Source organism: Paenibacillus amylolyticus, from assembly GCF_051136285.1.
Taxonomy (GTDB): domain Bacteria; phylum Bacillota; class Bacilli; order Paenibacillales; family Paenibacillaceae; genus Paenibacillus; species Paenibacillus amylolyticus_F.
The window spans coordinates 3,055,142-3,285,827 of the sequence record NZ_CP194938.1 but is presented as its reverse complement, the minus strand read 5'-3'; the positions used below and the strand labels follow the sequence as shown (position 1 = coordinate 3,285,827).

Below are 230,686 nucleotides of genomic sequence, written 5' to 3'. Positions count from 1 at the left end.
AAAGTGACGATACCCGTAACAGTAAAATAATCAGTAAAACCATACGTCTTCTTGCCATCATAGGGCATTGAAGCAAGGTGATTCCTGCTGGAAACCTGGTACACATCAATATCAGATCAAATTGAATCCATGTATACTAAGAGGAGGCGTACTTATACGCCTCCTTTTTGAACATACCATATACAATTTATAAGGAGAGTGTTCATAGACATGACGGATCATATGAACCCTGGAAATTGGCCTGCATGGGCAACAGAACCCGTAGAAGTTGTAGAAGCTAACTCTGCCTGGAGCATGCAGGCTCAGGAGGAAATCGCACAATTAAGAGATCTTTTGCAGCATCTGAATATACATACTTTTGAGCATATGGGTAGCACATCTATTCCCGGTTTATCTGCCAAGCCAATCATTGATCTAATGGGTGAGGTGCAGTCTTGGGATGACATGGGGCTGATTGCCGAACGGTTGAATCCTGCGGGCTGGAATTATGTTCCGCCTGAGCTGGATGGCCGGGAATACAGACGATTCTGGGTCAGAGTTAAAGATGGAAAACGAGCTGTACATCTTCATCTTATGCGTCCAGGTGAGGAACGGTGGGAGCGCCAAATTCAGTTTCGTGATGTGCTGAGATCCCGTCCGGATCTGGTGAAGGCATATGCCGAGCTTGCAGACGAGAATAAAGACGATAGAGAATCGTATACAACTGCCAAAACAGAATTCATCATCAAGGTTCTGAATGGACAACTGTGAAGCATCAGAACGGGATGTCCATTAAAAACAGAGCGTTATACCTCATCGCCGTGATCATTACGATGGCTGCAGGACTGGCTTCCAGAACATATGGAGAACATTTGCCACAATGGGTGCATGAGCATTTTGGAGATGCGCTTTGGGCAGGCATGATCTATTTTGGCGTCCGTATGTTATGCATTCATTGGAGCCGTGCAAGAGCTGTATGGATAAGTGTAACGTTCAGTTGCATGATTGAATTTTCCCAGTTGATTCAAGTACCTTGGCTGAACGAGCTGCGTTCGACGTTGTTGGGAGCCCTGATATTGGGGCGTGGATTTCTCGGTATTGATTTGATTCGATACCTGATCGGTATTTTATGTGTTTATCTTATAGATCGTTTTATCCTGAGTAAGCTCATGCGCTCATGAAGTTATTTCATAAATAGGAGGTACTCTGAATGGATATCGATAAACTTTTTGCAGAATCGCCAGAATTTGAAACGGAACGGCTCTACCTCAGACGTCTTACGATGGATGACCTTGATTCATATTACGCGTTTGCGTCTGACCCGAAAGTTAGTGAGCAAAGCTTGTGGCAGTGCCATCAGACCAAGGAGGATTCCATGGGTTATCTGGAGCGGGTTTTGCGAAACTATGAGCAAAAAACGGTATATCTCTGGGCTTTTGTGCTGAAGGAAACCGGCATGCTGATTGGAAGAGGGGGTATCTTCCATCTGGATGAATTCATGCAGAGTGGTGAACTGGGATATGCCATCGGCAGCACCTGTTGGGGTAAAGGACTTGCCGTGGAAGCGATGCAGCCTGTCGTCAATTACTGCTTCGAGCAACTGGATTGTAACCGGCTGGAGGGGAAGTGTAATGTGGGCAATATTGGATCTGCGCGTGTGATGGAAAAGCTGGGCATGGTGCAGGAAGGTCTGCTGCGCAAGCAATTGAAAATTAAAGGCGTATTTACCGACCAGAAATTGTACGCTCGTATCCGGGATGATCTATAATAGTTGATTAACACGAGCTGTCTTACACAGCGACAACCAAGGAGGAAGAGTCTATGATCTACAGTATTATTTCCCGTTCAGTATGGGAGGAAGTATCCAAAGGAGACACGTATGCACCAGAGAGTCTGGAGATGGACGGTTTTATTCATTGTTCCACCGCAGAGCAGATTCCGTGGGTGGCTGGACAGTATTATGCAGGACGTACGGACCTGTTGTTACTGGGTATCGAAGAAAGGACGTTGAAGGCAGAATTGGTCTATGAAGATTTGTATGAATTGAACGAGTTATTTCCACACATCTATGGAGAGTTGAATCTGGATGCCGTAAGTAAGGTCTTGAACTTTGAACCGAATGAAGATGGCACGTTTTCTTTTCCGAAATAATTTCGAGAGGGGTTAAGACGGATGGATACGAATCAGGTCTTTTTGGAGACAGCGGAGAAACAGTTTATCTATTACAAACAGCTTGGGGAACGCGCGATGGGGCAATTGGAGACGGAGCAGTTGTTTCAAACGTGGAACGAGGACACCAACAGCATTGCGGTGATTGTGAAGCATTTATGGGGCAATATGCGGTCCCGCTGGACGGATGTGCTGACAACGGACGGAGAGAAGCCATGGCGTGAGCGGGACGCCGAATTTGTGGGTGATTTTCAGAGTCGGGAAGAGTTGCTCGCCAAATGGGAAGAAGGCTGGGATTGTCTGTTGGAAGCTTTGCGTTCATTCAATCCGGATCACATGTCGCAGATCATATATATTCGCAATGAAGGACATACCATCATGGAGGCGATTATGCGGCAATTGGCTCATTATCCCTACCATGTCGGGCAGATTGTTCATACTGCCAAAATGCTGAAAGAAAGCTCTTGGGATAGTCTTTCTATCCCAAGAAACGGGTCAAACACCTACAACGAAGGCAAGTTTTTGAAACCAAAGACAAGAAAACATTTTACAGAGGACGAGCTTGAATGAGCTTTAGAGAAAAGAGGGAACCAACACGATGACACAGATTGCGTTGATACGTCATGGCAGTACGGCATGGAATAAAGCAAAACGTTCGCAGGGACAGACGGACAACCCGCTTGATCAGGAGGGCAGAGAACAGGCGGCGAGGCTGGCGGCGAGGCTGGCTGAGGAGTCCTGGGAAGCCATCTACGCCAGTGACTTGGAGCGGGCAAGTGAAACGGCTCGTGTTATCGCAGATCGGCTGGGCATTCAGGAGATTCATCTCGACCCGAGATTACGCGAAATGGGCGGCGGACAGGTGGAAGGAACGACAGAAGAGGAACGTATTGCAAAATGGGGTGCAGACTGGGGTTCACTCGATTTGGGAAAAGAACACCCGGACGCAGGTGCTTCCCGTGGGAAAGCGGCGTTAGAAGATATTCTTCGGCAGCATCCGGAAGGGCGAGTCATCGTGGTGAGTCACGGGGCTGTTCTTCGTAATACACTGCGGTCACTGTTGCCTGAACTGGATGTCAGCGTGAAGCTGGGGAACACATCCATCACACGAGTGAACCATCAGGATCAGACATGGCAATGCGAATTGTACAATTGCAGCCTGCATCTGGAGACAGGGAAAGGAACGCTGTAAATGGACGCAATGACATTAAAACAGAAGCTACAGCAGCTTCGTGCAGTGGATTTTGCCGCAGATCAGGCAGAGCAACCCTATGATTTGGCACTGCATATGATGAAGCATATTGGAAATCCAGACCCTGTGCTGCGAGATGAACTTATTTACGTTACGCTGGCGACATGGATTGGTCAGAATGTTTTCTCAGATGAACAGCTTAAGACACTACTGCATCTGGCACTGGATGATGACCATCTCTTCTACAGAATTGGTGAGCAGGGAACGGACAGTGTGTTTACTCGGACATTTTCTGTGTTAATCCTGCCTCCGATTTTAAGCCTCGCCCGTCAGCGTTCTTTCTTACAGCGGGAAGATATGGCATGGGTTCAGCAGCAATTGACGGCGTATCTGAGAAGTGAAAAGGATGTTCGGGGTTATGTAGAGGATAAAGGATGGGCGCATGCTCCGGCGCATGCCGCTGATGCGGTTGAGGATTTAGCCCATTCAACGTATCTCGAAAGCGCAGAATTGCTGGAGCTTTTGCGTGCACTCTCGATAAAAGTAATGGAGTCCAGCAGAGCGTACATCTATGAGGAAGACCAGCGTATGGCTCAAGCAGCGGTGACAATCCTGAGTCGTAATCTGATAGGGCAGACAGAGCTTGCAGCCTGGATTGAGTCGCTTCAGACGGAAAGAAACGGAGAGGCTGAGGAAGGAAAAACCTTGCAGGAAATGAGTCAAATGAGCTTGAATATTCGAATGTTCATGCAGTCGCTTTATTTTGCTATACGAGATAAAGAGGCTGAACCGTTTCCAGCGGTTCGTTCGCTGTTATTGAAAGCACTGGACGTCAGAGAGTAAATCAACGACCAAGGGAGGTACGCCATGACCGCAATCATCTATGACTGGACAGAGAATATGTTGTCTCCACTCGGAGAGTGCGGGGTTGTCATTCGCTGCGGCGATGCGTTATCTGAAGAGGTACACCAGAGGGTGATGTGGGTATGTGCTTTCTTGGAAAAGGGATCTGTTGTGGCTGCGGTTGAATGGGTGCCATCCTATCTGTCTGTTACTTTGTTTTATGATCCATGGATGTCGTCTTATGAGGAAATAAGCAGTTTTTTGCTACAGCAGCTGAGCCGACTGAATGAACCAAAACAGCCAAATGAGCGGATTGAACGAAATGAATCGAATCCATCCATTCAACGAAAACGATCTGAAAGTTTGCAACTTATCGGGGGGATAACTTCCCCAAGGATTGTGACAATTCCGGTATGTTACGGTGGAGAGTTTGGGCCTGATCTGGTTCATGTGGCTAATCAACATGGTTTGGCGATAGAAGAAGTTATTGCGATACATTCGTCGGTGGATTACCTTGTACATATGATTGGATTTGCTCCGGGTTTCCCTTATTTGGGAGGGTTGCCTGAACAAATTGCTACATCAAGACGGGCGACACCAAGGCTTCGTGTAGAGGCAGGAACGGTAGGCATTGGCGGCACGCAGACGGGGGTTTACCCCGTATCTACACCAGGAGGCTGGCAGTGTATTGGACGGACACCTCTCCGTCTGTTCGACCCGGAAGCAAATCCGCCAAGTCTGCTTGCGGCGGGCGACGTTGTTCGTTTTCAACCCATTGTGATGCAGGAATACTTGGAACTGACGCGGAAGGAGGGGGAGTGATGGGCATGGAGATCATTCGTTCCGGCATGTTAACGACCCTTCAGGACGAAGGCAGAATCGGGTATCGCCGGTATGGGGTTCCGGTGGGTGGTGTTATGGACACGTTTGCAGCCAGAGCGGCGAATATGCTTGTAGGTAACTCCAGGCACGAAGCAGTAATTGAAATCACGATGGCTGGGCCGGAGCTGCGACTGCTGAGAAATCAGCTGATTTCTCTCTGTGGTGCGGATCTCAGTGTCACGGTAGATCAGCAACCTGTGCCCCTGTGGCGTCCCGTGTTACTGCAGGCCGGAAGTATATTAAGATTTGGTGCGTGCCGGCATGGCTTGCGTGCATATTTGGCATTTGCTGGCGGGATTGATGTACCTGAAGTGATGGGTAGCCGAAGTACGGATCTCAAGACGGGGTTTGGTGGTGTTCGCGGGAGAGCTTTGCGTGTGGCAGATGTGCTTGGAACAGGTGTCATCTCGGATGAAGTTCAACAATGGATAAGCGTAATGGAGATACAACTGGGAGAAAACAAACCTATGGTGGCTCCTGCATGGCTTTTATCAGAGAGGGAGAGACCTTCTTATTACGGTAAACCTGTCATTCGAGTGATGCAAGGTCAAGACCATTCGTACTTTAGCGCAGAGAGCGTAAAACGATTTTATGCTGAAGACTATGTGGTCTCTCCCCAATCGGATCGCATGGGGTACCGACTGCAAGGTTCACCGTTGGATCTGAGTCGACCGTTGCAGCGTTTATCCGAAGCAGTCACCTTTGGCACGGTGCAGGTACCGACAGATGGGCAGCCTATCGTATTGATGGCAGATCATCAGACGATTGGAGGATATCCCGTGGTTGCACAGGTTGCTGCAGTGGATCTACCCATTCTGGCTCAGGTCAGACCGGGAAGCCGCATTTCTTTTGAACCCGTTACGAATGAAGAAGCCCGCAGCCTTTACATAAAAAGAGAGCGAGACTTGCGACTGCTGGATCAACTGATTCGCAGGAAAATGGCCGAAATGGAGGCGCTATAATGAACACTTCTTATACGCTGGATATTAACTGTGATCTCGGTGAGAGTTATGGAGCCTACCAGACGATGATGAATTCCGATGAAGCCATCCTGCCTCTGATCACATCAGCAAATATCGCCTGTGGATTCCACGCGGGAGATCCTGCTGTCATGCGCCTGACGGTAGAGCGGGCAATGGCACATCAGGTAGCGATGGGTGCCCATCCGGGTTTGCCTGATTTGCAGGGATTCGGACGCAGACCTATGGAGATTACACCTCGGGAAGCCTATGACATGGTGGTGTATCAGATTGGGGCACTGCATGCTTTTGTCCGTGCCCGTGGGGGAAATCTGCATCATGTGAAACCACACGGGGCATTGTACAATATGGCAGTAGCTCATGCGAAGCTTGCCGAGGCCATTGCCGAAGCGGTTTATCAGGTGCAACCTGAGTTGTATTTGTATGGTCTGGCAGGCAGTGAGTTGGTGTGCGCGGCAAAACGAATCGGTGTACGCGGCGTGAATGAAGTGTTTGCGGATCGTACGTATCGTTCGGATGGCAGGTTAACGCCTCGAAGTCATGAAGGTGCACTTATAGAACAGCCTGAAGAGGCGCTAGCTCAGGTACTTCTAATGGTTCAGGACGGAGTGGTCATATCTACGGATGGAACTCCGGTTCCTATTACCGCAGATACAGTATGCATCCATGGTGACGGTGCACACGCGCTGACGTTTGCTCAAGAGATTCGTCGCATGCTGGAAGCTGAAGGTGTCACCCTGGCCCCTTATCAAGCGAAATAATATATTGATGGCATTATATGAATGAAGAATGGAGGGATTGAATACGATGAAACCCATACGAAATTCGGCTAAAGCGGTCATTGTTCAGGATGGCCGTTTGTTACTGATTCGTTTACAAGATCAGTACGGTGATGCTTATGTTTTTCCTGGAGGTGGGCAGGAGAAGGGCGAGGAACTGAAAGATGCGGTTGCGCGAGAATGTCTGGAGGAGATTGGCCAGGCCGTGCAGGTAGGTGAGCTTTTACATATCCGTGAATATATCGGTGCCAACCATGAGTTCGCCGAGTGGGATGCTGATATCCATCAGGTAGAGTTTTATTTTACATGCCATCTTGTTGATCCGAAAGCATCGGTCTTCGAAGGCTCTAATCCGGATGATCACCAGGTTGGGGTGGAATGGATTGCACTTGGGGAACTGCACAACATCCGTCTGTATCCCAAAACTATCGGTGAATTGCTGTTGAATCAGGGAGAACAACGCATATATCTAGGGGATCTTAATTAAATAACATAAATAACATTTCCAAAATTGTCACGTGGACGTTCTGGTTTAGGGATTCATCATGGGTGAGGCGGGTACACTATAAGTACAGGCGTTTGTTACAAGGAATTGTCCTTGAAACATATATCTGTATGGCTTAAATTACGGTGTCTATGTCTAATGTAAAGACAGAGCCCTTTTTAAAATCAATTACATCCCAGGATAGTTTACAGGCTTTTTGGCTTTGAACCGCTCCTACCCACTGGAAGAATTGCAGCAGTAGTGGAAGGGACGAAATCGATTCTGAAGAAGCGAAGCGCTCGCCTTTATCACCGGATTATTCACCATTAAAACATATTCAATAATAAATTCGGGGATAACAGCGATCGAAAGAACGATTCGTCACTGTAACGTCACCCTGCATAACTATGTTGGTAGCGAGCATCGAAGCCAAGCTTTCAAATACTCCCCCAAACTGAAAGGAGCAACTCCCATGAACCAGAACGAATTGGAACAAAACATTGTGAAGGCATTGGAAAATAACCCGTATTGCAGTTTCTCCACCGTAGAAAACGGCAAGCCGAAGTCCCGTTATATGGCTCTTTTCAATGATGGACTGAATATTCATCTGGCAACCAACCTTCGTACTCACAAGGTCGAGGAACTGAAGAGCAATCCAAATGTAAGTCTTCTGCTTGGTTACGAGGCCGGAGGCACCAAGGAAGTGGTGGAGATCGAGGGTACGTGTGAAGTCACCAAAAATGAAGCCTTGCGTGAGCAAGTGTGGAATGATGAATTGAAGGCATGGTTCGATGGACCTAATGATCCTAACTATGTCATTTTGGATATTACCCCCGCTCGTATAGAATATACAGGCAAAGACCATGAGCATCATGTGTGGGAGCAGTAAATTCAACCTGAATTGTAAATCCAGTAACTTCTAAATTGTAAAATCATCTTTTCGCAGGCTCGTTGTCAGGCGACGAATGAATACAGTCATAGATCAACCGTGAATGCCGTTTTTTGGCTTCACGGTTTTTTAATGGAATCCACAAGAGCATAACCGTTGTATTGATGTGATATACGTGATTTTGAATAAAAATACCCTAATGATTTCCTGTAATATCGCAAAATTTGTCGAAATGACGCATGAAAATGTAAACTTACCCGGTTATGTACGGATAACGTAAAAATAAATGCTTTTCAATGCTTTAACATTAGGATATGATTTGATATGTAAATACACGCACAGATATGAATAGATGTTCATGTGAGATTAACTAATCTGAAGACACCGATGAAAGCTCATTGGATCATCAGTATGCACAACCCATGAAATCTATTATTTTCTGTGCCTGTGTTTGCGATATGGCATGATTAATGTACATAAACCGGGAGGGGTTATTTTTGAAAAGAAGTAAGAAAGTATTAGCAAGCCTGACTGCCGCTTTCGTTGCATTTAATGTGCTTGCGGTATTTCCAGTGCCAGTATCGGCAGCAGATGCGACCAAAGTCAAATTGCGGATCATGGAAACAACGGACATTCACGATAACCTGATCAACTATGACTACTATTCCGACAAAGTGACGGATCAATATGGCTTGGCCAAAACAGCTACGCTGATCAAGAAAGCTCGTGAGGAAGCGAAGAACAGCTTGTTGTTCGACAACGGAGACTTGATTCAGGGTAACCCGATGGGTGACTATGTAGCGAAGATTGATCCTCTGAAAAAGGGCGAAACGCACCCTGTATATAAAGCGATGAACCTACTCGATTACGATGCAGGCAACATCGGTAACCATGAATTTAACTATGGTCTCGATTTCCTCGACATGACGCTGGAGGGAGCTAACTTCCCTTACATTAATGCCAATGTCTATGTGGACGATGGCGATAAAGATGAAACAAATGACAAAAACTATTTCACACCTTACCAAATTTTGGACAAGAAAGTAACCGATGAAAATGGCAAGGAACATACCATTAAAGTGGGTGTAATCGGTTTTGTACCGCCGCAAATCATGCAATGGGACAGTGCTAACCTTGAGGGTAAGGTGATTGCCAAGGATATTATTGCTACCGCGAAAAAATTCATTCCGAAGATGAAAGCTGAAGGTGCAGATATTATCGTAGCTATCCCTCACTCCGGATTTGAAGATATTCCGCAAACGGACCTGATGGAGAACTCCGTGCTGTACCTGAGCAAAGTGGAAGGCATTAATGCCATTTTGTTTGGACATGCTCACAAAGTATTCCCTAGTGCAGATTTCAAAGGTAAAAAAGGAGTAGATCTGGAAAAGGGTACAATTAATGGTGTTCCTGCTGTAGAGCCGGGCTTCTGGGGTGACCATCTTGGAATCATCGATCTGGATCTGGAGCAAGTGGACGGCAAATGGAAAGTCGTTGATTCCAAAACAGAAGCACGTCCAATCTACGATACAGCAAACAAAAAGCCACTGGTAGATGCCGATCAGGCGATTGTAAATGCGGTTCATGATGAGCACGAGGGTACACTGAAATATGTACGTGGTCCGGTTGGCGAAACGACTGCACCAATCAACAGCTTCTTCGCTTTGGTGCAGGATGATCCATCCATTCAGATCGTAACGAATGCACAGAAATGGTACGTAGAAAAGAAATTGCAAGGGACTGACTATGAGAAGGTTCCAGTCTTGTCTGCGGGTGCTCCTTTCAAAGCAGGCGGACGCTCCGGTGCTTCCTATTACACCAACATTCCTAAAGGTACGATCGCGATCAAAAACGTAGCAGACCTTTATGTATATCCGAATACGGTACATGCTGTAATGGTCAATGGCGCTGAATTGAAAGAATGGCTGGAATGGTCAGCAGGCCAGTTCAACCAGATCGATCCGGCTAAAGGCGGCCAACAGCAACTGATTAATATGGACTTCCCGACGTATAACTTTGATGTTATCGATGGTGTAACCTATCAGATTGATGTAACTCAACCGGCCAAGTATGACAGCAAAGCAACCGTTGTTAATGCATCGGCAAGCCGGATCAAAAACCTGAGCTTTGAGGGCAAACCGGTCGATCCAGCACAAAAATTCATCGTAGCAACGAACAACTATCGTGCGTCTTCATCCAAATTGGCTAACCCGGACGGCAAACGTATCGTTCTGGCTGCACCGGATGAGAACCGTCAAGTGATTATTGATTATATTCGTGAGAACAAAACGATTAACCCTACAGCAGATGGCAACTGGTCACTGGCACCAATCAAACCTTCTGCAGGGGTAACCGCCGCAGCATTGAATGACCTTGAAGTGGTATTTGCTTCTTCCCCGGATGCCAGAGATCTGGTGGAAGCTAATCCGGCCATGTCCTTTATTGGGACGAATAAAGATGGGTTCGCAGAATACGGATTGAAACTGACGGGTGAAGCAGCAACTACGCCAAAACCAGGAACAAATCCAGTACCAACGCCGAAACCGGAGCCATCACCAGCGCCAACGCCGAAACCATCACCGGCACCAACGCCTAAACCGCAGCCGGAGAAGCCAGCAACGAATAACAAAGTGGTATATGTCGTGAAAAAAGGGGACAACCTGTACCGCATCGGCTTGAAATATGGTGTGGACTGGCGTGTACTTGCAAAAACAAACCAGATCTCAAACGTGCATAACCTGAAAGTTGGACAAAAAGTTGTTATTCCTGCTTCATAAAGTTTAACAAAGAGTTCAGCCAAAAAGACTGGCAGTCATCAGACTGCTGGTCTTTTTTGTGGCAGGAATGAATATATATGTTTCTATATACGTCATAAAGGAAGTCATCAAAACAATAGAGATTAATTTCAAGACCCATGATATACTGTTTACAAACTTTGGGTATAAACGTAGTAACATTAATGATGTAGCTTGATAAACTGGCAAGGGGGTCCTACATGAATTGCAGTGGCTGCAGTCCAATCTATCCGATAGAAGGTCAAGGTACACTGTACCTGCGTCCCGTCTCCCCTGCTTTGCTGGAAGCGCTACAAACCAAGGGAAGGCATATCGAACATTCAGAAGAGATGCTCTGGTTCCATGTTTCAGATATACAAGGGTTGCAGGATGAGATTGAAGAGATCATTCATATGGAGAAGATATTATCGATTTCCTTGACCATTCAGTTGAAATCTACTGCGGATACATTGGTGCATGATCATGAGGGTGAGTGGATTAGTTTATCCATGCAGCACGCCAGGATCAAACATGCGGATATCGTTTCCACTATTTTGGAACGACAGTTCAGCAGTTATATGCAACCGATTGTAGATGCCTCAGAGAGTATTATCGGATTTGAGTTTTTGCTTCGTCCAGCGGAGCATGGAAGAGCATTTAGCTCGTATGAATTGTTTGAAGTGGCTCGCGAAACGGGATTGCATTCTTTTTTGGATCGAACTGCTCGTATTACGGCGATTGAAGCAAGTGCCAGATACCTGCCTCGTGGTGTGAAACGTTTTGTGAATTTCCTGCCTTCTTCTATTTATAATCCCGAATATTGCCTGACACATACATTTGAGGCGATTGAACGTCTCGCTCTGGATCCCAAGGACTTCGTTTTTGAGGTTGTGGAAACCGAACAGATTCAACAGCTGTCTACATTACAGCATATTTTTGAGGTTTATCGTTCTCGCGGCATGTCGGTAGCTTTGGATGATGTAGGTGCAGGATACTCAACGATCGAGCTAATGAACCGGTTAGAGCCGGATTTTGTCAAAATAGATCGTAGCCTGATTGATCATTGTGATCAGGATCGAATGAAACAGCAGAAGATTCTGAATATTGTTGAGGTAGCCAAGCGATTTGGCGGCAAAGTGCTGGCCGAGGGAATCGAACGAGTGGAAGAGTTCGACTTCTGCCGCTCGGTTGGAATCGAACTGGCACAAGGTTATTATTTCGGTAAACCTGCAGCATATCCTCCAGATGGTCCGTACTCAGATCCATCATACAGAGCGGCGAGATAACCGCTTTTACTTTTTTTATCATTGCAGATTAACATTACAGCATAAGTCACTTTCCCCTTGAAGTGGCTTTTTTGTTGTGAACTTTTTTTTATTCAAAAAAACCTCGTCATTGGCCGATATATAGTATAGACCAATAGAAGTTCATACATAGGTGGGAGAATGGCTTCATAAAACAAGGGGGAGAAACGAATGAATGAGATTAAGGAGTACAAACCTGAAAAAACGGAGAAACCCGTAAAACCTGTTAAAACAAAAGAGAATAAAAATAAAAAGAAAACTAAAAAGAAAACATTTGTCTGGAATATCAGAAATAAAATGCTCGTGTCGTTCTTGGTCGTTCTCTTGGTACCAAGCTTGGCAATCGGCTTGGTGTCTTTGTATATTGCGGAAGATACGGTACAAGAGCAGTTGAATGACAGTGCCTTGCAGAGTGTAAGTACAGCCAATAAGATTGTGGAAACTCAGGTCAATAGCAAAATTTATGACATCAATTTCTTCTCGGATTCCCTCGATTCAACTTTTATCAAAGGAGAAAATGATAGTACGGAGCTTCAGACTAAGCTTGCTCAGTATTTGGGACTACATCCGGATGCTTTGAATATTTTTGTAGGGTCGACAGAAGGAGTTATGGTTCGCGGCAAGCCAACAGCGAGTAGCCAACGAGGGGAAGCTTTTGATCCAAGAGAGCGCGAGTGGTATAAGCTGGCGATGGCTCAACCGGGTACAGTTGCCGTTTCACCTGTCACCAAAAATACAGATGGTGTAGCGGTTGTTTTCATCTCCAAAACCCTTAAGGATAAGTCCGCTGTAATTGGCTTGTCCCTCGATTTGACAGATCTACGGGATCAGGCCTCGATTAAGGTTGGTAGAGAAGGGTACGTTATTATTCTGGATAAAGACAAACATGTTGTTGTTTCACCTGTGCAGGAAGTTGGTACGCAGGAAAAAAGCACAGTATTGGATAAAATGTATGAGAGTAAGGAAGGTCAATTCGACTATTTATACGAAGAGCGCTCCAAAACAATGATTTTTTCTACAAATGAAGCGACTGGCTGGAAAATAGCAGGTACGATGTTTAAGAGTGAAGTTACAGATGCAAGCAAGGAAATTCGACTGGCTACACTCATTGTTCTTCTGGCTTCCATGTTCTTGTCCGTGATCTTTATTATCTGGTTTACACGTTCGATGCTTCGTCCAATTAAACGACTTCAAGAATCAGCCCGTGCAGTAAGTAAAGGCGACCTCACGGTGAAGATGGATAGTAAACGTAAAGACGAAGTGGGTGAACTGGCGAAATACTTTGAACGCATGGTTGATAATTTACGTATGATGATTCTGGGTGTACAGGAAACGGCAGAGCAAGTATCTGCATCTTCACAAGAATTGTCTGCGAGTGCAGACCAAACAACTAAAGCGATTGAACATTCAACTATGGCCATTCAGGAACTTGCTGAGGGTGCAGAGCAGCAAGTGAGCAGCGTGAAGGATGGCTCTGGACAGATGAGCCGTATGGCGGACGATGTTCGTCAGATGTCGGAGCGCGTACAATCCATCACTACAGCGATGAGAAGTACATCCGGTGCAGCATCTTCAGGGAATGAAGCAGCGGGACAGGCTGTGGAACAGATGAATATCATTCAGGAGACCGTTGAACAGTTAGGCAATGTTGTACAGTCCCTTAATGCTCGTTCAGTTGAGATTGGCAGTATGGTGGATGTCATTGCTTCCATCTCGAAACAGACCAACTTACTCGCGTTGAATGCATCGATTGAAGCAGCCAGAGCAGGCGATGCAGGACGTGGATTTGCAGTCGTAGCTGGAGAGGTACGCAAGCTCGCTGAAGAATCGGGCAGCTCTGCGGCTCAGATTGGCGAACTTGTGCATAACATACGTCAGGACATGGATTCAGCACTGACAGCGATGAATGCAGCCCAAAGCCGGGTGGGTGAAGGTATTCAAGCCGTGAATACATCCGGACAATCCTTTGCGCAAATCCGTGCAGCGGTGGAGGAGGCCGTTCATACGTTGGATGATTTGACCGAAACGACAAAACAATTGGAGAGCGGTGCTTCTCGTGTAGCTCAAACGATGACGGATATTTCGAATGTTACTCAGGAATCTGCAGCGAGCACAGAATCCGTATCGGCTTCATCGCAAGAACAACTGGCTTCTGTTGAGGAAATTGCTTCGTCCTCTGCACATTTAAATAGTATGGCAGAGCAATTACAAGGTTTGCTGGGCATGTTCAAGATGATGGATGACGCTTCCAAAGACAACAACAAATCCTGATCATTTCAGGGGAAACATTCTTTTTCATAATATAGAAGAAAATAAATATAGACATTCCTCCTGCAGCCCTGTATAAATATATCGTCTGGTTCTTACGCGGAAGTGTGCGATGTATTTTAATCAGGTAATGATCAATAAGCATATTGAGTCAGGACAGCAGGAGGAACTATGGTATATGCAGCAATATTAATATTTGTTTTGACAATCACAATGGTTATCTGGCAGCCTCGCGGTATCGGCATTGGCTGGAGTGCTTCAGGAGGGGCAATCCTTGCGTTGGCAGCAGGGGTAGTTAGCCTGAATGATGCTTCCGATGTAGCCGCTATTGTATGGAATGCTACGCTGGCCTTTGTCGGCATTATTATGATTTCATTAATTTTGGACGAGACCGGGTTCTTCGAATGGGCTGCCCTTCATATGGCTCGGCTGGCCGGGGGCAACGGACGCAGACTGTTCCTTTATTCTATTTTGCTGGGGGCGGCAGTGTCTGCCTTGTTTGCGAATGATGGTGCAGCGCTTATTTTGACACCGATTGTTCTGGCAATGGTACGTGCATTGAAATTTGATGAACGTATGGTGCTGGCCTTTGTCATGGCGAGTGGGTTCGTCGCGGATACAACTTCACTTCCACTGGTGGTCAGTAATCTGGTGAACATTGTGTCTGCGGATTTCTTTGGTATTACCTTTGTAGAATATGCGGTGCGTATGATGGTGCCCAATCTGTTCTCCATTGCAGCGAGTACGGCTATGCTGTTTTTGTTTTATCGCAAAAGCATTCCGCAGACGTATGATGTCTCAGCTGCTCGTGACCCGAAGGAAGCAATCCGTGATCCACGAGTGTTCAAGATAGCATGGTTTATGCTGGGGCTGTTGCTGGTAGCATATGCTTCCAGTGAATTCCTCCCAATTCCTGTTTCCGTTATTGTAGGTGCAGTTGCACTGCTTTTCGCTATACTTGCACGCAAGAGCGAAGCGGTGGATTTGAAACGGGTGGTCAAAGAGGCGCCTTGGTCCATCGTTGTCTTTTCGGTAGGGATGTATATTGTTGTGTATGGCCTGCGTAATGCCGGGTTAACGGATCACCTGAGCAGCTGGCTGGATGCAATAGCGGGTTATGGTTTGCTAGCTGCATCGCTGGGTATGGGGCTGATCGCTGCGGTCTTATCATCCGTGATGAACAATCTGCCAACCGTGTTAATTAATTTGCTAGCCATTAAGGGAGCACACACCGAGGGTATTGTTCGTGAGGCTATGATCTACGCCAATGTCATTGGTTCTGATCTGGGTCCGAAGATGACGCCGATTGGGTCGCTCGCAACCTTGTTGTGGCTGCATGTACTGTCCCGTAAGGGTGTTAAGATTACATGGGGATATTATTTCAAGGCAGGCATCATTCTAACCATTCCAACATTGTTGATTACATTGGCTGGTTTAGCACTATGGCTGTGGATTTTGGGATAATAACAAGCATTGAGCTAAAAAATTATAAAATAATTATGATTTAAAAAGGCTGTTCTCATCAGATGTGTTAAACACATCCGTTGAGATAGCCTTTTTTGCTTTTGTTTAAAATGCAGTTTCCGTTTTTTTCTTATATAGAAGAGCCAACGAAGTGATCAAGTGGAGGGAACGGAATGATTGTGGAAAAGCGGAGCGGTCGCCTTTATCCCCGGATATAATCCTTTAGAATAGTAATCAAATATATCCGGGGGTAACAGCGATTGAAACAACGTCCGTTCCCGAAGCGGCTGCCAAGCACACCAAAGTACGTTCCAACTATTTTAATCCCCAGCCACATTTTTAACATTGCGTTTACAAAACATTGATTTTCAGATGACATACCGAAACTACAATGATTAAAGAGTTGATGGTGATCACACAAATTCACAAAACGCCATCACTACATTGGGGGAGGAAAACAAAAAATGTTTAAAAAGTTGCCGTTTATTTTGATGACCTTAACGTTCGTACTGGTGCTTGCAGCATGTGGATCGAAAAATGACGCAGGTACTACAAATGGTGCCGCAAGTAATGGATCAGGAGAAAATACTGCTGCTTCTGAACTCAGCGGTAACATTCTGGCTGTTGGATCAACAGCGCTGCAGCCTCTGGTAGAGCAAGCTGGACAAAAATTTATGGCAGTTGATCAATATAAGAACGTAATGGTACAAGTGCAAGGTGGCGGTAGTGGTACGGGCCTGACACAAGTTTCCGAAGGCCAAGCAACAATCGGTAACTCTGACGTATTTGCTGAAGAGAAGTTGAAAGACGAAGCAAAAGCAAAAGAACTGGTTGATCACCAAGTAGCAGTCGTAGCTATTGCACCAGTAAGCAACAAAGATGCAGGTGTAACGGATTTGACGAAGGAACAACTGGTTGATATTTTCTCCGGTAAAATCAAGAACTGGAAAGATGTTGGCGGTAAAGATCAAGCCATCGTTATCGTTAACCGTCCAGGTAGCTCCGGTACGCGTGCAACTTTTGAGAAGTTTGCTCTGGGAACGAAAGTAGAAGATATTCAAGGTTCTATCCAAGAAGATTCCTCCGGTACAGTTAAGAAACTTGTATCTGAAACTCCAGGAGCAATTGGTTACCTGGCTCTGTCTTACCTGGATGACAAATTACAAGTTCTGAAATACGGCGGTGTTGAAGCTACAGTTGAGAACGTGGAAGCAGGGACGTATCCAGTATGGGCTTACCAACACATGTATACAAAAGGTGAGCCAGATGCAGCAACAAAAGCATTCCTCGACTACATGCTTAGCGATGAAGTTCAACAAAAAGACGTTAAGGAACTGGGCTACATTCCGGTATCCGGCATGAAAGTAAAACGCGATGCAGCAGGTAATGTGACTCAGTAACATTCTTTGAACTTGCGCATACAGCGAAAGAGGCGGACCCAGGTCCTGCCTCTTTGCGCGGTTTGCTCAGAATTTATCCCATATTTTGCACTAATTCTACTATAGAAGGATGGTTGTTATGGAACAGACCGAAGGGGGAACGGTAATGAACAATAAGCTGAAACCACGCCGGCCCTTGAGAGAGAAACATTACTGGGAAGAGTGGACGGGACGGATCTACACGTCGATATGTGTCGTTTTCCTGATCGTTGTCATGTTTTCCATCGTATATTTTGTGGCGTCCAAAGGCTTATCAACCTTTTTCCAGGATGGTATAAGTCTGCGTGAATTCTTATTCGGCAAAACATGGAATCCGACAGGCGAGCCTGCGGTTTATGGTGCATTGCCGTTCATCACCGGTTCATTTACAACCACCTTGCTTGCGGCGTTGATTGCAAGTCCACTTAGTCTGTGTGCAGCGCTCTTTATGACAGAGATTGTACCGGGTAAAGGTAAAAAGATTCTACAGCCTGCGATTGAATTGCTCTCCGGTATTCCATCCGTTGTGTACGGATTTATCGGTCTGAGTGTGATTGTTCCCATGTTACGCAGCATCTTCGGAGGAGCCGGCATCGGGATTGCAGCCGGATGTCTGGTATTGTCCGTGATGATCCTGCCTACGGTAACAAGTATTATGGCAGATGCGTTGTCTGCTTTGCCTAAAGGTTTGCGTGAATCTTCTTATGCGCTTGGCGCAACACGCTGGCAAACGATTTATCGTGTAATCATTCCGACGGTGCTGCCTGCATTGCTGACAGGTATTGTCCTCGGTATGGCTCGTGCATTTGGTGAAGCACTCGCCGTGCAGATGGTTATCGGTAATGCGCCGCATGTACCGACATCCTTGCTCGAATCCGCTTCAACATTAACAAGTGTAATCACCCTGAGTATGGGTAACACCACGATGGGTTCTGTTCATAACAATGCATTGTGGAGCATGGCGCTTGTCCTGCTGGTAATGACCTTTGTCTTTGTCATTCTGGTTCGCCTGCTTGAAAGGAGGAACCGGGTATGAGAATGAAGCCAAAAACAGCAGATAAAATTGCAACAGTAGTCATCGTGATTCTGGCTTTATTCATTGTTGTACTTTTGCTCGGTTTACTCGGATTTATTCTGTTCCGGGGGATCGGTCAGATCAACTGGCACTTCCTGACGAGTGCACCGCAATTACTCAAAGGCGGCGGCGGAATTGGACCGCAGCTCTTTAACTCTATCTTTTTGCTTGTATTAACGTTGATCATTACGATCCCGCTCGGCTGGGGCGGGGGCATTTATATGGCGGAATACGCCAAGCCAGGTCGAATTACAAGTTTTATCCGTCTGGTTGTCGAAGTGTTGTCATCATTCCCTTCCATCGTTATCGGTTTGTTCGGACTCTTGCTGATCGTCAATACGTTTGGCCTGGGTTTCTCACTCTTATCGGGTGCGATGGCACTGGCAATTTTCAACTTGCCGCTGATGGTTCGGACGACGGAGCAAGCTTTCCGGGCCGTTCCCAAAGAGCAGAAGGAAGCAGGACTTGCTCTTGGTTTGTCCAAATGGAAGATCATTACGTCCATCCTGTTGCCTGTGGCACTGCCAAGCTTGATTACGGGCACCATTCTGGCATCTGGTCGGATCTTCGGTGAAGCTGCAGCCCTGATGTTTACTGCGGGTATGAGTAGTCCACCGCTGGACTTTACGGACTGGAATCCAACAAGTCCAAGATCACCGATCAACCCGTTGCGTCCTGCGGAAACACTGGCTGTGCACATCTGGAAAGTCAACAGTGAAGGCATTGGGCCAGATTCCAAAGAAATCGCAGCAGGTGCTTCTGCCGTGCTGGTTATTCTGGTACTGGCATTCAATCTGAGTGCACGCTGGATCGGCCGGGTGGTATACCGCCGGATGACAGCTTCGAAATAAGGAGGAATCCCACATGGCCATACCATTTGGTACGGAACAGTTAAGCATATATTATGGACATTTTCAGGCCGTGAAACAGATCAGTCTGACTTTTCCCGAAGCCAGTGTAACGGCTCTGATTGGGCCGTCCGGCTGCGGTAAATCGACATTTCTCCGTTCATTGAACCGGATGAATGATGAGATTGCCGGTTCACGCACAGAGGGACACATCTGGATGGATGGTAATGACCTCAACGAACCAGGTACGGATGTGATCAAGCTTCGTCAGAAGATCGGCATGGTGTGGCAGAAGCCCAATCCTTTCCATAAGTCTATCTACAACAATATCGCATTTGGCCCCCGCTACCGCGGTATGAAGAGTAAGAAAGCACTGGATGAGATTGTGGAAAAAAGCTTACGCCGCGCAGCACTTTGGGATGAAGTAAAGGACAGACTGCATGAATCGGCCTTGGCACTCTCAGGTGGTCAGCAGCAACGGCTCTGTATCGCGCGAGCATTGTCCGTCGATCCGCAGATTCTGTTGCTCGATGAGCCAGCATCTGCCCTTGATCCGGTATCTACGGGTAAAGTCGAGGAATTGATCTCGGAGCTGAAGCAGGAGCTACGCATCGTTATTGTTACCCATAACATGCAGCAGGCGGCACGCATCTCGGATTATACGGCTTATTTTTATCTCGGTAGCCTGATTGAACACGGTGAGACGGAGCACATTTTTACCAACCCGGACAATCGTCTGACGCAGGAATATATTATGGGTCGTTTCGGTTAATTGTTATGTTGGAAGGAGTACGAGATAGATATAGAGGCAGAAGGAAGCATAACACTCGGATGAGGTAGTTCGAGGGTTGTGCTTTTTGACGTACATTCATGAGGGGGCGCTGATTCTTAAGTTTCTTTCCAGATATTACAGGTGGCTTCCATACTAATTGCAGGCATTGTTGCCGAACATATGTCGCTTCGTATGGTGAATACGGTTGTATCAGGGGTGGTGGTCGTTGCGTTGTGATTATGGTTTATAAGTTTGATGCCTACTAAACGATTATTTTATGAGGGACGTGAGTCGTCCAAATAATCTTTGGATATATAAAAGGGCGGACTAGGACTTGCAAGATTATTAGGAGTGTTGCATAAAAATATAAGATGATCTCGATCTGGTGAATGTAAGCTGGGCAAAGGAGGCATCTAAAGTATGGCTGTTTTATCAACGGGTCCTATAGAAAATACGATCGTCGCGGGAAGTGGGATGCGTCCTACCCAGAGAGTTACGGTAAGGCTGGACAATCGAAATGAAACCAGTATATATACCGTTTTGGTTCAAGGATATCAATTGGTGGGTGTTCGTACATTATATATTGAAGACTTGTTTAATGTTCTACCCAACCAAGTGATAACGAAAGATTATTATGCTGATCTCGATGGGTTTGAATTTGTCTTCACAACGGGGGATGCTGCCGTTGCAGAGGTACAGATTTCGGTATGGGGAAAAAACCAGAATGGAGAATTGGTAGCTGCGCATCGTTTAGTATCTGAGGAACTATTAGGAGCAGAAACTGGAATTACAGGCGTGACAGGTGCAACGGGAACGACCGGAGTTACTGGAGATACAGGTGCAACAGGGGGAACAGGAACGACCGGATTCACTGGGAATGCGGGTGCGACAGGCGTAACGGGCACGACTGGAGCCATTGGAGATACGGGTGCGACAGGGGGAACAGGTGCAGCAGGCGTAACGGGAGTGACCGGAGTTACTGGTGACACAGGTGCAACAGGAGCAACGGGTACGACAGGCGTAACGGGAGCAACTGGAATTACTGGAGATACAGGAGCAACAGGCGTAACAGGTACGACTGGAGTCACTGGGGATACAGGTGCGACTGGCGTGACAGGAGCGACCGGAGTCACTGGGGATACAGGTGCGACTGGCGTGACAGGAGCGACCGGAGTTACTGGTGACACAGGAGCAACAGGGGTAACAGGCACGACCGGAGTTACTGGAGGTACAGGTGCGACAGGCGTAACGGGAGCGACTGGAGTCACTGGAGTCACTGGAGATACAGGTGCAACAGGCGTAACGGGAGCGACTGGAGTTACAGGAGATACAGGTGCAACAGGCGTAACGGGAGCGACTGGAGTTACTGGAGATACAGGTGCAACAGGCGTAACGGGAGTGACCGGAGTTACTGGAGATACAGGTGCAACAGGCGTAACGGGAGTGACCGGAGTTACTGGAGGTACAGGAGCAACAGGCGTAACGGGAGTGACCGGAGTTACTGGAGGTACAGGAGCGACAGGCGTAACGGGCACGACCGGAGTTACTGGAGGTACAGGAGCGACAGGCGTAACAGGAACAACTGGAGTTACTGGAGATACGGGTGCGACAGGGGGAACAGGAACGACTGGAGTTACTGGAGATACGGGTGCAACAGGAATTACAGGAGATACAGGTGCGACAGGCGTAACGGGCACGACTGGAGCCATTGGAGATACGGGTACGACAGGGGGAACAGGAGCAACAGGCGTAACGGGAGCAACTGGAATTACTGGAGATACGGGTGCGACTGGCGTGACAGGAGCGACCGGAGTTACTGGTGATACGGGTGCAACAGGCGTAACGGGAGCGACTGGAGTTACTGGAGATACAGGTGCAACAGGTGCAACAGGCGTAACGGGAGTGACCGGAGTTACTGGAGGTACAGGAGCAACAGGCGTAACGGGAACAACTGGAGTCACTGGAGATACAGGTGCAACAGGCGTAACAGGAACAACTGGAGTTACTGGAGATACGGGTGCGACTGGCGTGACAGGAGCGACCGGAGTTACTGGTGACACAGGAGCAACAGGCGTAACAGGAACGACTGGAGTTACTGGTGACACAGGTGCAACAGGAGCAACGGGTACGACAGGAGTAACGGGAGCGACTGGAGTAACGGGAGCGACTGGAGTCACTGGAGATACGGGTGCAACAGGCGTAACGGGCACGACCGGAGTTACTGGAGGTACAGGAGCGACAGGCGTAACGGGCACGACCGGAGTTACTGGAGATACAGGTGCAACAGGCGTAACAGGAACAACTGGAGTTACAGGAGATACAGGAGCTACAGGGGTAACAGGAACGACTGGAGTTACTGGAGATACGGGTGCGACAGGGGGAACAGGTGCAACAGGAATTACAGGAGATACAGGTGCGACAGGCGTAACAGGAACGACTGGAGTTACTGGTGACACAGGTGCAACAGGAGCAACGGGTACGACAGGAGTAACGGGAGCGACTGGAGTCACTGGAGATACGGGTGCAACAGGCGTAACGGGAGCGACTGGAGTCACTGGAAATACAGGAGCAACAGGCGTAACGGGAGCGACTGGAGTCACTGGAGATACAGGTGCAACAGGCGTAACGGGAGCAACTGGAATTACTGGAGATACGGGTGCGACTGGCGTGACAGGAGCGACCGGAGTTACTGGTGACACAGGAGCAACAGGGGTAACAGGCACGACCGGAGTTACTGGAGGTACAGGTGCAACAGGCGTAACGGGAACGACTGGAATTACTGGAGATACGGGTGCGACAGGCGTAACGGGAGCGACTGGAGTCACTGGAGATACAGGTGCAACAGGCGTAACGGGAGCAACTGGAATTACTGGAGATACGGGTGCGACTGGCGTGACAGGAGCGACCGGAGTTACTGGTGACACAGGAGCAACAGGGGTAACAGGAACGACTGGAGTTACTGGAGATACGGGTGCGACAGGCGTAACGGGAGCGACTGGAGTTACTGGAGATACAGGAGCGACAGGCGTAACGGGCACGACCGGAGTTACTGGAGGTACAGGAGCGACAGGCGTAACGGGCACGACCGGAGTTACTGGAGATACAGGTGCAACAGGCGTAACGGGAGCAACTGGAATTACTGGAGATACGGGTGCGACTGGCGTGACAGGAGCGACCGGAGTTACTGGTGACACAGGAGCAACAGGCGTAACAGGAACGACTGGAGTTACTGGTGACACAGGTGCAACAGGAGCAACGGGTACGACAGGAGTAACGGGAGCGACTGGAGTCACTGGAGATACGGGTGCAACAGGCGTAACGGGAGCTACTGGAATTACTGGTGATACGGGTGCAACAGGCGTAACGGGAGCGACTGGAGTTACTGGAGATACAGGAGCGACAGGCGTAACGGGCACGACCGGAGTTACTGGAGGTACAGGAGATACAGGCGTAACAGGAACAACTGGAGTTACAGGAGATACAGGAGCTACAGGGGTAACAGGAACGACTGGAGTTACTGGAGATACGGGTGCGACAGGGGGAACAGGTGCAACAGGAATTACAGGAGATACAGGTGCGACAGGCGTAACGGGCACGACTGGAGTCACTGGCGATACAGGAGCAACAGGCGTAACGGGAGCAACTGGAATTACTGGAGATACGGGTGCGACTGGCGTGACAGGAGCGACCGGAGTTACTGGTGACACAGGAGCAACAGGCGTAACAGGAACGACTGGAGTTACTGGTGACACAGGTGCAACAGGAGCAACGGGTACGACAGGAGTAACGGGAGCGACTGGAGTCACTGGAGATACGGGTGCAACAGGCACGACTGGAGTCACTGGAGATACAGGTGCAACAGGCGTAACGGGAGCTACTGGAATTACTGGTGATACGGGTGCAACAGGCGTAACGGGAGCCACCGGAGTTACTGGAAATACAGGTGCGACAGGCTTAACGGGAGCAACTGGAGTTACTGGAAATACAGGTGCGACAGGCGTAACGGGAGCGACTGGAGTTACAGGAGATACAGGAGCAACAGGGGTAACAGGCACGACCGGAGTTACTGGAAATACAGGTGCAACAGGAGTAACAGGGACGACTGGAGTCACTGGCGATACAGGTGCGACAGGAGTAACGGGAACGACCGGGACTACTGGAAATACAGGAGCAACAGGCACGACCGGAGTTACTGGAAATACAGGTGCAACGGGAACGACCGGAGCCACTGGCGTTACAGGTGCGACAGGATCTACAGCAGCATCTGCGCCAGCGAGTTCTTCCTTGTTTGCTGACAGTCAGACATCATCATTGGCTCTTTCATTATCAACTGAAACGACGATTCAGACCCTGAATGTGCCTGTGGTGACAGGCCAACGGGTGAAAATTGACAATAGTACGCAAATCGCAGTGGTTGTAGGGTCTAACTGGAGCGTCTCTTATAACATTAACCTGAGAGTGAACGGCGCTTTGATTAACCAATTGCAGATTTCCAGAACGGGGAACTCTTCAGGTACGCTGCGATTTCTTTCTTCCAACACTTATGTTGATACTGCAACTGCCACGACCACCAATGTGTATACGATAAGCATAGCATTCACAGCAACTACAAGTGTCACAAGTGCTTCATCGGAAGTGAGAAATATCAATTCCATTGTTTTCACTTAAAGTTGACGTCTAGCTTATGATAATTGCACGTTACTTTTGTTGACATATCGGATACTGTACATTACTCTATTCTTATAGATGTATCGAAAATTCAGCGGTCTAACATGCAAAATTAAATCAATGATGTTACAGCGGATGATAACGAGCGGGAGAGACCTGGGCAGACCGAGTAAAATCGCATGCTGCCAAGGCACCGAAGGAGCAAGCTGCTGCGCACCCGGCGCAGTGGTTAATCTCTCAGGTAAATGTACCATCGTTGGACGCAACTCTGGAGAGTGCGCAATATGCGCCACCCAAGGGGTATATGTTTAAGGGGCAGTTTGCAAGGTGTGTCACCTGTGGAATACAGGCAAAGCATCTGTGTGCTTCTTATCATGAAACTCTCAGGTATCAAGGACAGAGAGAGGGCTAACGGCCTTCTTCTGTCCTTTTTTCATGTCATCATTCAGTAAATCAGGAACATAATGGTGGTCTTCTTGTCTGGAGGACGATGACGAAACCAATTGGAGGGTTACAAGGTGAGATTTAAAGATGTTTTTTCAATTATTGGTCCGTCCATGACGGGGCCATCCAGTTCACATACAGCGGGTGCTGCAAGACTGGGGCGAATTGCACGTCAGTGGCTGGGATGCACGCCTGAACGTGCACGGCTCACGTTATACGGCTCATTTGCGGATACCTATCAAGGACATGGCACAGATCTGGCACTGATCGGAGGCCTGCTCGATTATGTCACAGATGATCCGCGTATACCGGATGCGGAGCAACATGCGTCGGAAGCCGGTATGGAGGTTGATTTTTACACGAGCGGTCTGCCGGCCCCTCATCCCAATACGGTCAAGATTGAATTGTGGCACGGCGAACGGGAGTGCTCATTAATTGGGGCTTCCATCGGCGGCGGTAGTGTGTCCGTGCATGCACTGAATGATTTTCGCGTACAGATCAGCGGGGAGTTCCCGACACTTGTTTTGCGTCATGCGGATAAAGCAGGTGTTCTGGCATCCGTAACCTCAACGATCAGCTCTTCCGGAGTGAACATCGGGTATATGCAAGTGGATCGGAAAGCCCGTGATGGTGAAGCACTTACTGCAATGGAGATGGATGCTCCGCCGAGTGAAGAAATTTTGAAAAGATTGCGTTCACTTGATCATGTGCTCAATATTCGTGTGATTGATCTGAAGAGAGGGGTTGATCCGAATGCGGTTTAAACATTTGCATGAATTGAATACCATATGCACTGCGGAGTCCAAAACGATTGCACAGCTGATGATTGAAGAGCAGGTGCAAGAGACGAATACACCGGAAACTGACGTGGTGAAACAGATGTCGGAGTACTACCAGGTGATGAAGGAAGCGGTTCGTAAAGGACTTACAGAAGATACAACCTCGCGGAGCGGACTGACAGGCGGAGACGGGAAAAAAATGGCCGAATACATTCGCCAAGGCGAGACATGCTCTGGTGATGCTTCTGCCCTTGCCATGGCTTATGCACTGTGTGTATCGGAAGTGAACGCTTCGATGGGACGAATCGTGGCTACGCCAACGGCAGGATCTTGCGGCATCATTCCGGGTGTGTTTATTAGCTCGCAGGAACGCTTCGGTTGGACGGATGAACATCTGGTGAATGGATTGTTCTGCGCCGGAGCCATCGGTTATGTTATTGCCAACAATTCATTTATTTCTGGTGCTGAGGGTGGTTGTCAGGCCGAGGTTGGCTCTGCGATCGGCATGGCTGCCGGTGCCATGGTGGAACTTCGTGGAGGAACACCGGAGCAAGTTGTGCATGCTGTGGGCTTGGCTTTAAAAAATACACTGGGCCTCATCTGTGATCCGGTTGCCGGGCTTGTAGAGATTCCTTGTATTGTGCGCAACGGACTCGGAGCCGTTACTGCACTGGCTGCGGCTGATATGGCGCTCGCTGGCGTACGCAGTGCCATTCCGTCGGACGAAGTGATCGACGTTATGCTGGAGGTAGGCAGTGCCATGCCAAGCCGTCACCGTGAGACAGCGCAAGGTGGGCTGGCCCAGACACCTACAGGCCGCAAGATGATGCAGAAGCTGGCGAAACCTAAGGCGAAGCGGGCAGAGCCGGAAGCGGCATCAGAAACAGATTCAGAAGCACCAGGAGTACAACCGGAAATGGAAGGTAAGTAATCAGAGCTTGCCGGATCGAGGGTTTAGAATAAGTCAAAGCAAAGTAAACAAGCGTCCTTCAACCTGAACAGCTCAGGTGTGAAGGGCGCTTGTTTTAGTGTAGTTTGGGATCATAGATCAGCCAAGCTAACTATCAGCTATCGACCGTCATATCGGGATGAGGTAGGTGAATTTATTTCAGGCTTTTTCAATACGCCTGGTCTACTCTAATTCGGTGCGCATAACTGCATATCCGTAGGCAGGTAATTCAATAGCAAGCACACCATTATCCAGAGCCGTGCGATGATTGCCCTCAAACAGCTCATTCCATGGCTGATGACCAGCTTCCAGTTCAACAATGGCAGTTTCCTCCGAACGATTAAACAGAACCAGGATGCGTTCCTCATCGTTTTGCCGCTCCATGACGAGCTGACTTCCGCCCGCCTGGGCTTGCAGGAAACGAACCGTGCCTTCTGCACGCAGTGCAGGATGAGCATGGCGCAGAGCAATCAATTTCTGGTAAAAGCGAAGTAACTCCAGATCCTGCTTCGCTTCATCCCATTCCATACATTTACGGCATCCGGGATCATGTTCGCCATCGAGGCCAATCTCATCGCCATAATAGATGCATGGTGCTCCCATGTATGTGAACTGGAATAAGGCAGCCAGCCTCATCTTGCGTTGATCGCCATCACATAGCGTAAGCAGGCGTGGTGTATCGTGGCTGTCAAGCAAGTTGAACGCTACTTCACTCGCCTGGAGTGGATAGCGGGATAACTGGCGACCGATGGAGTTGGCAAATTGTTCGGCGTGCATCTTTTCTTCCACAAAGAAAGCATTTACGGCTGCGGTAAACGGGTAGTTCATCGCGGCATCGAACTGATCACCTTGCAACCAGGCAGAAGATTCGTTCCATATCTCGCCCAGGATATAGGCGTCCGGGTTGGCTGCCTTGACGACACGGCGGAAATCCCGCCAGAAGGCATCGTCCACTTCATCGGCGACATCGAGGCGCCAGCCGTCGGTGCCTACTTCTTTGATCCAATATTCGGCGACCTCCAGCAAATAGGCCTTCACATCTGGATTTTCTGTATTCAGCTTAGGCATATGAGGCTCAAAGCCAAAAGTCTCATAGGTCGGAATGCCATTCTTCACGTCCAGTGGGAATTCATGCACATGGAACCAATCTTTATATTTAGATTCGGAGCCGTGCTTCTGCACATCGAGGAATGGGGCAAACGTTTTGCCGGAATGGTTAAACACCGCATCCAGCAGCACACGAATACCTCGTTCATGGCACAGCTTAACCAAACGTTTCACGGTATCTGCATCACCGAAATGACGGTCTACGCGCAGATAGTCTTCGGTATCATACTTATGATTGGTCGTTGCTTCGAAAATCGGGGTGAAGTAAATGGCATTGATGCCCAGTTCGCTGAGATAATCCAGATGATCCATCACACCTTGCAGGTCACCACCAAAGAAATTGAAGGGGGTAGGTTCACCGCCCCAAGGTTCAACTTCTTTTGGGTTGATTTCAGGGTTACCATTAGCGAAACGCTCAGGGAAAATCTGATAAAATATTGCATCCTTCACCCACGCCGGGGGAGTAAATACAGCTCCGGCATGAATATATGGGAACTGGAACATGCGGCCCGGATCATCTGGCTCCTCTTCCTGGAAATCCGTTTCGGTCATCCAGATGTGTTCATCTTCGCTTTGGAGTAAAAAAGCATACTTCAACCGATGATACGGTGGCTTTACTTCCCCTTCGTAGTAGTCAAACATAGAGTCCGAAGTGAATTTGGTCAGAGGAACCCTATTCCGGGTTTCTTTCCACGCATATTTATCTCCTGTCAGAGCATAAACCTCGGTGAGATCATTTTTTTTGGCACGCAGGCGCAGACGGATTGTATCCTGATCATAGGCGTAAGCCCAGTTCCGTTTGGGTTGATGAAAGATAGCTTCGAGCAGCATGTATAATTCCTCCCGTCAGATGTAAATGAACTATGTTAAAAGGATTGGATGTAGAAATGAACGATAAAGATAGTACGTAGAATATGTAGATCGTAATTGCTGAATGATATAGCTTCATATTACGTGACAACAGATTGCGTTATAATGAAGGTATGAAAAGAGAGGGCGTACTCCAAACGAGTGACATTGAGATGATGGTTGCCGAGCCAAGGAAACGGACATTGTAGCTTGTGCAACCGAGCTTGCATTTAATCTGGCGAGGAAGCGTACCTATTTCAATATTAAGTCACAAAATCAATACAGTTAAGCAACGCTGCCCAGATATATCATTAACCCAAAGAGGATAGAAAGGAAACGAGTACATAGATGATGAAAACCAAACTGTTATACATTGAGGACGACATCGAAATTGCAACATGGGTGAGAGAGGATCTGGAGGAACGCGGATATGAGGTTGTCTGGCTGGGAAGTGGCGAGGGTGCTGCTGCGGCTGCGGCAGATTGTTCTCTGGTCATACTGGATGTCATGCTGCCGGGACTGGACGGTTTTACGGTAGGGCAACGTTTGAAAAAGGAACATCCTGCTGTACCCATCGTTATGCTCTCGGCCAGAACATCCATTGATGACAAATTGCATGGGCTTGATTTTGCTGATGATTATGTGACCAAGCCGTTCCATCCGGACGAGCTTGCTGCGCGGATAGAGGTTCAACTGCGGAAGGCAGGCACGGGCGGTTCAAGTGATACGGTTCTCAAATTGGACCATCTGTCGATCTATGAACAAGATAACAGGATCGTCAATGAGCAGACGGGTGAAGAGATTATTTTATCAGGAAAACAATTCCACATCTTCGCTTATTTGCTCAGGCATATGGGCATGATCCGCACCAAAGAACAGATTTACGAGGCGGTCTGGAATGAGTCTTATCTGGATGGGGACAAGACATTAATGGTGCATATCCGGCATCTGCGCGAGAAGCTGGAGCTTGATCCGGCGAATCCGGTGATTATTCAGACGGTGCGTGGTGTGGGCTATCGTGTGAAGAAGCCATGATCAGATGGTATAGAGAACGGAAGGCAAGGAAGTCTGAACGGAACAGAGACAGTAGAACGGAACAGCCTATCCGTCCCAAAATAAAGTTTGGGCGATCACTGATGTCCAGATACATGCTTCTGATTTTGGCAGCGGTACTGTTTGTACCTGTTGTGGTGCCGCTGGTAGCCACAGTTTTCATTGTGATCATCAATAATGCAGCCCCCGTTGAAGAAGCGCCTTACGGTAACTCTGAACGGATTACCAATCTGTGGACTAGTGAATCCAAAAAGCTGGGTGGGGCTTCTGACCAAATTATAGATCAACGAATGAAAGAGCTTCAGGGAAACTATCCCAAATCAGCTATGTATCGAGTGGATGCAGCAGGCAGAACGAAGTTAGTGCTTGGTGGTGAAGAGGCAGCGGTACTGAAGTCTAAGTCATTAAATCCTTCAGATACTTCGGAAGGGGAGCCTGGGTCTTTAAATACAGATTTCATACTGAAATGGTCGTTGGCAACCGGAGAAAAAGTAGAGACTCGAATTCCTGCAACATGGACAGCGAATGATACGATAGAGTTCATGAAAAAAGCCCTCTATCGCGATCCCTTGACCGTTGTTGCTTATGTTGGAGGTGGGAATGAAAACAAAGGTCAAGGTTTTATGGTGATCGAAGTCCCTCGTGAGATGCTCCAGAATTCTTCCAGTAGCGGACTGATGGAATTCGTCTATTTTGGTGTAGTTATGCTCACTGTTTTTATCATCTTCATCATTATGTCTGTACTGTTCTTTGCTAAAATTCGCAAGCGGCTGATTCATTTGCAGTCAGCAATGGTTGCTCCGAGCAAGGAAGGCATACCACTTCCTGTGGACGTGAGGAGGTCGGATGAGATCGGGCATTTGGAGGAATCCTTTAACCAGATGGTGTATCAGTTAACGGGGAGTCTCCAGCGTGAACGGGAGGAGGAGCAGCTTCGCAAACGGCTGGTTGCGGGATTATCTCATGATTTGAGAACTCCGTTGACCGTAATTCGCGGGCATATGCATGCATTGCATAAGGAAAACCTCAGCGAGCAAGGCGTTCGGGCGCTGAATCGCATGGAAGGCAAGATGCAGGATCTCGGTGAATTGATCGACAATATGCTCTCTTATAATCTGTTAGCTAGCGGAAGGTATACATTGAAGCTGGAGCAGAAAGATGTGCTGCGGATGGTTAGAGAGGCTGCCGCTTCATGGTATCCCGTGTGGGAGAAAGAAGAATTTGAGATCGATATTGACCTGCCGGAGACTCCGTTAATCTGGGACGTGGATGAGCAGGGCTTAAGGCGTGTGCTGGACAATCTATTCCAAAATGTAGTTCGTCATGCCGCAAGCGGTAAGTATATCCGCCTCTCCACCGAGCCGATTCAAGGACGAATTGCCGTGGTGATTGAAGATCACGGGCCGGGAATTCAGCCTGATTCAGGAACCAAGGGGACAGGGCTTGGTCTGTCCATCGTAGATTTGCTGATTCGTGAGATGGGTTTACGGAAGCGGGTGGATAGCTCTGAAGCAGGGGTTCGCATCTATCTGTATAGTGGCAAAGATAACAACCAGGAACCTTGAGCCGAGGCACGAGGTTTCTTTTTAAACTAAACTTAAACTTGGACGTATGCCTGCTTTAACCTTGGAAGGTTACGATAGTTCCGAGGTGATTAATCGTGAGCGAAAATATTATTCAAACAGCGAATTTATGGAAAACATACAAGGGTCGTGCAGCCGTTCGTGAACTTGACTTGCATATTAAAAAGGGAGATATCTACGGCTTCCTCGGTCCCAACGGCGCCGGCAAAACAACAACGATCCGCATGCTTCTTGGTCTGATCAAACCGACCAAAGGTGTTATCCGGGTTTTTGACAAGGATATTCGTAAGGACCGTATGGACATTTTGCGCCGTGTTGGTTCTCTGGTGGAGTACCCTTCCTATTATGGACATCTGAATGCAGTGGAGAATCTTGAAGTGTTGCGGCGTATTATCCATGTGCCTAAATCAAGGATTGCCGAAGTGCTGTCTATTGTTGATCTGACTAAAGATGCTAAACGGGCTGTAAAAGGATACTCTCTCGGGATGAAACAGCGTCTTGGGATTGCCAGTGCGCTACTGGGTAACCCGGAGCTGCTTATTCTGGATGAGCCAACGAACGGACTGGACCCGGCAGGTATCCAGGAAATTCGGGAACTTATCAAACGTATGCCGCTGGAGCATGGCATCACTGTTCTTGTGTCCAGTCACTTGCTGAGTGAAGTGGAGCAGATGGCAAGTCGTGTCGGCATTATCCGGGATGGCAAAATGGTGTTACAGGACACCATTGCAAGTCTGCACAGCCAGACAGGAAGCTCTATTAGGCTCACAGTGTCCGAACCGGAGGAAGCGATGAAGCTGGCTCGCGAGCAGGGGCAGTTCGGTCAGAGACAGGATGCTGTGCTGACGTTTCCCTATATGGATAACGACGCAGTTGCACTGCTGGTGCGTCGCCTGATTGAACAGGACCATGATGTGTACCGGGTGGAAGAACAGAGACAGTCTTTGGAGGATCTCTTCATGCGTGTCATTGGCGAGGGGGCTTCCCTATGACAGGACGTGCGTTATCTGCCGATTGGCTTAAGATTCGTGGTAAAGGCATCTGGTTTCTTGTGTTTCTGGCCCCGATTGGGTTAACAGCAATGCAGGCACTGAATTTCGGACTGCGGCTGGATTATCTGAAAGAGCAGTATGCAGACAATCTGTGGGAAGGGTTGTTTGGAAATGTCATCACATTTGTGCCACTCGCATTAATGCTGGGTGCGACGATATTGAGCTCGATGATTGCCGGGATTGAGCATGAGCAGGGCTCGTGGAAGCAAGTGCTGGCACTGCCCATTTCCAGACCTGCGGTTTACCTGGCCAAGTTCTTGCTGGCTTGCGTGCTGCTTATGATCTCATGTTTGTTACTGACAGCGGGGATTGTTGGTCTGGGCCTTGTGCTTGGCTTCAATGCCACAGAAATCCCGTGGTCACAGGCTCTGAAGCTGGGACTTATGCCGCTGGCTGGGGCGCTGCCTGTATTGTCTATTGAATTATGGTTTACGCTGGTATCCAAAAATCAGGCGCTACCGGTTACATTCGGCATTATTCTTGCCATCACCGGTATGTTCTCACTCATGATCTCTCCACAATTTCCACTGGCTTGGGCACAGATGGCGTGGAGTGCTCCTAACGCGTACCTGTACGCAGGGATGGGTGCAGGTTTAGGAATCATCATTCTGCTGATAGGCATGATGCACTTCAGCCGGAAGGATGTGGATTGATATGAATTTTGCTACAACCTATTTTCGTATCTTATCAGCGGAACGTTTGAAAATGGCCAAATCGCCAATCTCGCTTTTGGTCCTGATCAGTCCCTTGATCGCACTGCTCATCGGTCTACTGTCTTCCCCATCAGGGGATTGGAAAGCGTTGATGTCAGCCATGGTGATGATTCACGGTATGCTTTTGTTACCGATGCTAACAGGTGTGTTCACCTCATTTGTATGTCGTTTCGAACATGCAGGGGGTGGATGGAAACAGCTCTTGGTTTTGCCACTTACACGTACAGGTGTGTATTTAGGCAAATTCACGATTGTGTTACTGCTCCTGGCTGGTACACAGTTGCTTCTATTCGGAAGTATCGTATTGACAGGGCTAATCCATGGAATGGCATCACCGGTACCTTGGGGATTCCTTGTCAGCAAAATGCTGCTTGGACTTCTGGCATGTATCCCGCTTGCGGCTTTACAGATGTTTGTGTCTCTGATCTGGAGTAGCTTCGCCGCGCCGCTTGCCTTGAACTTTGCGTTAACGATACCTAATATTTTGGTAGTCAACTCCGCAATGTATGGGCCATATTATCCATGGGCACAGCCAATGATTCTGATGCTTCCCATCGAGGGAACAGGGTTTGGTGCATTCAATGTTCCGCTAGGTACGCTTTTAACCGTAGTTGGGGGGAGCGCCGCGCTGTTTATTGCGGTTGGCATGATTTATTTTTCGAAGAAGGAAGTATAAAGTCTAAGTACGATGAGAATAACAATTGAACCTTCCTGAGGCTGCGCATCCAATGATTTGGTATGCAGACAGTCTCAGTTTTTTTATATTTTGCGATAAAGATATAATTCCATCTTTTTCATGCCCAGTGATGTGAATGTTATCCTATTTGATAAGCAAAATTAGACGAGAATCTGGTAAAATAAAAAAAGTTGTTTCTAGTCAGGCAAACATGGTTATTCGAGGGTAAGCCTGTTAGAGCCAAAAGTTGTGAATGTGCATCATTAAAAGAAGATTTGGCTGAGAAAAGAGGGGTAGGCCTTTGGATCATAATAAAACGGAAACCCTGAAACGAATTATTTCTGAGGGTAGCTCTTACCGATCATTGTTTTTTAACCACCCGGATGCCATCTATGTCATGGATATTGAAGGGAATCATATGGATGCGAACCCTTCCTTTGAACGGTTATCCGGCTACAAGATTGGAGAACTCGCAGGGGTGAGTCGGGATCGCATCAGCCCGCCTGAAAGTGAAAAGAGACGAGTGCAATTCATCGAAGATGTGCTGGCTGGACGTTCAGTCAGTGAAGCGATGGCCTTTTATCATAAAGATGGTTCTGTGAAACATGCACAGGTGACCTATATACCCATTACAGAAGGTGATGAAGTTGTCGGCATCTATGGTATTGCCAAGGATGTGACGGATAAGGTAATCATCGAACAGGAGTTGCAGGAGACACAAGAGAAGTATCAGGTATTGGCAGAACATGCCCAAGATCTGATTACAACCTGCACGATTGATGGCACGCTTCTGTATGTCTCACCATCTGTCCGTACGCTACTGGGATATGAACCGGATGAAGTAACAGGGAAATCATTTAAGTCTTACTGTTACCCCGGTGATTATCCTGATCCTATGCATATGTCGAATATTGGAAATGGATGCAAAATGAGAGTGTTACACAAGGATGGTCATTACATCTGGATGGAGACATTGGCGAAGCCTGTAGCTGGAGAGCATGACAAGGTAACGCAAATTGTTAGCATCAGCAGGGATATTACCCAACAGAAGGATGCGGACAGACGGCTTCGCGAAAGCCGTGAGCGGTACAAATCACTATTTGAATATAACCCGGCTGCGGTCTACTCCCTGGATCTGGAGGGTAGATACAGTGAGGTAAATAGCAATATGGTGAAGATGCTCGATATTCCGCGCAGCAAGCTGATTGGACAGTCCTTTCTTTCGAATCTGGACATGAGAGAAAGGCACAAAGGCGAAGCCTGCTTTGAGCTTGTGAAGCAGGGAGAGCCTCAACACTATGAGACTCGTGTTGTGAGTTCCGGAGGCAGGAAGATCGAAGTATCGGTGACCAATGTGCCAATTATTGTAGATAATGAGATGGTTGGCGTCTACGGTATTTTATCGGATATAACAGAGCGTAAGGAGTACACGGAGCGTATTCAGGAGCTAAGCAAACAGCATGAGTTGATTCTCAACACCGTTACCGAAGGAATCTACGGATTGGATACGGATGGTGTTACGATGTTTATGAATCCGGCAGCTGCTTCGATGTTCGGTTACGAAGCCCACGAATTTATTGGCAAGAGTTCACATCCGATCATTCATCACTCCCGTGCAGACGGAAGTTATTTTCCGAAAAATGAATGCCCAATTCATATGACGGTGATGGATGGACATACACGCTCGGTGACGGAGGATGTATTCTGGCGGAAAGACGGAAGCAGTTTCCTCGTGCAGTATCAAGTGACTCCGATTATAGATGAGGGCCAGATTCGTGGTGCTGTCGTTGTGTTTAATGACGTTACTGGCGAACGTGAAATTGTTCGTGCCAAGGAGACGGCTGAGCTTGCTGCACAGGCCAAGTCCGAGTTCCTCTCCCTTGTCAGTCATGAAATTCGGACACCGATGAACGGAATTGTAGGTATGACCGAGCTGTTGATTGGAACGGATTTGTCTGAGGAGCAACGAGAATACGCGCAGATCATCCAAGAAAGCGGGGACGCATTGCTGAATATCTTGAATGATATTCTGGACTTCAGTAAATTGGAGTCTGGTAAAATGGCACTGGCCTACGAGCCCTTCTCGCTACGGAAGATGCTGGAGCAGGTTGCGGAGCTGTTTAAGCCACGGGCGGACGAGAAACATCTACAGATACGCTATCGTTTGAATCCAAGTATTCCGGATTATATGGCAGGGGATTCGATGCGTATTCGGCAGATTCTGGTCAACCTTGTTGGCAACGCACTGAAGTTCACAGATCAGGGAACTATTGACGTTACCGTTGATATCATTAAGGGAAATAAACCTGAGGATACTGTACTGGAATTTGCTGTGGAGGATACAGGCATTGGTATCCCGACAGACAAGCTGGATCAGCTGTTTCAGTCGTTTTCTCAGCTGCATCCGGTCATTAACCGCAAATATGGCGGTACAGGACTAGGGCTTGTCATCTCCAAGAGACTCGTAGAGATTATGGGCGGAAGCATCAGCGTCGAAAGTATCGAAGGAGAAGGTTCCGTATTTCGGTTCGCGATACCAGCAACTCGTGTCGAAGCATCTGGAGAAAAGTCGGCAAGCCAGTTCCAGCACGATCGTACACGGCAAAGTGATAAGGTTGCCATGCGTATTCTCGTGGCAGAAGATCATCCCGTCAACCGAAAGATCATACAGGAATATCTGGAGAAACTGGGGTATGAGGCGGATGTGTGCACCAACGGTGTAGAGGCCATTGATGCGATCTCGCAGAATGCCTATGATATTGTGCTGATGGATATTCATATGCCTGTCATGGACGGACTGAAAGCCACCAATCTGTTGCACCGGCTGATTCCTAAGGATCGGATTCCTCCGATTATTGCAGTAACGGGCAATTCCAAACGGGAAGATAAAGAGGCTTGTCTGGAGATGGGTATGCGAGACTTTATCAGCAAACCGGTTATGCTAAGTGAGCTGAAGCGTGTTCTGCAGCAATGGGGACCCTCCGAGGACCTGCAACTTGAGCCCAATTAATTCAAGATGGCTTATGTAAATAAATAACTTGAGTTCAACTGATATAAAAAGATAGGTGTAACAGAACAACCTCCGTTTCCACCTTGTGGTGATATGGAGGTTGTTTTTTTGATTTTTATCGTACATCAAGCTCACGGATTAGCCTGTTGCTCATCTAGATTGAGGGGAACTAGGCGATGGTCAGGCGGTTAATATTTCCGGACAGAATTTCACAGGAGCGCTCAAACTTCTCGTATTCGGTCTTGTCGAGATTTAATTCAATAATCTCCTGAATGCCACCCTCGCCGATGATTGCAGGGACTCCTGCACAGACATTCTGCTGTCCATATTCGCCGTCCAAAATAGCAGAAACGGCAATAATTTTGTGCTCATCATTCAGGATGGAGCGAGTAATATGGGCGAGTGCATTACCGATGCCGTATTGGGTTGAGCCTTTGCGGGTGAAAATTTCCCAGCCGGCATCCTTTGTCTTTTTGGCGATATCATCCAGATCCAGGTGTTTGAAGCGTTCTTTGTGCTGTTCGAGAATGTGGAGAATAGGCTTGCCACCGATCGTGACATGTGACCAGGCTACAAATTGGGATTCACCATGTTCACCCAGTGCGTACCCGTGTACACTGCGCGGATCAATGGAGAATACCTCGGACAGCAAAGTTTTGAGCCGTGAAGAGTCGATGGATGTCCCCGTCCCAATGACACGTTCACGTGGCAATCCTGATAATTTCCATACCATATACGTGACGATGTCTACGGGGTTGGCGGCGACGACAAAGATGCCGTTGAAACCACTATTCATAATCGGAACCACGATATCTTTGGCAATAGCCTCCGCCTCCTCCAGAACATCCAGTCTCGTCTGTCCTGGCTTCGGATTAGCTCCTGCAGTCAAGATGATGACATCCATGCCGCCACAATCGGCATAGGTTCCCGCATACACTTTGGTTCGGTTATGGGTAAAGTCCATGCAATGGGAAAAATCGAGTGCCTGTGCCACAGCACGCTCATATGTCCGATCGACCATCATAATTTCCCTGCATATCGATTGATTAATCATGGAATATGCACAACTTGAACCAACAAGACCCGCCCCGATGACCGCCACTTTACCTGATTTGCCTAACACTGCCCTCAGCCTCCATTACATTGGATTCTTCCGTTACTCGATCATTCTTATGTTAAGTATAGTCCTTTATTTTATGCCGACATGCAATTCTACGTTACATAAGATAACACATGGAAAAGCTATACAGCAATGATTCCCTCTGTCGCGGGAGCGTATTGGAGTAAAGGAGTTAACAAAAATGACATCATTTCGATGCACTCCGAAATTTAGACGGCATTTGCATCTCTCATTTTCGACACGACAGCATTCCTGTAGCCTGTCGGATGATGGGGATTTTTTGCGATATATATACCTGACAAAAGTTCTTACGAATCCCCAGAAACAGAACTAAACCGTCAAAGGGTTCTGCAGGCAAACTGACGAATACATACCGACATGCAAGAGAGAAGCACAGGGAAAGGTTACCCGATCCGATGACAGTTCGTTGCAGGAACGCTGAAGCCGTTATTTTGCAAGCCCAAAAGACTTCATACCGGGAGGGAATTTATGATGATTGAAGAAGTAGGAGCAACGACGGAAACGGCCAAGAGCCTGGGCATAGGCGCCAGTACTCTTCGTAAATATGCGGCAGCACTTGAGGAGCAGGGGTATCACTTCGAACGTTCTGCGAATAAGTCTAGACTATTTAAGTCTGATGATATCGAGTGCATTGAACGCCTGATGACAGAGCTTCGAGAGCATAATCTGCCGCTGGCTGATGCGGTGGTTACCGTGTTGTCGCCCGCAGAAGCGCAACCAGAACAGGAAACTGTACAAGACGTTAGCGAACAAGCTGAGCAGGAGTGTGCTGCCGCCGGTGCCGTGTTATCTGGATCTGATTCATTACCACCGCTGGAAGTAGATCAGTACGGACAATTGAGATCCTATGAAGGTCTCGGCCAGCTTGTAAGTGAGGTCACCCACGGTGCGGTAGAACCGCGGCAAGAAGATGATGATCGTGTGCAGGTGTTGCAGCACCGGGTGGATGAACTGGAGCTGACACTTCAGCATCTGGCGGAAACCTATCTTGCGCTCCAGGAACAGATGGAGAAGCAACGTCAGTGGATGAACGAAAAGCTGGAGGAGGAGCGGGATCGCGAACTGGTCACGAATCTGCGCAGTTACCAGGGGAGAAAACGCAAGTCTAAAGTCACTTCGCTCCGTATGTTGTTTGGTTTGTTGCCAAAGAAACATAAGGAAGCCTGATGATCCTGCATTCCTAATGATCGTGATTTCATCTATACACCCTGATATAATTAGCTCCAATACAACATGAAGTCCAGCCGGTGATCAGCTGTTTGACATTACGGACAGGAACGGGATCAGATAACAGGAGCTGGCATGGGAGGCAACGTGGAGCTGGAGCGAAGCTGGCAAAGATGGCTAGGGCGATTTACAGACCGTCCTGGGCGGCAAGGAACGATTATAGGGGATCGTTACGTTATACGGGAGCTGTTGGGTATAGGGAGCTACGGACTGACCTATCTCTGTGTGGATCAACAGACGGGTAAGGAAGTAGCTTTGAAGGAGTCAAAGCCCAGTAAGGGGAGACTTTCCGCGCGGCTGTTAAGCCGGGAAGCGGATGTGTTACAGCACCTGCAACATCCGGCTATTCCTAAGCTGCTGCACACGTTCGCAGTGCGAAGACGAAATTATATGGTGACGGAGTATGTCCGGGGACAGACGCTGGAGCAATTGATTTTTGAACAAGGGCAGCAATATACAGAGCTTGAATGCGTGGAGCTTGCCAGCCAGCTTCTGACTCCGGTTGCTCATGTGCATAATCAGGGATATATTCATGGCGATGTACGAATTCCTAACGTTATTTTACGAGAAGGACGGGTGCATTTGATTGATTTTGGCTTGGCAAGACGCTTGGGGGAGCCGTTGTTGCCAGAGCTGAAGCGCCGAATGAAGGATGTGCCTGAACCTGAGGATGAACCGGCGATCCCTGATCAGGATCTGCAGGATATCGGTCATTTCCTGCTTTTCATGCTGTATTCAGCCTATGAGCCGCAGAAGGGAAGCGTGCCAGCCAGTTGGCAGGAGGAGCTTCGACTTACGCCAGCGCTGCATGAGATGCTGGAGCGGCTTCTTGGGCTTCGTCCGGGTTATGAGGGCGGGGCAAGAGAGTTGCAGCGTGAGATGGACCGTTTGAAGTTGTTATTGCTGTGAGGGAAGTCTGCAGGCGAGCGAAGCATTATGCGTTTGAATAAAAAACAGGGGTGTTCAGCTGACCGTCCGTACGGTATCAGCGAACACCCCTTTGTTCATGTTTGGAGATCCATCTTTTGTCTAGCTGGATTTGTGTTTTCTGCTTTTGTAATAACCGGAACCATGGCGCTGATCCCTGTATTTCACATCTGAAGAGGAATAGCGCTTGTAGCTGCGTTTGCCGGATGAACTGCTATATTTTTTATAGGATCGTTTATTGGAGGAACTGTAACGTTTGTGGTTAGAAGAGGACTTGGAGTCGATTAATTTGCCTATAAGTTTCTTAAACATGAGTCGCTCACCCTTTCGTTTTCAGTTATTCTAGGCTAATACGTGGCTTGCCCAATTGGGGTTTCGTGTTTTGGAGAAAAGAATGTTCATCTATTGGCGGCTTGGCGTATAATAGGATGTTGGTTAAGGTACTGGAATTTTTTATTTTGAGCGTTTCGCGTTACAATAGAAGACAGGATAAGATCATAACGGACAAGGAGTAGTTGCATGATCACGATAAAGACCAAAGAACAGATTGAATATATGAAAAAAGCGGGCGAAATCCTGGCGGCGTGCCATAGAGAAATCGCAAAACTGATTCGTCCGGGAATCACAACACAGGAAATTGACCAGTTCGCAGAAGCGTTTATGAAGAAAAATGGCGCTATACCGGAGCAAAAGGGATACAACGGATACCCGTATGCGACATGTGCGTCGGTTAATGACGTGATCTGTCACGGTTTTCCGGGGAAATATGTCCTGAAAGACGGCGATATCGTCACGATCGACATGGTTGTTAATTTGGATGGCTGGCTTGCCGACTCGGCTTGGTCTTATGCTGTGGGGAATGTAAGTCCGAAGGCACAGCATCTGCTGGACGTGACGAAAAACTCCTTGTACAAAGGCATTGAGCTAGCGGTTGTTGGTAACCGGATCGGAGACATCTCCAATGCGATTCAGCAGTATGCTGAGGGAGAAGGTCTGGCGGTCGTTCGTGAATTCATTGGGCACGGCATTGGGGAGAAGATGCACGAAGAGCCGCAAGTTCCTCACTACGGCCCGCCACATCGCGGCCCGCGTCTCAAGGAAGGCATGGTCATTACCATTGAACCGATGTTGAATATCGGAACGTTCCGCAGCAAGCTGGACTCAGATGGCTGGACTGCACGCACACTGGATGGGAGTCTGTCTGCCCAGTATGAGCATACGATTGCGATTACAGCCGATGGCCCGGTAATTTTGACTGAACAGTAAGAGCACGTTATGAAAATATGATGTCATTTCACAGTTGGCTAAGTCATTTTCACTGCGCGGTAAAGTTGGTTCAGAAAAGCTTAAGGCTGGGTGATTGAGAATCCTAATAAGGATGTTTGAAAAAAACTATACTAATCATGGTTAGAGCTACAATGTGAAGATATTTATATATTTCCGGGCGGCCCACGTTTGTGATCCGCCTGTTTCGGTTTAAACTATTATGAAGATCAACATAGAGCCAGTGGTGCACCTGCGTTACTGCAGATGACAAGGGCTGACCTTGAAGCCACTGGGAATCAGGAGGTTATTTGGATGAATGTAAACAAACAGATCGTACTGGCGTCCCGTCCTGAAGGGGCTCCTTCCAAAGAGAATTTTGAATTTGTTGAGGCGTCGTTACCTGAACCGGAAGCTGGGCAAGTGCTGGTTCGTACATTATATTTATCGGTCGATCCGTACATGCGGGGACGAATGAAAGATACGAAATCGTACGCAGCGCCATACGCCTTGAACGAAGTCATTAAGGGGGGCGCAATCGGACAGGTCGTGGAATCTTCCGAGCCGAATTTGCGTAAGGGTGACCTGGTCACCGGGATGTGGGGCTGGCAGCAATATGCTGCAGTTAATACAACGGATCTGTCACTGATTGATTCAGACGAGGCTCCAATTACAGCCTACCTGGGTGCACTTGGCCTGACAGGTTTGACCGCTTACTTTGGCATGGAGGATATCGGCAAACCCAAAGATGGCGAGACCGTTGTGGTGTCCGGTGCGGCAGGAGCTGTGGGGATGATTGCGGGCCAGATCGGTAAAATTGTCGGTGCGCGTGTGGTCGGCATTGCAGGTTCTGACGAAAAATGTGCCTATCTGAAAGAAAAGCTTGGGTTTGACGTTGTACTGAATTACAAAAACGAACAAGATATGTCTGCAGCGATTGAAAAGGCTTGTCCGAACGGTGTTGACGTTTATTTCGACAATGTTGGCGGCGAAATTTCAGATGCGGTGTTGCGTCATATCAACCGGAATGCACGTATTCCGCTGTGCGGGCAGATCTCGTCTTATAATCTGGAGAAGCCCGACATCGGCATGCGTCCACAGACGTTACTTTTAACCAATACGGCACTGATGAAAGGTTTCCTGCTGGGCGATTATACAAAGTCCTTCAAGGAAGGCCGTGCCAAGCTGGCAAAATGGATTCAGGAAGGCAAGCTGCAATATGAAGAGAATATTGTAGATGGTTTCGAACGGACGCCGGAAGCGTTCATGGGTCTTTTCTCGGGAGATAATCTGGGCAAGCAACTGGTGAAGGTTGCAGATCCTGAATAGATGGCGTTGTGCTTCGAGTCGAATAGCCTGAGTAGATTAAGTTAAGCGAGTTGAGCAAGTTGAACAAACTTGGGTTCAGTGAATTGAACGATCCGGGTTAAGTATGCTGAACCATGTTCTGACCGGTGTTGCTATCTAACAAAAGTAAAAGACACGTTCTCCGCACCTTGGATGGTGATGAACGTGTCTTTTTTAGTTTTTAGTTGCTGTGATATCCAGTGATTTCTGAATGCCCCAGCCCTATAGCTTGGGAGAACCGTGATACTTTAGCTGCCTAATGTTGAACAGCCAGCACTTCCTTGTAGTGTTTGTACATATAAACACGCCAGCGCACAATCATGCCGAATGCCAGCAGGAAGAACAGCCCGCCCGTTTGCGGGATGCTGACGTATTGCTGGATGACTTCATGCAGAATCAGGCGTACAGCGAGCAATCCAAGCAAAATAAAGGCAAAGCTGCGGGAGCGTGTGGCAAAAATCTCTTCCCCTACGCGTTCAAACCGGGTGCTGCGAATGAGCGGATACGAGAAAATAAACCAGCCGACCAGAAGTGCGATCAGCGCCCATAACCATGGAACATGTGTCTCTGGTACAACAAACATAAAAAAGCCTGTGCTCATGCCGAGCGGCGGAATAATAATTTTACGGATGGTGACCGGCCTGTGGCTGGCTTTCATACGGATAAAGATGGCAAGCAAGGCCATGACAAGCATGCCAACGGTCGCCCCGATTTGAAGATAGTACGGAGAGATTTGAGCCACGTAAACGCCCTCTTTCTGGAATGATATGTAATCCGATGAATCGGATGAGATACATAAGACCTGATTTTTCAGTTCCTATTATAGCATAAATACGAGAACTCAATAGAACACATATATGAACGTATATTTTGCAAAACTATAGGCGATGACGATCATTTTTATTTGGAAAATATGTAGTATTGTTCCCGGTGAGAGAGCGTTTATACGAATTCGGGAAAATTAGCAGATGTGGATGAACAAGCAAAGCACTGCTGTAGAAGGACAGATGGAGACTTGTAGTAGATGCATAAACGGAGAATGACATGCATGGGGAACGCGGACAAGATGTAGACTAATCAGAATAAAATAAAACTTTACAAAAAAAGCGTTTTCAAAATGAAGATTACCGATTATAATAATCACGTAAGCCCTTTCATATGTCTATCTTATTGGAGCCCTTCGCGAAGCGAAAGGCTCACTTTTTTATGTAAAGACGTTCCCGAGCGGGGATATCAGGCGTGATTTTAGCGAATCATGGATATGCTGTAAATATTGATATAACAGGCAATTTCGTACTCCAACGACGTTCAGGAGCAAATGTTGACAAACATAACTGTTATTCATATAATGACAGTTATACTTACCTTGGATTGAAGTTCATCGGCGCAGTATGCCGGGAAGGGAGTAAGTTATGAACAGCGAATTCACCATTGCGGTGCATTGCCTTGTTTTTCTATCCATGAGAAGCGAGTGTATGGCTAACAGTGAAGACCTGTCCCAGAGTGTGGGTACACACCCGGCCAGAGTCCGCAAGGTACTGAGTGTTCTGCGTAAACATGGTTACCTGACGACAAAGGAAGGTGCTCATGGTGGTTACTTGCTTAGCCGTCCGAGTGAAGAGATTAAGCTGGGGGAAGTCTACAGACTTGTCGCCGGAGGTTCGCTGGGGCCAAGCTGGTGTTCAGGTGAATCGGGTTCACCGTGTAAAGTATCCTCTAATATGCAGGAGGTAATGGGGGCTATATATGGTGGAGGGGAAGAGGCACTGAGTGCTTATTTCGATCGCATATCCATTCTTGATGTGAGGCAAAGTATAGAGCGTGGAGAAGGCCCGTTTCCGATGGAAGGTTTATCTGCCAGCGAGAAGTCCTGATGGGTACTGTGAAACTGAGTGTCATGTGTTAATTGCACCATGATTATGCTTAGTCAAGTATGGGGGAGAAATGTAGAACAGGCGTGTGCTCCGGTGTAAAATGGATTGTAATTTGAGGTAATTCCGGGCATAACGTGAACACAGATGGGGAGCGTTCGTCTGCGCTGATGTTATTTTCGGAAGGCCTGTGCTTGGGGCGTATTGGCTTTCAAGGCGTGCTTTGCGAACGTAAAAATATAATAATCCAAACAGAACTAAGGAGTGGAACACCACATGTCAGCTACTGAAAAAAATGAAACACTTCGCGTAATTAGCGAACGCCACGCAGTTAAAAAGTACGAAAAAGGTTTCGTATTGCCTGAGGCTGACCTGAACGCAATCTTGACCGCAGCTTCAGAAGCCCCGTCTTCCTGGAACCTGCAACACTGGAGATTCCTCGTGATTGAATCCGAAGCAGACAAAGCAAAATTGCTCCCGATCGCTTACGGACAAACACAGGTGGCTGACAGCTCCGTTACGATTGCTGTTCTTGGTGATCTGGAAGCAAACCGTAATACATTCATCTACGATCAAGCTGTTGAAGCTGGTGCACTGCCAGCTGAAGTTCGTGACGCTTTGGTGGGTCAGATTAACGGTGCTTACCAAAGCCCGCAAATCGCTCGTGATGAAGCGATCCGCAACGCTTCTTTTGCTTCCCAAAACATTATGCTGGCAGCACGTTCCCTGGGTTATGACACTTGCCCGATGGGCGGATACAACCCACAACAATTGATCGAAGCTTTCAACATCCCTGCACGTTTTGTGCCAACATTGCTGATCACTGTAGGTAAAGCTGTTGAGCCAGCTCGTCCGTCAGGCCGATTCCCATTGTCCGAAGTGGTTGTAAAAGGTTCTTTCTAAGTCCACCTAAACGTGGATTATAAGCAATGATATTCTAAGCGAGTACGACCCTTTTATGGAAGGGGCGTACTCGCTTTTTTATTATTTCACAATTCACACTGCATTATCATAGGCCGATAAAAGGTGACTATTACCCTATTCCTATTCCTGTTCTTGCTTCAATGACAGTGGTACTCATGAAATTTCTCGTAAAACATCAGTTAATTGTTGTAGAACCGTTTCAGGAGAATGGCTCGCTCAAGGAAGATTAGATTCTGCGCACCAGACCCACATCAAGACTGAATGTAAAAAAACCCGCACCCTCCCTAGGGAAGAAAGGTGCGGGTTTTTGCGATGTTACACTTTTGCCCAAAGAACAACTCTACTTCTCCGGTGTCTCCGGGATTTGTGGAGTATGGAAGGATTGCATGTGCTCTATTGCATTGTACATCATCACCGCAGCATCAGCGCGAGTAATGGCTTGTTTCGGATTAAACTGTCCATTCGCATCCAGTGTGCTGATTTTCAGCACCAGGGAACGCTGTACGGAACCTTGGTACTCCGGCGTGAGCTCTTTCTCGTCCGTAATATCTACTGGCTGGATTTTAATCATAGGCAGACCGCCTTTGGCCTCAATGGCTTGCATCAGGAACAGGGTGTACTGTTCGCGGGTAAGTGGTTTGGACGGATCGATATTCTGCGGCAGCTTGACGCTGTTGTACTGTGCACGGATGAAAGCATCGCTGTACCAGACGCCATCTTTTACAGCAGAGAAATAATCACTTGGCACAGGCATTTTGATAAAACGAATGGCATTCAGGTTCAGATCCAGTCCATCCACAATTAGTTGAACACCTTGTGCTGTATTCAGCTGTTCTGTTGGCTTGAACAAGTTGTCACTAACCCCCTTGATTAGTCCATCCTGATGAAGAGATTCAATCTTGTCTGCGCCTGGAATGCCTTGAATATCCGTAAATTTGGACGGTGCAGCATAGAGTGGGCCTGCACTTAATGAGAGTGTAAGCAGAGCTCCTGCGGTGAGAGCAGCAATCCTATTTTTCTTCATTTTCGGTGTCGCCTCGCTTTCCGGGAAGTTCATATCCCTTTGTTTTAAAGTGATTTGCCCCTATAGACGACCCTTTTGTTCAAAAGGTTGCTTCAACCTATTTTTAATCCCGAAGTGATCGGGGAAGCTGCGGCTTCCAGCAGCAGGGATTCAAGTAACACGATTAATGACGGCCTGTGAAATCCGTCTGATTTCGTAACAGGGTGGTTGGTGTATTGGTCTCATAGTTCGTATTATGGTGAGAGCGGAAAGTGGAGTAAATGTTGAGAAATTTCGGTAAAAAACGGAAAAAACGTTTGACAGCCATATAGACTGCCTTTATTATACGTATATAACTTACTAAACAGGTAGGAATAATTAAAATGACTAATTTTTTCGCGGAATTAGTCATGACCGACACATGAATGCAAACATTAGAACAGCATAACGTTCTCACCGTATAGACGGAGGAACACCGCAGTGCATTTTACCGATGAAGCATACGCGACCTTAGGGTCGGCATGACTTGATGAGGGGAAGAGTGCGCAGGGGGTTCCTCCGTCTTTTTGTTTTTTTCGGGTACGTACCGCTGTTCTGCCGACCTGTAGTTGATCATGCAAGTTTATATCGGGGGGAGTGTAAGATGATGAAAAAGAGAGTTCACAAAGGAATTCTGGTTGGGCTGGCATTGGTGTTAACAGGGATGCTGGCGGCTTGCGGATCAGATCAAGGCGGATCGAATGCAGCAGGTGCAGCAACAGGAACAGGAGCAGATGGCAATAAGGAAGGAAGCAAAGCGATTGAACTGCTCAACGTCTCCTATGACCCAACACGAGAACTTTATGAGGAATATAACAAGGCATTTGCCGCGCATTGGCTGAAAGAGAAAAGCCAGGAAGTGACCATTAAACAATCTCATGGAGGTTCGGGGAAACAGAGCCGTTCCGTCATTGATGGACTGGATGCAGATGTGGTGACACTGGCGCTTGGCTATGATATTGATGCGATTGAGGATAAAGGTCTGATTAATGCAGGCTGGCAGGATAAATACGAGCATAACAGCTCACCGTACACGTCCACGATTGTGTTTCTGGTGCGCAAAGGCAACCCAAAAGGCATCAAGGACTGGGATGACCTGATCAAAGGAGACACCCAGGTCATTACTCCGAATCCGAAGACATCAGGTGGCGCGCGTTGGAACTATTTAGCGGCATGGGGTTACGCGCTGAAACATAACAACAACGACGAAGAGAAGGCAAAACAGTTCGTGGCAGAACTGTTCAAACACGCTCCTGTACTCGACTCGGGTGCTCGTGGATCAACAACGACATTTGTGGAACGCGGCATCGGCGATGTGCTACTGGCTTGGGAGAATGAGGCATTCCTTTCGGTAAAAGAGTTAGGGCCGGACAAATTCGACATTGTCGTGCCTTCCATCAGTATTTTGGCTGAACCTCCTGTAGCGATCGTGGATAAAAATGTAGACAAAAAAGGCACTCGCGACGTGGCGGATGCGTATCTCAAGTACCTATATAGCGAAGAAGGCCAGACGATTGCTGCCGAAAATTACTACCGTCCTACGCTGGATAGTGTGAAGGAGAAGTTCAAGGATCAGTTTCCGAAGCTTGAGCTGTTTACGTTAAAAGATGTCTTTGGTACTTGGCGGGATACCCAGGCCAAACATTTCAAAGATGGCGGCATCTTTGACCAGATCTACGTTCCGGGCAGTTAAAGCTGCTGTCTCTGCTCAGATATATGAGCAGAACTGGGAAAGGAATGGAATGGACTATAGAATCTAAACTAATGCATGCATTGCGCTGTACGCGGCCAACCAGCCTGACCGGCTGACGGCGGAGAGGATGAATAGGCATGAGCAAGGGAATCGCGATCCGGGGAAGGCGAACATTGCCGGGATTCGGATTAACGATGGGGTACAGCGTGTTATATCTGAGTCTGGTAGTGCTGATTCCGCTGACGGCACTGTTATTCAACTCCACCGGATTAACCTGGGCAACGATGGTGGAGGTGGCTACCAATCCAAGGGTGCTGGCATCATTCCGGGTCAGTTTCCTTACAGCAGGTGCAGCGGCTTTGATCGATCTGTTCCTGGGCCTGCTTCTGGCCTGGGTGCTGGTTCGGTATGAATTCCCCGGCAAACGATTGTTCGACGCCGTCATTGATCTTCCTTTTGCGCTGCCCACAGCCGTAGCCGGGGTGGCGTTAACGGCAATCTATGCCGGAAACGGATGGATTGGACAGTTCGTCGAGCCGTTGGGCATCAAACTGGCGTATTCTCAGGTCGGGATTACACTCGCACTTATGTTTATCGGTATTCCGTTTGTCGTACGTACCGTACAGCCGGTGCTGGAGGAGCTTGAGGCTGAGGTGGAAGAGGCCGCAGCGACACTGGGTGCAGGGCGATGGAGGATATTCCGGGCCGTTTTGTTGCCGGATCTGATCCCTCCGCTGCTGACGGGGTTTGCGTTAGCTTTTGCAAGGGGCATTGGTGAGTATGGTTCCGTGGTATTTATTTCAGGCAATATGCCGATGAAAACAGAAATCGCGCCGCTGCTCATTATGGCGAAGCTGGAGCAGTTTGATTATGCAGGAGCTACAGCCGTAGCTCTGCTGCTCTTATTGATCTCCTTTATCCTGCTGCTCATCATTAACTCCCTTCAACGCTGGAGCCGTAAGGCAGGGAGAGTGTAATCATAACTTCACATTCTGTCTGTACGGCTTCCCCATTCGTGATGGCCCGGACGGAATACACAGCCACTCTGTGGCACACTAACCCAAACCGAAGGAGGTGTATCTATGGCGGGTTCTGTCCCCCTTAGTGCTGTTCCACCTGTAAAAACCGGCCGCAGTACGAATCGCGCGACAACTGAAGCACCTTGGGTAAAATGGCTTCTGATCGGACTTGCGAGTCTCGTCCTGGTCTGGCTGCTGATCCTGCCGCTGGTCATTGTGCTTATGGAAGCGTTGAAGCAAGGCTGGGGTGTTTACATCGCTGCGCTGACGGAACCGGATGCCTTGTCTGCGCTGAAGCTGACCCTGCTGGTTGCCGCAATCACCGTTCCGTTGAATACAATTTTTGGCGTGGCGGCGGCCTGGGTCATCACCAAATTCCAGTTCAAGGGTAAAGGACTGCTAATTACCCTGATTGATCTTCCTTTTTCTATCTCGCCTGTGGTTGGCGGTTTGATCTTTGTCCTGGTGTTTGGCTCAAACGGTTGGTTTGGCCCATGGCTGGCCGAGCATGATATCAAAATCATTTTTGCCCTGCCAGGGATTGTGATTGCGACATTGTTTATTACCTTTCCTTTTGTAGCGAGAGAACTTATTCCGCTAATGGAGGATCAAGGCACCCGGGAAGAAGAAGCAGCTGTAACGCTGGGAGCCTCCGGGTGGCGCATCTTCTGGAGTGTGACATTGCCTAATATTAAATGGGGACTTCTTTACGGCATCATCCTCTGTAATGCACGTGCTATGGGGGAGTTTGGAGCCGTATCGGTTGTGTCCGGTCACATCCGCGGAGAAACGAACACCTTGCCGCTACACGTCGAAATTTTGTATAACGAATATCAGTTTTCGGCTTCTTTCGCGGTTGCTTCACTGTTGTTGATTCTGGCCTTGGCTACGTTGCTGATCAAGAGCTGGCTTGGGCATAAAGCCGTTTCAGAAAAGGCATAACGTGGATCAAGCGCACACGCAAACAGCCCGGAAAGGCAGCTGTTAATTGGGATCAAAATATCAATTGACAGCTGCTGGAAGCCCTGATATTGTATAGACCAAGTATATAGGTTGGATAAGAATGAATTATAATTGAACTTATGTAATACAGGTGAGCACAGGAATACAACGGGTGGTAAACCCGAGAAGAGGAGGCGGCTCAAGTGGCTAAGCCGTTAAAAGTGGATGAGGTATGGTTGAACCGAATTGCCGGGCAACTGGATGACATGGAGTTTGGTTCATTGCACATCGTGGTACATGAGGGGCAGATTGTGCAGATGGAGCGAACCGAGCGCAAACGTTTTGAAAATACATCCTCAGGCAGCGCCTCCAAATCCGGCAATACGGCCAGAAGCAGCTCTGCCCGTTCCGTTCGTGGATCAAACACGAGTGCCAAAGGATAGTTTAGTTTTATATCTGTGTTACATGGTTACTTCTAAAAATAAACAGGCTGTCCCTGTCGTCATGTTGACTTAGGGGCAGCCGTTTTTGTTTGCGTCTGTGTACTAGCAGAAAAATGTTGTAACTTTGAAGTGTGGAAATTTTGGCAATTGCCTTTAAACTTTTTATTTATCAGATGCCGAACCCGATCTGCGGGGTGTAGCAGGAGAAGAGGTATTCTCTTCAACAGACTCATGTACCGGCATAGCCATATTGCTGGTATTGTCATCTGTTTCAGTGTACCCAGCGTATGGACGTTCACTGCGGGAGCGCGATCCGGTTAACCCGAAGCCTGAGGCAAACAGGATGAGTTGCAAGGCGAGCGCATATGGAGCTGCGGCCAGTCCGATCAGGTGAAGTAGAGAGCATAGTGCAATCAGAAGTGTAAGCCATTTGACCAACGTGCCTGATGTGCCACGCTTTGGACTGGCCCAGAGCAAATAACCATAGAGTATCGTAAGCATAAGGGAAATGGCCTGAATCCATGGCAACAGGCTGTCCCAGGTATTTACAGACGTACCTGCAATCCGCTGTGTGTAGAACAGGTTTCCGATCAAAATTGCAGTGGCTGCTAATGCAGCAGGTTCAGCAGCAGGCCTGAGGATAGTCCAGATCGCACGGCCCCAGTGCACCGAATTGTTATTCCGGCTGAGATCGTCCGATAGTGCGGTGCATTCCCGCTCAAGTGCTTTATGCATCAAGGTAAGTCTGGCTGCATCCTCATTTTTAACACAGTCACGAATCTGATCTTGAAGCTGTGGGGAGAGACAAGAGGCTGTTTTGCAGGCTTGCATTGCTTTTAACAGTTCGTGATGTTCCTGTTCATTTGTTTCCTTTTTTCTTTGTTCCCAAATGGTGAGTTGTCCCAATAGACCTGTGCTTATGTATAATGTATCTCGTAACCTCTGCATATGCCGTGCATGGCTGCGACGAATTTCTGTGGCTGACCACAGATAAACGACCAGAAGCAATGCAACAACACCAAGCAGTAGAAACGTAGCATTGGGATGTGATGACAGGTTATCCAACCAACGTTGAAACACAATATTTCCTCCTTTACAACCAACTTGACGTATCTGAACACGCTATACGCAAGCCTTCTTTCACTATTACACAGGAAGTAGATGAATTCAAGCAGTTGAATCATTGGATCAAGAAAAAATGAGGAGGGGATTTTTTGAAGTTATATGAACTAAGACATAAAGATAGTTGTATGGAGTTGCAGATTTTAGATTGGGATCACGAGTTGGCTTCAAGATTTAGCGGGGATATAAAAGGTGGAATCTGGACTCCAACTACTGTGAAAACATTGTACAAAAAAAGACATAGTGACTTTCCTAGCTTGATTATAGGGAAACCAATTATAAATGGAAACGTTAAAACTGTGCTTGAATCCTACATCTCCAAGAAAGTAGAGATTCTCCCTTTAAAGCATGATGAACTAGAATTATATGTAATAAATGTTACAAATGTATTGGACTGCGTGGATTGGAATCGTTCCGATATAAGGAGGAAAAGAGACGGATCATGGGCAGGGTTTGATAACATAGTGTTTGATTTTTCTAAAATCCCAGCGGATACATATATGTTTAAAATAAAAGAGACCGCCACCGTAGAGGTGTTCGTTACCGATCTATTCAAACAAGTGGTGGAAGAACATAAATTCAAAGGTTTGAATTTCAACGTAGTATATGACTCCGAGTTTACCCAAGAGAAGGAAGACGAACAACAACGATTGTATTAGCAAGCACTTGAATCGATCGAACAAAACAAAGGAAAAGAGTATGCCTATGAGGATGCCCGTGAACTTGTGGATCAGGGAAAAACGATGATTAGCGGGCGATGGAAAATGAAGCTGGATGATCAAGGGCAATTTTGGCTGGGTGAGTTGCTGAAAGATTTGTCCTATCAATGGATGATGCCAACGTATATTCCACCAGTGTTGTTATTGGAATCTTGGCATGAGGTCAAGTCATCAGAAAAAATGTCATAGGTTATGAAGGAATTAAAAGCTAAGATTTAGAATTAATTCTGGTTATAGAGATTCTAACAGGAAGGTGAGCATTGGATGGATGAGGTGAAAATTGAACATGCACCGCCGGCTGCGGTTGAATATTTGGCACTGCGGAAGATCGCGGGGCTTAGTGAGATGAGCCGGGAAGGGGCTGAGATTGGACTGCCGCGCAGTTTATTTGCGGTAAGTTTGCGAGAAGAAGATGTTCTGATCGGTATGGGGCGTGTCATTGGGGATGGCGGTTGTTTTTTTCAGGTGGTCGACATTGCAGTGCATCCTGATCTTCAGGGGAAGGGGTACGGGAAACTGATCATGATTGAAATTATGAACTATTTGCGAGCAGATGTTCCTGCGCGGGGCTTGGTCAGTCTACTGGCAGATGTTCCTGCTGATCGCTTATACGCTCAATTTGGCTTTGAATATACGAGCCCGAAATCGGAAGGCATGTGGTGGAGGCAGGGAGAGTAGAATTTACAATTTGTAAATCCGTCGAACATAACAGAGGTCAACAAAATAGTTACCGCAAACCTTTGGGAAACCAAAGGTTTTTTTGCTTTACAACCATATTTTTACACGTATAATGTAAAATAAATACAATTTACGATTTACAAATTACAAATTACAAATCCCTGAACACAAATTAAACTACTCATTACATTTCTCTACATGACCCTTCGTGATTCATACCCATCATTCAGAAGCAAGAATGGAGGAAATACATTGAACAAAAATCAGAAAATACAGTTCAATCAAATGGTGGAGCGATCCGTAAAGCGGGCTGCCAAAAATCTTTCAGGCACCAAAGGTGTGGTTTCCGTCCGATTAAGTCAGGAAGAGATCGATGTGATCGACCAGTTGGTATTTCTGGAACTGGCCAAGAACCGCTCGGATGCTACAGCCATGTTAATTCGGGAAGGCATTCGCACACACCAGACATTATTGGGCGAGATTCGCGAGTATACAGCAGAGCTGGAACAAGTCAAAGCCAAAATGCAACGAAGAATACAGGAATCGGGTCTGGTTGGCCGATTACAACAAGCGGATGATCGTGAAGAGATTCAGATTGGAGGCGGGGGTTATGAACCAGAAGGAAACAAATAACACCAATAAAACTCGCGAAGACAGCTACCTTGCGGTATTACGAATACCTTCCTTTACGGTGCTGCTGGTGGGCAGGCTGGTCTCGGGTGCAGGACAGATTTTATTTTCCATGGCGACGATGTGGTACATCTTGCAATTGACTGAATCTGCGCTTGCCGCTGCTTTGATACCCATGCTTCCATACTTGATCTATGCTTTCCTGGGCATCCCGCTGGCCACAATTAGTGACCGCCTGCCGAAGAAAAAATTACTGATCTGGACGGACATATGGCGAGCTGTGATCGCCTGTATCCTTGCAATTTTATTTTTGACGGATGCCATGCTTCCGTGGCACATCTATGCAGCCAATTTGCTTATTGCGATTCTCGGTTTTATGTTCAATCCAGCAACGCAGACCGTTATTCCTGCCATTCTGCCCAAGCCGACAGAGCAACTTGCTCCAGCTAATGCACTTCTGAACTCTTCCTCCAAAACGATTGAATTGTTAGGTTATGCCGTAGGAGGAATTTTAATTTCTCTCATCTCCGTACAGTCCATCCTGTTCATCTATGCCATCACATTTCTGCTGTCAGCGCTCTCGATTGCTTTTATTCGTATCCCTATCACTAAAGTTGTCAAACAAAAAGGATTTTCAGGATTTGTCAAAGACAGCATGCAGGGTATCACCTTTTTATTTTCAAGCAAGATCTTGGCCTGTTGTATTATCTTTGGAGCCATTATCAACTTTGCGGGCGCGCCGCTACACATCTTCACGCCGATTTTTGCCAATATGGTGCTTGAAGCCGGGCCCCAAGGTTATGGACTTCTCCAGTCGGCTTTTGCCGCGGGGAGTGTAGTCGGTTCCTTACTCAGTGGAAAATACGCCAAACGTCTGTCGCTCGCTCACTGGTTCCTGATCAGTTATCTGATCTCAGGTGCAAGCCTGCTGTTCATGCCGGTATTTCCTAACTTGTACATTGCTATTGCTTGTTCATTCCTGTTAATGCTGGGACTTGCACTTGTGAATGTGCCGCTGATCACGTCCATTCTATTATCCACTCCGGAAGAAAAAAGAGGGCGTGTCATGAACAGTATGGGGGTGCTGATGAGCGGCATCAGTAATCCTCTCGGGTTGTTATTGGGCGGATGGCTCATTGAAACGTATAATCCATCCTGGGTGTACATGGGTATCGGCATGTTTGTAGTGTTCATGGGGATGGCAAGCCTGTTCGTCAGACCTTTTCGGGAAGATCGAGTCGGACATACCTCACGTAGTGCTACCGCAGTTTCGTCTGGAACATAATGTCAGATTAGCCCTTTTTATGTGAAAAAAATAAAAGTTATGACAGGTATTACAACTATATATGGATTTATTGAATAATTTATGTAAAAAAATTCAATTAAAAAGAAGGAATTTAAAATTTTATGTAGAATTTGGTTTATTTAAGAGGGGGAGACAAATGGGAGGTAATTTATCATGGAAAACAAGGAAATTTTATCTGTGCAGGATTTGATGGCTCTGGAGGTTGAAGAGGATAACAACATGTTCGAGGAAACTAGCTTGTGTACAGTGTGCAGCTGGACAAGCTCAAGCACGATCGTTGTAGAGTCCTAATACTCTTCATCGTCTCGAACCACTGAATAATTCGAAAGATAAGTCTTTGATTTCGTATTACTAAACTAAAATAATTGTACCTCCCCCTCTTACTCTACTTCAAAAGGAGTGATTCTCATTGAAATCAGCAAGCCTGACTGAAAAGAAGGACGCCTTTGAGAACGCTTTGCAAAATATAATCCGGGATCTACCCGAATCCATCCAATGGTCGAATGACGGCCATTGGATTTGTTTTAAACCGGAGAAATTAACGCTACCTGCACAGGGCTGGAAAATTCATTTATCAGTTATACCTGTAGAGGGAGCTGAACTATTACGCCGGATTACGCCGATTCTGACAAGGTATGATGTGATGTGGAAAGTAGTGAGCAGTGGGCTGAAATTAATTGAAACATCCAATGGTTCTACACCGCTACCTCAGACCGGGAAGTGTGTGACCATCTATGCAAGCAGTGATGAACAGTTTATGCAATTGCTGGAGGAGATGTATGCGTGCACGGATGATCTGAAAGGCCCGTCGATCCCTACGGATCGGGCTTACCGGGGAAGTTCATGTGTATTTTATCGCTACGGAGCTTTTGTTGGCCGCTTCTATTATGATCGTTACTCTGGCGCAAAAGTATATGCCATCCAGAACCTGGAAGGCAGGCTGGAGGAAGACCAAAGAACACCTGGCAGATATAAGCCCGAGTGGGTAGATGAGCCGGAAAATCTGGTGAGAATACAGACCCAATGGAAAAAGGATCATGACGCTACATGCAATCCGTCCAATTCCAGTAACAATGAATTTTCAATACGCCACATCCGTGTAAAGCGGGTGCTTAAAAAGTCGGGTAAAGGAGGCGTATTTCTGGTCTCCACCTCCCGGAATGAGCAAGCTGTGATGAAAGAAGCGGTTCATCTCATGCGTGTTGATGGTTCCGGACGTTCTGCCCATGATTATCTGGATAACGAGTATCGTGTGCTTGATCTGATGAAGGCTACGGGGTATACCCCGCAGCCCATGGATCTATTCAGCGTTGAAAAGAATCGGTATCTCATTCTGGAATACTTCGAGAGCATCAGCTTGCGTGAGTACATCCACCGCAGACATGTAGCTGCTGATTACAATCAGGCAGAATTTTACCGAATCGGCTTAGATATTCTGGATATTGTGGAACATTTTCACGATAAAGGCATTGTCATCAATGACCTGACGCCGAACAATATTGTGGTGTTGGCAGATGGAAGTGTGCGGCTGATTGATCTGGAGCTAGCTTATGTAAGGGACAGCAAAAGTCAGGCAAAACCATTAACAGGACATACTCCTGGTTATGTGCCTCGAGGCAGAGAGCATAGTCAGCGTTCTGAATATTCGGATGACCTCTATGCTTTGGGAGCTGTTTATTATTATATGGCCTCATCGATTGACCCTTATTTGAAGTACAGACAGTCTCATCTGTCTGCGGGACAAGCATATTTGGACAATCTCAATGATAGTCAGCTTCGTAGGCTGGGAAGTCTGGGGATCGAGATTATGTCTGGACGATATAACGATTTATTCGAGATACGTGAACAGCTAATCAAAATGTGCGAAGAAGAGAAAGCCGATTCAACAGGGCGAGTACAGGATTCACGCATGAATGAGGCAGAGATGACAGCAGCAGAAGTGCTTCATCAATCCGAGCTTATGGCAAACCAATTGTATGATTCTCTTGATTTTAATAACCCTCATCAGCTATATCCCGAAAATAGTATGAGCAAGATGTTCCACCCGGCTAATTTTAACTTTGGCTGGACAGGTATGGTATACGGTTTTCATCAACTGGGTCAGATCACGCAGAACAGACAGTATCATCAGTACGCACGTAAAGTACTGGAGTGGATATTAAATCATACACCTTATGTTCCTGAAGAAACGCCAGTGAGCTTATATTTTGGTTATGGTGCGGTTCCTTGGGCACTGGCACAGACCGCAGATGCGCTGGGTGATGAATCGCTACTTCGCGTTGCTGAAAGTCTTGCCATGGAGATAACAAGGCATGACCCGGTCCAAACGAATATCAGTCATGGTGCAGCGGGTTTGGGGTTAATGCTGCTGGAGGTACACCATCTTGGAGGATGTACCGAACTTTTGGCAAGAGCCGATGAACTCGGCAAAACTATTTTAGAGCAGGAAAAGCAAATGGAAGATGGGCTGAGTATATGGGAAGTGAAGGACAAGTCGGACAAAAAAAGCCATCATTCATTTGGATTTTCTCATGGTATTGCCGGGATTGGTTATTTCTTGCTTGCCTTAGCGAAGCTAACGGGGAAAGACGATTATTATTCGGCGGTGAAGCGTATTGTGCACACGCTGGAACGTACGAGTTACGAAGGACAAACCGGTGTCAGATTATGGCCTGCGTCTCCCGAAAAGCCAGATGCTCTCTGGGTTCACTGGTGTAATGGTTCAGCGGGGATTGCACGATTTTTGCTGACTGCAGCCGAAGTTCTACAAGATTCGGTATGTCTAAGACTGGGTAAACAGGCCGCAGATGCAGTAGCCCAATCGACGATTTTTGCTTCTTTTGGTCAGTGTCATGGGATCGCTGGTAATGGAGACGTGCTGATCATGGCGAATCGGAGCTTCCCAGGCAGATATGAAGCCAAATTAAAAGAGTATACGCAGAGCCTGTACGTGCTTCGAAGTGATGGACAGGCAGACTTGTGGATGTGGCCGCTGGAGGATATGGAATCCTACTCCCCAGACTACATGACGGGATATATGGGAATCTATGCTTTCCTGCTTCGTCGATTTTATCCTGCTGTTTCTTATGAGCCCATGGTGTATTCAGGTTTTGATCCGAACAGGGAGGTAACGGTGTATGATGCTAACGTCCATATCTGATATCTTGCCGCAATGTCAGCATGAAGCCGGAAAGGGCGGGAATCGATACTATGCCAGTGAGCCTGGAAAAAAAGTAGAGCATTCTTCTGTTCTAGTGCTTGATCAGGGGCATGGTCAGTATATGTTGGATCTATGGAGTGAAGCTCCATCGTTTACATATTGGGAGGAGCGAATCACATCTGTATTGGACACGTTGGCTTGTTCCTCCATCTATGTAACTGCACCCGCCTCGTTTCCATGGGAAAAGATTGGATATAAGGCCGATGTGCTTGCCCATCGATATCGGTTCTATGGTAATCTGGAGCACATCCCTGTTCCGGTTATACCGGATCAGGCCGGGAACTGGCTACCCGCAGAGGGGCAGGAGGAAGCCATGGCTCATCTGCTTCTATCCAGTGATCCAACGTGTCCCGGAATACAAGCTGCCCGCCAAGCGGTGGATGATATATATGAGGGTATGTATGGACGTCTATTGAATGGATCTGGACTTGTAGAGTTAGGAGGAATGCAGATCGGAGGCTGCCTGCTAAGTAATGAGTTTGGTAGCATACTCTTGTCACATATCTTCACCATACCTGCTGTACAACGCAAGGGCTGGGCCAGGTGGCTTGTTGCGCATAGCCTTCATCGGTGCAGTTCCAACCCGGAACAGCGGATTAAAGCTTCACTCGATGCAAACAATCAAGGGAGCTATCGATTGATGAGTGCACTTCCGCTACAGCAGGTGCCTGAACTTATACACGTATGCCGGATCAGCAAGGAGAGGGAGCCCTCATGAAGCCTGTTTTGCTGGAAAGTACGGAATATCATGACCTGAGAAGTAAATGGTTTCGTGCGAGTCATGAACCAGGGCTATTTGTGGTTGAAGGACGTTCAGATGCTGTGAAAGATGAACTCCAGAAGTTAAGTATGCATTGGCAGGAGAGAGCCATTCACCTCCTGCTTGATGATGCTTACAACACACTGCCGCTCATTTATCAGCTCAACCCGGTCAACCCTATAGATGATCTTGTGGCCTGCAAAAATGCATTGCTCCGATTCCATAGAGCGGGCTGGGCTCCGGGGGGACGGAAATGGATTCTGCTTGAAGTAGTCTCCGGTCTGCACCCTGCAGATCTTGGAGCCATTCATCATCTGCTGTATCGTCAAAAATTAAAGGACGTTAGTGTATTGTTATTTTTTCACCAATTCCCCCTGAGACTGAACCCTTCTAACAATGTGCCGAAGCTGGCTATTTCTCTGGTGAGAGATACACCGGAACAGACCCGACATTTGTTAAATGAACAGGTGCGAATAGCTGGCAGGGACGATGAGGTGCAAGTGGAGACAGGTCCAGGCAATTTCCAACATAAAGTTCAACGAAAAGCCCAACGCAAAGCACTGGCTCTCTATAACAGGCTAGCCTGGATTTTGTTGTGCAAATCGGATAATCCGCTCCGGTACAAGGCTTGTTTTCGCTTTTTTAATCAAAATTCCATATTTCAACAATTATCGGCAGCGCAGCAGGCCATTCTATGGTTTGAACTGGGCCAGTTATTGACCAAAAATGGGGATGATTACGCCGCGGCAAGAGATTGTTATGCCCAAGCCCGGGCTGTTCTGGAGGATGAGGAGTTAAGCGAGGTCTATCGCATTGGGAAAGAAGCCGCACTGGATAACGGGGAAGCATTAATTGAGATGCAGGAAGGCAATATCTCGCGTGCAATAGAACTGGAGAGGCGAGCCGGAATGCGAATTCGTGAGCTTCCTGCTGGTCCTGATCGCCATGTTTTTCAGATTCAAACGGCTCTAAACATTGCAGGACTGCAGGTCCGGGCGGGACTTCTCATGGATGCTGAAACGACACTGATAACTGCTGAGAAGCTCTGTACAGGTGTGTACTCGGGTTGGGTCGGGCAGATACTCCAGCTAAAAATGACAGTATATCAGCAGCTCGGTGAGCAAGAGTTAGAATACAACATGTTGATGCAGGTGCTGCGACTGAAAACAGGTTCGATTTCTTCCAAATTGCTGAAACGTGCAGTTGAAGTAGCTGGAACGCTGATCCGGCAAGGAGATGAGGAACGTGCAGCAGAAGTGTATCGCCTCTTGATTGCCGGACTGCCAGCAGCCAGTCTGCAACAAATTCGTTTGATTCGGCAATCGTTAAGTGCCCTGGGAACAGAGAGCCCCGCCGCGGCCGCAACACAGCATCAGCTTACGCTCAAGCTGGAATTACAGCTGGATTCCTGGGAGCAATTCAAGCACTGGTATGAGAGGAGGGAGTCCGGTTGGGCGATCCATTCCTGAACCGAATGAGTGTGAACAGGGAACGGACAAGTATGGTTCTGAGTTATGATGACCAAACATGTGACTGGTGTGAGCTAAGTGATGCGGGTGATGTTCAGGGCATACAGCGTCTTTCTGATCATTGGGCAGGGCCCGGTCAGACCCTGCAGCATATTCAATTCACCGGTACAGATCAGATTGTGGTGATCACGCGACAGAAGACAAAGAGGTGGATTCATGTATTTGAAAAAGAACGGGAGAAGATCAGGCTAATTCAGACGTTGTCTCTAAATTTACCGTTCCCTGTGATGCAGGTTGCTTGGCAAGATGAACAGTGGCAGCTGCTTTTTGCGGTTAGGCACCGTTCGGGGACTGTACAAATCGGGATTTTTGAACCGGAAAAAGAAAAAGCCGAGTGGGTTACTCCAGAACTGCATAACCCGCAATTTGTGTTCTGGGCTAAGCCTGCGCGGGAGATTGGCATCAATGTGGGTGGTGTTGGCAGAGTGTACTTTTATGGGGAAGACACGGGGGCATCTCGGGAAATTCCTTATCAGGAGTATGCTCATTCTGTGATGGACAAACAGGGTGATTGGATTGCTATGTGCATTCCGGTGGAACATGGTTTTCAGCCTGGCTGGATCAGAGATCAGGAGGGTGTTATTCATGGATGTTCGGAACGCAGTGAGCCGTTCTCTGAGCTGATTCGTGTACAGCTGGATGCGGATCAACAGCATGTCTTATGCGAGGGAGTAATTCACGGGAAGTGGCAATACGTTCAGTACACGCTGGATGGGGAAAAGACATTTGAGCTGAGGGATTACCAGGGCACGTTAACACAAGCAGTTTACAGCAGAGACAAGCAGAGTCTGATTGGTAAATTGGAGTCAGTTGCTAATGCTCCGGTGCCTGCCAAGTATGGGATATCTGAGTCCTTTGGTGAAATCACTCCACTTTCGGTTGGGCATGGAGATACACTTGTGAGTGGGCTTACACAACAACCGAAGATAGAGTACAGGCACATTTGCTACGAGAACGAGTTCATTCCTTATATGGACATTCATTCAGAAGGCGAAGAACAGGCAGTGATTTATCTTCACGGTGGGCCTCATAATTGCCTTTTGGACAGTTACAGCCCGGTTATTGCAGGTTTATCTGAGGCTGGAGTAAGGGTGATTGGGCTGAATTATCCAGGTAGTTCAGGGTTTGGTTCTGAATATAAGCATCGTATCCAGGACAATTGGGGTGGCGTGGATGCGAATGTTATTCGGATTGTTCGGGAGCAGGTATTAGGCTCTTATTCCGCAGTTTCACTGTACGGTGTCAGTTATGGAGCTTATCTGGCACTGCTGGCTGCAGGCAGAGATCCGAGTCTGTGGAGCAGCGCAGTTGCCTGTGCACCGTTTACAGATCTGAGCGCATTGTATGCGGGTGGTGGGGCGAAGCTGAGATCATTTTTGCAGGCTGAGATTGGTGAATTGTTGCAAAATGAATCTGAACTGCGGGATAGAAGCCCGTTAACCTATGCCTCTGCACTGTGTAAGGTGGATCTGCAGCTCATTCACGGCCGGAACGATCAACTCTGCCCGGTGGAACAGACAGAACGCTTGTATCAGGAGATGCTGAACTGCAAGGAACCTGTAGAGAATAAGGGTCAACTTGAGCTGCATATTATTGATGATCTGCAGCATGAGGTCTATGCGGAGCGAATTTGGGCAGCAAAGGCAGTTCATTTTCTAACCCGAAACAGAGTAACTCAGCCAGGATAAGCACCCAAGATAATCCACCAAGGTAAGATGAACAATATGAAGTGGATGAAGCCGCCCAAGCGGCTTTTTTGGTGTGCATGGATATGATTTTTATTAGAGAGGAGCGTATGGAGCAGAGAAGAATAGAGAGAACGAGTTTACAAGTGTGTTCATTCGGTTTAAGATGGCGTGAGCCGTTTAAGGTATATAACAAGATGATTAAGTATTAAAATAACGGTATGCTGATTAGATGACATCGATAGAAAAGAGGGATTCAGATATGAAAGTAACGATTTTTGGAGCAACCGGAGCGATTGGCAAGACGATTCTATGGGAGTTGATGGATCGAGGGCATGAGGTGACCGCAGTCGTGCGTGATCCGTCCAAGGTGGAGATGGTGCATGAGCGATTGCGTGTGGAGCAGGGGGATGTGCTTAACCCGGATCAGGTTGCTGATTTTGCAGCAGGACGAGAAGCGGTTGTGAGTGCATACGGGCCGAAGTTTGGTGAGCAAGAAGAGCTGCTGGAAGTGACTCGTTCACTGATTGAGGGCGTGCGTCGTGCGAATGCCGGGCGTCTGCTTGTTGTGGGCGGAGCAGGAAGTCTAATGACAGATTCAGGAGAAATGCTGATGAATACGCCTGGATTCCCCGAGGAAATCAAACCTCTTGCACAAGCCCATGCGGATGCTTATGGACTTCTTGAAGAATCGAATATTCACTGGACGTATATGAGTCCGGCAGCAACGATAACTACAGGGCGGAGAACTGGTCAATTCCGGATTGGTATGAATCGTGTCATTACAGATGATCTGGGCGAAAGCAGCATTTCTGTAGGTGATTTTGCCGCAGCTTTGGTGGATGAATTGGATGATCCGCAATTTGTTCAAGCGCGGTTTACGGTAGGATATTAAATCAAATGCACTAATATAGAACAAAAAGAGGGAGCCCCAAACAAATGATGGTGGGCTCCCTCTTGATGTCTAAATGTAAATCCATGTTGAAGTCAAAGCGGACAGTCCTCCATCTGCCTTACAGACGGAAGCGCTGGAGTTCCTGATGCATCTCCGCACTGATATCACGAAGTGACTTGACCTTGATACTCGCTTCGGAGAAAGAACGTTGCTGTTCTGCGGTAGAAGCGGTGATCTCTTCACTGCTTGCGGCAGACTGCTCGGTGATCGCACTGATATTTTCAATGGCCTGTTGCACCTGTGAGCTAAGTTTGTTCGATTGTGTCATGTCCTCGGCAAGCTGCTGAATTCCTTCACTGATGCGCTCCACACTCTCGCGAATAGCCGAGAAGGATTGCTGCGTTTGTCCAGTAGCTTGTTCCTGCTCGCCAAAAAGCTGCATGCTTTGCAGCACAGAACTTTTTACTTTTTCCATCGAGGCTGTAATCTCGTTAACCGCTGCGTAGATATGTTTGACCGATTGGGCCGACTGCTCAGCCAGTTTGTTCACTTCTCCTGCCACAACAGCGAATCCGCGTCCGGCTTCCCCGGCACGTGCAGCTTCAATAGAGGCGTTCAGGGAGAGAAGCGTTGTCTGTTTGGCAATCTCGGATACATAACCTGTCATTGTAGTGATGCGAGCTGCATTTTCTTCCAGCTCCAGCACGGTCTGTTCTACTTCATACATGGCTTGGCGGTTCACCTCGGCGAGTCGTAGCTGTTCTGCAATCGCCTTATTCCCCTCTTCCACTGTGGCTAGAACATCGCGTCCATCCGTAGCAGATTGTGCAGTGGCCTGAAGGTTACTGTCGAATGTAGACTGCATTTTGTCCACGACCATGACCGTTTCGCTGAGATCCTCCGCTATCTTTTGGCTACCTACAGACAGCTCTTCTGTGGTACGTGACACCTGTTGCACAATGGCTTGTACCGTATCGTTACCGCGATCAATATCCTGTGCCATCTGATCGACTCGCTGTCCAGCTGTGTCGATAGACTGGATAATTCCGCGAATATTAATCGTCATTTGCCCAAAGGAACGACTCAGATCATCCAGTTCATCTTTCCCTCGAGGTTCCGGCAGAATTTGAGTCAGGTCACCACTGGCGATATGTCCGGCGGCATCCTTAATCACACGAATGCGTTTGGCGATCTGACGTGAGGTGTACATATTAAAGAGCATGACGGCGATGAACAAAAGAACCGCCCCGCCAAGAGCAATCTGCCATGTCTTTTGGATGTCACTCTCCAAGTCTAACGTATACTGCGTGTATCGCTCCCGCGTTATCTCATTTAGCGAGTAGATGTCATTTTGTATGCCTCGAACCCGGGCGCTGTAACGTTTGGCTTCTGCACTGTCCATGCTGCTCATTGCCTGGGTAGCACCCTGATCCAGCGCTTGCAGCTTCGTTTGAACGGTTTGGATGAGCTGTAGCTCCTGATCTGTTTCAAGCAATCCCTCTGTCAGTTCCTTCACCATAGCTTGGCCTTCTTTTAAGAGAAGCAGTACAGCTTCCTGATTGCCGGCTGTCATGGAGAAAGAGTAAACATCCAGCGCCTGCTGGGTCTGAATCTGATTGGAGTTTAGTTCACTTACCTTAAGCATGGCAGGTACCAGGTTTTGATTTTTCGCATTCATGCTGAGCAGTTCCATAATGATATATGCGACCAGCGCAAGGCATAGAAGCAGTGAGATCAGAGCATTAGTAATAAGTTTTCCCTGTAATTTCATATGGCGTACCTCCTCGGATCGCGGGTTATGGATTCACTGTAATTTTGATTTGACCCGAAGAAATCTTGGCTTTCAGATCATCGAAGGTTCGCTGTTGTTCTTCACTCAGTGTGATGTTATGCAATGCGGTTAAGCCTACAGCATTCTCGGCGAGTCCTTCTACGATTTCCTTTTTCGGGAAGGTGTGTTTGTTCTCAATAAACGACTTCACGGCGTTGTAGATGGAGACATCTACATTTTTCAGCATAGATGTAAGAATTGCTTTTTCCGCCAAAAAGAATTGATCCGTATCGACACCAATGGCGTATTTACCAAGCGCTTGAATCTCCGTCAGTGCGCCAACACCGGTAAGACCAGCAGCCACATAAATAACGTCGGCATTTTGCTCCTGAATCATTTTCTGAGCCAGCTGTTTTCCGAGATCGGCATTTCCAAAGTCACCGGCATAAACAATATCTACAGCAGCTTTCGGATTAACGGCAAGCACGCCCTGTTTGAAGCCCTGCTCAAAATTTTTGAGCACCGGAATTTCCATTCCACCCAAGAAACCGACATGGTTCTCTTTGGATGCCATGGCTGCAATTACACCTGCCAGATAGCTACCTTCCTCGGCACGAAATGAGATGGAAGCAATGTTGGGAAGGGCAGACTGACTATCAATTAACAGGAATTGCTGGTCAGGATATTTAGCAGCAACCTTCTCCATATCTGCCATCACGGTATTGCTCAGTCCAATAATAAGATCGTATTTTTCTTTGGAAAACTCCTCAAATGCAGCTTCCGCAGTTAAATCTTTGCTCGGTTCGCGGTAGTCAAAAACAATGCTTTTCTCGTCTCTGGCCTTGACCAGCCCGTTAAAAGCAGCATCATTGAACGAGCGGTCTCCCAGACCGACCTCTGTCAGCACAATCCCTACTCTTGTTTTTGTGTCCGTAGCTGCCTTTTTAGAGCCAGTTGAACAAGCTGCTAGCATCAGCAGTGTTAGGGCTATAACCACAGTGAGTCCCATACGGATATACATATTTTTCTTCATTGAAATGCCCTCATTTCTGTATGCTTTTATGTATCGATCTGGAAATATACTGGAAGATGGATGAACCCCAATCATCTATGCAACGAGTTTTTCCCTTTATCTATATCGGCGAAAAATGTAGTTTTTTTATGACTCATATTGAAAATTTACAGAAATATAAATCTATTTCATGAATTATATATAGTTTTTACAATTGTGTTACATAATCAGGCTTATATGAACTTATAAGCTGGCAATGAGCAGATCGTAAAAAACAAAAAAAAGCGAAGCAGAAGCAAGTAATCCTGCTTTGCTCCACTTTGCTTATTCTTTTCATACGTTATCCATCTGCTACCAAGCAGCAATCGAGCCGTCCGTTCGACTTTCCGTTCCTCCGCATAACACTCCTGTATCCGGATTGCGCCAGATGATCTGCCCCCGTCCAAACTGTGATGAATCCAGCTCTGTTCGAATATCATGTCCTTTGCGGGCAAGCGCTTGGGCTATGTGAGGAGGGAAGCCTTGCTCTACCATTACCGTTTTGTCCTTGATCCATTGCCAGCGCGGAGAATCCAGTGCGGCCTGTGGATTCAGATGATGATCGATCGTATTCATAACGACTTGCACATGACCCTGTGGCTGCATAAAACCGCCCATGACCCCAAACGGGCCAACAGCCTCGCTGCCATGTGTCAGAAATCCGGGGATAATCGTATGATACGTGCGTTTACCCGGTTCCAGTGCGTTGGCATGTTGCGGATCAAGTGAGAAGTTATGTCCCCGGTTCTGAAGTGCAATGCCTGTACCGGGCACAACCAGCCCTGAACCGAAGCCCATATAGTTACTCTGGATAAAAGAAACCATGTTACCTTCGCCATCCGCGGCAGCCAGATACACCGTTCCGCTTCCGCGCGGATCACCGGCCTCCGGTGCGCGTGCCGTGTCTCCAATCAGCTTGCGCCGTTCTGCGGCGTACGCTTCGGACAGCAGTTCTTTCACGGATATGCCCATCTTACGTTCTTCCGTAATGTATTTCTCTCCATCGGCAAATGCCAGCTTCATTGCTTCCAACTGCCGGTGATAACTGAGTACGGATTCCTTCTCGGCCAAGTCGAATCCCTTCAGTAGATTCAGGGCGGAGAGGGCAATCAGTCCTTGCCCGTTCGGCGGAATCTCCCATACATCATAGCCGCGATAAGATACGGAGATCGGATCAACCCATTCCGGCTGATAAGCCTTCAGGTCGTCCCGTGTCAGGTAACCGCCATGCTCGGCCATAAAAGCGTGAATGCGTTCTGCCAGTTCTCCCTCGTAAAAGTCTCGCGCTTCGCTCTCGCCAATCCGCCGCAACGTGGCCGCATGGCCTGGCGAGCGCCACAGTTCCCCCGCAGCGGGTGCACGCCCGCCAGGGGCAAACGTCTCAAACCATGCACGCCCTGCTTCCGCATCGCCCTGGCGTGCATAGACCTCGGCTGCCCGTGCCCAGTGGCGGGCCAGCCCCGGCGCGAGCGGATAACCTTCCTCCGCATAGCGGATGGCCGGTTCCAGCGCTTGCGCCAGCGTGAGCCGTCCGAATCGACGGCTCAGCTCTGCCCATCCCGCCGGTGCGCCAGGCACCGTCACCGGCACAACCCCCAACTTCGGCATCTCCGTATGGCCTGCCGCCTGTAGCGCCTCAATTGAAATGCTCTGAGGCGCGGGGCCACTGGCATTCAGGCCATGCAGCTTGCCCTTCGTCCAGACGAGGGCAAAGGCATCGCCACCAATGCCATTGGAGGTCGGCTCCAGCACGGTGAGTGCTGCCGCTGTAGCGATGGCGGCATCGATTGCATTGCCACCTTGTTTCAACACATCCAGACCTGCCTGCGCAGCAAGTGGCTGCGACGTGGCAACCATGCCTTGTTTGGCATAGACCGGCACACGATACGAGGGATAAGGTTGGTATAGAGGATCGAAGTTCATTGGTCAGTCAGCTCCTTGTCGCAAGATGTCAGATTCCGTTGTTTAACCGGAGTGTAGCTTCTAACCCTTTTCGCAGCGGACAAGCCAATCTCCTGCCAAATCGCCCAAATTCAACCTGACACCGAGGGGCAAGAACTTAAAATATAAGCAAAGCCGTTTGAATGTACACTTACTCAGGTCAGTATCCCTTACGTTGTCACCATATCGCCGCCATTGACATGGATGCATTCGCCAGTGACATAGGAGGAATCTCGTGAAGCCAGATAGACATAGGCTGCTGCCAGTTCGTAAGGTTGACCTGCTCGCCCCATAGGCGTATCGGTGCCAAACACCTGCACATCTTCAGCGGAGAAACTGGCTGGAATAAGCGGAGTCCAGATGGGTCCTGGAGCCACAGCATTTACACGAATGCCTTTGTCAGCAAGGGATTGGGAGAGTACACGGGTGAGGGAGACGACGGCCCCTTTGGTCGAAGAATAATCGATTAGCCGCACATCGCCTTTGTAGGCTGTGATGGAGGCAGTGTTGATGATGGATGCCCCTTGGCACAGATGGGGAAGAGCAGCCTGGATCAGGAAGAAATACGAGAACACATTTGTTTGAAACGTATGATAGAGCTGCTCCTCGGTGATGTCCACAATACTCTGCTGTACATACTGCACGGCGTGGTTGTTGACCAGTACATCGATTTTCCCGAACGTTTCGAGGGTCTTTCGAATGACTGCTTCACAGTTTGGTTTTAGCCGCAGATCCGTTTCGATGAGCAGACAGCGCTGACCTAGCTCTTCAATTCGGTCTCGTGTCCATTCCGCGTCGGTTCGTTCATATAGATAAGCGATGACAATGTCTGCACCTTCTTTGGCAAAAGCAATTGCCGCCGCTCGCCCGATGCCGCTATCGCCGCCCGTAATAATCGCAACCTTGCCTTGAAGCTTGCAGCTGCCAATATAAGCAGGATCTTCACTGATCGGTTCAGGCACCATCAGCGATTCCAGACCGGGCTGCTGATCCTGATGCTGGGGCGGAAAAGCTAACTTCTGTGGCTTGCACACTGTTTTTTCACCGTAAAATGGATAGACAGGATTCATGGTTTTGACATCCTCCTCGAACGTTTCTTGATAAATCTACCCTATGCGTTCGCCCAGAAGAAGGTGCAGTGAGACAGAGCAGAATGCTTGTTTTTCACACGGAGTATATACCATAATAAGGATGTAACTCTTACATTTAGTGGAGGTGTCAGGAGCCATATGAACATTCAGGGGATTAATCATTTGTGCTTTTCTGTATCGAATCTGGAGCGATCCATTACGTTCTTTGAGCAGGCTCTCGGTGCCCGAATTCAGGTGAAAGGACGCAAGCTGGCTTACTTCGAACTGGCGGGTCTTTGGATTGCTTTGAATCAGGAGGATGTCCTCCGTAATTATACGGAACGAACCTATACCCATATCGCGTTTACTGTAAAAGAAGAAGAGTTTGACGCATCGGTGGAGCAGCTGCGAGCCGCAGGTGCTGATATTCTCCCCGGAAGAGCGCGAGATGCGCGGGATGGAAAATCGGTTTATTTTACAGACCCGGACGGGCATTTATTTGAATTGCATACAGGTAGCTTGAAGCAGCGGTTAGATTATTATCGTGAAGACAAACCGCATATGACTTTTTATTCATGAGGTAGCTACAAAAATAAATGGAATTAAATCTCACATATCTATTGTGAAGAGGATGGAAGAAACGATAAACTGGACAAATAGCACCTTAATTTACCAATGTTAAATTCATAGGTTTAATCTTAAGGAGGTTTGTCATGATTCAGTTCCCGAAACCGGATGTAGAGCAGTATTTCCAGACGTATCGTATTTCACATTTTGCCGTATCAGCGGACGAGAAGAAGCTGTATATGGACAGCAACCTGAATGGTCAGCCCAATATTTGGGCGATGGACTTGCCTGGCGGTTATCCGTATCCATTGACGTATTTGAACCAAAGCAGTCAATTTATCAAAGCCGATCCTCAGGGTCGTCATCTGCTTACCGCTTTTGATCACGATGGTAATGAGAACTATCACCTCTATGCGTTGCCGCCGGAAGGTGGGGTTCCGTTTCCTATTGTGCCAGCAGAGCCAAGTGACCGCTGTTATTATGCTCATTTATCTGAAGATGGAAAACGTTTGTACTACAACACCAGTTCGGGCAATCCGAATTATATGAATTCACGCCGGCGTGACCTGGAGACTGGGGAAGACGAGCTGTTGTATCAAGGGGAAGAGGTAACCAGCAGTCTGATCGCGGTGAGTCCGAATGAAGAAGCCTATGTTATCTTGAAAATGTATTCCAATACGTATCAGACAGCCCATCTGCACCGGAACGGAGAATCTCATGCCATAGTACCGGTTACGGAGCGGCAGAGTCAGCAGCCATTTGTTCTGTTTGCGGGGAATGACCGTTTGCTGCTGATTACCAACGATAATTCGTCATATGCCTATGTAGCTGAGTATGTCATAGATACGGGAGAATTCCGTGCGTTGTGTCATATTGAGGGTGAAGATGTAGATGAAATTCGCTGGCATGAGGCATCTGAAACGTTATATATCTGGACACTGACCGGGCCGGAGTATCACATGTATGTACTGGAAAAGGGTGCAAAAGAACCTCGCCGGTTAGACATGCCTCTGGATACGATTGAACAGGTGAACGTGACCAAAGCGGGTAACGTGTACATTCTTGGACGCGGTGCTGTACAGCCGCATAACATCTATCGCCTTCTTGCGGGTAGTGAGTCTTGGGAGCCGTTAACAGCCAATCGGGTAACTGGTCTGAACCCGGATGATCTCGTATATCCGGATGTGGTGCGCTACAATTCCTATGACGGACTGGAGATTGAAGCGCTGTTGTTCAAAGCGAAGCCGGAGCAGGCCAACGGTTACAGTGTATTCTGGCCGCATGGTGGGCCGCAGGCATCGGAAGCCAAGTTTTTCCGTCCGATGTTCCAGCTGTTGCTCGCGCAAGGGTACAATATCTTTGCTCCGAACTTCCGGGGCAGCACGGGATATGGTGCGGAATTCGTGAAGATGGTTGAGCGGGATTGGGGCGAAGGGCCGAGACTGGACTGTGTTGCAGGTATTCAATGGTTATTTGATCAGGGTATTAGCTCCCCGGAACGACTGTTTGTCGTAGGTGGAAGTTACGGAGGTTATATGACCCTGCTACTTGCCGGTCGTCATCCGGAGCTGTTCCGTGCAGCAGTCGACATCTTTGGCCCATGTAATCTGTTTACCTTCCTGGAATCTGTACCGGAGGACTGGAAGCCGATGATGGATAACTGGCTGGGTGATCCAGTGCGTGACCGTGAGCGCTTAACCAAGGATTCTCCGATCACATATCTGGATCAGATGGTGAACCCGATGCTGGTCATTCAGGGAGCCAATGATCCAAGGGTGGTCAAGGCTGAATCCGACCAGATCGTAGCCGCACTGCAGGAAAAGGGTGTAGACGTGGAGTACATCGTATTGGATGATGAGGGCCACGGTTTCTCCAGAAAAACAAATGAAATTTTGGTTTACCGCAAAATGGTTGAGTTTTTGCAAAAACATCAGGAGACCCCTGTTGCACAGGTTTAATTCCAATAAAGGGATCTCTATATAACTCAGTGGATCATTCGTATGAGGGTGACTAGAGGTAGCTCATGCAGACATGGAGTCTACTATAGGGCAACAAAAGATAGCCAGTGATCCTTAGGATCACTGGCTATTATCGCTTCGTGTTGTCACATCAGGCTCCCGCTACTATTGATCCAGATCATCTGGTCTTCACGTATTCCTTTAGCACCTGCAGCCGCTGTCTTTCCCTCAGAACATTCAGTCCAGCAAAGAGAGCACACTCTCGATATATTCCTTAGTCCATTGTGCAAAAGGCAGATCGGCATCCCAAGTCACCTGCCCGGTGGCTTTCGCTTCACCCCACCATAGAATGCGTTGATACAATAGGTGAATAAGAAGGCGTGAACGAAAATGTTTACATTTTTCCGCATCGTCTGCACAGACGTTTTCCCGGTAATGGCGAAGAAATCTTGTAGCCAGATCAGGCCGATCTTCCCGAAGGTATCTTGCCGTCACTTTAGTTAGATCGGCTGTGCCATCGCCGAAGTAAGCGGTCGTAAAATCAAATAATCCACTGATTTTCCACGAGGATGCAGGCGAATCACCTTTTTGGATAAGAAAATTTTCGACTTTGAAATCTCCCATAACAAATTCATGAACCGTCGAGACTAAAAAGGCAGCTTCGGACTGCTTCAATTGCTCATCAACCCAGCGTACATCATGGTCAGTAATCACGGAGTACTTCTCCGCATCGTGTAACCAGTGGCGGATGCTTCCGTATAGCCAGTCCAGATATGAGCCGGCAAAAGGCATGATCTTGTCTGCCACTGGATCGTATTCTCCGGCATCTGGAACTTTCCAGTGATGCAGTTCGACTAACGTTTCAGCCAGTACATCAGCAATTTCTTCATGATCTTGTGAAGTCAGAGTCGTTTGAAAAACAGGATCATACAAGTGGCTCCCAGGTAGCTTTGGCATGATTACGTAACTCCACCCCAATAGCTGTGTGTCCTCCTGAATCCAATAGGGAACAGGCACAGGGATGGTTGTGCGCGTCGCCAGTTGCTCTACGAAAAACTGCTCTTCCTGAAACTGTCCGTTGTATAACGGATTGCCTTTCAGAATATACTCACCTTGCGTAGTTTGAACGAGCAGGGTTTGCCCCATCACGCCTTCAGCTGTCCGTTTGAACTGGACTAACGCACCAAGATTGAAGTAATCCAGTGCCTTCTGCAGATTATGTTCCGTGACATGACCGACACTATTGGAAGCGAAGTAAATGCGAGTTGTCATAAAAGGGCTCCTTATCTTCTATTTAGTCCAGTTCCGCTCTTGAAAAAAGGTCAAGAATAAGACCATGTTGCTCACAGGCCTGCTTGAACCCGAGAATAAAGGATATGAGAGCGTCTTTGTTATCTGTATAAGCACAGAACATATCTGCTTCCGGATCGAAACGAATAACCGAAGTCAGGTGTGGCATCTTTTCTTCAAGAAACACAGATGCAAGGGAGGCCCAATCGTATCCACCGCCTTCAAAACCTTCATCTGCACGTGAGTCAAACACGTCTTGAAGATATGTACCTGCATTCAGAATCACGGAATAGGAACTGGTTCCTGCATCAATGAACCTAAAAGGGGCAATGGCCTCTTGAGAGAATGTTGACATGCTTTGGTTCTCTGTGAATACAGCAGTAATGGCTTGTTCTTCATCAAGAGAGTCAGAGCCTTCCTCGTCAAGTAGATCAAAGTTTTCTTCATCCAGCAGACCACGAACGAATACTTCAAAATTAGGCGCCAGATAGGTAATTTCATAATCGCTCTCCTGATCCACATGAACGACACAAGGTTCGCCTTGAGGGCCGCAGAAGCGATAGTCCAGCATGACGACATCATGACCGGCAGACGGGCAATCACAGATGACAATCCCGAGGTCGGGGTATCCCCAATTTTCAATCATGAAGCGGCTACCTAACTCACCTCCGAGAGAATACATTTTGTCCCGGCCAATCCCGCTAATGTTTGTAATTGCGATGTGATCCTCTGCCCAACTTGTACCCTCTTGAGTCGGGAACGTTGTGCGCGCGGGTACACCGCCGTTTTGTTTGTTCATCAGTTGAATATATGAAGCGGGAAGTTTGTATCCGAGTTCCTGTTCAATGGATTGTTTCAATTCCTCGTCAAAAGGTGCAGACACATGGTTATCTCGTGCATAATCGCTCTGCTGCCAGAACGTTGCAGGGTCATACGTTCCTGAAGCAGCCTGGAGCTGGTTTAGTGTTCCGCTTTGTTCCCATTCATCCTGCTCTGCTTGCCAGCGGATGTGGTCCTGCTCCATTTTAGCTGCTTTGGGGCGAATCCAGTCCAGATATTCCAGGGTAGACTCATCATTGGGCTCAAGTTGATTGGCTTCTTCAAAAGCCGCCTGTGCCAGCTTGTATTCAGCAATATAATAATAGGCATAACCCAATCGGAAGTGCCATAACGGGTCTGATATGCCTTGTTCCTTGACGGCGTTTAATAGCTGGATGGCTTTACGATACTCTTCCAGATTGTTATAGGCTCTTGCGAGCTGTCCGATCGTGTCTGCATCTTGCTCAGATTCGGGTAATGCCTCAAGACGTTTAACGATGAGCGCATAGTCTTCCTGTGCATGCCAAACGTTGATCTGCTCCAGTAATTCTCTATCCATGATTAAACCTCATTTCATCGTGAAAGAATAGGAAACTCTACCCACTATTTTACAAGGTATAGAGACAAAAAAACACTCCCGCCAGCTGGCAGCCGTGAAGCTTTTCCAGCAGGGAGAGTGTGTAGTTTTAGGTCGTTATTCTACAGATCGTCAAATCCGTTATCGTCGCCTACTTTGCCGTAGTTACGGGACTTGGCTTCGAAGAAGTCGGTTTTTGTTGCGTTCAGCGCTTCGTCGGAGAATGGTTTGATCCAAGGCATGCAGTTCACATCAACGCCTTCATACGCTTTTTCCATACCCATCAGACGCAGGCGTTTGTTGGCCGTGTATTTAATGTAGTCTTCCAGCTCGTTCAGGTCGATGCCACGAACGTTGCTGAGTGTGTAGTGTGCCCAGTTGGTTTCAAGCTCAACTGCACGGTCAATCGTTTTGTACACGTAGTCCATGTTTTCGGGTGTATTCAGTTCAGGGAAGTCTACCAGCAACTGTTTGAATACTTCTGCGAAGAAGTAGCAGTGTTGGTTTTCATCCCGCTGGATATACGAGATCATCTGGCTGGTTGCCATCATTTTCTGGTCACGAGCCAGGTTATAGAAGAAAGCAAATGTACTATAGAAGAAAATGCCTTCGAGAATCAAGTCAGCAACCATCGCTTGGAAGAACGTCTGTGGAGATGGATTGTCCCGGAAGGTTTGGTAGATATCCGCGATGAAACGGTTGCGGTCCAGCAACACTGGATCATGTTTCCAATATTCGAAAATCTCCTTCTGCTCCTGATCGGATACGATGGAAGACAGCACATAGGAGTAGGATTGGTTATGCACGACTTCCTGTTGTCCAATAATGGCAGAGATCGCTTCAAGGGAAGAGTCCGTAAAGTAACGTTTCACGTCACCAACAAACATCGTTTGCATGGAATCCAGTACAGCCAGCAGGGAGATGTTAATTTTAAACGTACGTTTCTCTTCTTCGTCCAGTTGTGCAAACTGGGAAGCATCTTTGGACATTGGAATCTCGTCAGCGATCCAGTGGTTGAGCAGTAATACTTTGTACAATTTATACATATGAGGCATACGAATGTCGTTCCAGTTCAGGATACCCGAGCATTCACCTTCAATTATACGGGTTGATTGGTTAGGCGCTTCGGTATTAAAAATTTTCTGTACTTGCATAGTCCGTTCACTCCTTGAATGAATTTACACTTTGAAATTGCGGTGGCAGAACAAGCTTGCACTGTTGTGGCTATATTGAACATCTTGCGATGCTGTGGTCAGGTTTTGGGCAAAAAAGAACCAGGGCAGCGCTATTTTGTATTCAAAACAGGATGCCCCGGTGGTCATCATAGTGAGCGTGACAGGATGGAGGTTCCCATATCCTTCACGATGTTACATTTCTTATGTGCATCAGCTTGCGCAAGAATCACATTCCTCAATCGTTAATGCACGGCTTCGAACATAATAGGTCGATTTCATGCCGGCTCTCCAAGCGTGAAGATGCAGTTCCAGGAACTCAGTCGCTTTGATATCCGGACGAACATACAGGTTGAAGCTTTGACCCTGGTCAACGTGACGCTGACGGGCAGCAGCCATGTTGATGGAAGCATGTTGATCTACCATAAATGCCGTTTTGTAGTACCAGATCGTTTTTTCGGATAGATCTGGTGCCGGGTTGGCGATTTTGTATGTTGTTTTCTCTTCATAGGACAACAGCTCATAAAGTGGATCAATACTTGCTGTTGAACCCGCGATGATGGATGTGGAACCGTTTGGTGCGATAGCAAACATCCAGGCGTTACGTACGCCGTTTTGTTTGACTTGTGATTGCAGTTCTTTCCATTGCTCTGTGGTTACAAATTCGCCTACGCGCTCACCCGTTGTGTACTCGCGTTGATCGAAGTAATGGCCACTCTCCCAGTCGGAGCCTTTGAACTTCGGATAATGTCCTTTTTCCTTAGAAAGTTCCATGCTGGCTTGAACGAGCAGGTAGTTAATTTTTTCATACAAATTATCGTTATATGTGACAGCTTCCTCGGACTCCCAACGAATGCCTTCGAGAGCAAGCAGGTGATGCAGTCCGAAGGTTCCTAGACCGACAGCGCGGTACTGACTGTTCGTATACTGAGCTTGCAGCACTTCGATATTGTTGATGTCGATCACGTTATCCAGCATCCGAACCTGAATCGGAATCAAGCGCTCCAGTACGTTATGAGGTACTGCACGAGCCAAGTGGATGGAGTTCAGGTTGCAGACCACGAAGTCACCTGGCACTTTGGAGATCACGATGCGTGTTTGACCATCTTTGGTCACCAGTTCTTCTTTTTCCACCACGGTAGCGGATTGGTTCTGCATAATTTCAGTACACAAGTTGGACGAGTACACCATGCCATGTGCGCGGTTAGGATTCGAACGGTTAACCGTATCACGGTAGAACATGTACGGCGTGCCTGTTTCGAGCTGTGATTTCATGACACGTTTCATGATATCGATCGCTTGTACCGTAATACGGGACAACAGCGGATGATTCACGGCTTCTTCGTACTTCTCGCGGAATGCACCTTGGCCGAGGGACTCATCGTAGAAATCTTCCAGCCCAAGTGCACGGCCATTTTCATCTTTCCAGCCCATCACTTTTTTCGTTTCGTGCGGGCAGAACAGACTCCATTCACCACGGCTTGCAACACGCTCCATGAACAAATCTGGCAGGCAGATACCATGGAAGACGTCATGCGCACGCATCCGCTCATCACCGTTGTTCAGCTTCAGATCAAGGAAGGCCAGGATGTCTTTGTGGAAAACGTCCAGGTAAACTGCAATCGCGCCTTTACGCGTTCCGAGCTGGTCTACGCTTACCGCTGTGTTATTCAGCTGGCGAATCCAAGGGATGACGCCTGAGCTTGTATTTTTGTGACCACGGATGTCTGAACCACGCGCTCTGACTTTACCGAGGTATACGCCGATGCCGCCGCCCATTTTGCTCAAACGAGCTACGTCCGTGTTGGAATCAAAGATCCCTTCCAGAGAGTCATCTACGGTGTCGATGAAACAGCTGGAGAGTTGTCCCGCCACTTTCTTCCCTGCGTTGGACATTGTTGGCGTAGCTGCCGTCATGTACATGTTGCTCATCGCCCAGTATGCTTCTTTCACCAGATCCATACGTTTGTCGGCAGGCTCCTGATGCATCAGGTACATGGCAATGACCATGTAACGCTCCTGCGGCAATTCCATGACTTTTCCATCAAAATCATTGGCGAGGTAACGTTCTGCCAGCGTGAGCAAGCCGATGTAATCAAAGAGCAGATCGTTGCGATAGTCAATGCATTCCGCAAGCTCGTCAATCTGTTCCTTCGTGTAACACTCCAGTAACTCTTCGCGATAGATGCCTTTTTTGACAAGGTCAACGATCAGTGGGTGGAATGCGCCGTAAGGCTCGTCCGGGTAGGACTTGTATCTGCGGTTCGTTGCCGCTTTTTTGTAAAGGGAAGTAAGCAGGGATCTCGCTGCTGCAAATTTCCAGTTCGGCTCCTCTTTGGTTACCAGTTCCAGAGCGCTCATCATAAAAGCACTGCTGATCTCATCTCCGGTGACTTCGTCACGACGAAGCTTGCTGGTTACTCCGCGTACCAGACGTTCCTTGTCGAGCATGTCCAGCCCATCCAGGATACGGTCGGCATACACCGAGATACGCATCTCGTCAAAGGCAAGCTGGCGATTGTTCGGCTTGGTCACAACTTGTGGCATGAATATTCCTCGCTTTCACATGTTAAAAAGATAAATAATTAAAACAATTCTTTGTAAATAAGAATTGGATGTCTACAACGGTGAGTAAAATACGGATTGTGCGGACTACTGTGGTGGTATTCGGGTACGTTTTGGATGAAATCATACGACAAGGGGTGAACAGAACATGCCCATACAAAAAGCATTCCCCTTGCCTTTCGGCTGAAAATGCCCATTCATGTTCTGGCTTCTGACTGTCTTAACTGTACATGGCTCCGACAGAACAAGTTGCTGTATGTAAGCTTGTGTTCGTACCTGTGAGTGAGGATACCGGGCGCAGTCCAAACAGCCCCGTTAACCTCTACGCCAACCCTGTTTTCGAGAAAGCGATTTACACCTACAGGGACGTGACTTTGGAGGTGATTTCGTCTTGCTTTTCGATAGGTTCCAGATATTGGCTATAAGAAGTGGGGTATCCCGTTCCACTATATTTTGTTGTTGTTATACTAATGTACCCCAACATATAGTGTTTGTAAACAGGGTAGAAACCATAAAACGTAATTCCGAGTATACCATCTAAGCTAGAAATCCGCAAAGGAAAAGGAATGGAAGATTTGAAGATTCTGCGAAAAAAATTTGCGGGATTTGAAATGACGTCATCACGTCAGATTGAATTGGAGCACTTTAAACTGGTAAAATAAAATGAGTCAAAACTCGACTAAAACTTGAGTGGCAACGGTTAAATCGGTGCCCAGAGGAGGCAGGAGCGAAGTGGCCATTGCAGAAGTAACCGTTATTCCAATTGGAACAGGAACTACCAGTCTGAGCAGCTATGTAGCCGACATGCAAAAGATACTGGAAAGACAGCAGGGTATTACATACCAGTTGACTTCAATGAGCACCATTATTGAAGGCCCGCTGAATGAAGTTTTTACCGCCATCGCGGCGTTGCATGAAGCTCCGTTTCTGTCAGGAGCCCAGCGTGTCTCCACATCTGTGAAAATTGATGATCGGCGTGACAAACCGGATGCCTCCAGCATGCAGAAGTTGCAATCCGTACAGGATAAGTTGATTTCACTGCACAACAGACCGAATTGAACAACGATCACGCAGGAAATGAATGATTGGCCTAAGGCACCTATGGTAGAGGGAATTTAACTCAAGCTGAGGTTTTAACAAAAAACGGCCTGAGGCCAGTTTTAGGCGGCAAGTCCCAACACGGGGCTTGCCGTTTTTGAGTTTTTCACACAGCTTGCGTATCGTACGTTGGTGCTCTGCTCTATATCATTAATCCCAATGTTAACTCGCCTACACCTACGGTACTCATTGGTGACTACATCATCGGATATATCCAAGGCCGGATAATCTGGCAGCTGTGTGGATGACAACCACTCAGCCCACAGGAAAACTGGATGTGTACTTGGGGTTGTAGCATAACATGAGGTTAGTCTGAAACCTGATTCTGCCCATTTTAAATCAGCGCCCGGTCGGTTGTGTGTCTGGTGCATATAGTGAACTGTACCTCAAATCAAAGGAGGGTTTTACATGAGTGGAGTAGTTGGTGGATACGGCGGTGCATGGACATCGACTGGCGCGATTTTGGTTCTCTTTATCTTGCTGGTGATCATCTCTAAAGCATTCCTGATCTAATAAAAGGTTTGAATTGTAAATCTATATGGAAGGGAGGGGTTAAGATGGGTGAATTAGGAGGCGTAGGATACGGCGGCTGGACTTCAACTGGAGCGATCCTGGTGTTGTTCATTCTGCTGGTGATCATCACTAAATCGTTCTGGGTGTAATGTGTCGAGCTCTGCCGGGTAACCGGCGGGGTTTTATGAGGTGGGACAAGCTGGGTTGTAGTAGAGATAGAGATTATAAGCAAGCTCTAGCAGATTTAAGGTAAGAAGGAAGTAGTTCATTTTTTCATTCGTTAGAAGGCTAAGTTAGAAAGATCAGGGAAAGATCGGTGACTAAACGCCTATTTTGAGATCATGAGGGCCATAGCCCGGTCGCCGTATAGGGCAAATACATAGCTTAGAGTGTAGGCAAATGTTAAGGAGGAATGACGATGAGCGAAGTTAAGCCGAACTCACCGAACGGACAGGGGCAAGTTTACGGACAACAACAAGGAGGTCATGGACATATGTACGGATACCAATATCCAGGTCAAGAGATGTATAATTACGGCACAATGCCGTATGGTTACCAGCCAAATCAACCACCGATGGTACAGGGGGCTCAACATGGTTGTGCACCTGCCTGTGGTGGAGGCGTCTGGAGCTCCACGGGAACTATTCTGGTTTTATTCATTTTGCTGGTGATCATCTCCAAAACCATGTTCATTTAATTCCTCTGTTGAGAGGCCGCAGTCCAAACGTGGATTGCAGAATCGGGCGATCGGAGAGCCTGAATGGATTTATTGAATATGGGAACGTTTTTACTCACAAGATAATCTCTCTTACAAGGAAGACAAGGGGAACCGTTTACGGAATAACTCCGGCATTACGTCGGGGTTATCCTCTTTTTTAGGTGTACGGTACGCAATGATTTATATGGATTGATGCTGTCTTGCTTTGAAGTGAGCGGAAGGCGAAGGGGGTAACATATTACCTATGAAAAAAAAGTAACCTGAAAAAACAGTCTAAAAGAAATTAACCTAAAAGAACCAACTTTATTTCTAAGCTTGGTTAAGTGACTTAGTATACAGAACTGCATTTATACATAACGTGTTAAACCTGTTGAACAACAAGTACCGAACCAACGACAAGTAACAAGCCCAGCATAAAGAACAGTAGCTCATATTTACTAACCGTTTGCAAGATATGGATTTTCAAAAAAAGATATTTATTACTGGTGGCGATGTTGGTCGGCTATGGCGTACGTTTCTTAGAAAAGAAAGTACCTCTGAGTCACCCGCGCATGTTTAACGATCCTGAGAAACCTTATTTTATGTATTTTAAAGCTGATGAAATTCTAACGATCTTCAGGATCGCTATTTCCCGATTTTCTCTGAAAAAACAGGTAATTATGGCGGGGAAGCGGTAAATAAGGTCTCTGGTGAGCGTTAGATTGTGGAGAAGGTTGGAGGGCGATTTTCTCGGATGATGATGCTGTGCTGTCCGTTTAATTCCCGAGGAACATATGGATACGTAATGGTGATTATGGGATGTATCTGGATAAAAGGGAGCTTGGATAGAACAAAGGCTAAGAGAGCGGGTAAAGAAAAGAAAAAATGGATATAGAAAAGCACCCGGAACCCAATTCCGGGTGCTTGATGTATGTTTTCAATCTTCTCAAGAATAAGTGATATCCAAAACAACAAAAGCCCTACCTCTCTTTTGTCCTTGCGGCTCCGAAGACCGCGCCAGTGTGAATGGGAACATCTTGTAAACCCTGTCTACCGGGTTATTGTGATTCAGGTTCGTCAATCTCCATAGGTTCGTTGAGCTTATTCGCTGCGGTCGCAGCATGAAGAAAATATTCCGAGGTTAACTAGAAGACGGAAAATCATATGAGGTTGTTAATACAACTTTTATATCATACCACAGTCTGTAATTTATTGCAATAAAAAGGAAGCTTAGTCCTTAAAATGAACAAATCATGTAGTATTTTAAAAGCAGGTTGCATTCTTTCAAGGCAAGTTTGCATTCTAAAAAAGACACAAACGAAGTGGAAGCTTAAGTCTACATCATGTCTTTAGTGTTCTGCTAAGTGAATGATCGTGAGTAAGGCTTATATTTTGATAAGCATATTTATGAAAGTGAAGAAGAAATATTGGAAAAATGATCAGAAAAAATACTGGGAACAATTTTTTTGAAAAATGCTCGAAAGAAATGAAAAAGTGTTTAGAAGAAATAAATTAAAAAAATGTTCGTAGGGGTAATCCTCTTCAAACGTTTCTGCGTAGGTTATAATATGAGGGAAGATACAGAAAGGGGCCCTCGGATGACTGAATCAGTAGAGGACAGCAGGTTAATGCAGCGGATTGCAGAACGTGACGCTTCTGCACTTGAACTGTTATATGACCGTTATGAACGGGCCGTTTATTCTTTCGCCTACCGAATTGTTGGTGATCCGATGACGGCAGAGGAGACCGTGCAGGAACTTTTCCTGCGAATCTGGAATAATGCGGAACGATTTGATGCCTCACAGGGGAAGCTGACCACATGGATGTTTGCGATTACGCGTAACATCGCAGTGGACATGCTGAGGCGGAGATCGAAAGGAGCAGCAGCCACTTCAGTTGAGCATGAGACACTGGCGGCGTACGCTGACGAATATACAAATACAGAAGAAGAGGTTCAACGTAAATGGGAGGGCGCGCGTATCAAAGAAGCGTTGTCCCATTTGAACGGGGATCAGAAGCAAGTGATAGAATCGATATATTATGCAGGTTTAACGCAACAAGAAGTATCCAGCCGATTCGGGATTCCGCTGGGTACGGTGAAGAGCCGTGTCAGGCTTGCGATGCGGCAGCTCCAGAAGCTGCTCGCTGATGCTGAATTGCATCCGGACGCAGGAAGGGAGGGCATACATCCATGATAGAACGACATGAGGAGTGGTCTGATCTGGCACCGATGTATGTGCTGGGCGGACTGGAAGCAGAGGAAGTGGCGGCATTTGAAGCACATATGTCAAATTGTGAAGTATGTCGTCAGGAGGTAAGGGAATTGCAGGAAGTAACTGGCTTCCTGCCACTGGCGGCGGAACCTGTAGCACCGCCGCAAGGCATGCGAGCACGTGTGCTGGGCAACGTGCTCGGCCAGGCGCAGGAGAGCACCGGCGTGGCGCCGGCGGTTGCTCCTGCGCAGCAGCCTGAAGCACCCGCATCCGCGGTGCTTCAGGAAGACCTTGCGCCGCAGCACGAACGTGCGGCGCAGCCCGGGCCTGGCCTGCCGCCAGCGGCGGTGCCTGCGGCCCGGGCCAAGGAGGCTGCCCAGGTACAGCTGGGGCAGCCACAAGAGCGCGCGCGTGCGCGCGGTGGCCGCGCTTGGCGCGCAGCCAGTGCGGGCCTCGCGGCAGCGGCGCTGGTGCTCGGCGTCTACACAGCGCAGCTGCAGAGCCGCATCGACTCGCTGACGCAGCAAGCCGAAGGCGCGTCGGCTGCGCAGGAGCAGCTGGCTCAGGCGCAAGCGCAGAATGCACAGCTGCAAGAGAAGCTCGCCTCAGCTATGGCGCCAGCGCAAGGCATGAAAACGGGTGAGGCCGTCAAGCTTAGCCCGGCCACGCAGGATATTGTTGCACAAGGTCTTGCGACCATCGTGATCGACAGCAAAGGAACACATCTCGTGGTACAGGCTGAGAAGTTGCCTGTACTGGAAGGTAACCAGGCATTTCAGGTTTGGCTGATCAAGGGGGACACCCCTAAAAATGCCGGGACATTCCTGAGTCAGGACGGTACCGGAGCAGTCTACTATACACTGGATTCCGCGAACGATTATGACACCGTTGCGATTACGCTTGAACCGGATGCTCTGGGAGATCAACCACGCGGCACGATGATTTTGGCAGCGAAAATTAAAACGAGTTAAACATTAGAACGTTTAAAGAAGTCTTGAAAAATATGCAAAACGATAATAAAAGGCTGCTCCCAAGGGAGCGGCCTTTTATTATGTGATTCCCGAAACAATCCTCGAAACGAATGATCCCCTCAGAGAATATTGTTGCCGGATGAGAGAGAAGTATTTTTCAGAGGATTTTATTAATTTTTTTGGTGGGAATAGCCGATAAACATAGAGGAGAAATCATCCTTATTATCCCTTTTTTATTAGGGCAGAACAGGTTAGACATGAGAGCGAGGGATTAGATTGGAAGTATATCGTGCATTTATCTTCCGTCTGCTACGCAATTATCTGATTGGTTCGTTATCAGCCATCTTTGTTGTGGGTACCGTGGTAATGGTTTCAACCTTGCAGATACCCAATATTCAATATGTTCGATTAATTATCATTGTACTCATTTCAATTCTGTTTATGCTGGTTGCAGAGTTGATCACCCTGTGGGCTCAATTGGGCCCGATACGGCAATTTTTCGCTGCGGAGCATCATGATAAAGCTGAATTAAACCGGATGTATGAGAGGATTCACCGCTTTCCAGGACAGACCATATATCGCATTATTGGACCGCATATGTTGGGTTTTTCTCTGCCTGCTGCTGGACTTACCCTGTGGATGATCTCTACGGGCTGGCTGGAAATTCCCTATGGGTATGTCATTGTTGCAGCTGTGTGCGCGTTCTTGATTGCAATTATGCATGCTCTGATCGAATATTATCTTACGGTGAGGGCAGTAAGGCCGCTACTTCTCGAAGTTCGGCGCAGAGGAAAGGCATTATATGGCATGGAGCCTTCGCTAGGTGGACGCATTCTTGTATCCATACAACGGAAGTTTCAGACCAGTACTGCACTCATCGGTTTATTTCCGTTGTGTTTATTTTTTCTGGCTACTTATATCCGGCTCCAGTATATAGACCCACATTTTGCGAAAGAATATACACTCTGGGGTGTGATTATCGTTATTTTGGGCGCAGGATTCTCCATGGTGGGCAGCTGGCTTTTAATTCGGGATGTTCGTGATCCAGTAGCAGAACTGACACAAGAGATGAACCGGATTCAGGGAGGCGAGTTCGGCAGAAGAACCCCGGATCTGTATGCAGATGAATTTTCGCAATTAATTTCCGGGTTTAATATGATGATTAACCGGTTGGAAATGAGACAGGAGCGCAATCGGCAGTTGCTGCAAAGTTATTTTTCTCTGCTGGCGGCTGCACTGGATGCCCGGGATAAATACACGGCGGGTCACTCCATGCGCGTAGCGGAGTATTCCATTCTCATCGGCAGGCTGAGCGGCATGAACGATGAACAGGCCGACTTGTTGTACAAATCTGCATTGCTTCATGATATCGGGAAAATCGGTATACCGGACGAAGTATTGCTAAAAGACGGGAAGCTCAGTGACGAGGAATTTGCAATTATTCGCACACATCCTGTGTTAGGCGAGAGTATTTTGCTTCAAATCGAACCTGTGGATGCCATGGCGGACTTTCTGCCCGGGGTGCGATCCCATCATGAGAGGTATGACGGAAAAGGATATCCTGATGGCATGGCAGGAGAGGATATTCCGCTGTTTGGTCGCATTATTGCGGTAGCGGATGCTTTTGATGCGATGACGTCAGACCGACCGTACCGGAATGGAATGAGCGATGAGAGAGCGCTTATGATTCTGGAGGAAGGGAAGGGGACCCAATGGGACCCCTACTTTGCAGGTTTGTTTATTGACGAATGGAGACGGCAGACACAGTTGGGGAAAAAGCCCGAAGAGGGGGTTAGTTGACCCCCTCGGTCCATTGGGGCTCTTTTCTACGACGTCGATAAAGAGCCAGTCCGGTAACGATTGTGAAGATACATTCACCGAGAATAATTGCACCTATGGCGTCGTAAATGACATGTTGTTTGATGAGCAGTGTCGATATAATAATCAGGGACGCGCCAGCAGCCACGGCCACCTTGATGGATTTTCGGATGTTTGCAACCGACAGAACGGCACGCATCACCAGGTAAGAGTGCAGAGCGTGAATACTGGGAAAACAGTTAAATGGACGATCCTGGCTGTAGAGCCATCCGATGACCGCTGAGCCCAGACCAGAGCCAGTTAATTCCGGCCGCGGAACCATGGTTTGGAAATTGAAGTAGATCAGGTAACAGATCCAGACACAGATGTTCATGGATAACAAGACCCGGTAATACATAAGTCGATCCTTGGCACACAGATAGGCCAGCACACCGAATACAAACGGATACCATCCTAAATAAGGAATCGACATCGCAGGTATAAATGGAATCATCCGGTCAACTGGCGAGTTCAGGACAAGATAACCGCGCTCCGGACTGTTCAGAATATCATAGAAGAGTCCCATGACAGCCAAAGATAACATCAGACTTAACGACAGCCAGTAGGATTTGTATTTTAGAGATTGCACTGCATTAATGCTCCTTTCATCATGCTCTGAGCAAACATGACCATAGCGATAAATATTAAAAATTGAACAACAATATATTTTACTATGTCTCACACACAAATTGAATCCTCATTTTGTGTATTTTTTTGCTTCTTTTTGGCGGTGTTCCCATACCGATGTAGGCGTAGCATGATATGATGTAAAAATACGAACAAAATAAGCACTTGGGTTATAACGTCGAACAACAGGAGTGAGTTCATGCAATTTTCGAAAATGTTCGTACTTAATATGGGGATGCTTATTACGATCGCATATCTAGCGAGTGTGTTTTACAAATATATTGTAATACGTACCTCTTCCCGAGTGAAACAGGTCAGTTCAGTACTTGTGCTTATTTTGGCAGGCTGGATCAGTACGGTGTTTGGATTTCAGCTGAATGATGAAGTCGTTTTTGATCTTCGTTATGTTCCCCTAATTGTTGCTGTTCTGTCATACAGACAACCGTATAGTGTAATGATTATAGGTGTGGGGATTGGATTATCGAGGCTAACCTTTGGTATTACCGATGCGACCGTCGCCGCGGTAATTAACATGTCTCTCCTGGGATTGCTCTGTGCGGGACTCAATATATGGATGCGACGCAGCAGCCACAGACTTATTGTGAAAGGAATCATCGTTACCCTGATTGTGAATGTTGTAAATAGTGTGAACATCGCCTTCGTGGGTGTCATCCCTACCGCCTATTTCTTCTCACACATTATGCCTTATACGCTTCCTACCGGAGTTGCTCTTAGTCTTATATTTGCATTTATCTTACGCGATTTTCAGAATGAACAAAATCGAATTCTGTTGATCCAGAGCACAAATCGGCTCTTATCCGTGCAGAAGGAAGAGTTGCAGAAAGCTCAGATTGTACTGGAGGAACGTGCCAAACAATTGACGATTGCCTCACAGTACAAGTCCGAGTTCTTGGCGAATATGTCTCATGAGTTGCGTACACCGCTCAACAGTGTCATTAACTTTGCCCAGATGATTAGCGAGAATGCCGATACCATGGATCAGGATGAGATTGTGCGTTTTGCGGGCATGATTGATCAATCTGGACAAGAACTCCTCAGGCTAATCAACGATATTCTTGATCTGTCCAAAGTTGAAGCTGGACGGCTGGATATTGTACTTGAAGATATCAGTCTGAGTCAGTTAATCGAAGATGCCATGAATCATTTTGGTCTTGTTGCAGACAAAAAAGGTATTGAGCTTGTTCTTCAGAAGCAAAATGGATTGCCAGATACACTTTGGTCTGACCCGCAGCGTGTGCAACAAATTTTGCGGAATTTAATGTCCAATGCCATCAAATTTACGCCAAAAGGGAAGGTCACCCTGAATGTGAGCACCAAACAGACCAAACAGGCAGGCAGTGTAAACCATTGGCTCGTTTTTTCTGTACAGGATACGGGGATCGGCATTCCGAAGGACAAGCATCATTCGATATTTGAAGCTTTTCAGCAGGCAGACGGTTCAATTAGCCGAAAATTTGGAGGAACCGGACTGGGTCTTTCAATCAGCAGAGATTTGGCGAGATTACTGGGTGGATCAATTAAACTTGAGAGTGCTGAGGGCGAGGGGAGCATCTTCCATCTGTGGCTTCCGCTCACCGTGAAAAAATGAGTTGACAACCTCTGTGCCGTGAGTAGAATTTGGGGTGACAACTAGCATCGACCGGCAAGCTTAACCCGGTCTAAGGAGTGTATCCCCATACAGAAGATGGTCAAGATGAACCCCTCTTCGTTGACAGGCAAGCCACGGCGCAAGGGTTCGACACAACGCACGAATTTATCAATTGCAACATGGGAGGGCGTACCGGCAATTATTTTGCAAACACTGCTGGGCGGTCCATTTCTAACCGGGTTTTTGCTGTACCTTGGGGCCGGGTCGAGACATATCGGCTTTGTGCTCGCGATTACCACGTTTGTAAACATCGCGCAGATCGGCGCAGCATACTGGATGCAGCGTATTCGAAGCCGAAAGCGGGCGCTTCTGCTGTTTGTCGGAGCTCATCGGATCTTATGGAGTGCAACGGGATTGATTCCGTTTATTTTCCCCAAGGAGTGGTGGGTCAGTGTTTATATTGGCTTATACACAATCGCTTTCATATGTAATACTATCGGCGGTATGATCTGGACATCCCTGATAGGTGACATTGTACCTGCCAAGGTAAGAGGACGTTATTTCGGGATACGAAATACAATTCTGAATGCACTTGGAAGCGTTTGTTTATTTGGCGGCGGTATTTTGCTGGATCGTTATCCGGGAGAGACCGGATTTCTAATTTTGTTCATTCCCGTATGGATCTGTGCAATTGCCAATACCGTCATCTATTTCTTTTATCCGGATCTTCCTTTTGAACGTTCCACAGAGAGAGCATTCTCACGGATGTTCATCAAACCGTTTCAGGATCGGGTTTTCCTGAAGGCGACCCTCTTTTTGGCGGTATGGTTGCTGATCCAGACGTTAATTGTTCCGCTCTATTCCTACGTGATGCTCGATTTGCTCAAGGTCAGTTATCAGATGGTCTCTCTCATCACAGTTGTGCAAACACTGGTGATGATGGGGGGATTCTATATTTGGGGCAACCTGAATGCCAGATACAGCAACAAAACGCTGTTGTTCTGGACACTGCCCGTAATTGCCTTGTCCTGCCTGTCGTGGGGATTAATGTCCTTTGCTCCGGTATTGGTTGCGTTGTTCCTGTCCCACATTTTTCTCGGGATCGGCGTCGGCGGTTTTAACCAACTCGCGTTCAATTTTACGATTGGCGATACACCGAAAAGTGAAAGACCCATGTTTATAGCGGTGTATTCGGCTCTGACCGGCGTAACGTCGTTTATTGGTCCATTGATTGGTGGCTGGTTATACGAGAAGATGGGAACTCTCTCGGAAGCGATGAACTGGATATCCATCTACGGATTCCAAGTTGGAGTTGGTACAGTGATGCTGTTGCTAACGTTTACCTTGGGACGTCGTATACTTTTAAAATAGAAACAGAAAAGCTGATCATAATGCTCATCGATAGGATACTCAGCTATATTGAACAGATTGGGGGGATGGATGGATGAATCATCCTGAACGCAAAGCGATGGTGATCGGGGCTACTGGACTGGTGGGCGGACTTCTCGTTCGCAGCCTGCTGGAGCACTCGGCGTATAGCGAAGTTCGCATTGTGGTCAGGCGCAGGCTTGATCTGGAACACCCTGAACTGAAGCAACACGTTGTGGATTGGGAGCAGCTTGAGGGTCAAGGGCATTTGTTTGAAGGAATCGATGACCTGTACTGCTGTCTGGGTACGACGATTAAGAAAGCAGGCAGTCAGGAGAACTTCCGCGAAGTGGATTACCACTATCCGGTTCGTGCAGCGACGCTGGCAAAGCAGCATGGTGTGGAGCAGATGTTGGTGATTTCTTCGATGGGAGCGAATGCAGATTCGCGTGTGTTTTATAGTCGGACCAAGGGTGAGATGGAGGATGCTCTTTCCAATGTCGGGTTCTGTGCCTTGCATATTTTCCGTCCATCACTCATTCTGGGGGATCGCGGCGAGAAACGTGCGGGAGAACAATTTGCTGCACATGTCATGACCTTTCTGGATCGCTGGATGAAAGGCCGTTTAGATAAGTATCGGGCTATTCATGCGTCAACAATCGCTCAAGCAATGATAAATGTCGCCATGGTTCAGACAAAGGGCAATCACGTCTATTCCAATGAAGTAATTCATGCGCTTGGGGTGCAGGATGCTTAAGACTTGCGGGACATATGGCGGTAAGCGTTTCTTGTCAGAACTGGAGCATGATATAATAGGTTTTAAAAATAAAAGCATCCTTGTCTCCATCTGGCGGCGGGGTAGCGAACACAAAGGAGTACCTGTCGAATGAAAAAAGCAATCTCGACCGAACGGGCGCCAGGCGCCATTGGTCCATACAGTCAGGCAGTAGATGCTGGTGATTTCATCTACACATCTGGTCAACTGGGCCTGAATCCGCAAACCGGTGAATTCGGTGCGGATGTACAGGAACAGACTCGCCTTTCTCTGAGCAATGTCAGAGCGATTCTGGAAGCAGCAGGCACAAGCATGGATAAAGTGGTGAAAACAACCGTGTTCCTGAAGGATATGAATGACTTCGTTCCTGTAAATGAAGTATATAGCAGCTTCTTTACACAGCCTTATCCTGCACGTAGTGCTGTAGAAGTTGCACGTTTGCCGAAGGATGCGCTGGTGGAGATTGAAGTGATTGCGCTGAAATAGGAGGATATTTCAGTTTCTCCGCAGGATGAGCAATCGGATCCTGTTCTGCGTTCATTTACAGCAAAAAGCCGATTAAGGGTCGATTGATATGCTCCCATCATAGTAGACAGTAGAAAAAAACAAAACTTTCTACGTCTACTATGCTGGGAGTTTTTCTAATGTCTAAACGAAGCCAGGTGTCCCTTGAAGCGAAACTACGCGCAGTGAAGCAGTGCCTTGCGTTGGAGTCCAGTCCAAACCAGGAAGCCAAGCAATTAGGATGTAGTGCGTATACGATCAGGCAATGGATATGGAAATATAAAGAAGAGGGCTTGCGCGGATTAGTGGAATCAAGAACATGGCATGCGTACTCCAACGAGCTTAAACAAGCTGCCGTGCAGGATGTATTGTCTGGAAGTTCCTCCATAGAAAAGGCAATCCAAACCTATCATATTTCAAGCCGAAGCGTTTTATCGAGATGGATTTCCAAGTATACTCAAGAGATCGTATGGAAAAACACCCTTCAAGGTAAAGGACGATCTCACATGAAAAAAGGACGTAAAACCACATTCGAGGAACGAATCGAAATTGTGAAATATACCCTCGCACATGAACTGGACTATCAGAAAGCGACTGAGAAGTATGATGTGTCTTATTCGCAAGTATATGCATGGGTTCGGAAATATCAAGCAGGTCAAGAAGAGGCTCTCCAAGATCGTCGGGGGCGTAAAAAGCCTGTAGAAGAACTGAGCGAGCAGGAACAACTCAAGCTGCGGATCAAGGAACTGGAAGCCCGAAACGAATACCTGGAGATGGAGAATGCCTTCGCAAAAAAGTTGGCAGAGATCGGGCGACGAAAACCACGTTAACCCTGGTCAGGCATGTAGAACGGTATCAAGCGATACAAGAACTACACCGTGAAAAGGGATACGCTATTGCGGTATTATGTGTGTTAGCTGATGTAGCACGATCTTCCTATTACAAATGGTTAAAATGGATACCTTCTGCCAGAGAACGTGAAGTACGTATGCTGGCTAAAGAAGTGAAGCGTCGTTATGACAAGCGAGATGGAATCAGTCATTCGTAAAAAACGGCTACATTACGTGAGTGCCACAGCGATCCATGTAGCTGAAAACAAAATGAATCGCAACTTTGATGCCCCTGCTCCAAATGTCAAATGGTCTACCGATGTGACAGAACTGAAGTATGGAAATGGGCGTAAAGCTTATTTAAGTGCCATTATTGACCTATACGATAACTCCATTGTTTCATGGGTACTGGGTCATTCCAACAACAATAAACTCGTGATGGATACTGAAAAAAGCGTACGTCAAGCATCCAGGTGTGTCCCCAATGATCCAAAGCGACAGAGGCTTTCAGTACACGTCTCATGAGTATAAAAGGCTCCAGTTGAAGTACGGATTTACAAAGAGCATGTCTCGTGTAAGTCGCTGTTTGGATAACCAGCCCATTGAACGATTTTGGGGCACATACAAGTCAGAAAGTTATTATCTTACGAAGTATGACACCTATGAAGCTCTGTACTGCGCAGTTCGTCGTTATATGCGCTACTACAACAACTACCGTTACACAGAGTGTCTGGACGGTTTGTCTCCGAACGAATACCGAAGAGCAGCATAACAAAGATACCTCAGCACGTCATCCGAGCTAAGGTATCCAAACGAATCATTTTTGTTTTTTTAAAGTGTCTACTTGACGGGGAGCAGTTCACGATTGACCTGAAATCGGCTTTTTGCTTTTGGTTTGTTTTATATTATATCAGTTGAACAAGGGTATTTAATCACGGTCTTGATTGCGAGCAAGGAACAGCCACACAGCATAAACCGCCAGGACAATGGCAATGCCAATCCCCGTATAATAGATAGAAGTAATATCCTTTTGTTTGAGGGCAATAGCGATGTAAGCCCAAGTGAATACCAGCGGATACACACTGTCGCGATAACGGAAGCTGACAAGCACGGCCAGAACCATACCAACGATCAGCATAATGATGGTCCAAGCGGTCTCACTAATGCCGAATCCATCCCATCCAATCTTATACAAATAAACGGCTGCATTAACAATAGTAGCTACGCTGACCCATCCCAGATAGATGCTAAATGGTAGTTTGACAAGCCAGATCTCGGCTGTGGTTGGCATGGTAATCAATCGTGTTTTGACATACAGCATAATCAGACTGAGCAGAAGTAATACGATAATCAGCAAAGCGAGTCCGGTCTGCAGGTTTTGAAAAGCAAAAATCCACGCCACGTTAAAGACACAGCTGGCCAGAAACCAGTATCCAAGACGGGTGATCGAATTGTTTTTCCAGGATGCAGGGGTGAACTGATAGATGATGAATCCTGCCAGGAGCAGGTAGATCAAGCCCCATATGGCAAAGGCGTAACCTGAAGGTGTCAGCAGTACAGGGTACATATCCGAAACTTCCTTGTTTGTTTTGCCGCCAATCGGCAGTGCATTGGAGAGATAGTTGACAATAATCACAGCAATAAAACCGATGGCATTTAACCACTTATATGGATTGTTACGGGACATGGCATTTCCTCCTTGGTTTAATAATGTAATGAACCGCGGGTCAGTCTACAATGAATATACCCACTAATCACTCGTTCTAATAATCCGTACGCAAAATAGACAGACAATGACCTTACAAAATTGTACGTATGATCTGGCTACACCGGAATGGAATTGTACTCTGTCCCAGTGTACGCTGCAATAGACAGGAATATGTCCTTATCAGGTGGTTTGGCACATAGGGGGAGAGATATGTTAACCAGAGAAATAATGGAGAGACAGAAGACCTGGTTCTATGTCAGTGCTTTATTGGCAGGTGCATGGATCGGCTTGGCCGCTCCGGAATGGGGAAATACACTGCATTATGCGATGTCACCAATTCTTGCTGTGCTACTCTATAGTATGTTTTTACAAATTCCGTTTATGGAGCTTCTAGCATCCTGGACGAATCGGCGTTTTATGGCTGCGCTGCTCATAGCCAATTTTATTGTTGTTCCTGTAGTTGTATGGATGCTTACGCTTGTTTTTCCACAAACTCCGGGTGTATTGATGGGTGTTTATCTAGTATTGTTAACTCCTTGTATTGATTACGTCATCGTGTTTACACAGCTGGGGAAAGGGGACGAGAAGCTGATGCTGGCAGCAACTCCGCTGCTGTTTGTGGTGCAGATGATTTTGCTTCCAGGGTATCTTTGGTTATTCATGGGCAGTGATGACACAAGTATTGTGCAAAAAGGGTGCAAGTGCGCAGCGGTTACTTCATGCGACGGCATGGCTCCCGGTTCCGTTGATGGCACTCGCCCTGGTTGTCGTTGTAGCTTCCCAGATGGGTAAGGTCTACAATGATCTGAACAGTATTGTGAATGTCATTCCAATCTACGCTGCATTCCTCATCATTATGCCCCTCATATCCAGGTTTATTGCAAAGCTTTTCCAACTGGATACAGGTGCTGGCCGAGCATTAATTTTTAGTGCATCTACCCGTAATTCACTGGTTGTTCTGCCTTTGGCACTGTCCCTCTCGCCAGAGTGGGCAACGATTGCGGCGGCGGTCATTGTTATGCAGACGATGGTGGAGCTTGCAGGAGAGTTGATCTATATCCGGTTTGTGCCCAGTGTGATCCTGAGAGATCGGTAACTATGTCTCCCTTCCAATAAGGATTGGTATGATATAATGTTTTTAATAGGACCATATTTGGTAAATTGAAGGAGGTATATCGATCAATACGTATTGGAAAGTGATGTTCTATCTGGATATTGCTATATTGCTATTTGCCTTTATCTATTTTCCCATCATGGCTAAAAAAACGGGTGATAACTTCCCTTATGTACTTATGTCCATTTTTGCAATAGGAGCGGTCTTTCGAATGATATATTACTTTAGAAAAAAGAAAGCCAATAAGCCATCCTGACAATAAACTTGCGTTGCTGTAAACGTAAGGCATAAAGAGGACTTCCGACAGATCATGTCGAGAAGTCCTCTTTTTTATCAGTACAGTTTGGTTATGAACTTTATGAACCTGTTACAACTTGGTTTTTCGATATTCCGCAGGGGTTATGCCTTCCATCTTTTTAAATACCTTGCTGAAATACTTTTCATCCTGGAAACCGACCATTTCCGAGACTTTGGCAACTCGCAAGGAGGGATTCTGCAGCAGAAGCTTGGCGCTATTAATCCGCAGCTTGCCGAGATATTCTGACCAGTTCAGCCCGAACTGCTGTTTGAATTTACGCGAGATGTACTCCCTGCTCAGATAAAAGCGTGCTGCCATCTGTTGTAATGACAAGTCCTCTTGATAATGGGCTTCCATGTAGCGTGCGATTTCACGCATTGGATCAGGATCGGCGTGCCGCTGAGCTGTGAGTGCCTTGCCGGCTGCAAGCAATCGTTGCTCCAGCAGAGAACGAAGGATCGGGAATGAAAGTAGACCTTGGTGGTCGAAGGGTAACTCCGCAAAAGGAGGAAACTGATCCTCAATATTGTCCTCCTCCGGGCAAAGGGAGCCTTCGGCATCATCTAACCAGCGGCTGAGCATCCATTCCAGCTCTTGCATCCATTGTTGCAACTGCTCTGCGTTGATCACCTCCAGCTTGGTGAGTGGTTCAAGCCACTCCGTGACGGTGTCGGATACACTCGAAGCACGGCAGCTCATGGCAGCTATACGCATAGATTCTTCAAAAGCAGTCAGCCGTTTACCCTTACTCCTGATCGAAGATTCATGAGTGGAGTGGATATGCTGCTGCGTATCAATCGTGTTGCGTCTCCACAATTTGGAGCTGGCATCCAGATAGGCTGCCGAAATACCAGCAGGGTAGTTTTCACAGGTAGATATCCCGAAATGAAGTCTGCGCTGAATCGTCTGCTCCAACCCATCGTTAATGCTTTCCAGAATACGTACCAGTGAGGACTGTGACCCCCAGTGAAGCAGTACAATTTCATCCGGCTGGTTAAGCTGACGGAATGTGACACCTTCGGCTGGCGTGCTTAACATCTCGGCGCAGATGTTAAGCACCGAGAATACCAGCAGATCCGGCTGACTGCGGTATTTAGCTAAACAATCCGCATCCAGATGGGACAGACTGGTGACAGCAACACAGCACATTGGAATGGAACAGGGGAGATTCAGCTCTTCCTGTAATCGCTCTATATTTGAAGAAGTACTGCCTCTGCCAATGGCCAGCTCGGTGAGCAGGCGATCCTGATAATGCGGACGCATGCGATTCACTACGATGGATTGTTTGGTGGACTCTGTGCGTACGGTATGCTCATCCTCCCAGGCCTTCACGGCTTTGACCAAGGATGCATTTAATTCGTCTGCCTCAACGGGTTTCAGCAAGTAGTCCATACCACCATGGCGAATCGCGTGCCTTACCAGTTCAAAATCGTCATATCCGCTAATAACAATCACTTTACTATGAGGGGCATGAGCTGAGATCCACTCAAGCAAGGCCATTCCGTCCTTGCCAGGCATGCGCATATCACTCAGTATAATCTCGGGTTGATGCACTGTAATTGCTTCGATCGCTTCGTTTCCGTCCGCTGCTTCCAGTAAGACATCAATCCCCAGGCTATCCCAATGACCAAGAAGTTGGATGGCATGGCGAACATGCTGTTCATCATCAACAAGCAGTGCTTTCATGTTGTTCACTCTCCCGCGTATAGTTTGACTTGAAGCTTCACACCGCCTGCTTCTATATTGTCTATTTCGATCCGGGCAGGTTTGCCGGGATGAGAGTTAAGTGCAAGTCTGCTTGCCACATTGCGAAGGCCGATGGATTCGGACAGGGCTGACTCCTGAGATATTATTTCAGAATCTATGGTATGGGGTTGAAGCCACCCCCGAATCTCGATCAGTTTATTTTCTGGAATGAGAGGCCCGTTATTAATCAGCTCAATCTCAATCCAGTGTTCGTCCACCCGGCGGCTGGTAATGGAGATGTACCCTTTTCCTGGTTGTATATCAGCTCCGTGTTTGAAATAATTTTCGATCAGAGGCTGCAAAGTCATTCGAGGCATTGGGGTGGTTAGTGTGTCTTCTGCAAAATTCAAGTGTACCTCCAGGCGATCACCAAATCGCTCTTGCTGCAGTTCCAGATATAACCGGGCATGCTCCGCTTCTTCACGGAGGGTTACACAGGTCTGATCCCGCATGCTGTAACGAAGCATTTTGGAAAGAGAAGAAAGTAAGGTATATGCCCGCTTGCCTTGTTGTTGTAATGCCAGCGTACCAATGGATTGCAGCGTGTTATACAGGAAATGCGGGTGAATCTGAGCCTGTAATGCTTTGAGCTGATTTGTTTTGTTGGCAATCTCCAGTTGGTACTCACGCAAGATCAAGTTATTTACCGTGTCCATCATATCTCGGAAATGCCTGGCAAGCACTCCGAATTCATCTCGGCTCGACAGACGGATATCCACATGCAGGCGGCCTGCCTGAATCTGATTCATATATCGCATGAGTTGCTTAAGCGGACCAGTAATTCGTATGGAGATGAATAATGTTGCCACAATAACAAGCATTAACGCGGCAATCGCAATGATTGCATTATTCCAAGTGAGTGCAGTGGCTCTCGTGTATAACGTTTCATTCGGAATTTGTTTAACGATGGTCCAATTTGCATAGCTGCTGCCGAGTTGCTGATACACATACATGGAGTGGTCCTGTTCAAAATGACCAGCCGCATTGCGTGCTTCACCAGCAAGGGTTCGTCCGTCTTGCAGTGTACTTCCTGCCACTGACTGCAAATGACCGGCTTCGTTAGAAGCTTGTACCTTGGTACTACCTTGATAAACGATCCGGTTTTGCCCATCCACGACATAGATCTGCTCTTTAGCCGGATCATACAACCTGCTGCAGATTGCTGCAATACTATTCATGTTAAGGTCAATGGAAAGCACGCCCAGTTGTTCAGGAGAGGGGATATCCCGAATGATCCGATGCAAGGTAATCACCGTTCTTGGTGAATCGTCAGGAGAAGCTGTCTTGAAGCCATAGGTATGACTCATATGTGCAGATTCAACCCAGATATCAGAGCCACTGTTCCTCGTGTTGTTCTGCAGTGAACCCGAATAGGCTTCCTTTCGTTCCTCCCGTTTCGGGAAAGGGTTTGCAATCAAGGTGGATTGCTTGGATACAAAGGAATGCAGATAGAGCTGAAACACATCCGGTATAGCCGCTCTGATCGTTTGTAATGTCGTATATACCTCGGCAACAGCCCGATAATCACCTGGTAATTTAGCCAGATTCCGTAGGAAATTCGGATCATTGTATACGGCGAGTGAGGCTCGTGCCACGTTATCAACATAATTGTTGAGATTGGTTGAAGCTTGATAAATAAGACGTTTATTCTCTTCCAGTGCCTGTTCCCGCAGGGCTGTTCTGGTCTGAATAAAGGTCATGCTAATGGATGCCAGTAGTGGAATGGTCGTTGCGATCAGCATAAAGGCAATCAGCTTGGTGCGGATACTATAATATTTGGACATCAGTACACCCCTTCTGGTGGCTCGTCAAGAGAGGACAATATTTTACACCCAACTGTTCACGAGTGTCGGTGTTCCCCTTCACGATTTTGGAGTTTAATAGAAAAAGAGCCCAATATCATCCATCTATAGAAGGGGAGAACGATATGAAGCATCGCAAATCTTCACAGCTGTTACAGCAGCTTGTGTTCGTGGGTCCCTCCGTTATATTTTTTATTCTCATCATCGTGGTCCCTTTCCTGCTTGGCATGATGTATTCCTTTACGGATTGGAACGGAGTATCTGCCAGCATTAACTGGGTTGGACTTGATAACTTCGTGCATATTTTTGCAAACGATCCCAAGTTCCAGAATGCATTCTGGTTCACGGTACGTTTCACCATTGTAGGGGTGATTCTTACTAATCTCATCGGTTTTTTTCTGGCCTACTTCCTGACCAAACCTCTCAAGACGAGAAACATTCTGCGTACGATTTTTTTTATGCCTAACGTGATTGGTGGGTTGCTGCTCGGGTTTATCTGGCAATTCATATTTGTGAAAGGGTTTTCAGCAGTAGGCGACGTGACTGGCTGGTCCTTTTTTAATCTCCCGTGGCTGGGAGATGAACCGACGGCCTTCTGGGGAATTGTCATTGTTTTTGTATGGCAGACCGCCGGTTATCTTATGGTTATCTACATCTCATCCTTAACGAATGTATCACCCGATCTGCTGGAAGCTGCCGAGATTGATGGAGCGAGTCGCGGTCAGGTGCTACGGAGCATTATTTTACCACTCATTATGCCTGGTGTAACCATTTGTCTGTTCCTGGCAATCTCGTGGTCTTTCAAAATGTTTGATCTCAACCTGTCGCTTACAAAGGGCGGTCCATTTGGCTCAACCGAGTCGGTTGCACTCAATATCTACAATGAAGCCTTTTTGAACAACCGGTACGGTATTGGAACTGCCAAAGCCTTTATATTCTTTGTCATCGTTGCGGTTATCACTATAGTCCAGGTTCGGTTGACGAAGAGCAAGGAGGTTGAAGCCTGATGGAGACGACGAAAAATTACCGCTTCGGTATTGTGATTACCGAGATTGTCATGGTACTTATCGGATTACTGTTTCTTGTTCCGTTTTACTTCCTGTTTGTGAACTCGGTCAAAACATTTGGTGACCTGCTTACCAATTCGGCTGCCTGGCCGGAAGTGTTTCAGTGGGGCAACTACGCCAATGCCTGGGAGAAAATCAGCTTCCCGTCAGCACTAATGAACTCACTGATCGTGACGATCGTCAGCAATCTGCTGCTAGTTCTGATCAGTTCCATGGCCGCGTACCGAATGGTGCGCAGCAATACACGATTCAATAGAATATTGTTCGGCCTGTTTATTGCCGCGATGGTGATTCCGTTTCAGTCTATCATGATTCCACTTGTTACAGTAACCAGCAATCTGGGGCTGATCGACAGTCTTGGCGGACTCATTATCTGTTATCTCGGGTTCGGAGCGCCGATGTCCATTTTCTTGTTTCACGGCTTCGTTAAATCGGTTCCCTTGGAGATTGAAGAAGCGGCTCGTGTGGACGGCAGTTCGGCCTATGGGGTATTCTTCCGTATTGTATTCCCGCTGATGAAACCGATGTATGTCACCGTCATCATTCTGAATACACTCTGGATCTGGAATGACTACCTGTTACCATCTTTGATCCTGCAAAGCTCCAATCTGCGCACCATTCCAATTGCAACCTTCGCGTTGTTTGGTCAATATACGAAGCAGTGGGACCTGGCACTGCCCGCGTTGGTGCTTGGGATCATGCCGATCATTATTTTCTTCCTGCTGATGCAGAAGTATATTATTCAAGGCATTACAGCCGGGTCCGTTAAGGGTTAGTGCGATGGAAGTCGCTCCGGCATCATGTGTGGGGGAGTGCGAGGGTTAGTCGCTCCGGCATCATGTGCGCTTTCGGTCGCTGTTGCTCCTCGGGGGCCTGAATGATTGAGGCAAGGAAGCCCCCGAGTTTCAAAGGCGAACGCTCCGCTCCTCCAGCGCATCATGATGCCTCCGCTCCTGCCTCGCACGGAGGTGAGCAAAAGGCACATCTGCCCGCAGGGCTTGGGCAGATGTGCCAGAGCAAGGCGGGGAAATATAGTGAAAGACAGTGAAAGACAAGGATGAACAAAGGAAGTTCCTTAAAAAATCAGTTACAGGTCGAATATAATAACTGGACGCTCCAGCATCAAAGACATAGAGATAAGAGCTAGATTTGCTGTTAATCCGTGATTAACTACGCATACACCTATTGTGGGAATTGCGTCAGTTCATCTATATAGTAAGCAAAAGAAGAAAAGGCAAGGACAGGGTCATTTTAAACAAATGAAGTAAAGCCGGATCAAAAGTAAGAGGGTAAGCAAGAGATGCAGACGGTAAAAGTGAATTTACTTACGGGGAGAGTGTATCTATGAAAAGAATGACGAAGTTAACGTTGTTGATGCTCATCGCTTTTTCGGTCATGCTTGCGGGTTGTGGAAACGGGGACAAGAGCGGCAGTCCTGTAAATACGGATGCTCAAACTGGCGGTGGTGAAGCTGCGGCTGGAACCAAAACCATTAAAATCTTTCAATTCAAAGTCGAAATTGCTGAAGCGCTCAATCGTCTCAAGGCGGAGTATGAGTCTTCCCATCCAGGCGTGAAGCTGGACATTCAGACAGTAGGCGGTGGCAGTGACTACGGTGCTGCATTAAAAGCCAAGTTTGCCGCTGGCGAACAACCGGATATTTTCAACGTAGGTGGATACCGTGAATTGGACACCTGGCTTGAATATCTGGAAGACCTGTCCGGTGAAGCTTGGGCCAAGGATGTGCTGGAAGTAGCTAAAGAACCGATGACCAAAGACGGCAAGCTCTATGGACAGCCGCTCGCGCTGGAAGGGTACGGATTTATTTATAACAAGGATCTGTTTACCAAAGCAGGCATCACCCAGATTCCAACGACACTCGAACAGCTCGATCAGGCAGCAAAGAAACTACAGGATGCGGGCATTACCCCGTTCTCCAACGGTTATCAGGAATGGTGGGTGCTTGGCAATCATAACGTCAATGTAGCGTTTGCGAATCAGGCAGACCCGGTAAAATTCATTCAAGGGCTGAACGAAGGAACGGAGAAAATTCCGGGGAACCCAATATTTGCAGACTGGATCAACCTGCTTGACCTGACGCTGAAATACAGCAACAAAAATCCGTTGACCACCGACTACAACACACAGGTTACCCTGTTTGCGAGCGGTGAAGCGGCCATGATGCAGCAAGGGAACTGGACACAGGTACAGATTGACGGCATTAATCCGGATCTGAATCTGGGCATTCTGCCTATGCCGATTACCAATGAACCGAACGACAAGTTGTTTGTAGGTGTGCCTAACTACTGGGTTGTGAACAAAAACTCTCAGGTGAAGCCGGAGGCAAAAGAGTTTCTGGAATGGCTCGTCACATCTGACATTGGCAAAAAATATTTAACAAAGGAATTTAAGTTTATCCCGGCATTCAGTTCCATCCAGGCATCTGAGGAAGAGCTGGGAGATCTGGCAACAGAGATCATGAAATACAGTCAGGAAAATAAAACGTTAAGCTGGAACTTTAACCGTTTCCCTGAAGGCGTTCCGCAAGAGTTTGGCAGCACCATTCAGGCGTATGTAGCAGGCAAATCGGATAAAAAAGCATTGCTTGATGCATTGCAGCAGAACTGGGATAGTCTGAAAAAATAAATAAAGCACATGCCTTTGAAGTCGGTTGCATATTTTTGCAGCTGGCTTCTTTGCGTTCTCTGCGACTGCATGGTGCTCTGTCTAAAAAATGTGGATAACTAAACAAATTTACAAATCAAAAAAACAAACTTTTACATCAGGTTAATACTATATGTGGATATCCTGTGTGTATAACGTCTAAATGTGGACAACTTTTCAGAAACTCTCCTTCTGATCTGCTTTTATCAATAGATAACCTTGCTTTTGTTAAAATAGTACTATATAGTTCTACTTATGAATGATAACTACACCACACATGATGGAACGTCTAAACCGTCCAGATCTAGAAGCACCGGTCCGGTGAACCGTACCAAAGCGGTTGAAGTGGCTGCGCAGCTATTTCTACGGCAAGGTTATGCTTATGTCAGCATGGATGAGGTTGTGCGTGTAAGTGGCGTATCCAAATCCAACATCTATTATCATTTTAAAAATAAGGAGGAACTGCTTCACGCAGTTGTACAGTACTGGATTGCGCAATACGAATCAGAACTGTACCTGCTGCTCAGCCAGCGTGAACGGAGCGTGGAGGAACGAATCAGCTCATTCCTGGCATTGCTCTCCGCCGGCATAGAGAGTCGAAACTTTGAAGGGACGTGTCCGTTTGTCACCCTCTACATGCAGGCACCCGAAAGTGCCTCACAAGCGAAGGAAAGCATATCAATCTTCTTCAGGGAGCTTGTACCTATGGTGGAGAAGCTGCTTCAGCAAGGGGTGGAACGTGGAGAATTCCGCAAAGGGGTTGAGCCGGGAGCGGCAGCAGCATTATTTGTTGCAGCACTTGAAGGTTCGCTGATTCTCGCCGGAACTTCTCGTGATCTGGGTATTATTGAACAGTCGGCACAAACGTTTTGTCAGATGCTTCGTTAAGCGAAGCTCTTTTTTTTAACATAACTAGTACTAATTAGTTCTAATTATGAATGTGATATCAAACGAAAAGAAGACACAATTAAAACGGAACTAATGCAGAATTCAAACTAAAAAATAGTGTGGAGGCATCGCGATGAATCAGACAACAAATTTAGGGCAAACCGTTCTTTTCATGACAGGCAGCACCGGTTTTATTGGGAAGGAAACGGTCAAACAGCTTGTGGAGAAAACAGATGTACATATGCTTCTGCTGGTTCGCTCTGAGCAGCGGGCCAGAACAGTACTGGAGAGTTACGGCGTGAGGAGTTTTGAACGGATTACGTTTGTCGTAGGAGATTTATCTGTGCAGGGTCTGGGACTCGTGCCTCGAGATCACAAACGGATCAGGGAAGCTAACGTGATTCTTCATGCAGGCGGCACGATGGACATTACGCTGGAACGAGAGACAGCAGAGAAAATTTTCAGGCACGGGGCGAGAGAAATAGCACAGTTGGCAGAGGATATTCAGCGTAGCGGAGGACTGCGGCATTTTATTCATGTGGTTGGCTTTATGAGTCCTTATGGACGGGGGAGCGAGCAAGAGGAACAGATTAAGATCAATCATTCGAACAGCCAAGAGAGCGCGTATGAAGAGATGAAATTCCAGGCGGATGGTTATATTCGTGAGCATGCGAAGCAGTACGGCTATACGCTATCTGTCGTAAATCCCAGTACAGTCGTCGGGCCCCGTCCAACGGGTGAAACGGAGCAGACGGGTGGTATTGGACTGCTCATTGGTGCGGTTCAGAAAGGCTTTATGCCTGTTGTACCTGGTGGATCGTCTTACTGGCTACCACTGGTCGAGAATGATGTGGTCGCAGAGATACTTGTGTTTTTGACAAAAGACGCTTCTCCAATCGGAGGGACTTATCCACTGCTCGCACGTAAGGAAAACAGCCCAAACATGAAGGAATTGTTGCACATACTTACGAAGCAACTGGACGTACCTAAGCCAGCAGGAGCATTACCGCTGTCCTGGATTCAAAAGCTCTTGAACATAGGAGGAACCCGCATCAGCGGTATACCTGCTCAATCACTTGCTTTTATTACAGACCGAACATTTCAGGTAGAGGAGACCGAGGGGCTGTTGAAACGGATGGGCAGAACCTGGCCGGATATTCGGGAGCAGCTTCCGTTTATTACAGCTGATCTGGACTACCGCTTACTGCCCAAGCCAGCAGCTGAACGTATTCCTACCGATTATATCCGCGTACGACGAGGGAATCTGGCGATGTTAGGCTGGGAAGGTGAGGGAGAACCGTGGGTTATCGTGCATGGTCTATTGCAATGTGCCGACGACTTGTTACCTCTTGGATCACAGCTGTGGAGACTTACGGGGAATCCAGTCTGGATCGTTGATCTGGCAGGGTTTGGTCGCTCCCCTGTTCATCAGGGGCATGACGCATTCACCGGTCAGGTTAACACACTTGTGGATGCTTTGGGCGAAATGCAATTTCCAATCAAACTTGTTGGTCATTCTGTAGGTGCGGCGATCGCAGCTGCCGCGTTGAAGCAAAGCGGGCGCACCGATATTCGTGTGGCCTTGCTCCAGCCTGCTGCGGACAACGTGAATGAGGAGAATAATGGACATTTAAAACAGATGCTCCGGCTGCCTCGGCCTGTTGTGAGAACGTTGCTCCGAAGCAAGTCTCAGGGGAGTTGGGTACGGATGTTTAGTAAAGACAGTGGCGTTCCGATTAAAGAGAGCAGTATGGACAGAGTGGCCCAGAGGGCATACGGTTATCTTCGTTCTCCTCGCATCGCGGGTGCACATGTTGATCTGCTTCGGTGGATTCATTTGAGTCACGAGCAGGGGATAAGCTTCTGGGAGAGATACGGAAGCTTTCAGCAGGCAAAGGATGCTGCAGATCCATTGATTGTTTGGGCTGATAAGGATCGAGAATATCATTTTCCAGCCGGATTAAAACCCGGATATAAAAAAGTTGATGTGCCTTATGGTCACTATTTTCCAGTGTTCCAGTTTGAACAGACAGCAGAAATCCTTATGAATTGGGCTGAAAACAGCCCTATAAATAACGACAGGCAGGGAGATTGAAATCCAATACTGCCATTGAAAGGCTTTCCACAATGTGTCCACAGTACAGGATAACTGTTCCGAAAACGACAAACTTTACGTTAGATTTACAAACAAATACACAACATGTCCACATTAAAATATTAAATATCCACATGAATAAAGGTATATATCCACAGGTTGTTAGCAATATGTGCACAACTTATCCACAAATGAGGAATAACTCTATATTTTCATCTATAAAAAGAAAAAATCAAGGCGTGTTTAATAAGTTATCCACAGGAAAATGGGTCAAACACCTCTTTTTTTGAATGAGGGCAGGAAAAGTTATAGAACTGTGATTCTTCTTGTTGAAAGCCTAAACATTTATGTCGAAATTGCCGATACAACATGTAACGACTCATCGTTTAACGCACGACAGCCAAAAGCATGTTGACGATCTGATTTTACGGAATGAGAGGGTATGGGGACAATTATGGATGAAGTAATGCAATATATTAATTTCTCGGTCGGAGAACAGATTTTTGCACTTCGTATTGATCAGGTTCATGAAATTATCAGAATGGTAGAGGTTACAACGGTTCCTTTTGGAAGTCCGGAGATTAGAGGATTTGCTTCATTGTACGGTAAGGTGGTTTCGGTGGTGAGTCTTCGCGTGTTGCTTGGCATGCCGGAGCAGGAAGATAACTCATCTACGCGGATTATCGTTGTCCCTTATAAGAACGGATTCGTACCTCTGATTGTAGATATGGTCGATTCTGTTGTGACGTATGATCGCTTTGAAGAGCCTGCGGAAGAGCATCGTCGCTTCATGCTTGGTGTTTTCGATAAAATCGGCTTTTGTGCAGATCACCGCGCAGGTATTTTGAACCTTGATGTACTGCTTGGTAGTCTGGTCAGATCTTGATTCGATAAATATGTATGACCGTTTTACTGCCATAACATTCGAAAGAATAAACAAAATGTTCCTCTTCCGTTTTCTGGAGAAGGGGCATTTTTTTATGCCAATAAACAGTAGAATCCGCAATTTTTATGTGTAAAGGTTTTTAAATCCGTTCATTTTCGTATATGATGGAGAGTAACAATGCGAAGGGATGACGGGAGACTGTAATGATGCAATCGCTGTATGGAGTATGGCTTGGAGACGTATTTTTTTGTTTTTCCGGTGAAACATCGGAACCGCGTGTGGATGCATGGAGCCACGTAGTGAGGAGGCTGCAATTTGGCGACGGGGGTCGTCTATTTCAGCCTGCCGCGCTGCGTCTTGCCGAACTGCGCTGGCCGAATCCGCTTCGTAATGCGGCAGAGGCCAAAAATATAAAACGGCGACAGTTGCTCGGACGCACGCTGGAAGGATTAGCTGTTTCACCGAAGGATGCCTTCAGACTGTTGTTACAATGGGATGATCGCATGTTTCAGTCGGCTGGAATTCAGACTGGAGAAGAGATGCGTTATTGGGTCAAGGCAGCACAGTTCACACAGGAACTGCTGCTCCGCGGAGCGATTGCTCCGGCCGCTACGTTCGCGGCTAAGACCGGCGCAAGACGAAGAACCGGACAGGAGACCCTGACAGGAGTATGGCGGCCGCGTCTACAGCTGGAAGAGGATCAGGAGCGTTTCAGGAGCCTTGCTGAGTCAATGCCGCCGATTGCGCTGTCAGCGCCAGGAGCATACGCCTCCATGGAGCCAGAGACGCGTGAGGGAGCAGCCGGGGCTGTCTTATTTTCATTTATGAGCGGTATCATTCATGCGGTGGTCACCACAGAACTGGAGGGCATGGATAGTGAGTTGTCTCGTTATCGGACATCGTTCAGACGAGGATCTTCGCCAGTATCGGAGCTCTGGTGGAATAGTCTGATCTCTATGTTCCGTCCGGTTACCGTGCAAGGGCCGACAGAGGAAATGACGGCTTTTATGGATACACTCCATGAAGCGGGCGGCACAACGATGCCTGCTTTTGGTGTAGAAGAGATGCTGCCTGTGGAAGGCACATTCAAACTTGTGCTGCGTTTGGAGCCGTCACTGGGAGAACAGGATACCACTTGGGGCATCAGTTTTTGGGTGGACAGTGATCAGGAAGCAGGTCTTAGACTGCCTGCACGAAGCATTTGGGCACATCCGGAGCGTAATCTGGATCGGGGAAAGGTCTGCTATGTGTCAGCCGCAGAGCAGTTATTGATGGCCATCGGGCAGGCGTCCGAGCTTGCACCGGAACTGGAAACCGCTTTGCTGCATGCTCGTCCGGAAGGGATTCAACTGGAGCAACAGAGCTTTTTTGAATTTCTTACCCATGCGGTTCCTAAGTTGCAAAAGGCAGGCGTAACGGTTCTGATGCCATCGAGATGGAGCCGTGCCGGAAAAAGGCGTGCAGGTCTTCGTTTACAGATGATGAACGGATCTTCCGAGCGTCTGCCCGGAGCTACATCTGCGCTGGGTATGGAGCAACTGGTTGCTTTTACAGCTGAGCCGATGCTGGATGGTAAGCCGATAACAGCGGAGGAACTTGCCGTCTTGGCTGAATCCACTGTTCCTTATGTTATGTTTCGCGGGGAATGGATTGAAGTGGATACCAAAGAGATTCGCCAAGTGCTGCGTTATATGAAAAAAGAAGAAGAGCAATACATGCCGCTTTCCGAATGGTTGCATCTGGCCGCTGATGAAGGGGAGGACTCCGTCTGGAAAGGTATGTCTGTTTTTGGTGCTGAATCCGAAGGCATGCTCGCTTTCCTGCTCGATGGACAGGTACTTCGCAACATTGAGCCCCGTCCGGTGCCATCGGAGCTGCATGGTGAACTGCGGCCGTATCAGGAACGTGGGTTTCAGTGGTTATCGGCGATGGGTGAGCTGGGATTCGGGGTGTGTCTTGCTGATGATATGGGACTTGGGAAAACAATTCAGGTTATCACCTGTTTACTGGATCGCAAAGAAGAGGAACGGCAGGCTGCGTTGCAGGAAACACAAGAAGAAGGCATGGATCCCACGGAAGATATCCCAGAAGATCAATGGCCTACGCTAATTGTCTGCCCAACGTCGCTACTGGGCAATTGGCAGCGTGAGCTGAAGCGGTTTGCTCCAAATCTGTCTCTGTATATTCATCATGGTGGACAACGGCTGCATGGGGAGGCTTTCCTGGAGGAAGCGCAGAAGCATGATATTGTGCTCACAACGTATCATCTGGCTGGCCGGGACGGTCTGGATCTGGCTTCACTGCACTGGTCTACTGTTGTGCTGGATGAGGCGCAATATATTAAAAATTATCGGACGAAGCAGGCACAGAGTGTCATGCGACTGTCTACCTCTCATCGTATTGCGATGACAGGAACGCCGGTCGAGAACCGGCTGAGTGAGCTTTGGTCTATTTTCCAATTTCTCAATCCGGGTTATCTGGGCACATCATCTTCGTTTCGCCAGCGTTATACAGGTCTGGCTCCATCGGAAGAGAACGCGGCCTCGCTGCGTGAGTTACATCGACTGGTATCGCCATTTATGCTTCGCCGGTTGAAAAGTGACCCGGATATTCGCAAAGATCTGCCGGAGAAGCTTGAATTGAAATCTTATTGTTCATTAACACCAGAACAGACGATTCTATATCAACGTGTCGTGGATGATCTGATGGGTGGTCTGGATGGTCGAAACGGCATTGCGCGCAAAGGCATTGTATTATCATCTCTGACCAAGCTCAAGCAAATCTGTGATCATCCTGTGCTGGCGGACAGCAGCCGGAAGGATCATGGCAAGGCCGAAGCATCAGGCAAGATGGAACGGCTACTGGAACTGCTGGATGCTATTCGGGACAACGGAGAATCGGCTTTGATCTTTACCCAGTATGTTGCGATGGGGGATTTGTTAGTTTCCCGATTGAAACGGCGCTATGAGGAAGAACCTTACTTCCTGCACGGCGGTGTTTCGAAAGCCCAGAGGGATAACATGGTGGAGACATTCCAAAAGGGAGAAGGTCCGTCCATGTTTGTGCTGTCTCTTCGTGCCGGAGGTGTAGGTCTGAATCTGACACGGGCAAGTCATGTCATTCACTATGACCGCTGGTGGAATCCGGCGGTGGAGAATCAGGCGACAGACCGTGTATTCCGCATCGGGCAGATTCGCAACGTGCAGGTACACAAGTTAATCTGCCAGGGTACATTAGAGGAACGCATTGATGAGCTGATTGAGAGCAAGAAAGCTCTCTCCGAGCAGGTTGTTGGTTCAGGCGAAAACTGGCTGACCGAGATGTCGGATGACGAGTTGCGCAGCCTGATCTCGCTTCAAGGGGAGACGTGGCTGTAGGTTAACCCTGCGGTGTGTAGTGGATAAGGTGATTTGTGATCTAAAAGATAAGTGTTTGGGATGAAGGAAAAATCGGCTTGATGTTGGTAACTCTAGTTTGGATGATCCATGAAGAGAGGGGGATGATGATGAGCGAAAAATGGAAGATCGAGCTGCATATGTCCCCCGGGGTGTGGACAGCAGAGGTAAATACGGCGGCTGATCCGGGCGAGATTGCATCCGGGTTCGCTGATGCAGATCAGACCGGAACAGCCGTATCCGGCGTGTTCACGGTCAATGGCACGCTGCCGCAGCTGAGCGAGGCGCAGCGCGAAGCCGTGCTGACACAGCTGCGCAAGCGCCCGCTGGCGCTGTACGCCCTGCTGCGCGGCGGCCCGGCGCCGGAGGAGCTCGCCGGGCTGCTGCCCGCCGCGGAGCCCGCTGGCGCGCCAGGCGCAGCGACTGCGGCGGCGTGCACCTGCGGCCGCGCAGGCTGCCCACATGCCGCGGCGGCGGAGCGCGCCGTTGCTGCGCGCCTCGCGGCCGAGCCGCTGCAGCAGCTGGCGCACGCCGGCCTGCCGCGCGAAGCACTGCTCGCCGGCGTGCTGGGATCATGGGCAGAGGAACTTGCCCATGATCCCGGCGGCCCGGGCCGCGCAGCGGAGACGGCGGGCCGCCCGCAGGCGCGGGCTGGCGAAGGCGGCGCAGCTGTCGGCGAGTGGATCGCCGAGGCTGCCGCAGACGGCGCCATGCACCAGCCGGGGCCGGGCTTCGGCGCCGTGGAGGTGCGGCTTGCGCAGTCGGGCAAACCGCCTGCGCTGCCCGAGCTGACCGCGCTGCTGCCAGGTGTGCCCGCAGCAGCCGGTCTGGATCTCATCCGCGAGCGCGTGGCTGCGCGGATGTGGCAGGCTGTCCAGAAACACAAGGACAGCCCGGCTACCAAATAATGCATAACACAAGTACAGCGGGGGAGATCACCAGATCGCCCCTGCTTCTTTTTGGTGTAAGCATGGTTTAGAGATTTGCAGGAACACGCTGTAACTAGGACGTGTCTTGAAACCTACTGAAGTGCATCTTTTACCGCCTTTTCGCCCCACTGCTGTGTCACTTTCCCTTCACGTGCCCCGGCACGCCTGCGGCAAACTTCCTGGCTTGGAACGAAATTTAAGCTAAATTGCCTTCCTTCAGCGTTTTCAGACACACCCTAACGTAAGCTGCGAAGTTTTCTTTTCCCATCCAAGGATGAAGTGGTGTGTCCATAAGCTGTCTAAGTTTGGGATGAGGCATTAAATGTACAGAAAACAAGGGTACAAGCTGTATAAGGGGTATATCTTTGTATAAAGTCTGGCAGAGGGTGCTCTTTACGGGTGGAGCTTGTTATGCATTTGAGGTATACTGTCGCAGGGAACACTATAACAATATGGTGAACATGTATACGAAGATATTCATTCTACTAAGGTGATAGGGGTTTTACGATGAAATCAGGAACAGGAAGACAGCGCCGAATTGTGGTTCTGCTGTCCTCACTTATGATATGTGGAGCTTTGCTGGCAGCGTGCCAGAATAGTTCCGGCTCGAACGAAAATCAGAATGCAAATGGAACATCTAACACGGAGCAGGGAGCAGATGGCACGACGGTTCATCTGACAGAAGACCCAGGCTCCGATGGCAAGGGCAATTCGGAAGGAAATCAGGCTACAAATTCAGGTAGCGAGGAAGGCACAGACAATGCATCCACAGGAGAAGAACAAGGTTCTTCAGACAATGGAAGCGGTGGGGCAACGGCAGAAGATCCGCTCATGGAGAAACGGAGTATCAGTGCCCTTCAGACAACTGTAGATTCTCAGTCCGTGGTGACCAATGCGCAGGCGATGACGGTTATTGTCAACAAACAGCGCAGTCTGCCAGAAGGCTATGAACCGAGTGATCTGGTTGAGCCTGACGTACCGTTCTCCTTCGAGGGGCCACATGAGAAGCGGCATATGCGCAAGGAAGCTGCGGAAGCACTGGAGAAACTGTTTGCCGGTGCCAAAGCTGACGGGGTTGAGCTTCGTGCTGTGTCCGGATATCGGTCTTACAAACGTCAGGTATCCATCTACAACAATAATGTGAAAACCAAAGGGGAAGAGTATGCTTCCCGTGTAAGTGCCGTTCCAGGCCGTAGTGAACATCAGACAGGACTTGCCATAGATGTATCGAGTCCAAGCGTGGGGAACGTCCTGGAAGAAGTATTTGGCAAGTCCAAAGAAGGCAAATGGCTGGATGAACATGCTGCCGAATACGGATTTATCATTCGTTATCCGAAAGGTCAAGAGAGCAAGACGGGTTACGTGTATGAGCCATGGCACATTCGTTATGTTGGCACAGATATTGCACCCGATGTTGTGAAGAGTGGTTTAACGCTGGAAGATTACTTTGACGAAGCTAATATTAAACTGTAATTTGTGCCTCTTGAAGTCCTGAAGACCCCTGAACAAGCCAATCCTTAATTAAGGTGAAAGTGACTTGTTCAGGGGTCTTTGCTTTGAATAATTAAGTTGAAATTAAGCTTTATACCGTTGATTGAGATGAAGACAGACTGATATAATTCATCTTTAATCAAAACATAAAATTACATAGAGCGAGGGACAAGAGAATGAGCAGACAGCAGGTGTTTACTGGCTCCCCCTGGGAACCGCTGGTTGGATATTGCCGCGCAATTCGTGTAGGTAACCGGGTTGAGGTTGCTGGAACAACAGCGATGCAGGATGGTGTCGTTGTGGGTGCAGGTGACCCGTATGTGCAGACCAAATTCATTTTGCAGACGATTGAAAAAGCACTGAAAGAGCTTGGCGCTGACTTGACCGATGTTGTTCGAACACGGATGTTTGTCACGGATATTTCGCAGTGGGAAGAGGTTGGAAAAGCACACGGTGAATTTTTTGGACAGATTCAACCTGTAGCTACGATGGTCGAAGTGAATGCACTTATTGATCCTTTGCTGATGGTAGAGATTGAGGCTGAGGCCATTATCGAACCTATAGAAGAAGTGTAATCGCACTTTCTTCCATTGATCCAGATCATGTCGGAAGCTTTGGAAACTGACTAAGTTGAAAAAACCTTTCCCATGCCTTGCCGGAAGACAGGAGGGAAAGGTTTTTGTGTTCTTTGCTTCATCTCACTTTATTTGCAGTTAAATCTTTCAGGTACAAGGTGTGATCTCAAACCTATAGAAATACAGGTTTACTCCATATCTTATTCTGCTTTAGGCTGAGCGGTTGGAAGTTCCACAACCACTTTCCAGGCTGTGCCGATGGGAGGCAAGCTTCGAGTCAACATCGGGCTGTAGAATCCAATCACTTTGGCATCTTTGGTCAATTGCTCGGCTTTTACAGTTTCACCCTTTTGATTCACTAGCAACGTATCTTTGTTGATATTCAAAATGACATGATCTGGTGCAGTCTCAGCCAGGCGTATACCTTTAATCTCAATCTGGGATACCGTGCCGTCCTTCATATTCACATGTTCAATCATGCCTGATGTTCCAAAAAGTTCTTTGGGTTGTGTTGCTGTTTCAGCTGCTGTATCCAGGACAGTCACTTTATACGTTGGTGTTTGTGGAGGCAGACTTTTGGTCATCGCCAAGGAATGTTCAGCTTCTACGACCATACCAATGGACAGATCAGCAAGTTTAATCTCTTTTCCCTCTGCGGAGATCAATTGACTGTCTTTGCTCAGATTGAGCACGATGCCATCCAGCCCTGCACCGCCAATCTGAATGGACTGATATTGATCCTGATTCGAAATCCGGGTAATCACGCCGCGCTCTGTAAACGTCTTAACGTCCTCCTCACTTGTAATCGTCACCTGATTTCCGGTTGTGCTCAACCCTGCATGCAGTACTTTTTCGGCAAAAACAGCAGGTACGTAAAGTGTTCCATCCTTAATTTCAGGAGCTGTACCGAGGGTCAGCAGCATTTTGTTTACGGAGTAACGATCTTTACCCGCAAAAACCTGAGTCCACAATGCACTGCGAGTCAGCTCTGCGGACTTATCTTCCTTATGCCATTTCAAATCGATTCCCAGAGCTTCGGTTAGCGCTCGAAGCGGGATCATGGCTGTCTTATTGTCTTGAGTCCAGTATCCGTTTGCAACCGTTGCGCCATTGACGGATACATGTACAACTCCTGCAGTACTGCTCGGGGCAGAAGTGACCGTTTCCTGCACAGGCTGTGCTGTGTTATCTAGTGATGCAGCATAAGCGGCTCCGCCGCTCAGTACCATAGAAAGTGCCATCAGGGTGCTTACTTTTTTCATGTTGTTTTTCATTTATAATCTTCCCTTCTCATCTGGATGTCGTCACGGTAAACTCATATACAGAGTACCGCTTATCATCTTTACTGACGGGATAACCTGTCTTTGTGTTGCACCTGGGATAGAACAATATCATCAGCATGTTAGTTTAAATTCGAATTATCGCGTAAGAAGCAGGTTATCGGTAGTCGGATTAGGTTAATTTCAAGATATGCGAATCATTCTGTGCTAATTGAGGAGGAAACAAACGGATGAGTGATATGTTGGTCGCACTTTATCGTTTGCCGGAGCAGGACAGCGGACTGGAGAAGTTGAAGGCAGCATCCATTGTGATTCGCAGAGCCATTGCCCCGGAGAAGCAGCAGGTGCTGAACTGGGTGAAAACCCATTTTAATCAGTCTTGGGTAGATGAATGTGATGTCGCTTTTGCGCGTCAGCCTGTGAGCTGTTACATTGCGCTTGAGCATGGAAAAATGATTGGGTTTGCCTGTTATGAAGCGACGTGCCGTAATTTCTTTGGCCCAACTGGAGTGAGCCTGAATGCACGCGGGAAGGGTGTAGGGACAGCCTTGCTGCTGGCTTCTATGCATGCGATGAGAGCAGATGGTTATGGTTATGCAATCATCGGATCAGCTGGGCCAATGGACTTCTACAAACGAACGCTGGGAGCCGTAGAGATCGAGAATTCAATACCGGGTATTTACGAAGGGATGCTTCGGGCAGACTAGACGTTAACGATGTTTTGGAAAAGGGAGGGAGGACAAAGATGAGCACCAAGCAAATGCTGCATATCGGCATGATCGGAACAGGTTCCATCTCGGATCTTCATATGAGGTGTTATGCCAAAAATGAGGATGCGGTCATCTATGCCATCTGTGATCTGAACGAGGAACGAGCGAAGGCGGCTGCTGAGAAGTACGACGCTCAATCCGTGTACACCAACTACCGTGAGATGCTGGAGGATCCGCATGTGGATGCGGTCAGCATCTGTACATGGAATAATACACATGCGGAGTTCGCTATTGCTGCACTGGAGGCAGGCAAACATGTGCTGCTGGAAAAGCCGGTAGCTACGAATGTGGAAGATGCACTGCGGATTGAGGAAGCTGTGAAAAAGAGTGGACGTACCTTTGTTGTAGGTTTTGTACGCCGTTATGATAACAACATGCAAATGCTGCGCAGATTCATTGATGCAGGTGAGTTTGGCGAGCTTTATTATGCGAAAGCGTCGATTCTGCGGCGACTGGGTAATCCGGGTGGCTGGTTTGCGGACAAGGCTCGTTCCGGCGGCGGCCCGTTAATTGATCTTGGTGTACATATTATCGACCAGTGCTGGTATCTGATGGGAAGACCGAAGCCTGTATCGGTCAGCGGTAATACGTATCGTAAGCTGGGCAATCGTGCGAATGTTGAACATCTCTCCTTTTACAAAGCGGCAGACTACAGTGCTGCGATCAATAACGTCGAAGATATGGCGAATGCCCTGATTCGTTTTGAAAATGGTGCTTCCCTGGCGGTCGATGTAAGCTTTACCCTCCATGCCCGCGAGGATGAATCCTTTGTTAAGCTGTACGGTGAGCGCGGTGGATTTGAACTGGAGCCCCAAACGTTGATTGTCACTGAGAAACATGACACGATCATGAACATTGAACCTCAGACGGATCATTCCGGTCTGGATATTCACGGTGCATTCCAGAATCAGATCGATCACTTTGTGGAATGCTGTCTGAATGGCACGCCGCCCATCAGTCCGATTGCCGATGGAGTGATGTCCACACGTATGCTATGCGCCATCTACGAGTCTGCCGAGAAAGGGCAGGAAGTACGTTTGGACTAGACGTTGAACTATAGAATATAACGGATATAAGAAATATGAACGGATAGTTAAACCATGATTATTCACGCCGAAAATAAGTTAATAGAATCCCCCTCCTTCTAAAAGTTCCATTGATTAGAAGGAGGGGATTGATTTTCTTTTTGAATTGAAATGAATTGAATTGAAATAAATTGAATTAGATCTGTTCATGCCAAGAGCCCTGCATATTTTTTGCTAGATCAATCATTTATTCATCGGTGAGTTCTCGTATCCCGGGTCATCGTAGTCCGTATCTTGCAGCTTGGGGAGCACGTTCATGCCATCGATGGCTTGTCTGGTCTCGGGTGTGCCGTGATCGTAGAGGAACGTGTACAACATCGTCACGCCGTCCGTAAGTCGTTCATTTCCATCATCATGGTCTGCCGACTTGTAAGGTACGGGTGCCCGCTGCAAGGAGTACTCATCCCCATCCTCAAGTACTTTCATTAGATCCTGCAAAGTTGCCAATTGCCCGTCATCGACGAGTACTTCGAACGGTGTAGATTCGTTTTTCGTTTTTTCAATCAGGTTATGAGTTACCGATACATACAGATGTTGTTTACCGTCCTGCATAATCCAACCCCCATTTCAGTATTGAAAAAAGAGACCCTATACTTGTTTAATTGGAAAAAAGACGCTTCTACTGTTAATAAACAGCAGTAAGCGCCCTGAAACGAAAGATTCCGTATGCCTATTTCCCAAAACGATTGGTCACCGGAACTTTCCGGGTGCCAGCGACCATCGTCCCTGAACAAAGTGGACAGACCGGAGGCACGGATGAAGACTTTTTCGTGGCTTTGCCAGAAGGCACAGCCGGTTTCTGCCTCAACCATGCTTTGCATGTAGCAGAGCTACATTTCCAGACAGCTACCGTCTCTGTCCGCTCAGCTTGATCTGAACCCGCAGATGAAGAGTGCGAGCTGAAACTGGAAGTACTAGAAGCCGTATTTGTACTGGCAGTCTTCGGATGAAAACCAGGTGTACTGAATGCTTTATGATCTCGTATAATTCCACTGCCGCGACGTTCACTGAGGCGATCCTCATCCCGCTCATCCAGCATCTCCATTTCCCGATGAGCCTTGTGGTTTATCGCGCTGCGTTGCCGATCATGCTGAACATAAGATGACGTTTGTTGCGCTGAACCACCCTTACCGTTTTCACGTCTGCCGCCATCTCTGGTATTCCCGATACTTTTCCAGTTTCCAATACCGTTTCCATTGCTGTTCCCGTTATATTTTGAATTCCCGTGATTACCATATGACGACGGGCTGCCACTACGTGCTTCTTCCCGTGTTTTACGTTTGTCCGGAACCTCCATACCGAAGGCTTCCAATAGGAAGCGCGACACGTCCGCAGGTTTGCCGTGATGGCTCGCGGGTGATGTTACATATAGATGCTGCTTCGCCCGAGTAATGGCCACATAAGCGAGTCTGCGCTCTTCTTCCAGAGCCATATCCAGCTCGGCATCCGTCTGCTGTACGGAGAGTGCTGCTTTCTGATCTTCCGGGATATCCTGACGCAGAGCGGTGCTATGCGGTACGATACCTTCGCTGGCTCCGATCCAGTAAACACAAGGGAACTCCAGTCCTTTGGCCCGGTGAATCGTCATAAGCTGAACCGCATCACTATCTTGTGAACGGCGCAGCGATTCCATCTCCCGATGTCTGCGAGACAACTCGTCTGCGAATTGCACGAATTCCTCTACCGTTTCAAACTTTTTGACAGCCGCTTCGAATTCATCCAGTGTTTCCAGCATCGTTTCCTTATAATGCGTGAAAATGGAAGGGTCGCCGCTCTCCATATATTTGTCGTAGAACTGGCGGCGCATCTCCTGGATAGCGATAATGGGCTTGAGCTTGTGCAGGGATTTGATCAGCTTGATGCGTTCCTTGACCTGTTCCTGTTGGAATGGCTTCAACTTGTCCCATTTGCTCAGATGAATCAGCGGGTATTTCTTGGCTTGTTCCTGTTCACAGCGCTGGATATACTCCAGACCGGCATCACGAGACACATACAGTGGACCGAGTGCACTTGGCAGAGCATCCATTGCCCGCGGGTTCAGTGACAGTCGCATATGATCCATCAGTGGTTTAATGAGAGACTGATCATAGAATACCGGTGCAGCACCGTGTTGTATAAAAGGCACATCCTTCAGTACCAGCTGCTCAAACACCGCCCGACTGCTGCTGGCTGTCCGGTGCAAAATGGCAATGTCCCGATAGGGGTACTGCCCTTCCTCGACTTGCTGACAGATCTGGTTGACGACCCAGGCTGCTTCCTCCTCGGTGTTGGATGGAGTGGCGAACCTTGGCGCATCCCCACGCTGTCCTGCCGCACGGAGCCGTTTGTCACGTCTGCGTTTGTTGCGGGCAACCAGCTCACTGCCGAGTCCAAGAATACGTGCATCACTACGGTAATTAATATCCAGCGTCACGATGCGTGCGCCCGGGTATACTTTATCGAATTCCAAAATCGATTCCTGCCGTGCGCCGTTAAACGTATAGATCGTCTGATCATCGTCACCAACAACCATCAGATTGCGGTGAGCCCCGGCGAGCATCTGTACAATCTCGTATTGCAGCCGATTCGTATCCTGAAATTCATCCACCATAATGTATTGAAAACGCCGCTGCAGCGGCTTTAACACCGCCGGATCACGAAGCAGCGCAGCCGCGCGAAGCAGGATATCATCAAAATCCATTTTGCCGCGATCCTGCTTCCAGGTTTCGTATCCGAGCAGGACTCGCTTGGCATCACGTTCATCCTGCGTTTTCTCCGGCAAGTCTGCCGTGTCCGAACCTTGCATCTTCCAGGCGGATAACATCGCCAGCAGACTCTCCGGCTGAAATGCCTCGCTCATGCCATTCTGGCGCAGTAGCATTTTCAGCACCGTATGCTGGGCACGCGACTCACCAAAAATGTCTTCCTGCACACCGTAATGACGGAGCAAAGTCAGCGCAAACGAGTGAAAGGTGCGAGCCTGTACGGCTCTTGCCGCAGCAGGTCTTATGCCCGGTAAGGCAGCAATCCGGTCTTTCATCTCTGCGGCAGCCTTGTTGGTAAACGTAACGAGCAGAATGCTACCTGCGTGTACACCACTGACCTCCATCAGGTAGCCTGCTCTGGCGGCCAGCACCGTTGTTTTGCCGCAGCCCGCACCCGCCAGGGTGAGGATCGGTCCGGGGCCATGGCGAACAGCCGAGATTTGCGGGCCATTGAGTTTGATGCCTGCTTCTTCAAGCGAGCGGAAATAATAGGCATCCTGCTGATCATCGCTCACAAGCTGCCGGCTGGTTTCCAGCGGTGCAGACGGCGATTGAGGCAGGGATGCTGCCGGGGTCACCCCGAGCGGACGGGGGTAAAACGTTGAGTTCGGACTTAACATGTTTCATCCACCTCTGTATGCATTCAGGGATAGAACTATCCCGTTCATAAGTAAAGAATTTGCCCTTTTCACAATCGCATTGTAAATTGGTAAGATAGAGTTAGTTGCGAATCATGCGTGTTTCATATGTCATAGTTCTATGAGATATAGGAATAAGGTTTCATTGGTATAGTTTTAGGGCTCCATAGGTGTGGAGCCAAAGTTCCATTATACCGAACGTATGGTCTTCACGAAAGCCCCTGTTTCTATCCAATATTCGCATAAAACGGGGCATCTGCGTGAGTTTTCGCAACTTTTTGGCTTCATATCGTATAAGTTATATATCCAGGGCATATTGCGAATGGCTGACCTACTACTAATGAAGAATAAAATGATATTGTTTTGACGGGACAGAGGAGGAATGGTTATGAAACTGCTTCAGCGCATCAAAAACGGAGCAAACAAAGCAACAGAGCGTGCACAGCACGCTGTTGAAATCGGCAAACTGAACAATCAGATTGTGGGCTTGCAACAGGAACAGGAAGTCCATTTTACCGATATGGGTCGTATCTTCTATGAAGGTTACCGTTCACAGGATATGACGCGGGCCGAAAAAGAGATGGTAGATCTGTCTCAACTGTGTGACGAATTGCAGGATGAGATCGACGCATTGCGGAGTAAGATTGCCGAGCTGAAAAATGAACGGCTGTGCGAGTGTGGACATGTGGCATCGCTGGATGCAAACTTCTGTCCGAAGTGTGGACGCAAGCTGGGTGAATCCAAACCGGGCGCTGCTGCAACAGGAGTGACAGGGGCAGCAGGACTTGCCAAAACAGCTAAACAAGAAGCGGCAGCTGCACAGAACCCGGCTCCAGAGCAGTCGATTTTTGATGCTCAGGCTATGGAAAAACAGGAAGAGACCGAGCCATATCATACGGTAATTCCTTCAATCGCTGATCTGGAAACAGAGCCGGAATATAACGGTATCGAGTTTACGCTGGAAGAGAAAGAAGCGTTCGATGCAGAGTGGGAGCGCCGCAGGGAAGAGGAGATGCAACGGGAACGTGAGCGTCAGCAGGAGCTGGATGAGCGTATCCGTTATTGGAAAGAGAATAATCCAATCGTTAACACCGTGGATGTGCAAACGGAAGTGCCACGTGAAATGGTGAATTGTCAGATTTGTGCATCCGAATTGCCAAAAGGCTCAAAGTGGTGCCCGCGCTGCGGAGCAGAGCAGATCTGATGCAGTAGACGTGCTGCCGTTAGGCAGTGCTGGTTGCTGACAGCTTGGGGGGACAGATATATGGACCAACTGCTGCATCATTTACGTCATCTCGGTTTCACCGAGATGGAATCCAGAATTATGGTGGAATTAGCCCGTCAGGGGTCAGCCTCAGGATATGAGGTAGCCAAACGGCTGGGCGTGTCCCGTTCCAATGTATATGCCACCTTGCAACGACTGGAATCACGTGGATTTCTCAGGTGTAGCCCGGGAGAGCCTGCGAAGTATAGCATGCTGAAACCCGAAGAGATGACACGTATGATCTCGGATCAGATGCATACCTCTCTGGAATACGTTGAACGAAGTATGCCGAAGAGTGAACCGGAGAAACCTGTGTTTTACAATGTGGAAGGCGACAAAAATGTTTTTGAAAATCTGAGTCGTGAACTTGCTGCAGCACAGCATGAGATTGTTGTGGACGTCTGGCGAGAGGAAGCTGAACTGCTTCGAGAGGATTTGCAGCAGGCTGAGGCTCGGGGTGTGCGCTTGTTGTGGTCTTGTGAAGGCGGGGAAGGCATGTTGGATCAGCCTCTTCCTCTGCCGGGTTTGCCGGCATATGGTACGGGAACAGGGCGCAAGTTCTCGCTCGTTGTGGACCGCCGCTGGTGCATGCTTGGTATGCGAGGGGAGTCATGTCCTACCCAGGCTGTGGTCACAGCGCATCCGGTGATGACCAGGTTGCTGCTGAATCATTTTGCACAAGAGCTGGTTCTCTATGAACTGGAGCAGGATATGGGTGAGGAGCTGGAAGGCCGTTACGGACGACGGTACGCAGACATTTCTGCACGGTACTGGTCTTCCCCTGTACCAGAGAATGAACAGTAGCGGATGTAAGAGTAAAACAGGTAATGAATTTAGAAGTCAACGTAGCGATTGCAGAACAGAAAACCATATAGGACAAGAAAGGACGACGCGTGAACGAAGAATTCGCTGCGCTTCGTCCTTTTGTCTTGTTTGATCATGGCTGTAATCTCGTTATTGTCATCCTGTTGAAGTCACTTCTCCCTAAAAGTTTGCTAAACTCCTACTCCGAATGGAAATGTATTAGCGGATCCTCAAGAATACAGCACGGCACCTTTCAGCCTCTTCTCAAGCACATACTTGAAGCCTATGGTTTAAGCGCTAACGATCACCACAAACCTTATTTTGCGGAAATCCACCTCTTTAAAATTGTAACGATCCCCAGGAACACTATTTGGTTCCCAAACGACCTTTTTAACGCAAATCGAGCCAGTTTTGACTAAATAACGTCTCTGGTGATCGTTACATTTCAGAACACCCCAAAATCGAGCAAATAGCGATTCCTGTGATCGTTAGAATTTTTCTAACCCCAAGCGCGCGCACACGTCTGTGAAAATGCTAGATTCACTATGTGGCTTGTATCGCGATGTTCTGTTCGTATCCCGTATCCCGTAACACTTGTCATTTGTTACCTAATACTTGTTACTGTATTTCGCTGCGTGAGTCTTTGTTTACTTGTTATTTCCATAGCTTTGTCGCGAGCAAACTTTTTTACAGATCGATCGCATATTGTTTACGTTGTACGGTTATACAAGATGCAGTGACCCTTGTTACAGCATCAGTTTTCCACCCGGTTAATAGTATAGGAGGACTACTTGAATACTACAGGCGATGGTTTAGGCGATAGGCATGATATAAAGTAAGGTTTGAATAGTTAAAGTATAAAGTAATGGTTGAATAGCTGAAGTATGAAGTAAAGGTTACAGTTAAAGGGATGCTATTTTTGAGAAAATGAAGTTAGACTCTGTCCACTCGTTTCATCGCTTCGAGTACGTCGAGATAATACGTGGTGCCGTGCGGCACAAAATCCGCTGCTCGTACTTCGCTTACGAAGCGTGATTTACGGGCAGACTGCTTGAGGTCACTATGGTCACCAAGATCGCAGAGATCGTCAAGGTTGGTCGAAGGTTCTTCTCTTGGAACTGAACCTTCTTGCGTGGATGTCAGCACCTGCGCACACACACCGGATGCCTGAACGACATCCGTCTCCTGACGGAACAAGGCGAGCAGTTCATCCAGTGGAGCTTCATACAAGCTGTCTACTTCGCTGGCTTGCAGAACGTAGGACTCCAGTGACTGGTTCAGGCACAGGCCATAGACTGAACTGATCTCCCGATCCAGGAACGGAACACCACGTACCTCACCTTGAAGCTGTTGCGTAGCTGTAAACAAATACGTTAGCGCATCAAATGACGTATGTACACCGAGTTCTTCTTCCAGCTCACGATGTGCGTCCTGCAGTTGCTCGCCAGCTGTGAGATGACCTGCTGCTGTGATGTCGTAGTATCCGGGATAGGTATCCTTGATATCCCGCCGCCGCTGAAACAGAACCAAGCGCTTGTCGCCTTCATCACGCACGATCCAGCAGTGAAAGGAACGATGCCAATATCCTTTGGCATGAACCTCGTTTCGGGGAGCTGTACCGATCCATTTTTGCTGATCGTCATAAATGTCGAAACGTTCTGGGGTCATGATACGTATCTCCTTATATAGCAGAATTTAAAGTTCAAAATTTCACAAAGTATGTTTTTAACGAAAGGGGAACGATTGTATGGAATGCATTGTACACTTTCAGGTGATTTATCCGCAACCTCAGGAGCGCAAAACTCTTAGAGGACTTATCTTTGTAGGGCAGGGCCAAGAGCCAGCTAAAAGTCAGCTTGTGACCATGTTTAAAGATATGGGGTTTCATGTTCGTCTGGAGAACGAGGCACAACTGTTGTTTAAACCGACGGATGCCAGCGCCAATTTTGAGTACATTCGGGTTACCGAATTGGATACCGGGCAAGAGGTTTACAAAGAAGACAAAGATCTCAAATCGATTCTGGAGCATTTGCTACCCAAACGTTTCTAAGTTCAGAGCACATGACTGACACAGAAGACTTAAAACAAGATTTGCTGTAAACGAAAAAAGGTCCCACCCTAAGGTGGAACCTCGACATAAGAAGGCTTGTAGGTTTGATGTACTTGATATGCGTATGCAATGCATCGTTATAACAAGTTTCAACCGAGCAATGTTGAATACACCTTACATGCATACCCATGTTGACGACTTAACCGTTAATCTGTTTCCAACCTGCATAGCGGTATCAAAGAATCAAACCTGCATCATTATTTTATTTTACTGTACATAAAAATAGATTGAACCCTTATGCCGGGGCGTTGCTTCCTTCTGCTTCCAGCTGTGATGTGCATTGGGAACAACGAGTAGCTGCAGCCGGAATTTCAGACAGACAGTACTTGCAGGCTTTCGTTGTTTTTTTCGGCTCAGGCTTGGCATGCTCTTTACGTTTCAAATAGTTAATGCCTTTAACCAACATGAAAATACAGAACGCCACGATTATGAAATCAATCATCACATTGATAAATTGACCGTAAGCAATGACGGTGGCACCGGCTTCGTTGGCTTGAGCCAGTGTTGTAATTTCTTGTCCACCTGCTGTTTTTACGTCAGGGTCCAGGTTAATGATTTTTTGGCTGAAATCAATCCCGCCGAGCAGTTTCCCAACCGGAGGCATGATGATATCATTTACAAGGGACGTAACGATTTTACCAAAAGCAGCCCCGATAATCACACCTACCGCCAGATCAATAACGTTGCCGCGAACAGCAAACTCCTTAAATTCTTTCAGTATGCCTTTCATGTAACAATCTCCTTTAACGACTAGATTCTGAGCACATCCTCCAAGTTCAATCCTGTCAGGACAAGCTTTTGTTCTCATATTGTACATAAAAAATGAAAATCAATCACCCCCATTATGCAAAAGAAACATAGTTTCCGCAACTTCCATGAAAATACCTCTTTATTTCAAGCCGCCAATTCGGTATACTTCTAACATTGTCAGTGAGATTATACTTTTACATTCAGATTCGAAATTATATATTGATACGAATCATGGAGCCAAAAACGAATTAAATATGCCGTTACTCGTATATGTGCAGGGATAGGCCTGCATGTCTCTACCCGATCACCGGAATGATTGGACTACGGGAAGGATGCTTCTATGCCCTGAGAGGGTTTGAGGTCAGGTATACACCTACGTATGCCCTGAGCTTCGCCTCGTGGCGTTTACAGTGTTCACACGGCTTGTCCATACAGGAACAAGTCCGTCTTTCCCGTCTCCGGTTAATGCCGTAGGTGTGAACAGGCGGGCTTTTTATTTTTTTACATGGGGATAGAGATATTGTGGGGCAGACTGAGCATGGCGGTAAAGGGCATTTGGGAGGAAAAAACGATGCAATTGTTAAAAGACAAAGTGAGACAGGAAGGCATTGTCCTGTCCGAGCAAGTACTGAAAGTAGACTCATTCCTGAATCACCAGATGGACCCGGTGTTGATGAAGGAAGTGGGTAAAGAGTTCATTCGCCGTTTTGAAGGGGAGAACATTACACGTGTGCTGACGATTGAATCATCCGGTATTGCGCCGGGCATTATGACGGCACTTGAACTGAACGTTCCGCTGATCTTCGCCCGCAAGCAGAAGTCACTTACCCTGACGGAAGATATTTTAGTGGAGAAAGTGTATTCCTTCACCAAGCAGGAGACGAATGAAATTACCGTTGCCAAAAAGTTTATGAACCCTGGTGATCGTGTGCTGATTATTGATGATTTTCTGGCAAACGGTGAAGCAGCATTTGGTCTGGCTCGCATTGTAGAGCAGGTTGGCGCGGAAGTTGTGGGCATCGGGATCGTGATTGAAAAAGCATTCCAGCCCGGAGGTCGCCTGTTGAAAGAGGCTGGTTACCGTGTAGAGTCTCTGGTTCGCATTGGAGCACTGTCCAATGGAAAAGTGACTTTTGCAGATGAGGAGGGCGCGAACTAGTATGGCACGCGAACGTATTTTTCAACGTCACCGGCATCCGGTCAAAACCTTTTCACTCGGCTTGCAGCACGTACTTGCGATGTATGCAGGAGCTGTCATTGTACCACTTATTGTTAGTCAGGCACTCGGATTTACCCAAGAACAACTTACCTATTTGATTGCGATCGACCTGCTTGCCTGTGGTGTGGCAACACTGCTTCAAGCCTGGGGCAATAAATACTTTGGCGTAGGGCTGCCGGTGATGCTGGGCTGTGCATTCCAAGCGGTATCCCCGATGATTATAATCGGACAGAGCAGTGGTGTATCTGCTATTTATGGTGCTATTATTGCTTCTGGTTTGTTCGTGCTCGTTTTCTCCGGTTTGTTTGGCAAGCTGATTCGGCTTTTTCCTCCAGTCGTTACGGGTTCGGTTGTTACCATTATTGGTCTGACACTGATTCCAGTTGCATTCACCGATTTGGGTGGTGGTCAAGGTGCTAAAGACTTTGGTAGTGGCGTACACCTGATGCTTGGTTTCGGTGTATTCATATTCATTATTGTAATGACTCGTTTCACTACAGGTTTTGTACGCTCCATCTCTGTATTGATAGGTCTTTTCGTTGGCACAGTGGTTGCTGGCTTCATGGGTGAGGTGAAATTTGCTCCTGTTCTTGATGCAAGCTGGTTTCACATGGTGCAACCCTTCTATTTTGGCAGACCAACCTTTGAGATTGTACCTATTCTGACGATGATTCTCGTTGCCATTGTCAGTGTGGCTGAATCGACGGGCGTATTTATGGCTCTGGGCAAAATGTTGGACAAAGATCTGACTTCCAAAGATTTGGCACGTGGATATCGTGCAGAGGGGTTGGCTATTGTTCTCGGGGGGATTTTTAATTCCTTTCCATATACAACGTATTCGCAAAATGTAGGGCTTGTACAGATGACACGTGTGAAGACGCGTGATGTCATCGTTGTTGCAGGCGGTTTGCTGATCGTTATTGGTTTTGTACCGAAAATTGCTGCACTGGCTCAGCTTGTTCCTGGATCAGTACTTGGCGGTGCCATGGTGGCTCTGTTCGGTATGGTGATTTCGTCCGGTATTCGCATCATTGGCACTCAGGTGGATCTGAATCGTCATGAGAATCTGTTCATCATCGCTTGTTCTGTTGGCATGGGGCTGGGGGTAACGGTGGTGCCTCAGTTATTTGCAGGTGCACCAGCATGGGCTCAGATTATGCTTGGTAATGGCATTATTGCAGGGAGCTTTACAGCGATTTTCATGAATCTGTTGTTTAATGGTCTGGGAAGTAAAGAAACAGCTGCGCAATTGGCTGCGCAGCATACAGATGAGATGGCTCAGGAGAACAGTAAGACTGCGTAAACTCTACGGCATGAATGATTCACGGCATAAAGCATGTTGAATGAGGTTGTGAATGATTTATTACTTTTATTATTTAGGTTATAAAATATCAACAAGGTTAACTGTATATCTTGGACAGGTTAACATAATATCCGCACAGGAAACACCGAAACACAGGGAGCAGCAGATCCCGTTGTTTCGGTGTTTTTTGTTCTTCGTAATATTAAAGGTGTCTCATTTGCTTTTCGGCAAAATCACCGACCCACGGCAGCTTGATCCATTTCCCTTGCAGACTGGTAACCACGGTAAGCAGCCATACGATTACACCCAGCAGGGATAACAGTGAAGCTACAAGAGGGCCGAACAGCGGGAGAAAAGTCGATAACACATGCCCAACCATGATGAGGCCAAAAACCGTCACGGATTGAAGAGCATGGAATAACACAAATCGGCTGCGTTTCTCCACCGCAAGAAAGATGATGGCACCTACAAAAGTGAATAAATAACACAACATGCCGGCTATATTTTCATCCAGACCGCTGGATGATTTCATGGGAGACATTCGGCCCAGCCTCCTTTGTCCTTTTTATATAGGCTATGTAGGAGCTGGACAGAACTGAACCGATGATTGGACTAAGTTTGAATCTGTCTGCGAGGACTGGTGATTTTACCCTTTCTATCCTCATCATCTTCCTTTGGAACCAGACGTTCATCTGTTTTTCCTTCGTGATGATTATCAAATGTGTACTCTGTCAGCTTCCATTCGGTTTTGCCAAGTACGGGATCGGCGGGGAAATCCTGACCTCGGTGCAGATGCTCTTCCTGTCCAGCTTCATTGATATAAACGCCGTCGACCTCTACTTTTTCATGCGAAAGGGGCAGCATATCCTGTTCTTTGCGCTCCATAACAGGTCCTCCTTTTAGTTCCATATAGTTAACTCATTTGGTGATCCAAGATAATATCCCCCGAATAGTTGGGGGTTATGCTGGTTAGATTAATCCGTATAGAATATACATTTAATAAAATATGATTCGGAATTAAACTTTTTGGGCAGTAAAACCGTTATATATATTAGGAAAAATCGTCAAGTCGTAACGAGGTTCCGAATATGATACAATAAGATTATGATTCAACCTGAATCATATCGGGTATTTATAGTGTCAGGTACTTGCTATTCGGCGAGGTTCCCGACCTAAAGCTTGCTTTAAGCCGCGCACACAACTTCATGAATGGCATTTAGACTTATTCGGCATTCTCTAAACGGAGCATTCACTTTCAACGTTTTGGGAGGGAATTACAATGGCAACGAAAGGTCACAATGAGGTCAAAGAAAGTTTGAGGGAAATGACTCGGATTTTCCGTCCTAAAGATCCAAAAAAATTCGTGAAGGAGTATGTGAGAAAATACCGGATTACGGGTGGATACGAGGAAGAATTGACTTCTGTAGTTGAGCATGAGCTTGTCAAGATGGATTCTTCCGTGTCCTAAAACAACACCAACTCTGATTATACTGTTCCGATATGAATAGAACCGTCTCTCGGGCCTCGGCTCCGGCAGACGGTTTTTTTTGCGTTTACGCAGATGATTAGGCTTTACATAGAATCAGGTTTGTATTCAAGCTTTCTCAGATTCAGTTATTACTTTAGGGGGCTTTGTTCTGAAGGTCTTGCATATATATGGAAGTACACTCACGGCAGGAAGGATGAAGGCATGTGGACCCCATATTGAAAACCAGAGAAGAGATCGGCTACATGCGGGAAGCGGGGCGGATATTACAAAGCTGCCATCAGCATATCAAGCAGTATATGGTTTCAGGCATGACAACGGCTGAGATTAATGAACGTGTGGAGATATTTCTAGCAGATCATGGAGCCACGCCTGAGCAGAAAGGGTATAAGGGCTATCCTTACGCCACTTGTGCATCCGTTAACGAAGTGGTCTGTCACGGGTTCCCTGGAAGCCAAGCACTTGCAAGTGGAGATGTCGTGACCATTGATATGGTGGTGAACAAAGACGGCTGGCTTGCTGACTCGGCCTGGACATATGCTATAGATGAACCGAGCAGATCCATCCGCAGGCTAATGAAACGTACGGAAAAGGCACTTTATAAAGCGATAGCGCAGGCTGTTCCCGGAAATACACTCGGAGACATTGGAAGCGCGATTGAACGAACAGCAAGGCTGTATCGATACGGGATTGTGAAACCGCTCATTGGCCATGGTATAGGGCAATATATTCATGAACCGCCAAATGTACTGCCTTATGGGAAACGCAAAACTGGGATGATGCTCACCGAAGGTATGGTCATCACCATTGAGCCAATCTTCACGAAGGGGAGTTCAGGGGCCGTGGTGTGGGATGACGACGGATGGACAGTTCGAACACTGGATGAAAGCTGGGGTGTGCAGTATGAACATACCGTAGCGATTACCAAGGATGGACCGTTGATTCTGACGGATGGATCTTAAGGATATATATGAGTACTGAATTAGATTCAGGAAAGGGAGAAAGGAGAATTTTCACTCTATAATTTAAGGGTTTGAATGTTGCAAGACTCACGTGATTGCTCCATGCCATTTTCGGATCGCAGGTGCATGGAGCAGGATTAATCATTTCCAGTTCGTATGGTAATGATTTCCTGTGCATTGGAAAAGGTCTTTTTGCATAATACCACATGTTTGTATTGTGATAAAAGTCGCTAAGAAATCTGATTTCATCACCGAAATATGGCAGAATTTTTCAGGAATTAATCGTAATAATTTATACTGAAATCGTTTGCAAATCAAGTTGTAGAGCGGTTTTGTACATAAAGTGAACAATTTGTGAACATGTGTCCAAAGATTGACAAAATCATACCCTCAACTTATATTTAATAAGTGATTGAAGCATATAGAATGAATTGGAAGATTGCGCAGACATGCCCTGGACAGGAAATGACGGGAGTACTGGAAGCGTTATTTTTGTAAGTATTCTATATGAAGAAGAGGATTATGTGTATCGTACTGAAACGTACCTGTGTTGCTTTTGTACCAACGACAACGTAATCTACGAAAACGTAAAAAAGTGGGGTAGATCAATGATGAAACAGTGGCAGGTTGCAAAGCGAATTCTCCCCTTGCTGGCGGTGTTCTCTTTGCTGCTATCCGCATGCGGGCGGGAAGACTTGTCAGTAATGAAACCTCAGGGTCCTGTGGCGCAAGGCCAATATGATCTGATGAAGCTTTCTATTGCGATTATGATCGTAGTGCTCATCATTGTATTTGCGATTGCAGCCTATGTCCTGATCAAGTTTCGCAGACGAGCCGGGCAGAACGAAATGCCTGAACAGGTTGAAGGAAATTTCAAGCTGGAAGTAATATGGACAGCCATTCCGCTATTGTTGGTCATTATTTTGGCTGTGCCGACAGTGCAGACGATTTTTGCCCACGGTGAAGATCTGACGAACGACAAGAACGCAGTTAAGGTCCAGGTAACCTCACATCAGTATTGGTGGGAATTCACTTATCCTCAGTATGACATAACCACCGCTCAAGACCTCATCATCCCGACCGGTAAGAAAATTGCATTTGAATTGAAAACCGCAGACGTGCTTCATTCCTTCTGGGTGCCGTCACTTGCGGGTAAAATGGACACAAACCCGGATGGAACACTGAACAAATTCAGTTTCTCTGCTCCGAATGAAGGCGTTTACCGTGGTAAATGTGCCGAGTTATGCGGCAGATCACATGCCTTCATGGAATTCAAAGTCAAGGCCGTTAGCCAGGAGTCCTTCGACCGCTGGGTTAACGCAATGAAAGCACCTGCTGTCCTTCCTGAAGATGCACAGCTTGCTGAGAAATTCAAAACAAACTGCCTTTCTTGTCACGCTGTAGGTGATCAAGGTGGACCCGTTGCACCGAACCTTACAGGCATCGGCGGCAAGGAATCCGTTGCAGGTATCTTGCTGAATCAGCGTGAAGGTCAGGAAGAAGGTAAACCGGTACTGGATAACATGAAAGAGTGGCTTCATGATCCACAGGCTGTGAAGCCGGGCAATACGATGCCAAGTCCGAAGAGTCTGGGACTGACGGATGAAGAAATCGACGGAATTGCCGAGTATTTGGCCAATTACAAATTGGAATACGAATAGAACAGCAAGGACGAAGAAGGGGGTACACAACCTTGGCTCATGCGCATAGCGTCAAGCGGTACAGGGGCTTGATGGACTGGATCACCACCGTCGATCACAAAAAAATCGCCGTTCTTTATTTAATTGCGGGCGGATTTTTCTTCGGCATTGGCGGAATTGAAGCCATTTTGATCCGGATTCAACTGATGAAGCCGATGAATGATTTTGTATCGGCGCAAGTGTTTAATGAATTGATTACGATGCATGGAACCACGATGATTTTCCTTGGCGTCATGCCGATTATTTTTGCCATTATGAATGCGGTCGTACCTTTGCAGATCGGGGCACGTGATGTAGCATTCCCTTTTGTTAACGCTTTAGGCTTCTGGACATTTTTGTTCGGTGGTTTGCTACTCAATCTGAGCTGGGTTATGGGTGGCGCGCCTGACGCAGGCTGGACAGCATATACACCTCTCTCCGGTTCGGAGTATAGCGGAACGCACGGAGTAGACTTCTATACGATCGGTCTTCAGATTGCCGGTCTAGGTACACTCATCGGGGGCATTAACTTTCTGGCTACGATCATCACGATGCGTGCACCAGGCATGTCCTATATGCGGATGCCGATGTTTACCTGGACTACGTTTATTACTTCAGCCATTATCCTGTTTGCTTTTCCTGCCATTACGGTAGGCCTTGTATTATTAACGTTTGACCGAGTTCTCGGTGCGAATTTCTTCGATGTTGCAGGCGGCGGTAATCCCGTGCTCTGGCAGCATATCTTCTGGATTTTCGGACACCCGGAAGTTTACATTCTGATCTTACCGGCATTCGGCATTATCTCGGAGGTTATTCCAACCTTCTCGCGTAAGCGGTTGTTTGGATACAGCTCCATGGTATTTGCAACGATCCTGATCGCCTTCCTGGGTTTCATGGTATGGGCGCATCATATGTTCACCACAGGTCTGGGTAACGTAGCAAACGCGTTATTCTCGATCTCAACGATGCTCATTGCTGTACCTACAGGGATCAAAATCTTCAACTGGCTCTTTACGATGTGGGGTGGACAGATTCGCTTCACGGCGGCAAACCTCTTTGCTGTAGGTTTTGTTCCAACCTTCGTAATGGGTGGAGTTACTGGTGTCATGCTTGCTTCTGCTCCTGCAGATTTCCAGTTCCATGACACATACTTTGTAGTAGCTCACTTCCACTACGTTATCGTAGGCGGACTTGTACTTGGATTATTCTCCGGACTCCATTACTGGTGGCCGAAGATGTTTGGACGTATCCTGAGTGAATCACTTGGAAAGTGGACATTCTGGACATTCATGATTGGATTCCAGTTAACCTTCTTCGTACAGCATTTCCTCGGTTTGATGGGGATGCAGCGCCGGATTGTTACATACTTGCCAAATCAGGATTTCGACCTGCTTAACCTGGTCAGCTCCATCGGTGCATTCCTGATGGGCGTTGGAGTTATTATCTTCCTGGTCAACATCGCCATCACTACGAAGAAACCGATTGATGCACCGAATGATCCTTGGGAAGATGGTCGTACTTTGGAGTGGACGATTCCTTCGCCGCCACCAGAGTATAACTTCAAACAAACTCCGCTGGTACGTGGTATCGATGCTTATTGGAAAGAGAAGATGGCAGGTAATAAGGAGATGACCCCGGCAGAACCGGTGGGATCTATCCATATGCCATCTGCTACACCATTGCCGTTTGTGATGTCCGTAGGTATTTTTATCGCTGGACTTGGACTGATGTTCAGCAAGGATAAATTCGAATTGGAATTCATGAATATCATCTTCAATAATTATATTGTGGTTATTATTGGTCTTCTCATTACATTTGGTGCGATGGCACTGCGCTCATTATATGATGATCACGGCTGGCACATTGAACCGGAGGATCAGGACGAGAAGGGGGCGAGAACATGACAACCTCACATGCCGAGCCGGTAAACGGCAAGCTGCCGCATGAACCGGAGAAGGCTACGCTGGAAGGGCGCAACAAGCTGATTGGCTTCTGGCTGTTCCTTGGTGGTGAGACGGTACTGTTCGGTACACTCTTCGCCACCTTCCTCGCACTCCGCGGGCAGACCAATGATGGACCAACAGCGAATGAGTTGTTCCATCTGCCGCTTGTGGCAGCAGCAACGTTCATCCTCTTGGTCAGCAGTTTGACGAGTGTATTCGCCATTCAGGCGATGCACAAGGGGAACCGAAATGCACTTGCCTTGTGGCTGGGAATCACGGTTGTTCTGGGTCTGGGCTTCCTGGGTCTGGAGATTTACGAGTTCTACGAGTATGTGAAACATAAAAATTTCGGTATGACTACAAGCGCCTTCAGTTCGGCATTCTACACGTTGGTCGGGTTCCACGGAGCCCACGTTGCATTCGGTATTGTGTGGATCGGAATCATTATCGGGCAGCTGTTCAAAAAAGGATTAACGGTCGTAACCGCACCGAAAGTCTATGTTTCCGCCATGTATTGGCACTTCATCGACGTTGTGTGGGTGTTCATCTTTACGGTCGTGTACCTGCTCGGAAAGGTGGGGTAACACATGTCCGCTCAGGATCAAAGTGATCAACAGCCGGTGAAGCACCGTCACCGTGCGGAAGGTCCTTCGAAGCATGTTGTTGTGTTTGTGTTCTCGATCATTCTTACATTGATCGCATTTGCGGCAGCTTCAGCTGGAGGGGTCAACACCACCTTCACCATTATAATTATGGTCGTCATGGCCATTCTGCAAGTGTTTGTGCAACTTGGTTACTGGATGCACTTGAAAGATAAAGGTCACTTGATGCCCATTCTGTTTATGGCCTTTGGATTTTTCGTAGCTTTTACATGTATTATTATGTCCCTCTTCTGGGTCTGGTGGTAAGCGAGATGGCGGCGGCGAATGCCGCCGTCTTTTCCCCTTTTATGCAAGCGAAGGATGTAGGAAGACAAATTCGGGATCACTATATCGCTGTCAATCAGAAGCATATGGTGTAGTCAGTGAAATAAATGTTCACCAAAACAGGTCACGGGGAGGTTTCCCGTATGCTCGGGTTGCAATATTTCAGTTTTGAGGACTTGTGGAGTCCGCTTATTCTTGCTCTATTTTTGGTCATTGCGGCGGCTTATTTGGTATTAGTAGGTCCATTTAGCGAGAGAGTACAAGGTGCAGAACCAGCGACACCTGGACAGAAGATCATGTTTCTCACAGGATTGTTCGTTCTGTATCTCGCTCAAGCCGGGCCATTCAATCTGCTGGGTCATGTGATGTTCAGCTTCCATATGGTGAGCATGGCATTATCTTACCTTGTTGCACCACCTTTGATGATGAAAGGTTTGCCTGCTTGGGTGTGGCGCGGCATCGTGCGCTGGCTGCCTACCCGCCAGCTTTCCTTCTTGGCACATCCGATTGTAGCGGCCGTGCTGTTCAATGGACTCTTTTCCTTGTATCATCTGCCTGTTGTGCATGATTACGTCATGCTGAATTTTACCGTTCATCGCTTGTATTATATTCTACTCTTTATCACATCCATGCTGATGTGGTGGACCTTGCTGAATCCTCTGCCAGAGGGGAGACAAGCATCAGGCTTGTCGAAGGTGGGGTTTATCTTTTTGAACATGGTACTGTTAACGCCTGCGTGTGGATTAATTATTTTTGCATCCGAACCGCTGTATCAGACTTATAATAACCCGGCTGTATGGGCTGAAGCGATGAGGTATTGCGTATCGGGTGACTCCTCGGCGATTCTCCGCTCATTCGGGGGGCCGGCATTCTTTAACTTTCTGTCTTCCGCGAAGGAGGATCAGCAGGTGGGCGGCATTCTTATGAAATTCATTCAAGAGGGAATATTTGTATCCATGCTAGCCTTTGTCTTTTCCCAGTGGTACCGGAAAGAGCGGCAGGAAGAGGATGATGATAACGTGCCAAATGGTGGCGCTAAAGAGCAGGGGACGCTCCATTCCGCTGCCAAACCATGAGTATATCGTGAGTGTATTGTGACGACAAAAGGGGGAACACACGATGGATATGTATTTCTGGCTGCCTACGATCAGTACTTCTTTCATTGTGATTAGTGCGATCCTTGTAGGAATTGGCTGGATTTTGATTATTCAGGGTAAACGTGAGGCACACCAATCTGCTATGATCGCGGGAGCGATTGCAGCTCTGATCTTTTTTGTGATTTACATGTCTCGCACGGTGTTTGTAGGTAATACGGCTTGGGGTGGAGACCCGGATATGGAGATCTTTTATCGAATCTTTCTGATCTTTCATATTATTCTGGCTACCGTGGCAGCTGTTTTTGGTATTTCGACACTGGTGCTTGGCTTCAAAAAGAAGTTTGGAACACATCGTCGCTGGGGTAAATTCACCTCGATGATCTGGTTCGGTTCGGCACTGACAGGCACTGTGGTATATGTGTTATTGTATCTGCTCTATCCGGGTGGACACACACGTCCTGTGTGGGAAGTTATTCTCGGCGCATAAAATGGTTGGATCTCGCAGAGGATTAGTCCATGCCATCTCTCTTATTCATTCATAGAATGAGTTTGAGAGGAGGGAAACAAATGAAAAAAGCAGTCAGCATTAGTCAGACGTATCCTCGTCTTACCGTTTACTCGGAAGAGAACTACAGAGGAAGAAGCCGTATTTATCGTGGTAACACAGGGCTTCGCAACCTGGACAACATTTTGGACGGGGTAGAGAGTCTGCGCTTCTTTTCAACAAGTTCGAACGCAACACTTGTGGTGTTTACACGGCCAAACTTTCAGGGGGGCTTCCGAGTCTATCGCGGGAACACCAATCTGAGAGATTTGGATGACTTGATCCGCGGCGAAGATGTAGAGTCGTTGATCTCCACCAATCAGCGTCTCACTCTGGCTGAGATTCGCGCCATTCGTAGAAACCGCAGCTTGCCAACAGGCTACAACCTCGTGTAAGACATGAACTTCTTCTGCTATCAGGTGACCGGAAAAGAAAAAGAAAGAGCTGTACCCTTCTGTGATTTACTCACAGAGCCGGGTACAGCTCTTTTTTGATGGAGCTGGTGTTGTTATTGCTAATCCCCACCACCTCCGCCACTATCCCCACCGCTGTCGCTGCTTCCGTGATCACTTCCGGAATGATGATGAGACCCCGAAGAATAATCCGTATCATGATGTTTGTGATCATGGTGAGGTCGGTGGTCGTGAGTGTGCCTGTGATGAGAATCTGTTGAAGAGTCAGAAGTCATCATAGATGATGATGCTGCGGAATCAGACGAATGATGATGCTGTCCGGACTGTCTAGAATGCCTTTTGATCTCACTTTTGCTTTTAACCCGACCGGGCTCGCTTCGAATGATGAGCCAGATCATGGCAAGGATGAATATAAAAACAAGTACGGGCTCAATAAGCCAACCCATATAGGATCATTCCTCTCCTCTAAGATCACGTGTTTATTTTATCGCAGAAAAGGTGCTTTTTGCTATCCTGCTTTCCTGATTCAGGAAAAAAGAGGTTGACGAGACAAGTGATAGGTCTGTATACTGTGTATATTGATATATACAGTAATCACAGTGATCAACATGAGTGAATGACAGGTGAAAGGCAGGCATGCATATGAACGAATGGAAGCAGGCATGGTGGTTGACCCGCAGCCAGATGAGTAAGGATAAACTCCAATGGCTATGGTCTGCACTATTCATGATATACACTGGCAGCATGAGCGGTGTGATGTTGTTAGGACAACAACAGACAGATTTCATTAATCCTGTAGTGGATTCCTTCTTTTTGATCATGTTGCCATTTCAAGGGTTCATGTTCTGCAGGCGTTCATTCCGTTACATACAGGAGGATTCCTATACGCAGATGTTGGCCTACTATCGCAGAATCCCGATCCCTGAACAATCGGTGATGTGGTCAAGGTTACAGCAATCGCTGATGGCGTTTATGTACAATGGGTTCTTTTTCTACGGATCGTTATACGTGATTAACCTTCATGTCGAAGGATTTCGATGGGATCAATATCTGGCCTTTAGCCTGACCTGTACAGGTTATGGACTTTTGGTAACAGGATTATATATTTATGGAGAGTTTCTGAACAGCGGCAAGAAATACTTGCTTCTCAGTACACTTTTTGTTCCCATTGCTATTGGCATATCCTTATTGATTCGAATGTCAGGCAGTTACGGCTTTCGAATGGTGATGGATGAAAGTAAATCATGGGGTCTGCTTTCCCCGATGATGTGGATTTCTATGGTGGCTGGCGTAACGGGTTTATGGCTGTTTAGTCGCTTGACGCTGAAGAAATTGGTTCATCGGGATCTGAATTAAAATGAGAGTTGAACTTATGTACGAATACAGGATGAAACCGGCGCGGTCAGGTAACAGACTGGAGTGTACCGGAGGGCGAGGTGCAAGATGTGAAAATACCCATTCAAATTAATGAAAATAGCGCTGAACCTTTATACCACCAAATTGAAAATCAGTTAAGATCGTTAATTATTACAGGGCAGTTGGGGGAGGGGACACATTTGCCGTCCATTCGTGAGTTCGCCGGAGCGCTGAATTGCAGTGTTATTACGGTTAGACGGGTCTATCAGGATCTGGAGAATGAAGGCATGCTTCGTACGAAGCAGGGGACAGGTACATTTGTGGCTCAGGTAGAAGCCGGCGACAGAGAAAATTATAGATTGAAAGCGGCACTGGAAGCGATGCAGGTAGCGGTACAGTCCGGAAAATCGGTAGGATGCACGGAAGAAGAAATGGAGAGTCTGTTCCGGGAAGTTCTAAAGGTTGTTTACTCGAAGTGAGGGAGTGATTCATACATGGAACCCGTAGCAGTTCAGTTAAACGGCGTATCCAAAATGCGAAAACGCAGAGTTATTGGCCCGATTGATCTCACCATCCCGGAAGGCTATGTAGTGGCTATTCTCGGTCACAACGGTTCAGGCAAAAGCACGCTTCTTAATATGCTGCAGCAAGTGGTGCTTCCAGATGCTGGGCAGATTATATGGTTTGGTCAGGAACATGATGGGCCTCTCCCCATCGAACTGAGACAACAGATTGGTTTTGTGGCAGATAACGCTGGTTCAGAAGAGAATCGGATAACAGCTCAGGAAGCAGCCTATTTCCGGTCGTATTGGTACCCACGTTGGGATATGAAGTTGTTCGACCAACTGATTCATGATATGGAAGTACCTGTTGATGTAAAGCTGAACATGATGTCCAAGGGAGAACGGCGAAAATTTGAGATTGCAGCTGCAATTGCAGCTCGCCCAAGATTATTGCTTTTGGATGAGCCTTCATCAGGACTGGACCCCTTTGCTTGGAAAGTGATGGTTGAGCAGTTCCGTACCTTCATGGCGGGGGGAGACACCACGATTCTGATTGCCACACATATTGCGGACGAAGTCAAAAGGCTTGCGGATTACATCGTATTGATGCACCGTGGGCAGTCGCTGGGGATGGCCGAGAAAGATATGGTGCTCGATCAGTGGAAAGAGATCTGGTATGAGGGCGATCTACGTCCCGAGAGTATTCCTGGCATTGTAGAGTCGCATCTGGAAGATAATGGTTTGATTCGCGTGATAACAACCCGCGTCACTGAGGCACAGGAAAGACTGGAACTGGCAGGTAGCCGGGTGTTGAAAATCCGTAACTTGGAATTAGATGAAGTGCTGGCATTCTGGATTGCCGGGTATGCACCCGTACAGTGGAGATAAACCGAAGGGAGACGATAAATGATGAACCGATTGGAATTGAAGCAAGTCGTCAAACAGTACGCGGACAAAACAGCTGTCAATGGAGTTACGCTTAATGTAAAAGAGGGCGAGATTTACGGATTGCTTGGAGCCAACGGCGCCGGTAAAACAACAACGATGCGCATGGTGCTTGGTCTGATCCACCCGGATGGCGGTAACATTCTGTACAACGGCAAGCCGTACAACACAGAGCTGCAACAGATTATGGGGTATCTGCCGGAGGAACGGGGATTGTATCCCAAGGTAAAAGTTAGCGAACAGATTAATTACCTGGCACGCCTTCGCGGAATGAAAGCCAAGGATGCGGATGAAAGTCTGAAGTACTGGCTGAAGCGGTTCGAAGTGCCGGAGTATTATGATAAAAAGATTGAGGAATTATCCAAAGGAAACCAGCAGAAGATGGGTTTTATTGCCGCAGTGGTGCACAGACCTCAGATTCTGATCCTGGATGAAGCGTTTAGCGGACTGGATCCGGTCAACGTAGAGTTGCTCAAATCCACAGTTAAGGAATTGCGTGACGAAGGAACGGCCATTTTGTTCTCCACTCACCGGATGGAACATGTTGAGGAGTTGTGCCGTCAGATCACGATACTTCATCGTTCTAATACGGTAGTGCAAGGTGAGATTAAGGAGATTAAAAGCCGTTATCCGCGTGAACAAGTTTACCTTAGTACCCTTGGACAGGTAGAAGGGCTTGAGCAGCTGCCGGGTGTGAAACGAGTGGAGCAAAACGAACGTGGATATCAGATCCATGTCAGTGAGGCTGCTGCAGCTCAGGAGATTTTGAAAACGGCGATGGCACAGACCACCGTGGAGCATTTTGAGATCAAGGAACCAACGCTTAACCAAATCTTTATTCGTGAGGTAGGTGAGTCGAATGAATAAAATGGGCACAATTACAGGTTTCACGTTCAAAAACAAAGTGAAAACGAAGTCGTTTATGGTTACCACCATCGTACTTGCACTTTTAATTTCGATTGGACTCAATGTTCCATATTTCATTACGTTATTCAATGGAGGCCCCATTGGCGGCGGAGCTTCCGGTAAAAATCCTGTAAACATCGGGCTCCTGACAACGGAACAGCAAGGTGTAGCACAGAAGCTGGAAGACTTCTCATCTGCTCAGGGGAATCAGGCATATCGTTTCATCATGAGTGGAGATAAGGATGAAGCCGCATTGAAGCAAGATGCGAAGGCAGGTCTGATCGATGGTTATTTGAAACTTGAAACGGTAACAGGACAGGAGTTTCCGAAGCCTGTTTTATATTCCACAGATGACATTTCACCTCAGATCACTGCGGCTATTGAATCGGCTCTGCAAAGTGTGAAGCTGGATGTGATTGTCAAGGATGTGCTGACGCCAGAACAAAAGGCGTTGATTACAACACCTGTGAAGCTGACTGCAGAAAGTCTGAGCACGGATGATGGTGAGGCTGGAGCTGGTTCAGAAAAATCAATGAGCCCGATTAATTATATTGTGGTGTATCTGCTGATCATCCTGCTGTTCACATCTACCATGATGACGGGTAATATGATTGCTTCCGAGATTACCGCTGAGAAAAGCTCACGTATTATGGAGATTCTGATCACCAGTGTATCTCCGCTCAGTCAGATGTTCGGTAAAATCATCGGTATCTTTATGGTGGGTATGTTGCAGATCGGAATCTTCGGCGCAGTTATCGCGGGTAATATCCTCCTGCCACACAATCGGGCAGTACTGAGTGATTTCAATTTGAGTGTTAACGACATTAATATCGCAGTGATTGTATATGGATTGATCTTCTACATTCTAGGTTACTTCCTGTATGCGGTGCTGTTCGCGGCCGTTGGTTCCATGGTCAGCCGCACGGAAGAGCTAGGGCAGGCGGTTCTGCCAATTACGATGCTGTCCCTGGTGTCATTTTATATTGCAATCTTCAGCATCTCTGCACCGAATATTTTATTACTCAAAGTTGCAAGCTTCATTCCGTTCACATCACCAACAGCCATTCTGGTACGGATCGGGGCAGGCGTTGCGCCAACCTGGGAGATTCTAACGTCTCTAGCTATTCTGGCTGTATCCATTCTGGTCTTCGGCTGGCTTGCAGCTAAAATCTATCGCACGGGTGTACTGATGTATGGCAAACGTCCAACCTTTAAAGAGTTGTTCAAAGCGATGAAGGCGTACAAGATTTAATACATTCCAAACGACGACCTATGTGCGTTGTCATAATTAATGGAAAATGTATATTTAGTCGCGAACATACATTTCTGTATTGAGATTTATCTTGCATATATCTGAAGGGGGGAGAAAACTCTTTAAACTGACTGAAGAACAGGGGCTTACAATCAGGAAAATCAAGAACAAGGATAATGTTATAAATCGGCACTTGCTTCGTTGAGAATAGCGGTTAAGTCATATTTTAAAACATATCAAGTAGCCTCAGATAAACACGTAGTTAAGGACGTGTGTGTCGAAAAAGGCCATCCTTTTTATGAATATTCAATGGAACGTATCGATCTATTATGTGATAATACAGATTACTAGTAAGTATATGGGTTAAATTAACTGGTGTTGAATGTCTCAATTGTTCGTTGAAAATTTCACCTGATATAGGAGAACCTCGGTCTCATGGGGTTGAATGCAACGATATCTGAAAATTTGAAGATATAATGACCGAATGATAGTTAATAGTACCTTAATTAGCTAGATGGTTTTAATAATCGGACGCTGCGACTGTTTCTCCATTAATGGAGACAGTCGCTTTTTTCATATTGGAACTATTATGTCAAATCTATAAAATCATTGAAGGGTGAAATTGATATAATATGGTTTGGTTTGTTAATTTACCAAAATACCTTAAATACCTTATGTTATTTGTTGTTATATGAAACATAAACTCTAGTGAGAATTCAGAGGACGTAAACAAATTATTCCTTTTTTATAGTTTATATGGTATGTTAAATAATGTAATAATATTGGTTTTTTTAAAAGATTTTGTACATATTTGGTCTTATTTGTGGTTGTAATAGGTGTATCACCTATTTACAATATAACACTTGTGACCACTAAGCATGAAGTGATAATTACATAAAAAAGTGGTCAATTAAGAAGCAATTTATAGAGAGGAGATGAGATGTGCTCGTTAAGAAGAAAGAAAGTAAGAACTCAATTTTTATAATAAAGAATTCGAATTTGGGAGGAATATCTAAATGAAAATTAAGAATATTGTTGCTTCGGGTATTGCGGCTTTCATGTTATTGGGTAGTACTGCTGTTTTTGGTGCAACTAGTTCCACAAGCATTAGTTACTACGATACAGGAAGAGATGGGGCAACAGTTAGTATGTCTGGTTCAGTAAAAATGTCTGGCTACAATAGCTCTTCTTCGCATAATTCATTGTGGGTAGAACTGTATCGCAGAAGCGCTGGGTTTGATGACCGTGTGACAGGTTCAGAGTTAAAAATATCACAGTCTACTTCTTGGACTGTTAATGTTAGTAGTGACCTTTATTACCTACATCTTGACCCAGATGGACCTTTATATGATGGATGCATTGGAAACGGATCAGCCGTAAATTAGTATAATAAGTTCAAAGAATGGGGGGGGGCAGAAAGCTTCCCCATTTTTAATGTGATTTCTAAGAAAGCTAATTCATTAAGTAAGTTAAAATTAATTGAAGGACGGTAGGATGGTGAGAATGAGAAAAAAAATTCTAGATAGCGTTCTTATTGAACTTAGACTCACTTTTCGAAGTGTATTGGTCTGGTTTGCTTTCCTGTCTGTCTTGGTAATATTGTTTCGAATAATCTATCTCCGTATTATCGATATAGATATTGGAGGCGCTCTTACATCCACAGCAGCAATAGTCCAATGTGGCATTTTTGTTTTTTTAACCATCGGGTTTTCGATGATCAGAAGAGAGAGAGTTGTTTCGGTTGACGAAGTTTTTCACTCGCTTGAGGGAGCAGTATTAATTAAATGGGTAGCTAAAATTATATCCATTTTTATTTTTTCAGCCATAACTCTTTGTTGTATCTTGATAGGTTTATATTTCATCTATTGGACTCAAGAAGTACCATTTGTTTTTTATAAGGAAGCCTTATTATATCTAGTTTTGTATTATTTTCTTCCTTTTTGTATTTCAGGTCTGATAGGTCTTCTACTTGGTTCAATACTGTACTCTCGAATTGTATATATGATTTTAATTGTAATCGGTATTCTAATAGGGCCTTTAAACTCACTTGTTTTAGAAAATGTAATGGCTATGTTCAATATGGATCTGTCGCCATTGTTAAACATGCTGAATCTTGGGCAATCAGATATACACAATCCATTCGAACCAGTCTACGGATATCCTATGGAAGTCGCTAGATGGTTAATGAAACTGTTGTGGATTATGGTATTGGTGCTTTTCATACAGTTACATGTATCTTTGAAAATTCATAGAAGGTTAAATATACGGAACTGCCTAGCACTGGGGTTTTCAGCAGGAGTTTCGGTTTTGATTGTGCTGTTCGTGATACAGGAAGATCAGGTAATTGTTACTACACCTTCAGTCAGTTCATATTTACGTGAGGCCGAATATTATCAACAACATGTGGACACGGAAGTAATTTCCACGGATAAATTCCAAGTTAAGGCTTATGATGTCAAAATTAGTGCTTACCGTAAGCTTGAAGTGGAAGCTAAAGTTAAATTACTCCCAACGGAGTCCGTTAACCAGGTTGCATTTACCTTATACCACAATTTTAAAGTGAAAGATGTTAAGGAAGCTCAGGGTAAGCAACTTACGTATAAGCAGATGGGAGATTCTATAGAGGTGTCATTTGCTAATGATATAGGTATAGGAGAGAAAATTGATTTAGTCTTTAGGTACTCGGGGGTTAGTTCACCATTCTACTATGCCAATGAACAGGCTATTCTTTTACCTTTCAATTTCCCATGGCTTCCTGTGGCAGGCCAATATCCTGCCATGACATACAATCAATCTACAGGTTTACAGCGATTAACTGTTACACCAGTTGGAGAAATAGACTATTCCATTGAATATGACGGTTCGCGCAAAATGTATAGCAACATACCTGAGGAAGGACCGAATAAGTGGAGAGGAAAGTCTGAGTATGGAGTAACACTGGCAAGTGGTTTACTCATTAAAGAACGCGTACAAGAAGTTGAATTAGTTTATCCTGTTAGTTTTTATAAATCAGCAAGTAGTTTAGAAATCTTTGTTGAATCATACAAGCAAAAACTTTCAACTATTCAGTCTGACTTGGGACTGGCTAAAAGTAAGATTGAAACTATATTTATGCTTCCAATACCAGTTGAGTCAGTGAATTTTCCAGAAGCAATTTGGAAACAAGGTAAAAGCTGGATCATATCTGTGGATAAAAATTACGCAAATGGTGAGATTTTAGAAAAATATTCCGGACGAGCATCAAGCATATTTGGTTCAATCATAAGAGAGTCTAGTGAGTCGAAGTGGAGCGAAATGCAGGATGTAATCAGTTTATCTTACGGATACTGGTACAGTCTAAGATATGAGGATGTTCCTGAATCGTTATTCAATTTTCTTTTAACTGACTATAAAAACAGAGGACTTAAGCAAGAAGAGAATGTGGTTCAGATGATTAAGGAATGGATTGATAAGAATAATTCTGTGAATGATGCTGCCATTCGGGGTAAGTTTCAAGAATGGATAAAGAAAGTTCAATCCGGCCTGTTGGGATGGGATGAACTTGAGCTGTTTTTTAAAAAAGATCAGGTAGGAGGGAGATAGGTGCAGAACTTAATCATCCAAAATGTATCTAAGTTATTCAAATCCAGTCAAGCATTAGATAATGTGTCCTTAAACATCCCGCCAGGGGTATTTGGTTTGTTAGGTCCAAACGGAGCAGGTAAAACAACTTTGATGAGAATTCTTACTACAGTTATGGAAGCATCAGAAGGACAGATTTCTTATGGGGCAGTCAATTGGAGAGACAAGGATAAGGCTAGACATCTAATTGGTTATCTTCCTCAAAAATTTTCACTTTATAAACATATTCCAGTAAAGCGAGCGTTGTTACATTTAGCCAGACTGAAGGGTGTAGAAAATGTTACAGAAGAGTATATCTATGAGATATTGAATAAAGTCAATCTCGTTGACCAGGCAGAAAAAAAGATAGGAGCTCTGTCAGGAGGAATGGTCCGTAGAGTAGGGATTGCACAGGCGATCATCGGCGCGCCAAAAGTTATTGTAGTTGACGAGCCGACGGCAGGCCTTGATCCAGAGGAAAGAATAAGGTTCCGACGATTATTGCGAACTCTTGCTCAAAATTCGACAGTGATTATATCCACACATATTGTTGAAGATATTGAATCTACTTGTAATCATGCCGCATTTCTTATGAAGGGGAGAGTTATGCGTTCTGGTAGCGTTCTGGAAGTAGCGCAAATAGCAGCAGGCAAGGTGTGGGAGCTCAAGGTGCCTCAAGAACAATTTTATGAAGAATCCGAGAGGTGGGATGTTGTGTCAAGTCATACAACAGATGGAGAAAGTGTTCTGCGACTTTTGGCTGAGCAGGCACCAGAAGGTGCGATCTCTGTTACTCCTACCTTGCAGGAAGGCTATCTTTATTTAATGAGAAGTGCCGGGTATGAAGGTCGTGATTGATTACAAATTTGACTGGAGAGCAATGGGATGGAACGCCTATACTCCAATAATGGTTATTATTTTTGTGGCGGTATACTCTTTTTTTGCTAATAAAGACTTTCGTCTTCTGGCCTCTATTCACGAAGTGTTATTACCTGTATTTGCGGCTTGGTGGAGTGTTTTTATCTTCCAAGACATCTTGGAGGAAGAGGGAAGTGAAGTAATATTCAGCTACTCTGTAAGCAGATGGCGATTGGGTACTGTGAGAGTATTGGTGTTCTTGGGTATCTATGTGTTATTAATTGCAATAGATTCGCTATACATGTCTTGGATTAGCGGTTTTAATTGGACAGTGAAATTAATACAGTACAGCAGCCAATCGTTCTTCTATGCATGTTTTGGTTTTTTGTTAATGGCTATACTTAGAAATTGTAGTTGGGCCATACTCGTTGTTGCATCTTATGCAAGTTTTCAAATATTAACCAGAGGTAGTGTTTTTCCCTTAAGTAGTATATATTTCTTTGATGTCAGAGAGCCTGTATTGAATGCAATTGCTGGGAAGCTGTTAATTATTATTTTCATGGCTATAATTATGCTACTCATAAGTCAATACATTCTGGGCCGGACTGAAAAATACAGTGAGTAAATGTTCTTAAACTAAGAAATAGTCGGAATAGTCCCAAGAGACATTCTGATTATTTCTTATAGATTTTTTTTGTGAAATTTTTCTGTAACCCAAATTTGACGCTACAAGGAGACAGATAAGTGAGGGGGCATGGGGGGGTACAATCGACCTGTTCGCAGGATTAAACCAAAAACCAAGGGATACCGTGGCAAAGAGCCATTTTTAAAAACCGGTGAAATGATATAGGCTCAAAATGTAAAAAAAGCTATCTATACCACGGAAAAATAAGAGAATATTATCTGACGTAGTATCCGTTAGTGTAAGTGAGTTCATTACGTGAGGGAATCGTATCTTTCTCCTCAAAAGAACTTGTAGAATTTAGAATGTCATCAAGACGTTACTGTTGTGCGTTGTCATAATTAGTGAGAGATACATATTTACTCATCGGCATACAAAGTGAAGGCTATTTTTAGAATTGCTGGGACATGTCTGTTTAAACGTAGTGATTTACCCGAAATCCAGTAATATAACTCTAGGCTGGAATAAAGCTGTATTGAATAGGTGTAATCATCCACTACAGCTTTATTAGAAAGAATTCAAAAGCCGCTTTGGTTTCGAATTTGGATTCTCTCGATGTTGCTCATTGGCAGCAGTGCCAAGTACTAAAACGATGGACTTTTCAACGTTTCTTACACTGCCTAACCATAACTCTGCGAGCGCAGCACATTTCCCATCATTTTCGATTGAGACTTCTTTGCCATACCGATTCTGAATGAGTTTAGGCAGGTTGACTTCATACAAGAACGGGGAAGAGCCACCATGATATATCATGCCAGTATGGACATCAATTGTTCCCGGACTGCTCATTGCAATACCTTTAAAAGAGGAAGAAAAGAGTGTTATGATTGACAAAATCTTAGAGACCTCCAAAGAAATTTCATATCATCTTGGACACGTAAAATAGAAAAAGTAGATGGTCTAAGTATGCATACAATCGGCCGCGCGTGTTAATTATAACCTTCAACAATGAAGTTCCTCATCTAAGGATGTGGATTCATCGGAAAGGAGCATGCGACGTGCCAGATTGGTTAGAGGTTATTATACGGACATTATCAGCGGTAACGATTCTGTTTCTCATCACCAAAATTTTAGGTAAGCGGCAGATCTCGGAACTCTCCTTGTTTGAATATATAACGGGTATTACTTTGGGTAACCTCGTAGGGTATATCTCTTTGGATACAGATACAAGCTGGTATCTGGGCTTTCTTGCCGTATTGGTGTGGGTTTCTGTCTCGGCAGGAGCAGAGTATGTAACGATGAAAAGTAAAAAATTCCGAGATATCGTGGACGGGAAATCAACCATTCTTATTGAGAACGGCGCCGTGATCGAAAAAGCCTTGAAGAAAGAACGGCTGACGATTGATGAGTTTCTGGAGCAACTTCGAAAAAAGGATGTATTTCGGGTGGCTGATGTAGAATTTGCCGTAATGGAACAGAGCGGAGATATCAGTGTCCTGTTAAAAAAGGAATATCAGCCGCTTACCGCAGACATGCTGGGCTATCGTATTTCTCCTGAGAAAGAGCCTCGAACCATCATAATGGATGGTCATATCTTGCCGGAAACACTCCAGGCCGCAGGATTAAGCGAGGAATGGGTTAGAAAAGAATTGCGTAAGCTTAACCTGACATTAAGCCAGGTTTCAATCGGTCAGGTGGACAGTAAACAAAAGCTTTCTGTGCAGACGGGTAAGGAGGCTTTGCCTAAACCGGCTAGTATTAATCCAAATGATCAAATTAAAGAGCTGGTGCAACAATTGCAGGATGATTTAACGATGCGAAAGCAGCTTGCAGTTAATGACAAAGATCGCCTTAAATATCAGGAAGCGTTAGATCAATTTCAAACAGCAATGCATGCCTATCAAAAAACAAATCAGTCGTGAAAAGGTACATAGTACATTCCTTTGCAGCCCTGGCATGAGCCAGGGTTCTTTTTTTCTTATAAATCATTTCCGAATTCCTGGAACATTATCCAACTCAGTGCGTATTATAGAGAGTTACTAGTTTGTCTTAAACACACGTCCGTGGTTTGAAATTTATACAACGAAGGGGAATACATATTATATGAAGCAATGGAAACGCGTACTCTTATCTCTTACGATCTCCGCAGGTTTGCTTGCATCGGCAGTACCGGCAATGGCTGCTCCGCAAGGCACAGCTGTTAAGGTCGATAATCAGGCTGTTAAATACACTGCAGGTGCACCAATTGTTGAAAAAGGAACCACCCTCGTGCCGCTGCGCACAACGCTGGATGCACTCGATGCCAAACTGGCGAGTACAACCGATGACAGTATTACGGCTATTGTCAACGGCAAGACGATTACGCTGAAAAGCAAGCTTGTTCGCATTAACGGTGTCACTTACGCTCCAATCCGTATTGTCGGCGATGCGGCAGGATATGAAGTTCGTTGGGATAAGGCTACACGTACCGTGCTGCTGGTATCCAAAGGCGGAGCAACCGAAACCGCTCAAACTGGTGGGCGTGGCTTCATGTGGGAAGTGCAGAATAACGGCAATACCGTTTATCTGGTAGGCTCAATGCATATCGCGGACAAGAGCTTTTATCCGTTGCGTCCAGAGTTTGAAGAAGCGTTTGCTGAAGCGGACTATCTTGGTGTAGAGATAGACCTTAGTAAAGCGGCAGATGAAGAGCAACAGAAGCTAGTGTTGAGCTTGGGCTCATACCAGGATGGTACAACCCTGAAGGATCATGTTTCGAGTGAAACGTACAGCAAGCTCGGCGATATTTTGAAGAAAAAGGGTCTGGAGCCTAATGCACTGGATGCATTCAAGCCTTGGGTGGTGGAAACTACACTGGCAAGTTTGAAATCAACGGCTGTTGGTTTGGAAGCATCTTCCGGCGTAGATTTGTATTTTATCCAAAAAGCGATTGAGCGTAAAATCCCGGTGATTGAACTGGAATCCTACCAGTCTCAACTGGGGATGTTCAATGATTTCTCCAAAGAATTACAAGAAAAAACGCTGCGATCCACAATCGACAACTTCGATGTACTGGATAACACGGTGAATCAAATGGCCGAGATGTGGAAAACGGGTAATGATAAACAGCTGCTGGAGTTGACAAACACCTTCTCTACTGATGAAGAATACAACAAAGCGATGCTGGTAGACCGAAATATCGGTATGGCGGACAAGATCGATGGTTATCTGAAAACGGGCAAAGGTGAAGAGTATTTCATCGTGGTTGGAGCGGCGCACTACCTGGGAGACCATGGGATTGTGAAACTGCTTGAGGATAAAGGATATAAGGTAGAGCGTAAGTAAGGTGAGAAGTGAATAAGTTATCTTTTGCTGTACTATTCAAAATCAAAGCCGTTTCTTTTGTGAAAGAAACGGATATAGAAGACCCTTTTAGATGTTTCCGAGTCTAAAAGGGTTTCTATCCTATCTATCCTATCTATATATATAGTATGTCTATTCTACGAAAAAGGGATATTTACAGTTAGCGGGAGAGAGAGGGGATGTTAAGCTATTCTAATCTTTAGTTGTTCAGGGAATGAGGATAAATATGGATAATTAATTTTTAATAAATAACACTTTACAACTGGAGGCGATACGTGGTATATTCTTATTCCGGCCAAGAAAACACAGTTTACACGGTGCGGCAAGCAAATGGAAAACAAGCTTCGAAAGAAACTTGAAAAAAAAGAGCTTGCAAAGTTGGTTCGGGCATGATAATATATAAGAGTTGCTGAAACGAACTGGTTTCGGTGGCGAGATAAGTTTGATCTTTGAAAACTGAACAACGAGTGAGTAAAACATTCTGCTTGCAGAATGAACGCGAAAGTTTGAGACAAGCCTTGGCTTGGATCAGCTGGAGCACAAATGAGATTTTTAATCTCGTCAGATTCAAAATGAGCTTATCGCTCTTTTCAATACCCCGATGAGTTTGATAGCGTTTAACGACGCTGACCAAATTCATCTTCATTGGAGAGTTTGATCCTGGCTCAGGACGAACGCTGGCGGCATGCCTAATACATGCAAGTCGAGCGGACTTGAAGAGAAGCTTGCTTCTCGGACGGTTAGCGGCGGACGGGTGAGTAACACGTAGGCAACCTGCCCTCAAGCTTGGGACAACTACCGGAAACGGTAGCTAATACCGAATACTTGTTTTCTTCGCCTGAAGGGAACTGGAAAGACGGAGCAATCTGTCACTTGGGGATGGGCCTGCGGCGCATTAGCTAGTTGGTGAGGTAACGGCTCACCAAGGCGACGATGCGTAGCCGACCTGAGAGGGTGATCGGCCACACTGGGACTGAGACACGGCCCAGACTCCTACGGGAGGCAGCAGTAGGGAATCTTCCGCAATGGGCGAAAGCCTGACGGAGCAATGCCGCGTGAGTGATGAAGGTTTTCGGATCGTAAAGCTCTGTTGCCAGGGAAGAACGCTTGGGAGAGTAACTGCTCTCAAGGTGACGGTACCTGAGAAGAAAGCCCCGGCTAACTACGTGCCAGCAGCCGCGGTAATACGTAGGGGGCAAGCGTTGTCCGGAATTATTGGGCGTAAAGCGCGCGCAGGCGGTCATGTAAGTCTGGTGTTTAATCCCGGGGCTCAACCCCGGATCGCACTGGAAACTGTGTGACTTGAGTGCAGAAGAGGAGAGTGGAATTCCACGTGTAGCGGTGAAATGCGTAGATATGTGGAGGAACACCAGTGGCGAAGGCGACTCTCTGGGCTGTAACTGACGCTGAGGCGCGAAAGCGTGGGGAGCAAACAGGATTAGATACCCTGGTAGTCCACGCCGTAAACGATGAGTGCTAGGTGTTAGGGGTTTCGATACCCTTGGTGCCGAAGTTAACACATTAAGCACTCCGCCTGGGGAGTACGGTCGCAAGACTGAAACTCAAAGGAATTGACGGGGACCCGCACAAGCAGTGGAGTATGTGGTTTAATTCGAAGCAACGCGAAGAACCTTACCAGGTCTTGACATCCAACTAACGAAGCAGAGATGCATCAGGTGCCCTTCGGGGAAAGTTGAGACAGGTGGTGCATGGTTGTCGTCAGCTCGTGTCGTGAGATGTTGGGTTAAGTCCCGCAACGAGCGCAACCCTTATATTTAGTTGCCAGCACTTCGGGTGGGCACTCTAGATAGACTGCCGGTGACAAACCGGAGGAAGGTGGGGATGACGTCAAATCATCATGCCCCTTATGACCTGGGCTACACACGTACTACAATGGCCGGTACAACGGGCAGCGAAATCGCGAGATGGAGCCAATCCCAGCAAAGCCGGTCTCAGTTCGGATTGCAGGCTGCAACTCGCCTGCATGAAGTCGGAATTGCTAGTAATCGCGGATCAGCATGCCGCGGTGAATACGTTCCCGGGTCTTGTACACACCGCCCGTCACACCACGAGAGTTTATAACACCCGAAGTCGGTGGGGTAACCGCAAGGAGCCAGCCGCCGAAGGTGGGATAGATGATTGGGGTGAAGTCGTAACAAGGTAGCCGTATCGGAAGGTGCGGCTGGATCACCTCCTTTCTATGGAGAATCGTTTCCCGCGTGGAAACATTCAAAAAGTCTTCAGGAAGTATACTTCCGAAGCGAGCTTTACTTCGTAAAGCTTTTAACTCACTCGTTGCTCAGTTTTGAGAGTTCAAACTCTCAAAACTTCTCGTTTATTCGACCGACACTTCTTGTGAACGGCCCGAATGAAACGATTTGTTCTTTGAAAACTAGATATCGAAACGAAACAAACGCGAATTAGAACATTCCTTTTTAGCTGAACTTGTGTATAACAAGTTTCAATAAAAACGGTAGATTGCTGGAGCGAGTGATCGAAATGGAGCGACTTTTGGCTTTGCGCAAGCAAACCAAGCGGAGCGACAGCTCGAACACGAGCGCAATGGTTAAGCTACTAAGAGCACACGGAGGATGCCTAGGCGCTAGGAGCCGATGAAGGACGTGGCGAACAACGAAACTGCCTCGGGGAGCTGTAAGCAAGCTTTGATCCGGGGATGTCCGAATGGGGAAACCCAGCTGGGGTAATATCCAGTTACTCACAACTGAATACATAGGTTGTGCAGAGGCATACCAAGGGAACTGAAACATCTAAGTACCTTGAGGAAGAGAAAACAATAGTGATTCCGTCAGTAGCGGCGAGCGAACGCGGAGAAGCCCAAACCAGAGAGCTTGCTCTTTGGGGTTGTGGGACGTCTCACATGGAGTTACAAAGGAACCGGTTAAGCGAAGAGGTCTGGAAAGGCCCGCCAAAGAAGGTAAAAGCCCTGTAGTTGAAAGTTGGTTCCCTCCGAGACGGATCCCGAGTAGTGCGGGGCACGTGAAACCCCGTATGAATCCGGCAGGACCATCTGCCAAGGCTAAATACTTCCTAGCGACCGATAGTGAAGCAGTACCGTGAGGGAAAGGTGAAAAGCACCCCGGAAGGGGAGTGAAATAGAACCTGAAACCGTGTGCTTACAAAAAGTCAGAGCCCGTTTTAGGGGTGATGGCGTGCCTTTTGTAGAATGAACCGGCGAGTTACGTTCCCGTGCAAGGTTAAGGTGAAGAGCCGGAGCCGCAGCGAAAGCGAGTCTGAATAGGGCGCCATAGTACGTGGACGTAGACCCGAAACCGGGTGATCTACCCCTGTCCAGGGTGAAGGTGCGGTAACACGCACTGGAGGCCCGAACCCACGCATGTTGAAAAATGCGGGGATGAGGTGGGGGTAGCGGAGAAATTCCAATCGAACTCGGAGATAGCTGGTTCTCCCCGAAATAGCTTTAGGGCTAGCCTCGGAAAACAGAGTCGTGGAGGTAGAGCACTGATTGGGTGCGGGGCCCGCAAGGGTTACCAAGCTCAGTCAAACTCCGAATGCCATAGACTTACTTCCGGGAGTCAGACAGTGAGTGCTAAGATCCATTGTCAAAAGGGAAACAGCCCAGACCATCAGCTAAGGTCCCCAAGTGTGTGTTAAGTGGGAAAGGATGTGGAGTTGCACAGACAACCAGGATGTTGGCTTAGAAGCAGCCACCATTGAAAGAGTGCGTAATAGCTCACTGGTCGAGTGACTCTGCGCCGAAAATGTAACGGGGCTAAACACACCACCGAAGCTATGGCTTGGATCGACTTCACTGCTTCTTTGAGGCGGTGTTTACCACAAGGACATTTTTGTCAGACAAGGCTTATAATCTTGGAAGACCAAATGTTTCTCAGGGGATAAACACAGGACTTCGAAGCTGGAGTGAAGTCGATCCAGGGGTAGGGGAGCGTTGTATAAGGGTTGAAGGTGTACCGTAAGGAGCGCTGGACATTATACAAGTGAGAATGCCGGTATGAGTAACGAAAAGATCAGTGAGAATCTGATCCGCCGAAAGCCTAAGGGTTCCTGAGGAAGGCTCGTCCGCTCAGGGTAAGTCGGGACCTAAGGCGAGGCCGAAAGGCGTAGTCGAAGGACAACAGGTCGAAATTCCTGTACCACCGTAAATCGTTACGAGCAATGGGGGGACGCAGTAGGGTAGTGACGCGGACTGATGGATGTCCGTCTAAGCAGTGAGGCTGATGTGTAGGCAAATCCGCATATCGTAAGGCTGAGCTGTGATGGGGAGCGAAAATTACAGTAGCGAAGGTCATGATCTCACACTGCCAAGAAAAGCCTCTAGCCAGATGAAGGTGCCCGTACCGCAAACCGACACAGGTAGGCGAGAAGAGAATTCTAAGGCGCGCGGAAGAACTCTCGTTAAGGAACTCGGCAAAATGACCCCGTAACTTCGGGAGAAGGGGTGCCCCGGTAGTGTGAATAGCACGAGGGGGCCGCAGTGAAAAGGCCCAAGCGACTGTTTAGCAAAAACACAGGTCTGTGCGAAGCCGTAAGGCGAAGTATACGGGCTGACGCCTGCCCGGTGCTGGAAGGTTAAGGGGAGTGGTTAGGAGTAATCCGAAGCTGTGAACCGAAGCCCCAGTAAACGGCGGCCGTAACTATAACGGTCCTAAGGTAGCGAAATTCCTTGTCAGGTAAATTCTGACCCGCACGAATGGCGTAACGACTTGGGCGCTGTCTCAACGAGAGATCCGGTGAAATTTTAATACCTGTGAAGATGCAGGTTACCCGCGACAAGACGGAAAGACCCCATGGAGCTTTACTGCAGCTTGATATTGAATTTGGGTACGATCTGTACAGGATAGGTGGGAGCCTTAGAAGCATGAGCGCCAGCTTGTGTGGAGGCACCGTTGGGATACCACCCTGATCGTATCTAGGTTCTAACCTGGTGCCCTCATCGGGTACGGGGACAGTGTCAGGTGGGCAGTTTGACTGGGGCGGTCGCCTCCTAAAGAGTAACGGAGGCGCCCAAAGGTTCCCTCAGAATGGTTGGAAATCATTCGAAGAGTGCAAAGGCATAAGGGAGCTTGACTGCGAGACCAACAAGTCGAGCAGGGACGAAAGTCGGGCTTAGTGATCCGGTGGTACCGCATGGAAGGGCCATCGCTCAACGGATAAAAGCTACCCTGGGGATAACAGGCTTATCTCCCCCAAGAGTCCACATCGACGGGGAGGTTTGGCACCTCGATGTCGGCTCATCGCATCCTGGGGCTGAAGTAGGTCCCAAGGGTTGGGCTGTTCGCCCATTAAAGCGGTACGCGAGCTGGGTTCAGAACGTCGTGAGACAGTTCGGTCCCTATCTGTCGTGGGCGTAGGAAATTTGAGAGGAGCTGTCCTTAGTACGAGAGGACCGGGATGGACGTACCGCTGGTGTACCAGTTGTTCCGCCAGGAGCACCGCTGGGTAGCTATGTACGGACGGGATAAGCGCTGAAAGCATCTAAGCGTGAAGCCCCCCTCAAGATGAGATTTCCCAGTATGTAAGACCCCTTGAAGACGACGAGGTAGATAGGCTGGGGGTGGAAGTGCAGCAATGCATGGAGCTGACCAGTACTAATCGGTCGAGGGCTTATCCAATAGCACGTTTGAGTTTGCGTAAGTTTCGTTTCGAATCTAGTTTTCAGAGAACAACACTCTGATGAATGGAAGAAGCTATGCTTCGACCAATCGCGTTTGGTGGCGATGGCGGAGGGGTTCCACACGTACCCATCCCGAACACGACCGTTAAGCCCTCTAGCGCCGATGGTACTTGGACCGCAGGGTCCTGGAAGAGTAGGACGCCGCCAAGCAAATTAAAGACACACTTGATGAAAATCAGGTGTGTCTTTTTGTTATGCCCATACTCCTATCCGTGCTATTGAGGATAGGATTGTTCATATACCTGTACATCAGACTAACCCCAGCCTGATCCTTGCAGAATTAGGCTGGGGTTAGATTCAATTTATTAGTTCAACATACAGGGCAATCCATAATACATGTATTTTGCTTGTTTAAATCTCGGTGATGTTTAATCTGCTTGTAGCAGGCCGATTCGCTCGGTCACGGAGCGTTTTCGATAATAGAGTGCTATCGTGATCAGCACGAGCATTTCGGATAAGGGTACAGCCAGCCATACACCCTTGACACCAAAGAATGAAGGCAGGACTGCAATCAGAGCAAGCATAATAATCATCTCGCGTGCGGCTGTGATCCAGATGGCCATTTTGGCATTACCTATGGACTGGAAGTACGTACTCATGACAAAGTTTACTCCCATGAATACATAGGCGATAGTGAAGATCCGCAGCCCGTAGATGGCACGATCCGTTACACTACTGCTGAAGTTACCAAAGATTTGTACAAAATATGGGGCTCCGACTTGAACGACGAGAAGCAGAACCAGACCACAAGTTAAGGCTGTTTTGACAGCAATACGAATGGTCTCTTGAACTCGTTCTGATCGCTGTGCACCATGATAATAACTGATTAGAGGCTGTGCAGCAGAAGCTAGACCAAGGAATGCCATTAAGACAACCCCGTGGATATAATTTAAAACCGTAAACGAGGCAACACCATCCGTACCTCCAATCCGTTCCATAGAGATGTTATGTGAAACCGAAAAGACGGACATACCGAGTTCAGCCAGGAAGCTGGGAAAACCAATAAGGGCAATCATGCCTAGCAATTTGGTGCTCCATGTGAACCTTGTGAATGTAAGATTATTTGATTTTTTGAAAAAGTGACTGAACAGCACGAGTAGTGCTAGAGCCGCTGATACAATGGTGCCCAGTGCAACCCCGCGTACTCCCCACTCCAGCACATATAACGTAATATAGTTGATTACAATGTTGGCCACAGCAAAGGTAATCTGGGCATACATTGAGGTGTTTGGACCTCCATCGTTACGAACAAAAACGGATAAAGCATTTTCGATCGTAAAAACAAACCCGAAAAGTAACATGATATTCATATAGTCGGCCGCGAAGGGAAAAGTGTCAGCATTTGCACCCAGTGCATATACGAGTTTGTCTTTAAATGTAAAGGCAGTGTATCCAATAACCATTGTAACCAGCGAAATGAGAATAATGGATTTGGTGAACACTTCTTTGGCCTTCTGATGTTCTTTCCTGCCCATATGATTAGAGTATAACGTAGCCCCGCCCATACCAATCCACAGGGACATCGCTACAAACAAGGTATATACAGGAGAAGCGATGCCGATTCCAGCCATGGCGGTTGACCCAAGTTTGTGCCCGACCATGATGCCGTCGATAATAAAGTTAAATGCGATGACCAACATCCCCAAGACAGAAGGTATGAGATAGCTGATAAAAGCTTTGCCTACCGTTTGCCTCTCAAGGGGATGCGTCCAATTTGTACTCATAATGACCTCCGATAGTAAAATTATAAAGTTCACTGATTTATATTATACTGAACGTTCGTTCTGTATAATAACATGAGTATGATTCAATTGGCAACTTTTCTGAAATTCACACCGTTTGTTTGATAGAGTAAGACAGAAGATCCAGGTAGGGGGGTAAGGTAAATGAGACAAAACAAGTATGATGAAGATGCATTCTTTCAGATTTATAGCAAGATGGATCGCTCCGTTGGAGGGTTGGATGCAGCTGGGGAATGGCATAAACTACAAACATTATTACCTGATCTGAAGGATAAACGTGTACTTGATTTGGGATGTGGCTTTGGTTGGCATTGCCGGTATGCGCGCGAACAACAAGCGAGTTCGGTCATCGGTGTAGACTTATCTGAGAATATGCTGCAGCGTGCGCGTGAGCTGACGAACGACTCGCAGATTGAGTATCGGCAGATGGCCATCGAAGATAGCCATTTTGAACAAAACCAGTTTGATGTCGTCGTTAGTTCTCTTGCTTTGCATTACATTGAGCATTTGCCTGACGTGTATGTTAAGATCAATCATTGTCTAGTCTCGGGTGGATCGTTCATCTTATCTGTTGAACATCCGATATTCACCGCTCGTGCAGAGCAGGATTGGCATTATGGTGCTCAAGGTGAGAAACTGCATTGGCCTGTGGATCGTTACCATGAACAGGGACAGCGGATCGCTAGTTTTTTGAATCATGATGTAGTGAAGTATCATCGGACAATGGCTACACATCTGAATGAATTGATTCGTGCAGGATTTGTTATTCAGCAGGTAGCAGAATCCAAACCATCTTTGGAGATGATGGAGCAAGTTCCAGGTATGTCAGACGAGAATCGAAGACCGATGTTTCTGATGATAGCTGCAACGAAAGCATAATTATGGGTCTCTCTGAATGAAAAATAAGCCTTGAAAGATCGGCGTGTTCAGTGTGTTGAACATGCTGTTTTTTTATTTTGTTAAAATATAAAAAATAATGTGCAAATTAGGGAACCAACGGGCATCTGGTTTAGTCCTATTAAGTGAGGTGAACATCAGTTGGACTATTCGTTTCTGGCAGAGGCCCAGACAATCGACAATGACACACTTGCCAGTCTGATGGACGATTACGGCAATGATGTGTGGAATTATGCTTATTTTTTGACTAAAAATGCGGAGCAGGCGGATGATTTGTCACAGGAAGTGTTTGTCCGGGTATACTCGGGAATTGCAACCTATCGAGGAGAGTGCACACTTAAGACATGGCTTTTGACGATCACGAGAAACACAACATTTACATACCGAAAGTCGAGGTTTTTTCGAAGCAGCCTATGGGGAGAAGCTTTACCGTTGGAGTCAGAGCTGGATCGATCAGAACCAAGACAGACAATGCGAAAACAATCAGCCCATCCATCTGCCGAGATGGAAGTCATGCGTAAAGCACATGTACATGAAATCTGGGATATTGTTCTGGCACTGCCGGAGAAGTTTCGGGAAATTCTTTTACTGCATCTGAGGTATGAGCTTACAACGGTGGAGATCGCAGAGATGTTGCGAATTAGCCAAGGAACCGTGAAATCACGGCTATCCAGGGCTAAGGATAAGGTTCGAAAGCAGTGGGAGGAGAGAAGCAAATGAAACATGAGGACGATCAGTGGGAAAAGGAAATCCGTAAAGGGCCGTTTGCAGCGTCTCCTTTTACTGAAGAGCACAAGCGTAAGGTGCTGCAGCAGGTGGAGTGGATGAGAACGGCAAGTAGTAAGGAAGAGGAAATGAGCGAAATGAGCCCTTCAGAGTCGTTATTGAAACGCTCCGGTTCAAGCTCCAATTCGTTCAGAGGATATAGAGATACAGTCACAAATGCAGTTAAAGATAAAGATACAATGAAATTTGCACCAAGACATCAACGTCTTAGAAAAAGCCGTAGAGGCTTCCTTGTTGCAGGGATGGGTGCATTGGTTATCGCAGGCGGGATGTTTATGTGGAGCTGGGACGACGGGCAACTTGCCAAACCGTTGATGGAGCAGATTAATCCGGCTACAGCATTATTGTTTGTCGATCACCTGAATGTGGATATTCTTACGGATCAGATGAAAAAGCATGTTGCGATAACGATGAGAGATAGTTTGGGTAAACAGCTGCGCATTACCAAAGTGCAGGATCTGCCTGTGTCTGGCAGAATATACGTCGAAGCTGGTCAGGAGAAAGAAACAGATTACGCACAGATTTGGCTTGACGCCGAGACGGGTAATCTACGTGAAGTGCAGATGAGGGCCGAGATACAACCAGGTAAGCTGGAACATCAATATATGCGCCAAGTTCCTTCACTTCTGGAGGGCATGGGCATGATACCGACACTTCAACCTGTGAAAGTTAGAAGATCCGTGGGAATGCAACAAGGAAAAACGGAACCGACGAGCTACACTGTAGTAGAATTAGGCGATGGTGATAGTTACGGAGAGATTATCTGGAAGCAGGATCAAGCGATATCCATCACAGGTGAGTTAAGACCAGATCAGATATCCCAAGTTGAACTAGCAAAGGCGAAAAAGGCGATTGAGGTGTTCTCAGGTAAGCCCAACTTAAGTCTGGAAAAGGCTAGTCGAAGTAAAGATGATGAGATTGGTGAAGAGTCCACTTTTTTCTCTTTTAGTGATAATTATTTTGTGAAAATAACAGAAGCAAAAAACGGGTCGAGATATTTGGTGGGAGATTCGAATGATTATGGGCAACCTCAAATAAGTAGCACAGAAGAGATGGAGGCTTACCATGATCAGTTATTAAATATGGATGAAAATCTTCTCCGAGAGAAGGTTGGGCCGGTTGTGAAAAATGTTTTCAACGTTGACTTAAAAGGCTATAAGTTGCACAGGAATGCTGAACAGCTGGGAACAGTTACATTTAAACGTGATTCGGATCAAGACGTTTTTCAGGTCCAATATAAAGAAGATGGACGAGTAACTATGATTACCAGGGGAGATTAGTAGCGGTATGATATGGTGGGAATTAAACTTACTTTAAGGAACCAAGGTACAATAAGGTGCGTACTTTTCAATTTGGAATATAACATCTAAACTGATACCTAGGCCATTAATAACACTTGAACTCTATTGATATATGCGGGTTCACATAAATATATAAAGTAAAGGACGTGGAGAGAATGGACGTTACTGTAAAGACAAAGAAAAAAGAAGAGATTTTGCAGGCATTTCAGTTCCGTCATGCCACGAAGCTGTTTGATGCTTCGCGTAAAATTACAGAAGAGGACTTTGCTTTCATACTTGAAACCGGCCGTTTGTCTCCAAGCTCCATCGGATTTGAGCCGTGGAAGTTTCTGATTGTGCAAAACCCGGAATTCCGTCAGCGTCTGTCCGAGGTCTCGTCCGGTGCAAAGCGGCAGCTGGCTACAGCCAGTCATTTTATCGTGATCTTAGCTCGGACGGATGCAAGCTACAACTCTCCTTATGCAGAGTACATGCTGAAAGAGGTTCAGAATATGCCTGATGATGTTTTTGAGCTGACAAGTGCAGCTTATGGTAATTTTCAGAACAATCAGGGCTTCCTTCAAAATGCAAAAACATTACTTGACTGGGCATCGAAACAGACGTATATTGCCCTTGGCAATATGATGACTGCAGCGGCTCAGATTGGTATTGATTCATGTCCGATTGAGGGGTTCAACTATGCAGAGGTGCATCGTATTCTGGAAGAAGCAGGACTGCTCGAGGACGGCGCATGGGATGTGTCGGTGATGGCGGCCTTTGGTTACCGTGCAGAAGAGCCTCATCGGGAGAAATCACGCCAGTCTATTGAACAAATTACACACTGGATTGAATAAACTAAACTAATATCAGGAATCCCGGCACGTAATCGAGGTAACCTACATCAGGATTCTAACTATGAATTATAACGAACTACACTGAATCGCAAATTAAAATGTAATAGCTCACCTTATATATACTGACTCCGATGTGGTCTAAAACCATGCATGGCCCTTGTAACATACCTTCCAGTATCACATTACAAGGGCTGTTTTATTTCGTCTGCGTGTATCTTCGTAAAATGATTACTTGAAAATACATAGACATCTATGTATAATGAGTTTATGTTAAAACACAACGCATTTGCAATGATTGCACGGATTAGAGATCATGTGAACAAACGAATTGTCTATGAACTTGAACAGCATGAAGTGACAGGCATGGTGCCTTCTCACGGAGATGTTCTGATGTTTCTGTATCGTGAAGAGACATTGTCGATCAAAATGCTGGCTGAACGTGTTCAGCGTACGCAGCCTACAGTAACGGTGCTTGTCAACAAGCTGGAGAAGCAGGGTTATGTCGAACGCAGTAAGAGCGCTGAGGATAGCCGGGTATCCATGATTCGTCTCACGGATAAAGGGAAGCAGCTTGAACCGATCTTCCGCGAAGTGTCGGATCAGATTAACCAGATGATTTATGCTGATCTGTCTGAAGAACAGTCAGAACAGCTGGAGAATTTACTGTCCATGATTGTCAGACGGTTTTAACCGTCGGCATACGGTCTTCTGTTTTTAACTCTAGATGATTATCTCCGTACATTGTATCAAGATGTATTGAAGAGTTTACTTGAAGGTTAGGAGCAGAAGATATTTTTTTGCTCATATATAGAGATGTCTATGTATACGAAAGGTATTTAATCGTTGATGTTTTAGTAACAGTGCTAAATGGTGAAAATATTTTTTGTGTCTAATCGAGGAGGAATTTATATTATGAAACATCTTATCGTATACGCTCATCCGCACACCGACAGCTTTAATCATGCCATTCTGAATACCGCCGTGACAGTTCTGGAAGCAGAGGGTCATGAGGTTGTTGTCCGTGATCTGTATCAGCTGGGCTTTCAGCCGGTACTAACAGAGGCGGATAGAGCTTCGATGCGTGCAGGACAGACTCCGCAGGATATCGCAGCAGAGCAGCAATATGTGACAGAGGCAGAAGCAATTACATTCATCTATCCGATCTGGTGGACGGGTCTCCCGGCTATTTTGAAAGGATACGTTGACCGGGTATTCGCTTACGGCTTTGCTTACGCATCGGGCGCGGCAGGGATCGAGAAACTATTAACTGGCAAAAAAGGTCTTATGATCAGTACACACGGCACACCGAAGGATGTGTATGATCAGATCGGCATGACCGATGCGCTGAAACTGACGTCTGACGCTGGTATTTTTGATTTTGTAGGCATTGAGCCTGTAGGTCATCTGCTCTTCGGTGGTATTGGATATCTGGATGCTGCTGCTTATGAAGCGATGCTGGATGAAGTGAAACAGACGGTAACAACACGCTTCTAACATGTGATTGATCAGATGTGAATTGCCAAACCGACTCTTGATGAGTCGGTTTGTTAGTTTATGGGGTTTGGCAAAAGGATAGAAAGGGGGTATAATCGACCCATGGAACCTATACTCATTTTCAAAGCATTATCCAATGAGACACGCAGACAGATCCTCCTGTGGCTGAAAAACCCGGAGCAACACTTCTCACCACTTGAGCTATCCCATCATCCGGATGGCGGAAAGAATGGTATCTGTGTGGGCACGATTCAACTGAAGGCCGGACTGGCACAGTCCGTCATTTCCAGTTATTTGTTGACAATGCTCAAGGCAGGGTTGCTGTTATCGGAGCGCAGAGGACAATGGACGTACTATCGCCGCAATGAAGAGACGATACAGGCTTTTGCCGAGTACGTACAACATGAGTTGTAAGCCGGATGCCGGAACGGAAGCCAGGATGCAAAATGCAGCAAGCAGGAGATTCCGTCCGGATGTGAACGGCTATATGTTGCAAGGACATCTGTTGCGTACACGTTGACTTGAGGTACTTTTCGGGAACATGTCCACATGTATGAAAAGAATTTGTTTACGGAACATATGATTTATTGGTCAGTTGTTAAGTCCACTTTTGTTTATTTATATCTATATATCTGGATATACAAAAATATAATCACAGAGGAGCATGACTGTAATGAATAATGAACATCAACATAAAGAACATCTCCAAGACGTCAAACTTTCGGTGCTTGACCTTGCACCCGTTGTGGTGGGATCAACCCCTGCAAATGCCCTTCGCAACAGTCTGGAGCTGGCACAACATGCCGAGCGCTGGGGATATCATCGCTACTGGGTAGCTGAGCATCATAACATGCCAGGCATCGCTTCATCTGCAACTTCGGTTGTGATTGGTCACCTTGCGGGCGGAACCAAGACCATTCGTGTAGGCTCAGGTGGCATTATGCTGCCCAACCATGCACCACTTGTTATTGCAGAGCAGTTCGGTACGCTTGAATCACTGTATCCAGGCCGCATTGATCTCGGGTTAGGCCGTGCGCCCGGCAGTGACCGCCGTACATCCGTTGCACTGCGCAAAGATATGAATAGTGGGGAAGATTTCCCAGAGCTGTTGTCCGAGCTGCGGGCATACTTTGATACATCGGCAACGTCTTATCACGCACCGGTGCGGGCTGTACCTGGAGAAGGTCTGAACATCCCGATTTATCTGCTGGGCTCCAGTGATTTCAGTGCACGTCTGGCAGGCCAGCTGGGATTGCCTTTTGCTTTTGCCAGCCACTTCTCACCAGATTATACACGTATCGCTTTGGACACCTACCGCAACAGCTTCCAGCCATCAGAGAGTCTGAAGGAGCCTTATGTGATCGTAGGTGTTAACGCCGTGGTAGCTGATACGGACGAAGAGGCCGCTTGGCTTGGAACAACGATGCAACAGCAGTTCCTGAACATTATCCGCGGGACAACAGGGCTGGTACAGCCGCCGGCCGTGATGGATGGCAAGTGGACGGACCGTGAACAAGCTGCCGTAGCTCAGACGTTAAAAGCAGCGGTAAACGGTTCGCCGGAGAAGGTACGCGGACAGCTCGAATCCTTTATTCGCCAGACCCAGGCGGATGAACTCATTATTACGTCGATGATCTATGATCATCAAGCACGCCTGCACTCGTATGAGTTGATCGCGCAGCTGGCGGGAAACATATAAGATCTTACTTGGCAGCAGAATGCGAATAGCATCGGATAGCAGAATGACGGTTCGTCTCCAAAGGAGACGGGCCGTTTTTTACATGGGAAATTTTTCAATAGGTCGGTGTGGGGCACGTTGTGCATTTTGGGGTAAAATGACTTTACTTGGCGAATTTGAAACGGTCAAACCGCCCATACGTATAAATCGGAAGTGTTATACATATGTTGGCTTGTACAAGTCAATTGTACCGTCAGGCAAGAAAGGCAACTAAAATGCAAGAAAGATACATAAGAGAGGACGACAAGCCTATGGAGCAACCCGAGCAACCCCGCGTTTGGCCTGAGCGATTCAAACGTTTTTTTCTAAACAACAAGTTTGTGCTGTTCCTGTTAATTATGCTGTTGGTTGGACTGAACATTATGGTGCTGACCAAGGTATCCTTTGTGTTCCACCCGCTGGCGGTGTTAATCAAAACGATTGTTCTGCCCATTATTCTGTCGGGTATACTTTATTACCTGCTCAATCCACTTGTGGATGTGATGGAACGATGGAAAATCAAGCGAGGCTGGGGGATTCTGATTCTCTATCTCGCGATTGGCGGCATTCTGACCATTGTGGTGCTGGCCGTTATTCCTGTGTTGCGTAATCAGATTATGGGGCTGATCGCTAACTTCCCTACTTACAGTGAAAACGTAAGGGAACAATTCGAGGAATTGACAGGCAACAAGCTGTTCAGTCAGGTGCAGGAGACCATCAACATGAACTGGCAGGATTGGTGGGGCACGATTTCCACAAAAGCAACCGAGATCCTCAACTCGACCTGGACGAAGCTTGGCGGGTTCCTTGGTGCATTTACCGAGACGGTGTTATCCATCGTAACCGTGCCGTTCATCTTGTTTTATCTGCTTAAAGACGGCAAGAAACTGCCGGACAAGATTTTGTCCTTTTTGCCAATCAAAAGCCGTACCGGTGCAATGCATGTATTGCATGATATCAACCACCAGATCAGTTCATTCATCCGTGGACAGATTATCGTCAGCTTCTGTATCGGTGTGCTGCTTTATATCGGGTACATGGTCATCGGTTTGGATTATGCCCTGATTCTTGCAATCATTGCTTCCTTCACGAGTGTAGTTCCTTATCTGGGTCCAGCGATTGCCATTACTCCAGCTTTGATTGTAGCTCTGGTGACTTCGCCAGTGATGTTGCTGAAAATGATTGCCGTGTGGACAATTGTGCAGTTGATTGAAGGTAAACTTATCTCTCCGCAGATTATGGGTAAAACACTCAAAATTCATCCGATAACCATCATCTTTGTCATTCTGACTTCAGGGAACTTGTTCGGGGTAGTCGGTATTCTGCTCGCGGTTCCGGGGTACGCTGTACTCAAAGTGGTGGTGTCCCATATTTTCAATATGTTCAAGGACAAATCGGGCCTGTACGATCCAAACAACAACAGTTTATTGTAGTTAATCAAGGTAAGGACGAATATAAATATTTAGTTAAAACGGTTCCCTTACACAACAGAACCCCCGTCCATCGGTGTGATGCCGAGAGACGGGGGTTCTGTTGGTTTAAACCGGCTGGCAGCAGCCTAGCCGTGTTTGATATGCTGGAGCGTTTGTAGGAAAATCTGCTCAATGTGAGCATCATCCAAAGAGTAATACACCGTCTTGCCTTCCTTGCGCCGCTTTACAATCCGCATGTTGCGGAGTGAGCGCAGCTGATGGGAGATGGCTGACTGACCCATGTCGAGCAACACCGTAAGATCGTGCACACATAATTCTTTCTGTAACAGCGCATCAATAATACGTAGACGTGTGGGATCACTAAATGCTTTGAACCAATCCGCCATCTCGGAAGAGGTGTCCCGATCTATAAGTGAGGTGCGAATGGTTTGTACATCGGCTTCCGTACCTGAGCAGGCTTCATCGCAATCATGTGGAGCTTTAACCGGTTGTTCCATTCCTATCACCGCCTATGTTTAACAACTGATAGCTCTATTATATCCAAAAAACGCCTAAAGCGAAATGATTACTATTAGGGTGTGTCTTGAAACCTACTGAAGTGCATCTTTTACCGCCTTTTCTTATCCAAAATCAACAACTCGTGTTGACACTCCAGTTTGGGCATGCATATAATAGGGTTAATTAAACATATGAATGATTGCTCATATATTATTAGATACAATATTATATTAAAAAAGATGAACTATTTTTACACAAAAACGGAGAGGACAGAAAAAACCTGGAAAAGCGGAGCGTTCGCCTGAAAGCTTTCTGAAAAGAAAGCTACATCGGAAGCATACGCTTATCACCAAATTTCCCTCTGAAGATGAAAGGGATCAAAGAAATTTGGGGATAACAGCGATTGGATGGTTATTCTGTCATCATAGTGCTCGTGTAATACCAGTAGATCAACTTTTTTTCGGACTGCAAAGGGGAGAATTCACATGGGAACCGGACAGGAACAGGTGAAAAGGGAACTGCTGCTCGATGGACTGGATTGTGCAAACTGTGCACTTAAAATTGAAAATGGTGTGAGTAAAATTAAGGGCATTAATGAATGCTCCGTCAATTTTGTCACCAAAACGTTATCCATGTACACCACATCCGATATGGATGAGCAGGTGGTGGAGGAAGCAAAACGTAAGGTGCTGCGGCTGGAGCCACATATTCGTATTTCGGAAAAACGCCAAGGCAATCTCAGCCAGAAGCAATCGGGAAGCGGTTCTAACGTTGATGGCGAGGCAGGGCAAGGGGCGAAACACGTTCATTCAGGAAACCACCAGCATCATGAACATCAGCATACGGATGGACACGTACACGCTCATAGCAGTCATGCTCACACAGACGTGACGAATGGAGCAGGTACACATCAGCACCAACATCAGAGTCATGCACATTCACATGCTCACGATCACGGGCATGATCATGGACATGACCACAGCCACGCAGAGAGCGGTGACGCTCATGCAGGCCATTCGCACGAACATGGTGCAGGGCAGACGAAGATACTGCTTGCCCGTCTTGCGGTTGGTTCTATGCTGCTTGCCACAGCGATCTGGTCACCGCTGGATGGATGGGCACAGCTTGCCCTCTATGTGGTTGCTTACATCATCGCGGGCGGCGATATCGTGTTACAGGCATTCAAAAACATCATCCGCGGCCAGGTATTTGATGAATACTTCCTGATGACAGTTGCAACACTTGGTGCATTTGCCATCGGGGAGTATCCGGAAGGTGTTGCGGTTATGCTGTTCTATCAGCTCGGAGAGCTGTTCCAGGGCATGGCGGTTAATCGCTCACGCAAGTCGATTCAGTCTCTGATGGATATTCGCCCGGACTATGCGAATATACTCACAGGTGCAGGGGAAGAGACCCGGCGTGTCTCCCCGGAAGAGGTTCGCATTGGTGACCGGATCGTGGTTAAGGCTGGAGAACGGGTACCTCTGGACGGTATTGTGAAGGCAGGCCGCTCCATGGTTGACACATCAGCACTGACAGGGGAATCTGTTCCACGGGAGTTGGATACTGGAAGTGATGTGCTTAGCGGTTTTGTGAATAAAAACGGCATGTTAACGATCGAGGTCACCAAAACCTTTGGTGAATCCACGGTATCCAAAATTCTCGACATGGTGCAGAACGCTAGCAGCCGCAAGGCGAAAACGGAACATTTTATCAGCAAATTTGCCCGGTATTATACACCTGTTGTTGTCATTCTCGCTGCGCTTATTGCCTTCGTTCCTCCGTTGTTATTTAACGGTGCAACGTTTGCGGACTGGATCTATCGCGCACTGGTGTTTCTCGTCATTTCATGCCCTTGTGCGCTGGTTGTATCGATTCCGCTTGGTTTCTTCGGTGGTATTGGTGCGGCTTCGCGAAACGGCATTCTGGTCAAAGGAAGTAATTATCTGGAGGCTCTGAATGATGTTAAAGTGGTGGTTTTTGATAAAACGGGTACACTAACCAAAGGTGTTTTCAAAGTTACATCTGTTCACCCTGATGGCGCACGTACAGAAGAAGAAGTAATGAGGCTGGCGGCGATTGCCGAAGCAAACTCCAATCATCCGATTGCTGAATCGATTCGTGCAGCTTGGGGAAAAGATATTCCCTCACAAGGTGTGGATGGCTATGACGAGGTAGCTGGACACGGAATCAAAGTAAATGTGAACGGTCAGGAAGTGCTCGCAGGCAACGCGAAGTTGATGGAGCAGGCAGGGATTATGTATACGAAGCCGCAAACAGTGGGAACGGTCGTGCATATTGCCGAAGCTGGCAAGTATGTCGGACATCTGATCATTGCGGACGAAGTGAAGGATGATGCAGCGTCAGCGATACAGGCACTTCAAAAGCTAGGTATTCGCAAAACAGTGATGCTGACCGGTGATGCCAAAGCGGTGGGCGAAGCGGTTGCACGCCAGCTTGGCGTGGATGAGGTCCATGCCGAACTTCTGCCGCAGGACAAAGTCGAACGGCTGGAGCAACTGGAAGCGGCCAAATTACCGAAGGAAAAGATGATCTTTGTCGGTGATGGCATTAACGATACTCCGGTTCTGGCACGTGCAGATGTGGGTGTAGCGATGGGCGGACTTGGATCGGAGGCGGCGATTGAAGCAGCGGATGTGGTCATCATGACGGATGAGCCCTCCAGAATCGCCAGTGCCATCCGTATTGCCAAGCGAACACGCCGCATCGTCTGGCAGAACATCGGATTTGCATTGGGTGTCAAAGCAATCTTCCTGCTGCTCGGTGTATTCGGGATTGCCACCATGTGGGAAGCCGTTTTCTCCGATGTGGGTGTGACGGTGCTCGCGGTACTGAATGCGATGCGGGTTCTGCGAATCAAGGACGTTTAAATTGATGAAACGTACAGCACGGCTCTGCGTATATACGTAGAGCCGTTTTACTATTTTTATGGCTGGCTGGTGAACAATTACTTACTGGCTTAGAGCTAAGAGAAGAGAAGGAGCGAGCATTTTGGCAGGAGCATTGTTGGGCATTATATGTGGAGTGTGTTATTTCATTTTGGGATTGATGGTGTATAAGAAGCCGCCAAAACAAATTAACGGAATATATGGGTACCGGACACCACGGGCGATGAGCGACCCAAGGTTATGGGAAGAAGCGCAGCGGTACAGTTCGGCACTGATGATGCAATTTGGTTTTGTTATCACCGCCTTTGGCGTCATCGGGTTCTGGCTAACGGATGTACGCGCGTTGGTGCTGAGTCTGATCGCTGTTGGTTTTTATACCATCAGGCTGTTTACCCGGGTGGAAGGGCGTCTGAAGCAGCTGCAGCGGGCACAGCAGGAGCAGGACAAGCAGGGGGAATAACATAATTGAAGGCAAGCAACGTCCGTAGTGACGTGTAGAAACACATGGAGATCCGCGTAAGCGGGTCTTTTTTGTCTTCATATTCAGCTTTTTTTAGGTTGTATTGGTTCAAGGCTGTAATGGTTCATGCGATGAATCATTTAATTCATTAATCGTTCTAAAAGATAAAATCTAAACTAAAATCTAACGTTGACGTTAATGTTAATTTTATATATCATTATATACATAACAATAATGACATATAGGAGAGGCGAGGCAAATGATATACAAAATTGATGATGTCGCCAAAGCCTGCGGACTGACGAAGCGCACCATTCGATATTATGAAGAGATTGGTGTGATGCCTTCACCTCAGCGGACAGACGGCGGAACGAGGCTGTATTCACAGGACGACATTGATTATTTGAAAAAAGTGGTTCGAGCGAAAGAGGTGCTTGGTTTCTCGTTACAGGAGCTTCATGCCTATGTAGCCACAGCAGATGCGCTGAACGAGCAGCGTTTTGACTACCAGCAGACGACCGAGGTGAAGGAACGGATTGATACGCTCACCCGGATGGAAGCCACATTGGATGGTCAGCTGCAGCTGCTGGAGCAGAAGCTTCAGAGTATTCACGCTGTGCAACAGGAGCTGGAGGAGCTGCGAGGGCGTGTTAAGACAGGTATAGAGACATTGAAGAGTCGTGCTGGACAGAACAACGGAAACGAAGGTACCTAATGAATTAACATGGTTAAATCAGGGCTTCATGCTTTAGTACATACACTGGAAACTCCGGTGTGCTTGTGCTGTTTTGGTGTCTTATTTATTGAAAATAGGAAACGGATTATTCTGAAAAATTTCAACCTTTTGAAAAAAATCATCATACCATTTAACATCGGAGGAATGACCTATGAAAAGAGAACCATCACTACCTGACGAATTGCCGTCATCCCGTGGAGGTCTGCTGTCCCAGCCACGAGCGGTCTGGGCTGTAGCTTTCGCCTGTATCATCTCGTTTATGGGACTTGGTCTGGTAGACCCGATCTTGCCAGCCATCGCGGATCAACTACACGCGTCCAAAAGCCAAGTGTCCTTGCTGTTTACCAGCTATAACGCGGTAACGGGGATCGCCATGTTAATCACAGGTGTGGTATCCAGCCGTATTGGTGTGAAATGGACGCTGCTCAGCGGTATATTGCTGATTATTGTCTTTTCGTTCCTTGGGGGTACATCCGACACGGTCGGAGCGCTGGTTGGTTATCGCGGGGGCTGGGGACTTGGAAATGCCTTGTTCATCGCCACCGCGTTGTCAGCTATTGTTGGCTTGTCCACATCGGGGACAGCCAAGGCTATTATTTTATACGAAGCAGCACTGGGGCTCGGGATTGCTGTTGGCCCGTTGCTTGGCGGGGAACTGGGTTCCATCTCTTGGCGCGGCCCGTTCTACGGGGTAGCTGCTCTGATGGCGATTGCTTTTATCAGCATCATGTTTATGTTGCCCAAAATGGCTAAACCGAAAACGCGCAGCACATTGTCCGACCCGTTCAAAGCGCTCGGTTATCCTTCACTGAAAACGTTGGCGATTACCGCCTTTTTATATAACTTTGGATTCTTTACTTTGATGGCTTATTCACCTTATGTCATGAAACTGGACGAACACGGCCTCGGTTATGTCTTCTTTGGATGGGGATTGATGCTGGCGATTACGTCCGTCTTTGTGGCACCGAAGCTGCAGCGCCGATTTGGCTCCGTGCCTTCCATGAGTGTCATGCTCACGTTGTTTGCGCTGGACTTGCTGGTGATGGCTGTTGGTACGGTGATGGGATCATCGACAACGGTGATCGTTGCAGTTATCGTCGCAGGTATTTTCCTGGGTATTAACAATACGTTGATCACAACGGCTGTGATGGAAGCAGCGCCAGTAGAGCGTTCCGTAGCATCTGCGGCATACAGTTTTGTGCGGTTTATGGGTGGCGCGTTAGCCCCATGGCTTGCGGGTAAACTGTCTGAATGGTTTTTGCCAGAAACGCCGTTTTATTTCGGTGCGCTGATGGTGTTGATTGGTGTCGTTGTATTGCTGATGCGCCGTCGTCACCTGCGGGATATCGATGCTTCAATCACAGCTCATTAATGCTCATCAATGCTCACTAATGGTTAATGAATATATTGCGATTTCAGCTCTCGTGAATAAACATTGTGAATAGAGCCTATTCATTTTTTGCCGAAATGGCATCCATGAACCGTTATTACGGATACGCGACGGATGCAGACCTTAACAAACAAATAGACAGAACAGATTAGATAAACAGAACAAATAAACAGGCAATATTTCGTTGCTGATCAACAGACTGGAGGAATGGATATGCTAAAACGAATATTAGTCGCGGTAGATGAATCGAATCATGCGAAGAAGGCGCTGGAACAGGCTCTGATGCTGGCTGAACAGATGAAACATCCTGTCAGTCTAACCATCGTGCACGTGAATCCATCTATCTCGATTAACGAGCCAGCGCTTGGAGTTGACTTGGAGGAACGCATTGCTGAAGAAGGGAAGCACATCATCGAGCCGGTGATCGAGCAATTGGCTAGTCGCGGGGTGTCCTATGAGACGATGCTGGTCGCAGGTGATCCAGTAACAGAAATCTGTCGCATTACACGTGAACAGCAAGTTGATCTTATTGCGATAGGTACCGGCGGTAAAAGGTTGCTGGCTGAGATTGTAGTTGGCAGTGTTAGTCACGGAGTGCTGAAGCATGCCGAGTGTCCGGTTATGACGGTGAAATAAAACTGCAACAATTCTAACGATCTCAGGAGAGCTTATTTTGCGGAAAAATACCCTTTTGAAATTCTAACGATCCGTAGAGACGTTATTTGGTCTTTTCAGTGTGAAAAACGGGTAATTATCGTGTTTTAGAATGAAATAAGGTTTGTGGTGATCGTTAGAATTATATACGCCTCAAATCTGGTTAAATAAGGTTCATGGTGATCGTTAGAGCTGAGGAGTATCATCCCATGCCAGCCCTGTGGTTCAACCGACTACCTTCATATTGAGAGTTATGTGCTCATGGAGCAAGATGTACTATATATGAACGTTACAGGTTTACAGGTAGTAATGTTGACATTGCATTAGGACTAGTAACAGTGTGGGGTACTTCGTAGAGATGCACCACAGTAATGGTACCCAGCAACAGCACTTAGTAACAATGCATGACAGTAAAGAGAACTGGAAACGGCACTTAGTAACAATGCATGACAGTAAAGAGAACTGGCAACAGTACTCAGTAGCGATGCGCCACAGTAACGGTAACCAGCAACATTGCCCAGTAGCGATGTTTACGCACAGCCCAAACCAACGATAAGTACCGAGTAACTTCTATCATTCCGTCAACTGGGTGGAAGAGCGCCAAATAGTGTATAACTAGAGTAGGGTTATCCAAGATAGTTACTTACTTGCAAGTGGTGATTAGCAATGAATTCGTTTGATGACGAATCGTGAGAGTGTGAGGAATCCAAAGAGTGAATGAACGGAGGGTGTAATTTAATGAAAAAACAACATCTGTTTATCGGCGGCAAATACACCGAATCGGTAAAATATACAACACTCCAGGCGCCCTATTCCGGGGAAACGCTGTCAGAAGTAGCTTCCGCTTCGGCAGAGGAAACCGAGGTTGCCATTGCTGCAGCTGTGAAAGCACGTAAAACGATGCGCCAGATGCCAGCACATCAGCGTGCAGACTTACTGTACAAGCTGTCTGCCATGCTGGAGGAACGCAAAGAAGAGGCTGCACGCATCGTCGCATTGGAGGCGGCCAAGCCGATCACTGCGGCAAGAGCCGAGATTGATCGTACAATAGAGACATATCGGTTTGCTGCCGAAGAAGCGAAACGGCTTACCGGAGAAACGGTTCCGATGGATGCCGCCAAAGGCGGCGAAGGTCGCATTGGTTATACGATGCGTCAGCCACTCGGGGTCATTGGTGCGATTACACCGTTTAATTTTCCGATGAATCTGGTTGCTCATAAGGTTGGACCCGCGCTGGCTGCTGGGAATACAATCGTGCTTAAACCTGCGGAACAGACACCGCTATCTGCCTATTACATCGCGAATTTGCTCCAAGAGGCGGGACTGCCAGATGGAGCACTGAACGTTGTTAGCGGTGAAGGCAAAACGATTGGTGATGTGCTTGTAGGACATCCTGATGTGGCTTACATCACATTTACTGGCAGCCCAGCCGTTGGAACAAATATCCGCAGCAATGCTGGACTGAAACGAGTTACGCTGGAGTTGGGTTCCAATGCGGCTGTCATTGTAGATAAAGATGCCGATCTGGACAAGGTTATTCCGCGTTGTGTCACAGGGGCGTTCACCTATCAGGGACAGGTCTGTATTTCATTGCAGCGTATCTATGTGCATCAGGCGATTGCCGAGCAGTTTATCAAGCGCTTTGCCGAAGCAGCTGAACAGGTTGTGATCGGTGATCCGCTGAACGAGGATACGGTGGTGTCTGCACTCATTACTTCTAAGGATGTACAACGTACGTTGGAATGGATCGATGAGGCGAAACAGGCGGGAGCAACGGTTGCAGCAGGTGGTAAGGCTGAAGGGGGCGTGCTGCGTCCAACGGTGCTTGTGAACGTGCCGCGTGATGCCAAGGTATCCTGTCAGGAAGTGTTTGCGCCGATTGTTGTGATTAACCCGGTGGATTCCGTAGACGAGGGTATCCAGCATGTCAACGACTCCATGTATGGACTTCAGGCAGGAGTGTTCACGAGTGACATACAAACGGCACTTCGGGCCGTGGATGAGATTGAAGCGGGCGGTGTGATGATCAATGATATCCCAACATTCCGGGTGGATCATATGCCGTATGGCGGTGTGAAGCAAAGTGGCATCGGGCGTGAAGGTGTGAAGTATGCAACGGAGGAAATGACGGAACTGAAGTTTGTCATGTTTAACAAAAATTAATCGAATTCATCGTTAGGAATATGACCGATAGCTATCAAGTTTTTGGAAATCCTGTACCTGTCTCACGGGTGCAGGATTTTTTTGAGGTATGAACAATTAACAACAAAAAAATAACCAAAAAATAGTCAAAAAAACATCAAAAACGATTGCAACAAGTGTAAAGCTGTCTGAAAAAATACATCATTTTTCTTCAATGACTACAGGTTCACATTGAGTGAGGAGGGTATTAATTAGGTAACATACTGCAAAGCAGGTGTCTAATCCCGTTGATCTTCATAGAGTCTGGATACACGTATATTTTAACAGCGGGTTCCGTTCTTAAGTAAGGACGATACGTTTGCTAAGTGCGATTCCGAGACCAATGAAGGCTTTTCAAACATCCAGTAAGAAAAGGTTTTTCAAGTACCAGGCAGGATTTAAGTTTTACTTTTCGGTTTTTAAGATATAGCAAAACAAGGTGCAGACAGCGGGTGAATTCACAGAGCACGCAAGTCAGGCAGGAGGTGATATCATATGGCGTATTCCATGACAGATGTATCCGGTATGTCAGGTGTGAGCTTGAACGAGTTAAGTCATTATGCGGAGCTGGGGCTGCTGTCTCCTGCTTTTCGTGGACTAGATGAAGATATCTATTATGAAAAAAAGGAGCTGCTTAAACTTCAGCAAATTCTGTTCTGCAAGGAGGCAGGTGTGCCGGAGGAAGAGATCGGCTCCATACTCAAGGAGGATCCTCTGGAAATGGTGCGTGTGATGCAGCAACATCGTATCCGGATTCTGGAGGAGGCTCTTCGCCTACACGGTCTGATCCAGACGTTAGATCGAACCGTCTCCTATCTTCAAGGGGAACGGGCGATGGAGGAGCATGAACTATACTATGGCTTTGGGCATAACTTACGTCAGGCCTGGCTCCCAGAAGCAGGTCATACACATCACTCGCTTGATAATCGTGCGACACGTGACCTGAAAGCTGAGAAAATTGAGTTGAAATCCAAGGAAGATTTTCTGGACTCACAGGCTAAAATCGATCGGATTCATCTGGATTTGAAACAGGCACTGGAACTTGGTCTCAAGCCGGACAGCCCGGCCGTACAACAGATTATCGGAAGACACCTCGAATGGATCAAAGGATATTACACACCTACGGCTGATATCTATCGGGATTTGGCCAATCTGTACGTTGAGCACCGCGATTTTCGTAACATGTATGATGGCTATCATCCAAAACTCGCTGAATTCCTGCGGGAGGGAATGATGATCAAAGCGGCACAGGATCTATCCTAGATGCATAAAGTAAGATGGGCGGGCAAGAACATCGGTGTGAACATAGCAACAAAAAGCGCAGACCTCCGAGAGGGCTGCGCTTTTTGTTAAAACACATCGTTCTCGCCATCATATGATGAGAGGACGAGAATTATGTTGTTTGAATGAATTGGAAATGAGCCAAACAGCTTACAGCTGCTCTGTGAGCAGGCTGACTGCTTTTTCCAGGAAGATGCGATCTTCATCGTCAAAACGGTTTTTGATCGGGCTGTCGATATCCAGCACTCCGTATAATTGTCCGTCTTTGATAATCGGAACAACGATTTCACTATTGGATGCAGCATCACAGGCGATATGGCCTGGGAAAGCATGCACATCATCAACAACGAGTGTGCGTCTCTCCGCAGCAGAGGTGCCGCATACTCCGCGTCCAAGTGGAATTCGGATGCAGGCAGGCAACCCTTGGAACGGTCCGAGGACCAATTCTTTGCCATCATACAGATAGAATCCGACCCAGTTGGTATCGGTTAGAAATACATTGAGCAGCGCAGCAGCGTTAGCCAGATTGGCAATCGCACTAGGTTCATCGCGAATCAGGGCACTTAACTGTCCCAGGACGGCGGTGTGCTGCTCGTTTCGTGTTCCTTCATAGGAAACAGCTTGAAACATGGTGGATCACCCTCCCGAGCAAAAATGGTACTTATTTTCAAGATAGTGCAGTAGATGCGGTTAGTCAAGCAGAATGATTTTGGAAAGAGGTGGAAGTACTCGGAGCAGGAGCCTGTTTCTCTGGTACTTTCACGGGGTAATTACTTAGCAACCAAGAAGGGCTATAACCCTGGAAGGAGCTTAGCTTATGCATGCAGAAGTACAGAACCTATTTGTACGAATTCATCTTCTATATTTTGCCCAAAATGAGGATTTAACCGTAAGCGATGCACTGCCTATGTTAGAAGAGCGAGGATATCGCGTGGGTGAGCGTGAGATCAAGCAGGAGCTTGAACACCTGACGCAAGAGAACTTCCTGACTGCCCATGGAGACCAGTGGAGTCTGACCGGGACAGGCATTGAGGAGTATAAAGAAATTGTTGCTGTGCTTGGACGGGTAAGCGAGGAATTGCTTGCTGGAGGCAAGAAAGCATCTCCGGCTTAAAGCTTTCTCATCTCCAGTTTTGCGAGAAGCTGAGCAAAAAAAAGGAATGACCCTCGGCATAAAACAGGACAACCTGTGCTGGTGGATTCATAGTTACATCAAGGCCGGGAGCGGATGCGCCCGGTTTTTTGATATGATCGGAAGAGTGAACGGTTGCCAATTGGTGCAGGTTATGGTTAGATGGCTAATGAATCTTATGGTCTGCAAGAGAAGGATCGGATCGGAGTGTCAGTTGATGTATAAATGTAAAGGAAGAATCCCGGAGCTTGAGACTGCGCGGCTTCGTTTGCGCAAAATGCGTCGCAAGGATGCGGCCCAGATGTTCGTACACTGGTCAGACCGGGAGGTTACGCGGTATATGAACCTCGCACCGATGATCGGGACAAGCGAGGCAGCGGATATGATCGGGCTGCTGAACCATATGGCAGGGGAAGAGGATGCCATTCGGTGGGGCATTGAACTAAAGGCTACCGGCAAGTTAATCGGGAGCTGCGGATTCAACACATGGCAGCTGGAAGGTGCATTTCGCGGTGAGATCGGATATGAGCTTGGCCGTGAGTACTGGCGTTACGGATATATGTCCGAGGCATTCACGGCGCTGCTACCCTTTGGTTATGAGACGATGGGATTGAACCGGATTGAAGCACTTGTGGACCCGCGCAATGCAGCTTCGGGCACGTTCCTGACAAGTCAGGGCTTCACACGTGAGGGTCTGCTACGCCAGGTGCAGCATACGTCCACGGGGTACAAAGACATGGTCATGTACTCGCTATTATATGATGAATTTCTTCGCAACAAGAGAAGGTAGTAAGATAACGTAGAGACAGAACAAAGCTGGAGAAGCGGAGCGTTCGTCTGAAAGCTTTCGGCACGAAAGCTACATCGGAAGCATAGGCTTACCACCGGGATTTTCTCTATCATAAACAGTTCAAAAAATCCGGGGGTAACAACGATCGAAAGATTGTTCTGGCTTGGAGTGGACGTGTAAATAATATTCATCTTAAATGACTAAAGAGAAAAAGAGAGAAGGGTTTGTGTGAATACAACAGGTGGTTTGAAGCGTAGTTTTATTCTCGCTGGTTTGCTGCTGGCAACGTTTCTGTCCGCGATTGAGGGTACCGTAATCGGTCCGGCTGGCCCGACGATTGTCAGCGAACTGGGCAGCGTGCAGCTGCTGAGCTGGATTTTTACGGCGTATCTGCTCACGATGGCAGTCAGTACGCCGATTTTTGGCAAAATCAGTGACTTGTATGGACGTAAACCGGTCTTCCTTATCGGCTGTGCTTTATTTTTGCTGGGATCACTCTTATGCTGTCTTTCGCAGAATATGGAGCAACTGATCATTTACCGTGCCATTCAAGGGATTGGGGCAGGAGCTGTCGTGCCGGTTACCTTTACAATTATCGGGGATATTTACCGTATTGAGGAACGTGGCAAAATCCAGGGCTGGATCAGCTCGGTATGGGGCATCTCGTCTCTCGTCGGCCCGCTGCTCGGTGGTTATTTTGTGGACAACCTCGGTTGGCAGTGGATTTTCGGGTTTAATGTGCCGTTTGGTTTGCTTGCGATGTGGTTTGTATTCCGTTATTTGAAGGAGGATATCTCACCACGCACGGCCAAAATTGATTATATGGGAGCGTTGACCTTCACCGTTGGTATTACCGCTTTGCTCTTTGTTTTATCGGCGGGTGGGCAGTATTACGCATGGAGTTCTCCATTGATTGTGGCACTGAGCATCGTTGCTGTGCTGTTTATCATTTTGTTTTTTGTGGTGGAAAAAAAAGCTCAGGCCCCGATGGTTCCACTTCATCTGTTCCGTATCCGGGACATCCGGGTGGCGAATATCGCCGGCCTGCTGACCAGTACCTTGATGATCGGCTTAACCAGCTATCTGCCGCTCTGGGTACAAGGGGTTCGCGGAGGCAATGCAACGGAGTCCGGGTTGTTGCTTGCACCGATGTCCGTTGGTTGGCTGATCGGTAGCGTGCTGGCTGGCCGGCTGCTGCTCAAGATCGGATCACGGTTGACCACATTAATTGGACTTACCGGGATCGCCGTTGGTTCGGGTGGGCTGTTCTTGGTTGGCGGGACTTCTCCGCAGGTCGTACTGTTTATTTTGACCTTTATTTATGGGCTAGGGTTCGGTTTTGCCTTTACGATCTTCACCATCATTGCCCAGTCTTCTGTTGGGTATAAAGAGCGCGGTTCTTCAACGGCATTGCATACGTTCATGCGTACACTCGGCCAGACGATTGGTGCAGCAGCATTTGGAACGTGGCTGAACTTCCGCATCTCGGCACTGTCGAGTGAACAAAATTTGGCGGCGTCAGGTATTTCCGAGAAGGATTTAAATGAACTGCTTGCACCGCATACGGATGCAGCCTTATCGAACGAGAAGTGGGCGCTACTGCGCAGTGTGCTGGAGGGCAGCCTGCATTCCTTGTTTGTCATTATGTTTGTTATTGCTATTGTTTCGTGGGTCATTACATTAGCTTTGCGCAAACGACTGATCGTTCCCGAGGATGCAGATGCTCCGCCACAAGTGGAAGCCATGCAGAAGTAACTGAGTAGCAGAGTAGAGGGAAGAAATGCGAGGCCAAGTAATGGAATGCACGAATAGAATATCATCGCTATGTTCTAAAAAAGCAGCTGAATATCAGCTGCTTTTTATATTATAATGGGTTTAGTAGGATGAACTAGAAAAAGGAGGACGATTCGACTTGAGCAAATCAAAGCTAGTTGTCTTGCGGTCTGTTGCCCCTTGTGTGCGAATCTTGTCAGCATTGCTGGCCTGTATTTCAATCTCTGTCATCACTGTTCTCATTAAATATGTACCTGTAGCCGAGCGAATGGATAATACGTACTATTCTCCGCTCTGGTATTCATTACTTATCACCCTGCTGATTTATCTGGCTATTGTCATTTTTCTTATTCTTCCACTGTCACTCTTGACGGATGCTGTATCCATATCTGTGGCGCAACGAGCTAGGTGGAGAATCCATCCAGTTGTATCAAGAATGATTGGTTATGTTCTGTTAGCAGGATTAAGCGGTGTTCTGTTCTCTGTCTTTGTGTTTCGCGGGAATACGTTTCTTTACATGGGGGCCATTCGCCAGATGTTTATCCTCACTTTGATCTTTCTAAGCTGGCAATATGTTTTGCGGGCAGGGGCTCACTGGTTGGAAATCAAAAAAAATAAAGACCGGATAAGCCTTAATTAGAGACTAATCTGGTCTTTTCTTTTTATGTCTTATTACAGCTTAAATCAATTCTAGCTGCTCGCTGACAGACTTTCTGCACCATGAGCCAGTCTGGCCAGCAGCTCGGATAGCAGTTCTTTATCTTCTTCACTCAGACCACTAACCGCACGATCAATTTTGACTGCATAACCCGGATAGATATCATCCATCGTACGCTGACCTTCTTCGGTCAGTTCAACAAAAATGATACGTCTATCCTGTGGACAATGTTTGCGGCAGAGTAGTCCTTTTTGCTCCAGCTTATCAATGACATAAGTGACATTGCCGCTCTGCAGAAGCAATTGGGCCCCTACCTGCTGGATCGGCTGTGCTCCTTTCATATATAACACTTCGAGCACTCCGTAGGCAGTCGGGTTAAAACCATGTACTTTACTTCCAGATACAGCGTGTTCATTCACACTTTTGAACGTATGAGCCAGGGTGCGGTACAGATGAAGTGAACGTTCTGTCCCGATCTCTTGTAATTCCAGCATGCTGATCCCGCCTTTCAGTGTATTTATATAAGTTGACGTGATTGAAAGTTTCTCTTTGCTGTATAAGCTTGAACTAAGGCTAATTTACCCGTTCACTCCAATGACAGAATAACCTTCCAATCGCTGTTATCCCCAGATTTTTCGATTCCCTTTTCTCAAAAGGAAAATCCGGTGATAAAGGCGAACGCTTCGCTTCTTCAGGTTTTTTCTGTCCTCTCCGTTACTGTGTAAATAGTAGTTAAACTTATATAAAGCGTTTAGGTAAAGATCAGATCAACTTATATGAGTTGGATCGTTATATCAATTGACGAATCAAAGGATCGCCATATGTTCATTGTAGACCTCTATTTTGGTGAAAAACATGCGATATGTCACAAGATTTGCATTTTTAGCATTTAAAATTTGATCAATTGCCACAATTTATAATACATATTCTTAATTAAGCATCCAAATGGATTAGAGCGCAGGGATGCAGAAAAAACAAAAAAATCATCCTGGGGGTGTTTTTCATCTCCGTCTCGGGCAGGAGGTTCTACCAAAGACTCTTTTATATAATCATTATCATATTAAACATTCGGAAAATGATGGAGGAGAAGAGGGATGACCAATTCCATAGTAGAGGGACAAGGGGAACTGAAACAAAATCGTGCTTTCGTTACATTGATGATATCTCAGGCGATATCCAACTTGGGGGACTGGCTGCACCTGTTGGCGATTCTCACACTGGTGGGGCTTCGCTGGAATGCAACACCATGGGAGATTACTTTTGTCACGCTGTCTGCAGCTTTGCCAATTTTGCTCACTGGGCCATTTGCTGGTGCCTTGGCAGATCGCTTGAACCGAAAATGGTTGATGATTATAGCCGATGGTGCCCGGATTATCATCGTGGGAGCATTTATTTTTGCAGATCAGATCTGGCATATCTATGTGTTGCTTATTCTAAAATCTCTATTTGATGTCATGTTCTCACCTGCGAAGAACGGCAAGCTGAAAGAAATTGTACCACATCACCAGCTTGCCCAAGCGGTGTCCATTAGTTCGGTGATTGAACAGATGTCCAAAATAATCGGTCCGGCACTGGGCGGATTACTTGTAGCCGGGTTTGGGATCACGTGGTGTTTTGTGATGGATGCGGCATCATTTCTGATCTCCGGCATTATTTTATTGTGGATTCCCGGACATCGGGTGATCCAACGGGTGGATTCTGACGTAACAGGAGTAGAGGAAGAGACAGCAGGATCGACTCGGGTAAAACAATCCTTTTGGAAAGAAACGCTTGAGGGCATCCGTATGCTAGCTTCCCTTCCTCGCGTAGGGACGTCACTTCTTTTGCTGGCAGCTGCAATTTTGTTTCTACAATTTGCCGATTCACAGACTGTCATCTTATTCAGACAACTTCCCGGCATTTCGGGTGATCTGCTTGGATGGTGTGTTGCGGCAAGTGGTGTCGGAACGTTAATCGCTGCGATGAGTGTCCGGAAATGGAAAACAGCGGGCCACGGGTTAAAAATGGGGCTGGGTACCGCTGTAACAGGTCTCGTGATCGGCACGGCTGGGTTAGTTGTTGGCGTATGGCCATCAGCAGGAATGGGTGCACAGCTGCTTCTTATTTCGCTGTTTGCCATGGCAGGTGCAGGCATCGGGTTTGCAGTAGTGCCTTTTCAGATTCTGCTGCAAGAACAGACCCCTGAACCGATGACAGGCAGGGTATTTGGTACCGTAGGCAGCGTGATGACAACGAGCAATATTCTCGGTCCTGTTACAGGCGGATTGCTTGTCACTTCGTTTGGGGTTATTCCGGCATTTATATGTTCAGGCATTCTGCTGACACTGCTGGGAGTCCTGTATTTGTTGAAGAAACCAAGAGCCAAGACGGGACATATGGAAGTTGGTATTCCGGCACAGTCTGTAGCACCCGGAGAGGTGTCGTAAGGTCGGTTTGTTTTTTGAAAGAATAGTTGAGCATGAAGGCGGAAATTAATTTAAATTTAAAATGTTTTTACTGGAAATCGTTTGAGAGAACGCCTTCATGTTTAATGAGGAACAGGCAGAAATCCCTGTATTCTAATTAATCCTAGGGGAAAACTCATATGCCTTGTCCCACCAACGCTAGCGCGGAAAGGGGGTGAAGCAACTTGAACTTAAAAAGGAAATTACCCAGATCGGTTACACGTCTGGCAAGCATCTCGTTAGCCATTCTGGCCGGAACGTTGGTTATGGGCATTGCTTCATCGCATGTATATGCAGATGATGCTCAGAATCAGGCGGGTTCAAACAAACCGTCCAGCGGATTGTCACTGAACCTGTTCTCACGTGATGCAGAGGGCAGTCTTGATCTGACTCCATCCCTATCGGTATCCACACCACTGCTGGGTGTAGAAGTTCCTTCGATCCAAACGAATGCATCTACTGGCAAGATAAGTGTATCTGAGCTTAAGGTCGATACACCGCTTGGATCGGCAGGAACATCGAAGATTGGCATCGATGCGAAACAAGGGACAGTTGATCTTCCTTCTGTACAAGCAGACACGCCTGTCATTCGAGCAGATGTGTCCGGCAGTCAGGTGAATCTTCAGGAAGGAACAGCTTCCTTACCGGGTATTAAAGCCGAGGTTCCTAAGGTCATTAAAGCAGAGACATCTGCTATTCAAACTGATCTGCGGCAAGGCAAGGTTGAACTGCCTTCCGTAAAAGTTGATGTGCCTGAAGTTACATCAGTAGATGTCTCGACATCAGGGGTGAACCTGAGCGAAGGCAAGGTACGGCTTCCAACGGTGGACGCGAACGTACCTGCTGCGGGTGTAACCGCGGAAGTTGAACCTGGTGTTGATCGTGGAAAAGTGAAGAGCGAACTTCCGGTTATGAAACCGGAGCAGCCCGCGAATTCTTCAAATCAACCTCGTGCTGTGCAGGCATCTGATTCACCATCGTCTCAGGGCAAGAAGAGTGCACAGACCACGGCACGGGATGAAGTACAGGTTACAGGTCAGGTGATTGATCGTGAGATCACTCCCGGTTTGCTAAAAGAGCCCATTGTTTCTCCGGTTGTGCCTGTGAAGCAGGAGGGTCTGAACCAGCGTCAGGAAAATCTGAATGCGGATCAGGCATTACTTGAAAAGCAGGATAAAACCTCTGCACCATGGCAACCACGGACAGAACGACCGGCAAACTGGTCTGTAATGGCAATATCTCCTTCTGCAACGAGTACCTCTACAGGTACAAGCTCCGGTTCATCCGGTGTGACAGGAGGCGGAGCATCCGTTCCGGCCGTAGCACTGCCTTTGGCGATAACAAGTCTGGTGATGCCGGGTTATGATTTTGCTTTTGACATGGAACGTTTGGATGGTTTCAGCCAGTGGTCACAAGCACCACCAGGTCAGCCGCCGAAATATACCTCTTTCTCATAAACAACAATGGCGTTAATTCAACCAAAATTGAGAAGGAGTGTATATTATCATGAAAAAAGTGAATCGTTGGGTAAAATTGTCGGTATTGTCGGGTACGCTGGTAGCTGGATTGCTGGGGGCTTCGCAGGCAACATATGCAGATAGCTATAACAGCAACAGCAGCGGTAATTTGGATCTGAATGCAGGTCTGCGTCTGGAACTGGGATCATTGTTATCAGGACAACGTGACGCTGGTTACGGGAATACTGGCAGCTATAATGGGTCCTCCAGTGCAACCGGAGCATTAAACCTGGATCTGGGACTGAATGCCGGTGTATCCGCCGAGAACATGAACCGTTACAATAACCAATCTTCGGACGTTACAAGTGAGCGCAGTAGCTCTGGCAAACTAGGTCTCGGTCTGAATGCCAATGTGTCGGGAGAAGCAGCAACGATGAACGAGTATTCACGAAACGGTCAGGCTCGCAACAGCAACACGAACAGTAGCTATGCCAGCGAAAACCGTGGCAAGCTTGATTTCGGTCTGAACGCGAAAGCGGAAGGGGAGAGTGCAACCATGGCTCAATCTGAACGCAACAGTAACGTGAATGACCGTGAGCGTAACGCGAGCAGTAGCTATGCCAGCGAAAGCCGTGGCATGCTCGATCTGGGTCTGAACGCGAAAGCGGAAGGGGAGAGTGCAACTATGGCTCAATCCGAACGCAACAGTAACGTGAACGACCGTGAGCGCAACGCAAGCAGCAGCTATGCAAGTGAAAGCCGTGGCATGCTGGATCTCGGTCTGAACGCGAAAGCGGAAGGGGAGAGTGCAACCATGGCTCAATCCGAACGCAACAGTAACGTGAATGACCGTGAGCGTAACGCGAGCAGTAGCTATGCCAGCGAAAGCCGTGGCAAGCTGGATCTGAACGCGAAAGCGGAAGGGGAGAGTGCAACCATGGCTCAATCCGAACGCAACAGTAACGTGAATGACCGTGAGCGTAACGCGAGCAGTAGCTATGCCAGCGAAAGCCGTGGCAAGCTGGATCTGGGTCTGAACGCGAAAGCGGAAGGGGAGAGTGCAACCATGGCTCAATCCGAACGCAACAGTAATGTGAATGACCGTGAGCGTAACGCAAGCAGTAGCTATGCCAGCGAAAACCGTGGCAAGCTGGATCTGGGTCTGAACGCTAATGCGGATGCAGAAAGCGAAACGATGACCAAGGTGGAGAGCAAGCGATAATATGAGTTTTTCACTGTAACATAAAGAAGCAGGGGCTCCGGAACCCCTGCTTCTTTTTTTATTATTTATCCATATATAATGGGGGGGAATGAATTATTGTTTTGGTTTGCCCACTTTTTGCTCAATTTGATCAAACATGATACCCAAAACTCATTTACAATATAAATAGTTCATTATGTAAAAAAGGATAAGAACAGGAGTGTTAAGCCATGCAGCGCACATCGCAGGAAGAAAAAACTCTACCCAATCCCATCTTGAACGTACATATTCGCGAAGCAGGTTACGCACCAGGCCAGTCTACGATCCGGAATATTCAGATGCACGTCGCACCGGGAGAACTGGTTGGCATTATCGGGCCTAATGGCGCGGGTAAAAGTACAACCATTAAGACATTGCTCGGCCTCCTGGAACATGCCGATTATGATGTAACGATTGGAGGAGAAGGGCGTTACGCCTACATTCCCGAACAGCCTGTTTTTTACGAGTACATGACCTTGTGGGAGCATCTTGATCTGGCTGCTGCAGCATATGAAATAGAAGAAGAGGTATTTGTGGCGAGAGCGGAGGAGCTTTTAATCCGATTTGGCATGGATCATGTCCGCAATGATCTCCCAGCCAGTTTCTCGAAGGGCATGCGTCAGAAAATGATGCTCATGATCGGATTTCTCTCCTCACCGGATATCTATATTGTGGACGAGCCATTTATCGGTTTAGATCCGCGCGCAACGAAGGATTTTCTAAAGTTACTTGATGATGAGCGCCGCCGCGGGGCAGGCGTGTTAATGTCTACCCATGTGCTGGATACGGCTGAGCGGATCTGTGACCGCTTCATTCTGATTGCTTCTGGCCGATCGGCTGCGGAAGGAACGTTGGATGAAATTCGTGCTACGGCGGGAATGCCGGAAGCGTCTTTATTTGATTGTTTTGATACGCTGACATTGAATTGAAGGAAGGAGAGAACTGATGGTAGAACCCAAACGTTATACACCGCATCTTTTATATCAGAGAAGACAGAAAGAGCATGTTCGGGAACAGTGGCGTAATTTGAAGCTTGTGGTGGACTGGACGGTGTGGTTATATCTGCTGGTTCCAGGAATGTTATATTTTATCGGCTACTACGCCAGTCTGTGGACAAAAGCGTTGCCAGCATGGGCAAGCGGCGGCATATCATTACCTTTACTAACGGGGATTATCGAATTAATCATCCTGACGGGTGGAGTTCTGCTTTTTATCGAAGAAGCGGATGTATTGTTCCTGAAATCCAGAAGGGTGTGGATGCGAACACTGATGAAGCGAGGGCTTGTGCGGGTGACCATATTACAACTCGGAAAAATGATGCTTATTACCGCGCTTGTTGCACCGCTACTCGTTCGTGTGTATGACATGTCTCTATTACAGATCGTGCTGACAAGTATCTGGCTAGGGACTGCGGCGTCAGTTCAAGTCATTGCTATACATATGATTAAAGTTCGTTATACAGGGTGGCGGCGCTGGCTTTCATTGACCTCACTTGTGATTGCCATGGGATGGACGACAATTCGCATATCAACGTGGATGCTTGGAGACTCGTATACGTGGAAAACCATGCTGAGTATTGCAGCGGTTCTGCTGCTACTCATTACGTTGATACAAATGAGACTGCATATGAAGGGCACGTTTGAAGGAGATGTGCGGGAGGGTTTGCGAAGCAGGCTGCGGTTAACTGCACTGATGTTGAGCCAGGCTGTGAAAAAACCAAAGTCTCCACAGACACGTACGATCATTTTTCGCAAATCTCGCAAATTATTTCGTAAACGCTCCATTCCGAATCGAACGGCAGAGATTGCATTCAAAGCGTTTTTTCGTAATTCCGAGACGTTGAAGTTGATTTTGCAGTTGGGTAGTTTGTCTATTGTAGCGGTAGCTCTGCCACCGTTTCCGGTTAATGTCATCGTGTGCGGTTTACTGGTGATTATGCTGACCGTGATGTTGTACCGTGCTTGGGATGGGTTGGCAACTTCGGAGTATGTCCAGCTTGTCACGTATGATTCTGCTGCGCTTCATAAGGCAGGCTCCATCATGGTGCGCATGTTACTACTCCCACTCGTTGCGCTGATGGGTTATGTCATGGGAGTGTTTTGGTTAGGTTGGTTTGTCGGTTTTCTGACTGCTGCATGCACGGCGGCATTTGGTTATGCTGCAGTGTCCGTGGCAGGCTGGATCAGACAGACCCGGGCATGATTTTGCATAAACATGCTTGAAAGGATTTTTCTGCCGGAAGCGCATAGCACATATGTTTCCTGCCCATGCTATAGAAGAAAGGTTTTGTGAATCTCATGAATGTTAAGGGTATCCTGTTTATGTATGTCTTTATTCAAGGATGTCTTGAGTCTCAAGGGGGTTCACGGACTGAGGAGAGAAATATCTATAGTGAGGAGAAGTTGAGCATGATGGATAACGGTGAGCTTCAAGTGCATTTCTCTGATCCTTCGGCACTGCATGTGGCAAAAGCAACTTTGGAGGAATTAGGCTATAAGCCATATCAATCTGCACCACTTGAATTATATATCCCAACGGATAGCCAAGATCCGCAATCCGCTGTTGAGATTGTGCAAGCGCATGGAGGAAGTGCTGTGTTTGCGTCTTCAGTGGATGAACTGGATCTGTTTCAAAATGTATCTATTCCCGCTCACCTGGTGAACGAGGACTGGAACGAGGGCTACGCACGTGGTGGAAATCAGACGATGAATGCCGGGCGGAGCGTAGATCAAGGCGCAGATCAGGGCGAACATAACTATAGCGATGATCCTGTCTATGATGACTCGGCGGATGGATTCTCCGGCAGCGTCAAGGCATAAGAAAGAACTGTCAAGGCTTAAGGAAGAACTACGCACACGAGTAAAAGCCCCCGTACCTGTCGCAGTAAACTGCAGGGTTCATCTGGAACTTACCTTGGAGTTGTAAAAAGTATTAAGGAAAGCAAAAGGCACCCCGTCTGGTCATGGATGATGACATGTGGGTGCCTTTTTTTGGCGTACGTCTATGATGCGGGTTAAATGAGTGTCCCATTGGCTAGCGCTGTATCTGAACATTTTCTAACGATCACAGGGAACGCTATTTGCTCCATTTGGGGATGTTTCGAAATGTAACGATCACCAGAGATGTTATTTTGGCACAAATGAATCATTTGACTCTGAAACGATCGGTTTTGTGCCAAATAGCGTTCCTGGTGATCGTTAGAATTTAAAAGAGATGAATTTCCACGAAATAAGGCTTGTGGTGATCGTTAGCGCAGGCACTTGCCCCCGACCATGGACGCCAAACGTCAAACGCAGAACGTAAAACGCCAACGATAAACGTAAAACGCAAAACGTCAAATTACCTACGCATTAACATGTCTGTACTCAGCAGCATTCATGCCAGCAGTGTATCCTGTGGAGAAGGCAGCAGTAATATTATAACCGCCAGTGTAACCGTGAATGTCGAGCACCTCGCCGCAAAAGAATAGTCCAGGCAGCAGCTTGGATTCCATCGTTTTAGGGTATATCTCCTTTAAGTGAACTCCGCCCCCGGTCACAAAGGCTTCCTTAAGGGATCTTGTGCCGTCTGCGCGGAAGGTGAAGGACTTCATTAGCTCGCACAGATGACTTAACATACCTTTCGGAAAATGGTGGAATGTGAGGTCGTCCCCAATCTCGGCACGTTTCATCAATAAGGGAATCAGACGCTCAGGCACCCATGTTTTCAAACTGTTTTTCACAGCCTTGCGCGACTCTTGCTCCAGTCCTTGCTTGACCTGTGCTTCCAGCGCAGCAAGGGTAAGGTCAGGGAAGAGATCGATGCTCATCGTGACTTGTGTACTCCCGGACTTCATCTGAACCTTGCGAATAAATTGACTACAACGCAGTGCAACCGGGCCGGATACGCCAAAATGGGTGAAGAGCATGTCTCCCCGGTGGGAGATGACCGTTTTACCTTTGGCATCAAGCACAGACAGTGCAATGTCACGCAGAGACAGACCCTGCAGCTCTTTGGACTGAATCCAGCTCTCTCCAGATATGATCGGCACCTCCGTTGGATACAGCTCTGTGATGGTATGACCAGCTTCCTCAGCCCAGGGATATCCGTCACCGGTGGAACCGGTTTGCGGCACAGATTTGCCACCCGTTGCGATAATGACGGAGCGACCATGAATGATTTTGCCTGAGGCCAGCTTAACACCTTGCACCTGTTGACCGTTCTGAACAAGTTCTTTGACGGGTTCTTTGGTACGGATCTCCACGCCAAGGGAGACAATTTTACCCACGAGCGCATCAACAACTGTTTTGGCTTTATCGGTGACAGGGAACATTCTGCCATTATCTTCTTCTTTCAAGGCAATGCCGAGATTTTCAAAAAAACGCATGATGCCCTGGTTATCCAAATTTTGAAACGAGCTGTATAAAAAACGCCCGTTACCCGGAATATGGCGAATGAGCTCATCGGTTTCTTTTGCGTTTGTTACATTGCAGCGACCTCCGCCGGAGATGCCCAGTTTGCGGCCCAATTGATCTCCTTTATCCAGCAGCAGCACAGATGCTCCGTGCTCAGCAGCTGCCACACAAGCCATCAGACCTGCGGATCCGCCGCCTATTACGATAACGTCATACATTAATGATTACCTTCTTTTTGATTGATTTTGTCTGTTTTTTATAGACATTGTCTTCTTGTGCCCTTTTCTGAAATCAGAAGGGTTGTCAGGTGTTCTATTTTGTAGCCTTAAGCGATATATTGTAATAAACTGTCGCCTATGTTTTAATCAGAATTAATGAGGGAATGTGCAGGCAGAGGAGGAGATGACGTTGTGGTTGCGTTAAAGGACATTCTTTTACAAGTACTGCTGGCCGGATCGGCAGTATTCCTGATTCCCTTATTGTATCTGGGACTCTCCAAACAACAGGTCATGCGAATAGATCATGCAGGTAAGGTGAATTTCAGTTTTGCGGCAACAAGTATACTCAGCATGCTGCTCTGCCTGCTTTTTGCGTTATCTGAAGGTTCGGGGACTGATTCTATATCTTTGAGCATTATCCCGCTTACACTTGCCATTCTATATTGTAAAGTACACATAGGCGCGGCCTTGTCCTTATTACATACTCTCTTCTATTTTCTCTTGGCACATCCCTATAATCTATACGGATTTCTCCTTCATACGGGGATTCTTCTCTATCCTATTGTATGGTTGTCTGCCAAACGATTCAAGCACAATACATATTCCCGCAAAATGGGTGTAGTCATCGCTCTAATCACTGCTGAGCTGGTTGTTTCAAGTCTATTATGGGTGATTTCCGTATATCCGGATACAACATATGCCAAGGTTTATCTGATTTTGACGGCATTTGGATATGTTGCAGGTGGACTGGCTGCAGGAAGCTTAAGCCAGTTGTGGCTGGAGCGGATGAAGCACTATCGTGGAATGGAGCAGCATCTCTCCGAGGTGCATCACCATTATCTGACCGAAACGGAGAAGCTGCATCAAATTTTGAATGCGGTTCCTCTTTCCATAGCTACGGTGGATGTCGAAGGGAAAGTTGTGTTTGTGAACGAACTGATGAAGCAGACGGCCAAAGAACAGCTACCTTGTACATCGGCTCATAATCTGATTGGGCAGCACGCGAGTCAATTTGTAGAGCAGGAACAGGCGGAGAAAATGGAACATGGCATTCATCAGGCAGTTATGCATGGTGAAGTGAATGTGCTGACAGTACGGTACGTCTCGCATGTATTTCTATCCCGAACGGTGCCAATCTATACGTATTCGGCGAATGGCTCAAAGGAAATTTCAGGAGTAATGATCATCATTCAGGATGTTACCGAGCTTGAGATGCTGCGCAGTGAACTGGATAATGTGGATCGTTTGAGCCTGGTGGGGCAAATGGCGGCGAGTATTACACATGAGGTGCGTAATCCGATGGCTGTGGTACGTGGATTTCTTCAGTTAATGCAGGAAAAGAGCCCGGAGTCCCTCGATCATTATTACCGGATCGTTATGGAGGAGTTGGACAGAGCCAATAGCATCATCAATGACTTTCTGTCTTTGGCTCAGAATCGTATTGCGGAGAAAGAAGAATCGCAATTGCATGATATCATTCATGAACTGAGTCCGTTGCTCTGGGCAGATGCCAATCTTCGTGGTCAGAGCATCGAGCTTATGCTGGCTCATAATGTGCCGAAGCTGCATCTGAATTCCAAAGAAATCAAACAGGTTGTACTTAATCTTGCTCGTAACGGAATGGAAGCCATGACTGAAAAAGGTGTGCTTACCTTGGAAACCCGGATAATTGATGACAAGGTGGAGTTGTGTGTACACGATACGGGGCCTGGTATCCCTCCGGTGAAGCAGGAAAAGCTGTTTGAGCCTTTTTATACAACCAAAGCAAAAGGTACCGGGCTCGGATTATCGATGTGCCTGAGCATTGTTGAGCGACATAACGGCACAATTACGGTCGAATCGGAAGAAGGACAAGGAACGACATTCAAAGTTGCCTTCCAGCGATAGAACGTCAGCATATTTTGCCAGACGTGCAGCCATAATAAGAGAGAGAAAGCTGTTCCGCAGGTGTTGTCTGAACCTTGCTTTCATTGCATGGGGATGTATAATAGGAATAGCACAACGTGTATCCATTTTTTTCGATATGGACGCATTCGTTTGTGTCTAGCTATTGTCCTCTACATTTTCAATCGAGATCATAGAACAACCATTATAAGGAGTGAAACTGAATGTCGATGTCATTTGATCAATACATGAGAGATATGGTTCAGCCGATGCGGGATGAGCTGACTCGTCTGGGAATCCAGGAGCTGCGCACACCGGAAGAGGTTGAAGCAAGCTTGCCGGATGCCAAAGGAACAGCACTGGTTGTAATCAATTCTGTGTGCGGATGTGCAGCTGGTCAATGTCGTCCAGGGGTTGCTCAGGCACTTCAGAACGATCTAACACCAGATCACCTCTATACGGTATTTGCGGGTCAAGACAAGGAAGCTACTGCGAAAGCACGTGAATTCTTTGCGCCATATCCTCCATCCTCACCGTCCATCGCGTTATTGAAAGACGGAGAACTTGTTCACTTTATCGAGCGTCACCAAGTGGAAGATCGTTCTGCAGAGGAAATCGCGGCTGACCTGACAAGTGCATTTGAACGTTACTGCCGTTAATTCGCTCCATAGGACGCCCCGCACTTCGGATGACCGATGCCGGGGCGTTTCATTTTGGACAGATCAGGTTATTGAACCATTCGAACCTTTCAAGCTTGCAAGAAAATACCTTTTAAGCCAAGCATCCAAAATACCTTTCAAATGGGGCATCAAAATCCTATCTTTGTAGAAACGGGGTGTATGAACGATGAGTTTGCAACAACAGATCATCGCTGAATTGAAGGTTAAACCGAGTATTAATGAAGCCGAGGAAGTGCGCAAGCGTGTGGACTTTCTAAAAACGTATGTAAAAAACTCCGGTACCAAAGGACTGCTAATCGCAATTAGCGGCGGTATTGACAGTGCAGTGGCTACAGCCCTTTGCAAACAAGCAACGGACGAGCTGACTGCAGAAAACAATCAAGAGTACAAAACGCTGGGTGTGTTCCAGCCTTATGGAGAGCAAGCGGATATTCAGGATAGCTACGCTGTAGCCAAGGCATATGATCTCAAACATGTGGTAGAAACGAACATTGAAGAGGCCGTGAATGAAATTGCGCTGGAAGTAGAGCAGGGCTTCAAAGCGCTCGGCAGTCCGCGCCATATGACTCACCAAGGCAAAGGGAATGTAAAAGCAAGAACACGTATGGTGATGCAATATGCACTTTCTTTTGAAGAAAACCTTCTGGTAGTGGGTACGGATCATGCATCCGAAGCGATTACAGGTTTTTACACCAAATGGGGCGACGGGGCCGTGGATATCACACCACTGAGCACGCTGAACAAACGTCAGGTACGTCAGCTCGCTGCTTACTTGAAGGTGCCGCAATCTATTTTGGACAAAGCTCCTTCTGCTGGACTCTGGGAAGGACAAACCGATGAGGACGAGCTGGGCATCTCATACGAGGCAAACAGTGATTACCTTGAAGGCAAGCAGATTGATCCGGCTGCGCAAGAGCGTTTGGAGTCCTTCTACACACGGACACATCACAAACGTAATGCGATTCCTGGTATTTAATTCGAATGATGAAGCATTGAAGGTGTGAAAGCATCCGTGTGGCAATTAAGTTTTGGAGAAATTCGAAATTGAAGTGAGTAGCATTGTTATGAATTTGCATGAGAGAGTCTCGAAAGGGTCTCTGGTTTGAAAAGGGGTCACTGCTTAAAGCAGTGGCTCTTTTTTGTTATTTTCATCCATCGTTCGTGTGTATTTTGTATTGGGTTGAGCTGGAGCGGTTGCGCCAAGTTGATGGAGGTGTGTTTCATTAAAATTTTAGCAAAATTGGAAATGCCGATAGTGGATGCTCGCATCCATGAACGCCTCCTGCTACAATAGAATACGTGTTCGGAAAGTTGGGGAACGTTGAAGAATGGAATATCTTTTACAGCCTAAAAGATTAAGCAGGTGAATCGTTATGATATATGGCATTGGCAATGATGTATTAGAGATTGAGCGTATGCGCAGGTTACTGTCTGGACGTCATGCAGAGGCGTTTATGAAGCGTATATTAACTCCAGCTGAACGTGAGATTGCTGTTGGTCGCGGGAAACGGATGACGGAATTTGTATCGGGACGTTTTGCTGCCAAGGAGGCCGTGTCCAAAGCATTTGGCTGCGGGATCGGAGCTGTCATGGGTTTTACAGATATTGAAGTACTGCCCGATCCGTCGGGCCGTCCGGTTGCTTCGCTGTCCAGTCAGGCATGGGAGCGTCTGCAGCTGCCGTATGATATACAATATGAGATCCATCTGAGCATTACCCATCAGACGGAGTTGGCAGCGGCATTTGCAATTGTGGAGCAAGTACATGAAGCGAATGGGTTAGATATATAAGATGGATACAAGAAAGGAAGGACGTATGGGTTTACAAGAACAGAAACGACATTTCAGCGTGAATCTGCTGGACTGGTATATGATCAACCGTCGGGATTTGCCGTGGCGTCGCCACAACAATCCGTATTTTACATGGGTATCCGAAATTATGTTGCAACAGACGCGGGTAGATACGGTCATTCCGTATTTTAATCGTTTTATCGGGAATTTTCCGACCGTGCAGGCTCTGGCAGAAGCACCGGAGGAAGAGGTGCTGAAAAACTGGGAAGGGCTCGGATATTATTCAAGAGCGCGTAATCTTCAGGCGGCAGCAAGACAGGTTATGGAGCTGCATGGTGGAGAGATGCCGCAGGACAAGCAGAGCGTCTTTGCGTTAAAAGGGGTCGGCCCGTATACAGCCGGAGCCATCCTTAGCATTGCCTTCAACCAGCCGCAGCCAGCGGTAGACGGCAATGTTATGCGGGTACTGTCCCGATATTTCCTCATTGATGAGGACATTATGAAGGGCAGCACCCGGGTTTTGATGGAAGAGCTCGCGGGTGAGCTCATTCCGGAAGGGCGAGCGCGTGATTTCAATCAGGCGCTGATGGAGCTTGGTGCGCTGGTGTGTACACCCAAAGCGCCGCACTGCTTGACTTGCCCGGTGATGGAGCAATGTTCCGGCAGAATTGCCGGAAGGGAGCTTACACTGCCGGTCAAGACCAAAGCGAAGCCGCCGCGCCCTGAGCAGCGGCTGGTTGCTCTGGTGGAAGGCCGCGGCGCTCATCGCGGCCGTGTGCTTGTACGCCAGCGCCCGGATACAGGCCTGCTGGCCCGGATGTGGGAGCTGCCGCATGTGCTGGCGGCTCCTGCCGCAGCGGGCAAGGCGGCAGCGCCGCTGGCGGATGAGCCGGCCATGGCTTTGCTGGCCGGCAGTCTGTGGGCGGAAGGCTTCGCTGCCCGCCCGGAAGGGCTGGCTACCCATGCGGAGCATGTGTTCAGCCACATTGTATGGAGCCTGCAGGTGTACAAGTGCACCGAGCAGGACCTGGGCAGTGAGCTTCCGCTGATCGCCGCGGAAGCGAGAGCCGCCTACGATGCACAGGCGGCGTCACAGACGGGATCAGCCCCTGCTGCAGAGTCATCTGCATACGCTGATCACGTCAATACAGAGGCAGATGCTGCATCCAGAGAACGCACATCTGTAAATGCAGATTGGTCAGAGCCGGGCATGACCAATCTCACAAAGCCCTTGGGCTCGCTCAGTGAACATAACGAGCCGCTGTCAGCACCCATCACCGCTAATGCGGCGCAGGAAGCCCTGACAGGTAAAAGCGACGGCCTCACTTATCAATGGATCGGCCTGGAAGATATGGAGAAACTCGCGTTCCCTAATGTCTTTCTCAAGTTGCTCCGCAACTATTTTGCTGGAGCTTATGATGAGGTCGCTGAGTAACTTGATGAAGTGTACGTTACGATATGGTGAATGGGCAAGTAATAGTCTACCCATATAGGGCATGATGTCAGACACGCGTGCAACGTATACGAATAGTCCCAAAATAACCAAGATCATAATAATCGTATGTAAGCCAACAATTCCAGTAATTTAGAACATTAATCGCTTTATTATGAAGTGGTGCATCACACGTTGGAGGCTGCAAGCGGCGGGGAAAGCAAAGATATACATTCAACGAGCGCGAGCTACTTTTAACGATCACCAGGAACCTTATTTTGTGAAAAATGGGGTCTGCAAAATTCTAACGGTCGTGAGAGACGCTATTTTCCTCGAAACGTCCATTTGGAGCAATAATTCATGGAAAATAGACAAATAGCGTCTCTGGAGATCGTTAGAATTTAGATAGGCTGAAAAAAGCGGAAATAGCGCTTCTGGTGATCGTTAGCACAGGTGGGAGCCGTTAGCCGTATGTTATAGGTGGACAACTTTTTAGCGTATTGGGGTAAGCCAAGGAAACGCCGGGCATGTCCCACAAGCATGGGGTAAGTCTAGGTGCCCATTGGCAAGCCTAAGTGAGCATTTGGATTAATCCCGCCCATCCCGCGGTACGGCCTACAGGCCTTACACGTACCATAACGCCTACTCACGCCCATAAAAAAGAGCCTGAATCGATCACAAGGATCGACTCAGGCTCTTTTATTCTAACCGCAGTCTTATTTCGCTGCAGCGTAACGTTTGTTAACTTCATCCCAGTTGATTACATTCCAGAATGCACCGATGTAATCAGGACGTTTGTTTTGATATTTCAAGTAATAAGCGTGCTCCCATACGTCCAGACCTAGAACTGGAGTCAGGCCTTCGAAGAGTGGGCTGTCTTGGTTAGGCGTGCTAGTGATGGACAATTTGCCATCTTTACCTACAACGAGCCATGCCCAGCCGGAACCGAAACGAGTTGTAGCTGCTTTAGCGAAATCTTCTTTGAACTTGTCAAAGCCGCCCAGTTCGCTATCGATTGCTGCTGCGATGTCACCTGTAGGTGCGCCGCCGCCGTTTGGTCCGATGATTTCCCAGAACAAGCTGTGGTTAGCGTGTCCGCCGCCGTTGTTACGAACCGCTGTACGGATGCTTTCTGGTACGCTGTCCAGGTTAGCGATCAGATCTTCCAAGCTTTTGTCTTGCAGTTCAGGAGCGCTTTCCAGAGCTGCGTTCAAGTTAGTTACGTAAGTGTTGTGATGGCGATCGTGGTGGATTTCCATCGTTTGTGCATCGATATGTGGTTCCAGTGCATCGTTAGCGTAAGGAAGTGCTGGTAATTGAAAAGCCATAGTGAAATACCTCCTGAGATTTTGTGATTTGTTGTTAAGGTACATATGTAATAATACCCTTGCCATTATTATTAAACCGCATTCGGGACAATTAATCAACATTTTTGTTTATTAAGTCCCCCGAACCGTTAATCAAATGCCAGGTCAGAGATAACAAACATATTTTACCCATTATGAATAAAATTATGAGATTTTCACGGAAATAATCGTTAAAATTAAATCATAATCAATGTAAACGTTTACAATAAAGCGCTTTCAGAAGAAAATGCGTGTTTTATGGAGAAAAGTGTGGTTTAATTGACGAAGAAGAGGTATTTTCTCGTTTTTTGTCATTATATGAACATCGGGTTTTTGGTAAAAGGGGACCCCTTTTTTGTAAAACCTCATCTTAAGCTAACGAAAAGGGAGATTTAAAACATGCACGTTCGTTCCTTTCAGTTGAGTGATGCAAGCCAGATGACAGAGCTTCTCCAGGTTGCACTATCGGAAGAGTGTTATGAGAACACGATGGGCCCGTTTGCCCGTCAATTGTCATGGGATTCTGACCTGATCATGGTTGCAGAAGAAGAGGGAGACCTCGTCGGCGCTTTGATTGGTACGATTGATCAAAACCAGGGATGCATCTATCGTATTGCGGTCCATCCAGACTATCGTCGCCGCGGTGTCGGCAAAACACTTGTCGAGGCTATGGAACAGCGGTTCCAGCAGCGCAAAGTCAGCCAGATTTGGGTGGCCGGTGATGAGCACAACAAAGCAGCCATGCCTTTGTATGAAGCAATGGGGTATGGGGCCAGTAAGATTATGAGTGCTTTTCAGAAACTTAGTATTTTGTCCAAGGTTTAATCGGTGCAGATGAATTCGATGTAGTTTAGACAAAGAAATAAAGAGATTTTCATTTCATATCAGGCATATCTGTTCACGCATCATGGTGTGAACGATATGCCTTTCTATTTGTATGAGGAGTCAGTGGTTGATATGAATCCTTTTTTTCTTTTTCAACACAAAGGTGTATTCGTAATGAAGGTATTTGTACGTATGCTGGTGGGCATCTCCAATTGTTTCGTTCTTCCAAATAGAGTAGACTGAAAGAAGTATGACCGATAGTTACACGTTGAATCTACAAACTGATAAATGAGGTGTCCCTTTGAATTCTAATATGCCTACTATGGAGCATTCGACTTTTGAGGAGCAAGATCCGAAGCGAGGTCCTAAGCAAGCAGGGAAGTCTTGGACAGCCGAGTTGTGGGACTGGGTAAAGACTATTGTGGTTGCTTTTGTAATCATGATGCTGGTGAACCTGTTTGTATTTAATCTGTCGATGGTCAAAGGGCAGTCTATGCAGCCAACGCTGGTGGAGCACGATCGTCTGTTTGTGAACAAGATGGTGTATCATTTTGGAGAGCCAACCCGATCCGATGTGATTGTGCTACGTGATCCGAGTGAAGATGCAACCAAGAAGGATTATCTGGTGAAACGAATTGTTGGACTCCCCGGAGATACGATTGAGGTCAGAGACCATCAACTATATGTGAACGGTGTGCAGCAGACAGAGAATTATACGGACATTGAAGTGCAAGACCCTGATTTTGGGCCGATAACGCTAGAGCCTGATCATTTTTTCGTCATGGGAGATAATCGTCATGAGGGCAAAAGCAAGGACAGCCGAATGTTCGGAAGTATTACTTCCAGCGAAATTATCGGTAAGGCCGAGTTTATTTTTTGGCCATTCTCTGAGATGAAAAAGCTGTAAAATGATGGTTTACAACAACTTCAGAGCGCAATTTGCGTTTAACTATACAGGCACGTAGGCTGTGAATTCTATTCCATGCAAAATTTATATTGATACAGCTAGGCGCCTGATCTCTTAAGTGAGACGGGCGTTCATTGTTTACAATTACGTGCCGAGCAGAAGAGAGGGAAGAGATAATGACGAGCGTACGGACTGGGGCAGCACAGGGCGCCTCCGTATGGGAGACGTTAAAGCAAGAGATCAAGGCAGCAGGCCCCGAACTGGGCATAGATGATATCGGATTTGCTTCAGCGGATCCCTTTGTATCGCTTAAATCGCTGCTGGAGCAATCTCGGGATAAAGGGTATGCGTCAGGATTTGAAGAGCCGGATATTGAAAAAAGAGTGCACCCCGCGCTCCAAGATGGCACACCTGCTTCCCTGATCGCCATCGCCGTGGCCTACCCATCCAAAATGGTGAATCCGCCAAAATCGGAGCCTGGTGCGTACCGAGGCATTTTCGCCCGTTCGGCTTGGGGGCAGGACTACCACCAGGTGCTTCGCGCGGCGATGGACAAGCTGATGAACTTCATCCGTGAACGTGTACCGGGAGCGATGATTGAAAGCATGGTGGACACAGGTGCGCTCGTGGATCGTGCTGTCTCGCAGCGTGCAGGGATTGGTTTTAGCGCCAAAAACTGCGCCATTATCTCGCCAAAATTTGGTTCATGGATTTTCCTTGGCGAGCTGGTGACAAACATTCCTTTCCCGCCGGACACTCCCGTGACCGAGGACTGTGGTGAATGTACCAAATGTATCGATGCTTGTCCTACAGGTGCGCTGGTTGGCCCCGGCCAATTGAATGCGCAGCGCTGTATTTCTTTTTTAACCCAAACCAAAGGGTTCCTGGATGAAGAGTATATGCTGAAAATAGGCAACCGACTGTACGGTTGTGATACGTGTCAGATTGTATGTCCGAAGAATCGGGGCAAAAATTGGGATCATCATCCCGAGTTTCATCCCGATCCGGAGGTTGTAAAGCCTTTGCTGCTGCCGCTGCTGGATATTGGCAACCGTGAATTCAAAGAACGTTTCGGTCAAAGTTCCGCCGCGTGGCGGGGCAAAAAGCCAATTCAGCGTAATGCGGTCATTGCACTGGGCAATTTCAAAGACAAAAGCGCTGTACCGAAACTAACGCAGATACTGAAGCGTGATCCGCGTCCGGAACTGCGGGGAACCGCTGCCTGGGCGCTGAGCAGAATTGGAGGAGAAGACGCCATGAGAGCTATTGGGGAAGCTGCCGCGATCGAACAAGATGGGAACGTGCTAAGTATGCTGCAGAAGGCCAAGGAGAGATTGTTATCCTCCGAGACCTTACCCGATCAGCCGCAGGCTGAGCAACGAAATATGAAGCAGCAAGTGCAAGCGAAGGAACAAGAACAGGTGGTATCACCAGCCGTGCAATATACACAAAAAGATTTTTTAGCTCAGGCAAGTGATACAGAATTTGGACAAGATCCAAAGTGGACTGTGAACGTTGGTAAGAGTGAAAATGAGGGTATCGGGGAAGATGAGGGAACGCCTTCTGTTTCTTCTACCAAGCCGGAAGCTGCCGCATGGAAACCTTCCGCAGTAACGGGGCTTCACGGAAAGCCTGTGTACTATGATGAGGTACTGACACCGATTGGTACGCTTACTTTATGTGCTACGGATGAGGGACTGTGTCATATTGATTTTGGTGCTTTTCATGTACGAGAGGCTCATCTGCAGCAATGGGCACGCACCTGGGTCGGTGAGTACCGATATGAGAAAAACGAAGAGAAGCTCAGCGAAGCTGCGGAACAGCTACAGCAGTATTTTGCAGGGGGAAGAAAGACGTTCGACTTGAAACTTGAGCAGTATGGAACTGCATTCCAGCTACAAGTTTGGCAGGTTCTGTCCGATATATCTTATGGAGAAGCCTTAACCCACCAACAGGTTGCGGAAAAGATCGGCAGGCCCAAGGCTGTACGCGCAGTTTTGGATGCTATTAGCAAGAACCCGATCCCGATTATTATTCCCTGTCATCGTATGAGCGGTAAAGATGGCACTCTGGTAGGTTACGTAGGCGGTCTGCAAACCAAGGAGCAATTGCTCGCATTGGAGCAGCAATCGTAAGAGCGGGGGACGTTCATGAAGTATGTAAACGTGGAAAGCGTGGAGGCGGGGGAGATTCTGGGCAAGACGGTATACTCCAGTAATGGTACAGTATTGCTGTCTGCCGGAGTACAGCTCACCGTATTTATGGTCAATACGCTGAAGCGTATCGGGGTAACCACGCTGTACATCCAGGATGAAGCGTATAAAGATGTGGATACAGAAGATATTCTGGATGAAGCCACGAAACGAGCCATTATCAATGAGATGAGTGTTACACTCGAAGCGGTACGATCCGGCAAAGACTGGAGTCCGAAGAAAGTCGCGCTCAGTATAGACAAATTGTTGAATGATGTGCTGAACGGGCGTGAAATGCTGGTACAGTTAACTGATATCCGAACTCAGGACAATGCACAATATGTTCATGCTATGAATGTTTGTTTGTTGTCTTCGGTGATTGGGCTGAATATGGGACTCAACTACAATCAGCTCAAGGATCTTGCTGTGGGCGCCCTGTTACATGATATTGGAAAAGTAGGCGAGCCTCCTGGCACGGTTCCTACTTCAAAGCTGCATCACACATGGCGCGGCTTTGAAGTAATCAAGAACAAGCGGGAGTTCAGTCTGCTGGTTGCGCACACTGCACTACAGCATCATGAACATGAGGATGGCAGTGGTACACCTAGAGGTATTAAGGGGAAGGATATTCATCTATTTGCCAAAATAGTTAGTGCAGCTAACATCTATGATAATCTTATCAATGGTTTGTCGGGTAGCAGCATGCTTCCGCATGAAGCCTGTGAGGAGATGATGGCGATGTCCGGAACCAAGCTGGATCGCGATATCCTGATTGAGTTTAATAAAAGTGTATCCGTATATCCCAACGGGACTGCTGTTCGACTGTCCACCAAAGAAACCGGAGTAATTGTACGCCAGCATCGCGGCTTACCAGGAAGACCAGTCATTCGGGTGGCTCGCGGCAGCACGCGTTATTCTCTGGATGTTGTTGAGATCGATTTGGCTACACAGAACACAGTCTTCATTGAAGGTGTAATGAATTAAGCCATAGAACTGGAAAATGCGTTTGCTCAGGACGTGCGGAAATGCTATGATAACTCTCAGGAAATCCGGTCAGTGTTATGTATAGATCATGGGTATCAATTTGCATAAATCATGATGTGTAATAGCACAGATCATCAGGTTTTTTAGATTGCATACAGAGGTGTCTAAGAGATGGAGATTGTAATACCGATTATTACATTGATTGTGGGTCTGGTCGGTGGATTTTTCATCGGGGTGTTCTACTTGCGTAAACAGCTTGAGAAAATGCAAAGCAACCCTGACATGCTACAGAAAATGGCAAAGCAAATGGGTTACAACTTGAATGGCAAGCAAATGCAGCGTGCCCAGCAGATGATGAAGAACCAGCAACCAGGCGCAAAAATGCCTCAGCCGACTCAACATCCTGCGCGTAAAAACACGGGGCGTCGAAAATAATAACTGTGAGTGATTAAACCGCTTACAGGTTGTGGTTCGAAAGGAGGCGCTTGGCAGTGGCTGGCGTTAAAGACTATTTGAATTCCAAAGTTTCCGACAATCGGGAGAAGATCGAGTATCATGTCGAACAGATTCTCAAATTGATTGGAGAAGATAGCACACGTGAGGGGCTGTTGGACACGCCTGCGCGTGTAACCCGGATGTACGAAGAGATTTTTGGCGGATATGAAGTGGATCCCCGTGATGTGCTGGGTGTCACCTTTGACGAGAATCACGAAGAGCTGGTGATCGTGAAAGATATTGTGTACTACAGCCAGTGTGAGCACCATATGGCACCGTTCTTTGGTAAAGTACATATTGGATATGTACCAAGCGGGAAAATTGTGGGACTAAGTAAAATGGCACGTCTCGTTGAAGCCGTAACGCGCCGTCTTCAAGTGCAAGAGCGCATTACATCACAGATTGCTGATATCCTGACGGAAGCTGTCGGACCGTATGGTGTGATGGTGGTCGTTGAAGGTGAGCATTTGTGCATGTGCTCCCGCGGCGTGAAGAAACCGGGCAGCAAGACGGTAACTTCAGCTGTACGCGGTTCTTTCCGTGATAACCCTGCACAGCGTGCAGAGTTTCTGTCTTTGGTGAAAGAGTAAAGGATAAATAAGCCGAGTTCCTTAGGGAATCGGCTTATTTATATAGAGCGTTTTGTATCGTTGCAAGATCTAAAACTAACTACATATGAATCGATAGTCGGAGGTTATGAACGATGAGTACACCTTCCCAATCCAATCCGTTGCCTGAGCCAGGAAAGAGTAATTTGACTGAAAAAAAGAGGATATCCGCTGACAAGGACTCATCGCTGCGCTTGCAGATTTGGGAGACACCGCTTATGCGCCATGGTAGCCGTGTGCTTGATGCATTTGCATGGGAAGAAGTGATGTGCAGACGCGTGGGAGCCGGTCATCTGCCTGTTGCTCATATTTGGCGGCATCCAGATGCCTTCGTTGCCGGGCTGCGTGACCGAAGGCTGCCACTCGCAGTTGAAGCGATGGAACGCATTAGAGGTGAGGGTACAGCCGTATGTGTAAGGCCTTCGGGTGGAGCCGCTGTTCCGTTGAATCCGGGAGTGGTGAATGTCTCGCTGATCCTGCCTAATCCGGGGCATGCAATTAATATTCATGATGATTTTCGCGAGATGGCTTCTATTATTGCCGAGTCCTTAATTCCTTGGTCAACTCTGGCAGAGACTGGAGAAGTACAGGGCGCATTCTGCCCCGGGGATTATGATGTCAGTGTGGGCGGATTGAAATTTTGCGGTATTGCTCAGCGGCGGCAGGCTAAAGCTTACATTATTACGGCGTTTATCATTGTAGAAGGCCAGGGAGACAGGCTTGCTGCAGATGTGCGCCGATTCTATGAAGAAGCATCGGGTGGAGCCGCTGAGGGATATCCCGAGGTGAAACCTGGAACTATGGCAAGTTTGCAGGAGTTGGCAGGTGTGCCATCCGCTGCGGCCTATACTGCATCATTGGTGCGTACACTACGCAGGAGGTATCCGCATTCACAGACAGAACGGGTGCTTTCTGTGGGCATGGATGAAGTGTTGCTGACGGCAGAGCAGATGAAATTACGTTACGATTAAGTTCTTTTTCTATAGGCTTGGAATTAGGTATCAGAGATGATATGATGTGATTTCGGAAGGAGAGGATTAGAGTGGAAACATTGCGATATACATACCTGTATGAAGTCGTTTCGACAGGTGAAAAATCGGAATTTAGCCAAATGGCAACCAGTAAAGAAGAGGCTGCGACCCTGATTGTAGCACGTATTGCCGATCTGGAGTTCACAGAGGAGTCCGATATCAAACTGGGCGATCTGATCGCTATTAGCAAACAGGTTGGCGACAACTATGTGGCGTGCGAGGGCTGCGCTTCATAACATAGCTATGTTATGTATGAAGTGTAATATGAAGTGAATGATGAAGCGAATCTCTAAGGAGAGATTCGCTTTTTTTGTATTTTTTTTCCTCTTAGTAGCAGATAACATCGATAAATCGTGAATTATGTCGTATGTTGTTCAGAATCGGTTCAGAATATTTTGATATACTCCTCCAAAAGCCTACAAGGAAGGGAAGGTTAAAAGATGAGAAGAACATTGCAAAACAAGTTTTCATGGATGTCTCGTCCAATGAAATTCTTTTTGATTTTCGTGTTAACACTTGGTATGGCGAATAATGTTTATTTCGCAGGAAAAGCACATGCAAGTACTGGAATAGACTTTGTTCGTGGTGCTCCTAATTACCCTATAGATGTAAAAGTTACTTCCTCAACGTTTAAGTCAAGTGTAAAACTGACGGAGAGTGCACGTTTATATTATGAGATCCGTATGGTAGACTGGCTTAGTCCAAGACCTGAACTGGATACGATCAAGGCCAATGCAACGCTTGCAGGAACGTACATTGATTTACAGGCAGGGGAAGAGCAGGATCTGTTTTTTAATCATTTAACTCCTTCTACAGATTATGCTATATATTTTACAGCAGATGATCCAAGCAACAATTTAGTCAATTTGGCTGATCTGGGGTATCAGGTGTTCCAGACAATTCAAGGCTCACCAGTTACTCCTACCCATGTGGAGGCTGTTGCTGGTGATGCTCAAGCGAAGGTTAGCTGGAGTTCAGACTCTTCAGTTACTGATGCTGTTTATATGTTTCAGGGTACAAAGGAACCAGTAGATCCTGATAGTTGGATTGATATTACGAGTATGTTAAACAGTGAAAAGGTCATCAGTAATTTGACGAATGGATTGCCCTATATTTTTGCAGTCAAATCTACGTTTAACCATGATCAAACGCAGTCCGATTATGTCGTTTCTAATGTAATCAAACCTGGTTTGCCAGATGCACCTGCGGCTCTTACTCCGCAGGTTATTAATGGACAAGTTCAGTTAAACTGGAATAGTGTACCCGAGGTAGACGGGTATGTCGTATATATGTATCAGGGCAGTACTCCGCCACAAGATCCTGATAGTTGGATTAAAGTAGCAGGGCCGATGAATGCATTGCAGTATACCGTTTCCAATCTAACGAGTGGTCTGCCTTATGTCTTTGCTGTTCGATCTTCGAGCAGTGCGGGGATGTCAGAGTTTAAAGTGTCCACCTTGGTAACACCGCAATCTCAAGGCAATAGTGGGGGCGAAGTGACCCCGTCTCCATCCACATCTTCATCACCTGTCTCTTCGGCTCCCCAGAAGGAGATTATTAAAGTAGACGTGGCGAGTGGTGAGCAGGCTTCCACCATTGACTCTCTGGAGATCAGCCGGACTCGTGGATCAGATGGTACAGTAAAAGATGAGCTTGGACTGAGTCAAAGTAAAGCGCAGTCGGTTATCGATCAGCTCAAAAAAACGGGATCACGTACCGCTGTTGTGCTGATTCCGGATGCAAAAGATGAAGTCTCCCAGTGGGATGTAAAACTGGCGCGGGAATCAGCAAAATTGTTCACTGAGCAAGGCATCGATTTGGTTATTTCCAATCCAAACGTAAAAGTAACTATTCCAGCCGCATCGATGAAAGACAGAACGGACGATGTGTATTTCCGCCTCGTGCCGGTGAAGAAACAGGATACACGTCAGGCTATCGAACAAAGATTGCTGGCTAACGAGACGATTACTCAATTCGCAGGCACGAAAGATATTCAGGTTCTGGGACGTCCGATGACAATTGAAACGAATCTGCAAAGCCGTCCCGTAACGCTTGTACTGCCAGTGGACAGCAAACAGCTTACAGGTGTAAACCCCGCCGATCTTGGCGTGTATATCGAACACAGCAACGGAACGAAAGAGCTGGTACATGGTAAAGTGGTAACACTAAACAAAAATAACAACCAACAAGGCATTGAGATTAAAGTGGAACAATTCAGTACGTTCTCCGTGGTACGGGTCAAAGACTGGGCTGATGATACGGCAAAAGCAAAACCTTATATTCGCGGATATGTAGATGGTCGCTTCCAACCGGAGTGGTTCGTAACACGTGCCGAGATGGCGGCACTCATCACGCGCGTAACAGGCACTGTGGAGGATGAGAGCGAAGCATCATTTACGGATGTTAAATCTGGCCACTGGGCTCATGACAGTATCTCCGCTGCTGCCAAAGCGGGTTACTTCACAGGTTATACAGACGGCAGTTTCAAACCGGGACAAGGGATGACACGAGCAGAGATGGCGGGCGTATTACAGCATTTGCTGAATGGTGAACAGGCAGTGGCATCTGAAGCGACAACTGCATTCACGGATGTGAAGCAACACTGGGCGCAGAAAGCGATCGCCCGGTTGAATGCAGCAGGAGTTCTTACGGGATATACGGACGGTACCTTCCGTCCTGATAAACTGGTATCGCGCGCTGAAGCCGTGACCATGATCAACAAATTGATTGGTCTACAGCCTGCAGCAACAGCGCTAAAATCATGGTCGGATGTGCCTGATACCCATTGGGCTTACCAAGCAATTCAAGCCGCATCCATGAAGGAATAACGACGAGCATATTGTGTTGGTGAGAATAAGTAAAGTTAGTTGGACAAATTATCGGCCCTCATGGCGATAAGCTATACATGTTTCAAAGAGATATCTTTCAGTCTATGACTGGAGATATCTCTTTTTTTATATTCGTTGGCCTGTTTTGTTAACTGGTTCGTCAAATAACTCGTTAGGTCACTTGTCAGAACCATTATATGCTTGAGGCTAATATTTAATATGGGTGAGTGATATGCATAGTGAGTGCAACACCCACTGAAGCTACACTACTCTAATAAGGCGGCCATAACAGCTTGCGCGCGGTTTCGTACCGTTCTGCGACAGCAGGCCAGTAGACGACATTCCACCAGTCTTCAATGTACTTTTTGCGTTCGTTCTGATGTTTGAGATAGTAGGCATGCTCCCATACGTCCAGCGGCAGGAGTGGAACGATATCCGATTGGGACAAGTTCTGATGTTTTTCGGCCTGCAAAATTTCCAATCGGTGCGCTCTTGGACTCCAGACCAGCATCGCCCAACCGCTACCCTCCACCTTGTTAGCCGCCTCGGTAAATTGATTTTTGAACGCTTCATAGCTGCCGAAATCACGTTTGATCTGCTCTGCAAGCATGCCAGTTGGCTTGCCACCGCCCGCTGGGTTCATAATTGTCCAGAAGATGGTATGCAGATAATGCCCTGCCCCGTTAAAGGCAAGTTCACGCTCCCAGTGTTTGATGAGTTCGAAATTATTCTTTTTTCGGGATTCGGCTAGTTTTTTCTCCGCCACGTTCAATCCGTCCACATAGGACTGGTGGTGCTTGTCATGATGGATGCGCATCGTCAGTTCGTCAATATGCGGTTCCAGTGCATTATACGTGTAGGGAAGGGGAGGCAGCGTGTGCCCGCCAATCGGAACCGGCTTTTCTCTGACCGGGGCAGAAGCAGGCAAAGTTTCAGAAGGAGCCGTCCCATCCGTTGAAGGCTGAAGTGACAGAGATTGTACCTGTGCGGAAGAAGCAGAGGCTGCATTGGTTTTTCCGGCAGATGAGGCAGATGCCTCCGTTGCTTCAAGGCGACTGTCCTGAGCGATTTTGGAGCTATTACTGTGCAGTGCATTTTCCAGTAGTGTCGATGATGGTGGTTCTGCTTCTCGCAAAATGCCAGGCTGACTCAACGTTTCCAATACCCCAAGGAAATACTCCGATTCACAGATGAGGTGCAAAATGATGGTTTGGGCAAACGGAACCGCACGCACCGCTGCACTTTGCTCCAACTTGATATAAAGCTGTTGAATAAACTCCCTGGACTGCTGCTGTGCTGTGGAGACAAGTTGATCGATACATCGCATCATATAGGGGGCAGGCGGCTGGGTTGCGGGCAACAACTGCTTTAACAGTTGATTCGCCACTCGCTCACTGTTCGCAAAAGCCGCTTCCCATTCCTCCAGCAGCTTAACGTAAGCAGGCTCCAGTTCAGGAACCAGTGCACGAATAAGGAGTGTATGTTCTTTCTCTTGCTCTTTCCAGAAACGGATTTCTTCCAGCATCCGCAGAGGCAGCAGATAGCCGTATCCATCGCAGTTCATATCCGTTATACCCCCAATCTTTCAGTTTATTTTTCCTCAGTCTTCGTTCAATTATCTTTGCTCTGTCTCAACAGTGTATTCTTGCGTCGTATTGTCCTATGTGTATAAAAAAAGAGCCCCGGAGGGCTCTAAATACATCTAATCTTAGATATCATTTTGATGAATGGAACGTATTCCTGAATGACTACGTTACTGCTGAGTTACTGCTGGTTTTGTTGCACACCCTCGTTGCTTGTCTTCGTCACATGACTAAGGAAGAGCGAGACACGGCGTAAATATTCTTTTGGATGCTCCCTGAAGATCAGTTCATGATGTGCGCCCTGCACAATCCATTCTTCTGAAAAGGGATTGGTCTGATTGGCGGCGAGCTGCTCAGCAATCGGGTAAGGCGCTTTCTCATCCTCTGTGCCATGAATGAAGAAGATGGGGAATGGATAGTCTTTTTTCTTCACTTCCTGATACGGAATTTGCTGCAGGCCGGTACCATTCAAGACCGGGAAGAGTAATTTCATGATCTCCAGCGTAGGCTGACGCGGCAGATTGATCTGATTATGAATGTTGTGATACAGCGTATCTGGCTCCAGCAGGAACGTGCTATCCAGAATCATGGCATCCACTTCGTTGGTCAGCAGTCCAGTCTGTAGAGCTGTGCCAGCTCCCATTGAGAATCCCCACACAACAAGCTCCTGCGCACCTCGCTGCTTCGCATACTGAATGGCTCCCAGCAGTTGCTGTGACTCCGCTTTACCGCCAGTAGCTACTGCCCGGTTTACTTGAGAGGCAAAGCCGTAATCAAACATCACTACATTAAACCCGAGTTGGTGCGCGTAATGAGCGAGGTCATACATGGGCACCCAGGTTTCCTCGCGATTGGCTCCATAGCCGTGACTGAAAATAATGGTTTTCCCTGTATCGGTATTAGCTGGAATATACCAGCCTTGCATCGTCCGACTGCCATCTGCCGCAGGGAATGTGATGTCTTCGTATTTCATATTTTTGGCCTGCATCGGGTTGGAGAACACTGGAGCGACCGTAGGGTTGGACAGTACCCATGCAATATAACCATGTAAGGCAATAAAACAAAACAATAAGAAAAATACAACGGAGAGCAGCAACGCTACGATAATATGCTTGAACCGAATCAGCCTGGGTGACAATGAAGAGGGCAGATCGGACACTTTGGTATGCAGCGGGGCTTCGCTCTGGGATGTCGGATACATGCACGCCCCTCCTTTGAGTTTCGGTTAAAGATAAATTTGGCCAAGATGTTAATGATGTGAAAAATAGAATGTTATATCCGTTCAAACCATATTCAAGACGATGACATCGTGATTCTAAAGTCACACTTTGTTTTGTTATAAATGAAAGGGGTCCTGTCTTTATCGTATGTCCCCATATAGTCAAAGTCAATCAAATGAAGGCATTTGTTACGCAATTGTTATATAGTTCTTAAGATGTAGAGGTAACTTTTCCATAGTGTGTAAATTACAGGAGGTTACGATGTGCAAAATGCATATCCTTGTTCACTTTGTAGATTGCACATTACCTTCAAAAAGGTTCTTTTTGGTTTACAGATGAGACCGTTTCTCATATAATTTATGTAACCAAGTTTCATGTGATGAAACATGAGGAGGGCATCATGCCATGGAAGACCGCAAGTTAACCGTCCGGGCTGTAGAACGGGCGCTGGATATATTATTATGTTTTACCACACGCAGTGATCTTGGGCTCACCGAGATTGCCAGTCAGATCGGTTTACACAAAAGTACGGTGCATCGATTGATGGCAACACTGGAGGATCGGGGGTTCGTGATACGCGACGCAGCAACCGAGAAGTACCGGCTTGGCATTCGCATCTGGGAACTGTCTGCGCATATGTCACGTAGTGATGATCCTGCGATTTTGCTGTTGCCTGCGATGGAACGACTCCGGGATCGGTTGGGCGAGACGGTAAGTCTCTATCTCCGTGACGGCAGCGAGCGGATTCGGATTCAGGCGGTGCAGAGTGATCAGGCGATTCGCCGGGTTGCGCCAGTAGGTGTCAGACTACCTCTTTCCGTAGGAGCTTCCAGCAAAGTGTTGATGGCCTTTGCATCTGAAGAGGATCGGGAGGAGCTGATGAACGGCTCGGAATGGCCCGTATTTATTGATCCAGCAGTATATTTGGCACAGATGGAGGACATCAGGGTAAGCGGTTATGCAACCAGTTATGAGGAACGTGAGCCGGGAGCTGCTGCTGTGTCCGTACCGATTATGGATCGCAGAGGCAATATTGCGGCAGCGTTGTCTGTGTCGGGGCCTGTCAGCAGGCTCTCGCAAGACACATTACATGAATATGCCCCTGTATTGAAAGAAGCGGCTGCGCAGATGGGACTTATGTTGTCGTAAGGGCAGGTTCCTGCTTGAAGTTTTGCTCAAAAGGAATTGATAATCTGGAATATTAAGGTTGTATTTATGACCAGATTAAGCTACTCTGTAATGGACGGCCCATCGGGGCCGGTTGAATGTCATATTTTTAAGTTGAACAGCGGCTGAATTGCCGTAATACGTTTACGTTACTGGGGGAGTCCGAATTGTCCGGACTGAGACGGAATCGCATGAGATTCCGGACCCTTTGCACCTGATCTGGATCATACCAGCGTAGGGAAGTAATCGGCCATATGACCACAAACACCACAGACGTTAACCTGGGATAGATGCTGTTTGGCAGCAGATGCCCCTTGTTGCGTGCGTGGTGATGGACATTAGTCGGTTCCTTCGGAACCGGCTTTTTTTATTTACAGCGCCTAGCAGATATTCACTTGTTGTGTTTCACTATCGTAGTGACTGCATAACCATTCCTACATACATGCTGGACTTCCAGGTGAAGTGATCTCGCTTCTCTCGCTGACTGTACATAAAAATTTGTCTCCTGGATTTGTTTGGCTGCTGGGGCAGGATCATTCCTGCTATGCTTCTGTGCTCTGGATGTTTCCGGGCAGGTGTGGTCGTTGGAACTGACGCATTGGTGAGACATAGCGCAAGAGAAGATCACAGAGGAGGAAACAGGAGACATGAGTACACATAACCAAACGGGGCAACAGAATGGAATCGAAGAATTGGGGAGCGATGGTCATCCGGTGGAAAAGGAAACCAGAGCGGCTGGAGGGGTTCAACCCTTCCCGGGCAGCCGTAAAGTCTACATTCAGGGCTCACGACCGGACATCGCTGTACCGGAGCGTGAAATTGCCCTTCATGATACCAATACTCCCCAAGGGGTGGAGCATAATGAGCCGCTACGTGTCTACGATACGAGCGGCCCGATGACCGATCCCGAATTCCAGATGGACATTCGGGCCGGTTTACCTACGCTTCGCACGCACTGGATCATGGAGCGCGGTGACGTGGAAGCGTATGAGGGCCGGGCAATCAAGCCGGAGGATAACGGCTTGAAGCCCGGAGGCCGAAGAGCCGGGGCAGAGGAATACCCCGGCCTTCGGGGGCAGCCGCTGCGTGCACAGGCTGGACGCTGTGTCACACAGATGCACTATGCGCGGCAGGGCTTGATTACGCCAGAGATGGAGTACGCCGCTATTCGTGAAGGCGTGGAGCCGGAATTCGTGCGGCAGGAGCTGGCGAGCGGCCGGGCGATTCTTCCCTCCAACATCAATCACCCGGAGAGTGAGCCGATGTTGATTGGTCGTCATTTTCACGTGAAGATCAATGCTAATATTGGCAATTCCGCTGTATCTTCCTCCATCGAAGAGGAAGTGGAGAAGATGACTTGGGCTGTGCGCTGGGGATCGGATACGGTGATGGATCTCTCGACAGGCAAAAACATTCATACGACACGGGAATGGATCATCCGTAACTCCCCGGTGCCGATTGGTACGGTGCCGCTGTATCAGGCATTAGAAAAGGTGAATGGAGAGGCTGAGGCGCTCACCTGGGAGTTATACCGGGATACGCTGATTGAACAGGCGGAGCAGGGCGTGGATTATTTTACGATTCATGCGGGCGTGTTACTGCGTTACATTCCGATGACAGCGAAACGGATGACGGGCATTGTATCTAGGGGCGGGTCGATTATGGCGGCGTGGTGCCTGGCACATCATCAGGAGAACTTTTTGTACACTCATTTTGAAGAAATCTGCGAGATTATGAAAAGGTATGATGTGGCTTTCTCTCTTGGGGATGGACTGCGCCCAGGCAGCATCTACGATGCCAATGACGAGGCACAGATGGCGGAGCTGGCAACGCTCGGAGAATTAACGCAGATTGCGTGGAAGCATGATGTGCAGGTGATGATTGAAGGGCCGGGGCATGTACCGATGCACAAGATCAAAGAAAATGTGGATTTGCAGATGGAAATCTGCCAGGAAGCGCCGTTCTATACCCTCGGGCCGCTGACCACGGACATAGCACCGGGATACGATCATATTACGTCTGCGATTGGGGCGGCGATGATTGGCTGGTTTGGTACGTCCATGCTCTGTTACGTTACGCCGAAGGAGCATCTGGGGCTTCCGAACAAGGACGATGTGCGTGAAGGGGTTATCGCTTATAAAATAGCGGCTCATGCCGCAGATTTAGCCAAAGGTCACCCACGCGCCCAGCGCCGGGATGATGCGCTGTCGAAGGCACGTTTCGAGTTCCGCTGGCGGGATCAGTTTAACCTATCCCTCGACCCGGAACGGGCGCTGTCCTACCACGACGAGACGCTGCCCGCAGAAGGGGCGAAGGAAGCACATTTCTGCTCCATGTGCGGGCCAAAGTTCTGCAGCATGCGCATCACGCAGGATATTCACGCCTTCGCCGCAGATCGTGGTCTGAACGACGATGAAGCGGTCACGGCCGGAATGCAGGCGAAAGCGGAGGAGTATCGGGCACGGTCGTAAGCTTTTACAATTGAAAAAGTGACCCAACAGGACTGTAGTGCCTGAGCTAGGGTCACTTTTTTATGTTTAAGTTGTAGATTACTCGTAATATCCCTTCGCATAGACAGCCGCGGTCGAGAAGCAGAGGTGTTTCATTTCATCCTGTTGATTTTCGGGTGGCATCTCCAGGAACCACGGCTCCTGCATATTCTCTCGGGTCATGGGGACCGGACGCCATAGAATCAAACCGATCTGATCGAACTGGTAACTGCAACCAAGCTCGGGATCTTCGCGGTCATATGGTGCAATGGCATCCAACTGAGGAACAAGAACGTCAGCTTCGGTGCCTAGCAGATCGAGTTCTCCCAGCATACATTTAAACTCATCACTTTCATAAAACTCAATAAAATGTGCTTTGCCTTGGGCATCGTACTCCACATTGGGATCAAAACGGAAAGTCTCCGTCTGTTCAACTTCATTCTGTGTCATGCCCAGCCGGATATCCCCGATAGATTGACCTGGTTCAACCGTGAGATTTTTCATGGTTTCGTTCCCTCCGAAATAAAAGTGTACACACGTCTAGCTGTGGTGATTAGGTCACTGTTGGTTTTACCATGCAACGAGTGTGCTTCCGAGTTACTTATACTTTTTTCGTGATACCGATATCCCGCTCCAGGTTCGCGCCTAATAATGAAAGCGGCGTATAAATGGTCATACCTGCATTGGCAGATGCCTGCTCAGCGGCAGGAGCCATGGAGAGCTGAGCAGCGACAAGACAAGTATCCTTGCATTCAAGAGCAAGCTGCTGCAATGCTTCTTTTAACGCGACGTTATAGCCTTCTTGGTCACCTCGCATAATCATATCGAATAGACCAGGAAGCAACACAGATTCTAACTCAGGCTTGTCCCTTCCTACCAAGTGTTGATCCATATAGTCATGATATCGAGTCATCGTAGGCTCTACTGTGGCGGGATTGGTAAACGCGAGCAAATACCGCTTCGGATGTTTTACCATCATCGCGAGCAGTGAATCGTCAATACCCGTTACCCTAATCGGTAACGGTTGTATTTGTTCCAGCACGGCTGCGAACAAGGTGCATGTCACAAGAATAGCGTCAGCGTGACAGCGGCTCATCCATTGCAGTGTCTGATTTACTTTTTCCCGAACAAGCGCACTATTGAAATCCTCATCATGCTTGAGCCGATCAAGACCGGGGTCTACATAGTGAACCAGTTCGATATTATAAGAAGTCAGTGCTTGTTCAATCAACCTGATATTGGAGTAATGCGCGTGGAAACAGGCAATGGTGCTCATAAGCAATCCCCTTTATGTAGAGTGACTACAAGACGCGTCTGGATCACACCATAAGTGTGAACCATCGGTAAGAAACGTCGCGCCTGAAATGTCATCTTTTACACGTAGTATAGGGAGCAGCCGCAGAGATGTAAAGCGTTATCTTATGTTCATGGATACGTTCTTTTTCGCCATTTTTTGCTGTAAAATTTCATGGAAGGATAGGCCTTGAGTGTTCTCATTTTCCTTTTTGGGCACATTGGTCTCCGTGTTGCGCGGATATTGGTGGTGATACGGGATCATTTGCTGAATAGGCATGCGGATCATCTTGGTTCCTCCTTACATGCATGATGGACATGCATCGTTAGTTTGTATGTATTTTCAACATTCGTTTTGTTGGTGAAAATAAAATGAATTCGCCTTGTACATATATAGGTAAATATGACTTGTTACATGAAAAAGCGGGAATTCAATCGTTATTCCGACCCGGATGTAGTGATTTTACCCGGTATTCAGAAGATGTAAACGGTTTTAGGAAAATTCAGGAACAAAGAACCTGATATGAAAGGCGAGGTATGGGAGCATGGTATCGGTTGTTATGTGAATGGTCCTAATTTTAGGGAAGTCAATGGTGCTTACCTCTAAGACATATGTCCAAGTGACTAGGTATGGTATATGCTAACTAACTTGGTTCTATGGTCGGGGATATGGATCGAAAAATGTCAAAAAAGCTACCAAGACCTCTTGGCAGCTTTAGATTATCTGATTTGATTCTCTCTTTAAATTCCTTTTTGAAGAGGGGGGATCCGTTACTATTGCTTCTATTACCTGCGTTCTTTTACCGCAATATATACATCGACCTGTGTATGTTCCGGGTCTAAACTCCGCTCATCGTAATACTCAAAATCTCCAGTAAATGTTCTGTCACTCTGATGGCTCCACGCCCACACCGCTCCCCACACTTCGCTGACTACTTCAACCATCGGTCCGGTTCTCGAAGTAAACACTGCATAGGTAGCAGGCGGTAACTGAACCTCGTCGAAACCTTCAGGTAGTCGTTCTCCCTCGCCGACTTCATGCCCGATCAAAATGGTATATTCACCGGCAATGCCATCCGCGTAATCCGTGTAACAGCCGTAGCGTGCAGCTTCAGTAGCCGGAATATGTTCGGAGGCAAAATAACGACCCCATAACGCACCGATGCTGCCTTGGCCGCCCATCTCAATCGCGTTGGTTGTACGTGCGGACAGTCCGGCTAGGCGTTTGCCCGGAAGGGTGACATAGCGAGCAGGCTCGCTGGAAAACGGATCATTTTTCGCTGGATTAGACGCATCTGACAGAGATGATTGCTCGTCTGCTCTTATTTTTCCTGCCAAAGTGTTATCTAACACAGTAGTCCCGTCCTTAGCACTTTGCAGATTATCTGCATTACGCCAGCGTTTCAGAAAGGGCAATTGGTTGCGCAGCATCGAGCGAGCCGATTCCTCATCCATGCCTTCTTCCTTGAGAATGGTGGTGCACATCTCGGTCATACCTTCAAGCGAGATGCCTGGCTGCTCAAACTTGCCATCCTTGTAACAATAAATGCAGTACTCACGGGTTGTGCTGCCATCCATTTCTGTACCAAATTGATCTGCACTTGTGAGCGGCATACCACAGCTTTGACATAAGGTAACGTTCATTATTCATTCCTCCTCGGTTATATGTGCAACTTTAACCTGAACATAGTTGAAGTATACGGGGAGGAACTGGACAGCTGTCTGTCAGGTTTGAGCTGAGGTTTTATAATTTTGCACAATCTGCTCTGCCATACGGCACACATTATCCCGAATATGCAGAGGTTCCAGCACCTCCACGTCCGCGCCGAAGCCGAGAATAAAGCCATATAGCCAGTTATCTTCCGGGAAAGCGATCTGGCTGATATAATACCCGTTCCCGTCAGGCAATACATTTTCAATGCCAAACCATTCTTCCGCGAGATGACGGGCACGAGCATGGAATCTCAGGGTAATCCCAAGCTGGTTGTCTGGCTGGCTCCATTCCTGTTGCCACGGCCGATCCTGAAGGTTGATGGATTTTCGTTCAAAGTGCTCTGCAGCAAGAGAGACTTCTTTCATCCGAACCAGCTTGAACATACGGAATTCATTTCGTTCATGGCAAAAGGCATACAGATACCACGCGTGCCTCTTCAGCACAAGCGTGTGTGGTTCAACCGTACGATAGGTCTGTATACCTTCGGCGCTGCAATAGGCGAAATAAATGCATTGAAGCTGATCGATCCCCTGATCAATAACTTTTAATTTGTTTTGCAGAGCTTCGGGGTGTGTCCACGTTGAATAATCCACGATGAATCGATGGGTGCTAGCTTGAAAATCTTCGTTTTTGGCTTCCGGCACAATACTGCTGAGCTTCTCTACCAATAACTCACGCGCAGTATTTGTATGCGAGGTGGATATACTGCGCAGCGCGGTGACGATGGAAACGAGATCCTTGTCCGTTAACAGATTGCGATCCAGACGATACCCTTCCGCTAGCCCGATGCCGCCGCTTGCTCCCTGATAGGTCACGACCGGAATTCCGGCTTGCCCCAATGTGTCGATGTCCCGATAGATCGTACGGATCGATACCTCAAACATATCGGCCAGGTCTTTCGCCAGTAATCGCCTGCGGTTGATGAGTAGTACGACGATGGCTAACAAACGCTCCAGTTTCATAGCTATATCTTCCTTTTCTTTATTATTGTTTATATAAATAGGCTCTTTCTTTTACACTTGAACGGAGAGGACAGAAAAAACCTGGAGAAGCGAAGCGCTCACCTGAGAGCTTTCTGAAAGAAAGCTGCTTCGGAAGCATATGCTTATCATCGGATTTTCCCTATAGAGAAGGGAATCAAAAAATCTGGGGATAACAGCGATCGGAAGGTTATCCTGTCATCGGAGTGGACTGTGTAAAACTTTTGTCCAACTTATATAACATTGCTTTCAATTGTTAAACCCGGAGTTATCTGTTAGATTCATAGGTATTATATTGCCCAGCATCCCATATAGGAGTGAAATAAGCAATGAAGCGAATTACGATTCTGATTGCGGACGATGAAGTAGAGATCGCAGATCTGGTTGCTCTGCATTTACAAAAAGAAGGCTATCATACCGTCAAGGCATCTGACGGACAGTCAGCATTACAGGCGATCCAGACACATGCCATTGATTTGGCCGTACTGGACATTATGATGCCGGGTATGGACGGGTATGAAGTTACCCGCAAAATACGGGAGCAGCATCATTTTCCAATTATTTTCCTGAGTGCCAAAACCTCGGACATGGATAAAATTACGGGGCTTGTGATGGGTGCCGATGATTATATGACCAAACCGTTTAATCCGATGGAACTTGTGGCACGTGTGAATTCTCAACTGCGGCGTTCTTTGCAATTCAGTCAGTCCACAGCGGGGGTTCAGCGCTCGATTCTGGAAAAGGGCGGACTTGTCATTGCACCGGAGCAGCACAGCGTGATGCTTTATGGTAAACCGCTGGAGTTAACACCGAAGGAATTTGATATTTTAGTGTTGCTCGCGAGCAATCCGAAACAGGTCTTTAGCGCAGAAAGTATTTTTGAAAAGGTATGGGGAGAAGCTTATTTCGAAAGTGGCAACACCGTTATGGTACATATTCGGACATTGCGCAAAAAGCTCGGTGAAGATGTGGACAAGAACAAATTCATCAAAACGATCTGGGGCGTGGGGTACACGTTCAATGACTAAGCGCAGAAGCTTTCGCACAACGATGATTATGCTGCTCGGTCTGAGCATGCTGTCTTCTGGCGGCGTAACGTTTATCGTCTACAGGCTGTTGCAGATGTATTATGCAGGGGTCAGGAGAGAAGATCCACTGGCGGAGTATCGTAACATCATGAGAAGTATTGGCGATATATATGTCTTTATGCTGCTCTTCATCCCGCTTGCGATTTTATTTTTCTACTTGTTTACGAGACCTTATGTCACGTATTTCAAAGAGATTTCCACAGGCATTAATCACTTGGCGAATGGAGACTTTCAGCATCGTGTTCAGATTTCGTCCAAGGATGAATTGGGTTCGATTGCGGAGAGTGTGAATATGGCGAGCCAGAAGCTGCGAGAGGCGATGGAACGAGGGGATTTTGCCGAGAACAGCAAAGACCAGCTCATCGTAAACCTTGCGCATGATCTGCGTACACCGCTAACCTCCGTGCTGGGCTATCTGGATTTGTTAATGAAGGACGAGCAACTGACAGAGGAACAGGCACGTCATTTCACAGCAATCGCGTTTACCAAGTCCCAGCGGCTGGAGAAACTGATTGATGATCTGTTTGAGATCACACGGATGAACCACGGCAGGCTGCCTGTGCGCAAGACACAACTGGACCTGAGCGAGCTGTTGAAACAGATGAACGAGGAGCTTTATCCTGTTTTTGAAAAGAATCATTTGCTCACCCGTCTAAAGATCGATAATGATCTTACCGTATCAGGAGACGGGGAGCTGCTCGCCCGTGTGTTCGAGAACCTGCTGATTAATGCTGCGCGGCATGGTAAGGACGGTATGTACGTTGACATTAACGGATTCCGGGATGGCAATCAAGTGGTCATTCAGGTTATCAACTATGGGGGACACATTCACCCCGATGATCTGCCGCACATCTTCGACATGTATTACACCGGGGATCGGGCACGGACAGTACAAGAGGGAGGTACGGGTCTTGGACTGTTTATCGCACGTAATATCGTGGACCAGCATGAGGGTGTAATATCGGTAGCAAGCGATGTGGTACGTACGATGTTTGAGGTTCGTCTACCTGTTTTCCAGCAGGTTTCTCGTGAAACTTAAGAAAAACTTAAAAATTGCCCTGCGTTTTCTTTAAATTGTTTTGTCTATCCTTGAATCATGAGAGGAAGGAGGAACAATCATGAAAAAGTGGGGCTTTCTAATATGCATCATCCTGATCGGGGATATCCTGACCCAATCACCGGCAGCTTTGTCGGGGGACAAGGAGATGCCGATTGTTATTTTGGACACGGATGAGAAGTATGCGGGGTACCGAGAAGTGGCAAGCCAGGACACAAAACAACTAATACATAAAGGTAATCTCGTTTTGGTCAATTCCGAGCATCCAATTCACCGGGAAGGTGTTCGCTCTGATATTGTACATGTAGCTGATGAGGAAGACCTGCTTCGTGGTTATGGACTACTGGATCACAAATTGATGTTATCCCGTGAGGTGGCAGAGAGATTCCAGGAGATGGTTGAAGCAGCAGCCGAAGACGATGTACGTTATTTCCTGATGAGCAGCGGGTACAGAGATTTTGAGAAGCAAGACGAGCTGTATCGGCAAAAGGGTTCAGACTACGCGTTGCCTGCGGGCTACAGCGAGCACAATCTGGGATTATCCTTAGACGTGGGTTCAAGCTTGGCCTCGATGAGCGAAGCTCCTGAGGGGGCATGGTTGGAGAAGAACGCGTGGAGATACGGTTTTATTATGCGATATCCGAAAGATAAAGTGAAAGTGACCGGTATTCAGTATGAACCTTGGCATTTTAGATATGTGGGCATGCCTCACAGTGCAGTGATGGCGAAGAATCATATGGTTTTGGAAGAGTATCTGGAGATGTTAAAGGAAAAAAAAGACGTGACCGTTGATCTTGATGGCGAGACGTACCACATCCATTATTATCACGTGTCGAAGGATACCAAGATATATCTGCCCGAGGAAGACGATTATGAACTGTCCGGGGACAATATGGAGGGTGTTATTGTTACGGTTAAGAAACGCTAGTGAGCGTGAGCGCTAAACGGTTGCCAAAAGGATTTGTAAATCTAACAGCCGAGGCTTGATATATATGGGTACATACGAATAGGTTTAAACCGGGACGGCATTGGCCGGGGGATTAACAAAACAGGTTACAGTACGGTTGATATACTGCTTCACGGCCTGATCGGGGAGGGAAAGACAGCATGAGACAGAATAAGCCGAGCGAGCAGCTTAATCAACGTGGGCATGAGCACCGTGATCGGAGTGAACGCCATATGCAGAACAAACAGCAGACCAGCCATTTGACCAACCGTCATGAGAAGAATCATGAGAAGAAGTCTAATCCGCTTCGAGTTGTATGGATTTCTATATTCCTGATTTATCTTTATCTGCTGACCAAGTTGATTTTATTCAAAGGAGGTCCCGTGGATGTAGGGCTGGTATGGGACAGATTAATGGAGCTGCTACGTCAACCTGATCTGATTCATACACGAACCGTAAATCTGACGCCATTTCAGGAGATCAAACGAGACTGGTGTAGTCTCTCCGTTCATCACCGATCCGGAACAGCCATTCATCTGGTGGGCAATATCCTTGCATTTGTGCCGCTCGGCGTATTGATTACGGGGCTGTTACGCCATACTTTTTTCACCGGAATTCATGTGCTTGTTCTATCCTTCCTGCTTAGTCTGGGATACGAAGGGACACAGCTGCTCACGGGTATAGGTATCTTTGATGTAGATGATCTTATGCTGAATACATTTGGTGGAATGATCGGATACCTGCTGTATACCATGTTGCTGGTCCTAAACAGGTTGTTATCAGGAGGTAACTCACGATTGGCAGCGAATAACTAGGCGAGCAACATTTGAAATAACGACGGGAAGAGTATGAGAATCACTAGGAAAGTAACTAGGTGAAATAGTAAAGGGGATAACTGTGTGAAAGAGGCCCATGCTTCGTGCCCTGCCTAAGGAGGAATTACATTGATTATTATGGCTGTACTGTTTATTAGTACAGGGTTTATGTTTCTGGTATATCCGCAGAGTACAACAGATGCTACAGACCAGCAAATCAAGGATCGTCGATTTGCAGCAAGGTGGATCGGAGGAGCTTTGATCGTCATGTCGTGTTTCTTTCTGACCATGGGCACAGTGCAGGTGCTCGATCAATCCTCACATTATATTGGGCATTAAGCGAAACTCCCTATGAACGCACAGCTTGTAGCGATGCGTTCATAGGGAGTTTTTTTATAAAGGCACGGAGGTGGCGGGGGGGTGAAAACTCTGGAAACCCGTAAAATCGGAAACCCGAAAACCCGAAAAACCCGGAAAACCCGGAAAACCCGGAAAACCCGGAAAACCCGGAAAACCCGAAAACCCTAAACCTGTAGTCACCATTGTTTCTGTTCCTCTCGCGGCGCTAACGATCATGACAGACCTTATTTGGCTGATTTTGCCGAGTTATAAATTCTAACGATCACCAGAAACGCTATTTTCTCAATTTTAGCTGAAATCGGGATAAATCGAAGAAATTTACTTCAATAGCGTCGCTACGGATCGTTAGAATCTCAAAAGGCTACTTTGGGGGGAAATAAGGCTTCTCATGATCGTTAGAATTTTGGCTAGCCATTAGGGCTTCTTTTTCATCCATTCCCGGATTTAAGTTTTCCCCCTGCTACGGATACAATCTCGTCTCGTTCACTAACGGGAATCTTTTATGGGTTACACTTTAGAGCATTTATTTGAGTTGTTTCAAGCGGACACTTTTGCGATACTGTTTAATAGTTTTAATTAGAAGATACCGACGAGATAAGAAAAAAACGATGTTCGGTAGTACCCTGTATGTTCACTATACTCGGAGGAGGACTCGGATTGATTTTGTTAGCTAAACAGCTTGCCGGAAGAATGAGAGCGCTAATCGCTATCGAAAGTGAGATCGCAGACGCAACACATGGACAAGAAAATGAACAGGCCATATTGGAGTTGGAAAAGAAAGGATCTACACTGATCCGCGGCCTCACGCGTGATGAATCATTAGTCATCAAAACGGTAATGAATGTTGGCCGATCCGAAAGAGGTTATCGTTTCTATGCGAACTCAGAACGTTCGGAACATTCAGATCATTATGAGATCATTCACCTGCCTATTGAGTTGAACGAACATGAGTTGATGCAGAAGTATTCTTATTATCTGGTACATAAAACGGAAAGCGAACTTGCAGATGGTATGGAGTATTATACGGCTGTTTCTGAACAACTGAAGGAAGGCATGGCTATTCTGAAACTCTAATCTCTTATTCAATCTCGGAGATGCTCGCAGATTCTTTTAAAGAATGAGTTTGCAACTAATTCACGATCAGGCTTTAGGAGGTAGATCGGATGATTATGAAAATTTCGTATTACACACCTGACGGTTTCTATTATTATGTCCCTGACGAGTATGCAGAGTAGATCGAAGCGTGGAGAATCGAATTTTCTGATTTTTTGCAAAGTATCGAAGGTAAACATCCGTTTACGGAATATGTGGAATCGTTTAATTTCGATGATGAACTGGAATATGGGGTGTTTATTCGCAGTTACGGTGGGGATGACTTTATGGATTGGATCAATGTGGAAAAGTTAAAATGTAGGGGAATCTATCGTATACCTGAACCGCCGAATGATTCAGAGGTGGGAATCAGGATCGATTTTTGATCGGATTGCAGCAGAAAAGCATTAACAGCAAAGTGAAAATGACTAAGGCAAAGCAAAAATGACTAAATCAAAGCAAACGATAAACTCAAGTTCCGCATCAAATCTCAGAATTAAAAAGCCCCGCTTCATCGTGCAATCTGCACATGAAGCGGGGCTTCGTTATTTCATTTTATCCCATGAAAGATCAAGCGAATTAAGCTTTTTTCATCATTTGACGTAATACCGTTTGCAGGATACCACCGTTGTGGTAGTAATCCACATCAACCATACTGTCCAGACGAGCGATGACAGGGAAGTCGAACTGTGTACCGTCTTCACGAGTTACGGTTACTTTCAATTCTTGACCTGGTTTCACATCATTGCTCAGACCTGTGATGTCAAACGTCTCACGTCCGTTCAGACCGAGGCTGGACCAGCCGTGACCTTCCTGGAATTGCAATGGCATAACGCCCATACCTACCAAGTTACTGCGGTGGATACGCTCGAAACTTTCTGCGATAACGGCTTTGACGCCGAGCAAGAACGTTCCTTTGGCTGCCCAGTCACGGGAGCTTCCTGTACCATATTCTTTACCTGCGATAACGATCAGGTTCTGTCCTTCATCCTGATACTTCATGGAAGCATCGTAGATGGACATCTCTTCGTCCGTTGGCAAGTATTTCGTAATACCGCCTTCGGTTCCTGGAGCTACCTGGTTACGAATACGGATGTTGGCGAACGTACCACGCATCATCACTTCATGGTTACCACGGCGTGAACCGTAGGAGTTGAAGTCTTTGCGTTCTACACCATGCTCTTTCAGGTACAATCCGGCTGGACTGGACGGAGCAATGTTACCTGCTGGTGAGATGTGGTCCGTTGTTACGGAATCAGCGAGCAAGGCCATTACACGTGCAGAACGGATATCGGCGATATCGTTCAGCTTGTCACCAAGCTCCTGGAAGAATGGCGGGTTCTGGATGTATGTGGAGTTCGGGTCCCACTCATACAGTTCACCTTCCGGTACAGCGATGTTGTTCCAACGCTCGTTGGCTGTAAATACATTCTCATATTTGTTGCGGAACATCTGTGCATTCAAGGAGCTTGCGATGGTATCCTTGATCTCTTCGGAGCTAGGCCAGATATCTTTCAGGAATACAGGTTGATTATTTTGGTCGTGACCGATTGGATCGGTTTCGAAGTCGATATCTACTGTACCCGCAAGCGCATATGCAACGACGAGCGGTGGAGAAGCCAAGTAGTTCGCTTTCACTTGTGCGTGTACACGGCCTTCGAAGTTACGGTTACCGGACAGTACAGCCGCTACAGTCATATCGTTGGCAGTAATCGCTTCACTCACTTCATCCGGCAGTGGGCCGGAGTTACCGATACAAGTTGCACATCCGTAACCGGCAACGTTGAATCCGAGTTTGTCGAGATACGGGATCAGGCCTGCTTTTTCCAGATACTCGGTAACTACGAGGGAACCTGGAGTCAAGCTGCTTTTCACATATCCTGGTTTAGTCAGACCCAATTCAACTGCTTTTTTCGCAAGCAAACCTGCGCCGACCATAACGCTAGGGTTAGATGTATTCGTACAGCTTGTGATCGCCGCGATGACTACAGCTCCAGCTTTCATTTCAGTTGTGGAACCGTCAGGGTGCTTCACAGGCACTTTCTGTTCAATCTTCTCATCGCTCAGTCCATATCCGCCTTTGTCGACAGGGGTACGGATGATGCTGTTGAAGCTTTCTTTCATTTGAGTCAGCTCGATACGGTCTTGTGGACGTTTAGGTCCTGCAAGACTTGGTACAACAGAGCCGAGATCCAGTTCGATTACATCCGTGAATTCCGGATCAACGGTGCTGGAAGTACGGAACATGCCTTGAGCTTTGTAATAAGCTTCAACCAGTTCTACTTGCTCATCGGAACGTCCAGTGCTGCGCAGGTAGTTCAATGTTTCGCTGTCTACCGGGAAGAAACCGATCGTTGCGCCGTATTCCGGTGCCATGTTGGCAACAGTTGCACGGTCAGCAAGACCGATGTTGGCAAGGCCTGGTCCATAGAACTCAACGAATTTGCCGACAACGCCTTTTTTACGAAGCATTTGAGTAACGGTGAGCGCGAGGTCAGTTGCTGTTGCGCCTTCGCTCAGGCTGCCTGTCAATTTGAAACCGATAACGTCTGGTGTTACAAAATAAAGCGGTTGGCCAAGCATACCTGCTTCAGCCTCGATACCACCTACACCCCAGCCGACAACGCCGAGACCGTTGATCATGGTGGTGTGAGAGTCCGTACCTACGAGGGAATCCGGGAATACAACCGTTTCACCATCAACCGTTTTGGTTGCAGCCACGGAAGCAAGGTACTCCAGGTTAACCTGGTGAACGATCCCTGTGGATGGTGGAACAGCACGGAAGTTATTGAATGCCGTTTGTGCCCAGCGAAGGAAGCGATAACGCTCTTCGTTACGCTCGAACTCCACTTTGATGTTGTAATCCAGTGCATCACTGGTTCCGAAAGCATCGACCATAACAGAGTGGTCAATAACGAGATCAACAGGAACGAGCGGGTTGATCTGTTTCGGATCGCCGCCAGCTTTTTTCACAGTATCACGCATTGCTGCAAGGTCTACAACAACGGGTACACCCGTGAAATCTTGCAATACGATCCGCGCAGGGATAAACGGAATTTCCTTATTATTATCACGGCCATCTGCCCAGCCGGTCAGTTGTTTAACGTGTTCTTCCGTGATAGCACGTCCGTCGAATTGACGAATCGCTGCTTCAAGCAGCACTTTAATTGAGAAGGGGAGCCTGGAAAGGTCACCGTGGCCACCTTCCTGAAGAGCATCGAGACTGTAGTAGCGGTAAGACTTGCCTCCAACCTCAAGCGAACGAGCGGCGGAGTAATGGTTCTTGGCTGACATACATGTACCTCCTTAAAATGTGTCGGTGAGATGAAGAAAACGTTCATTTCTAATGAAGAACAGGCCTTCACCGTTCCGTGTTTTTGTCCAGTGGTTTCATCAGGTGAAACATAATTTCATAATCATAACTTTAGTTCTAAGTATACCGTTTTCACATCCGTACGTAAAGGGCTTTTTGCCTGCTCAAGCTAGCGTTTGAACGGATGAAGGCGTTTACTACATTCTGGTATGAGCATGGATGAATTTGATCTTTTCAGGTCACAGATTTAGGTGTCTCATCTGAGCGGTGTACATACAAACAAGGTTCCCTTCATATGAATAGTAGGAGCAGACTGAACTCATACCAAAGGGGGACACAAGCTTGGAACGCGAATGGAAGAGTGCCTTGTATTCGTACGTCAACCAGTACAATCGCTGTGAGATCGATTACCGTCCGCAGACGAGTGAACGAATCGTAACCGATCCTGAATTTGTGGTGGAACGGGGAGAACGCATGGCAAGGCTGGATGAATGGTACCGCAGACGGCGCGCCGTGCCTCTTCGCAGCGAGACCAGCGCCAAGCTTGTGCGCACACTCATTGATGGATCGGAAGAAGCGGTGGTGGAAGTGCAGCTTTATAGCAGACTGTTCTATGAGAAGAGTGGCATCACCCACCGGGAAGATCGGATCGAACGGGAACGATTAACTTTCTTACGTGAAAATGGGCGGTGGAGCATTGCGCGTGTGGAACGGGAAGTCCCGGAACGCCGTCCGGCAGGGGAAGGACGCCCGTATCAGCAAGCCGATTTTGTACAGGCGGTAAACAGGCCACTGCTCAACCGGGAAGTATTGGGGCAGGGCAGAAGTGCCAGACGGCAAATCTATCGCCGGGATTTGGCTGTAGCCTACGCCGATCGGTGGTGGAATGCAGGCAATCCGGCATTTGAAGAATTCGATGTGGATTGCACGAATTATGTGTCCCAATGTCTCTTTGCAGGGGAAGCACCCATCCACTATACTGGTAGAAGAGAAGCGGGCTGGTGGTATAAAGGGTATGTGAACGGTATGGAAATGTGGAGTTACAGCTGGGCTGTCTCCAACAGTCTGGCAAGGTATCTTTCTGGCAGCAGCTGGGGTCTGACAGCCACCGAAGTGGATCGCCCTGAGCAACTTATGCTGGGCGACGTTATTTTCTATGACTGGGATGGCGATGGCAGATTCCAACACAGCACGGTGGTCACCGCTTTTGATGCGGGAGGCATGCCGCTTGTAAACGCACATACGGTGAGCAGTCGTCACCGTTTCTGGGATTACCGGGATTCGTATGCTTGGACAGAACGAACGGTGTACCGGCTTTTTCATATTGCAGATGAGTTCTAAGAAGGAAAGATTTGCGGGATGCGGTGACGCAGACAGCCCGTTCCGTGTAAAATAAGAACAGAGACCGGAAGCAGCAGGCAAGTGTTTGAAACGGCTGCGCAGACAGCATCAGGTACAGATAATCGGAGGTTACGCATGAGTATGGATAAATTAAAAGTAGGCGTCGTATACGGCGGAAAATCGGGCGAGCACGAAGTATCGCTGCAAACGGCGTTTGCTGTAACAAATGCATTTGACTATGAAAAGTATGAACTGGTTCCTTTTTATATCTCCAAACAGGGGACGTGGAAAAAAGGAGCGGTGATGCATGCACCCTTTGCACGCATCGAAGATTTGAAGCTGGAAAGATCTGCGGGCGGCACACAGGAAGCGCTGAATGCATTGTTCGCACGTCTGTACGGCGGGGCGGAAGCACTCGACATTATGTTCCCGTTGCTGCATGGTACGTTTGGTGAAGATGGCACGATCCAAGGGATGTTTGAGATGGCGGATATGCCTTATGTGGGTGCGGGCGTGCTGGCATCAGCAGGCGGCATGGACAAAGTAGTCATGAAAAAGTTGTTCGCTCAAGCCGGGATTGATCAGTGTGCCTTTACTTATTTTAACGTGACACAATGGAAACAGACTGAACACGAAATGATCGTACAGGTCGAAGATCAGCTGGGGTACCCGTGTTTCATCAAACCGGCTAATCTTGGCTCTAGCGTAGGTATTTCCAAAGCGCGTAACCGCGATGAACTGAAAACAGCGATCGAGTTTGCACTCCGGTATGATACCAAAGTTGTAATTGAGGAGTTTGTGGAAGCGCGTGAAGTCGAGGTTAGTGTTCTTGGCAATGATGAACCGATGGCATCGGTTCCGGGCGAGATTGTATCCTCAGGTGAGTATTATGATTATGCAGCCAAATACATCGACGGGCAGTCCCAGATGCTGATTCCTGCACCACTGGACACAGAGGCAGCAGATCGCATCCGTGAAGCGGCGTTACAGGCGTTCCGCGCCATTGAAGGTAACGGTATCTCGCGTGCAGATTTTTTCATCCGCAAATCGGATGGAGCGTTGCTAATTAATGAAGTGAACACGATGCCAGGCTTCACACCATACAGCATGTACCCGCTTTTGTGGCGCGAAACAGGTGTATCATATGCTGAATTGCTGGATCGCATGATTGAGCTGGGACTGGAGCGGTATAACCGCAAGCAGGCACTGAATTACGAGAACGGCGTTCAGGCGTAGTCTGAGACGATCCGAATATTCGAGTAAGAGTTCCGATATCAGGAGATTGGGAGGAATGTGCATGGGATTTCAGACAGAGTTTAATTCCGTATGTAAATTCAAAAGCGAGCAGGAGCTCTTCGAATTGCTGGAATACGGTCGCGGCAAAATGGTCAAACAAGGCTTCCGGGTGTTCCCGACCGGGCAAAAAGTCATTGCTTACACCCCGGATAACGTAGCCGTGGCGATTGTGAAGATTGTGGCTTCCATTGCGGAGATCAATTTTCAGAACCAGGAAGTGACGGAAATGGAAATGCAGCTGATCCGCAAGCTGAATGAGGAAGAATCACGGATCCAGACGGCACTTGCCGATGAGATGTTTTTTGGGGAGCAGGCTGAGGGTTAGAGTCTACCAATGGAGGGGCGACCATTGAGCCTCCTAGGGTCTGGCTTCTGTAAGAGAGTGATTGGCCGGATTTGCAATCATACGATTATGCTCCCTTGTTTAGGGCAAAACTTGGTTATATATCATGTCGGTTGATCTCCACGGGCTACCTACAGCCGTGCAGTCTGTCCGTCCTAAACAGAGAGGAAGAAATTCATGCTTGTACGTTTCGGTTACGTGGCAATGTCGGTGCTGGTGGAGAATGCTTCGCCTTCCAAGACCATGACGATGGCCAGTTTTAACAAAATCGACGACAGGGAAGCGGCGATTCGCAAGCTGGAACGCATTGCAGCCGAGAACCTGCACAATACATTACGTTTACTTCGGCATAATAAAGGTAGTCATATTCATGTATATCGCTTTTCTTCGAAATTAATTCCACTGGCAACCCATCAGGATCTGAGTGACTGGGACCCGTTCCCGGCGCTGAAGCCGGACTTTGAAGCGATTGGCGATTTCGTGAAGGAAAATCAGATGCGCGTATCCTTTCATCCGGATCATTTTACTGTCCTGAGTACCCCTCGTGAAGAGGTGCTGCGCAACTCGATGAAGGATCTGCGTCATCATGTTCGTATGCTGGATGCGATGGGGCTGAATGCCACGGCCAAGAACAATATTCATATTGGTGGCGCATACGGGGACAAACCTTCGGCTGCACGGCGCTTTGAAGAAAATTTTATGAAGCTGAACCGGGACATTCAGGAGCGATTGACGCTTGAAAATGATGATAAAACCTTCAATTCGCCCGAAACGCTGGCGGTGTGTCAGAACCTCGGGTTACCGATGGTGCTGGATATTCATCACCAGTGGGTGAACAACGAAGGCGAGCAGCCATGGGAGCTTTGGCCGGATATTCTGAGGACCTGGGAGTCGCCGCTCGCGCAGGCGGATGCACTGCCGGACAGACCTTTGGCCCCCAAAATTCATGTATCCAGCCCTAAAAGTGAAAAAGACCTTCGCGGTCATGCGGATGGAGTGGAGGTAGAGCCCATACTCGATTTTCTGCGTCATATTGCACCGCTCACACCGACCCTCGATGTGATGATCGAGGCGAAACGCAAGGATGAAGCTCTGGTGCAGCTGATGCAGAAACTGGCCTTTTATCAGGATGAGGGTGTGGAATGGGTGGACGAGTCTACCGTTCGCATCCATCCGTGAAGCCAAAAGGGGCTTGGACAGCAAGAAACTTTACGAATGCTCAGACGTATACTTCTAACAAGTATTTTTAATTTTTTCGTAGATTGATATAGAAAGTAGAGTGAACGCTTTGAGTGAAAAGGAAAAGGTACCTTATGTCGTGACAAGCAAAAGCTATACTGCCGTTGCCATTAATGCTGCGTCCAAGGCGGGCGAGTGGATTAAGAGCCGTCTGGGCACGGTAAGTGAACTCGGAACCAAGTATTCCCCGCAAGATTTGGTGACGGAAGTGGATAAAGGTGCAGAGCAGATGATTCGCCGCCTGATTCTGACCCATTTTCCAGACCACGCTATTCTGGGTGAAGAAGGAGTCGAACCGGGGCCTGAGGCTTCAGCAAAAGCGCTGAAAGAGGCAGTAGAGGAAGAGTACCTCTGGATTGTTGATCCGGTGGATGGAACGACGAACTTTGTGCACGAATTCCCATTCTATTCGGTGTCTATTGCGCTAGCGCATAAGGGCGAAGTCATCGTGGGTGTCATCTACGACCCTTCGCGGGATGAACTATTTGTTGCGGAAAAAGGTAAAGGAGCCTACGTGCACGGAAACCGGATGACGGTATCGGGTGAAGAAACGCTGGCGCAGAGCCTCGTCGCAGTGGGCTTCCCGGCAGATACAACATTTGCGCTGCCACTCAATATGGCTGCCGTTCAGGCCCTTGCTCCGCAAGTACGCAATCTGCGTGCAGGCGGTTCAGCTGCGATTCATCTCGCTTACGTGGCTGCTGGTCGACTGAGTGCTTACACGGAAGTGGGTCTCAAACCTTGGGATATTGCTGCAGGTGCGCTGCTGGTTGCGGAATCTGGCGGTAAGGTGACCGATACGCTCGGAACGTCATATACGCTAGCCGTGAACCACATCGTTGCCAGCAATGGCAAGATTCATGATGCATTGACGGATGTACTTAAAGAAGCCAAGGCTACCGGACTGGAATAATCTGATTGCGGCTTTGGTTTGATATAAGCTAATTATATAATTTCAACTATTCTTTTACACGTTAACGAAGGGGGTAGGAAAAACCTGGAAAAGCGAAGCGTTCGCCTTTATCACCGGATTTTCCCCTTTGGAAAAGGGAATCTAAAAAATCTGGGGATAACAGCGATTGAAAGGTTATTCTGTCATCGGAGTGGACTGTGTAAAATCTTTAGTTTAACTTATATACTATTATATCAAAGGAGCGAATAACGATGGATGAATCCAAAGAACTGGAACGACGGCTGAGCGATATGCTGACGGAAGGAGACATGGAAGCGTCTAGCGATGTTGAAGAGCGTAAGCGTCAGCTCATTCCTCCGAAGTACGAGGTGCGTATTCAGACAGTACGAGACCCGATTGTGGAGGAAACATTAAAGTTTCGTACTATGGCTCGTGAACTGGATGATCGATATGACCGGTATCTGGATCGTGCAACCGGGCAGGAAACGAAGGCAAATGGCGAACCAACGCCAAGTCAGGGTGCAGATCTAGATCGAGTGACGAATCAAGGTACAGACAGCGAAACGTAACCTGCATGGAACTTACGATCATCAAGAGACATGCCATCATTCGTAGACCTACAATCCTTAGAATTACGCTCATTAACGGAGACAGGTTTTATAAATAACAGGCTTCCTGACAAAAGGGAGTCTGTTATTTTCTGTGCACATAGAGGCAAGAGGACAAAGCTATCGCTGAAGTGATAGAATAGAGGTACACAAGCATATGTCATCGGAATGATGGATGTACTATATAATCGTGTAAAAGCTGGTTTAACTAAAGGAGTGTTCACAAGAATGAAGCGTAAACGTATTTGGAAAAATACAGCGGTAGGCCTGAGTGCCAGCATGCTGGCGGGTATGTTGCTATTCACATCGTCCGCATTACCGGCACATGCTGCCGATGCCAAAACGGGCGTATTACCTGTGGCTTCCAATGAAGCATCGCTTACAGCAACCAAGAAAGATGCTACTGCGGTAACGAAAGAGTTCCGAGTTGTCACATTGGGTGATTCT

Annotated in this window: 204 protein-coding genes, 3 rRNA genes, 1 pseudogene and 4 riboswitches (2 of these 212 cut by a window edge); of the genes and pseudogenes, 166 read left to right on the top strand and 42 right to left on the bottom strand. The window is 47.3% G+C overall.

The genetic code is table 11. From position 1 onward, the window contains the following. The 24 genes from ACR8BL_RS14325 to sdaAA all read left to right on the top strand — a co-directional run. Positions 1-30, top strand: the 3' end of a protein-coding gene (locus ACR8BL_RS14325) for an Ig-like domain-containing protein (RefSeq protein WP_434748297.1). It extends 1,077 nt beyond the left edge of the window; the window shows 30 of its 1,107 coding nt (coding positions 1,078-1,107); its start codon lies beyond the left edge, outside the window; its stop codon occupies positions 28-30. A 180-nt stretch (positions 31-210) separates the two neighbouring features. Beyond that, positions 211-750, top strand: a complete 540-nt coding sequence (locus ACR8BL_RS14320) for a GrpB family protein (RefSeq protein ID WP_434748296.1) — start codon at positions 211-213, stop codon at positions 748-750. Between the two features lie 14 nt (positions 751-764). Continuing rightward, on the top strand, positions 765-1,160 hold the full coding sequence (locus ACR8BL_RS14315; RefSeq protein ID WP_434748295.1) for a DUF2809 domain-containing protein: 396 nt from the start codon (positions 765-767) through the stop codon (positions 1,158-1,160). A gap of 29 nt (positions 1,161-1,189) precedes the next feature. After that, positions 1,190-1,747 (top strand): GNAT family N-acetyltransferase, encoded by a 558-nt coding sequence (locus ACR8BL_RS14310; protein WP_434748294.1) that lies wholly within the window; start codon positions 1,190-1,192, stop codon positions 1,745-1,747. Between the two features lie 53 nt (positions 1,748-1,800). Then, the gene (locus tag ACR8BL_RS14305; protein ID WP_434748293.1) at positions 1,801-2,130 is read left to right on the top strand and encodes a DUF952 domain-containing protein; all 330 of its coding nucleotides are present in this window, start codon (positions 1,801-1,803) and stop codon (positions 2,128-2,130) included. Positions 2,131-2,151: 21 nt separating this feature from the next. Continuing rightward, positions 2,152-2,718, top strand: a complete 567-nt coding sequence (locus ACR8BL_RS14300) for a DUF1572 family protein (RefSeq protein ID WP_434748292.1) — start codon at positions 2,152-2,154, stop codon at positions 2,716-2,718. Between the two features lie 28 nt (positions 2,719-2,746). After that, a complete protein-coding gene (locus ACR8BL_RS14295) occupies positions 2,747-3,340 on the top strand; it encodes a histidine phosphatase family protein (RefSeq protein ID WP_434748291.1) in 594 nt (197 codons plus the stop codon). Next, positions 3,341-4,183 carry a DUF2785 domain-containing protein gene (locus ACR8BL_RS14290; protein ID WP_434748290.1) on the top strand — a complete coding sequence of 281 codons (843 nt, stop codon included), beginning with the start codon at positions 3,341-3,343 and terminating at the stop codon, positions 4,181-4,183. It abuts the gene before it with no gap. 24 nt (positions 4,184-4,207) lie between these two features. Further along, positions 4,208-5,005, top strand: a complete 798-nt coding sequence (gene pxpB, locus ACR8BL_RS14285) for a 5-oxoprolinase subunit PxpB (RefSeq protein WP_434748289.1) — start codon at positions 4,208-4,210, stop codon at positions 5,003-5,005. Continuing rightward, complete coding sequence (locus ACR8BL_RS14280) at positions 5,005-6,027, top strand: biotin-dependent carboxyltransferase family protein (protein WP_434748288.1); 1,023 nt, start codon at positions 5,005-5,007, stop codon at positions 6,025-6,027. Before pxpB ends, ACR8BL_RS14280 begins: the two co-directional genes overlap by 1 nt. Then, positions 6,027-6,806: a LamB/YcsF family protein gene (locus tag ACR8BL_RS14275; protein ID WP_434748287.1), complete on the top strand. Its 780-nt coding sequence runs from the start codon at positions 6,027-6,029 to the stop codon at positions 6,804-6,806. Before ACR8BL_RS14280 ends, ACR8BL_RS14275 begins: the two co-directional genes overlap by 1 nt. Positions 6,807-6,852: 46 nt before the next feature. Then, on the top strand, positions 6,853-7,311 hold the full coding sequence (locus ACR8BL_RS14270; RefSeq protein ID WP_434748286.1) for an NUDIX domain-containing protein: 459 nt from the start codon (positions 6,853-6,855) through the stop codon (positions 7,309-7,311). Positions 7,312-7,780: 469 nt separating this feature from the next. Next, positions 7,781-8,197, top strand: coding sequence for a pyridoxamine 5'-phosphate oxidase family protein (locus tag ACR8BL_RS14265; RefSeq protein ID WP_434748285.1), 417 nt, complete (start codon positions 7,781-7,783; stop codon positions 8,195-8,197). Between the two features lie 497 nt (positions 8,198-8,694). Continuing rightward, on the top strand, positions 8,695-10,974 hold the full coding sequence (locus ACR8BL_RS14260) for a bifunctional 2',3'-cyclic-nucleotide 2'-phosphodiesterase/3'-nucleotidase (RefSeq protein ID WP_434748284.1): 2,280 nt from the start codon (positions 8,695-8,697) through the stop codon (positions 10,972-10,974). 218 nt (positions 10,975-11,192) lie between these two features. Then, positions 11,193-12,257, top strand: a complete 1,065-nt coding sequence (locus ACR8BL_RS14255; protein WP_434748283.1) for an EAL domain-containing protein — start codon at positions 11,193-11,195, stop codon at positions 12,255-12,257. A gap of 189 nt (positions 12,258-12,446) precedes the next feature. After that, complete coding sequence (locus ACR8BL_RS14250; protein WP_434758360.1) at positions 12,447-14,546, top strand: methyl-accepting chemotaxis protein; 2,100 nt, start codon at positions 12,447-12,449, stop codon at positions 14,544-14,546. A 168-nt stretch (positions 14,547-14,714) separates the two neighbouring features. Further along, on the top strand, positions 14,715-16,007 hold the full coding sequence (locus tag ACR8BL_RS14245) for an arsenic transporter (protein WP_434748280.1): 1,293 nt from the start codon (positions 14,715-14,717) through the stop codon (positions 16,005-16,007). Positions 16,008-16,471: 464 nt separating this feature from the next. Beyond that, the gene (locus ACR8BL_RS14240; RefSeq protein WP_434748279.1) at positions 16,472-17,407 is read left to right on the top strand and encodes a phosphate ABC transporter substrate-binding protein; all 936 of its coding nucleotides are present in this window, start codon (positions 16,472-16,474) and stop codon (positions 17,405-17,407) included. A 145-nt stretch (positions 17,408-17,552) separates the two neighbouring features. Continuing rightward, the gene (gene pstC, locus ACR8BL_RS14235) at positions 17,553-18,461 is read left to right on the top strand and encodes a phosphate ABC transporter permease subunit PstC (protein WP_434748278.1); all 909 of its coding nucleotides are present in this window, start codon (positions 17,553-17,555) and stop codon (positions 18,459-18,461) included. Between the two features lie 2 nt (positions 18,462-18,463). Next, the gene (pstA, locus tag ACR8BL_RS14230) at positions 18,464-19,351 is read left to right on the top strand and encodes a phosphate ABC transporter permease PstA (RefSeq protein ID WP_434753124.1); all 888 of its coding nucleotides are present in this window, start codon (positions 18,464-18,466) and stop codon (positions 19,349-19,351) included. 13 nt (positions 19,352-19,364) lie between these two features. Next, complete coding sequence (gene pstB / locus ACR8BL_RS14225) at positions 19,365-20,120, top strand: phosphate ABC transporter ATP-binding protein PstB (protein WP_434748277.1); 756 nt, start codon at positions 19,365-19,367, stop codon at positions 20,118-20,120. 420 nt (positions 20,121-20,540) lie between these two features. Then, the gene (locus ACR8BL_RS14220; RefSeq protein WP_434748276.1) at positions 20,541-24,788 is read left to right on the top strand and encodes a beta strand repeat-containing protein; all 4,248 of its coding nucleotides are present in this window, start codon (positions 20,541-20,543) and stop codon (positions 24,786-24,788) included. 136 nt (positions 24,789-24,924) lie between these two features. Next, a riboswitch (glycine riboswitch) is annotated at positions 24,925-25,050 on the top strand. 4 nt (positions 25,051-25,054) lie between these two features. Next, a riboswitch (glycine riboswitch) is annotated at positions 25,055-25,190 on the top strand. A 116-nt stretch (positions 25,191-25,306) separates the two neighbouring features. After that, on the top strand, positions 25,307-25,996 hold the full coding sequence (gene sdaAB, locus ACR8BL_RS14215) for an L-serine ammonia-lyase, iron-sulfur-dependent subunit beta (protein WP_434748275.1): 690 nt from the start codon (positions 25,307-25,309) through the stop codon (positions 25,994-25,996). Then, complete coding sequence (gene sdaAA, locus ACR8BL_RS14210; protein WP_434748274.1) at positions 25,986-26,942, top strand: L-serine ammonia-lyase, iron-sulfur-dependent, subunit alpha; 957 nt, start codon at positions 25,986-25,988, stop codon at positions 26,940-26,942. Before sdaAB ends, sdaAA begins: the two co-directional genes overlap by 11 nt. 201 nt (positions 26,943-27,143) lie before the next feature. Here the strand turns inward: sdaAA and ACR8BL_RS14205 are convergent, their stop codons facing one another. Further along, positions 27,144-28,898, bottom strand: a complete 1,755-nt coding sequence (locus ACR8BL_RS14205; RefSeq protein ID WP_434748273.1) for an alpha-glycosidase — start codon at positions 28,896-28,898, stop codon at positions 27,144-27,146. 369 nt (positions 28,899-29,267) lie between these two features. Between ACR8BL_RS14205 and ACR8BL_RS14200 the strand changes: the two genes are divergently transcribed. From ACR8BL_RS14200 to ACR8BL_RS14175, 6 genes are all read left to right on the top strand, one after another. Next, positions 29,268-29,951: a response regulator transcription factor gene (locus ACR8BL_RS14200; protein WP_434753123.1), complete on the top strand. Its 684-nt coding sequence runs from the start codon at positions 29,268-29,270 to the stop codon at positions 29,949-29,951. After that, on the top strand, positions 29,948-31,534 hold the full coding sequence (locus tag ACR8BL_RS14195) for an ATP-binding protein (protein ID WP_434748272.1): 1,587 nt from the start codon (positions 29,948-29,950) through the stop codon (positions 31,532-31,534). Before ACR8BL_RS14200 ends, ACR8BL_RS14195 begins: the two co-directional genes overlap by 4 nt. Before the next feature lie 95 nt (positions 31,535-31,629). Next, entirely contained in the window at positions 31,630-32,544 is a 915-nt protein-coding gene (locus ACR8BL_RS14190) for an ABC transporter ATP-binding protein (protein ID WP_434748271.1), read from the top strand. Further along, positions 32,541-33,257, top strand: coding sequence for an ABC transporter permease (locus ACR8BL_RS14185; RefSeq protein WP_434748270.1), 717 nt, complete (start codon positions 32,541-32,543; stop codon positions 33,255-33,257). Before ACR8BL_RS14190 ends, ACR8BL_RS14185 begins: the two co-directional genes overlap by 4 nt. A 1-nt stretch (position 33,258) precedes the next feature. Beyond that, positions 33,259-33,993 carry an ABC transporter permease gene (locus ACR8BL_RS14180; protein WP_434748269.1) on the top strand — a complete coding sequence of 245 codons (735 nt, stop codon included), beginning with the start codon at positions 33,259-33,261 and terminating at the stop codon, positions 33,991-33,993. Between the two features lie 301 nt (positions 33,994-34,294). Continuing rightward, entirely contained in the window at positions 34,295-37,003 is a 2,709-nt protein-coding gene (locus ACR8BL_RS14175) for a PAS domain S-box protein (RefSeq protein WP_434748268.1), read from the top strand. Between the two features lie 169 nt (positions 37,004-37,172). Here ACR8BL_RS14175 and ACR8BL_RS14170 read toward each other — a convergent pair whose 3' ends face one another. Next, positions 37,173-38,126 carry an L-lactate dehydrogenase gene (locus ACR8BL_RS14170; RefSeq protein ID WP_434748267.1) on the bottom strand — a complete coding sequence of 318 codons (954 nt, stop codon included), beginning with the start codon at positions 38,124-38,126 and terminating at the stop codon, positions 37,173-37,175. A 486-nt stretch (positions 38,127-38,612) separates the two neighbouring features. Here ACR8BL_RS14170 and ACR8BL_RS14165 point away from each other — a divergent pair, with 486 nt between their 5' ends. Further along, a complete protein-coding gene (locus tag ACR8BL_RS14165) occupies positions 38,613-39,311 on the top strand; it encodes a hypothetical protein (RefSeq protein WP_434748266.1) in 699 nt (232 codons plus the stop codon). A gap of 135 nt (positions 39,312-39,446) precedes the next feature. Then, a complete protein-coding gene (locus ACR8BL_RS14160; RefSeq protein WP_434748265.1) occupies positions 39,447-40,280 on the top strand; it encodes a serine/threonine protein kinase in 834 nt (277 codons plus the stop codon). Positions 40,281-40,400: 120 nt separating this feature from the next. On the opposite strand, the gene ACR8BL_RS14155 is transcribed toward ACR8BL_RS14160, so the two are convergent. Then, positions 40,401-40,610 carry a hypothetical protein gene (locus tag ACR8BL_RS14155; protein ID WP_434748264.1) on the bottom strand — a complete coding sequence of 70 codons (210 nt, stop codon included), beginning with the start codon at positions 40,608-40,610 and terminating at the stop codon, positions 40,401-40,403. A gap of 207 nt (positions 40,611-40,817) precedes the next feature. On the opposite strand from ACR8BL_RS14155, the gene map (ACR8BL_RS14150) reads away from it, so the two are divergent. Then, positions 40,818-41,564 carry a type I methionyl aminopeptidase gene (gene map, locus ACR8BL_RS14150; RefSeq protein ID WP_434748263.1) on the top strand — a complete coding sequence of 249 codons (747 nt, stop codon included), beginning with the start codon at positions 40,818-40,820 and terminating at the stop codon, positions 41,562-41,564. A gap of 312 nt (positions 41,565-41,876) precedes the next feature. Next, complete coding sequence (locus ACR8BL_RS14145) at positions 41,877-42,890, top strand: NADP-dependent oxidoreductase (protein ID WP_434748262.1); 1,014 nt, start codon at positions 41,877-41,879, stop codon at positions 42,888-42,890. A 274-nt stretch (positions 42,891-43,164) separates the two neighbouring features. Here the strand turns inward: ACR8BL_RS14145 and ACR8BL_RS14140 are convergent, their stop codons facing one another. Continuing rightward, positions 43,165-43,650 carry a CcdC family protein gene (locus tag ACR8BL_RS14140; protein ID WP_434748261.1) on the bottom strand — a complete coding sequence of 162 codons (486 nt, stop codon included), beginning with the start codon at positions 43,648-43,650 and terminating at the stop codon, positions 43,165-43,167. Positions 43,651-44,320: 670 nt separating this feature from the next. On the opposite strand from ACR8BL_RS14140, the gene ACR8BL_RS14135 reads away from it, so the two are divergent. Next, positions 44,321-44,782, top strand: coding sequence for an RrF2 family transcriptional regulator (locus ACR8BL_RS14135; RefSeq protein ID WP_434748260.1), 462 nt, complete (start codon positions 44,321-44,323; stop codon positions 44,780-44,782). 273 nt (positions 44,783-45,055) lie between these two features. Continuing rightward, positions 45,056-45,682 carry a nitroreductase family protein gene (locus ACR8BL_RS14130; protein ID WP_434748259.1) on the top strand — a complete coding sequence of 209 codons (627 nt, stop codon included), beginning with the start codon at positions 45,056-45,058 and terminating at the stop codon, positions 45,680-45,682. Positions 45,683-46,043: 361 nt separating this feature from the next. Here the strand turns inward: ACR8BL_RS14130 and ACR8BL_RS14125 are convergent, their stop codons facing one another. Beyond that, positions 46,044-46,727, bottom strand: coding sequence for an S-layer homology domain-containing protein (locus tag ACR8BL_RS14125; RefSeq protein WP_434748258.1), 684 nt, complete (start codon positions 46,725-46,727; stop codon positions 46,044-46,046). Between the two features lie 625 nt (positions 46,728-47,352). Between ACR8BL_RS14125 and ACR8BL_RS14120 the strand changes: the two genes are divergently transcribed. The 4 genes from ACR8BL_RS14120 to ACR8BL_RS14105 all read left to right on the top strand — a co-directional run bounded on the left by ACR8BL_RS14120 (position 47,353) and on the right by ACR8BL_RS14105 (position 50,842). Further along, positions 47,353-48,438 carry a sulfate ABC transporter substrate-binding protein gene (locus tag ACR8BL_RS14120; RefSeq protein ID WP_434753122.1) on the top strand — a complete coding sequence of 362 codons (1,086 nt, stop codon included), beginning with the start codon at positions 47,353-47,355 and terminating at the stop codon, positions 48,436-48,438. Between the two features lie 137 nt (positions 48,439-48,575). Beyond that, positions 48,576-49,415, top strand: coding sequence for a sulfate ABC transporter permease subunit CysT (gene cysT, locus ACR8BL_RS14115; RefSeq protein ID WP_434748257.1), 840 nt, complete (start codon positions 48,576-48,578; stop codon positions 49,413-49,415). Between the two features lie 105 nt (positions 49,416-49,520). Then, on the top strand, positions 49,521-50,399 hold the full coding sequence (gene cysW / locus ACR8BL_RS14110; RefSeq protein ID WP_434748256.1) for a sulfate ABC transporter permease subunit CysW: 879 nt from the start codon (positions 49,521-49,523) through the stop codon (positions 50,397-50,399). A 203-nt stretch (positions 50,400-50,602) separates the two neighbouring features. Continuing rightward, positions 50,603-50,842, top strand: a complete 240-nt coding sequence (locus ACR8BL_RS14105) for a YezD family protein (RefSeq protein ID WP_434748255.1) — start codon at positions 50,603-50,605, stop codon at positions 50,840-50,842. A 162-nt stretch (positions 50,843-51,004) separates the two neighbouring features. On the opposite strand, the gene ACR8BL_RS14100 is transcribed toward ACR8BL_RS14105, so the two are convergent. Next, positions 51,005-51,922 carry a hypothetical protein gene (locus tag ACR8BL_RS14100; protein ID WP_434748254.1) on the bottom strand — a complete coding sequence of 306 codons (918 nt, stop codon included), beginning with the start codon at positions 51,920-51,922 and terminating at the stop codon, positions 51,005-51,007. A gap of 134 nt (positions 51,923-52,056) precedes the next feature. Here ACR8BL_RS14100 and ACR8BL_RS14095 point away from each other — a divergent pair, with 134 nt between their 5' ends. From ACR8BL_RS14095 to ACR8BL_RS14045, 11 genes are all read left to right on the top strand, one after another. Next, on the top strand, positions 52,057-52,623 hold the full coding sequence (locus tag ACR8BL_RS14095) for an imm11 family protein (protein WP_434748253.1): 567 nt from the start codon (positions 52,057-52,059) through the stop codon (positions 52,621-52,623). A gap of 66 nt (positions 52,624-52,689) precedes the next feature. Continuing rightward, positions 52,690-52,872 (top strand): hypothetical protein, encoded by a 183-nt coding sequence (locus ACR8BL_RS14090; protein ID WP_434748252.1) that lies wholly within the window; start codon positions 52,690-52,692, stop codon positions 52,870-52,872. A 75-nt stretch (positions 52,873-52,947) separates the two neighbouring features. Then, positions 52,948-53,361 (top strand): GNAT family N-acetyltransferase, encoded by a 414-nt coding sequence (locus ACR8BL_RS14085; protein ID WP_434748251.1) that lies wholly within the window; start codon positions 52,948-52,950, stop codon positions 53,359-53,361. A 252-nt stretch (positions 53,362-53,613) separates the two neighbouring features. Beyond that, complete coding sequence (locus ACR8BL_RS14080) at positions 53,614-53,994, top strand: hypothetical protein (protein WP_434748250.1); 381 nt, start codon at positions 53,614-53,616, stop codon at positions 53,992-53,994. Next, positions 53,972-55,276 carry an MFS transporter gene (locus ACR8BL_RS14075; RefSeq protein WP_434748249.1) on the top strand — a complete coding sequence of 435 codons (1,305 nt, stop codon included), beginning with the start codon at positions 53,972-53,974 and terminating at the stop codon, positions 55,274-55,276. The genes ACR8BL_RS14080 and ACR8BL_RS14075 overlap by 23 nt, the downstream gene beginning before the upstream one ends. 174 nt (positions 55,277-55,450) lie before the next feature. Continuing rightward, the gene (locus ACR8BL_RS14070; RefSeq protein ID WP_353883072.1) at positions 55,451-55,588 is read left to right on the top strand and encodes a hypothetical protein; all 138 of its coding nucleotides are present in this window, start codon (positions 55,451-55,453) and stop codon (positions 55,586-55,588) included. A 118-nt stretch (positions 55,589-55,706) separates the two neighbouring features. Then, entirely contained in the window at positions 55,707-58,457 is a 2,751-nt protein-coding gene (locus ACR8BL_RS14065) for a lanthionine synthetase LanC family protein (protein WP_434748248.1), read from the top strand. Then, complete coding sequence (locus ACR8BL_RS14060; RefSeq protein ID WP_434748247.1) at positions 58,435-59,235, top strand: hypothetical protein; 801 nt, start codon at positions 58,435-58,437, stop codon at positions 59,233-59,235. The genes ACR8BL_RS14065 and ACR8BL_RS14060 overlap by 23 nt, the downstream gene beginning before the upstream one ends. After that, complete coding sequence (locus ACR8BL_RS14055; RefSeq protein ID WP_434748246.1) at positions 59,232-60,746, top strand: hypothetical protein; 1,515 nt, start codon at positions 59,232-59,234, stop codon at positions 60,744-60,746. The genes ACR8BL_RS14060 and ACR8BL_RS14055 overlap by 4 nt, the downstream gene beginning before the upstream one ends. Then, positions 60,728-62,494, top strand: coding sequence for an alpha/beta hydrolase family protein (locus ACR8BL_RS14050; RefSeq protein ID WP_434748245.1), 1,767 nt, complete (start codon positions 60,728-60,730; stop codon positions 62,492-62,494). The genes ACR8BL_RS14055 and ACR8BL_RS14050 overlap by 19 nt, the downstream gene beginning before the upstream one ends. A gap of 259 nt (positions 62,495-62,753) precedes the next feature. Next, on the top strand, positions 62,754-63,386 hold the full coding sequence (locus ACR8BL_RS14045) for an NAD(P)-dependent oxidoreductase (protein WP_434748244.1): 633 nt from the start codon (positions 62,754-62,756) through the stop codon (positions 63,384-63,386). Between the two features lie 118 nt (positions 63,387-63,504). On the opposite strand, the gene ACR8BL_RS14040 is transcribed toward ACR8BL_RS14045, so the two are convergent. From ACR8BL_RS14040 to ACR8BL_RS14025, 4 genes are all read right to left on the bottom strand, one after another. Further along, a complete protein-coding gene (locus ACR8BL_RS14040; protein ID WP_434748243.1) occupies positions 63,505-65,157 on the bottom strand; it encodes a methyl-accepting chemotaxis protein in 1,653 nt (550 codons plus the stop codon). Positions 65,158-65,182: 25 nt separating this feature from the next. Further along, entirely contained in the window at positions 65,183-66,190 is a 1,008-nt protein-coding gene (locus ACR8BL_RS14035) for a BMP family lipoprotein (RefSeq protein ID WP_434748242.1), read from the bottom strand. 330 nt (positions 66,191-66,520) lie between these two features. Next, complete coding sequence (locus ACR8BL_RS14030; RefSeq protein ID WP_434748241.1) at positions 66,521-68,131, bottom strand: gamma-glutamyltransferase family protein; 1,611 nt, start codon at positions 68,129-68,131, stop codon at positions 66,521-66,523. Between the two features lie 188 nt (positions 68,132-68,319). After that, the gene (locus tag ACR8BL_RS14025; RefSeq protein WP_434748240.1) at positions 68,320-69,219 is read right to left on the bottom strand and encodes an SDR family oxidoreductase; all 900 of its coding nucleotides are present in this window, start codon (positions 69,217-69,219) and stop codon (positions 68,320-68,322) included. 159 nt (positions 69,220-69,378) lie between these two features. Here ACR8BL_RS14025 and fosB point away from each other — a divergent pair, with 159 nt between their 5' ends. Beyond that, the gene (gene fosB / locus ACR8BL_RS14020) at positions 69,379-69,798 is read left to right on the top strand and encodes a metallothiol transferase FosB (protein WP_434748239.1); all 420 of its coding nucleotides are present in this window, start codon (positions 69,379-69,381) and stop codon (positions 69,796-69,798) included. A gap of 134 nt (positions 69,799-69,932) precedes the next feature. Continuing rightward, complete coding sequence (locus tag ACR8BL_RS14015; RefSeq protein ID WP_434748238.1) at positions 69,933-71,744, top strand: S9 family peptidase; 1,812 nt, start codon at positions 69,933-69,935, stop codon at positions 71,742-71,744. Positions 71,745-71,981: 237 nt separating this feature from the next. Here the strand turns inward: ACR8BL_RS14015 and ACR8BL_RS14010 are convergent, their stop codons facing one another. From ACR8BL_RS14010 to ACR8BL_RS13995, 4 genes are all read right to left on the bottom strand, one after another. Further along, positions 71,982-73,016, bottom strand: coding sequence for a phosphotransferase family protein (locus tag ACR8BL_RS14010; protein ID WP_434748237.1), 1,035 nt, complete (start codon positions 73,014-73,016; stop codon positions 71,982-71,984). 22 nt (positions 73,017-73,038) lie between these two features. Further along, positions 73,039-74,412 carry an Imm51 family immunity protein gene (locus tag ACR8BL_RS14005; protein WP_434748236.1) on the bottom strand — a complete coding sequence of 458 codons (1,374 nt, stop codon included), beginning with the start codon at positions 74,410-74,412 and terminating at the stop codon, positions 73,039-73,041. Positions 74,413-74,552: 140 nt separating this feature from the next. Further along, positions 74,553-75,584: a ribonucleotide-diphosphate reductase subunit beta gene (locus tag ACR8BL_RS14000; RefSeq protein ID WP_434748235.1), complete on the bottom strand. Its 1,032-nt coding sequence runs from the start codon at positions 75,582-75,584 to the stop codon at positions 74,553-74,555. Positions 75,585-75,815: 231 nt separating this feature from the next. Continuing rightward, the gene (locus ACR8BL_RS13995; protein WP_434748234.1) at positions 75,816-78,149 is read right to left on the bottom strand and encodes a ribonucleoside-diphosphate reductase subunit alpha; all 2,334 of its coding nucleotides are present in this window, start codon (positions 78,147-78,149) and stop codon (positions 75,816-75,818) included. A gap of 750 nt (positions 78,150-78,899) precedes the next feature. Here ACR8BL_RS13995 and ACR8BL_RS13990 point away from each other — a divergent pair. The 7 genes from ACR8BL_RS13990 (at position 78,900) to ACR8BL_RS13960 (ending at position 85,459) form a co-directional block, all read left to right on the top strand. After that, positions 78,900-79,226, top strand: a complete 327-nt coding sequence (locus tag ACR8BL_RS13990; RefSeq protein WP_434748233.1) for an MTH1187 family thiamine-binding protein — start codon at positions 78,900-78,902, stop codon at positions 79,224-79,226. A gap of 447 nt (positions 79,227-79,673) precedes the next feature. Beyond that, positions 79,674-79,778, top strand: coding sequence for a hypothetical protein (locus tag ACR8BL_RS13985; protein ID WP_017690880.1), 105 nt, complete (start codon positions 79,674-79,676; stop codon positions 79,776-79,778). Between the two features lie 44 nt (positions 79,779-79,822). After that, positions 79,823-79,927 carry a YjcZ family sporulation protein gene (locus ACR8BL_RS13980; protein ID WP_434748232.1) on the top strand — a complete coding sequence of 35 codons (105 nt, stop codon included), beginning with the start codon at positions 79,823-79,825 and terminating at the stop codon, positions 79,925-79,927. A 425-nt stretch (positions 79,928-80,352) separates the two neighbouring features. Beyond that, entirely contained in the window at positions 80,353-80,475 is a 123-nt protein-coding gene (locus ACR8BL_RS13975; protein ID WP_434753121.1) for a sporulation protein YjcZ, read from the top strand. Positions 80,476-82,073: 1,598 nt separating this feature from the next. Beyond that, a complete protein-coding gene (locus ACR8BL_RS13970; RefSeq protein WP_434748231.1) occupies positions 82,074-82,670 on the top strand; it encodes an RNA polymerase sigma factor in 597 nt (198 codons plus the stop codon). After that, the gene (locus ACR8BL_RS13965; protein WP_434758359.1) at positions 82,667-83,659 is read left to right on the top strand and encodes an anti-sigma factor domain-containing protein; all 993 of its coding nucleotides are present in this window, start codon (positions 82,667-82,669) and stop codon (positions 83,657-83,659) included. The genes ACR8BL_RS13970 and ACR8BL_RS13965 overlap by 4 nt, the downstream gene beginning before the upstream one ends. A gap of 276 nt (positions 83,660-83,935) precedes the next feature. Beyond that, positions 83,936-85,459 carry an HD-GYP domain-containing protein gene (locus ACR8BL_RS13960; protein ID WP_434748230.1) on the top strand — a complete coding sequence of 508 codons (1,524 nt, stop codon included), beginning with the start codon at positions 83,936-83,938 and terminating at the stop codon, positions 85,457-85,459. Here ACR8BL_RS13960 and ACR8BL_RS13955 read toward each other — a convergent pair. Next, positions 85,452-86,105: a phosphatase PAP2 family protein gene (locus ACR8BL_RS13955; RefSeq protein ID WP_434748229.1), complete on the bottom strand. Its 654-nt coding sequence runs from the start codon at positions 86,103-86,105 to the stop codon at positions 85,452-85,454. The genes ACR8BL_RS13960 and ACR8BL_RS13955 overlap by 8 nt on opposite strands. A 237-nt stretch (positions 86,106-86,342) precedes the next feature. Between ACR8BL_RS13955 and ACR8BL_RS13950 the strand changes: the two genes are divergently transcribed. The 8 genes from ACR8BL_RS13950 (at position 86,343) to ACR8BL_RS13915 (ending at position 92,001) form a co-directional block, all read left to right on the top strand. Then, complete coding sequence (locus ACR8BL_RS13950; protein ID WP_434748228.1) at positions 86,343-87,752, top strand: sensor histidine kinase; 1,410 nt, start codon at positions 86,343-86,345, stop codon at positions 87,750-87,752. Positions 87,753-87,857: 105 nt separating this feature from the next. Further along, complete coding sequence (locus tag ACR8BL_RS13945) at positions 87,858-89,123, top strand: MFS transporter (RefSeq protein WP_434756358.1); 1,266 nt, start codon at positions 87,858-87,860, stop codon at positions 89,121-89,123. Positions 89,124-89,196: 73 nt separating this feature from the next. Next, entirely contained in the window at positions 89,197-89,877 is a 681-nt protein-coding gene (locus tag ACR8BL_RS13940; protein WP_434748226.1) for an oxidoreductase, read from the top strand. A 129-nt stretch (positions 89,878-90,006) separates the two neighbouring features. After that, complete coding sequence (locus tag ACR8BL_RS13935) at positions 90,007-90,381, top strand: RidA family protein (RefSeq protein WP_434748225.1); 375 nt, start codon at positions 90,007-90,009, stop codon at positions 90,379-90,381. 158 nt (positions 90,382-90,539) lie between these two features. After that, the gene (locus ACR8BL_RS13930) at positions 90,540-91,229 is read left to right on the top strand and encodes a helix-turn-helix domain-containing protein (RefSeq protein ID WP_434748033.1); all 690 of its coding nucleotides are present in this window, start codon (positions 90,540-90,542) and stop codon (positions 91,227-91,229) included. Between the two features lie 80 nt (positions 91,230-91,309). Further along, complete coding sequence (locus ACR8BL_RS13925; RefSeq protein WP_434748032.1) at positions 91,310-91,447, top strand: hypothetical protein; 138 nt, start codon at positions 91,310-91,312, stop codon at positions 91,445-91,447. Beyond that, the gene (locus tag ACR8BL_RS13920) at positions 91,428-91,754 is read left to right on the top strand and encodes a DDE-type integrase/transposase/recombinase (RefSeq protein ID WP_434748224.1); all 327 of its coding nucleotides are present in this window, start codon (positions 91,428-91,430) and stop codon (positions 91,752-91,754) included. The genes ACR8BL_RS13925 and ACR8BL_RS13920 overlap by 20 nt, the downstream gene beginning before the upstream one ends. Further along, on the top strand, positions 91,714-92,001 hold the full coding sequence (locus ACR8BL_RS13915; RefSeq protein ID WP_434748223.1) for an IS3 family transposase: 288 nt from the start codon (positions 91,714-91,716) through the stop codon (positions 91,999-92,001). Before ACR8BL_RS13920 ends, ACR8BL_RS13915 begins: the two co-directional genes overlap by 41 nt. Positions 92,002-92,157: 156 nt before the next feature. Here ACR8BL_RS13915 and ACR8BL_RS13910 read toward each other — a convergent pair whose 3' ends face one another. Continuing rightward, a complete protein-coding gene (locus ACR8BL_RS13910) occupies positions 92,158-92,916 on the bottom strand; it encodes a tryptophan-rich sensory protein (RefSeq protein ID WP_434748222.1) in 759 nt (252 codons plus the stop codon). 231 nt (positions 92,917-93,147) lie between these two features. Between ACR8BL_RS13910 and ACR8BL_RS13905 the strand changes: the two are divergent. Continuing rightward, a pseudogene (locus ACR8BL_RS13905) lies at positions 93,148-94,033 on the top strand (arsenic resistance protein). Positions 94,034-94,418: 385 nt separating this feature from the next. Here ACR8BL_RS13905 and ACR8BL_RS13900 read toward each other — a convergent pair. Together ACR8BL_RS13900 and ACR8BL_RS13895 are read right to left on the bottom strand one after the other, a co-directional pair. After that, positions 94,419-96,035, bottom strand: coding sequence for a response regulator transcription factor (locus ACR8BL_RS13900; RefSeq protein ID WP_434748221.1), 1,617 nt, complete (start codon positions 96,033-96,035; stop codon positions 94,419-94,421). A gap of 5 nt (positions 96,036-96,040) precedes the next feature. Next, positions 96,041-97,879, bottom strand: a complete 1,839-nt coding sequence (locus ACR8BL_RS13895; RefSeq protein WP_434748220.1) for a cache domain-containing sensor histidine kinase — start codon at positions 97,877-97,879, stop codon at positions 96,041-96,043. 143 nt (positions 97,880-98,022) lie between these two features. On the opposite strand from ACR8BL_RS13895, the gene ACR8BL_RS13890 reads away from it, so the two are divergent. The 11 genes from ACR8BL_RS13890 (at position 98,023) to ACR8BL_RS13840 (ending at position 111,887) form a co-directional block, all read left to right on the top strand. After that, a complete protein-coding gene (locus tag ACR8BL_RS13890) occupies positions 98,023-98,904 on the top strand; it encodes a carbohydrate ABC transporter permease (protein WP_434748219.1) in 882 nt (293 codons plus the stop codon). After that, positions 98,904-99,740 carry a carbohydrate ABC transporter permease gene (locus ACR8BL_RS13885; RefSeq protein WP_434748218.1) on the top strand — a complete coding sequence of 279 codons (837 nt, stop codon included), beginning with the start codon at positions 98,904-98,906 and terminating at the stop codon, positions 99,738-99,740. Before ACR8BL_RS13890 ends, ACR8BL_RS13885 begins: the two co-directional genes overlap by 1 nt. 101 nt (positions 99,741-99,841) lie before the next feature. Then, positions 99,842-100,012, top strand: a complete 171-nt coding sequence (locus tag ACR8BL_RS13880) for a hypothetical protein (protein WP_434748217.1) — start codon at positions 99,842-99,844, stop codon at positions 100,010-100,012. A gap of 296 nt (positions 100,013-100,308) precedes the next feature. Then, positions 100,309-101,610, top strand: a complete 1,302-nt coding sequence (locus ACR8BL_RS13875; RefSeq protein ID WP_434748216.1) for an ABC transporter substrate-binding protein — start codon at positions 100,309-100,311, stop codon at positions 101,608-101,610. Between the two features lie 339 nt (positions 101,611-101,949). Further along, positions 101,950-102,516, top strand: coding sequence for a TetR/AcrR family transcriptional regulator (locus ACR8BL_RS13870; RefSeq protein ID WP_434748215.1), 567 nt, complete (start codon positions 101,950-101,952; stop codon positions 102,514-102,516). Positions 102,517-102,649: 133 nt separating this feature from the next. Beyond that, positions 102,650-104,611: an alpha/beta fold hydrolase gene (locus ACR8BL_RS13865; protein ID WP_434748214.1), complete on the top strand. Its 1,962-nt coding sequence runs from the start codon at positions 102,650-102,652 to the stop codon at positions 104,609-104,611. A 442-nt stretch (positions 104,612-105,053) separates the two neighbouring features. Beyond that, positions 105,054-105,497 carry a chemotaxis protein CheW gene (locus ACR8BL_RS13860; protein WP_434748213.1) on the top strand — a complete coding sequence of 148 codons (444 nt, stop codon included), beginning with the start codon at positions 105,054-105,056 and terminating at the stop codon, positions 105,495-105,497. A gap of 203 nt (positions 105,498-105,700) precedes the next feature. After that, positions 105,701-108,874: a DEAD/DEAH box helicase gene (locus tag ACR8BL_RS13855; RefSeq protein WP_434748212.1), complete on the top strand. Its 3,174-nt coding sequence runs from the start codon at positions 105,701-105,703 to the stop codon at positions 108,872-108,874. A 101-nt stretch (positions 108,875-108,975) separates the two neighbouring features. Continuing rightward, positions 108,976-109,800, top strand: coding sequence for a hypothetical protein (locus ACR8BL_RS13850; protein WP_434748211.1), 825 nt, complete (start codon positions 108,976-108,978; stop codon positions 109,798-109,800). 528 nt (positions 109,801-110,328) lie between these two features. Next, the gene (locus ACR8BL_RS13845; protein ID WP_434748210.1) at positions 110,329-111,294 is read left to right on the top strand and encodes a D-alanyl-D-alanine carboxypeptidase family protein; all 966 of its coding nucleotides are present in this window, start codon (positions 110,329-110,331) and stop codon (positions 111,292-111,294) included. A gap of 194 nt (positions 111,295-111,488) precedes the next feature. Further along, on the top strand, positions 111,489-111,887 hold the full coding sequence (locus tag ACR8BL_RS13840) for a RidA family protein (protein ID WP_434748209.1): 399 nt from the start codon (positions 111,489-111,491) through the stop codon (positions 111,885-111,887). 200 nt (positions 111,888-112,087) lie between these two features. Here ACR8BL_RS13840 and ACR8BL_RS13835 read toward each other — a convergent pair whose 3' ends face one another. Continuing rightward, positions 112,088-113,149, bottom strand: coding sequence for a copper amine oxidase N-terminal domain-containing protein (locus ACR8BL_RS13835; RefSeq protein ID WP_434748208.1), 1,062 nt, complete (start codon positions 113,147-113,149; stop codon positions 112,088-112,090). 248 nt (positions 113,150-113,397) lie between these two features. Here ACR8BL_RS13835 and ACR8BL_RS13830 point away from each other — a divergent pair, with 248 nt between their 5' ends. Together ACR8BL_RS13830 and ACR8BL_RS13825 are read left to right on the top strand one after the other, a co-directional pair. Continuing rightward, positions 113,398-113,874: a GNAT family N-acetyltransferase gene (locus ACR8BL_RS13830; RefSeq protein ID WP_434748207.1), complete on the top strand. Its 477-nt coding sequence runs from the start codon at positions 113,398-113,400 to the stop codon at positions 113,872-113,874. A gap of 38 nt (positions 113,875-113,912) precedes the next feature. Then, the gene (locus ACR8BL_RS13825) at positions 113,913-114,983 is read left to right on the top strand and encodes a Gfo/Idh/MocA family protein (RefSeq protein ID WP_434748206.1); all 1,071 of its coding nucleotides are present in this window, start codon (positions 113,913-113,915) and stop codon (positions 114,981-114,983) included. 222 nt (positions 114,984-115,205) lie between these two features. Here the strand turns inward: ACR8BL_RS13825 and ACR8BL_RS13820 are convergent, their stop codons facing one another. Continuing rightward, on the bottom strand, positions 115,206-115,574 hold the full coding sequence (locus ACR8BL_RS13820) for a hypothetical protein (RefSeq protein ID WP_434748205.1): 369 nt from the start codon (positions 115,572-115,574) through the stop codon (positions 115,206-115,208). Positions 115,575-115,692: 118 nt separating this feature from the next. Further along, positions 115,693-118,386, bottom strand: coding sequence for a UvrD-helicase domain-containing protein (locus ACR8BL_RS13815; RefSeq protein ID WP_434748204.1), 2,694 nt, complete (start codon positions 118,384-118,386; stop codon positions 115,693-115,695). Positions 118,387-118,792: 406 nt separating this feature from the next. On the opposite strand from ACR8BL_RS13815, the gene ACR8BL_RS13810 reads away from it, so the two are divergent. Together ACR8BL_RS13810 and ACR8BL_RS13805 are read left to right on the top strand one after the other, a co-directional pair. Further along, positions 118,793-119,608 carry a zinc ribbon domain-containing protein gene (locus ACR8BL_RS13810; RefSeq protein WP_434748203.1) on the top strand — a complete coding sequence of 272 codons (816 nt, stop codon included), beginning with the start codon at positions 118,793-118,795 and terminating at the stop codon, positions 119,606-119,608. Positions 119,609-119,668: 60 nt separating this feature from the next. After that, positions 119,669-120,472: a TrmB family transcriptional regulator gene (locus ACR8BL_RS13805; RefSeq protein ID WP_434748202.1), complete on the top strand. Its 804-nt coding sequence runs from the start codon at positions 119,669-119,671 to the stop codon at positions 120,470-120,472. Positions 120,473-121,405: 933 nt separating this feature from the next. Here the strand turns inward: ACR8BL_RS13805 and ACR8BL_RS13800 are convergent. Next, on the bottom strand, positions 121,406-122,140 hold the full coding sequence (locus tag ACR8BL_RS13800; RefSeq protein ID WP_434748201.1) for an NUDIX hydrolase: 735 nt from the start codon (positions 122,138-122,140) through the stop codon (positions 121,406-121,408). 79 nt (positions 122,141-122,219) lie between these two features. Between ACR8BL_RS13800 and ACR8BL_RS13795 the strand changes: the two genes are divergently transcribed. Then, positions 122,220-122,522, top strand: a complete 303-nt coding sequence (locus ACR8BL_RS13795; RefSeq protein ID WP_434748200.1) for a hypothetical protein — start codon at positions 122,220-122,222, stop codon at positions 122,520-122,522. A 295-nt stretch (positions 122,523-122,817) separates the two neighbouring features. Here ACR8BL_RS13795 and mscL read toward each other — a convergent pair whose 3' ends face one another. Further along, positions 122,818-123,312 carry a large conductance mechanosensitive channel protein MscL gene (mscL, locus tag ACR8BL_RS13790; RefSeq protein ID WP_434748199.1) on the bottom strand — a complete coding sequence of 165 codons (495 nt, stop codon included), beginning with the start codon at positions 123,310-123,312 and terminating at the stop codon, positions 122,818-122,820. A 264-nt stretch (positions 123,313-123,576) separates the two neighbouring features. Then, positions 123,577-123,676, top strand: a riboswitch (purine riboswitch). 227 nt (positions 123,677-123,903) lie between these two features. On the opposite strand from mscL, the gene ACR8BL_RS13785 reads away from it, so the two are divergent. Both ACR8BL_RS13785 and ACR8BL_RS13780 read left to right on the top strand, forming a co-directional pair. Beyond that, positions 123,904-124,491 (top strand): xanthine phosphoribosyltransferase, encoded by a 588-nt coding sequence (locus ACR8BL_RS13785; protein ID WP_434748198.1) that lies wholly within the window; start codon positions 123,904-123,906, stop codon positions 124,489-124,491. A gap of 1 nt (position 124,492) precedes the next feature. Continuing rightward, positions 124,493-125,854 (top strand): nucleobase:cation symporter-2 family protein, encoded by a 1,362-nt coding sequence (locus tag ACR8BL_RS13780; protein WP_434748197.1) that lies wholly within the window; start codon positions 124,493-124,495, stop codon positions 125,852-125,854. Positions 125,855-126,056: 202 nt separating this feature from the next. Here ACR8BL_RS13780 and ACR8BL_RS13775 read toward each other — a convergent pair whose 3' ends face one another. Both ACR8BL_RS13775 and ACR8BL_RS13770 read right to left on the bottom strand, forming a co-directional pair. After that, positions 126,057-126,395, bottom strand: coding sequence for a DUF4870 domain-containing protein (locus ACR8BL_RS13775; RefSeq protein ID WP_434748196.1), 339 nt, complete (start codon positions 126,393-126,395; stop codon positions 126,057-126,059). A 71-nt stretch (positions 126,396-126,466) separates the two neighbouring features. Then, on the bottom strand, positions 126,467-126,739 hold the full coding sequence (locus ACR8BL_RS13770; protein ID WP_434748195.1) for a transposase: 273 nt from the start codon (positions 126,737-126,739) through the stop codon (positions 126,467-126,469). 394 nt (positions 126,740-127,133) lie between these two features. On the opposite strand from ACR8BL_RS13770, the gene ACR8BL_RS13765 reads away from it, so the two are divergent. The 9 genes from ACR8BL_RS13765 (at position 127,134) to ACR8BL_RS13725 (ending at position 134,886) form a co-directional block, all read left to right on the top strand. Then, positions 127,134-127,322: a hypothetical protein gene (locus ACR8BL_RS13765; RefSeq protein ID WP_017690840.1), complete on the top strand. Its 189-nt coding sequence runs from the start codon at positions 127,134-127,136 to the stop codon at positions 127,320-127,322. A gap of 236 nt (positions 127,323-127,558) precedes the next feature. Next, positions 127,559-128,302 (top strand): type I methionyl aminopeptidase, encoded by a 744-nt coding sequence (map, locus tag ACR8BL_RS13760; RefSeq protein ID WP_434748194.1) that lies wholly within the window; start codon positions 127,559-127,561, stop codon positions 128,300-128,302. Between the two features lie 608 nt (positions 128,303-128,910). Further along, the gene (coxB, locus tag ACR8BL_RS13755; RefSeq protein WP_434753119.1) at positions 128,911-129,963 is read left to right on the top strand and encodes a cytochrome c oxidase subunit II; all 1,053 of its coding nucleotides are present in this window, start codon (positions 128,911-128,913) and stop codon (positions 129,961-129,963) included. 71 nt (positions 129,964-130,034) lie between these two features. After that, the gene (ctaD, locus tag ACR8BL_RS13750) at positions 130,035-131,885 is read left to right on the top strand and encodes a cytochrome c oxidase subunit I (protein WP_434753118.1); all 1,851 of its coding nucleotides are present in this window, start codon (positions 130,035-130,037) and stop codon (positions 131,883-131,885) included. Further along, the gene (locus ACR8BL_RS13745) at positions 131,882-132,508 is read left to right on the top strand and encodes a cytochrome (ubi)quinol oxidase subunit III (RefSeq protein ID WP_434748193.1); all 627 of its coding nucleotides are present in this window, start codon (positions 131,882-131,884) and stop codon (positions 132,506-132,508) included. The genes ctaD and ACR8BL_RS13745 overlap by 4 nt, the downstream gene beginning before the upstream one ends. A 3-nt stretch (positions 132,509-132,511) precedes the next feature. Next, entirely contained in the window at positions 132,512-132,832 is a 321-nt protein-coding gene (locus tag ACR8BL_RS13740) for a cytochrome C oxidase subunit IV family protein (RefSeq protein WP_434748192.1), read from the top strand. A 161-nt stretch (positions 132,833-132,993) separates the two neighbouring features. Beyond that, entirely contained in the window at positions 132,994-133,926 is a 933-nt protein-coding gene (gene ctaG, locus ACR8BL_RS13735) for a cytochrome c oxidase assembly factor CtaG (RefSeq protein ID WP_434753117.1), read from the top strand. A gap of 43 nt (positions 133,927-133,969) precedes the next feature. Next, the gene (locus ACR8BL_RS13730; RefSeq protein WP_434748191.1) at positions 133,970-134,434 is read left to right on the top strand and encodes a DUF420 domain-containing protein; all 465 of its coding nucleotides are present in this window, start codon (positions 133,970-133,972) and stop codon (positions 134,432-134,434) included. A gap of 80 nt (positions 134,435-134,514) precedes the next feature. After that, a complete protein-coding gene (locus ACR8BL_RS13725) occupies positions 134,515-134,886 on the top strand; it encodes a hypothetical protein (protein WP_434748190.1) in 372 nt (123 codons plus the stop codon). A gap of 70 nt (positions 134,887-134,956) precedes the next feature. Here the strand turns inward: ACR8BL_RS13725 and ACR8BL_RS13720 are convergent, their stop codons facing one another. Then, the gene (locus tag ACR8BL_RS13720) at positions 134,957-135,118 is read right to left on the bottom strand and encodes a hypothetical protein (protein ID WP_434756355.1); all 162 of its coding nucleotides are present in this window, start codon (positions 135,116-135,118) and stop codon (positions 134,957-134,959) included. Between the two features lie 428 nt (positions 135,119-135,546). Between ACR8BL_RS13720 and ACR8BL_RS13715 the strand changes: the two genes are divergently transcribed. The 9 genes from ACR8BL_RS13715 (at position 135,547) to ACR8BL_RS13675 (ending at position 144,949) form a co-directional block, all read left to right on the top strand. Then, positions 135,547-136,260 (top strand): hypothetical protein, encoded by a 714-nt coding sequence (locus tag ACR8BL_RS13715; protein WP_434748188.1) that lies wholly within the window; start codon positions 135,547-135,549, stop codon positions 136,258-136,260. Positions 136,261-136,349: 89 nt separating this feature from the next. Then, positions 136,350-136,739 carry a GntR family transcriptional regulator gene (locus ACR8BL_RS13710; RefSeq protein ID WP_434748187.1) on the top strand — a complete coding sequence of 130 codons (390 nt, stop codon included), beginning with the start codon at positions 136,350-136,352 and terminating at the stop codon, positions 136,737-136,739. 15 nt (positions 136,740-136,754) lie between these two features. After that, positions 136,755-137,651, top strand: coding sequence for an ATP-binding cassette domain-containing protein (locus ACR8BL_RS13705; protein ID WP_434748186.1), 897 nt, complete (start codon positions 136,755-136,757; stop codon positions 137,649-137,651). Positions 137,652-137,672: 21 nt separating this feature from the next. After that, positions 137,673-138,575: an ABC transporter ATP-binding protein gene (locus ACR8BL_RS13700; RefSeq protein ID WP_434753116.1), complete on the top strand. Its 903-nt coding sequence runs from the start codon at positions 137,673-137,675 to the stop codon at positions 138,573-138,575. Next, positions 138,568-139,866: an ABC transporter permease gene (locus tag ACR8BL_RS13695; RefSeq protein ID WP_434748185.1), complete on the top strand. Its 1,299-nt coding sequence runs from the start codon at positions 138,568-138,570 to the stop codon at positions 139,864-139,866. The genes ACR8BL_RS13700 and ACR8BL_RS13695 overlap by 8 nt, the downstream gene beginning before the upstream one ends. Before the next feature lie 1,016 nt (positions 139,867-140,882). Then, positions 140,883-141,251 carry a hypothetical protein gene (locus tag ACR8BL_RS13690; RefSeq protein ID WP_434748184.1) on the top strand — a complete coding sequence of 123 codons (369 nt, stop codon included), beginning with the start codon at positions 140,883-140,885 and terminating at the stop codon, positions 141,249-141,251. Between the two features lie 118 nt (positions 141,252-141,369). Beyond that, positions 141,370-143,448: a hypothetical protein gene (locus ACR8BL_RS13685; RefSeq protein ID WP_434748183.1), complete on the top strand. Its 2,079-nt coding sequence runs from the start codon at positions 141,370-141,372 to the stop codon at positions 143,446-143,448. Beyond that, positions 143,449-144,324, top strand: coding sequence for an ABC transporter ATP-binding protein (locus ACR8BL_RS13680; protein ID WP_434748182.1), 876 nt, complete (start codon positions 143,449-143,451; stop codon positions 144,322-144,324). Continuing rightward, positions 144,308-144,949, top strand: a complete 642-nt coding sequence (locus ACR8BL_RS13675) for a hypothetical protein (protein ID WP_434748181.1) — start codon at positions 144,308-144,310, stop codon at positions 144,947-144,949. The genes ACR8BL_RS13680 and ACR8BL_RS13675 overlap by 17 nt, the downstream gene beginning before the upstream one ends. 564 nt (positions 144,950-145,513) lie before the next feature. Here ACR8BL_RS13675 and ACR8BL_RS13670 read toward each other — a convergent pair. Then, positions 145,514-145,840, bottom strand: a complete 327-nt coding sequence (locus ACR8BL_RS13670; protein WP_434748180.1) for an ROK family protein — start codon at positions 145,838-145,840, stop codon at positions 145,514-145,516. A gap of 164 nt (positions 145,841-146,004) precedes the next feature. Between ACR8BL_RS13670 and ACR8BL_RS13665 the strand changes: the two genes are divergently transcribed. Continuing rightward, positions 146,005-146,868, top strand: coding sequence for a DUF421 domain-containing protein (locus ACR8BL_RS13665; RefSeq protein ID WP_434748179.1), 864 nt, complete (start codon positions 146,005-146,007; stop codon positions 146,866-146,868). Positions 146,869-147,049: 181 nt separating this feature from the next. Next, entirely contained in the window at positions 147,050-148,270 is a 1,221-nt protein-coding gene (locus ACR8BL_RS13660; protein ID WP_434748178.1) for a TraB/GumN family protein, read from the top strand. 328 nt (positions 148,271-148,598) lie between these two features. Here ACR8BL_RS13660 and ACR8BL_RS13655 read toward each other — a convergent pair whose 3' ends face one another. Next, positions 148,599-148,934, bottom strand: a complete 336-nt coding sequence (locus ACR8BL_RS13655) for a hypothetical protein (protein WP_434748177.1) — start codon at positions 148,932-148,934, stop codon at positions 148,599-148,601. Between ACR8BL_RS13655 and ACR8BL_RS13650 the strand changes: the two genes are divergently transcribed. From ACR8BL_RS13650 to rrf, 3 genes are all read left to right on the top strand, one after another. After that, a 16S ribosomal RNA gene (locus ACR8BL_RS13650) occupies positions 148,931-150,486 on the top strand. The two genes, ACR8BL_RS13655 and ACR8BL_RS13650, sit on opposite strands and share 4 nt — an antisense overlap. Positions 150,487-150,852: 366 nt before the next feature. Further along, positions 150,853-153,900: ribosomal RNA gene (locus ACR8BL_RS13645) — 23S ribosomal RNA — on the top strand. A 95-nt stretch (positions 153,901-153,995) separates the two neighbouring features. Continuing rightward, positions 153,996-154,112 (top strand): 5S ribosomal RNA (gene rrf / locus ACR8BL_RS13640). Together the 16S, 23S and 5S rRNA genes form the textbook arrangement of a ribosomal RNA operon. A gap of 218 nt (positions 154,113-154,330) precedes the next feature. On the opposite strand, the gene ACR8BL_RS13635 is transcribed toward rrf, so the two are convergent. After that, positions 154,331-155,686: an MATE family efflux transporter gene (locus ACR8BL_RS13635; protein WP_434748176.1), complete on the bottom strand. Its 1,356-nt coding sequence runs from the start codon at positions 155,684-155,686 to the stop codon at positions 154,331-154,333. Positions 155,687-155,848: 162 nt separating this feature from the next. On the opposite strand from ACR8BL_RS13635, the gene ACR8BL_RS13630 reads away from it, so the two are divergent. The 9 genes from ACR8BL_RS13630 (at position 155,849) to ACR8BL_RS13590 (ending at position 164,165) form a co-directional block, all read left to right on the top strand. Then, on the top strand, positions 155,849-156,583 hold the full coding sequence (locus tag ACR8BL_RS13630) for a class I SAM-dependent methyltransferase (protein ID WP_434748175.1): 735 nt from the start codon (positions 155,849-155,851) through the stop codon (positions 156,581-156,583). A gap of 159 nt (positions 156,584-156,742) precedes the next feature. Beyond that, positions 156,743-157,321: an RNA polymerase sigma factor gene (locus ACR8BL_RS13625; RefSeq protein WP_434748174.1), complete on the top strand. Its 579-nt coding sequence runs from the start codon at positions 156,743-156,745 to the stop codon at positions 157,319-157,321. Next, entirely contained in the window at positions 157,318-158,667 is a 1,350-nt protein-coding gene (locus tag ACR8BL_RS13620; RefSeq protein WP_434748173.1) for a hypothetical protein, read from the top strand. The genes ACR8BL_RS13625 and ACR8BL_RS13620 overlap by 4 nt, the downstream gene beginning before the upstream one ends. 176 nt (positions 158,668-158,843) lie before the next feature. Further along, positions 158,844-159,521 carry an NAD(P)H-dependent oxidoreductase gene (locus ACR8BL_RS13615; protein WP_434748172.1) on the top strand — a complete coding sequence of 226 codons (678 nt, stop codon included), beginning with the start codon at positions 158,844-158,846 and terminating at the stop codon, positions 159,519-159,521. Positions 159,522-159,788: 267 nt separating this feature from the next. Continuing rightward, positions 159,789-160,211, top strand: a complete 423-nt coding sequence (locus tag ACR8BL_RS13610) for a MarR family winged helix-turn-helix transcriptional regulator (protein ID WP_434748171.1) — start codon at positions 159,789-159,791, stop codon at positions 160,209-160,211. Positions 160,212-160,433: 222 nt separating this feature from the next. Next, entirely contained in the window at positions 160,434-161,015 is a 582-nt protein-coding gene (locus tag ACR8BL_RS13605; RefSeq protein WP_434748170.1) for an NAD(P)H-dependent oxidoreductase, read from the top strand. A gap of 102 nt (positions 161,016-161,117) precedes the next feature. Next, on the top strand, positions 161,118-161,429 hold the full coding sequence (locus ACR8BL_RS13600; RefSeq protein WP_434748169.1) for an ArsR/SmtB family transcription factor: 312 nt from the start codon (positions 161,118-161,120) through the stop codon (positions 161,427-161,429). A 250-nt stretch (positions 161,430-161,679) separates the two neighbouring features. Then, positions 161,680-162,714, top strand: a complete 1,035-nt coding sequence (locus ACR8BL_RS13595) for an LLM class flavin-dependent oxidoreductase (protein ID WP_434748168.1) — start codon at positions 161,680-161,682, stop codon at positions 162,712-162,714. A 290-nt stretch (positions 162,715-163,004) separates the two neighbouring features. Then, complete coding sequence (locus ACR8BL_RS13590; protein WP_434748167.1) at positions 163,005-164,165, top strand: AI-2E family transporter; 1,161 nt, start codon at positions 163,005-163,007, stop codon at positions 164,163-164,165. A gap of 125 nt (positions 164,166-164,290) precedes the next feature. Here the strand turns inward: ACR8BL_RS13590 and ACR8BL_RS13585 are convergent, their stop codons facing one another. Next, a complete protein-coding gene (locus ACR8BL_RS13585; RefSeq protein ID WP_434748166.1) occupies positions 164,291-164,662 on the bottom strand; it encodes an ArsR/SmtB family transcription factor in 372 nt (123 codons plus the stop codon). A gap of 486 nt (positions 164,663-165,148) precedes the next feature. Here ACR8BL_RS13585 and ACR8BL_RS13580 point away from each other — a divergent pair, with 486 nt between their 5' ends. The 7 genes from ACR8BL_RS13580 to ACR8BL_RS13550 all read left to right on the top strand — a co-directional run bounded on the left by ACR8BL_RS13580 (position 165,149) and on the right by ACR8BL_RS13550 (position 174,256). Next, positions 165,149-167,554 carry a heavy metal translocating P-type ATPase gene (locus ACR8BL_RS13580; RefSeq protein WP_434748165.1) on the top strand — a complete coding sequence of 802 codons (2,406 nt, stop codon included), beginning with the start codon at positions 165,149-165,151 and terminating at the stop codon, positions 167,552-167,554. Positions 167,555-167,675: 121 nt separating this feature from the next. Continuing rightward, positions 167,676-168,032 (top strand): SdpI family protein, encoded by a 357-nt coding sequence (locus ACR8BL_RS13575; protein WP_434748164.1) that lies wholly within the window; start codon positions 167,676-167,678, stop codon positions 168,030-168,032. A 259-nt stretch (positions 168,033-168,291) separates the two neighbouring features. Next, the gene (locus tag ACR8BL_RS13570) at positions 168,292-168,747 is read left to right on the top strand and encodes a MerR family transcriptional regulator (protein ID WP_434748163.1); all 456 of its coding nucleotides are present in this window, start codon (positions 168,292-168,294) and stop codon (positions 168,745-168,747) included. 172 nt (positions 168,748-168,919) lie between these two features. Next, on the top strand, positions 168,920-170,140 hold the full coding sequence (locus tag ACR8BL_RS13565) for an MFS transporter (protein WP_434748162.1): 1,221 nt from the start codon (positions 168,920-168,922) through the stop codon (positions 170,138-170,140). A 231-nt stretch (positions 170,141-170,371) separates the two neighbouring features. Continuing rightward, positions 170,372-170,794, top strand: a complete 423-nt coding sequence (locus ACR8BL_RS13560) for a universal stress protein (RefSeq protein WP_434748161.1) — start codon at positions 170,372-170,374, stop codon at positions 170,792-170,794. Between the two features lie 756 nt (positions 170,795-171,550). Further along, a complete protein-coding gene (locus ACR8BL_RS13555; protein ID WP_434748160.1) occupies positions 171,551-172,975 on the top strand; it encodes an aldehyde dehydrogenase family protein in 1,425 nt (474 codons plus the stop codon). A 513-nt stretch (positions 172,976-173,488) separates the two neighbouring features. Next, entirely contained in the window at positions 173,489-174,256 is a 768-nt protein-coding gene (locus tag ACR8BL_RS13550) for a MerR family transcriptional regulator (RefSeq protein WP_434748159.1), read from the top strand. Between the two features lie 168 nt (positions 174,257-174,424). Here ACR8BL_RS13550 and ACR8BL_RS13545 read toward each other — a convergent pair whose 3' ends face one another. Beyond that, a complete protein-coding gene (locus tag ACR8BL_RS13545) occupies positions 174,425-174,904 on the bottom strand; it encodes a GAF domain-containing protein (RefSeq protein WP_434748158.1) in 480 nt (159 codons plus the stop codon). Between the two features lie 187 nt (positions 174,905-175,091). On the opposite strand from ACR8BL_RS13545, the gene ACR8BL_RS13540 reads away from it, so the two are divergent. The 4 genes from ACR8BL_RS13540 (at position 175,092) to ACR8BL_RS13525 (ending at position 178,609) form a co-directional block, all read left to right on the top strand. Beyond that, on the top strand, positions 175,092-175,388 hold the full coding sequence (locus tag ACR8BL_RS13540) for a hypothetical protein (RefSeq protein ID WP_434748157.1): 297 nt from the start codon (positions 175,092-175,094) through the stop codon (positions 175,386-175,388). A gap of 235 nt (positions 175,389-175,623) precedes the next feature. After that, the gene (locus tag ACR8BL_RS13535) at positions 175,624-176,196 is read left to right on the top strand and encodes a GNAT family N-acetyltransferase (RefSeq protein ID WP_339835182.1); all 573 of its coding nucleotides are present in this window, start codon (positions 175,624-175,626) and stop codon (positions 176,194-176,196) included. Between the two features lie 246 nt (positions 176,197-176,442). Then, positions 176,443-177,951: an MDR family MFS transporter gene (locus tag ACR8BL_RS13530; RefSeq protein WP_434748156.1), complete on the top strand. Its 1,509-nt coding sequence runs from the start codon at positions 176,443-176,445 to the stop codon at positions 177,949-177,951. A gap of 157 nt (positions 177,952-178,108) precedes the next feature. Next, complete coding sequence (locus ACR8BL_RS13525; RefSeq protein ID WP_434748155.1) at positions 178,109-178,609, top strand: hypothetical protein; 501 nt, start codon at positions 178,109-178,111, stop codon at positions 178,607-178,609. A 50-nt stretch (positions 178,610-178,659) separates the two neighbouring features. Here the strand turns inward: ACR8BL_RS13525 and ACR8BL_RS13520 are convergent, their stop codons facing one another. Continuing rightward, positions 178,660-179,121: a MarR family winged helix-turn-helix transcriptional regulator gene (locus ACR8BL_RS13520; protein ID WP_434748154.1), complete on the bottom strand. Its 462-nt coding sequence runs from the start codon at positions 179,119-179,121 to the stop codon at positions 178,660-178,662. Between the two features lie 600 nt (positions 179,122-179,721). Between ACR8BL_RS13520 and ACR8BL_RS13515 the strand changes: the two genes are divergently transcribed. The 6 genes from ACR8BL_RS13515 to ACR8BL_RS13490 all read left to right on the top strand — a co-directional run bounded on the left by ACR8BL_RS13515 (position 179,722) and on the right by ACR8BL_RS13490 (position 186,587). Further along, on the top strand, positions 179,722-181,053 hold the full coding sequence (locus tag ACR8BL_RS13515) for an MFS transporter (RefSeq protein WP_434748153.1): 1,332 nt from the start codon (positions 179,722-179,724) through the stop codon (positions 181,051-181,053). Positions 181,054-181,256: 203 nt separating this feature from the next. Then, complete coding sequence (locus tag ACR8BL_RS13510; protein WP_434748152.1) at positions 181,257-182,528, top strand: hypothetical protein; 1,272 nt, start codon at positions 181,257-181,259, stop codon at positions 182,526-182,528. A 49-nt stretch (positions 182,529-182,577) separates the two neighbouring features. Next, positions 182,578-183,750, top strand: coding sequence for a hypothetical protein (locus tag ACR8BL_RS13505; RefSeq protein ID WP_434748151.1), 1,173 nt, complete (start codon positions 182,578-182,580; stop codon positions 183,748-183,750). Between the two features lie 209 nt (positions 183,751-183,959). After that, positions 183,960-184,697, top strand: coding sequence for an ABC transporter ATP-binding protein (locus ACR8BL_RS13500; RefSeq protein ID WP_434748150.1), 738 nt, complete (start codon positions 183,960-183,962; stop codon positions 184,695-184,697). A 16-nt stretch (positions 184,698-184,713) separates the two neighbouring features. Further along, the gene (locus ACR8BL_RS13495; protein WP_434748149.1) at positions 184,714-185,970 is read left to right on the top strand and encodes an ABC transporter permease; all 1,257 of its coding nucleotides are present in this window, start codon (positions 184,714-184,716) and stop codon (positions 185,968-185,970) included. 206 nt (positions 185,971-186,176) lie between these two features. After that, positions 186,177-186,587 carry a hypothetical protein gene (locus tag ACR8BL_RS13490; protein ID WP_434748148.1) on the top strand — a complete coding sequence of 137 codons (411 nt, stop codon included), beginning with the start codon at positions 186,177-186,179 and terminating at the stop codon, positions 186,585-186,587. Positions 186,588-187,111: 524 nt separating this feature from the next. Here the strand turns inward: ACR8BL_RS13490 and ACR8BL_RS13485 are convergent. Then, a complete protein-coding gene (locus ACR8BL_RS13485) occupies positions 187,112-188,380 on the bottom strand; it encodes an NAD(P)/FAD-dependent oxidoreductase (protein ID WP_434748147.1) in 1,269 nt (422 codons plus the stop codon). Between the two features lie 192 nt (positions 188,381-188,572). Here ACR8BL_RS13485 and ACR8BL_RS13480 point away from each other — a divergent pair, with 192 nt between their 5' ends. From ACR8BL_RS13480 to mutY, 5 genes are all read left to right on the top strand, one after another. Next, positions 188,573-190,267, top strand: coding sequence for a two-component system sensor histidine kinase NtrB (locus ACR8BL_RS13480; RefSeq protein ID WP_434748146.1), 1,695 nt, complete (start codon positions 188,573-188,575; stop codon positions 190,265-190,267). Between the two features lie 221 nt (positions 190,268-190,488). Next, positions 190,489-190,923, top strand: a complete 435-nt coding sequence (locus ACR8BL_RS13475; RefSeq protein ID WP_090924929.1) for a BrxA/BrxB family bacilliredoxin — start codon at positions 190,489-190,491, stop codon at positions 190,921-190,923. 187 nt (positions 190,924-191,110) lie between these two features. Beyond that, positions 191,111-191,920 carry an ammonia-dependent NAD(+) synthetase gene (gene nadE / locus ACR8BL_RS13470; protein WP_434748145.1) on the top strand — a complete coding sequence of 270 codons (810 nt, stop codon included), beginning with the start codon at positions 191,111-191,113 and terminating at the stop codon, positions 191,918-191,920. A 397-nt stretch (positions 191,921-192,317) separates the two neighbouring features. Further along, a complete protein-coding gene (acpS, locus tag ACR8BL_RS13465) occupies positions 192,318-192,734 on the top strand; it encodes a holo-ACP synthase (RefSeq protein WP_434748144.1) in 417 nt (138 codons plus the stop codon). A gap of 1 nt (position 192,735) precedes the next feature. Beyond that, complete coding sequence (mutY, locus tag ACR8BL_RS13460) at positions 192,736-194,169, top strand: A/G-specific adenine glycosylase (RefSeq protein WP_434756353.1); 1,434 nt, start codon at positions 192,736-192,738, stop codon at positions 194,167-194,169. A gap of 713 nt (positions 194,170-194,882) precedes the next feature. Here mutY and ACR8BL_RS13455 read toward each other — a convergent pair. Beyond that, positions 194,883-195,494, bottom strand: a complete 612-nt coding sequence (locus ACR8BL_RS13455; RefSeq protein WP_145336127.1) for a superoxide dismutase — start codon at positions 195,492-195,494, stop codon at positions 194,883-194,885. 417 nt (positions 195,495-195,911) lie between these two features. On the opposite strand from ACR8BL_RS13455, the gene ACR8BL_RS13450 reads away from it, so the two are divergent. The 9 genes from ACR8BL_RS13450 to ACR8BL_RS13410 all read left to right on the top strand — a co-directional run bounded on the left by ACR8BL_RS13450 (position 195,912) and on the right by ACR8BL_RS13410 (position 205,382). Continuing rightward, a complete protein-coding gene (locus tag ACR8BL_RS13450) occupies positions 195,912-196,337 on the top strand; it encodes a GNAT family N-acetyltransferase (protein WP_434748143.1) in 426 nt (141 codons plus the stop codon). 322 nt (positions 196,338-196,659) lie between these two features. Further along, positions 196,660-197,244 carry a signal peptidase I gene (lepB, locus tag ACR8BL_RS13445; protein ID WP_434753115.1) on the top strand — a complete coding sequence of 195 codons (585 nt, stop codon included), beginning with the start codon at positions 196,660-196,662 and terminating at the stop codon, positions 197,242-197,244. 176 nt (positions 197,245-197,420) lie between these two features. Further along, positions 197,421-199,379 (top strand): tRNA epoxyqueuosine(34) reductase QueG, encoded by a 1,959-nt coding sequence (queG, locus tag ACR8BL_RS13440; protein WP_434748142.1) that lies wholly within the window; start codon positions 197,421-197,423, stop codon positions 199,377-199,379. 15 nt (positions 199,380-199,394) lie between these two features. Then, positions 199,395-200,420, top strand: a complete 1,026-nt coding sequence (locus ACR8BL_RS13435) for an HD domain-containing phosphohydrolase (RefSeq protein ID WP_434748141.1) — start codon at positions 199,395-199,397, stop codon at positions 200,418-200,420. 171 nt (positions 200,421-200,591) lie between these two features. Then, the gene (locus tag ACR8BL_RS13430; RefSeq protein ID WP_434748140.1) at positions 200,592-200,855 is read left to right on the top strand and encodes a YneF family protein; all 264 of its coding nucleotides are present in this window, start codon (positions 200,592-200,594) and stop codon (positions 200,853-200,855) included. 56 nt (positions 200,856-200,911) lie between these two features. Then, positions 200,912-201,505, top strand: coding sequence for a GTP cyclohydrolase I FolE (gene folE / locus ACR8BL_RS13425; protein WP_434748139.1), 594 nt, complete (start codon positions 200,912-200,914; stop codon positions 201,503-201,505). 113 nt (positions 201,506-201,618) lie between these two features. Then, positions 201,619-202,494: a lipoate--protein ligase family protein gene (locus ACR8BL_RS13420; protein WP_434748138.1), complete on the top strand. Its 876-nt coding sequence runs from the start codon at positions 201,619-201,621 to the stop codon at positions 202,492-202,494. Between the two features lie 71 nt (positions 202,495-202,565). Beyond that, positions 202,566-202,790, top strand: a complete 225-nt coding sequence (locus tag ACR8BL_RS13415; protein WP_434748137.1) for a hypothetical protein — start codon at positions 202,566-202,568, stop codon at positions 202,788-202,790. Between the two features lie 204 nt (positions 202,791-202,994). Then, positions 202,995-205,382 carry an S-layer homology domain-containing protein gene (locus ACR8BL_RS13410; protein WP_434748136.1) on the top strand — a complete coding sequence of 796 codons (2,388 nt, stop codon included), beginning with the start codon at positions 202,995-202,997 and terminating at the stop codon, positions 205,380-205,382. Between the two features lie 271 nt (positions 205,383-205,653). Here the strand turns inward: ACR8BL_RS13410 and ACR8BL_RS13405 are convergent, their stop codons facing one another. After that, positions 205,654-206,946: a Fe-Mn family superoxide dismutase gene (locus tag ACR8BL_RS13405; protein WP_434748135.1), complete on the bottom strand. Its 1,293-nt coding sequence runs from the start codon at positions 206,944-206,946 to the stop codon at positions 205,654-205,656. A gap of 200 nt (positions 206,947-207,146) precedes the next feature. Then, positions 207,147-208,166, bottom strand: coding sequence for an alpha/beta hydrolase (locus tag ACR8BL_RS13400; protein WP_434748134.1), 1,020 nt, complete (start codon positions 208,164-208,166; stop codon positions 207,147-207,149). Between the two features lie 424 nt (positions 208,167-208,590). Between ACR8BL_RS13400 and ACR8BL_RS13395 the strand changes: the two genes are divergently transcribed. Together ACR8BL_RS13395 and thiC are read left to right on the top strand one after the other, a co-directional pair. Beyond that, a complete protein-coding gene (locus tag ACR8BL_RS13395; RefSeq protein ID WP_434748133.1) occupies positions 208,591-209,334 on the top strand; it encodes an IclR family transcriptional regulator in 744 nt (247 codons plus the stop codon). 162 nt (positions 209,335-209,496) lie between these two features. Beyond that, positions 209,497-209,610: riboswitch (TPP riboswitch) on the top strand. A gap of 389 nt (positions 209,611-209,999) precedes the next feature. Next, entirely contained in the window at positions 210,000-211,823 is a 1,824-nt protein-coding gene (gene thiC / locus ACR8BL_RS13390) for a phosphomethylpyrimidine synthase ThiC (RefSeq protein ID WP_434748132.1), read from the top strand. Between the two features lie 78 nt (positions 211,824-211,901). Here thiC and ACR8BL_RS13385 read toward each other — a convergent pair whose 3' ends face one another. The 5 genes from ACR8BL_RS13385 to ACR8BL_RS13365 all read right to left on the bottom strand — a co-directional run bounded on the left by ACR8BL_RS13385 (position 211,902) and on the right by ACR8BL_RS13365 (position 215,810). After that, the gene (locus ACR8BL_RS13385) at positions 211,902-212,345 is read right to left on the bottom strand and encodes a hypothetical protein (protein WP_434748131.1); all 444 of its coding nucleotides are present in this window, start codon (positions 212,343-212,345) and stop codon (positions 211,902-211,904) included. Between the two features lie 97 nt (positions 212,346-212,442). After that, positions 212,443-213,117 (bottom strand): hypothetical protein, encoded by a 675-nt coding sequence (locus ACR8BL_RS13380; RefSeq protein WP_434748130.1) that lies wholly within the window; start codon positions 213,115-213,117, stop codon positions 212,443-212,445. 138 nt (positions 213,118-213,255) lie between these two features. Beyond that, positions 213,256-213,423, bottom strand: a complete 168-nt coding sequence (locus ACR8BL_RS13375; RefSeq protein WP_434748129.1) for a hypothetical protein — start codon at positions 213,421-213,423, stop codon at positions 213,256-213,258. A gap of 497 nt (positions 213,424-213,920) precedes the next feature. Further along, complete coding sequence (locus ACR8BL_RS13370) at positions 213,921-214,778, bottom strand: zinc ribbon domain-containing protein (protein WP_434748128.1); 858 nt, start codon at positions 214,776-214,778, stop codon at positions 213,921-213,923. Between the two features lie 81 nt (positions 214,779-214,859). After that, the gene (locus tag ACR8BL_RS13365; protein WP_434748127.1) at positions 214,860-215,810 is read right to left on the bottom strand and encodes a helix-turn-helix transcriptional regulator; all 951 of its coding nucleotides are present in this window, start codon (positions 215,808-215,810) and stop codon (positions 214,860-214,862) included. A gap of 347 nt (positions 215,811-216,157) precedes the next feature. On the opposite strand from ACR8BL_RS13365, the gene ACR8BL_RS13360 reads away from it, so the two are divergent. From ACR8BL_RS13360 to ACR8BL_RS13330, 7 genes are all read left to right on the top strand, one after another. Further along, entirely contained in the window at positions 216,158-216,856 is a 699-nt protein-coding gene (locus ACR8BL_RS13360; RefSeq protein ID WP_434748126.1) for a response regulator transcription factor, read from the top strand. Beyond that, positions 216,849-217,955, top strand: a complete 1,107-nt coding sequence (locus ACR8BL_RS13355) for an ATP-binding protein (protein WP_434748125.1) — start codon at positions 216,849-216,851, stop codon at positions 217,953-217,955. Before ACR8BL_RS13360 ends, ACR8BL_RS13355 begins: the two co-directional genes overlap by 8 nt. Before the next feature lie 79 nt (positions 217,956-218,034). Then, entirely contained in the window at positions 218,035-218,901 is an 867-nt protein-coding gene (locus tag ACR8BL_RS13350) for a M15 family metallopeptidase (RefSeq protein WP_434748124.1), read from the top strand. 179 nt (positions 218,902-219,080) lie between these two features. After that, positions 219,081-219,734 (top strand): VanZ family protein, encoded by a 654-nt coding sequence (locus ACR8BL_RS13345; protein ID WP_434748123.1) that lies wholly within the window; start codon positions 219,081-219,083, stop codon positions 219,732-219,734. A gap of 129 nt (positions 219,735-219,863) precedes the next feature. Continuing rightward, positions 219,864-220,073, top strand: coding sequence for a hypothetical protein (locus ACR8BL_RS13340; protein WP_434748122.1), 210 nt, complete (start codon positions 219,864-219,866; stop codon positions 220,071-220,073). A gap of 678 nt (positions 220,074-220,751) precedes the next feature. Continuing rightward, a complete protein-coding gene (locus ACR8BL_RS13335; RefSeq protein WP_434748121.1) occupies positions 220,752-221,168 on the top strand; it encodes a hypothetical protein in 417 nt (138 codons plus the stop codon). Between the two features lie 194 nt (positions 221,169-221,362). Next, a complete protein-coding gene (locus tag ACR8BL_RS13330) occupies positions 221,363-221,572 on the top strand; it encodes a hypothetical protein (protein ID WP_434748120.1) in 210 nt (69 codons plus the stop codon). 193 nt (positions 221,573-221,765) lie between these two features. Here the strand turns inward: ACR8BL_RS13330 and acnA are convergent, their stop codons facing one another. Next, on the bottom strand, positions 221,766-224,480 hold the full coding sequence (acnA, locus tag ACR8BL_RS13325) for an aconitate hydratase AcnA (protein WP_434748119.1): 2,715 nt from the start codon (positions 224,478-224,480) through the stop codon (positions 221,766-221,768). 361 nt (positions 224,481-224,841) lie between these two features. Between acnA and ACR8BL_RS13320 the strand changes: the two genes are divergently transcribed. The 7 genes from ACR8BL_RS13320 to ACR8BL_RS13290 all read left to right on the top strand — a co-directional run. Then, the gene (locus ACR8BL_RS13320; RefSeq protein WP_434748118.1) at positions 224,842-225,840 is read left to right on the top strand and encodes an amidase domain-containing protein; all 999 of its coding nucleotides are present in this window, start codon (positions 224,842-224,844) and stop codon (positions 225,838-225,840) included. 135 nt (positions 225,841-225,975) lie between these two features. After that, the gene (locus ACR8BL_RS13315) at positions 225,976-227,076 is read left to right on the top strand and encodes a D-alanine--D-alanine ligase (RefSeq protein WP_434748117.1); all 1,101 of its coding nucleotides are present in this window, start codon (positions 225,976-225,978) and stop codon (positions 227,074-227,076) included. Positions 227,077-227,137: 61 nt separating this feature from the next. Continuing rightward, positions 227,138-227,461, top strand: a complete 324-nt coding sequence (locus tag ACR8BL_RS13310) for a hypothetical protein (RefSeq protein ID WP_434748116.1) — start codon at positions 227,138-227,140, stop codon at positions 227,459-227,461. 195 nt (positions 227,462-227,656) lie between these two features. Further along, a complete protein-coding gene (gene uvsE, locus ACR8BL_RS13305; protein ID WP_434748115.1) occupies positions 227,657-228,658 on the top strand; it encodes a UV DNA damage repair endonuclease UvsE in 1,002 nt (333 codons plus the stop codon). Positions 228,659-228,767: 109 nt separating this feature from the next. Continuing rightward, positions 228,768-229,631 carry an inositol monophosphatase family protein gene (locus ACR8BL_RS13300; protein WP_434748114.1) on the top strand — a complete coding sequence of 288 codons (864 nt, stop codon included), beginning with the start codon at positions 228,768-228,770 and terminating at the stop codon, positions 229,629-229,631. Between the two features lie 251 nt (positions 229,632-229,882). Further along, positions 229,883-230,200, top strand: coding sequence for a hypothetical protein (locus ACR8BL_RS13295; protein ID WP_434748113.1), 318 nt, complete (start codon positions 229,883-229,885; stop codon positions 230,198-230,200). 267 nt (positions 230,201-230,467) lie between these two features. Further along, positions 230,468-230,686: the 5' end (the start) of a stalk domain-containing protein gene (locus ACR8BL_RS13290; protein ID WP_434748112.1), read on the top strand. It continues 1,107 nt past the right edge of the window; the window shows 219 of its 1,326 coding nt (coding positions 1-219); the start codon lies at positions 230,468-230,470; the stop codon falls past the right edge of the window.

Coding starts and splice junctions, on each gene's coding strand:
- ACR8BL_RS13855 (WP_434748212.1), top strand. CDS start 105,701: ATGATGCAATCGCTGTATGGAGTATGGCTTGGAGACGTATTTTTTTGT.
- ACR8BL_RS14270 (WP_434748286.1), top strand. CDS start 6,853: ATGAAACCCATACGAAATTCGGCTAAAGCGGTCATTGTTCAGGATGGC.
- ACR8BL_RS13430 (WP_434748140.1), top strand. CDS start 200,592: ATGGAGATTGTAATACCGATTATTACATTGATTGTGGGTCTGGTCGGT.
- ACR8BL_RS13720 (WP_434756355.1), bottom strand. CDS start 135,118: ATGATCACAAACATCATGATACGGATTATTCTTCGGGGTCTCATCATC.
- ACR8BL_RS13565 (WP_434748162.1), top strand. CDS start 168,920: ATGAAAAGAGAACCATCACTACCTGACGAATTGCCGTCATCCCGTGGA.
- ACR8BL_RS14030 (WP_434748241.1), bottom strand. CDS start 68,131: ATGAACTTCGATCCTCTATACCAACCTTATCCCTCGTATCGTGTGCCG.
- ACR8BL_RS13570 (WP_434748163.1), top strand. CDS start 168,292: ATGATATACAAAATTGATGATGTCGCCAAAGCCTGCGGACTGACGAAG.
- pxpB (WP_434748289.1), top strand. CDS start 4,208: ATGACCGCAATCATCTATGACTGGACAGAGAATATGTTGTCTCCACTC.
- acnA (WP_434748119.1), bottom strand. CDS start 224,480: ATGTCAGCCAAGAACCATTACTCCGCCGCTCGTTCGCTTGAGGTTGGA.
- ACR8BL_RS13885 (WP_434748218.1), top strand. CDS start 98,904: ATGGAGACGACGAAAAATTACCGCTTCGGTATTGTGATTACCGAGATT.
- map (WP_434748263.1), top strand. CDS start 40,818: ATGATCACGATAAAGACCAAAGAACAGATTGAATATATGAAAAAAGCG.
- ACR8BL_RS13865 (WP_434748214.1), top strand. CDS start 102,650: ATGAATCAGACAACAAATTTAGGGCAAACCGTTCTTTTCATGACAGGC.
- ACR8BL_RS14245 (WP_434748280.1), top strand. CDS start 14,715: ATGGTATATGCAGCAATATTAATATTTGTTTTGACAATCACAATGGTT.
- ACR8BL_RS14255 (WP_434748283.1), top strand. CDS start 11,193: ATGAATTGCAGTGGCTGCAGTCCAATCTATCCGATAGAAGGTCAAGGT.
- ACR8BL_RS13590 (WP_434748167.1), top strand. CDS start 163,005: ATGGAGCAACCCGAGCAACCCCGCGTTTGGCCTGAGCGATTCAAACGT.
- fosB (WP_434748239.1), top strand. CDS start 69,379: ATGAACATTCAGGGGATTAATCATTTGTGCTTTTCTGTATCGAATCTG.
- ACR8BL_RS13895 (WP_434748220.1), bottom strand. CDS start 97,879: ATGTCCAAATATTATAGTATCCGCACCAAGCTGATTGCCTTTATGCTG.
- ACR8BL_RS13410 (WP_434748136.1), top strand. CDS start 202,995: ATGAGAAGAACATTGCAAAACAAGTTTTCATGGATGTCTCGTCCAATG.
- ACR8BL_RS14265 (WP_434748285.1), top strand. CDS start 7,781: ATGAACCAGAACGAATTGGAACAAAACATTGTGAAGGCATTGGAAAAT.
- queG (WP_434748142.1), top strand. CDS start 197,421: ATGACGAGCGTACGGACTGGGGCAGCACAGGGCGCCTCCGTATGGGAG.
- ACR8BL_RS13295 (WP_434748113.1), top strand. CDS start 229,883: ATGGATGAATCCAAAGAACTGGAACGACGGCTGAGCGATATGCTGACG.
- ACR8BL_RS13745 (WP_434748193.1), top strand. CDS start 131,882: ATGACAACCTCACATGCCGAGCCGGTAAACGGCAAGCTGCCGCATGAA.
- ACR8BL_RS13660 (WP_434748178.1), top strand. CDS start 147,050: ATGAAGCAATGGAAACGCGTACTCTTATCTCTTACGATCTCCGCAGGT.
- ACR8BL_RS13495 (WP_434748149.1), top strand. CDS start 184,714: ATGGTAGAACCCAAACGTTATACACCGCATCTTTTATATCAGAGAAGA.
- cysT (WP_434748257.1), top strand. CDS start 48,576: ATGAGCAAGGGAATCGCGATCCGGGGAAGGCGAACATTGCCGGGATTC.
- ACR8BL_RS14075 (WP_434748249.1), top strand. CDS start 53,972: ATGAACCAGAAGGAAACAAATAACACCAATAAAACTCGCGAAGACAGC.
- ACR8BL_RS14130 (WP_434748259.1), top strand. CDS start 45,056: ATGTCAGCTACTGAAAAAAATGAAACACTTCGCGTAATTAGCGAACGC.
- cysW (WP_434748256.1), top strand. CDS start 49,521: ATGGCGGGTTCTGTCCCCCTTAGTGCTGTTCCACCTGTAAAAACCGGC.
- ACR8BL_RS14240 (WP_434748279.1), top strand. CDS start 16,472: ATGTTTAAAAAGTTGCCGTTTATTTTGATGACCTTAACGTTCGTACTG.
- ACR8BL_RS14300 (WP_434748292.1), top strand. CDS start 2,152: ATGGATACGAATCAGGTCTTTTTGGAGACAGCGGAGAAACAGTTTATC.
- ACR8BL_RS13795 (WP_434748200.1), top strand. CDS start 122,220: ATGGAATGCATTGTACACTTTCAGGTGATTTATCCGCAACCTCAGGAG.
- ACR8BL_RS13725 (WP_434748190.1), top strand. CDS start 134,515: ATGAAAAAAGCAGTCAGCATTAGTCAGACGTATCCTCGTCTTACCGTT.
- ACR8BL_RS13845 (WP_434748210.1), top strand. CDS start 110,329: ATGAAATCAGGAACAGGAAGACAGCGCCGAATTGTGGTTCTGCTGTCC.
- ACR8BL_RS13365 (WP_434748127.1), bottom strand. CDS start 215,810: ATGAAACTGGAGCGTTTGTTAGCCATCGTCGTACTACTCATCAACCGC.
- pstB (WP_434748277.1), top strand. CDS start 19,365: ATGGCCATACCATTTGGTACGGAACAGTTAAGCATATATTATGGACAT.
- ACR8BL_RS13500 (WP_434748150.1), top strand. CDS start 183,960: ATGCAGCGCACATCGCAGGAAGAAAAAACTCTACCCAATCCCATCTTG.
- ACR8BL_RS14275 (WP_434748287.1), top strand. CDS start 6,027: ATGAACACTTCTTATACGCTGGATATTAACTGTGATCTCGGTGAGAGT.
- ACR8BL_RS13705 (WP_434748186.1), top strand. CDS start 136,755: ATGGAACCCGTAGCAGTTCAGTTAAACGGCGTATCCAAAATGCGAAAA.
- ACR8BL_RS13860 (WP_434748213.1), top strand. CDS start 105,054: ATGGGGACAATTATGGATGAAGTAATGCAATATATTAATTTCTCGGTC.
- ACR8BL_RS14035 (WP_434748242.1), bottom strand. CDS start 66,190: ATGAAGAAAAATATGTATATCCGTATGGGACTCACTGTGGTTATAGCC.
- ACR8BL_RS13995 (WP_434748234.1), bottom strand. CDS start 78,149: ATGCCACAAGTTGTGACCAAGCCGAACAATCGCCAGCTTGCCTTTGAC.
- ACR8BL_RS13700 (WP_434753116.1), top strand. CDS start 137,673: ATGAACCGATTGGAATTGAAGCAAGTCGTCAAACAGTACGCGGACAAA.
- ACR8BL_RS13600 (WP_434748169.1), top strand. CDS start 161,118: ATGGAACCTATACTCATTTTCAAAGCATTATCCAATGAGACACGCAGA.
- ACR8BL_RS13545 (WP_434748158.1), bottom strand. CDS start 174,904: ATGTTTCAAGCTGTTTCCTATGAAGGAACACGAAACGAGCAGCACACC.
- ACR8BL_RS13630 (WP_434748175.1), top strand. CDS start 155,849: ATGAGACAAAACAAGTATGATGAAGATGCATTCTTTCAGATTTATAGC.
- ACR8BL_RS14180 (WP_434748269.1), top strand. CDS start 33,259: ATGAATTTTGCTACAACCTATTTTCGTATCTTATCAGCGGAACGTTTG.
- ACR8BL_RS13655 (WP_434748177.1), bottom strand. CDS start 148,934: ATGAAGATGAATTTGGTCAGCGTCGTTAAACGCTATCAAACTCATCGG.
- ACR8BL_RS13475 (WP_090924929.1), top strand. CDS start 190,489: ATGTCGATGTCATTTGATCAATACATGAGAGATATGGTTCAGCCGATG.
- ACR8BL_RS13400 (WP_434748134.1), bottom strand. CDS start 208,166: ATGTATCCGACATCCCAGAGCGAAGCCCCGCTGCATACCAAAGTGTCC.
- coxB (WP_434753119.1), top strand. CDS start 128,911: ATGATGAAACAGTGGCAGGTTGCAAAGCGAATTCTCCCCTTGCTGGCG.
- ACR8BL_RS13830 (WP_434748207.1), top strand. CDS start 113,398: ATGAGTGATATGTTGGTCGCACTTTATCGTTTGCCGGAGCAGGACAGC.
- ACR8BL_RS13485 (WP_434748147.1), bottom strand. CDS start 188,380: ATGTATGACGTTATCGTAATAGGCGGCGGATCCGCAGGTCTGATGGCT.
- uvsE (WP_434748115.1), top strand. CDS start 227,657: ATGCTTGTACGTTTCGGTTACGTGGCAATGTCGGTGCTGGTGGAGAAT.
- ACR8BL_RS13370 (WP_434748128.1), bottom strand. CDS start 214,778: ATGAACGTTACCTTATGTCAAAGCTGTGGTATGCCGCTCACAAGTGCA.
- ACR8BL_RS13890 (WP_434748219.1), top strand. CDS start 98,023: ATGAAGCATCGCAAATCTTCACAGCTGTTACAGCAGCTTGTGTTCGTG.
- acpS (WP_434748144.1), top strand. CDS start 192,318: ATGATATATGGCATTGGCAATGATGTATTAGAGATTGAGCGTATGCGC.
- ACR8BL_RS13950 (WP_434748228.1), top strand. CDS start 86,343: ATGCAATTTTCGAAAATGTTCGTACTTAATATGGGGATGCTTATTACG.
- ACR8BL_RS13350 (WP_434748124.1), top strand. CDS start 218,035: ATGAAAAAGTGGGGCTTTCTAATATGCATCATCCTGATCGGGGATATC.
- ACR8BL_RS13505 (WP_434748151.1), top strand. CDS start 182,578: ATGAAAAAAGTGAATCGTTGGGTAAAATTGTCGGTATTGTCGGGTACG.
- ACR8BL_RS14155 (WP_434748264.1), bottom strand. CDS start 40,610: ATGTTTAAGAAACTTATAGGCAAATTAATCGACTCCAAGTCCTCTTCT.
- ACR8BL_RS14055 (WP_434748246.1), top strand. CDS start 59,232: ATGAAGCCTGTTTTGCTGGAAAGTACGGAATATCATGACCTGAGAAGT.
- ACR8BL_RS13970 (WP_434748231.1), top strand. CDS start 82,074: ATGACTGAATCAGTAGAGGACAGCAGGTTAATGCAGCGGATTGCAGAA.
- ACR8BL_RS13560 (WP_434748161.1), top strand. CDS start 170,372: ATGCTAAAACGAATATTAGTCGCGGTAGATGAATCGAATCATGCGAAG.
- ACR8BL_RS14205 (WP_434748273.1), bottom strand. CDS start 28,898: ATGCTGCTCGAAGCTATCTTTCATCAACCCAAACGGAACTGGGCTTAC.
- ACR8BL_RS13920 (WP_434748224.1), top strand. CDS start 91,428: ATGGAATCAGTCATTCGTAAAAAACGGCTACATTACGTGAGTGCCACA.
- ACR8BL_RS13820 (WP_434748205.1), bottom strand. CDS start 115,574: ATGCAGGACGGTAAACAACATCTGTATGTATCGGTAACTCATAACCTG.
- ACR8BL_RS14160 (WP_434748265.1), top strand. CDS start 39,447: ATGGGAGGCAACGTGGAGCTGGAGCGAAGCTGGCAAAGATGGCTAGGG.
- ACR8BL_RS14290 (WP_434748290.1), top strand. CDS start 3,341: ATGGACGCAATGACATTAAAACAGAAGCTACAGCAGCTTCGTGCAGTG.
- ACR8BL_RS13380 (WP_434748130.1), bottom strand. CDS start 213,117: ATGAGCACCATTGCCTGTTTCCACGCGCATTACTCCAATATCAGGTTG.
- ACR8BL_RS13520 (WP_434748154.1), bottom strand. CDS start 179,121: ATGCTGGAATTACAAGAGATCGGGACAGAACGTTCACTTCATCTGTAC.
- mscL (WP_434748199.1), bottom strand. CDS start 123,312: ATGAAAGGCATACTGAAAGAATTTAAGGAGTTTGCTGTTCGCGGCAAC.
- ACR8BL_RS13540 (WP_434748157.1), top strand. CDS start 175,092: ATGCATGCAGAAGTACAGAACCTATTTGTACGAATTCATCTTCTATAT.
- ACR8BL_RS13690 (WP_434748184.1), top strand. CDS start 140,883: ATGAAAATTAAGAATATTGTTGCTTCGGGTATTGCGGCTTTCATGTTA.
- ACR8BL_RS14220 (WP_434748276.1), top strand. CDS start 20,541: ATGGCTGTTTTATCAACGGGTCCTATAGAAAATACGATCGTCGCGGGA.
- ACR8BL_RS13935 (WP_434748225.1), top strand. CDS start 90,007: ATGAAAAAAGCAATCTCGACCGAACGGGCGCCAGGCGCCATTGGTCCA.
- ACR8BL_RS13515 (WP_434748153.1), top strand. CDS start 179,722: ATGACCAATTCCATAGTAGAGGGACAAGGGGAACTGAAACAAAATCGT.
- ACR8BL_RS14015 (WP_434748238.1), top strand. CDS start 69,933: ATGATTCAGTTCCCGAAACCGGATGTAGAGCAGTATTTCCAGACGTAT.
- ACR8BL_RS13535 (WP_339835182.1), top strand. CDS start 175,624: ATGTATAAATGTAAAGGAAGAATCCCGGAGCTTGAGACTGCGCGGCTT.
- ACR8BL_RS14295 (WP_434748291.1), top strand. CDS start 2,747: ATGACACAGATTGCGTTGATACGTCATGGCAGTACGGCATGGAATAAA.
- ACR8BL_RS13775 (WP_434748196.1), bottom strand. CDS start 126,395: ATGTCTCCCATGAAATCATCCAGCGGTCTGGATGAAAATATAGCCGGC.
- ACR8BL_RS14120 (WP_434753122.1), top strand. CDS start 47,353: ATGAAAAAGAGAGTTCACAAAGGAATTCTGGTTGGGCTGGCATTGGTG.
- ACR8BL_RS13810 (WP_434748203.1), top strand. CDS start 118,793: ATGAAACTGCTTCAGCGCATCAAAAACGGAGCAAACAAAGCAACAGAG.
- ACR8BL_RS14310 (WP_434748294.1), top strand. CDS start 1,190: ATGGATATCGATAAACTTTTTGCAGAATCGCCAGAATTTGAAACGGAA.
- ACR8BL_RS14060 (WP_434748247.1), top strand. CDS start 58,435: ATGATGCTAACGTCCATATCTGATATCTTGCCGCAATGTCAGCATGAA.
- sdaAA (WP_434748274.1), top strand. CDS start 25,986: ATGCGGTTTAAACATTTGCATGAATTGAATACCATATGCACTGCGGAG.
- ACR8BL_RS13740 (WP_434748192.1), top strand. CDS start 132,512: ATGTCCGCTCAGGATCAAAGTGATCAACAGCCGGTGAAGCACCGTCAC.
- ctaD (WP_434753118.1), top strand. CDS start 130,035: ATGGACTGGATCACCACCGTCGATCACAAAAAAATCGCCGTTCTTTAT.
- ACR8BL_RS14025 (WP_434748240.1), bottom strand. CDS start 69,219: ATGAATCCTGTCTATCCATTTTACGGTGAAAAAACAGTGTGCAAGCCA.
- ACR8BL_RS13800 (WP_434748201.1), bottom strand. CDS start 122,140: ATGACCCCAGAACGTTTCGACATTTATGACGATCAGCAAAAATGGATC.
- ACR8BL_RS14195 (WP_434748272.1), top strand. CDS start 29,948: ATGATCAGATGGTATAGAGAACGGAAGGCAAGGAAGTCTGAACGGAAC.
- ACR8BL_RS13785 (WP_434748198.1), top strand. CDS start 123,904: ATGCAATTGTTAAAAGACAAAGTGAGACAGGAAGGCATTGTCCTGTCC.
- ACR8BL_RS14135 (WP_434748260.1), top strand. CDS start 44,321: ATGAACAGCGAATTCACCATTGCGGTGCATTGCCTTGTTTTTCTATCC.
- ACR8BL_RS14000 (WP_434748235.1), bottom strand. CDS start 75,584: ATGCAAGTACAGAAAATTTTTAATACCGAAGCGCCTAACCAATCAACC.
- ACR8BL_RS13910 (WP_434748222.1), bottom strand. CDS start 92,916: ATGTCCCGTAACAATCCATATAAGTGGTTAAATGCCATCGGTTTTATT.
- ACR8BL_RS13385 (WP_434748131.1), bottom strand. CDS start 212,345: ATGAAAAATCTCACGGTTGAACCAGGTCAATCTATCGGGGATATCCGG.
- ctaG (WP_434753117.1), top strand. CDS start 132,994: ATGCTCGGGTTGCAATATTTCAGTTTTGAGGACTTGTGGAGTCCGCTT.
- ACR8BL_RS13555 (WP_434748160.1), top strand. CDS start 171,551: ATGAAAAAACAACATCTGTTTATCGGCGGCAAATACACCGAATCGGTA.
- ACR8BL_RS13875 (WP_434748216.1), top strand. CDS start 100,309: ATGAAAAGAATGACGAAGTTAACGTTGTTGATGCTCATCGCTTTTTCG.
- ACR8BL_RS14005 (WP_434748236.1), bottom strand. CDS start 74,412: ATGGATAGAGAATTACTGGAGCAGATCAACGTTTGGCATGCACAGGAA.
- thiC (WP_434748132.1), top strand. CDS start 210,000: ATGAGTACACATAACCAAACGGGGCAACAGAATGGAATCGAAGAATTG.
- ACR8BL_RS13880 (WP_434748217.1), top strand. CDS start 99,842: ATGATTGAGGCAAGGAAGCCCCCGAGTTTCAAAGGCGAACGCTCCGCT.
- ACR8BL_RS13605 (WP_434748170.1), top strand. CDS start 160,434: ATGAAACATCTTATCGTATACGCTCATCCGCACACCGACAGCTTTAAT.
- ACR8BL_RS13840 (WP_434748209.1), top strand. CDS start 111,489: ATGAGCAGACAGCAGGTGTTTACTGGCTCCCCCTGGGAACCGCTGGTT.
- ACR8BL_RS13930 (WP_434748033.1), top strand. CDS start 90,540: ATGTCTAAACGAAGCCAGGTGTCCCTTGAAGCGAAACTACGCGCAGTG.
- ACR8BL_RS13975 (WP_434753121.1), top strand. CDS start 80,353: ATGGTACAGGGGGCTCAACATGGTTGTGCACCTGCCTGTGGTGGAGGC.
- ACR8BL_RS13715 (WP_434748188.1), top strand. CDS start 135,547: ATGAACGAATGGAAGCAGGCATGGTGGTTGACCCGCAGCCAGATGAGT.
- ACR8BL_RS14305 (WP_434748293.1), top strand. CDS start 1,801: ATGATCTACAGTATTATTTCCCGTTCAGTATGGGAGGAAGTATCCAAA.
- ACR8BL_RS14145 (WP_434748262.1), top strand. CDS start 41,877: ATGAATGTAAACAAACAGATCGTACTGGCGTCCCGTCCTGAAGGGGCT.
- ACR8BL_RS13805 (WP_434748202.1), top strand. CDS start 119,669: ATGGACCAACTGCTGCATCATTTACGTCATCTCGGTTTCACCGAGATG.
- ACR8BL_RS14165 (WP_434748266.1), top strand. CDS start 38,613: ATGATGATTGAAGAAGTAGGAGCAACGACGGAAACGGCCAAGAGCCTG.
- ACR8BL_RS13980 (WP_434748232.1), top strand. CDS start 79,823: ATGGGTGAATTAGGAGGCGTAGGATACGGCGGCTGGACTTCAACTGGA.
- ACR8BL_RS13985 (WP_017690880.1), top strand. CDS start 79,674: ATGAGTGGAGTAGTTGGTGGATACGGCGGTGCATGGACATCGACTGGC.
- ACR8BL_RS13730 (WP_434748191.1), top strand. CDS start 133,970: ATGGATATGTATTTCTGGCTGCCTACGATCAGTACTTCTTTCATTGTG.
- ACR8BL_RS13455 (WP_145336127.1), bottom strand. CDS start 195,494: ATGGCTTTTCAATTACCAGCACTTCCTTACGCTAACGATGCACTGGAA.
- ACR8BL_RS13965 (WP_434758359.1), top strand. CDS start 82,667: ATGATAGAACGACATGAGGAGTGGTCTGATCTGGCACCGATGTATGTG.
- pstC (WP_434748278.1), top strand. CDS start 17,553: ATGAACAATAAGCTGAAACCACGCCGGCCCTTGAGAGAGAAACATTAC.
- ACR8BL_RS13940 (WP_434748226.1), top strand. CDS start 89,197: ATGAATCATCCTGAACGCAAAGCGATGGTGATCGGGGCTACTGGACTG.
- ACR8BL_RS13915 (WP_434748223.1), top strand. CDS start 91,714: ATGATCCAAAGCGACAGAGGCTTTCAGTACACGTCTCATGAGTATAAA.
- ACR8BL_RS14315 (WP_434748295.1), top strand. CDS start 765: ATGTCCATTAAAAACAGAGCGTTATACCTCATCGCCGTGATCATTACG.
- ACR8BL_RS13780 (WP_434748197.1), top strand. CDS start 124,493: ATGGCACGCGAACGTATTTTTCAACGTCACCGGCATCCGGTCAAAACC.
- ACR8BL_RS13580 (WP_434748165.1), top strand. CDS start 165,149: ATGGGAACCGGACAGGAACAGGTGAAAAGGGAACTGCTGCTCGATGGA.
- mutY (WP_434756353.1), top strand. CDS start 192,736: ATGGATACAAGAAAGGAAGGACGTATGGGTTTACAAGAACAGAAACGA.
- ACR8BL_RS14280 (WP_434748288.1), top strand. CDS start 5,005: ATGGGCATGGAGATCATTCGTTCCGGCATGTTAACGACCCTTCAGGAC.
- ACR8BL_RS13945 (WP_434756358.1), top strand. CDS start 87,858: ATGAACCCCTCTTCGTTGACAGGCAAGCCACGGCGCAAGGGTTCGACA.
- ACR8BL_RS13435 (WP_434748141.1), top strand. CDS start 199,395: ATGAAGTATGTAAACGTGGAAAGCGTGGAGGCGGGGGAGATTCTGGGC.
- ACR8BL_RS13765 (WP_017690840.1), top strand. CDS start 127,134: ATGGCAACGAAAGGTCACAATGAGGTCAAAGAAAGTTTGAGGGAAATG.
- ACR8BL_RS13360 (WP_434748126.1), top strand. CDS start 216,158: ATGAAGCGAATTACGATTCTGATTGCGGACGATGAAGTAGAGATCGCA.
- ACR8BL_RS14040 (WP_434748243.1), bottom strand. CDS start 65,157: ATGAAATTACAGGGAAAACTTATTACTAATGCTCTGATCTCACTGCTT.
- ACR8BL_RS13900 (WP_434748221.1), bottom strand. CDS start 96,035: ATGAAAGCACTGCTTGTTGATGATGAACAGCATGTTCGCCATGCCATC.
- ACR8BL_RS13685 (WP_434748183.1), top strand. CDS start 141,370: ATGAGAAAAAAAATTCTAGATAGCGTTCTTATTGAACTTAGACTCACT.
- lepB (WP_434753115.1), top strand. CDS start 196,660: ATGGAGCATTCGACTTTTGAGGAGCAAGATCCGAAGCGAGGTCCTAAG.
- ACR8BL_RS14200 (WP_434753123.1), top strand. CDS start 29,268: ATGAAAACCAAACTGTTATACATTGAGGACGACATCGAAATTGCAACA.
- ACR8BL_RS14125 (WP_434748258.1), bottom strand. CDS start 46,727: ATGAAGAAAAATAGGATTGCTGCTCTCACCGCAGGAGCTCTGCTTACA.
- ACR8BL_RS14070 (WP_353883072.1), top strand. CDS start 55,451: ATGGAAAACAAGGAAATTTTATCTGTGCAGGATTTGATGGCTCTGGAG.
- ACR8BL_RS13375 (WP_434748129.1), bottom strand. CDS start 213,423: ATGATCCGCATGCCTATTCAGCAAATGATCCCGTATCACCACCAATAT.
- pstA (WP_434753124.1), top strand. CDS start 18,464: ATGAAGCCAAAAACAGCAGATAAAATTGCAACAGTAGTCATCGTGATT.
- ACR8BL_RS13635 (WP_434748176.1), bottom strand. CDS start 155,686: ATGAGTACAAATTGGACGCATCCCCTTGAGAGGCAAACGGTAGGCAAA.
- ACR8BL_RS13550 (WP_434748159.1), top strand. CDS start 173,489: ATGGCGTATTCCATGACAGATGTATCCGGTATGTCAGGTGTGAGCTTG.
- ACR8BL_RS13420 (WP_434748138.1), top strand. CDS start 201,619: ATGAGTACACCTTCCCAATCCAATCCGTTGCCTGAGCCAGGAAAGAGT.
- ACR8BL_RS13850 (WP_434748211.1), top strand. CDS start 108,976: ATGATCCATGAAGAGAGGGGGATGATGATGAGCGAAAAATGGAAGATC.
- ACR8BL_RS14320 (WP_434748296.1), top strand. CDS start 211: ATGACGGATCATATGAACCCTGGAAATTGGCCTGCATGGGCAACAGAA.
- ACR8BL_RS14010 (WP_434748237.1), bottom strand. CDS start 73,016: ATGACAACTCGCATTTACTTCGCTTCCAATAGTGTCGGTCATGTCACG.
- ACR8BL_RS14085 (WP_434748251.1), top strand. CDS start 52,948: ATGGATGAGGTGAAAATTGAACATGCACCGCCGGCTGCGGTTGAATAT.
- ACR8BL_RS13595 (WP_434748168.1), top strand. CDS start 161,680: ATGACTGTAATGAATAATGAACATCAACATAAAGAACATCTCCAAGAC.
- ACR8BL_RS13355 (WP_434748125.1), top strand. CDS start 216,849: ATGACTAAGCGCAGAAGCTTTCGCACAACGATGATTATGCTGCTCGGT.
- nadE (WP_434748145.1), top strand. CDS start 191,111: ATGAGTTTGCAACAACAGATCATCGCTGAATTGAAGGTTAAACCGAGT.
- ACR8BL_RS14250 (WP_434758360.1), top strand. CDS start 12,447: ATGAATGAGATTAAGGAGTACAAACCTGAAAAAACGGAGAAACCCGTA.
- ACR8BL_RS13405 (WP_434748135.1), bottom strand. CDS start 206,946: ATGAACTGCGATGGATACGGCTATCTGCTGCCTCTGCGGATGCTGGAA.
- ACR8BL_RS13490 (WP_434748148.1), top strand. CDS start 186,177: ATGATGGATAACGGTGAGCTTCAAGTGCATTTCTCTGATCCTTCGGCA.
- ACR8BL_RS13395 (WP_434748133.1), top strand. CDS start 208,591: ATGGAAGACCGCAAGTTAACCGTCCGGGCTGTAGAACGGGCGCTGGAT.
- ACR8BL_RS13610 (WP_434748171.1), top strand. CDS start 159,789: ATGTTAAAACACAACGCATTTGCAATGATTGCACGGATTAGAGATCAT.
- ACR8BL_RS13315 (WP_434748117.1), top strand. CDS start 225,976: ATGAGTATGGATAAATTAAAAGTAGGCGTCGTATACGGCGGAAAATCG.
- ACR8BL_RS13770 (WP_434748195.1), bottom strand. CDS start 126,739: ATGGAGCGCAAAGAACAGGATATGCTGCCCCTTTCGCATGAAAAAGTA.
- ACR8BL_RS13345 (WP_434748123.1), top strand. CDS start 219,081: ATGAGACAGAATAAGCCGAGCGAGCAGCTTAATCAACGTGGGCATGAG.
- ACR8BL_RS13675 (WP_434748181.1), top strand. CDS start 144,308: ATGAAGGTCGTGATTGATTACAAATTTGACTGGAGAGCAATGGGATGG.
- ACR8BL_RS14045 (WP_434748244.1), top strand. CDS start 62,754: ATGAAAGTAACGATTTTTGGAGCAACCGGAGCGATTGGCAAGACGATT.
- ACR8BL_RS13615 (WP_434748172.1), top strand. CDS start 158,844: ATGGACGTTACTGTAAAGACAAAGAAAAAAGAAGAGATTTTGCAGGCA.
- ACR8BL_RS13450 (WP_434748143.1), top strand. CDS start 195,912: ATGCACGTTCGTTCCTTTCAGTTGAGTGATGCAAGCCAGATGACAGAG.
- ACR8BL_RS13695 (WP_434748185.1), top strand. CDS start 138,568: ATGAATAAAATGGGCACAATTACAGGTTTCACGTTCAAAAACAAAGTG.
- ACR8BL_RS13620 (WP_434748173.1), top strand. CDS start 157,318: ATGAAACATGAGGACGATCAGTGGGAAAAGGAAATCCGTAAAGGGCCG.
- ACR8BL_RS13585 (WP_434748166.1), bottom strand. CDS start 164,662: ATGGAACAACCGGTTAAAGCTCCACATGATTGCGATGAAGCCTGCTCA.
- ACR8BL_RS13835 (WP_434748208.1), bottom strand. CDS start 113,149: ATGAAAAAAGTAAGCACCCTGATGGCACTTTCTATGGTACTGAGCGGC.
- ACR8BL_RS13310 (WP_434748116.1), top strand. CDS start 227,138: ATGGGATTTCAGACAGAGTTTAATTCCGTATGTAAATTCAAAAGCGAG.
- ACR8BL_RS13815 (WP_434748204.1), bottom strand. CDS start 118,386: ATGTTAAGTCCGAACTCAACGTTTTACCCCCGTCCGCTCGGGGTGACC.
- ACR8BL_RS14185 (WP_434748270.1), top strand. CDS start 32,541: ATGACAGGACGTGCGTTATCTGCCGATTGGCTTAAGATTCGTGGTAAA.
- ACR8BL_RS13825 (WP_434748206.1), top strand. CDS start 113,913: ATGAGCACCAAGCAAATGCTGCATATCGGCATGATCGGAACAGGTTCC.